General features: G+C 42.6%; 188 protein-coding genes, 2 pseudogenes and 3 riboswitches (2 of these 193 cut by a window edge). Of the genes and pseudogenes, 63 read left to right on the top strand and 127 right to left on the bottom strand.

Translation table 11 applies throughout. The features are described 5' to 3' along the window. Positions 1-1,553, bottom strand: the 5' portion of a protein-coding gene (locus PV403_RS09830; RefSeq protein WP_332084455.1) for an MMPL family transporter. It extends 679 nt beyond the left edge of the window; only the first 1,553 of its 2,232 coding nucleotides appear in the window; it begins with the start codon at positions 1,551-1,553; its stop codon lies beyond the left edge, outside the window. A 161-nt stretch (positions 1,554-1,714) separates the two neighbouring features. Between PV403_RS09830 and PV403_RS09835 the strand changes: the two genes are divergently transcribed. After that, on the top strand, positions 1,715-2,326 hold the full coding sequence (locus tag PV403_RS09835; RefSeq protein ID WP_332084456.1) for a TetR/AcrR family transcriptional regulator: 612 nt from the start codon (positions 1,715-1,717) through the stop codon (positions 2,324-2,326). Positions 2,327-2,399: 73 nt separating this feature from the next. Here the strand turns inward: PV403_RS09835 and PV403_RS09840 are convergent, their stop codons facing one another. Continuing rightward, entirely contained in the window at positions 2,400-3,299 is a 900-nt protein-coding gene (locus PV403_RS09840) for a diacylglycerol/lipid kinase family protein (protein WP_332084457.1), read from the bottom strand. 189 nt (positions 3,300-3,488) lie between these two features. Between PV403_RS09840 and PV403_RS09845 the strand changes: the two genes are divergently transcribed. Continuing rightward, the gene (locus tag PV403_RS09845; RefSeq protein WP_332084458.1) at positions 3,489-4,076 is read left to right on the top strand and encodes a hypothetical protein; all 588 of its coding nucleotides are present in this window, start codon (positions 3,489-3,491) and stop codon (positions 4,074-4,076) included. An 89-nt stretch (positions 4,077-4,165) separates the two neighbouring features. Here the strand turns inward: PV403_RS09845 and PV403_RS09850 are convergent, their stop codons facing one another. The 4 genes from PV403_RS09850 to uxaC form a co-directional block, all read right to left on the bottom strand. After that, positions 4,166-6,019 (bottom strand): ABC transporter ATP-binding protein, encoded by a 1,854-nt coding sequence (locus PV403_RS09850; protein ID WP_332084459.1) that lies wholly within the window; start codon positions 6,017-6,019, stop codon positions 4,166-4,168. Beyond that, positions 6,016-7,743 carry an ABC transporter ATP-binding protein gene (locus PV403_RS09855; RefSeq protein WP_332084460.1) on the bottom strand — a complete coding sequence of 576 codons (1,728 nt, stop codon included), beginning with the start codon at positions 7,741-7,743 and terminating at the stop codon, positions 6,016-6,018. The genes PV403_RS09850 and PV403_RS09855 overlap by 4 nt, the downstream gene beginning before the upstream one ends. Then, a complete protein-coding gene (locus tag PV403_RS09860; protein WP_332084461.1) occupies positions 7,737-8,294 on the bottom strand; it encodes a MarR family winged helix-turn-helix transcriptional regulator in 558 nt (185 codons plus the stop codon). Before PV403_RS09860 ends, PV403_RS09855 begins: the two co-directional genes overlap by 7 nt. A 247-nt stretch (positions 8,295-8,541) precedes the next feature. Beyond that, a complete protein-coding gene (gene uxaC / locus PV403_RS09865) occupies positions 8,542-9,975 on the bottom strand; it encodes a glucuronate isomerase (protein WP_332084462.1) in 1,434 nt (477 codons plus the stop codon). A gap of 247 nt (positions 9,976-10,222) precedes the next feature. Here uxaC and PV403_RS09870 point away from each other — a divergent pair, with 247 nt between their 5' ends. From PV403_RS09870 to PV403_RS09885, 4 genes are all read left to right on the top strand, one after another. Then, positions 10,223-10,915 (top strand): dihydroorotate dehydrogenase electron transfer subunit, encoded by a 693-nt coding sequence (locus PV403_RS09870; RefSeq protein WP_332084463.1) that lies wholly within the window; start codon positions 10,223-10,225, stop codon positions 10,913-10,915. Beyond that, positions 10,912-11,850: a dihydroorotate dehydrogenase gene (locus PV403_RS09875; protein WP_332084464.1), complete on the top strand. Its 939-nt coding sequence runs from the start codon at positions 10,912-10,914 to the stop codon at positions 11,848-11,850. The genes PV403_RS09870 and PV403_RS09875 overlap by 4 nt, the downstream gene beginning before the upstream one ends. Positions 11,851-11,974: 124 nt before the next feature. After that, positions 11,975-12,715 (top strand): MBL fold metallo-hydrolase, encoded by a 741-nt coding sequence (locus tag PV403_RS09880; protein ID WP_332084465.1) that lies wholly within the window; start codon positions 11,975-11,977, stop codon positions 12,713-12,715. Further along, positions 12,712-13,029 (top strand): hypothetical protein, encoded by a 318-nt coding sequence (locus PV403_RS09885; RefSeq protein WP_332084466.1) that lies wholly within the window; start codon positions 12,712-12,714, stop codon positions 13,027-13,029. The genes PV403_RS09880 and PV403_RS09885 overlap by 4 nt, the downstream gene beginning before the upstream one ends. Here the strand turns inward: PV403_RS09885 and PV403_RS09890 are convergent. Next, positions 13,010-15,331 carry an ATP-dependent DNA helicase gene (locus PV403_RS09890; RefSeq protein ID WP_332084467.1) on the bottom strand — a complete coding sequence of 774 codons (2,322 nt, stop codon included), beginning with the start codon at positions 15,329-15,331 and terminating at the stop codon, positions 13,010-13,012. The two genes, PV403_RS09885 and PV403_RS09890, sit on opposite strands and share 20 nt — an antisense overlap. Positions 15,332-15,884: 553 nt before the next feature. On the opposite strand from PV403_RS09890, the gene PV403_RS09895 reads away from it, so the two are divergent. From PV403_RS09895 to PV403_RS09910, 4 genes are all read left to right on the top strand, one after another. Beyond that, on the top strand, positions 15,885-16,373 hold the full coding sequence (locus PV403_RS09895) for an antibiotic biosynthesis monooxygenase family protein (RefSeq protein WP_332084468.1): 489 nt from the start codon (positions 15,885-15,887) through the stop codon (positions 16,371-16,373). Positions 16,374-17,184: 811 nt separating this feature from the next. Then, positions 17,185-18,060 (top strand): ABC transporter permease, encoded by an 876-nt coding sequence (locus PV403_RS09900; RefSeq protein ID WP_332084610.1) that lies wholly within the window; start codon positions 17,185-17,187, stop codon positions 18,058-18,060. A 15-nt stretch (positions 18,061-18,075) separates the two neighbouring features. Then, positions 18,076-18,975 carry a carbohydrate ABC transporter permease gene (locus PV403_RS09905; protein WP_332084469.1) on the top strand — a complete coding sequence of 300 codons (900 nt, stop codon included), beginning with the start codon at positions 18,076-18,078 and terminating at the stop codon, positions 18,973-18,975. An 89-nt stretch (positions 18,976-19,064) separates the two neighbouring features. Further along, on the top strand, positions 19,065-20,612 hold the full coding sequence (locus tag PV403_RS09910; protein ID WP_332084470.1) for an extracellular solute-binding protein: 1,548 nt from the start codon (positions 19,065-19,067) through the stop codon (positions 20,610-20,612). A gap of 54 nt (positions 20,613-20,666) precedes the next feature. Here the strand turns inward: PV403_RS09910 and PV403_RS09915 are convergent, their stop codons facing one another. Further along, entirely contained in the window at positions 20,667-22,892 is a 2,226-nt protein-coding gene (locus PV403_RS09915) for an AraC family transcriptional regulator (RefSeq protein WP_332084471.1), read from the bottom strand. A 291-nt stretch (positions 22,893-23,183) separates the two neighbouring features. Between PV403_RS09915 and PV403_RS09920 the strand changes: the two genes are divergently transcribed. Continuing rightward, a complete protein-coding gene (locus tag PV403_RS09920; protein ID WP_332084611.1) occupies positions 23,184-25,064 on the top strand; it encodes an LTA synthase family protein in 1,881 nt (626 codons plus the stop codon). 135 nt (positions 25,065-25,199) lie between these two features. Here PV403_RS09920 and cidR read toward each other — a convergent pair whose 3' ends face one another. Beyond that, a complete protein-coding gene (cidR, locus tag PV403_RS09925; RefSeq protein WP_332084472.1) occupies positions 25,200-26,087 on the bottom strand; it encodes a cidABC operon transcriptional activator CidR in 888 nt (295 codons plus the stop codon). 161 nt (positions 26,088-26,248) lie between these two features. Here cidR and PV403_RS09930 point away from each other — a divergent pair. From PV403_RS09930 to PV403_RS09940, 3 genes and pseudogenes are all read left to right on the top strand, one after another. Then, positions 26,249-26,617: pseudogene (locus PV403_RS09930) on the top strand (CidA/LrgA family protein); the annotation flags it as partial. Beyond that, a complete protein-coding gene (locus PV403_RS09935; protein ID WP_332084473.1) occupies positions 26,616-27,296 on the top strand; it encodes a CidB/LrgB family autolysis modulator in 681 nt (226 codons plus the stop codon). The pseudogene PV403_RS09930 and the gene PV403_RS09935, both read left to right, overlap by 2 nt. Before the next feature lie 105 nt (positions 27,297-27,401). Continuing rightward, the gene (locus PV403_RS09940) at positions 27,402-27,938 is read left to right on the top strand and encodes an AbrB/MazE/SpoVT family DNA-binding domain-containing protein (protein ID WP_332084474.1); all 537 of its coding nucleotides are present in this window, start codon (positions 27,402-27,404) and stop codon (positions 27,936-27,938) included. Positions 27,939-28,076: 138 nt separating this feature from the next. On the opposite strand, the gene PV403_RS09945 is transcribed toward PV403_RS09940, so the two are convergent. From PV403_RS09945 to glpK, 3 genes are all read right to left on the bottom strand, one after another. Further along, positions 28,077-29,072 carry a Gfo/Idh/MocA family protein gene (locus PV403_RS09945; protein WP_332084612.1) on the bottom strand — a complete coding sequence of 332 codons (996 nt, stop codon included), beginning with the start codon at positions 29,070-29,072 and terminating at the stop codon, positions 28,077-28,079. A 27-nt stretch (positions 29,073-29,099) separates the two neighbouring features. Next, positions 29,100-30,761, bottom strand: a complete 1,662-nt coding sequence (locus tag PV403_RS09950; protein WP_332084475.1) for a glycerol-3-phosphate dehydrogenase/oxidase — start codon at positions 30,759-30,761, stop codon at positions 29,100-29,102. A gap of 172 nt (positions 30,762-30,933) precedes the next feature. After that, positions 30,934-32,427, bottom strand: a complete 1,494-nt coding sequence (gene glpK / locus PV403_RS09955; RefSeq protein ID WP_332084476.1) for a glycerol kinase GlpK — start codon at positions 32,425-32,427, stop codon at positions 30,934-30,936. A gap of 357 nt (positions 32,428-32,784) precedes the next feature. Here glpK and nagE point away from each other — a divergent pair, with 357 nt between their 5' ends. From nagE to gntK, 5 genes are all read left to right on the top strand, one after another. Continuing rightward, a complete protein-coding gene (gene nagE, locus PV403_RS09960) occupies positions 32,785-34,248 on the top strand; it encodes an N-acetylglucosamine-specific PTS transporter subunit IIBC (RefSeq protein WP_332084477.1) in 1,464 nt (487 codons plus the stop codon). A 193-nt stretch (positions 34,249-34,441) separates the two neighbouring features. Next, positions 34,442-35,701, top strand: a complete 1,260-nt coding sequence (locus PV403_RS09965; RefSeq protein ID WP_332084478.1) for an ABC transporter substrate-binding protein — start codon at positions 34,442-34,444, stop codon at positions 35,699-35,701. Positions 35,702-35,726: 25 nt separating this feature from the next. Beyond that, on the top strand, positions 35,727-36,671 hold the full coding sequence (locus PV403_RS09970; protein ID WP_332084479.1) for a carbohydrate ABC transporter permease: 945 nt from the start codon (positions 35,727-35,729) through the stop codon (positions 36,669-36,671). A gap of 15 nt (positions 36,672-36,686) precedes the next feature. Continuing rightward, complete coding sequence (locus PV403_RS09975; protein ID WP_332084480.1) at positions 36,687-37,514, top strand: carbohydrate ABC transporter permease; 828 nt, start codon at positions 36,687-36,689, stop codon at positions 37,512-37,514. A 179-nt stretch (positions 37,515-37,693) separates the two neighbouring features. After that, a complete protein-coding gene (gntK, locus tag PV403_RS09980; protein ID WP_213530627.1) occupies positions 37,694-39,265 on the top strand; it encodes a gluconokinase in 1,572 nt (523 codons plus the stop codon). Between the two features lie 63 nt (positions 39,266-39,328). Here gntK and PV403_RS09985 read toward each other — a convergent pair whose 3' ends face one another. From PV403_RS09985 to PV403_RS10015, 7 genes are all read right to left on the bottom strand, one after another. Next, on the bottom strand, positions 39,329-40,918 hold the full coding sequence (locus PV403_RS09985; RefSeq protein ID WP_332084481.1) for an FAD-dependent oxidoreductase: 1,590 nt from the start codon (positions 40,916-40,918) through the stop codon (positions 39,329-39,331). Between the two features lie 51 nt (positions 40,919-40,969). Next, entirely contained in the window at positions 40,970-41,800 is an 831-nt protein-coding gene (locus PV403_RS09990) for a MurR/RpiR family transcriptional regulator (RefSeq protein WP_332084482.1), read from the bottom strand. After that, the gene (locus PV403_RS09995) at positions 41,787-42,491 is read right to left on the bottom strand and encodes an N-acetylmannosamine-6-phosphate 2-epimerase (RefSeq protein ID WP_332084483.1); all 705 of its coding nucleotides are present in this window, start codon (positions 42,489-42,491) and stop codon (positions 41,787-41,789) included. The genes PV403_RS09990 and PV403_RS09995 overlap by 14 nt, the downstream gene beginning before the upstream one ends. Before the next feature lie 67 nt (positions 42,492-42,558). Next, a complete protein-coding gene (locus PV403_RS10000) occupies positions 42,559-44,073 on the bottom strand; it encodes a DUF4127 family protein (RefSeq protein WP_332084484.1) in 1,515 nt (504 codons plus the stop codon). A 557-nt stretch (positions 44,074-44,630) separates the two neighbouring features. Beyond that, positions 44,631-45,476, bottom strand: a complete 846-nt coding sequence (locus PV403_RS10005; RefSeq protein ID WP_213530637.1) for a carbohydrate ABC transporter permease — start codon at positions 45,474-45,476, stop codon at positions 44,631-44,633. Further along, positions 45,476-46,354 (bottom strand): carbohydrate ABC transporter permease, encoded by an 879-nt coding sequence (locus tag PV403_RS10010; RefSeq protein ID WP_236570505.1) that lies wholly within the window; start codon positions 46,352-46,354, stop codon positions 45,476-45,478. Before PV403_RS10010 ends, PV403_RS10005 begins: the two co-directional genes overlap by 1 nt. Positions 46,355-46,451: 97 nt before the next feature. Continuing rightward, positions 46,452-47,762, bottom strand: a complete 1,311-nt coding sequence (locus PV403_RS10015) for an ABC transporter substrate-binding protein (protein ID WP_213530639.1) — start codon at positions 47,760-47,762, stop codon at positions 46,452-46,454. A 312-nt stretch (positions 47,763-48,074) separates the two neighbouring features. On the opposite strand from PV403_RS10015, the gene PV403_RS10020 reads away from it, so the two are divergent. From PV403_RS10020 to PV403_RS10050, 7 genes are all read left to right on the top strand, one after another. Further along, complete coding sequence (locus PV403_RS10020) at positions 48,075-50,267, top strand: YhgE/Pip domain-containing protein (RefSeq protein WP_332084485.1); 2,193 nt, start codon at positions 48,075-48,077, stop codon at positions 50,265-50,267. 86 nt (positions 50,268-50,353) lie between these two features. After that, a complete protein-coding gene (locus PV403_RS10025; RefSeq protein WP_213530643.1) occupies positions 50,354-50,785 on the top strand; it encodes a hypothetical protein in 432 nt (143 codons plus the stop codon). 240 nt (positions 50,786-51,025) lie between these two features. Then, complete coding sequence (locus PV403_RS10030; protein ID WP_213531049.1) at positions 51,026-51,985, top strand: MraY family glycosyltransferase; 960 nt, start codon at positions 51,026-51,028, stop codon at positions 51,983-51,985. Positions 51,986-52,179: 194 nt separating this feature from the next. Further along, the gene (locus PV403_RS10035) at positions 52,180-53,385 is read left to right on the top strand and encodes a tetratricopeptide repeat protein (RefSeq protein ID WP_213530645.1); all 1,206 of its coding nucleotides are present in this window, start codon (positions 52,180-52,182) and stop codon (positions 53,383-53,385) included. Positions 53,386-53,393: 8 nt separating this feature from the next. Then, positions 53,394-53,798, top strand: a complete 405-nt coding sequence (locus PV403_RS10040) for a glycosyltransferase family 2 protein (RefSeq protein ID WP_332084486.1) — start codon at positions 53,394-53,396, stop codon at positions 53,796-53,798. Between the two features lie 39 nt (positions 53,799-53,837). After that, positions 53,838-54,140 carry a hypothetical protein gene (locus tag PV403_RS10045; protein ID WP_332084487.1) on the top strand — a complete coding sequence of 101 codons (303 nt, stop codon included), beginning with the start codon at positions 53,838-53,840 and terminating at the stop codon, positions 54,138-54,140. Then, entirely contained in the window at positions 54,141-55,349 is a 1,209-nt protein-coding gene (locus tag PV403_RS10050) for a glycosyltransferase family 4 protein (protein ID WP_213530649.1), read from the top strand. It begins immediately after the preceding gene. 17 nt (positions 55,350-55,366) lie between these two features. Here PV403_RS10050 and PV403_RS10055 read toward each other — a convergent pair whose 3' ends face one another. The 4 genes from PV403_RS10055 to PV403_RS10070 form a co-directional block, all read right to left on the bottom strand. Continuing rightward, a complete protein-coding gene (locus PV403_RS10055; RefSeq protein WP_332084488.1) occupies positions 55,367-57,259 on the bottom strand; it encodes a tetratricopeptide repeat-containing glycosyltransferase family 2 protein in 1,893 nt (630 codons plus the stop codon). A gap of 39 nt (positions 57,260-57,298) precedes the next feature. Next, positions 57,299-59,065, bottom strand: a complete 1,767-nt coding sequence (locus PV403_RS10060; RefSeq protein WP_213530653.1) for a glycosyltransferase family 2 protein — start codon at positions 59,063-59,065, stop codon at positions 57,299-57,301. A 3-nt stretch (positions 59,066-59,068) separates the two neighbouring features. Then, complete coding sequence (locus PV403_RS10065) at positions 59,069-61,240, bottom strand: glycosyltransferase (protein WP_213530655.1); 2,172 nt, start codon at positions 61,238-61,240, stop codon at positions 59,069-59,071. Between the two features lie 79 nt (positions 61,241-61,319). Beyond that, on the bottom strand, positions 61,320-62,501 hold the full coding sequence (locus tag PV403_RS10070; RefSeq protein WP_332084489.1) for a DUF6385 domain-containing protein: 1,182 nt from the start codon (positions 62,499-62,501) through the stop codon (positions 61,320-61,322). Positions 62,502-62,739: 238 nt separating this feature from the next. Here PV403_RS10070 and PV403_RS10075 point away from each other — a divergent pair, with 238 nt between their 5' ends. After that, positions 62,740-63,273 carry a hypothetical protein gene (locus PV403_RS10075; RefSeq protein WP_332084490.1) on the top strand — a complete coding sequence of 178 codons (534 nt, stop codon included), beginning with the start codon at positions 62,740-62,742 and terminating at the stop codon, positions 63,271-63,273. A gap of 31 nt (positions 63,274-63,304) precedes the next feature. Then, positions 63,305-63,886 (top strand): hypothetical protein, encoded by a 582-nt coding sequence (locus PV403_RS10080; protein ID WP_332084491.1) that lies wholly within the window; start codon positions 63,305-63,307, stop codon positions 63,884-63,886. Here the strand turns inward: PV403_RS10080 and PV403_RS10085 are convergent. The 13 genes from PV403_RS10085 to PV403_RS10145 all read right to left on the bottom strand — a co-directional run bounded on the left by PV403_RS10085 (position 63,883) and on the right by PV403_RS10145 (position 77,613). Continuing rightward, positions 63,883-65,232, bottom strand: a complete 1,350-nt coding sequence (locus tag PV403_RS10085; RefSeq protein WP_332084492.1) for an MFS transporter — start codon at positions 65,230-65,232, stop codon at positions 63,883-63,885. The genes PV403_RS10080 and PV403_RS10085 overlap by 4 nt on opposite strands. Before the next feature lie 59 nt (positions 65,233-65,291). Further along, a complete protein-coding gene (locus PV403_RS10090; RefSeq protein ID WP_213530663.1) occupies positions 65,292-66,455 on the bottom strand; it encodes a winged helix-turn-helix domain-containing protein in 1,164 nt (387 codons plus the stop codon). Positions 66,456-66,612: 157 nt separating this feature from the next. Next, positions 66,613-67,407 carry an ABC transporter ATP-binding protein gene (locus PV403_RS10095; protein WP_213530665.1) on the bottom strand — a complete coding sequence of 265 codons (795 nt, stop codon included), beginning with the start codon at positions 67,405-67,407 and terminating at the stop codon, positions 66,613-66,615. Continuing rightward, positions 67,407-68,348: an ABC transporter permease gene (locus tag PV403_RS10100; RefSeq protein WP_213530667.1), complete on the bottom strand. Its 942-nt coding sequence runs from the start codon at positions 68,346-68,348 to the stop codon at positions 67,407-67,409. Before PV403_RS10100 ends, PV403_RS10095 begins: the two co-directional genes overlap by 1 nt. Positions 68,349-68,444: 96 nt before the next feature. Continuing rightward, positions 68,445-69,494 carry an ABC transporter substrate-binding protein gene (locus PV403_RS10105; RefSeq protein WP_332084493.1) on the bottom strand — a complete coding sequence of 350 codons (1,050 nt, stop codon included), beginning with the start codon at positions 69,492-69,494 and terminating at the stop codon, positions 68,445-68,447. 312 nt (positions 69,495-69,806) lie between these two features. Further along, entirely contained in the window at positions 69,807-70,433 is a 627-nt protein-coding gene (locus tag PV403_RS10110) for a helix-turn-helix transcriptional regulator (RefSeq protein ID WP_160032586.1), read from the bottom strand. A 20-nt stretch (positions 70,434-70,453) separates the two neighbouring features. Next, positions 70,454-71,353: an oxygen-dependent tRNA uridine(34) hydroxylase TrhO gene (trhO, locus tag PV403_RS10115; protein ID WP_213530671.1), complete on the bottom strand. Its 900-nt coding sequence runs from the start codon at positions 71,351-71,353 to the stop codon at positions 70,454-70,456. Between the two features lie 335 nt (positions 71,354-71,688). Further along, entirely contained in the window at positions 71,689-72,519 is an 831-nt protein-coding gene (locus tag PV403_RS10120; RefSeq protein ID WP_213530673.1) for a carbohydrate ABC transporter permease, read from the bottom strand. Further along, on the bottom strand, positions 72,519-73,385 hold the full coding sequence (locus PV403_RS10125; protein ID WP_332084494.1) for a carbohydrate ABC transporter permease: 867 nt from the start codon (positions 73,383-73,385) through the stop codon (positions 72,519-72,521). Before PV403_RS10125 ends, PV403_RS10120 begins: the two co-directional genes overlap by 1 nt. Positions 73,386-73,465: 80 nt before the next feature. Then, on the bottom strand, positions 73,466-74,701 hold the full coding sequence (locus tag PV403_RS10130) for an ABC transporter substrate-binding protein (protein WP_374705780.1): 1,236 nt from the start codon (positions 74,699-74,701) through the stop codon (positions 73,466-73,468). A gap of 252 nt (positions 74,702-74,953) precedes the next feature. Then, positions 74,954-75,877 (bottom strand): prenyltransferase, encoded by a 924-nt coding sequence (locus PV403_RS10135; protein WP_332084495.1) that lies wholly within the window; start codon positions 75,875-75,877, stop codon positions 74,954-74,956. A gap of 179 nt (positions 75,878-76,056) precedes the next feature. Then, positions 76,057-76,524 (bottom strand): signal peptidase II, encoded by a 468-nt coding sequence (gene lspA / locus PV403_RS10140; RefSeq protein ID WP_332084496.1) that lies wholly within the window; start codon positions 76,522-76,524, stop codon positions 76,057-76,059. Positions 76,525-76,665: 141 nt separating this feature from the next. Then, positions 76,666-77,613 (bottom strand): nucleoside hydrolase, encoded by a 948-nt coding sequence (locus PV403_RS10145; protein WP_332084497.1) that lies wholly within the window; start codon positions 77,611-77,613, stop codon positions 76,666-76,668. Between the two features lie 219 nt (positions 77,614-77,832). Here PV403_RS10145 and PV403_RS10150 point away from each other — a divergent pair, with 219 nt between their 5' ends. Both PV403_RS10150 and PV403_RS10155 read left to right on the top strand, forming a co-directional pair. Further along, positions 77,833-78,282, top strand: a complete 450-nt coding sequence (locus PV403_RS10150) for a DinB family protein (protein ID WP_332084498.1) — start codon at positions 77,833-77,835, stop codon at positions 78,280-78,282. 157 nt (positions 78,283-78,439) lie between these two features. Beyond that, positions 78,440-79,360 carry a DUF6612 family protein gene (locus tag PV403_RS10155; RefSeq protein ID WP_332084499.1) on the top strand — a complete coding sequence of 307 codons (921 nt, stop codon included), beginning with the start codon at positions 78,440-78,442 and terminating at the stop codon, positions 79,358-79,360. Between the two features lie 191 nt (positions 79,361-79,551). On the opposite strand, the gene PV403_RS10160 is transcribed toward PV403_RS10155, so the two are convergent. The 23 genes and pseudogenes from PV403_RS10160 to PV403_RS10270 form a co-directional block, all read right to left on the bottom strand. Continuing rightward, complete coding sequence (locus PV403_RS10160; RefSeq protein ID WP_332084500.1) at positions 79,552-79,839, bottom strand: hypothetical protein; 288 nt, start codon at positions 79,837-79,839, stop codon at positions 79,552-79,554. A 32-nt stretch (positions 79,840-79,871) separates the two neighbouring features. Beyond that, the gene (locus PV403_RS10165) at positions 79,872-82,289 is read right to left on the bottom strand and encodes a DUF2357 domain-containing protein (protein WP_332084501.1); all 2,418 of its coding nucleotides are present in this window, start codon (positions 82,287-82,289) and stop codon (positions 79,872-79,874) included. Next, complete coding sequence (locus PV403_RS10170; protein WP_332084502.1) at positions 82,261-84,465, bottom strand: MrcB family domain-containing protein; 2,205 nt, start codon at positions 84,463-84,465, stop codon at positions 82,261-82,263. The genes PV403_RS10165 and PV403_RS10170 overlap by 29 nt, the downstream gene beginning before the upstream one ends. Before the next feature lie 144 nt (positions 84,466-84,609). Then, positions 84,610-87,405: a DEAD/DEAH box helicase gene (locus tag PV403_RS10175; protein WP_332084503.1), complete on the bottom strand. Its 2,796-nt coding sequence runs from the start codon at positions 87,403-87,405 to the stop codon at positions 84,610-84,612. Then, complete coding sequence (locus PV403_RS10180) at positions 87,374-88,636, bottom strand: EH signature domain-containing protein (RefSeq protein ID WP_332084504.1); 1,263 nt, start codon at positions 88,634-88,636, stop codon at positions 87,374-87,376. The genes PV403_RS10175 and PV403_RS10180 overlap by 32 nt, the downstream gene beginning before the upstream one ends. Beyond that, positions 88,629-89,402: an OmpA family protein gene (locus PV403_RS10185; protein ID WP_332084505.1), complete on the bottom strand. Its 774-nt coding sequence runs from the start codon at positions 89,400-89,402 to the stop codon at positions 88,629-88,631. Before PV403_RS10185 ends, PV403_RS10180 begins: the two co-directional genes overlap by 8 nt. Positions 89,403-89,418: 16 nt before the next feature. Continuing rightward, the gene (locus PV403_RS10190; RefSeq protein WP_332084506.1) at positions 89,419-91,251 is read right to left on the bottom strand and encodes a hypothetical protein; all 1,833 of its coding nucleotides are present in this window, start codon (positions 91,249-91,251) and stop codon (positions 89,419-89,421) included. 100 nt (positions 91,252-91,351) lie between these two features. Further along, positions 91,352-93,307 carry a hypothetical protein gene (locus PV403_RS10195; protein WP_332084507.1) on the bottom strand — a complete coding sequence of 652 codons (1,956 nt, stop codon included), beginning with the start codon at positions 93,305-93,307 and terminating at the stop codon, positions 91,352-91,354. 42 nt (positions 93,308-93,349) lie between these two features. After that, positions 93,350-93,934 carry a nuclease-related domain-containing protein gene (locus tag PV403_RS10200; protein WP_332084508.1) on the bottom strand — a complete coding sequence of 195 codons (585 nt, stop codon included), beginning with the start codon at positions 93,932-93,934 and terminating at the stop codon, positions 93,350-93,352. Positions 93,935-94,511: 577 nt separating this feature from the next. Further along, positions 94,512-96,140 (bottom strand): annotated as a pseudogene (gene abc-f, locus PV403_RS10205) (ribosomal protection-like ABC-F family protein); the annotation flags it as partial. Between the two features lie 91 nt (positions 96,141-96,231). After that, positions 96,232-96,393, bottom strand: a complete 162-nt coding sequence (locus PV403_RS10210; RefSeq protein WP_191802631.1) for a hypothetical protein — start codon at positions 96,391-96,393, stop codon at positions 96,232-96,234. Between the two features lie 215 nt (positions 96,394-96,608). Then, a complete protein-coding gene (locus PV403_RS10215; RefSeq protein WP_332084509.1) occupies positions 96,609-97,607 on the bottom strand; it encodes a glycosyltransferase in 999 nt (332 codons plus the stop codon). A 139-nt stretch (positions 97,608-97,746) separates the two neighbouring features. Further along, the gene (locus PV403_RS10220; protein ID WP_213530717.1) at positions 97,747-97,962 is read right to left on the bottom strand and encodes a cold-shock protein; all 216 of its coding nucleotides are present in this window, start codon (positions 97,960-97,962) and stop codon (positions 97,747-97,749) included. Positions 97,963-98,082: 120 nt separating this feature from the next. Next, entirely contained in the window at positions 98,083-98,286 is a 204-nt protein-coding gene (locus PV403_RS10225) for a cold-shock protein (RefSeq protein WP_191802627.1), read from the bottom strand. A 382-nt stretch (positions 98,287-98,668) separates the two neighbouring features. Further along, a complete protein-coding gene (locus PV403_RS10230) occupies positions 98,669-99,184 on the bottom strand; it encodes a DUF2179 domain-containing protein (protein WP_213530719.1) in 516 nt (171 codons plus the stop codon). Between the two features lie 247 nt (positions 99,185-99,431). Continuing rightward, a complete protein-coding gene (locus PV403_RS10235; protein ID WP_332084510.1) occupies positions 99,432-100,001 on the bottom strand; it encodes a PepSY domain-containing protein in 570 nt (189 codons plus the stop codon). 134 nt (positions 100,002-100,135) lie between these two features. Beyond that, positions 100,136-100,849, bottom strand: a complete 714-nt coding sequence (locus PV403_RS10240; protein ID WP_332084511.1) for a PepSY domain-containing protein — start codon at positions 100,847-100,849, stop codon at positions 100,136-100,138. 99 nt (positions 100,850-100,948) lie between these two features. Further along, complete coding sequence (locus PV403_RS10245; protein WP_332084512.1) at positions 100,949-102,313, bottom strand: sensor histidine kinase; 1,365 nt, start codon at positions 102,311-102,313, stop codon at positions 100,949-100,951. Then, on the bottom strand, positions 102,310-103,029 hold the full coding sequence (locus PV403_RS10250) for a response regulator transcription factor (RefSeq protein WP_332084513.1): 720 nt from the start codon (positions 103,027-103,029) through the stop codon (positions 102,310-102,312). Before PV403_RS10250 ends, PV403_RS10245 begins: the two co-directional genes overlap by 4 nt. A gap of 30 nt (positions 103,030-103,059) precedes the next feature. After that, positions 103,060-103,704, bottom strand: a complete 645-nt coding sequence (locus tag PV403_RS10255) for an SDR family oxidoreductase (RefSeq protein ID WP_332084514.1) — start codon at positions 103,702-103,704, stop codon at positions 103,060-103,062. Positions 103,705-103,890: 186 nt separating this feature from the next. Continuing rightward, complete coding sequence (locus PV403_RS10260; RefSeq protein WP_332084515.1) at positions 103,891-105,072, bottom strand: NAD(P)/FAD-dependent oxidoreductase; 1,182 nt, start codon at positions 105,070-105,072, stop codon at positions 103,891-103,893. Positions 105,073-105,109: 37 nt separating this feature from the next. Next, on the bottom strand, positions 105,110-105,547 hold the full coding sequence (locus tag PV403_RS10265; protein ID WP_213530733.1) for a DUF1641 domain-containing protein: 438 nt from the start codon (positions 105,545-105,547) through the stop codon (positions 105,110-105,112). Positions 105,548-106,324: 777 nt separating this feature from the next. Beyond that, positions 106,325-106,789: a DIP1984 family protein gene (locus PV403_RS10270; RefSeq protein WP_213530735.1), complete on the bottom strand. Its 465-nt coding sequence runs from the start codon at positions 106,787-106,789 to the stop codon at positions 106,325-106,327. Between the two features lie 225 nt (positions 106,790-107,014). Here PV403_RS10270 and PV403_RS10275 point away from each other — a divergent pair, with 225 nt between their 5' ends. Further along, positions 107,015-107,539, top strand: coding sequence for a cupin domain-containing protein (locus PV403_RS10275; RefSeq protein ID WP_213530737.1), 525 nt, complete (start codon positions 107,015-107,017; stop codon positions 107,537-107,539). Between the two features lie 15 nt (positions 107,540-107,554). On the opposite strand, the gene PV403_RS10280 is transcribed toward PV403_RS10275, so the two are convergent. Continuing rightward, complete coding sequence (locus tag PV403_RS10280) at positions 107,555-108,166, bottom strand: TVP38/TMEM64 family protein (RefSeq protein ID WP_213530739.1); 612 nt, start codon at positions 108,164-108,166, stop codon at positions 107,555-107,557. Positions 108,167-108,242: 76 nt separating this feature from the next. Between PV403_RS10280 and PV403_RS10285 the strand changes: the two genes are divergently transcribed. From PV403_RS10285 to PV403_RS10300, 4 genes are all read left to right on the top strand, one after another. Beyond that, positions 108,243-108,500, top strand: coding sequence for a hypothetical protein (locus PV403_RS10285; RefSeq protein WP_213530741.1), 258 nt, complete (start codon positions 108,243-108,245; stop codon positions 108,498-108,500). Between the two features lie 348 nt (positions 108,501-108,848). Continuing rightward, positions 108,849-109,214 carry a GntR family transcriptional regulator gene (locus tag PV403_RS10290; RefSeq protein ID WP_213530743.1) on the top strand — a complete coding sequence of 122 codons (366 nt, stop codon included), beginning with the start codon at positions 108,849-108,851 and terminating at the stop codon, positions 109,212-109,214. A 1-nt stretch (position 109,215) separates the two neighbouring features. Beyond that, on the top strand, positions 109,216-110,106 hold the full coding sequence (locus PV403_RS10295) for an ABC transporter ATP-binding protein (RefSeq protein ID WP_213530745.1): 891 nt from the start codon (positions 109,216-109,218) through the stop codon (positions 110,104-110,106). Positions 110,107-110,108: 2 nt separating this feature from the next. After that, the gene (locus PV403_RS10300) at positions 110,109-110,783 is read left to right on the top strand and encodes a hypothetical protein (protein WP_213530747.1); all 675 of its coding nucleotides are present in this window, start codon (positions 110,109-110,111) and stop codon (positions 110,781-110,783) included. A 110-nt stretch (positions 110,784-110,893) separates the two neighbouring features. Here the strand turns inward: PV403_RS10300 and PV403_RS10305 are convergent, their stop codons facing one another. After that, positions 110,894-112,072 carry an acyltransferase gene (locus PV403_RS10305; protein ID WP_332084516.1) on the bottom strand — a complete coding sequence of 393 codons (1,179 nt, stop codon included), beginning with the start codon at positions 112,070-112,072 and terminating at the stop codon, positions 110,894-110,896. A 333-nt stretch (positions 112,073-112,405) separates the two neighbouring features. Continuing rightward, complete coding sequence (locus PV403_RS10310) at positions 112,406-113,809, bottom strand: MATE family efflux transporter (RefSeq protein WP_332084517.1); 1,404 nt, start codon at positions 113,807-113,809, stop codon at positions 112,406-112,408. 327 nt (positions 113,810-114,136) lie between these two features. On the opposite strand from PV403_RS10310, the gene PV403_RS10315 reads away from it, so the two are divergent. After that, on the top strand, positions 114,137-115,633 hold the full coding sequence (locus PV403_RS10315) for an alpha-amylase (protein ID WP_332084613.1): 1,497 nt from the start codon (positions 114,137-114,139) through the stop codon (positions 115,631-115,633). A 50-nt stretch (positions 115,634-115,683) separates the two neighbouring features. On the opposite strand, the gene PV403_RS10320 is transcribed toward PV403_RS10315, so the two are convergent. Then, on the bottom strand, positions 115,684-116,739 hold the full coding sequence (locus tag PV403_RS10320; RefSeq protein WP_213530753.1) for an LCP family protein: 1,056 nt from the start codon (positions 116,737-116,739) through the stop codon (positions 115,684-115,686). 256 nt (positions 116,740-116,995) lie between these two features. Between PV403_RS10320 and PV403_RS10325 the strand changes: the two genes are divergently transcribed. From PV403_RS10325 to PV403_RS10335, 3 genes are read left to right on the top strand one after another with little or no spacing between them, the layout of a single operon-like run. After that, positions 116,996-117,574 carry a bifunctional transcriptional activator/DNA repair enzyme AdaA gene (locus tag PV403_RS10325; protein ID WP_332084518.1) on the top strand — a complete coding sequence of 193 codons (579 nt, stop codon included), beginning with the start codon at positions 116,996-116,998 and terminating at the stop codon, positions 117,572-117,574. Beyond that, the gene (locus tag PV403_RS10330; RefSeq protein WP_332084519.1) at positions 117,571-118,119 is read left to right on the top strand and encodes a methylated-DNA--[protein]-cysteine S-methyltransferase; all 549 of its coding nucleotides are present in this window, start codon (positions 117,571-117,573) and stop codon (positions 118,117-118,119) included. Before PV403_RS10325 ends, PV403_RS10330 begins: the two co-directional genes overlap by 4 nt. After that, complete coding sequence (locus PV403_RS10335) at positions 118,079-119,062, top strand: DNA-3-methyladenine glycosylase 2 (protein WP_332084520.1); 984 nt, start codon at positions 118,079-118,081, stop codon at positions 119,060-119,062. The genes PV403_RS10330 and PV403_RS10335 overlap by 41 nt, the downstream gene beginning before the upstream one ends. A 66-nt stretch (positions 119,063-119,128) precedes the next feature. Here the strand turns inward: PV403_RS10335 and PV403_RS10340 are convergent, their stop codons facing one another. Next, positions 119,129-119,542: an SRPBCC family protein gene (locus PV403_RS10340; protein ID WP_332084521.1), complete on the bottom strand. Its 414-nt coding sequence runs from the start codon at positions 119,540-119,542 to the stop codon at positions 119,129-119,131. 195 nt (positions 119,543-119,737) lie between these two features. Here PV403_RS10340 and pepT point away from each other — a divergent pair, with 195 nt between their 5' ends. Beyond that, a complete protein-coding gene (gene pepT, locus PV403_RS10345) occupies positions 119,738-120,973 on the top strand; it encodes a peptidase T (RefSeq protein ID WP_332084522.1) in 1,236 nt (411 codons plus the stop codon). Positions 120,974-121,084: 111 nt separating this feature from the next. Here the strand turns inward: pepT and PV403_RS10350 are convergent, their stop codons facing one another. The 3 genes from PV403_RS10350 to PV403_RS10360 form a co-directional block, all read right to left on the bottom strand. After that, entirely contained in the window at positions 121,085-122,173 is a 1,089-nt protein-coding gene (locus PV403_RS10350; protein WP_332084523.1) for a mechanosensitive ion channel family protein, read from the bottom strand. A 184-nt stretch (positions 122,174-122,357) separates the two neighbouring features. Then, on the bottom strand, positions 122,358-124,436 hold the full coding sequence (locus PV403_RS10355; protein WP_332084524.1) for a catalase: 2,079 nt from the start codon (positions 124,434-124,436) through the stop codon (positions 122,358-122,360). A 209-nt stretch (positions 124,437-124,645) separates the two neighbouring features. Then, positions 124,646-129,811 (bottom strand): rhamnogalacturonan lyase family protein, encoded by a 5,166-nt coding sequence (locus PV403_RS10360; protein WP_332084525.1) that lies wholly within the window; start codon positions 129,809-129,811, stop codon positions 124,646-124,648. A 273-nt stretch (positions 129,812-130,084) separates the two neighbouring features. Between PV403_RS10360 and PV403_RS10365 the strand changes: the two genes are divergently transcribed. Then, positions 130,085-130,531 carry a hypothetical protein gene (locus tag PV403_RS10365; protein WP_332084526.1) on the top strand — a complete coding sequence of 149 codons (447 nt, stop codon included), beginning with the start codon at positions 130,085-130,087 and terminating at the stop codon, positions 130,529-130,531. Positions 130,532-130,546: 15 nt separating this feature from the next. Here PV403_RS10365 and PV403_RS10370 read toward each other — a convergent pair whose 3' ends face one another. From PV403_RS10370 to PV403_RS10385, 4 genes are all read right to left on the bottom strand, one after another. Continuing rightward, the gene (locus PV403_RS10370) at positions 130,547-131,563 is read right to left on the bottom strand and encodes a Gfo/Idh/MocA family protein (RefSeq protein ID WP_332084527.1); all 1,017 of its coding nucleotides are present in this window, start codon (positions 131,561-131,563) and stop codon (positions 130,547-130,549) included. A 148-nt stretch (positions 131,564-131,711) separates the two neighbouring features. Further along, the gene (locus tag PV403_RS10375) at positions 131,712-132,620 is read right to left on the bottom strand and encodes a carbohydrate ABC transporter permease (protein ID WP_213530771.1); all 909 of its coding nucleotides are present in this window, start codon (positions 132,618-132,620) and stop codon (positions 131,712-131,714) included. A 56-nt stretch (positions 132,621-132,676) separates the two neighbouring features. Then, positions 132,677-133,555 (bottom strand): carbohydrate ABC transporter permease, encoded by an 879-nt coding sequence (locus PV403_RS10380; RefSeq protein ID WP_213530773.1) that lies wholly within the window; start codon positions 133,553-133,555, stop codon positions 132,677-132,679. A gap of 81 nt (positions 133,556-133,636) precedes the next feature. Continuing rightward, on the bottom strand, positions 133,637-134,866 hold the full coding sequence (locus PV403_RS10385) for an extracellular solute-binding protein (RefSeq protein WP_213531065.1): 1,230 nt from the start codon (positions 134,864-134,866) through the stop codon (positions 133,637-133,639). A gap of 253 nt (positions 134,867-135,119) precedes the next feature. On the opposite strand from PV403_RS10385, the gene PV403_RS10390 reads away from it, so the two are divergent. Beyond that, positions 135,120-136,022 (top strand): ArsR/SmtB family transcription factor, encoded by a 903-nt coding sequence (locus PV403_RS10390; protein WP_332084528.1) that lies wholly within the window; start codon positions 135,120-135,122, stop codon positions 136,020-136,022. A 93-nt stretch (positions 136,023-136,115) separates the two neighbouring features. Here PV403_RS10390 and PV403_RS10395 read toward each other — a convergent pair whose 3' ends face one another. Next, positions 136,116-136,916 carry a hypothetical protein gene (locus tag PV403_RS10395; protein WP_332084529.1) on the bottom strand — a complete coding sequence of 267 codons (801 nt, stop codon included), beginning with the start codon at positions 136,914-136,916 and terminating at the stop codon, positions 136,116-136,118. A gap of 196 nt (positions 136,917-137,112) precedes the next feature. Between PV403_RS10395 and PV403_RS10400 the strand changes: the two genes are divergently transcribed. The 3 genes from PV403_RS10400 (at position 137,113) to PV403_RS10410 (ending at position 141,181) form a co-directional block, all read left to right on the top strand. Further along, entirely contained in the window at positions 137,113-138,159 is a 1,047-nt protein-coding gene (locus PV403_RS10400; RefSeq protein WP_332084530.1) for a FecCD family ABC transporter permease, read from the top strand. Continuing rightward, complete coding sequence (locus PV403_RS10405; RefSeq protein ID WP_249716888.1) at positions 138,159-139,202, top strand: FecCD family ABC transporter permease; 1,044 nt, start codon at positions 138,159-138,161, stop codon at positions 139,200-139,202. The genes PV403_RS10400 and PV403_RS10405 overlap by 1 nt, the downstream gene beginning before the upstream one ends. 476 nt (positions 139,203-139,678) lie before the next feature. Then, positions 139,679-141,181 (top strand): peptide MFS transporter, encoded by a 1,503-nt coding sequence (locus PV403_RS10410; protein ID WP_213530781.1) that lies wholly within the window; start codon positions 139,679-139,681, stop codon positions 141,179-141,181. A 118-nt stretch (positions 141,182-141,299) separates the two neighbouring features. On the opposite strand, the gene rlmN is transcribed toward PV403_RS10410, so the two are convergent. The 8 genes from rlmN to PV403_RS10450 all read right to left on the bottom strand — a co-directional run bounded on the left by rlmN (position 141,300) and on the right by PV403_RS10450 (position 151,279). Beyond that, positions 141,300-142,388 (bottom strand): 23S rRNA (adenine(2503)-C(2))-methyltransferase RlmN, encoded by a 1,089-nt coding sequence (rlmN, locus tag PV403_RS10415; RefSeq protein WP_332084531.1) that lies wholly within the window; start codon positions 142,386-142,388, stop codon positions 141,300-141,302. Positions 142,389-142,628: 240 nt separating this feature from the next. Continuing rightward, positions 142,629-143,651 (bottom strand): FecCD family ABC transporter permease, encoded by a 1,023-nt coding sequence (locus PV403_RS10420; protein WP_332084532.1) that lies wholly within the window; start codon positions 143,649-143,651, stop codon positions 142,629-142,631. Further along, entirely contained in the window at positions 143,644-144,654 is a 1,011-nt protein-coding gene (locus tag PV403_RS10425; protein WP_332084533.1) for a FecCD family ABC transporter permease, read from the bottom strand. The genes PV403_RS10420 and PV403_RS10425 overlap by 8 nt, the downstream gene beginning before the upstream one ends. A 22-nt stretch (positions 144,655-144,676) precedes the next feature. Further along, positions 144,677-145,672, bottom strand: a complete 996-nt coding sequence (locus tag PV403_RS10430) for an ABC transporter substrate-binding protein (protein WP_332084534.1) — start codon at positions 145,670-145,672, stop codon at positions 144,677-144,679. A 147-nt stretch (positions 145,673-145,819) separates the two neighbouring features. Beyond that, a complete protein-coding gene (locus PV403_RS10435; RefSeq protein WP_213530797.1) occupies positions 145,820-146,668 on the bottom strand; it encodes a helix-turn-helix domain-containing protein in 849 nt (282 codons plus the stop codon). A 191-nt stretch (positions 146,669-146,859) separates the two neighbouring features. Further along, a complete protein-coding gene (locus PV403_RS10440; protein WP_213530798.1) occupies positions 146,860-147,702 on the bottom strand; it encodes an alpha/beta hydrolase in 843 nt (280 codons plus the stop codon). A gap of 170 nt (positions 147,703-147,872) precedes the next feature. Next, positions 147,873-149,384 carry a copper amine oxidase N-terminal domain-containing protein gene (locus tag PV403_RS10445; protein WP_213530800.1) on the bottom strand — a complete coding sequence of 504 codons (1,512 nt, stop codon included), beginning with the start codon at positions 149,382-149,384 and terminating at the stop codon, positions 147,873-147,875. Between the two features lie 323 nt (positions 149,385-149,707). Continuing rightward, a complete protein-coding gene (locus PV403_RS10450) occupies positions 149,708-151,279 on the bottom strand; it encodes a leucine-rich repeat domain-containing protein (RefSeq protein WP_213530802.1) in 1,572 nt (523 codons plus the stop codon). A 178-nt stretch (positions 151,280-151,457) separates the two neighbouring features. Between PV403_RS10450 and PV403_RS10455 the strand changes: the two genes are divergently transcribed. The 5 genes from PV403_RS10455 (at position 151,458) to PV403_RS10475 (ending at position 157,699) form a co-directional block, all read left to right on the top strand. Further along, positions 151,458-152,822, top strand: a complete 1,365-nt coding sequence (locus PV403_RS10455) for a multicopper oxidase domain-containing protein (protein WP_213530804.1) — start codon at positions 151,458-151,460, stop codon at positions 152,820-152,822. Between the two features lie 382 nt (positions 152,823-153,204). Then, positions 153,205-153,894, top strand: coding sequence for a response regulator transcription factor (locus PV403_RS10460; RefSeq protein WP_213530806.1), 690 nt, complete (start codon positions 153,205-153,207; stop codon positions 153,892-153,894). Then, positions 153,891-154,895 carry a sensor histidine kinase gene (locus tag PV403_RS10465; protein ID WP_213530807.1) on the top strand — a complete coding sequence of 335 codons (1,005 nt, stop codon included), beginning with the start codon at positions 153,891-153,893 and terminating at the stop codon, positions 154,893-154,895. The genes PV403_RS10460 and PV403_RS10465 overlap by 4 nt, the downstream gene beginning before the upstream one ends. A gap of 96 nt (positions 154,896-154,991) precedes the next feature. Next, a complete protein-coding gene (locus PV403_RS10470; RefSeq protein WP_191802540.1) occupies positions 154,992-155,747 on the top strand; it encodes an ABC transporter ATP-binding protein in 756 nt (251 codons plus the stop codon). Then, positions 155,744-157,699, top strand: a complete 1,956-nt coding sequence (locus PV403_RS10475) for an FtsX-like permease family protein (RefSeq protein WP_332084535.1) — start codon at positions 155,744-155,746, stop codon at positions 157,697-157,699. Before PV403_RS10470 ends, PV403_RS10475 begins: the two co-directional genes overlap by 4 nt. Positions 157,700-157,795: 96 nt before the next feature. Here the strand turns inward: PV403_RS10475 and PV403_RS10480 are convergent, their stop codons facing one another. The 3 genes from PV403_RS10480 to PV403_RS10490 all read right to left on the bottom strand — a co-directional run bounded on the left by PV403_RS10480 (position 157,796) and on the right by PV403_RS10490 (position 160,079). Beyond that, positions 157,796-159,019, bottom strand: coding sequence for an MFS transporter (locus PV403_RS10480; protein ID WP_332084536.1), 1,224 nt, complete (start codon positions 159,017-159,019; stop codon positions 157,796-157,798). Next, positions 159,019-159,447 (bottom strand): MarR family winged helix-turn-helix transcriptional regulator, encoded by a 429-nt coding sequence (locus PV403_RS10485; protein WP_332084537.1) that lies wholly within the window; start codon positions 159,445-159,447, stop codon positions 159,019-159,021. Before PV403_RS10485 ends, PV403_RS10480 begins: the two co-directional genes overlap by 1 nt. 239 nt (positions 159,448-159,686) lie before the next feature. Next, entirely contained in the window at positions 159,687-160,079 is a 393-nt protein-coding gene (locus PV403_RS10490) for a DoxX family protein (protein WP_213530815.1), read from the bottom strand. Between the two features lie 226 nt (positions 160,080-160,305). On the opposite strand from PV403_RS10490, the gene PV403_RS10495 reads away from it, so the two are divergent. Next, complete coding sequence (locus tag PV403_RS10495; protein ID WP_332084538.1) at positions 160,306-160,857, top strand: helix-turn-helix domain-containing protein; 552 nt, start codon at positions 160,306-160,308, stop codon at positions 160,855-160,857. Between the two features lie 74 nt (positions 160,858-160,931). Here the strand turns inward: PV403_RS10495 and PV403_RS10500 are convergent, their stop codons facing one another. Both PV403_RS10500 and PV403_RS10505 read right to left on the bottom strand, forming a co-directional pair. After that, positions 160,932-162,728: a SulP family inorganic anion transporter gene (locus tag PV403_RS10500; protein ID WP_332084539.1), complete on the bottom strand. Its 1,797-nt coding sequence runs from the start codon at positions 162,726-162,728 to the stop codon at positions 160,932-160,934. Positions 162,729-162,844: 116 nt separating this feature from the next. Then, on the bottom strand, positions 162,845-163,171 hold the full coding sequence (locus tag PV403_RS10505) for an ArsR/SmtB family transcription factor (RefSeq protein ID WP_213530821.1): 327 nt from the start codon (positions 163,169-163,171) through the stop codon (positions 162,845-162,847). A 170-nt stretch (positions 163,172-163,341) separates the two neighbouring features. On the opposite strand from PV403_RS10505, the gene PV403_RS10510 reads away from it, so the two are divergent. After that, positions 163,342-164,229, top strand: coding sequence for a diacylglycerol/lipid kinase family protein (locus PV403_RS10510; protein ID WP_332084540.1), 888 nt, complete (start codon positions 163,342-163,344; stop codon positions 164,227-164,229). Positions 164,230-164,241: 12 nt separating this feature from the next. On the opposite strand, the gene PV403_RS10515 is transcribed toward PV403_RS10510, so the two are convergent. The 3 genes from PV403_RS10515 to PV403_RS10525 all read right to left on the bottom strand — a co-directional run bounded on the left by PV403_RS10515 (position 164,242) and on the right by PV403_RS10525 (position 167,557). Further along, on the bottom strand, positions 164,242-165,807 hold the full coding sequence (locus PV403_RS10515; protein WP_332084541.1) for a histidine kinase N-terminal 7TM domain-containing diguanylate cyclase: 1,566 nt from the start codon (positions 165,805-165,807) through the stop codon (positions 164,242-164,244). 157 nt (positions 165,808-165,964) lie between these two features. Beyond that, on the bottom strand, positions 165,965-167,020 hold the full coding sequence (locus PV403_RS10520) for an LLM class flavin-dependent oxidoreductase (RefSeq protein ID WP_332084542.1): 1,056 nt from the start codon (positions 167,018-167,020) through the stop codon (positions 165,965-165,967). A 198-nt stretch (positions 167,021-167,218) separates the two neighbouring features. Then, entirely contained in the window at positions 167,219-167,557 is a 339-nt protein-coding gene (locus PV403_RS10525; RefSeq protein WP_160032524.1) for a zinc ribbon domain-containing protein YjdM, read from the bottom strand. 188 nt (positions 167,558-167,745) lie between these two features. On the opposite strand from PV403_RS10525, the gene PV403_RS10530 reads away from it, so the two are divergent. Next, positions 167,746-168,663, top strand: a complete 918-nt coding sequence (locus tag PV403_RS10530; RefSeq protein WP_332084543.1) for an aldo/keto reductase — start codon at positions 167,746-167,748, stop codon at positions 168,661-168,663. Between the two features lie 98 nt (positions 168,664-168,761). On the opposite strand, the gene dnaN is transcribed toward PV403_RS10530, so the two are convergent. The 3 genes from dnaN to PV403_RS10545 all read right to left on the bottom strand — a co-directional run bounded on the left by dnaN (position 168,762) and on the right by PV403_RS10545 (position 170,892). Further along, positions 168,762-169,910: a DNA polymerase III subunit beta gene (gene dnaN, locus PV403_RS10535; protein ID WP_332084544.1), complete on the bottom strand. Its 1,149-nt coding sequence runs from the start codon at positions 169,908-169,910 to the stop codon at positions 168,762-168,764. Between the two features lie 23 nt (positions 169,911-169,933). After that, positions 169,934-170,173, bottom strand: coding sequence for a ribbon-helix-helix domain-containing protein (locus PV403_RS10540; protein WP_213530833.1), 240 nt, complete (start codon positions 170,171-170,173; stop codon positions 169,934-169,936). A gap of 170 nt (positions 170,174-170,343) precedes the next feature. After that, on the bottom strand, positions 170,344-170,892 hold the full coding sequence (locus PV403_RS10545) for a hypothetical protein (RefSeq protein WP_213530835.1): 549 nt from the start codon (positions 170,890-170,892) through the stop codon (positions 170,344-170,346). A gap of 95 nt (positions 170,893-170,987) precedes the next feature. On the opposite strand from PV403_RS10545, the gene PV403_RS10550 reads away from it, so the two are divergent. Next, positions 170,988-171,902 carry a phosphatidate cytidylyltransferase gene (locus tag PV403_RS10550; protein ID WP_213530837.1) on the top strand — a complete coding sequence of 305 codons (915 nt, stop codon included), beginning with the start codon at positions 170,988-170,990 and terminating at the stop codon, positions 171,900-171,902. A 46-nt stretch (positions 171,903-171,948) separates the two neighbouring features. Here the strand turns inward: PV403_RS10550 and PV403_RS10555 are convergent, their stop codons facing one another. Next, on the bottom strand, positions 171,949-172,776 hold the full coding sequence (locus tag PV403_RS10555; RefSeq protein ID WP_332084545.1) for a hypothetical protein: 828 nt from the start codon (positions 172,774-172,776) through the stop codon (positions 171,949-171,951). A gap of 201 nt (positions 172,777-172,977) precedes the next feature. On the opposite strand from PV403_RS10555, the gene PV403_RS10560 reads away from it, so the two are divergent. Continuing rightward, on the top strand, positions 172,978-173,685 hold the full coding sequence (locus PV403_RS10560; protein WP_332084546.1) for a diphthine--ammonia ligase: 708 nt from the start codon (positions 172,978-172,980) through the stop codon (positions 173,683-173,685). 51 nt (positions 173,686-173,736) lie between these two features. Here the strand turns inward: PV403_RS10560 and PV403_RS10565 are convergent, their stop codons facing one another. Next, entirely contained in the window at positions 173,737-178,233 is a 4,497-nt protein-coding gene (locus PV403_RS10565) for an NPCBM/NEW2 domain-containing protein (protein ID WP_332084547.1), read from the bottom strand. Between the two features lie 157 nt (positions 178,234-178,390). Next, positions 178,391-178,474: riboswitch (cyclic di-GMP riboswitch) on the bottom strand. A 315-nt stretch (positions 178,475-178,789) separates the two neighbouring features. On the opposite strand from PV403_RS10565, the gene PV403_RS10570 reads away from it, so the two are divergent. Next, a complete protein-coding gene (locus tag PV403_RS10570; RefSeq protein ID WP_332084548.1) occupies positions 178,790-180,235 on the top strand; it encodes a DEAD/DEAH box helicase in 1,446 nt (481 codons plus the stop codon). A 63-nt stretch (positions 180,236-180,298) separates the two neighbouring features. Here the strand turns inward: PV403_RS10570 and PV403_RS10575 are convergent, their stop codons facing one another. The 6 genes from PV403_RS10575 to PV403_RS10600 all read right to left on the bottom strand — a co-directional run bounded on the left by PV403_RS10575 (position 180,299) and on the right by PV403_RS10600 (position 187,952). Continuing rightward, complete coding sequence (locus tag PV403_RS10575) at positions 180,299-181,570, bottom strand: ATP-binding protein (protein ID WP_332084549.1); 1,272 nt, start codon at positions 181,568-181,570, stop codon at positions 180,299-180,301. Between the two features lie 192 nt (positions 181,571-181,762). After that, the gene (locus tag PV403_RS10580; RefSeq protein WP_213530850.1) at positions 181,763-182,884 is read right to left on the bottom strand and encodes an SGNH/GDSL hydrolase family protein; all 1,122 of its coding nucleotides are present in this window, start codon (positions 182,882-182,884) and stop codon (positions 181,763-181,765) included. A gap of 113 nt (positions 182,885-182,997) precedes the next feature. Beyond that, positions 182,998-184,557, bottom strand: coding sequence for a tetratricopeptide repeat protein (locus PV403_RS10585; RefSeq protein ID WP_213530852.1), 1,560 nt, complete (start codon positions 184,555-184,557; stop codon positions 182,998-183,000). A gap of 195 nt (positions 184,558-184,752) precedes the next feature. Then, the gene (locus PV403_RS10590; protein ID WP_332084614.1) at positions 184,753-186,228 is read right to left on the bottom strand and encodes a protein adenylyltransferase SelO; all 1,476 of its coding nucleotides are present in this window, start codon (positions 186,226-186,228) and stop codon (positions 184,753-184,755) included. Positions 186,229-186,728: 500 nt separating this feature from the next. Continuing rightward, complete coding sequence (locus PV403_RS10595; RefSeq protein WP_213530860.1) at positions 186,729-187,148, bottom strand: MarR family winged helix-turn-helix transcriptional regulator; 420 nt, start codon at positions 187,146-187,148, stop codon at positions 186,729-186,731. Between the two features lie 69 nt (positions 187,149-187,217). Continuing rightward, complete coding sequence (locus PV403_RS10600; RefSeq protein ID WP_213530862.1) at positions 187,218-187,952, bottom strand: SDR family NAD(P)-dependent oxidoreductase; 735 nt, start codon at positions 187,950-187,952, stop codon at positions 187,218-187,220. Positions 187,953-188,154: 202 nt separating this feature from the next. Beyond that, positions 188,155-188,255, top strand: a riboswitch (purine riboswitch). 211 nt (positions 188,256-188,466) lie between these two features. Between PV403_RS10600 and PV403_RS10605 the strand changes: the two genes are divergently transcribed. Beyond that, complete coding sequence (locus tag PV403_RS10605; RefSeq protein ID WP_332084550.1) at positions 188,467-189,666, top strand: NupC/NupG family nucleoside CNT transporter; 1,200 nt, start codon at positions 188,467-188,469, stop codon at positions 189,664-189,666. A gap of 39 nt (positions 189,667-189,705) precedes the next feature. Then, positions 189,706-190,227 carry a cupin domain-containing protein gene (locus tag PV403_RS10610; protein ID WP_213530866.1) on the top strand — a complete coding sequence of 174 codons (522 nt, stop codon included), beginning with the start codon at positions 189,706-189,708 and terminating at the stop codon, positions 190,225-190,227. 342 nt (positions 190,228-190,569) lie between these two features. Here the strand turns inward: PV403_RS10610 and mqo are convergent, their stop codons facing one another. The 8 genes from mqo to PV403_RS10650 form a co-directional block, all read right to left on the bottom strand. Further along, positions 190,570-192,075 (bottom strand): malate dehydrogenase (quinone), encoded by a 1,506-nt coding sequence (gene mqo / locus PV403_RS10615; protein ID WP_332084551.1) that lies wholly within the window; start codon positions 192,073-192,075, stop codon positions 190,570-190,572. 275 nt (positions 192,076-192,350) lie between these two features. Further along, positions 192,351-195,488 carry a glycosyl hydrolase 53 family protein gene (locus PV403_RS10620; protein ID WP_332084552.1) on the bottom strand — a complete coding sequence of 1,046 codons (3,138 nt, stop codon included), beginning with the start codon at positions 195,486-195,488 and terminating at the stop codon, positions 192,351-192,353. Positions 195,489-195,716: 228 nt separating this feature from the next. Further along, positions 195,717-197,450, bottom strand: coding sequence for a sensor histidine kinase (locus PV403_RS10625; RefSeq protein ID WP_213530872.1), 1,734 nt, complete (start codon positions 197,448-197,450; stop codon positions 195,717-195,719). Continuing rightward, complete coding sequence (locus PV403_RS10630) at positions 197,447-198,214, bottom strand: response regulator transcription factor (RefSeq protein ID WP_213530874.1); 768 nt, start codon at positions 198,212-198,214, stop codon at positions 197,447-197,449. Before PV403_RS10630 ends, PV403_RS10625 begins: the two co-directional genes overlap by 4 nt. Before the next feature lie 100 nt (positions 198,215-198,314). Then, positions 198,315-199,424 (bottom strand): peptide-methionine (R)-S-oxide reductase MsrB, encoded by a 1,110-nt coding sequence (msrB, locus tag PV403_RS10635; RefSeq protein ID WP_213530876.1) that lies wholly within the window; start codon positions 199,422-199,424, stop codon positions 198,315-198,317. A 20-nt stretch (positions 199,425-199,444) separates the two neighbouring features. Next, positions 199,445-199,966, bottom strand: a complete 522-nt coding sequence (locus PV403_RS10640; RefSeq protein ID WP_332084553.1) for a redoxin family protein — start codon at positions 199,964-199,966, stop codon at positions 199,445-199,447. Positions 199,967-199,980: 14 nt separating this feature from the next. Further along, positions 199,981-200,700, bottom strand: a complete 720-nt coding sequence (locus tag PV403_RS10645; RefSeq protein ID WP_332084554.1) for a cytochrome c biogenesis CcdA family protein — start codon at positions 200,698-200,700, stop codon at positions 199,981-199,983. Positions 200,701-200,859: 159 nt separating this feature from the next. Beyond that, the gene (locus tag PV403_RS10650) at positions 200,860-202,590 is read right to left on the bottom strand and encodes a methyl-accepting chemotaxis protein (protein ID WP_332084555.1); all 1,731 of its coding nucleotides are present in this window, start codon (positions 202,588-202,590) and stop codon (positions 200,860-200,862) included. A gap of 384 nt (positions 202,591-202,974) precedes the next feature. Between PV403_RS10650 and PV403_RS10655 the strand changes: the two genes are divergently transcribed. Beyond that, positions 202,975-203,577: a hypothetical protein gene (locus PV403_RS10655; protein WP_213530882.1), complete on the top strand. Its 603-nt coding sequence runs from the start codon at positions 202,975-202,977 to the stop codon at positions 203,575-203,577. A gap of 118 nt (positions 203,578-203,695) precedes the next feature. Here the strand turns inward: PV403_RS10655 and PV403_RS10660 are convergent, their stop codons facing one another. From PV403_RS10660 to PV403_RS10680, 5 genes are all read right to left on the bottom strand, one after another. Further along, on the bottom strand, positions 203,696-204,115 hold the full coding sequence (locus tag PV403_RS10660) for a DUF3237 family protein (protein ID WP_332084556.1): 420 nt from the start codon (positions 204,113-204,115) through the stop codon (positions 203,696-203,698). A 1-nt stretch (position 204,116) separates the two neighbouring features. Then, positions 204,117-205,466 (bottom strand): amino acid permease, encoded by a 1,350-nt coding sequence (locus PV403_RS10665; protein WP_332084557.1) that lies wholly within the window; start codon positions 205,464-205,466, stop codon positions 204,117-204,119. A 160-nt stretch (positions 205,467-205,626) separates the two neighbouring features. Then, a riboswitch (glycine riboswitch) is annotated at positions 205,627-205,708 on the bottom strand. Between the two features lie 202 nt (positions 205,709-205,910). After that, positions 205,911-208,106 carry an alpha-galactosidase gene (locus PV403_RS10670; RefSeq protein WP_332084558.1) on the bottom strand — a complete coding sequence of 732 codons (2,196 nt, stop codon included), beginning with the start codon at positions 208,104-208,106 and terminating at the stop codon, positions 205,911-205,913. 73 nt (positions 208,107-208,179) lie between these two features. Continuing rightward, positions 208,180-209,205, bottom strand: a complete 1,026-nt coding sequence (locus PV403_RS10675) for a LacI family DNA-binding transcriptional regulator (RefSeq protein WP_332084559.1) — start codon at positions 209,203-209,205, stop codon at positions 208,180-208,182. A 66-nt stretch (positions 209,206-209,271) separates the two neighbouring features. Further along, positions 209,272-210,504 (bottom strand): MFS transporter, encoded by a 1,233-nt coding sequence (locus tag PV403_RS10680; RefSeq protein ID WP_332084560.1) that lies wholly within the window; start codon positions 210,502-210,504, stop codon positions 209,272-209,274. 421 nt (positions 210,505-210,925) lie between these two features. On the opposite strand from PV403_RS10680, the gene PV403_RS10685 reads away from it, so the two are divergent. Beyond that, positions 210,926-211,852: a hypothetical protein gene (locus PV403_RS10685; protein WP_332084561.1), complete on the top strand. Its 927-nt coding sequence runs from the start codon at positions 210,926-210,928 to the stop codon at positions 211,850-211,852. Between the two features lie 92 nt (positions 211,853-211,944). On the opposite strand, the gene PV403_RS10690 is transcribed toward PV403_RS10685, so the two are convergent. From PV403_RS10690 to PV403_RS10725, 8 genes are all read right to left on the bottom strand, one after another. Next, positions 211,945-212,652 carry a polyphosphate polymerase domain-containing protein gene (locus tag PV403_RS10690; RefSeq protein ID WP_332084562.1) on the bottom strand — a complete coding sequence of 236 codons (708 nt, stop codon included), beginning with the start codon at positions 212,650-212,652 and terminating at the stop codon, positions 211,945-211,947. Positions 212,653-212,675: 23 nt separating this feature from the next. Beyond that, complete coding sequence (locus PV403_RS10695) at positions 212,676-214,076, bottom strand: glycosyltransferase family 2 protein (protein ID WP_332084563.1); 1,401 nt, start codon at positions 214,074-214,076, stop codon at positions 212,676-212,678. Then, positions 214,045-215,229: a HEAT repeat domain-containing protein gene (locus PV403_RS10700; RefSeq protein ID WP_332084564.1), complete on the bottom strand. Its 1,185-nt coding sequence runs from the start codon at positions 215,227-215,229 to the stop codon at positions 214,045-214,047. The genes PV403_RS10695 and PV403_RS10700 overlap by 32 nt, the downstream gene beginning before the upstream one ends. 12 nt (positions 215,230-215,241) lie before the next feature. After that, positions 215,242-217,305, bottom strand: coding sequence for a hypothetical protein (locus tag PV403_RS10705; RefSeq protein WP_332084565.1), 2,064 nt, complete (start codon positions 217,303-217,305; stop codon positions 215,242-215,244). 92 nt (positions 217,306-217,397) lie between these two features. Then, positions 217,398-218,864, bottom strand: coding sequence for a CotH kinase family protein (locus PV403_RS10710; protein ID WP_332084566.1), 1,467 nt, complete (start codon positions 218,862-218,864; stop codon positions 217,398-217,400). Positions 218,865-218,875: 11 nt separating this feature from the next. Next, positions 218,876-219,547 (bottom strand): DUF4956 domain-containing protein, encoded by a 672-nt coding sequence (locus PV403_RS10715; RefSeq protein ID WP_213530904.1) that lies wholly within the window; start codon positions 219,545-219,547, stop codon positions 218,876-218,878. 277 nt (positions 219,548-219,824) lie between these two features. Further along, on the bottom strand, positions 219,825-220,406 hold the full coding sequence (locus tag PV403_RS10720) for a DapH/DapD/GlmU-related protein (RefSeq protein ID WP_332084567.1): 582 nt from the start codon (positions 220,404-220,406) through the stop codon (positions 219,825-219,827). Positions 220,407-220,428: 22 nt separating this feature from the next. After that, the gene (locus PV403_RS10725) at positions 220,429-221,163 is read right to left on the bottom strand and encodes an SDR family oxidoreductase (protein ID WP_332084568.1); all 735 of its coding nucleotides are present in this window, start codon (positions 221,161-221,163) and stop codon (positions 220,429-220,431) included. 302 nt (positions 221,164-221,465) lie between these two features. On the opposite strand from PV403_RS10725, the gene PV403_RS10730 reads away from it, so the two are divergent. Further along, positions 221,466-222,221 carry an SDR family NAD(P)-dependent oxidoreductase gene (locus tag PV403_RS10730; RefSeq protein ID WP_332084569.1) on the top strand — a complete coding sequence of 252 codons (756 nt, stop codon included), beginning with the start codon at positions 221,466-221,468 and terminating at the stop codon, positions 222,219-222,221. An 82-nt stretch (positions 222,222-222,303) separates the two neighbouring features. On the opposite strand, the gene PV403_RS10735 is transcribed toward PV403_RS10730, so the two are convergent. The 3 genes from PV403_RS10735 to PV403_RS10745 all read right to left on the bottom strand — a co-directional run bounded on the left by PV403_RS10735 (position 222,304) and on the right by PV403_RS10745 (position 224,786). Continuing rightward, positions 222,304-223,011, bottom strand: a complete 708-nt coding sequence (locus PV403_RS10735; RefSeq protein WP_332084570.1) for a DNA alkylation repair protein — start codon at positions 223,009-223,011, stop codon at positions 222,304-222,306. Between the two features lie 48 nt (positions 223,012-223,059). Continuing rightward, entirely contained in the window at positions 223,060-224,043 is a 984-nt protein-coding gene (locus PV403_RS10740) for an alpha/beta hydrolase (RefSeq protein ID WP_332084571.1), read from the bottom strand. A 197-nt stretch (positions 224,044-224,240) separates the two neighbouring features. Further along, positions 224,241-224,786, bottom strand: a complete 546-nt coding sequence (locus tag PV403_RS10745; RefSeq protein ID WP_213530916.1) for a 50S ribosomal protein L25 — start codon at positions 224,784-224,786, stop codon at positions 224,241-224,243. Positions 224,787-225,106: 320 nt separating this feature from the next. Here PV403_RS10745 and PV403_RS10750 point away from each other — a divergent pair, with 320 nt between their 5' ends. Next, a complete protein-coding gene (locus tag PV403_RS10750) occupies positions 225,107-225,619 on the top strand; it encodes a DUF421 domain-containing protein (RefSeq protein WP_213530918.1) in 513 nt (170 codons plus the stop codon). 277 nt (positions 225,620-225,896) lie between these two features. On the opposite strand, the gene PV403_RS10755 is transcribed toward PV403_RS10750, so the two are convergent. The 3 genes from PV403_RS10755 to PV403_RS10765 all read right to left on the bottom strand — a co-directional run bounded on the left by PV403_RS10755 (position 225,897) and on the right by PV403_RS10765 (position 228,789). After that, on the bottom strand, positions 225,897-226,979 hold the full coding sequence (locus tag PV403_RS10755; protein ID WP_332084572.1) for a hypothetical protein: 1,083 nt from the start codon (positions 226,977-226,979) through the stop codon (positions 225,897-225,899). Between the two features lie 404 nt (positions 226,980-227,383). Then, entirely contained in the window at positions 227,384-228,001 is a 618-nt protein-coding gene (locus PV403_RS10760) for an NAD(P)-dependent oxidoreductase (protein ID WP_332084573.1), read from the bottom strand. 104 nt (positions 228,002-228,105) lie between these two features. After that, entirely contained in the window at positions 228,106-228,789 is a 684-nt protein-coding gene (locus PV403_RS10765) for a TetR/AcrR family transcriptional regulator (protein WP_332084574.1), read from the bottom strand. Positions 228,790-228,919: 130 nt separating this feature from the next. On the opposite strand from PV403_RS10765, the gene PV403_RS10770 reads away from it, so the two are divergent. Continuing rightward, positions 228,920-230,272 carry an MATE family efflux transporter gene (locus PV403_RS10770; RefSeq protein WP_332084575.1) on the top strand — a complete coding sequence of 451 codons (1,353 nt, stop codon included), beginning with the start codon at positions 228,920-228,922 and terminating at the stop codon, positions 230,270-230,272. 98 nt (positions 230,273-230,370) lie between these two features. Here the strand turns inward: PV403_RS10770 and rlmH are convergent, their stop codons facing one another. Beyond that, positions 230,371-230,686: the 3' portion of a 23S rRNA (pseudouridine(1915)-N(3))-methyltransferase RlmH gene (gene rlmH, locus PV403_RS10775; protein WP_332084576.1), read on the bottom strand. It continues 164 nt past the right edge of the window; the window shows 316 of its 480 coding nt (coding positions 165-480); the start codon falls outside the window, past its right edge; its stop codon occupies positions 230,371-230,373.

The raw sequence follows: 230,686 nt of genomic DNA on the forward strand, positions 1-230,686 counted from the left end.
ATATGGTGCATTGCTTCAATGGAATATGGATTCATGGCAAGTTCCACTTGGTAAGCTAGAATGTCGCTATTTACAGATCCTTCTTCAGGCTCCGAAACGATACTTACATAATCTAGTGCTTCCAGACGCGATTTCACATCCGTATCTTTACCTTCCGTGTCCAGCATAAGCTGTACAGGGGCAAGCTCTCCTTCGGAGAATTGTTCCCCAATGACCGTAAATCCTTCTCTGGATGGAACATCTTCAGGGAAAGAAGACAATAGGTCATACGTGTATTTGATTTGAGGTGAAAAGGAAGCTAAGATTCCGAGCACCACAATCGTGGATACGATGACGGTCCAAGGACGCTTCGTCACTACATTGCCGATCCAGCTTTCTTTTTTCTTACGTGGAGCCGGTACCGGCTTCCCTTTTTTACGAGCACGCTCTGCCTGCATCTCTGCTGTTCTTGGTACAAACGGATAGAAGGATGCACGGCCGAAGATGGCCAGAAATGCAGGGACTAGTGTAAGGCTCGCAATAAACATAATAAGAATGGATAAACTAAATGGAACTGCAAAGCGCTCATAAGCACCATATTCAGCAAGCAGAAGAGCAAAAAGTGAGATAACAACGGTAAATCCACTCATCGCAATCGCGCCCGAAGAACTTGTAATCGCTTGGAACAACGCTTTACGTTTATCTTCTTCATTCCATAAAATCTGACGGAATTTAGAAATCATAAATAGACAATAATCAGTACCTGCTCCAAAAAGCAGAACCGTCATAATTGAAATGGACTGTGAATCAACGGTAATGACTCCTTGTTTTGCTAGAAATCCTAAGATGGGACTTGTCACAATGTACGCAAATCCAACGGCTACAATAGGAATAACAGCAAGCAGTGGTGAGCGATAAATAAGGAGCAAGAAGATAAGTACAAGCAGCACGGTGCCGATGAGAAGCGATACGTCCGCATTCTCAAACAATCCGGTCGCATCTACCGAGATACCGGCAGGACCTGTTACCCGAGCACTAAGCTCATCTCCACTATCTATTTCAGCATCAAATGGGTTCGTTCCAAATATAGAAGTCATACTGGACTTGATTCCATCAAGACCTTGCCCTAGTTCTTCGGCATCCGCCTCGTCTTCAAAAAATACAGGCAGCACCAGTGTGCTTCCATCTTCAGACAACTGTGCAGACAGCGCTGGAGGCGGTAATTTATGTAAAGGGATAACAGCTGTTTGATGAGGAACAGGCTTCTCCTCCAGCTGAAGAGTTAATTCTTGCAGCTTTGTCAGCTCTTCAGTACCGAGTCCTGACTCTTTATGGATAACAATTAGAGCAGGTATACCCGAATCATTCGGAAACTCACGATCTGCTACCATTTGCGCAATGACAGAAGGTTCATTTTCTTTTAAATTGGCTGCATTGTTATTTTCCTGTTCACCAACAGCAGGCCAAATCAGGTTTAAAACAACGGCCAAGATGACCCACACCAAAACGGTGATCCATTTTGTTTTTTTACCAGCGATCCATTTTCCATATCCACCGGGTTCTTTTTCTTTCATTGTTCCAGTCACATCCTTCATTTTTTCATGTTTTTATTGAAATGAACCGCAGGTCATAATACAATCTAGATGTAATTATATATACCGGTAGGTTAATTATCAACAACTATTTTTGAAATTGGCGGTGGATTCACTTATACTGCTCATCAGGAGGAATCATGATGACTAAACAACCACCTCGTTCACCCGGGCGTCCTAAACAAACTTCGGATGAAGTGTCCACCTATGATGTGATTCTAGGAACAGCCTCCAGGCTGTTTATGGAGAATGGGTATGAACCCGTGTCTCTGCAGCAGATTGCGAAGCTATGTAATGTTACAAAGGCCTCCATATACTATCACTTCACCAGTAAGCCAGAACTGTTCAAGATCGCTGTCACCAGTATGCTGCGGCGCGGTTACGAACAAACACATAAGTGTTTGATGAAAGCAGATACTTTGAAGGAAGGCCTTCTCTTTATTGCGGAAGCCAAAATTACTACACCTCATGCGGAGATGGAAACGATTCTTCGTGAAGCAGAAACTTTTCTCAGCAAAGAACAGATCCAAGAGATTAGAGATGGCGAGCGTGCCATTCATCAGCTTTTAGCGGATCATTTTGAGCGCGAATTTCAATCAGGGGTTATTAAACAGAAGAATCCCCTCCTACTTGCCCAAGCTTTCTCTGCCCTGCTCATGCTGGGTAATCGTGAGGATATTACGAGTAAATATGCAAGTCCCAGAGAGCTTGCAGAAGAACTAGTTGAATTATTCTGGCAAGGTGCAGGTTCTTAAGAGAAACTGCCCTTTGATCAAGGTTTAAAAAAGGCCCGTAAGGGCTTTTTTTTATTCACAAGTCACGGCAACACTATATGGCATCCGGACCGCCCACTAAAAAAGCCAGCTTATGATCAAGAACGGAGATTTGCACAGGGGTACTAAGATATACCTCTCCATCTGTATCTGCCTGTTTCTCTACATCGGTTCGAAGCTTGATATTACGGGCTTTGTAGTAGAGAATACTGTCATTCTTCGGCTGCCACTCTCCTTCTGGTTTACGAGCTAATAATTCCCTTAGAAGCGGCAATCCTGTCTGGCGAATAATTAAAATATCGAACTGGCCGTCCATTAGGGCATCTTGAGCAAAAGGAAGCGCACTCGATCCAAGCGATCGGCCGTTTGCGATATAAATCATCACGGCTTCATCTTGAATCAGCTTGCCATCAGCCTCCATCTCAAAAGCAAAGGGTACTGCTGAGCGGATCGTTTGCAGTGTACTAATAAAATAACTTAGTTTGCCGAGTGAACCTTTTAAGTTTGGATCGATATTTTCAGATGTTTCCGTAATGAGACCTACCCCAAAAAAGTTAGTAAATACTCGCCCGTTCGCAAACCCCAGATCAATATCGATGGTTCTTCCTTCAAGCATCATACGAGCAGACTGCGTAACGTCCACCGGCATTCCGAGCGATCTTACAAAATCATTACACGTTCCGCCTGGCAGAACTCCCACGACCGGCGGATGAACCAGCTGTGTTAATCCGTTGATGCACTCATGGACCGTGCCGTCCCCACCTAAAATAAATACCACATCTACCCCGCTTCCCCGTTCCAGACATATCCTCTCTCCGTCTCCAGGGCCGGAAGTCTGAATGATATCGAGCTCCTTGATGGCAGGTGCCAGCACAGCTACGGCAGAACTAACTAAACTTCCTGCAGCAGATCCTGCTGCATCATTATGGATAAGCAGCGCTTTTGTGATCTCCATGAATCAACCCTCCTACTTCTCTTATGGTGCTTACTCTTTCTTTACCCGTTGTAACAGGCCCTTAACAATTACATGACATTATTCCCAGACCAACTTATTCCATATTTTATTGATGAGAGGTGTTATCTATCACCTTCGTTCAGGGTAATAAAGTAAAAAAACACATCTTTCACCAAGGAGGCAATCTCTATGATTCCTGCAACACATAAAGAGCTGGAAGAAATCAGGACACAATGTCGGTCCATGGTAAAGACGCGGGCATTTGCCTCTGGAAGCACTTCACTCATTCCGATTCCGGGAACCGATGTCGTTGCCGACGTAGGAATTTTAATGCAGTTGCTTCCTGCTATTAATGAGAAATTTGGATTAGCTAAAGAAGATGTAGAGGGTATGGATGCAGAGAGCAAGGCCGCTTTTTATGGACTCGTTCTATCGATGGGCAGCGCTGTAATCGGAAGACTCGTTACCCGAGAAGTGGTCATTAAATTGCTCCAAAAAGTTGGGGTGCGAATGGCAGCGAAACAAGCGACACGGTTTGTTCCTTTTGCAGGGCAAGCCTTGTCTGCCGTACTCAGTTTCTCAGCAATGCGCTATATCGGCAACAAACATGTAGAAGACTGTTACCAAGTTGCATTAAAGCTCTTGGAAGAACGCCGAGCGAAAGCGCATGAACTGCCGAAAGATTCTGAAATTCTCAGCAGAATAACGGAATCCGTCGCTATCGACAGTAAAGCCCATTCTGAGGATGAATCAGCTGATACGGCACCTAAGGAATAACCGAGTACAACATGATAAAATAAAAAAACACCGAATCTCTTTCAAAGACAGGCGTTATCTGCCAAAAAGAGATCGGTGTTTTTTGTTTTTTAGCCAGCTTCAGAGAACTGACTGTTATACAGATCGGCGTAGAATCCGCCTTGCGCAAGCAATTCTACATGTGTTCCTTTTTCAATCACATCTCCATGATTCATGACCAGAATCACATCTGCATCACGAATGGTGGACAACCGGTGAGCAATAACAAAGCTGGTCCGGTCTTTCATCAGTTCGTTCATCGCTTGCTGGATCGCAATCTCGGTTCTCGTATCCACTGAACTTGTTGCTTCGTCCAAGATAAGAATAGATGGATCTGCCAAGATCGCACGAGCAATGGTAAGAAGCTGCTTCTGACCTTGCGAAATATTTGATGCTTCCTCGTTCAGTACGGTATCATAACCATCCGGCAGCGTACGAATGAAATGATCGGCACGGGCAGCAATGGCAGCCTGCCGAATCTCATCTTCGGTTGCTCCTTCTCTTCCATACGCAATATTGTCACGGATTGTACCATTAAACAGCCAGGTGTCCTGCAGTACCATACCGAACATTTCACGGAGTGCACCCCGCGGCATATCGGTAATATTAACCCCGTCAATTCGGATTTCACCGCCCTGAATCTCATAGAAGCGCATCAGAAGATTGATCAGCGTTGTTTTACCAGCGCCTGTAGGTCCGACAATAGCTACCGTTTGTCCAGGCAACACATCCAGGCTCATATCAGATATGAGCGTCTGTCCGCCTTCATATCCGAATTTCACATGCTCAAAGGTAACGGCTCCTTGAACCTGTTCTAGTGCCATGTCACTTCCTGCTTCTTTCACTTCTTCCTCTTCATCGAGCAGTTCGAATACGCGTTCAGCAGAAGCTACTGTGGACTGAATGACATTAGCGATATTTGCCAGTTGCGTGATCGGCTGAGTGAACTGACGAGAATACTGGATAAAAGCAAGAATGTCTCCCACTAAAATTCTTTCTTTGGTGACTAAAACCCCGCCTACGATACAAATCAATACATATCCTAGATTTCCAATAAACTGCATCAGCGGCATAATGAGTCCAGAGATAAACTGAGCCTTCCAGCCCGTATGGTAAAGCTTTTCATTAATCTCATCAAAATCATGAATGGATCTTTCTTCGCGTCCAAAAGCTTTGACTACATTGTGACCTGTGTACATTTCTTCCACATGCCCATTCAGTTCGCCAAGTTTTTTCTGTTGCCCAACAAAATACCCTTGTGAACGTTTGGCAATCACCGTTACGACAATGACACTAAGCGGTAACGTCAGAAACGTAATGAGTGTCATCAAAGGACTGATCGTCAGCATCATTACGATAACCCCGATAACGGTCACAAGCGAGGTGATGAACTGCGTTATGCTTTGCTGCAAGGTGTTACTAATGTTATCCACATCATTTGTAGCACGGCTAAGTGTTTCTCCATGGGTGCGTCCGTCAAAATATTTGAGCGGTAAACGCGACAGCTTTTCGTTGATCTGCTCTCTCATCTTGTATACAATTCGCTGTGCTACACCAGACATTAAATATTGCTGAGCATAGCTGAATAGAGAACTTAGTAAATAAAGTCCGCCCAGCAGCATCAGAATACGGTAGATAGCCGTAAAGTCAATTGGCATAGCAGGCTGTCCAGACATCTTCGCAAGGGCCGGTTCCGCTAAAATGTTTGTAGCACGCGCCATGATCTTCGGTGCAACAATGGTAAACACGGTGCTCAGAATCGCCATAATAAAGACGAATACGAGCATTTTATTCTCCGGCTTCAGATATTTGACAAGCCGTTTCATGGTTCCTTTAAAATCTTTCGCCTTCTCTACAGGACCTCGGCCCGGATGTCCGCCGGGATGCCCCGGTCCTGCAGGTGGCGGTGTACGTTTCTCACTCATGCGATCTCCTCCTCTGATAACTGTGAGGATACAATTTCACGGTAGACTTCGTTATTAGCTAACAGTTCGCTGTGGGTACCGCTGCCCACAATTTTTCCTTCATCCATAACAAGGATCCGGTCTGCATCTCGCACTGTACTCACGCGCTGGGCGACAAGAATGACGGTCGAGTTGGAAGTTTCATCTTTCAAAGCAGCTCTCAAACGGCTGTCCGTTTTAAAATCGAGTGCAGAGAAGCTGTCATCAAACACATAAATTTCAGGTCTGCGCACCAAGGCTCTGGCAATGGACAAGCGCTGCTTCTGACCTCCAGAAACGTTATTCCCGCCTTGAGCGATTACGCTATCGTACCCATTTTCCATTTCGCTGATAAAATCAGAAGCCTGAGCTACCGAAGCGGCATGCTCGATTTCTTCCTGGGTCGCGTCTTCTTTACCATAACGAAGATTATCCGCAATCGTTCCTGTAAACAGGATTGCCTTCTGCGGTACATAACCAATTTTTGACCGTAGATCATCCTGCGTCATCTCTCTGACATCTACTCCATTTACCTTAACACTGCCCTCCGTCACTTCATAGAAACGAGGAATAAGACTGAGCAGCGTCGTTTTACCTGAACCGGTACCGCCAATAATGGCGGTTGTCTCGCCTGGTTTCGCTGTAAAACTGATCCCTTCAAGCGCATATTCTTCAGCACCTGGATATTTGAATGAAACGTTATCGAACTCCAGTGTTCCATAAAGTTTGTTAGGTTTTGCCGGACTCTCTGGATTCTTCAGCTCAGGCTTCATCTCCAGCACTTCGTTAATACGAGCAGCAGAAGCAGAAGCTCTAGGGAGCATAACAAAGATCACGGAGACCATAATCAGTGAAAACATAATCTGCATGGCATATTGGATAAATGCCATCATATTACCAACTTGCATATCGCCTGCATCAATACGAAGGCCGCCGAATCCGATGATCGCAATAACGGTGAAGTTCATGATCAGCATCATGGACGGCATCATAAAGGCCATAATTTTATTGACACGAATCGCCGTTTGAGTTAAATCCTGATTGGCTTCTTTAAAACGTTCTTTCTCAAAATGTCCTCGGTTAAAGGAACGAATAACCCGAATTCCGGTAAGCTGTTCACGCAGCACCAGATTCAATCGGTCTAGTTTTTTCTGAATTGCCTTAAATAAAGGCAGCCCTTTAAAGGCAATAAGCGCTACTGTTCCTGCCAAGATCGGCAGAGATATAACAAGAACCAGTGAAAGCTTGGCATCCTGCGAGATTGCCATGATGAGTCCTCCGATAAACATGAGCGGAGCACTAATCATCATTCGCATCATCATGAGCAGTACATTTTGTACTTGGGTAATATCATTCGTTGTACGGGTGATGAGTGAAGCTGTTCCAATTTGGTCAAATTCCTGCAGCGAGAAATTTTCGACATGTCTAAACACTCGGCTGCGTAAATCCCGTGCAAACTTCCCGGATACTTGAGAAGCGAGAAAGCTGACCAAGATCGAACATAGTGCTCCGAGCAGAGCAATAAACAGCATCATTCTTCCTACACTCCAGATATAAGGAACGTCGTTATTCTGTATCCCTGTATTCACAATATCTGACATCAAAGTAGGTAAGTATAGATCAGACATCGATTGTAAGAATACAAAGATAATGACAAGGATCACCGGAAGTTTGTAAACATTCAGCATCCTTAAAAGCTTCAGCATAAATTTTCACTTCCTTCTTTTCTCTTTCGTTCTTCCTTTTCTTCCCGGACCTTGTCATGGTACTCATGAACCCGGTTCAGGAGCAGGGTGAGCTGCTTTGTATCCTCTTCTCCGAGATACTCTACAAGACCTTGCATCGTAGTCATCATTTCTTTGTGAACCTCTCTGACTACTTGCTGACCTGCTTCCGTAATTTTAATGCGGACGACCCTCCGATCATCCGGATCCACTGTCCGCTCCACCAGACCTGCTTCTTCCAAAGTCCTGATTACTGGTGTAATTGTAGGAGATTTCACACGAAGAAGATTGCTGATTTCAGATGCCTTCATCCCCTCAATCTGCTCCTTCGTCGTGGGTCCCTTCTCCATATATTCACTGATTTTACATACAACGGAGGCAGGATCTCGCTCTGTCTCCGTACCTCTAATCAGTGCTGTTAAAAGCATAATTTCGCTAGGGTTACGTCCTTCCGTTTTTCGTTGTTTCCATATCCCCCGATTAAACTTCATAAACGTATAGAGCAAACTTTGTACCGTTGTATCTTCATTCATTTTTGTAAACCCCTCCTTTACAACCGAATACCCTTATATCCTTCTGAAATTAATCATACCCTTAAATTGTTAGGTATCCTAATTAACTTCAAGCAAGCAAATTATATTCCCCGTTATCACGAATGTCAACTAGCGTCTATTACAGAATAAAATCCCCCTTACTGCTTGTTTTTATGAAGAGGTTCTAAGCCCTTGGAATACAAAAAAAAGCGATGGCATCGTTGCCACCGCTTTCCTCATACCTCTACTATTCCCTAGCTGTAGATACCTGGGAACTGAACTCAAAATACTGCCTTGCATTTCGATATGAAATATCTTGCACGATATTTCCAAGCAACTCCATATCGTGGGGAACTTCTCCTTGCTCTACCCACTCTCCAAGCAAATTGCACACTAACCTGCGAAAATATTCATGCCTTGGATACGAAAGGAAGCTTCTTGAATCCGTGAGCATCCCAACAAATCGGCTAATGAGTCCCGCATTCGCGAGTGCTTTCATCTGAGCAAGCATTCCATCTTTTGTATCATTAAACCACCATGCAGATCCGAGCTGGATCTTGCCTGGAATCCCGTCCCCTTGAAAACTTCCCGTAATTGCAGCCAGCACTTCATTATCCCTCGAATTAAGTGAGTAGAGGATGGTTCTTGGCAGTGCATCTTCGCTTGCAAGCGAATCCAGGAGCTTAACTAGCGGACCTGCGATCAGGCTGTCATTGATCGAGTCATATCCCGTATCCGGTCCAAGCAGATGGTACATTCTTGTATTGTTATTCCGCGCTGCATTGATATGGAATTGCATGGTCCAGCCCCGAGCTGCATACAACTTCCCTAGGAAAACAAGCGTATAAGTCTTGTATTTCTGCTCATCGTTCAAGCTGACCTTTGCGCCAGTCCTAGCTTGTGCAAAAATAGCAGCTGCCTCTTCTTTCGTTGTATCTGCATAAGGAACATAATCAAGCGCATGATCGGAGACCCGTCCTCCTACAGAGTGAAAGAAATCCACCCTCTCTTCCATTACTTGAAGGAAGGTATCATAGTCTTCTATCTTTCGCTTGGCAACCTGTTCGAGCTGAGTTAACCAAGGACGGAAGCCATCACGATTGATCTCGAGTCCTTTATCGGGACGGAAAGAGGGTAACACTTCGGTATCGAAGTCTGGAATCCCTTTAATTAAAAGGTGATATTCCAGCGTATCTGCCGGATCATCTGTTGTACAAATTACGGTAACATTTGATTTGGTTATGAGATCACGTGCACCAAAACCTTCACCATTCAGTTTGGCGTTTACTTTTTCCCAAATCACAGGTGCATTCTTTTCATTAATCAGTTCATATACACCAAAGTATCTCTGAAGCTCTAAATGTGACCATGCATAGACCGGATTCCCGATCGCCAGTGGTACGGTTCTAGCCCAGGCCATAAACCGGTCGTAGTCGCTGACACTTTCATCGCCGGTTATGTATTTCTCTTCTACTCCATTCGCACGAAGCAGCCGCCATTTGTAATGATCTCCATATAGCCAAGCCTCCGTCAGATTACGGAAGGTTTTATTCTCGTAAATTTCCTTAGGACTTAAGTGACAGTGATAATCGATGATGGGCATATCCTTGGCATAGTTCTCAAACAACGTGATCGCTGTGTCGTTCGTCAACAAAAACTGCTCATCCAGAAAAGACTTCATCTACCCTTTCACGCTCCCTATAAGTTCCTTTTAGTTCATTTCGGTTTACTTACTACCTAAAGCTACACTGTTTTCCCAAAAAATTCAATATAAATTGACAGCGCTAACAAAACCTTTTTTTCTATTGAACACCTTTATCCATCTTACACGGATTTCTGGCAGGGTACTTGCTAAGTGATCTAACTCATTGAAAAAGTTCTGTTTTTCATGCAAAGTGTATCGAAATGTACCAAAGGGGCGAACTCTAATGGCAAAAGTGATTTCCAATATGCACCTGAATGAAAAAGTGGGTCTGCTTGAGGTGGAATGTGAACGCGGCGGAAAACCAGGACAGTTCTATATGCTTCGAGCCTGGGATACCTATCCGCTGCTCCCAAGACCCATTAGTATTTTTGATTGTACGGATCACAGCATCCGTTTTCTATACCTGGTTGTTGGCGAGGGAACCCGCCGTCTATATCAGCTCCGCGCAGGCGACAACCTGATGCTGGAAGGACCTTTTGGCAATGGTTTTCCTGAACTGAGCGGGAAAATTGCGCTGATCGGCGGCGGAATTGGGATTGCACCTTTTTATTACGCAGCAAAACAGTATGAGAATGCAGATGTCTATCTTGGTTTCAGCGATCAGCCCTATCTTGTAGAAGAATTCAAACAAGTCTCTTCCTCTGTTACGGTTGATGTTGGCGGTACAATTTTGGACAACATATCGTTTTCTGATTATGACCATGTCATCGCATGTGGTCCTGAAGGAATGCTAAAAGCAGTACAAGCGAAACAAGCAGCAGAGCAAACCACGGCGAGTGTCTATGTTTCTCTGGAGAATAAAATGGCTTGCGGTGTTGGTGCTTGCCTTGCTTGCAGCACGAAACATAAAACAGGACGCAAAAAAACGTGTACGGACGGCCCTGTTTTTCGAGCAGAGGAGGTTTCTTTCGTATGATCGATCTTTCATGTAATATTGCAGGTATTTCATTTAAGAATCCCATCGTCATGGCTTCCGGTACCTTTGGTTTTGGACGGGAATACAGCGGATTCTATGATATTAATAAACTGGGCGGATTTGTGGGTAAAGGCCTTACCTTGCAACCCAAAGAAGGTAATAATGGGACGCGTATGGCGGAAACGGCTGCAGGAATGATGAATAGTATCGGCCTTGAGAATCCAGGGATCCATGCTTTTCTTACACAAGAGTGTGCCTACTGGCAGTCACTAGATACCGTTCGAATTGTGAACCTCGGCGGCGGAACACTTGAGGATTATAGAGTCGGCGCAGAACTCATTCAAGAACATGAGCAGAGAGTTCGCAAAGAGACCGGCCGTTCCTCCATCGATATGATTGAACTGAATATTTCCTGCCCGAATGTAAAAGAAGGCGGAATGGCATTTGGGATTCAGACTGATGCAGCACGGCATGTCGTACGTGCAGTGCGAAATAAGACAAACTTGCCTCTTATAGTAAAGTTATCGCCGGGTGCTGAGAATTTGGCGGAAATGGCGATCATGTGCGAGCACGAAGGAGCAGACGCCCTCTCCCTGATCAATACCATCTCTGCTATGAAAATAGATATACGCAAGCGCAAAAGTGTATTTGAGCATGGTTATGCCGGATTATCCGGTCCTGCGATTAAACCGATTGCTCTTCGTATGGTTCATCAAGTTGCCCACGCGGTTACCCTGCCTATTCTCGGTATGGGCGGAATCACAACGGCTGAGGATGTTATTGAGTTTATTATGGCAGGCGCTGATGCCGTACAGGTAGGCACGGCTAATTTTATTAATCTCCGTTCAGGTCCAGATCTAATAGAAGGGGTTACAGCCTGGATGGAACAAGAAGGCGTTCAGTCGCTTGATGAAATCCGCGGCATTATTTCATAGATTACAGTGGGATCATCTTACCTAGAAACATAAGTATTACGTTTATATACAACCTCTCTTTCGTTTAAAGCGTCCTTTCTAGCAAAGGACGGTTATAATAAACATGAAAGAGAGGTGTTTTTTTATGCAGATTAAATTTCTTGGAACCGGCGACATGTTCAGCTTCGAACAGGATCATAACAGCGCCATAATCGAGCATGAAGATACAAGGCTCATTATTGATTTTCCTGAATCCAATAGCAAAGTTCTTCACAAACTAGGAATTCCCCTCAGCGATGTACGGGATGTGTTCATTACTCATCTGCATGACGATCACATCAACGGTTTACAGCAGCTTGGCTACTACGCACAAGTATTTGGTGATCATAAACCGACTTTGTATATTCACGAACAATTGGTTGACCCGCTATGGCGCACGCTGGAGCCCGGGATGAAATACACCGTAGGCGGTGAAAAATCTCTCGAGGATTATTTTCATATCGTACCGTTACAAGAAGGAACTCCCTTCACTATTGGCGGGATAACGTATGAAATGACCAGAACCGAGCATGTACCAGGGATGATAAGCTGCGGTCTACTCGCAAGAGGATATTTCTATTACAGCGGAGACGCTACCATGGACCGGGATCTGCTGCTAGACATCGATCAAGATGTAAAAATCATTCTTTATGAGTGCCATATGCAGGACGTAACGATCGGTTCGCACACTTCACTCGGTGATATTCAGGCGCTGCCTGAGTCCATTCAGCGGAAAACGCTGCTCATGCATTACCATGACGGGTACGCAAATAGGGAAGTCAGAGAACGGTTTAACCAAGAATCGCTGGCAAAGCTCGCCCATCCGCTAGAGGTGATTGAACTATGACAGATCATCAACCGAATAACAAAAATACCCCTCCTCAGGAGGGGCCTTCTGACGATCTTATTATGAATGAGCTGGAACAAGATCAATCCTACGCTCCTCATCCCATATCGAAAAAAGCAACCAAACTATTGTTTTACTCTGTTCTCGGTTTTGTATTCCTTTTCGTACTAGTTATGACTGGTGTTAATACAGGTTCGCTCGGCTTATTTGTTATTCATTTAATTGAGTGGACTACCCTGTATATCTTGCCTTGGATTTTTCTCTACTATTTCATTCAATTCGTTCGGGCTTTTGTCAAAGGGAAGCAGGGTTAACGAGCTGGTATTCTCTCCACTCTTCAGGCAGTAAGGAGCGATAAGGTTCCTGGGTAAAGCGATCATCAATCAGCACGAGCACGCCTTCATCTTCTTCGGTTCGAATGAGCCGCCCGCCTGCCTGAAGCACTTTATTCATACCTGGAAAAACATACGCATAGTTAAATCCATTACGCCCTGTTTTGTTAAAATAATCCTTCAACATGTTGTTCTCCATGCCAATCTGCGGCAATCCCGTTCCCACCACTATGACACCGTTCAGTCGATCCCCTGGCAAATCCACCCCTTCTGAGAACACGCCCCCAAGTACGGCAAAAGCAAGCCGGGTTCGCTCTGGATGCGGCTGAAAAGCTTGCAAGAAGGCATCCCGCTCCTCTTCGCTCATGAATGACTGCTGAATCACTGTATCGATCCCTCTGCCCTGCTCCTGGGTAAAGGCATCATATACTTCCTGCATGTACGCATAAGAAGGAAAAAAGACAAGCAGATTTGTACGCGGCCGCTCTTCTGCGACTTGCTGAATCAGCTTTGCGATGACCTGCTTCGAGCGCTCGCGGTCATTATAACGAACCGAGACAGGGACAAGCCTTACATCCAGCTGATCCTTGTTGAATGGAGAAGGAATGCTCAGCGTATAATCCTCCTCACCCGCACCCAGCATATCTCGGTAATAATTCATCGGCGACAGCGTCGCTGAGAAATGAATAATGGAGCGATACCCTTTTCCTGCTTGCCGAAGCAGTTCGGAAGGATCGAGACAGAAGATTTTGATTTTGAAATCACTGCGAATAATCTCCGCATAGGTTAGATAACGTTCATCATAAAACTTCGCCATCCGAATAAAGTTTTGTGCTGCAAAGTAGGTACTGAGCAGTTCTTCCTGTGCTTCTACACTCACCTTGGACGCCGCAGTTCCCGTTACCAGCTCAATTTCTGCTGTCTCCACAAACTTCTCCAGCTTTTGAATCAGTGCTTCAGGCAGTTCGGACTGGATGATTCGGCCATCTGCATTACAGTTATTCTTAACGGCAAGCAAGAAGGAATTCACCTCTCCTGCTGCGCGAGATACACCTTCATTTGCTGTCTTATACTCGCTCTTAATTCCTAGAAAAACTGATTTCACAAGCTCTGCCGAGAACATGTTTCTGCCTCGGTCCACTAGGTTGTGTGCCTCATCGACAAGGACAGCTGTCTTTTTCTTCTGGTCTTCCATCAGCCGCTTCAGAGATACTCTTGGATCAAAAATATAGTTATAATCACAGACTACCGCATCAGCCGCATAGGCGATATCGAGAGAGTATTCAAACGGACATACCCGGTGCTTGCGTGCATACTGTTCAATCACAGGCCGCGTCATGATCGTCTCATTTGTCATAATATCGAGGACAGCCCCGTTAATCCGGTCATAATATCCTTCGCATAATGAGCACTTTCCTGCATCGCAAGCTTCCTCTTCTTTAAAACAAATCTTGTCTTTAGCAGTAATCGTTACGCTGCTCACATGAAGACCCTGTGCCTGCATCCTAGCAAAAGCCTCTTCTGCCGTCGCTCTTGTCGTCGTCCGCGCAGTAAGGTAGAAAATTTTGCTGATATGTTTTGCTCCCATCGCTTTCACTGCCGGAAACAAGGTGGACATCGTCTTTCCGATTCCTGTAGGTGCCTTTGCCATAAGTCCCGCACCTTCCTGGATGGTTTTATAAACAGCACCAGCAAATTTCCGCTGACCCGCCCGGTAATTCGGGAATGGAAAGGGCAGAGCCTCAATCGAATTATTCCGCTCTTCCTCATGGATACGGAGCATATCCGCATAGGGAGCATACGCTGCTACGATCTCGTGTGCGTAAGCTTCCAGCTCTTCGAAGGTATAAGCTTCGAGCAATTTTCGCTGTTCTCCGCTGCCCGTACGTACATAGGTAAGCTGAACCTGCATGCGGGGCAAGTTCTGTGCTTTGGCATGCATGTAAGCATACATTTTCCCCTGCGCCCAGTGGACTTGCAGTCCTTCTCCCAGGTCCGCTAGCGGTGCTGCGGTTGATTTGATCTCATCAATTGTCCACTCTCCGTTTAGCTGGATGAGCCCATCACAGCGCCCTTCGATATGGAATAACAGCTCCTCATGCTGAATATCTGCGGTAAGAAATACTTCCTTCTGATCTGTTTCCGCATAGGTTTTCTGGATACTCTGGTGGATCCGGGTCCCTTCATGCATTGTAGCATTCGTCCTGAAACCGCTCGTAATGCTGCCGCTGCGATAGACGTACTCTACCAGCGGTCTTACCGATATGGAAATATCGTAACTCATACAATCACCCGCTCCTGGTCTTATTCATCTCTTCACTGTAACAGAACAGCATGCCAGAAACCAGTGAACAACAAGTTAGAAAAACCATGTATTATAAAATAAGTAGATTACATTATTTGTAATATAATAAATGAAACGAACACACAAAGGAGACTATGCATGCTCTTTATGATTATTTTGCTAGGGATTGTTATCCTTATCCTTTTAGATATTAGAAGTAAATTACCTAAGAAACGAAATATAGTAAGAGAAGAAATTGATAAATCGAGACAAGTGAATCAATTTCATAATACCTTTAGTTGCTTTAATCAGGACTATATATAGATCAAAACGTTTCTATTTGTCTATATATAGTTACCAATTCATCGTTTTAATGAGTTATGAAATTGATTTAAGTAAGAAAAAAACTCCGAAATGAGCGGACAAGATGTAGTAAGAGGGACAGCGATAAATAGCTAATCTATCTCCCATGTTTAGAAAGCGACCTGTTTATATGCTATATTTTGATGGTAATACATGTTATCTCATTATTAGTGCACAGGAGGTTGTTATTATGTATCTTTATATTTTCTCATCACCGATCACAGATGCACGCGAGGAACATCACTACGTCACGCTTCAAGGCGAAGAAGGTACACGTTACATTGTCGAAATGGATAATCCTATCGAGGGAGAAGCAGCGGTTCCCGGATATGAAGTCATTGATGCAAATGGTACGATCGCAGGCAGCAACTTCATCGTTATGAATAACATCCCTGTTACCGAAGAGGGACGAGAAGCGTTTGAAGCACGATTCATGAACCGGGCACGTAAAGTGGAAGGCGAATCTGGCTTTTCTGGTATCCGTGTATTACGTCCACTGAACAGTGACACTTATGTCATTCTGACCGCATGGGTATCCAAAGAAAGTTTTGAAGCATGGCAGAAGTCTCAAGCCTATTCCCACGCACATGCTAAACGCGATACAAGCGAAGGTATTGCTGCACAAGCACCGTCAATCTTCGCCCGCCCATCCTTTGTAACGATGTACACCGCAGAGTAATATAAAATAATGCAGCCCGTCCACTTCCCCGTTCTAGCCTGAACAGGAGTGGACGGTTTTTTGTGTACTTTTTTTTGTACTCTTTTTTCTGTACTCTTTTTTGTACTCTTTTTTGTACTCTATTTTTCTGAACTCTTTTTTTGCGTACTTTTTTGTTTAATCCCTTTATACGTATTCATACTTTACGTATTTATATTTGACCTACCCACATTAGCGCTAATTTCCCTTCGCCCGAGTCCTTTTCTTATTCCTTAATTCATTTTCCTTGGACTCGTTGCTCATCTCAAGGAGCAACGAGTCCCTTACCGCCCCCCATCTAGGGGAAGGATGATATTGCCTACACTTTAGGAAATGCGCTAGCGTAACTCCAGGGAATAAGGAGATTACGAGATCGGCGCGACTTTGGCTTTGGCTGGACCCCTTCATCTTTCGAATCCACCCAGTCCAGACAAAACAAGCGGAGCAGAGAGCTCGAAATCACCGTTTCCCTTTTAAACTTACCGTCTTCACCCCTGAAACCACGTCACATCAACCTTCCCCACCACTTTTCTTCATAAAAGTATAAATCGTTCACATCCCCATTCCTTCGTTTGTTCACAAAGGACAAAAGGCTTCACTATACGTTTGGTAAACGCTTTCCTATACTGAATACCAGATAATCCAGATCACAGAGAAAGGGTGAATGACTTTGGCAAAATCCGATCCTCAAGGAGAGGCGCTAATCCCGCTTAGGCCTCAAACCGTACCCGGGTCAAAAGTGCGAACAGGACGGTTTCGTTCCTTTATAAAAGAAATCAGGAAGAACAAGATCATGTTTCTGATGCTGCTTCCTACCTTACTCTTCTTCTTTATCAACAACTACTTGCCCATGGTAGGGATCTACTATGCATTCACCAAATTCAGTTTCAACACAAGCCTATTCCAAGCCGAATTTGTGGGATTGCAGAACTTTAAGTTTCTGTGGCAATCCGGCACTCTCATGAAACTTACCATGAACACCATCGGTTACAATTTGGCTTTTATTGTACTGGGTAACGTACTTGCTATCGTCGTTGCCGTTCTACTAAACGAAATCAGAGGGGCCTTTTTTAAGAAAATAACCCAATCTGTTATGTTCCTGCCTTACTTTGTCTCCTTCGTTATCCTAAGTGTCATCGTCTACAACATGTTTAACTATGACAATGGGTTTCTGAATACCCTGCTTGCTCAGTTTGGATACGAGCCTGTTGATGTCTATAACAAACCGTATGTATGGATTTTTCTCATCATTATTTTTTACCTTTGGAAAAATCTCGGCTACAGCATGGTCATCTATCTCGCAACCATTACAGGGATCAGCGAAGAATATTATGAAGCCGCTAAAATTGACGGTGCGAATATTTTTCAACGGATCTGGAACATCACACTCCCTATGCTTAAACCTACCTTTGTTATTTTGCTTCTGTTTGCACTAGGCAGCATTATGAAGGGGCAGTTCGATTTGTTCTATCAGCTTGTTGGAAACAACGGCATTCTGTACAACACAACCGACATTCTCGATACGTATGTGTATCGTTCTCTAAAAGTCACGTTTGATATGGGAATGGCTTCGGCAGCCGGCGTATATCAGTCCATGTTTGGATTTGTGCTCGTCATGACGGTCAACACCATCATTCGTAAAATTAACGAAGACTACGCTTTATTCTAGAAGGGAGAAGAGAACATGAACACGAGCATCAAAGATGACCACTATACCCGGCTGCTACAAGTCATTGCCTACACGGTTGTAATCTTTACCTCAATCATCTGTCTGCTTCCCTTCCTGCTCATCATTTCTGCTTCACTGACAAGTAACGATTCCATCGTAAGAGATGGATTTAAGTTCATTCCCGGAGAGATCTCATTTGAAGGATACAAAGCGATCTTCATATTTCCGGAGGATGTGCTGCGAGCATATGGGATTACCCTATTTACGACCGTAAGCGGTACGTTACTTGGACTTTTTTTGATGACAATGGCTGGTTATGTACTTGCCCGCAAAGATTTTAAATACCGTAACAGCTTCTCTTTCTATATCTATTTCACCACCCTGTTTGGGGGCGGGCTTGTTCCATGGTACATCATGATCACGAGGTACTTAGGTCTGCTCGATTCGGTTGCTGCTCTCATTCTGCCTGGGCTCATGACTCCTTTTCTTATTATCCTAATGAAAAATTTTATCCGTTCCGGTGTACCGGAAGAGCTATTTGAGTCTGCCAAAATGGATGGCGCAAATGACTTTACTATCTACTACCGAATTGCCCTAAAGCTCGCGATGCCCGGGATTGCCACCGTTGGACTTTTCCTTGCTTTACACTACTGGAACGACTGGTTCTCCTCTTCCCTGTTTATTAACTCGCCGCATAAATATCAGCTTCAGTACTATCTATACAATGTGATTAACTCCAGCGCCTTCTTGGCCAATATGGGAGCGGGCACCGGTGTTTCCCTCTCCGGCAACTTGCCGACGGAATCTATGAAAATGGCGATGGCCATCGTCGTTACAGGTCCCATCCTGCTGCTATATCCCTTTGTACAACGATACTTTGTAAAGGGACTCACCATTGGGGCGGTAAAAGGTTAAGACTGCAGGTTGAGCGAGAATGTCCGTTGCTCCTGCCGCAGCTAACATAGATTGTAGATACAAGAATAATTCTTAAAGGGAGGATTCACATGAAAAGAACAGTAAAACGCACTTGTTCCATCCTGCTTTCCACCGTTTTTCTATGTATCATCATCTTAACCGGCTGCAGCAACACAGGTCAGAACAGCGGGAGCGCTCCCGTGACAGAAGACGGTAAGCTGGACACCTCTAAGAAAGTAGAGCTTCAGTTCTACATGCTGGGAGATGCTCCTAAAGACTTGGCCGAAATCGAAGCTGAGATTAACAAAATGGCTCAGGAGGACCTGAATACTACCGTTAAATTTAACTTTACTACCTGGACGGACTGGGATCAGAAATATAAACTGCTGCTATCATCTGGTCAATCCATAGACCTCATCTTTACAGCAGAGTGGACACAGTATCAATCCTACGCAAAAGCAGGCGCCTTCCTGGCACTGGATGAACTCCTCCCAGTTGCAGCTCCAGAACTTCATAAGTTTGTTCCAGAAGACATGTGGAATGCAGTGAAAATCGACGATAGCATTTATACAATTCCGGCTACCTATAAAGAATACGTAAATAATGGTTTTGTCTATCGTGAAGATTTGCGTAAAAAATATGATCTGCCTAAGCCGGTCGATCTCGAAACATTTGAAGCGTACATGGACGGCATCAAGAAAAATGAGCCGGGTATGATGCCGGTTTCCCTAAACAGTGATGTGATCGGCAACCTTCATGACCGGTATACGGAAATCAGCAGCTTTGCAGGCCCTACCAAATACGGAGTCGGAGTGAAATATGACAATCCGAAGGAGCCTTTTATTTTCTGGGGTTCTGAGGAACACAAGGCTGAACTTGAAATGTTGAAGCGCTGGGCTGATAAAGGATTCATTCCTAAAAACGTACTCAACATCAAAGATACCCTTCAAAGCCAAATTACGTCCGGTAAATCGGCTGCGATCTTTGGCGATAACCCTACCCGCTTCAACGATGCGGTGATTAAAATAAAAGCTTCTCAACCCGATTGGGAGCTCGCTTATACTCCTTTTGCAGAGAAAACAGGATACTCTACACCGGTGCATCCGATTCACAACGGATTTGCTGTACCAAAGAACAGCAAAAATGCAGAACGCGCTCTTGCCTTTTATGAAAAGCTTGTCACAGACAAAAGATATAATCTCTTTACTCAATACGGAATCGAAGGCAAGAACTATGAAGTTGACGCCAATGGATATTACAAATTGATTGGAGATGCGCAGTCTAACGGCTTCCCTCGTGAAGGCATGAATGGCTGGGCTTGGCGTAATCCTGAGTTCATGTTGTTTGATGAAGGATACGATGGTGTGAAAGCGATCTTCGCAGAGCTGGATAAAGTGCAGAAACCGGATATATTCACCGGATTTGCTGAAGACTACACTTCCTACCAAGCCGAAAAAGCAGCACTTGAGCAGGTAGAAAAACAGTATCTTTATCCGTTACTTGCTGGACTTGTCACTAATATTGATGAAGGTATAGATACTTTCCTCGCTAAAGCCAAACAGGCTGGGCTTGAAAAGGTGCAAACCGAGTATACCAAACAGTGGAATGCGTACGTAGAAGAACAAGGAATTCAGTAAAACGTTGCAGGCAAATAAGAAGCGGCCAGACTTTAGTCTGGCCGCTTCTTATTTTTAGGCATCGACTTGCCGGGAGCGCCTGTAATCAGTTGGCGTGATACTGTAGAATCGCTTAAACATCCTGTGAAAGTAGGAACTGCTTGTAAAACCTACTTTTTCGGCAATATTCCCTATTGAATCATCTGTCTCCATTAGCAGCTGACAGGCATTTTTAATCCGTTCTTCATTGATTGCATCTACAACGGTTTTTAAATGGTGCTGTTTATAGATCCGCCCGAGATAGACAGGGGACATCTGCAGTTCTTCCGCAATTTGTTGTAAGGACAGCGCAGGATCAATATAACGGTGCTCAATCATCTCATTCATTCGCTTCATTAAGCCAAGTTGTTTATCACTGCGTTTATCCAGTAGTTTCAACTGAACTTCATCAAGGCGCTGATGATAATCACCAATGCATTCGGCTAAGGATTCATAACGATGTAGAGAAGGGATTTCTTCAAAGGATAGCGTAAAACCGTTCCGTTTTTGGATGTTATCCAGAACACTGCTCGTCGTTAACGATAAACGGGAGTAAGCAAGCTCTACCGCCTGATAAGGATAGGACTCAGTAGCAAGCAACATATCTGCAAATACATGTTTGGCATCTTCTATCTTCCCTTCCATCAGCAGTTCTACATATTTGTTTTCCTTATCTGCTGGATAGATATAGGAGTAACTTTGATAAGCTGCGATGGTATCTCCGCATATTACGCTTTTTTCCCCATAAAAAAAACGATACTTCATGGCTTCTTTGGTATGTTTATGGTATTCCCGAAGCTGTTCAGGCCGATCTGCTGCTGAGCTGTAAACAGCGGATAAGCTGATTTTTAAATATTCCTCCGAAGCCTCCTGGATTTGCCTTATAACGGATTCCATGAGTTCATTCTCGGAAAGGATGCTTCCCTCAGTCCGGTTCATGAATAGAAGTACACTATCCTCATCCATATCAACGGTCTCTACTCGAAACGCTTGTGAGCAGACTTCTGAGGCAATATTCATCATTGCAAATTTATAGGGTAGTATTGATGCCCCACGCTCCTGCATCAGTATTCCAAAACGATCAATAGACAACAGCACAACATAATATGGTTCAGTTAGACTTACCGTGATCCCGAGTTCTTTATATTGTCCGGCAAGCCTTGGATTCCAGCCCCCTTTGGCTCTGACCATGTTACGAAGTGTATTCTGTTTCACCGTAAACATCCCATTACGTTTCTCAACTTCAAGCGAGTGATTCTGAGACAGGACCTGCCTAAAGGGTACATACAATCTCCGAGACAGAAGAAAAGACATAAAAAGTCCGATACCCAATACTAGGGCAGCAAGCATAATGGTCATATTTCTAATCTTCGATGTATGTGATGTAATACTTGTATAAGGTGTAACCTGCACATACTGCCAGTCGAGCGCATCAGGAGAACTATAGGAAAGAAGTGATTTTTCACCTAAAAAATCATCAACAAAATAACCGGATTCAACTTTTGAAATTTGCTGTTGGACCGTTCTAGCACTTTGTTCATCCATTTCAAGTTCATCCAAAGTATCGACATGAAGTGTCCTCCCCCGGTCATCCACGATGAAAGAGAATCCGCTAGTGGTAGCGTTTCCAATAATAGAATTGTTAATCCAGCTAGAGGATAGATTTACGACTACCGCAGAATTGAGACCCCGGCTGCGTCCGATTGCATCAAAGCAAAGAAAAGAATAGACAGAGATTTGCTCCCCGTCACTGCTGAGATATTTACGGGGGATTGGAGTAAACGGTTTGTAGTCCTCAACATTTTGCAGGATTTCTACAATTCCTGTATCAACGACCTCTTCTTGGTTGTAGATTCCATTCTGTTCTCGGTTGGATGCAATATAGAACGTTCTGTTGCTTTGGTTATTTACATAGATTGATTCAATATACGGCATCGTTCGCAAGTAATTATTTAGTTCAAGCATGGCTGCAGTCTCGTCGTATATTCCGGGTTCGTTATAGAACATCAGCTTTGATATCGTGGAATTACGATAGATTTGATAGGACAAGGCTTCCGCAGTTTCTGTCATATTCGTAACTACACTACTTGTGCTCTCTAGACTAGCGAGGTCATTTTGAAAAGCCTGTTTCTTTAGAAACTGGTTATAGTAGAGATAATAAACGATTGTGGATGCGATCATCGTGAACGCCACACATAATGTAATGTACAGCAATAACCGGCTGTACAGCTTCTGGTTTGAATGCATAACATTGCGTATCATCCACAGTCCCTCCTTATGATCCTCAGATAATCAATATCCATTAAGTGTTATTTTATATTATATATGTAAGATTTGCTTGCAATAATGAATAGATTGTCTTTTGACATCCCCCAGCGTGCATAGGATAATATTTCTTATAAATGTGGAGATAGCATATATTCTAAAATAAGATATAATAAAACCATTATTTTACATTACAGCTTGTCACATGGAAGTAAAGGAGGGAACCTGTTGGAACGCCCAATATGGAGCAGATTGATTACGAAGCCATTTGTATTCTTCACCTTAATTATGATTATAAAAAGCTACCTGACTTGGTATGCTATCTTTGACAACATTCCTTTCTGGCAACCTTTACTCACCGAGGTTCCTTTTGTATGGCTTATTTTTTGTTTTATTGAACGTTTTTCTCATAAACGTAAAATCGGCTATTACATGATTGCCAATCTGGTCATTACGATCGTTTTCTTTGCTGCCATTATGTACTACAAATATTATGGAGTCATCGTTACCTATCATGCACTAGCTCAAGTGAACCAAGTTACTTCTGTCAACAGCAGTGTTTTCTCTCTGCTTGCACCCTATTACCTGCTTATTTTTGTCGATGTTATTGTGCTTAGTGTTTACTATATTCAGCGCAGGATTAGGCAAAAGAAACAGGGTTCTAGATCAACCATAACCTTGCCTCGTATAGGTAAGCGGACAGCAGTCGTTATCTTTGCTTTTTCTGCGCTGCTGACCATCTATAACATTTGGCCAAACCGTGCCAGTATGAATGAGCTGAGTCAAGCCGAATCGATGGGGATACTTAATTACGAGGCTTATATGATTGCCGCAGATAAACCAAGTGATCCCGTACCTGCTGACCAGATTACACAGGATAAAATCAATGAACTAAAAGGTTTCTCCGCCGATCAGCCTGCGATTTCTACTTATTGGGATAAGGCTAAAGGACGGAATGTCATCATTATCCAAATGGAGTCTTTTCAAAATTTCCTAGTCGGGCTTCATATCGACGGTAAAGAAATTACACCTAATCTAAATGAACTTGCAAAAGAAAGCCTGTATTTCCCTCATTTCTATCAGCAAGTAGGTCAGGGAAATACATCGGATGCAGAGTTTGTTGTGAACTCTTCTTATTACATCCCAGCAAGAGGGGCTTCTTCCCAGGTATACGCCGATTATGAAGTGCCTAGTTTAGCCAAATTACTGGATCAATACGGATATAACACAACCACTTTTCATACGAACAAGGTAGAGTTCTGGAACCGTAAAGAGATGTATGCAGCGCTTGGCTTCGGAAAATATTACGATATGGACTTTTTCGGTAATGAAGATGCAGTTGCCTTTGCTGCTTCCGATGAAGTGCTGTATAAGAAGACATCTGAAGAGCTGAAGTCTCTTCAGGACACAGGCAAACCTTTCTATTCTCAGGTCATTTCCATGTCCGCACATCATCCGTATCATCTGCCTGAAAGTAAATATAAAATGGAGCTTCCAGCGCGTTATGAAAATACGCTCGTAGGTGATTATATAAGAGCCCAGAACTACGCTGATTATGAACTTGGTATTTTCATTGAGCAGCTGAAAGATAACGGGGTGTGGGATAACAGCCTCATTGTTCTGTATGGAGACCATCTCGGACTTCCGCTCTATTCACTTGAGGAAGATGATCGGGTTCTGATGAAAGAAATTTTTGGACGTGATTATACTCGCGCAGATATGATGAACATCCCGCTTATTATCTCTGCACCGGGTGCTACTCACGGGGCTCGTATTGATCAGCTTGGAGGTCAATCCGATATTGTGCCTACTGTCGCAAGCTTGCTTGGCATATCCATGGATGACTATATTCATTTCGGTCAGGATCTGCTGAATGGGCATTCTAACCTTCTTCCCGAGCGCTATTACCTTCCTTCTGGATCATTGATTACCGAAGAAGGCATGTTTATTCCAGGCAGCGACTATGAAGACGGTACACGGTATCCGCTTCCCTTAATTGAAGAGACAGCCGACCCTTCGTTTGTATCTTCTCTGAATCCACCGCCGGATGCGCTGAAGGAAGCAGGCAAGAACATAAACAAGGGAACGGTCAGCAAAGACAAATACGATCGTGCGCTTGAGCTGCTTCACCTTTCAGACAGCTATGTAACCCAGTTACCGAAGCGATAAATCATCATTCTTCTTAGCAAAATAGCAAATACGAAAAACCCTCTGTACTTGTATAGAGGGTTTTTCGTATTTATAACCTTTGTATACCACTAGAGCCACTAGTGCCACTATTGTATCTAGCAAAGGGTATCATCGTTAGCTTTTTTGTTTCAGCATAGACTCGGTGAATGCGATCCATTCTCTTACCGCGAAGGATTGATAACGATCTTTACGCCAAACCATGCCAAGTTCCCAAGGGATACGTTCGTGAAGCGGCAAAATACATACTTCCTCCACATCCAGTTCCCTGCAAATTGTCTCCGGCATAAGCGCCACACCAAGCCCCGCTGCCACCATATTACTGATCAGATCCCACTGGGCACTTTCATAGATAATACGAGGCTGGTAGCCTGCTTTTTGACAAGCACCAATAATGCGGTCATGCAAAGTAAAGTCTTCACGGAACAGAATAAATGCATCTTCTCGAAGTGCTGATAAACGAATCTCTTCTTCACCAGCAAGCGGATGTGTAGGGTGAAGTACGACTTTAAGTGATTCTGTAACAAATACATATCCATCTAGTAGTGAGTCATCTGCTGGCAAGACAGTAACACCAATATCAAGTGCACCGGATACCACGTCTTTCTCTACTTTTTTCCCGCCATCCTCAAACAGCTGAATGGTGATATTCGGATACTGTTTGTAGAACTCCCCAATGACCCTAGGGAAGAAGCTCGCACCGATCATTGGCGGAAGCCCAATTCGGATATGCCCCTTTTTGAGATTCATTAAATCATCGAGTTCTGAGGACAAGTTATGAAAAGAATTCACTATCTCTTGAGCCTGTCTTGCAAAAACCTCTCCTGCATCTGTAAGCTCGACTTTCTTCCCGTACCGATCAAGAAGAGTCACCCCTAATTCTTCTTCCAAATTCTTAACCGTCTTGCTGATCGAAGGCTGGGTTATATACAGGGCCTGAGCTGCTTTAGTAAAGCTCTTTTGCCGCGCTACTTCCAAAAAATAATTCAGATGCCTAATGTCCATAAGTGAACTCCTTCCCTACTATAGAAAAAAGGAATAGTAGAAATGCTTAATATGCATTTTACTCATGAAAGAATTTAATGTAAAATTTTCAGTAACAAAACATTCCAATTTCAAAGTGATTTCTTATCTATATATCTTTGTTTTTTAAGGAGGTCCATCACATGAAACAAACAGGAAAGATCGTATTTCAGGTTCTGATCCTGCTTTTGTTCGCTCTGCTTATGAACGGGATGGCGAATCTCCTGCACCTGCCTATTCCTGGATCGATTCTTGGTATGGTGGTTCTGTTCATCCTTCTGCAGACCCGCATCATTAAACTCAGTTGGATTGATGCCGGTGCAAGCTGGCTGCTCGCAGAGCTTCTATTGTTTTTTATCCCCTCCGCTGTTGGGGTTATGAATTATTTCGAAATGATGAAGCAAGATGGTTTAAGCATTCTACTCGTCATTCTAATCAGTACATTTCTTGTTATGGCTGTATCGGGGCTTGTTGCTTCGATCATGACAAAAAGAAAGGAGAAAAAACAAAATGACCGCATTGCTCTGTCTCGTATTCACTCTGGCCATCTACCTGCTAGCCAAAAAAATGTATAAAAAGATGCCTAAAGTGTACTTATCTCCACTCATTATTGTGCCTGTGGTCATTATTGTTGCTCTTCTGACGACAGATACATCTTATACCTCATACAACAAAGGCGGGAGTATACTGACTCTGCTCTTGCAGCCTGCAACCGTTGCATTTGCAATTCCGCTTTATAAATATTTGAAAGAACTCAAGCAATACTGGCGTGAAATTGTGACCGGTGTATCGCTCGGTTCTGTAGTCGCCATCTCTTCCTCTGTTCTTGTTGCCAAGGGACTACATCTTGATCCAGGCCTTGAATCAAGCTTGCTGCCACACTCGATTACGACACCGATTGCGATGAACGTAGCTACCATGATTGGAGGCGTGCCTCAGATCACTGCCGTCTTCGTCGTTATGACGGGACTCATGGGACTTTTAATTGGACCTTATACCCTAAAATTGTTGAAAATTGACGGGGAAATCGCCCGTGGAATTCTTTATGGTACAAGTGCGCATGGTACCGGGACTTCCAAAGCATTCGAATTCAGTCCGCTTACCGGGACCATATCCAGCATATCCATGGTGCTCTCCGCTATCATCACTCTGGCAATATCCCCTGTCATATCGATGTTTTTGTTCTCTTAATACACCTTCTATCCCTTTTTTTTCAAAAAAGTTATTGTATTGCAGGACACTTCTACCTTAAAATGAAAGAACGATAACATCGCTGATTAGCGGGGGAGATTACCCATGAAGAGAACCGGTATGAAAAGAGCGCTCGACCGCCTTGGCCGCATTGTCCTACCAAAAGAGATGCGTGATACCATGGAGATAGATATCGGCGATCCGCTTGAGTTCTTTATTGAAGGTAAGGAGCTAATCCTTCGTAAATACAAATCTACGCTATGCATTTTTTGCGGAAATGTAGATACTGAAATGTATTTCAAGGAGCAGTTTATCTGCAAGAATTGTGCCAAAGAGTTAAAAATCGCGGAAAACCTAATCGATATTACAGCAGGCGAACGACAAGAAAAGACACTTTCTGAGCATGAACGACGTGCAACCTACTTTATTAAGCCGGAATTGTCAGCAAAACCTAACGTACATAGACATCCGTTCGCCACCAACTCCGACGAATTTGCCCGTGATGTAAGACCGAAGACAGCGCAAATGCTGCGTAAGATGAAAGAAATACTAGATACGCATCCCGGTATCTCTCAGAATCAAATCGCGGAGAAACTAGGGATCAGCCAAGGGCGTGTATCTCAGCTCAAGAAACTTCTTTAGTAAACGGTATCATGTAGGAATATCAGATTTTAAAGTAGCAGTTACATGACAAAAGGTATACAAAGCGGACAAGCCCCTCTTCATCAAGAAGAAGGGCTTGTTTCTTGTACTTATCTTTGAAGCAGAACCCAGAATCACCTATACCGATTCATTATTTGTCGGCTCTGAAATAAACAGCCGATCTCCATACCTAGCAGACTGTAATGCAGCTACGGTAACTGCCTGTGTGCGAAGCGCGTCCTGGTAATCTGACCGAATCATGTTGCGATCTCCTGTCCGAAGAGCATGCAGAAAGGCTTCATTTTCACTCTTATAAGGATTATTCTCACCCGCTATGGTTTGCTTTCCTTCAGCCGTAGAAATGGCCAGCTGTTCAGGATTCCAATCCCATATGCCCTCCGCTGTATAGAAAGTGAGTCCAGATCGTCCCGCTACTCCATCAGGTAGAATACAGGTGTTCATAATATTGGCTACTGCTCCATTTTGCATCTTTAAGTTTACAGTCCCTACATCTGGAACCGTAACTCCTTCATGAAGCTTGTGCATGCTGCGCCCTGCATACATCGCCTGTACCTCTGACACTTCGCCGGCTACATAGCGGAGTAAGTCTACAATATGCGTGGTCTGTTCAATAAATTGCCCGCCAGAGCCTTCTAGATCACGCCACCAAGCTACGCCTGGCATCCCTCCATTCCAGCAGCCGCTAGCCATCCCGATCGTTTGTCCCGCTAATGCCTGTTTGAGCTTTTCTGCATTCTCCTGATAGCGAAAATGATACCCTACAGCCGTCAGCAGTCCTTTCTCACGAATCGCAGCTTCAATTTGCATCGGCAGCTCAAGATCAACCGCCAGCGGCTTCTCCACAAAGAAAGGGATGCCCCGTTCGATTAGTGCAAACTCTATCTCTCCATGGGCCATCGGCGGAACACAGATATAGACAGCATCCAGCTTTTCCTGTTCAAGCATCGTATGAAGATCTTCATAATGATTTGCCTCATATTTTGCAGCCATCGTCTGCGCCTTTTCGAGACTCGTACCGAGAATCGCTTGTACCTTCACATCTTCTGTCTCATGAAGCAGATCCGCATGCACTTTACTAAACCACCCGGTACCAATGATTCCGATGTGTAACATCACTTCATCATCTCCTTTATATCTAATCTAGACCCGCTGCGGCTTTGCTTCTTGGATCAGCTGTTCTAGCTCCTGGTTATACAAATCTTGCTCCATATCCGTCCAATCATTTGCCTCAGACATATAGGCAATGACGGCGGATTTATACTGCTCCACTTGCTGAATTCGAAAAAACAAGCTGCCCGTACGCCGCACGAAAAAGTCGGCTGGTGTTACCGTCATCTCTTCTTCCATCGCATACTGAAGCTGGGTGAGTAATGGAGCAGGCAGATCATAATCCTGCACCGCTTGCTCTAACCGCTTTGCTATCTGATACAGCCGCTCCGTATTGGAACCATACATCGTAACTAGAAAGGACGCTTCTTCCCGTGTAAATCCATACCGCTGTCCTTCATTTGTCATTCGTTCCACAAAAGCAGGATACCCGCTGCTTCCACCGACATGACCTCCTGAAATCGGCATTTGTTTTGTCTGACAAGAACGAAACACGAGCCCACTCGTGTCACGTAGTAACTTTGCAGCTAAATCTACGACCGTCTCAGCCATCTTTCGATAACCGGTTAATTTGCCGCCAGCAATCGTGATCAGTCCCGTTTCCGACTGCCAGATTTCATCTTTTCGTGAAATTTCAGAAGCGCTTTTTCCTTCTTCATAAATAAGAGGACGGATTCCTGCCCAGGTCGATTCCACATCATCACAAGTAATCCCTGCACCCGGGAACATAAGCTGGATCGCCTTCATGACATAATCCAGATCTTCGGGTTCGACCTGTGGATGAGCCAGATCTTCCTCATAGACTGTGTCGGTTGTACCCACATACGCTTTGCCCTCTCGTGGAATCGCAAAAAGCATACGGCCATCCGGTGTATCAAAATAAACAGCCTGCCTTAGTGGGAAGCGGCTCTGATCAATGACCAGGTGCACACCCTTCGTGTGCTGCAGCACTTTTCCTTTTTTGGAACGATCCAGCTCACGAAGTTCATCTACCCATGGACCGGCTGCATTCACCACTTTCGCTGCTCGAACCGTGAATTCCTTTCCTGATACCAGATCTCGCACGATTGCACCTTTGATTTGCTGATTTTCATAGAGAAACTGATTTGCTTTTACGTAATTTACTGCATGGGCTCCCAGCTTCACTGCTTCTTTCATCACTTCAATGGTAAGTCTTGCATCATCCGTCCGGTACTCCACATAGTAACCCCCGCCTGACAGGTCATGATCATTCAGCAGGGGTTCTTTTTGCAGCGTCTGTTCTTTACTCAGCATCACTCTGCGCTCATTCTTCTTCACTCCAGCTAGAAAATCATACACTCGAAGTCCGACCCCGGTCATGAATTTGCCATACGTTCCTCCCTTATAAAACGGAAGCAGCATCCACTCGGGTGTCGTAACGTGCGGTCCATTCTCATATACAATCGCTCGCTCTTTACCGACCTCGGCTACGACATCAACCTGGAATTGTTTGAGATACCTTAGACCGCCATGCACAAGCTTCGTAGAGCGGCTGGACGTCCCAGCAGCGTAATCCTGCATTTCCACTAGAGCCACTTTCATCCCACGGGATGAAGCGTCGAGAGCGATCCCTGCGCCTGTAATTCCTCCGCCGATAATGAGCAAATCATATGTATTCTTCTCCATCGTTTGGATCATTTCTAGTCTTGATATCCCTGCAAAACCTGCCTTCATATGAGAAAACCTCCGCCCCCATCATTTCTTTAACCTATGTAAAAAAGACTGCAAAATAGCACACGGGATATTCCCAAGTGGATTTGCAGTCTCTCCTTCTCTTCCAGACCTTTATTTACTTTTACCTGTATCTTACCACGCAGCCGTATAATTGACACAGATTCTACCATTTTTATATTTTAAAAGCCATGGCAGCATGTACTGCTCTTTGCCAGCCGCTATATAGTCGTTCTCGCTCTTCTTCCTTCATAACCGGTTCAAAAATTCGCTCCGAAGCCCACTGCGCACTAATCTCTTCACAGCTGCTCCAAAAACCAACAGCAAGACCCGCTAAGTAAGCTGCTCCGAGGGCAGTCGTCTCACCAATGATCGGTCTTTCTACCGGACAGCCCAAAATATCACTCTGAAATTGCATCAGCAAGTTGTTTCTTACCGCACCGCCATCAACTCGCATCCTTGCCAGCCCATTGCCTGAATCCTGCTGCATCGCTGTTAGTACATCCCTGGTCTGATAAGCAAGCGACTCCAAGGTAGCACGAATAAAATGCTCTTTGGTTGTTCCCCGGGTCAGGCCAAACATCGCTCCCCGCACATCACTGTCCCAATACGGGCTTCCAAGCCCTACAAATGCAGGAACAAGGTATACACCATCCGTAGATTCTACCCGAGAGGCATACAACTCACTGTCTTTAGAATCTCGTATCATACGCAGTCCATCCCGCAGCCACTGTACAGCAGATCCGGCGATAAAAATACTGCCTTCCAGTGCATATTCCACCTTACCGCCAACGCCCCAAGCAATGGTAGTAATCAACCCATGTTTTGAACGGATCGCGGTCTCGCCGGTATTCATCAGCATAAAGCAGCCTGTACCGTATGTATTCTTAATATCTCCCTCTCGGTAACAAGCTTGACCGAATAAAGCAGCTTGCTGGTCGCCTGCCGCTCCTGCGATAGGGATTTCAGCACCGAAGAAATGATAAGGTACGGTGTGTGCATAGATTTCAGAAGAACCTTTGACCTCAGGCAGCATCGCAGCAGGAATTTGCAGTAGATCCAAAATCTCTTGATCCCATTTCAGTTCATGAATGTTGTACATCATCGTACGGGAAGCATTCGAATAATCGGTGACATGCACTTTTCCGCCTGACAGATTCCAGATCAACCAGCTGTCAATCGTTCCAAAGAGTAACTCGCCTTTTTGCGCCCTTTCCCGCGCTCCCTCTACATGATCCAAAATCCATTTCACTTTTGTCGCAGAGAAATAAGGATCGATAAGAAGTCCTGTCTTCTCACGGATTAGATCCTCTAATCCATCCTCTTTCATCTTGGAGCAAATATCTGCCGTCTGTCTGGACTGCCAAACAATCGCATTATAAATGGGATGTCCCGTATCCTTCTCCCATACCACTGTAGTCTCCCGCTGATTCGTAATACCGATGCCGGCAATCTGAGCAGCGTTTACCCCTGACTCAGCTAAACAATTTGCAATGACAGCCAGAATAGAGCTCCAAATTTCACTCGCGTTATGTTCCACCCACCCCGGCTTCGGAAAATACTGCGTAAATTCACGCTGAGCACTATAGACGATATCTCCTTTTTTATTGAATAAAATAGCTCTTGAACTTGTTGTCCCCTGATCCAAAGACATGATATATTGCTCCATTGTTTACCTCCTTACGGTTTACTTACGTTGAACTCTTTTCTATTCATATTAGCGTTCAACTCAATTAGGCTAACCATCGATGAGTTAAAAATCTTATCCCTTCCGTTCTTACTATGATTGAAGGCATAATACCTGGTAATACTTCAATATAGTCAGGTATGGTTCTCTATCATCCTGTAATCCTTATCTAATTAGAGAAATATGTTCTTGTCAAATTGACTAGTCGGCAGAGAAAGCAAGTGCCTTTTTTATGTATAGTTAATCTATATGCTGGCTTTGCGGAAGTCAACATGGGGCAGCAAAAGAATGCCGCGGGAGCTAGTCTTTTCATCACATTATAAGGAGCGAATGATACTCATGCTGAAAGCTCTACAAAGACTCGGCAAGTCGTTAATGCTGCCGGTTGCTACACTTCCCGCTGCCGGGATTTTGCAAGGCTTCGCACTCATTGACTATCAAAAAGACATTCCGCTTGGCGCTGCCGGCGGATTTATCAACCAGTACATCACTCCTTTTCTGAGTGCGGGTGCCGGAACGATCTTTAGCAATCTTGCGATTATTTTTGCTGTGGGTGTTGCCATTGGTTTGGCTGGAGATGCCGTCGCTGCCCTGTCTGCGGTAATCTCGTATTTGATTCTTGTAAAGGTTATGGAACAGGTTCCTCTTGTTTTTGACTATATACCGGACGATGTAAAGCTGGATACCGGGGTGCTTGGCGGTTTTATTACAGGGATTCTTTCTGCCTATCTCTATAGGCGTTTCCATAACATGAAACTACCTGAGTGGCTCGGCTTTTTTTCTGGGAAGCGTTTTGTGCCCATCATTACATCGATTACCACGATTATTCTGGCTGCTTTGCTCGGTATGATCTGGAGCCCTATACAAGACGCCATTGCTGTCTTTGGAAATTGGGTCGTTGGTCTCGGAGGCATGGGTGCCTTTATCTTCGGTGTAGCAAACCGTCTGCTTGTTCCTGTCGGACTTCATCATGTACTGAATTCTATTGCTTGGTTCCAGATCGGTGACTTTACGAATGCAGCTGGTGAAGTGGTTCACGGGGACCTAACTCGTTATTTTGCAGGAGACAAGACAGCTGGCGTTTTCATGTCTGGATTTTTCCCAATTATGATGTTTGCCATGCCGGCGGCTGCACTTGCGCTTATACATACCGCCAAACCTGAGAAACGTAAAATGGTTAGTGCCATCTTTATTGGTTCAGCGCTGGCTTCTTTCTTTACTGGGATTACAGAGCCGCTGGAGTTTTCTTTTATGTTCCTTGCACCTGTTCTTTATGTCATTCATGCGCTGCTTACCGGCCTGTCCGGACTCGTTATGTACTTGCTTGATGTAAAGCTGGGGTTTGCTTTCTCGGCGGGGCTGATTGATTACCTGCTGAATATCAAGTTATCGACTAACCCTTTTCTGCTCCTTCCCGTTGGTCTCGCCTTTGGCGCCGTTTATTACTTCCTGTTCCGCTATGTTATCGTCAAATTCAATCTGAAAACACCAGGTCGCGAAGATGATGATAAGCAGGCCCTAGAGTCAATAAAAGAACCCGAAGCACCTGCCGTGAAATCAACTCTAGAGGAGATCAAAGCGGAAAGAGTGCTGCGAGCCATTGGCGGCACGGATAACATTGAAAGTATTGATGCTTGTATTACCCGCCTGCGTCTCGTGGTACGAGATGAGAATATAGTGAATGATATCGAACTAAAAAGAGCAGGTGCGGCGGGTGTTATGCGCCTCGGTCATGGTGCTGTTCAGATTATTTTTGGTACTTCTTCTGAAGCACTAAAAGATGAAATTAAGAAAAAAATGTAATACGAGGATCGAGTAAGAAGCCTGCCGTTTACAGCGGCAGGCTTCTTTAATGAATGCTTATTTACTTTGTTATCGTCTTTTCACTGTTTGAAGTCATAACAAATTAGGTATGGAGAAGGATACATATCATTTCATTTAAAGCATAAAATGGTACTAAATCTAGTCTATTACCACCAAAGGGGGCATCTTCAAGATGAAACAGAGAACCTGGTCACTCGTTATCCTAATTTTGGTTCTTGTTATCAGCGGCTGCAGCTCTTCACCCACTGCAGAGCCATTTTCATCCAACAAAAAGATAACGCTTACATTGTGGTACTGGAACCGTAGTATTGATGATCAGCTGCTTCAAAAAGCGAAAGAACAGTTTCCCAACATTCATCTAGTGACCCAAAAGATCGGCGGTGACTTCAAGTCCAAATTAAAGACAACGATGGCTGCAAAGTCAGGTGAACCAGATATCGTTGCTTTGAATGACTGGATCATGGAGCTGTTTCCAAGCCAGGATCGTTTCTACGATCTCTATGAGTTTGGAGCCGCTGAAGTAGAGGATCAGTATCTAGACTGGAAATGGCAACAAGGCGTTACACCGGATGGTCAGATGATCGGCTTCCCGATGGATACCGGACCAACGGCTTTATTTTATCGAGAAGATTTATTTGAAGAAGCCGGACTGCCAACCGATCCTGAAGAAGTGCATAAGCAGATGAGTACATGGGACGATTATAGGAAAGCGGGCTTTACTCTGAAGGAAGCATTCAACGGGAAGGTCTTTATGTACGACAATATTGAAAACGTATACAACGAGATCATCTCACAAAGTGATAAGAAGTATTTCACTCCGGAAGGAGATTTTATAGGGGATTCCAATGAGGTCATTCGTGAGGCTTGGGACATGTCGCTTTCTTTTCATCAGGACGGACTGATTGCTAATGCAGACCACTGGACATCCGAATGGAACGCTGGTGTAAACAAAGGAAGGATTGCTTCTTTTGTAGGCGCAGTGTGGATGAAGCAACCTCTCCAAGAAGCAGCACCAGATACGGCAGGAAAATGGCGTGTAACAAGGGCTCCAGGAGGAGACGGAAATGTAGGCGGCTCGTTCATGGCCATCCCCAAATCAAGCGAGCATCCTAAGGAAGCATTCGAAGTCATTAAATGGCTCCAGAATCCTGAGAACCAGCTGACGATGCTTAAAACAACCAACCTATTTCCATCCACTCCCAGCGCTTATGACAGTGCCACGATTCGAGAAGGAGAACCTTTCTTTGGAGGACAAGCGACAGGTGAAGTTTTTGCTGAATCGGCACAGAATGTCAAAATCTCTTTCTTCGGAGAACGATATCCTGCCGTTCACGGTGTAATGACACGCTGGCTGAATAATATTACGAGTCTTAATCCGGATACTGCCTTCGATGAAGCGATGCAGCGGGTAGAACGGGAACTGAAGCGATAAGCCCAAATGAAAAGGAGGTACCTTTATGCAGCAGCCTGTAAAGCATAAACCTACACAAACTTATTTGCCGGTCCCGCCAAAACGTAAGCTTGCTAAAGAAATCTGGAAGAATCGGGCCGTGTATACTGCCATCTCCCCTTTTTATCTCTTGTTCGCTGTCTTCGGTTTGTTTCCAATCGGATTCTCTCTCTATCTTGCCTTTCATAAATGGGACGGCATAGGTGAGATGACATATAACGGATTCAATAATTTCAGCTATATGCTGACTGATCCCGAGTTCTGGCAAGCTGTAGGCAATACCTTCATGATCTGGATTTACTCCACAATCCCAATGCTCTTTTTTGCTTTAATTATAGCCTTCTTACTTCATGCACCCTTTGTCAGGTTCAAAACCTTTTTCCGAATTGGTTTCTTTCTTCCCAATGTTACATCGATTGTAGCCGTGTCTATTATTTTCGCTGCCTTATTCGCTAACAACTATGGGATTTTGAATTATGTAATGGGTGTATTCAATCTTCCTCTTGTTGCTTGGCTCAATGTACCTTGGGGAATCAAAGTAGCTCTTTCCTCTATGGTGATCTGGAGATGGACCGGATATAATGCCGTCATTTATCTTGCTGGACTTCAGAGCATACCGACTACCTTATATGAAGCTGCCAAAATCGATGGTGCTACGGGAATTCAGTCTTTTTTCCGTATTACGATTCCGCTCCTTCGTCCCGTTATTCTCTTCACCGTCATCACTTCCACGATCGGGGGGATGCAGCTCTTTACCGAGCCGCAGATTCTACTTGGCAATAATGGCGGAACCGGCGGAGCAGGGATGACGATTGTCCTCTATCTGTACCGTGAATCATTTATCAATAATTACTTTGGTTACGGCGCAACGGTAGGCTGGGGAATGTTCCTGATTATTGCGCTGTTCTCATTCATTAACTGGAAAATTGTTCAAGGTCCATCATCCAAATAGAAGGAGTGAGGTTCCATGAAGCAGTCAAAGTTTACATCGTTTATTCTCTATCTTGGCTTAGCCATCGGACTTATGATCTCCATGTTTCCCTTCTATTGGCTTATTGTGATGTCGACCCGAACGACATCGGATATTTATCAATTCCCTCCAAAACTTTGGTTTGGCGGGGAACTGTGGAATAACATTTCGAGGGTCATGACACAGATTGACTTTTTGGGTGCCTTTTTAAATACCTTATTCGTGGCAACGGCGGTTACGGTACTCGTGCTTTTCTTCGATTCACTGGCTGGATTTGCCTTTGCTAAATATGAATTTCCGGGAAAAAAGATCCTGTTCGTTGTCCTGCTTACGACGATGATGGTTCCTTCACAGCTCTCTCTTGTTCCTTCCTTTGTCATTATGGCAGAGCTCGGCTGGGTCGGGACGTTCAAAGCCCTGATCATCCCTGGAATGGTCAATGCCTTCGGCATATTCTGGATCAGGCAGTATGCTGAAGGTTCGATTCCAAGCGAGCTGCTCGATGCCGGCCGCATGGATGGTGCAGGTTTCTTTCGAATCTACTTTAATGTAGCCCTGCCCATCTTGCGCCCCGCCTTCGCTTTTCTAGGAGCGTTCACTTTTATTGGAGTATGGAATGATTACCTGTGGCCGCTCATCGTTCTTACGGACGAGAAAAAATACACGCTTCAGATTGCCTTATCTCAGCTAAACGGGCTTTATAATACCGATTATTCCATGATTATTGCCGGTACACTGCTCGCCATTATACCTCTTATCATCATGTTCTTATTTGTAAGCAAGCAGTTTATATCCGACATTGCAGCGGGTGCTATTAAAGACTAGGCTGGATTTCCTTTTCCTCCATTATTTCTGCCTCATCTAAAAAGGGAGAAGATTAATGGGCAATAATAGAGGTTAATGCATGAGTATAGTTCTCAGGCTTTCATTCGCAAAAAAAGAACGCGGAAAGGGCCGCTGCAGCTGCGGTCTTTTCCTATTTTCCGAGGAAGAAGGTGTATTCAATGGGCAAAAGTCATGAGGCTTCCTATATGATCGGAGTCGATATGGGTACCACAAGCACCAAAGCTGTCCTGTTCCAGGAAGACGGAACGATTATTGCTGAAGCGAGTCAAGGCTATCCCTTACATACCGAAGGCGCAATAAAAGCGGAACAAGACCCTGATTTGATCGTCGAAGCGGTCGTTTATTCGATTCAGCAGGTAATGACGAGTAGTAAAACAACCGCTGATAAAATACAGTTTGTCTCCTTTAGCTCAGCCATGCACAGTGTGATTGCCATGGACCATTCCGGTAATCGACTTACGCCCGCTCTAACCTGGGCAGATAATCGCAGCGCTGCGTATGCAAAGCAGCTTCGGAAAGATACGACTGGACATGAACTGTATACAAGAACAGGTACACCGATTCATCCGATGTCACCACTCACCAAGATCATGTGGTTTACTCGGGAACAGCAAGACCTAATGCCTCAGATTCATAAATTCATATCAATTAAAGAATATGTATTCTATCAACTCTTTGGGGTTTATATCGTTGATCACTCCATCGCTTCCGCTACAGGGCTCCTTCGCATGGATACCCTGGACTGGGATGAAGAAGCACTGCGTGTTGCAGGAATCTCGGCTGATCATTTATCGGAGCTGGTTCCCACAACACACGTTATACAAGATCTCCATCCCTCCTATGCTGAGCAGATGCATCTTGCTCCATCGACTCCTTTTGTGGTAGGTGCGAGTGACGGTGTTTTATCTAATCTAGGCGTAGGGGCAATCGACCCCGGCGTTGTTGCCATTACCATCGGCACGAGCGGGGCCATACGCACCGTGGTTGATCGTCCTATTGCTGATCCGAAAGGCCGTTATTTCTGCTACGCGCTAACGGAGCAGAAATGGGTGATCGGCGGCCCGGTGAATAATGGAGGTGTGATTTTCCGCTGGATCCGTGATGAACTCGCTTCTTCCGAAGTGGAGACAGCAAAACGGCTTGGCGTAAATCCATATGAAGTTCTTGCTGATATTGCTGAGAAGGTTCCTGCCGGTTCAGATGGACTTCTGTTCCATCCTTATATGATGGGAGAAAGGGCGCCTCTATGGAACCCCGATGCCCGCGGTTCCTTTTTTGGCCTGACGTTACAGCACAAGAAAGAACATATGGTACGTGCTGCTCTCGAAGGAGTCCTGTTTAATCTGTACACCGTCATGCTCGCTATTGAAGAACAGATCGGAACACCGAAAACCATTCACGCAACCGGCGGTTTTGCTCGTACAGAATTATGGCGGCAGATGATGGCTAATATTTTTGATCAAAAAGTCATTTTTCCAGATAGCATTGAAAGTTCTTGCCTCGGTGCAGTGATTCTCGGGATGTACGCAACAGGGAACATCGACTCTCTTGATGTAGCAAAGGACATGATCGGGTCTACCTATCATCATGATCCTGAAGCAGAAGCGGTTTCCGTTTACCGCGAGCTGCTGCCTATCTTTATTCGGATTTCTCGCAAGTTTGAAGAAGAATATGCGGCAATCACTGCTTTTCAGATCAAAATGGAAGAGCGGCTTCCTAAAAACATATAACGCATAATAAAAGCATCCGAGTTCTCCCCGTTCTGAGTGGGAAAATCGGATGCTTTTTTTCATCTAATATAAAGAATCGTATACTTCATCAGGCCAGTGCAGTTCGACGCCCTGCTCCTGCAGCTGTTGCTGAAAGGAAGCTAGATGCTCTGCTGATTCGTACACCTGTTTTGGACGAATACCATGGGTCACGCTATAAGCAGCAAGGTACCCTGCTGCCTCGCCTATATTCCACTCCGTCGGATGCAGGCGGTAACATCCATTAGCAATCTGCGTCATTCCGATATTTTTACAGGCAGGAAGATAGTTAGACATCCGTATGGGAATGAAGGATCCCAGCGGAATTTCATAAGGATAGTTTGGTATGTAGAACGATCGCTGAGACTTTGTCGTAGGATGCAGATCCAGATGATAACTTCCTACGCCCACACTATCTGAATAACGCTTAATCCCCTGGTCGCCGCGCAGCTCTTTACTCACATCGTGCTCACTAATCGTATACAGGGCCTTAAGTCTTCTCGATTCCCTGATATAAGCAGTCTTAGCCAGACCATCTTCCGTTCCAAGTACATCGCCTCGCAGCCTTACTCCCGGATATCCTTTGCCTCCATCTAATCTGGGTGCTTCGGTCTGCAGCCAGTATACGAGCGACCGTGTCAACTCTTTCGCTTGCTCCGCATGCACCCTCTTCTGCTCCGCTGTCACACCAATGACAGGAGCTAAGTAATAATCATTTTGTGCCCAGTTGAGTAAAGTGACTTCGCCGGAAGGCAGCAGTTCACGCCATATGGATGGATCAACGATACGGCGGTAGGTCCACAGCGAAGGAATCCCCTGATCATTAGGAAACATCGTATACTGTTTCAGTTTAGCAGTATCCTTCACATCTGCGGTAAACCAGCTGAGGATAGGAATATCTCCGAAGAGTGGTGTATAACTTCTCCAGAATTCGTAATTCGCTGGGCGGGGGATCGTAAAGTTACCGCCTTCTACATACTCTACTGCTGCCACATGTGTAATGGACTGAATATCTTCCGGATCGGCTTCATCCAGCGCATGAGGTTCACCGGTCTGCCGGGCTGATTCACTGCCAATCAAATATTCTGTTCCTGTCATCGGCAATAGGTCGCCATTATCGGTGCCATCCAAAAAGTATTGCCCTGTCAGCTGATATTCTTTGCCGCTTTTTTCATTTCTTGTACGTACGGAGATAATCTCTGGACCTTGCGTTTCTGCGGAAATAGCTGCCGTATCATATAGAATTTGAATTTGCCTTGTATTCACATAAGGAGCGAGCATATCTTCCAGCACACGCAGTGCAACTTTCGGTTCATGTGCGATACGGCTTACCCATCCGTTACCTGGGTTTAATACGCTATTCGCCATCGCCTCTTCGGTGAGTGGATAATTATTTTTGTAATAAGCTCTGACTCGGTCCCGAAATTCACGGTAACTTGCCGTACAGCCAAAAGATTCAATCCACCTGTGTTCATCCGGCGGCACTGCCTGTGTAGTAAGCTGACCTCCAATCCAGTCCGTTTCTTCCGTCATTACTATACGTTTTCCTGCTTTGGCTGCGGCCCTGGCTGCAGCCACTCCCCCAAGACTTGCTCCAATGATGACAATATCTGCTTCCATGAACGTAGTCTGCATCGTGCTTCCTCCATTCGAATGAAGTTAGTTACTCGGCTATGTGTTAAATTCTTAATAACTTCGATCTATGACGGATCTTGCCGTCTTTTCTTTCATCTGTTTTGTTAGCACAACATTACGGCGGGCCAAGCCTTCACAGATGAGATCAATGATGAACAATTGCGAAATTTTAGCCCCGATCGAACCGCCTTCAAGCGGCATCTCTTTACCGGCGGTAAGCAGTACAACATCTGCTATCGCTGTAATAGGTGATTTGGCATAATTCGTGATGGCTATCACTTTCGCTCCATTTTCTTTAGCTTTCATCAGCATATTATTGGTATCTATCGTACTTCCTGAAACACTGATCCCAAAAGCTACATCTCCTTCTGACATACTGACCGCCATCATCGCCTGAATATGACTATCCACTACAGCCTCTGATCTTCTTCCTATGCGAAGCAGCCGGTTTTTCGCATCCAGTGCCGTAATTCCCGAAGCTCCAACTCCGAAAAATTGTACATGTCTCGCTTCATCAATCCATTCAATGGCCTGCATTAGATTCTCTTTTGCAAGCAGACTCATGCTCGATTTCAGAATATTCACATTTGTCTCAAAGATCATTTTTACAAAATCACCATGATTCTCATCTTCATCCTGACCATCTATCTTTCTCACTCCAACGTTCTGGGCAAGTGATAATTTAAAGTCTTGGTATCCGTTAAAACCAATCTTTCTGCAAAAACGCATAACGGTGGTCTCCCCAACACCCGCAAAATCAGCAAGTTCCGTAACCGAGTAATACATCAGATCATCGGTATTCGCCAGGACACTTTCTGCTACTTTTTGCTCTGACTTCGTGAGGGAAGGAAAATACGTATGAATCCGATCATTCATTTCCATCGAGTAGGATCACTGCCTTCCGTGCAGCATCGGCAAACCGTTTGGTTATCAGCTGTGGTCTAGAGATGGCCGAGCCGACCACCACGGCATATGCTCCAAGCCGAAGGACCTCTTCTACCTGTGAAGGTTCTGGAATCCTGCCTTCGGCAATGACAGGTATAGTTAGCTTTTGGACAGCTTCTTTTACAAGTTCCAGATCCGGTCCTTGTAGATTCGGAGAGTACGGTGTATATCCAGAGAGTGTCGTCGACACGCAGGTAACCCCGAGAGAAGCTGCATACTCCCCCTCCTCCAGTGTCGATATGTCTGCCATGATCGGTATATTCAGCGAACGCATATAATCTACCATCGTCTCAAGTCTGATTCCCCCAGGTCTTTTGCGCCGAGTCGCATCAATGGCAATCATATCTGCTCCTGCTTCGACCAATTCATCGACTTCTCTGGGAGTAGGAGTGATATATACTTCTGAATCAGCGTAATCTCGTTTCACAATTCCAATGACAGGTAGCTTACTAACTTGTTTAATCGCTTTCACATCTTCGGCGCTGTTCGCACGAATGGCAATAGCTCCTCCTTCTTCCGCTGCTTTTGCCATCTTCGCCATCGTATCTGAACCGAACAGAGGCTCACCGGGCAAAGCTTGGCACGAGGCAATGAGTCCCTTACGAATCTGCTTCATAATGAGTTCCATCGTTGATGCACCTTCTTTCCTTCATCCTTCTCCTAAGTAAAAAAGCTATCTATCTGTATCCATTTATCTAATCCCTCGTATATTTCACTTTCAATCCGACTTCAAATGTACGATTCCATGGCATATAGCAATCCGTAATCGTTACCTTACCATCGGATCCATTTATCTTCTCTTCCAACACTTCCGCTAATCTCGTTCTTACATAACTTGCTACTTCACCACGAGGCCCATCCAGCAGAAACTTGTTATATCCCATCTGATCCACGAGACCTGCATTCAGCTCTTTACGTACGACAGCGCAGTAGCCCGCATCCTCAGCATATCGAAGCGACAGAAAATCGAGATGTTCCTGCGTACGTCCATAATGGGTGTATAGGAGAGCCTGGGATATCACGGTCCCGAGTGAATTTGAACTTGTGTTCCAAGCGGCGTATCCTGCCAGCTGAAACAACATTCCTTTTTGACGCAGCATCTTTACAAGTTTTAGATCTGCCCCGTTGGCATATCCTACATCTGCAACGGCTACCGCCTTTCCCTGCTTCAGCAGGTAACTCCCATACTCCACAAGCTCCATCAAATTCCGGTACACGTCATAACTAAAAAAAGGATGTTCCTGCGAAACAGCTTCCATCATGGTTTCTCCAGGTGTGCTTGCCAGTAAGATGAGGTCAGCTTCGGCTGCACTCGAAGCAATCAGTGCTCCTGCAGCAGTAATCTGGTATTTCAGTGTTTCATAGAAAAAACGATCTTCATAAACCGGGGTCACAAAAGCCCCTTGAATGGAAGAAAGCCTTGGATATACAAGCGGCTGTACCCCTTTCCACTCGTTAATCAGCCTCGCCATCAGCGTACATCCCACTTCATCGGCTCCCGGATACATATAAGCTTTTAGTTCCAGATCCAGTTCTCCAATTCGCTGCCTTGCTACCTGCTGATCCTTTGCTGTATAACCATACGGAGCGGAGTCGTCCTGCGGAAAAATCAGAAACTCAATCGTCCCGTCTTTTACAAGCTCCAGTACGGCTTTGTTCGCTTCCATATTGATTTTTCTTCGGCCCAGATAATCATTCAGCACGTCATTCGGTAAGCGGCTGTTTATATCGCTCAGTTCCTCCAGTTCTTCTGGCGTTGCGATATTCAGCTCTTTCCGGTGATCAATGTATCCCTTACGAAAAATTTCACGGCCCCAGTCGGCATAATAATCCGGTTCTTCATCCGAGATCGAATACTGCGGACAACGCATGATGAGCTGGAAAGCCAGCAGTTTCAGTTCAGGACGTTTCTCTTTTATTTTCCGCAATCGGTTCAGCCGTTCAAGTAATACAGTTTCACTAAAATAGTGCAGCCTAGAAGGGATAATCCCTCCGTACAGCAATGTATCAAGCGCAATAACCGCTCCATCTGCGGTTTCTATTTTCTCTTCCAGCCATGTCCACAGCTGTTCCCAGTCTCCCGGTGTTTTCTTCTGTCCCATCATGGGCAAAGGGGGACGATCGATCTTATGCTCCGTTCCTTGGACAAGCATGTACGGGAATTCGTAGTTACATGGTCTTTCGTCTAATGGGATAAAGGTGATTTGCATATGATCGCTCCTGTTCTGGCCTCTTCGGGCGCTCCTGTTCTGGCCTCTTCGCTCCGACTTGTTTTGAATGCGTAGTGTTTCTAGGTAGAGGATTCTCTGCATTCAAAGCCAAAAGTCACTCAGAATCCAGAACACTCGCTCTGCAAGGGGGACTTGGGTGGCGGGTTGTTTCACTCCACCCTTACCTCAATATTAGTTAGTTTGATGCCTTTGGCATAAGTCGGCCTAATATCCACTTGGCTGACTGGTTGATGTTAGGTGTTTTTAGCCTTCGGCGTGAGTCTGCCGTTTCTACCTTAGGCAGACGGGGTAGAGCAGAACCCCTGTAGCCTTCGGCGTTTGTCTGCCGTTTCTACATAAGGCAGATGAGGTAGAGCAAAAAACCTCTGTAGCCTTCGGCGTTTGTCTGCCGTTTCTACCTTAGGCAGACGGGGGAGAGCAAAAAACCTGTAGCCTTCGGCGTTTGTCTGCCCGTTTCACATAAGGCAGATAAAGTAGAGCAAAAACCTCTGTAGCCTTCGGCGTGTCTCTTGCCGCTTCCATCGGCAAGAGACAACTTATCCTTTTACGGCTCCGGCGATGCCTTCCATGTAGTAACGCTGTGTGAAGAGGAAAACTAGGATGATAGGGATAACAGAAATCATGGTTCCGGCGGCGATCCAGCCGAAGTTATAAGAGAATTGTCCATTTAGGTAGGTCAGTGCAGAAGAGAGCGGATACTTATTCGTATCCTCAAGAATAACGATTGGCCACAGGAAGCTATTCCAGAATGACATCACCTCAAGCAGCGCAATAACCGCAATCCCCGGCTTCACCAGGGGTAAAATGAGCTGCCACCAAATTCGGAATTCTGACGCGCCGTCCATCTTCCCTGAATCTCTCACATCGATTGGGATTCCAATGAAAGTCTGACGCATCAGGAATATATTAAATACGGAAACGGCTGCGGGCAGCACTACACCCAAATACGTATTCATTAAATGCAATTCTTGTATCGTCAAATAGTGCACGATCATTGCGGTGGATGAAGGAATGATCATGGTAGCAATCATCGTCACAAACACGAAGTTTCTGCCCTTAAAACGGAACACCGCAAGCGGGTATCCGGTCATACAAGCTAGTACAATATTAAATACCACGCCAAGTGCGGTAATAATGACGGTATTCAGGATGTATCTCGGAAAGTTAAGGAACGCCCATACCTGCACGTAGTTATCAAAATCAATAAACGTTGGAAAGATGGCAGGTGGTGTAGCAAACACATTTCTGCCCGGCATTAAGGAAACGCTAAGCAGCCACAGGAAAGGTCCCATCATAAAGATGGCCAGCAGAATCAAAAAGAAATAGGTAACCGCCATATTGGTAATCTTGCGCACGTTTTTTGCTCTTCTCGTCGTTTCCATCAGTAAGGATTGACACCGCCTTTCTGATTGAACTTAAATACGAGCACGCTTAGCCCGCCGATCAGCACGCTGACGATTAGTCCAAGCGCAGAGGCATAACCGAAGTTAAATTGGTTAATCCCTTTTTCAAAAATATACACACTCGATACGAGTGTTGACGTTCCGGGTCCACCTTTTGTCAGAATATATACTTCGTCAAAGACCCGCACTGCACCCATGACAGAAATCAGGGAACAGAAGAAAATATGAGGACGCAGCAGCGGAAGGGTAATACTCCAAATCAGCTGAAGTCGGTTCGCACCATCCACCCTTGCTGCCTCGTACAGATCATTCGGAATCCCCTGCAGACCTGCTAAATAAAGCATCATATAATATCCAAGCGCCTTCCACATGGTGATGAACATCAGCGTCGCTAGTGCTGTTTCACTTGATGACAACCAAGAGATTTGCTCACTAATAATTCCTACTTTCATAAGCAGGTAGTTCACTACCCCGTTATTACTTAGGAGCCAGCTCCAGATCAGCGCCACAGCCACCATCGAAGTAACAACAGGAATATAGAACGCGGCACGAAACAGCTTAATTCCCGGAATGCGACTATTCACCAGGATAGCCATCAGGATGGAGAAAATCTGAATGAACGGCACTACGATAACATACAGCAGTGAGTTCCATAGCGAGATCGTGAAGTTCTTATCTAGAAAAGCATTTTTAAAATTAGTCAGCCCGACATATTTGGTCTCTGCGATGACAGAATAGTTCGTTAGTGATAACGGAATTCCGTAAAGAATCGGCCAAAATACGAATACGGCGATAATGATCAGCCCCGGGGTCATGAAAGCCCAGGCGGCAAAAGACTCGGAGCGAATCCATCTCACTTTACATTCCTCCTCATAAACAGCAGGAGGCAAGAACAAGTCCTGCCTCACTTTTTGGTTTATCTGTTAGAGCTGAATCTATTTTCATATCTCATCACTATTGTTTCAAAATATTATTGACCTCGGTTTCCATCGACTTAAGGGTGGCTTGAATCTCTTTCCCATTTAGCAGCATATCTTGTAATCCGCGGGCTAGAGCAGAGTTAATGTCCGATGCATTCGGCACACCTACCATGTGATCCGTTGCTTTATCGAGACTTTGACTCGAAGCAAGTTTTGCTTCTGCTTCAAGCGAACCATCGGATTCCGTAAAGAATGGATCTTCTACTGATTTTTTAGTCGATGGCAGTGTATTTGCCTCTTTAGAGAAAGCAGTTTGGTTCTCTGCATTGGTAATGAATTTAGCGAACTCTGCTGCTTCTTTTGGATGCTTAGATTTACTAGGTACAACAAGGTCCATGGAATTTGATAAACGAAGCCCTGCTTTTCCAGTTGGAAGAGATACGGCTACTGTATTCTCGTAAATTTCTGGAGCGGATGTCTTAATAAAGTTGATAAATGTTGGTCCTGCGAGTACAAAAGCCGTCTGCTCTGCAGAATAGAACTGTACCTGCTTCCCAAGATCGGAGTCTTCTTTAACGATGAGTCCTTCCTCCATCAGTTTCTTGAGGTTCTCTACTGTAGCTGCCATCTCCGGTGTGTTAAAAGCAGCGGCGGATTTATCTTCATTAAGAATCGGGATACCATCAATGGTCAGCAGTTTCGTAACCAGATTTAAGGCATATCCCATTTTGCCTGTCTTTTCTTTTACCGTACGAGCCCAGTCTGCAAGCTCTTCTCGCGTTTGAGGCGGGCTTGCTGGATCAAGTCCGGCAGCTTCCACTATTTTTTTGTTCATAAAAAGAACTTCCGTGCCTGTGTACCACGGCAATGCATATGCTTTATCTCCAAGAACGGTTGAATCGAAAATTCCATCAAAATATTCGGCTTTTTCTTCGGCGGTGAGGTATTCATTTAGATCAACCAGAGCTCCTTTGGTGCCCATCTGGTTGGCAAATTCCGTATTGAGGTTTACAACGTCGGGGCTTGTGTTACTTGCACTGCTCGTGAGCAGCTTCTGTGTAATTGCATCATAGGGGTAATCCTGCCATTCGATTGTGACATTCTCATGGGCAGCTTCGTACTCGGTAATGAGCTTGTTGAAATAATCGTTAAACTTGGGCTGCAGTGCAATCGTCCAGAACTTCAGTGTAACGGGTTCACTGCTTACTTCCCCTTTTCCCGGATCAGCCGGTTTCGGATCAGCCGGTTCTGCCGTACCTCCTCCACCTGAACAAGCACTAATAAACATAGCTAACAGTAAAACGGTAAGGCAGGTTAGCTTCATCCCTTTTCTGTTTCTTCTCATTCCTTTTCCCCCTTTAGCTTTGGAAAATGTCATTTTTGAAGAGAACAATATGATGTGAGAATCCCGGAAGTTTTTTTACTTCTAATTCCCTTTGTGGGAGATTATAGCAAAACAATCCTAATAAAAAAAGGTTTTTCCACTATTTTTATAAAAAGCGGAATATTTTTTCTTTTTAGACTAACACCCCTGTTTTACTTGGTTTATCTTCATATGAGCCGCTTGTCTCTTCCCTTCTTAAGCCTTCTGCATATTCTAATAAATCATTTGGAAGACTAGATATCATACTTAGACTCCCGGAGGAAACCGCTGAACATGAAGAAAATATTCTCTATATACACTCAAGATTTACACCGCATTGTTCACAATTGGCCTGCCCTGGTCATTATTCTAGGTCTCGTTATCCTTCCTTCTCTCTATGCTTGGTTTAACATTGAATCTTCTTGGGACCCCTACAGCAATACCGGTGGAATTAAAGTGGCTGTCGTAAGCAAGGATGAAGGAACAGAGCTCCTAGGCAAATCCATAAATGCAGGGCAAGAAATCATAGATACACTACATACGAATAACAAAATTGGCTGGGTTTTTACGAGTGAAGAAGAAGCTTTATCCGGGGTGAAAAAAGGGCGCTATTACGCCAGCATTATCATTCCTGCAGATTTTTCTGCCGGACTTGCTACTGCACTTTCGGATAACCCCTCGGAGCCGGAACTCGAGTATTATGTAAACGAAAAAATAAATGCCGTTGCACCCAAAATCACTTCTTCGGGTGCTACGAGTATCGTGAGCGAGATTAGCAGTAATTTTGTGAAAACGGCAAATGGCGTGATCTTCAAAGCATTTAACGAAATAGGGGTGAAGCTGGAAGAGGAGCTCCCTTCCATTGAAAAGTTAAAAGCCCTTGTTTATCGTTTTGAAGATATGGTACCTGATCTGGTAAAGGCAGCAGATACAGCAACTCAAGATGTAGCTGATCTTAAAAAGATGGTGGAACAGGTAAAAGAAATTCTGCCATCCATGGAGCAAACCGCAAATCAGGCTTCTGAATTCTCGGCTAAACTTGCGGACGTGCTGCCTAAAGTACAAGATACCCTAGAATCTGTATCACCGCTCATCAAACAAGACGTCACTCTTATTAACCAGGCAGCCAGTTCTGCCCTCACCGCACTTGAAGCTATTCAAAATGCGGCGCTCACCCCAGAAGAGATTACCGAGCGCCTTGATCATCTTGAGCCGAAGCTTACTTCGCTTCTCCAGTTGACCGAAGATGCAAGAGGATGGATAGAAGCGATTCAGAACTTTTTGCCGGAACAGGTGTATACCAATTTTATTTCAAAGCTCTCATCATTGTCTGACAGATTAACAGCACAGCTGAATGCGATAAATAGTATCCGCGGTGCGCTTGAAGAGGGACAAGATCCATCTGAACTGCTGGACAGTCTATATAACGCAGCGCAAGAAACAGCTTCCATCAGTGAAAATATACTCCTTCGGTATGACAGTGAAATTGCTCCTGCTGTGAAGACGGCGGTGGAGAAAGCAGCCGATACTGCCCAAAAAGCTAATCAAACGCTGCAGACAGCGGTAACAGCTTTGCCTCGTATTAAAGAAATCATAGCAGACGCTGAAAAGGGCCTGATTGCAGGGGGAGAGGCTTTGACGAAGGTCAAATCTGAACTGCCCGAGGTCCAGAAAAAAATAACTGAAATCGCTAATAGTATTCGTGAGTTTGACCGTACCGGCAATCTGCAAGAAATTATTGATTTATTGCAGATTGATTTTCAGAAAGAGAGCAGTTTTTTTGCCTCTCCCGTATCTTTAGTAGAACATAAACTCTATCCCATTCCGAATTACGGATCAGCCATGTCTCCCTTTTTTAGTACCTTATCTCTGTGGGTGGGAGCACTGCTGCTTGTCTCTCTGCTGTCAGTGGAAGTACATGAACCTTCCCACTCAGAAAAAGAGGAGGGTCACTCTAGTAATCACCAGGTAAAATCCTCTTATCAACCTTATCAAGTGTACTTTGGCCGCTACCTGACTTTTATGACACTGGCACTGTTGCAGTCGCTGGTAGTTACACTTGGCGATATCTTTTTACTGCACGCCTATGTGCATGACCCTGTATATTTTGTATGGTTTGGAATGCTGATCAGCAGCGTATTCATGATCATTGTATATACACTCGTCTCCGTCTTTGGCAATGTAGGTAAGGCAATAGCTATCGTCCTGCTTGTCTTGCAGCTTGGCGGAGCAGGCGGTACATTTCCTATTGAAGTGACCCCTTTCTTTTTTCAGCTGATTCATCCGTTCCTTCCTTTTACGTATGGCATCAGCCTCATGAGAGAAGCGACCGGGGGCATTTTATGGGAAGTGATCACAAGAGATATTGTAGTTCTTCTGCTCATGGCTGGACTCTTTATGCTGCTTGGTTTGTTACTCAAGAAACCGATCAATCAATTGTCAGAACCACTCGTTAAAAAAGCGAGAAAAAGCAACATCATTCATTGATATTTGACAGCCCAATCAGTTCACAATTCCCCAACATTCTCCCTCTGTTCTGCGCTATAATGGTGAGTAAGAACGGAGGGAAATTTATGAAAAAGAAGATCCTTACTACCTTAATAGTTATTCTTATTCTTGCTGCTGGCGGCATAGCAAGCAAGATGTTGAGTGCTCAAGCAATTATTACTCCCGCTGAGGTCGTAAGCGCTTTAGAGAGCAAAGATATTCAATTGCTGCCGGCAAGTGAGAGCACTGATAAACCGCTTTTAAATCACGTTCCTGCAGTTCAATATATTCTGCAACCTGAAAATGCTACAGGTCAGCCCGAAGCTTTATCTATCTTCACTTATGCATCCGCAGATGCTTTGCAAGATGCAGTAACCGAGCTAGAGCAGCAAATCGATTATTTAGATGATGCTCCTGCTGTATATGAACATAAGAACGCACTGATTCTGCACTGGAAAGGCGATTCCCCTTCTGATTCTCTAAATAAGATTCTAGAAGAAGCTCTTTTAGATCTGTAATTGATCTGTAATATTGATCTCTGTAATAGTGACGTTAGTAAACGTCATTTTAAGCTATAGATAACTTCTGCCTTAGAAGATGCAGGTAAGGTTAAGTCTATAAAGTGGATGTTGTCCTCGCATATAAACTGCGATTCCTTTCTCGGGATTTGCAGTTTTTTGTTATAAAAAGATCGACAAATTACAAACCTATATTTAATATAAATGTATAATATAGAAGAAAGTGGTGAATTCCTCATTATGCTTTATGCAGGAGCCCTTATACTATCCATAGCTATCGTTGTCTTTCTAATTCCCCCGCTCGGGCGTCTGGCCCTTCGAATCGATTTTGTAGACAAGCCCCGGGAAGATGAAGAACGTAAATTACATAAGAAACCGATTCCTTTAACGGCAAGTTATGCGATTTTCATCGGTTTTTTCATTACATATCTTCTGTTTTCAGGAGAATATACTTGGCAGACAGGGGCTTTATTTTTAGGCGGATTACTGCTTCTCATCATTGGCACCGTGGATGACTGGTTTAAGACTAAGGGAAAAGATTTCCCTGCTCTGCCCAAAATGGTAGTTCAGATGTCTGCTGCTGTCATTGCCTACTTTGCTGGGATTCGCTTCAGCGGTTTCTATAACCCGTTCAGTGAAGAATATATTTCTCTTCCTGTCTGGCTGCAGTTTACCCTCACGATTCTCTGGATTTTCGGTGTAACAACAGTAATTAACTTCTCGGATGGAATGGATGGTCTAGCTGGAGGGTTGTCGGCTATTTCGGGAACAACTTTGTTTATTGTCGCACTGACCATGGGACAAGGGAATTCTGCCATGCTGGCTATTGTACTCGTGGGTGTGACCATCGGATATCTCAAGTTCAACAAACCGCCTGCAAGAGTCTTTATGGGAGATGCAGGAGCTACGTTTCTCGGTTTCATTCTGGCGGTCATTGCCCTGGATGGTGCTTTCAAGCAGGCGACCGTATTATCGATTCTCATTCCGATCCTGGCGCTTGGTGTTCCTATTTTCGACAACCTATTTGTTGTAATTAAAAGATTTCTTGACGGCAAAGCCATCTATCAGGCAGATGCCAGCCAAGCCCACTATAGACTGCTTCGTGCCGGACTGTCTCATAAACAGGTAGTTGCTGTCCTATGCCTTGTCAGCGTCTGCTTATGTTTGTCTTCCATCATTCTTATGCTCGTTCAAATGTAAATTCTCGTCTATGTAAGCAGGGCCGACAGGTCCTGCTTTTTTGCGTTAAGCAATAATTAAAAAGAACGTGATAGCATTTGCAATAACTTCTACAGAAGCAATAACTTTTACAGACCCTAAAAACATGTTCTGAGGTAACTGCCCATATACTATAGAGCTCATGCTAACATCCGCATCAAGAAAGGAGCTGTGCGATGCTCTCTTCTTCCATTGTTGTATTTCCTCCGCGTGAACCAGACCCCTTGCTTACCAAACTCTTATCTGTGCTGTGTGAGGAATATGATGTCTATTATCTGTCTGAACCTAAACTTCAAGAAGGAGAACAGGTAAAAAACGAAGCATGTTTACGTTTAGCCGAGCTCCCGTCAAGTGTGCTTTTACTCACGCCCTCCGAACTTCATACCGTCTGTACAGAAGATACCCTTGCTATTGTTGCTCATCCGTACTGGCTGCATGTCGCTGCTTCCCAAACAGAAGCGCAGCTCATTATGCTCCAATTCGAAGATGAAGAAGACGCAAGCAGTCTATTCAGTACTTGTACAGAACAACTTCGGGCCATATCTTCGCTATTCTGTTCCCGTTCCGAGATGAAGTGTCTGGATGCGACTTTTCGAGGGACCCCAGCTCTATTTCTGGATGAGGAACAAGAGAGCCTAAACCTGGACCTTTTTATACATGCCATCCATGAAATCGTGGAGGATGTTCCTTTCTCTGCCCATGAGATTCAGTGGACTAAGCGTAAAGCGCACTACCGTGCTATGAGAGAACAGAACGGACCTCATGAGACATTTTCATTTCTTTTAGCTGTATATCACTACTTATTAGGAGAACAAGAAGCACTGCACTATGGAGAGGAAGCCTTTCTGCAGGCAGTGATAAGCGGTCATCATCAATCTCTGATTTCCCATTACCGGTTTCTGTCCGCGATTCATGCAAAGCTAGGCAACCTGCAAACTGCAGCTAGTATATACGGAATTACGGCCTTTGGTGAAACCGAGGCAAGACAATATGAGAACATCCTATCCCTTCTGGCTCAAGATCAGGAGTCCCTTGCGCGCGCGGAATTACTTCGGCTGAATGATGACTATGGAACGGCCATTTCTCTCATCAAGCAGCTGCCTGCCGATCATCGTGTTCGTCACCTGCTGTTTCATATGTACCGAGAAACAGGACAATTGGAACTTGCTCTATCACAGGTTCACTCCTCTGACTTGCTCGCAGCAGAAGACCGATATCTGTTTCGCCTGTTGTGCGGCAATGTGGAAGCAATGCGCGGAGAACGACACGCAGCCATTCGCCTATTTCTAGAGGCAGCTGCCGAGAAGGAAGAAGCTCTTGTCCATATCGCTGCTCTGGAGGTACTGGATGATAAGGTTCATAATTTATTGAAAGGGAGCTGATTTTACTTATGTCAGATCCTTCTCCCTCTATTTCTAATGTACGTAAATCGGAAGGCAATACGCTCACCGCTATGCTGCAAGTGCACAATGAGGAAGATCGCTACTTGGAAGAAGTACTTACAGACCTCTCTACTTATGTTGATCACATTGTTATCGTTGATGATGCCAGTACAGATCGTACGGCCGAGATCTGTAAGTCATTTGAGAAGGTAATCAAGCTTGTACAGCTGCCGGAATCGTTGTTTGCAGAGGAATGGAAATTACGTTCTATCCTGTGGCAAGCCGCTGCTTCTACTTCTCCCGACTGGCTGCTTGCTGTTGATGCCGATGAATTGTATGAGGAACGGGCCAAGCGAAATATTCGAGGTCTTATTAATCAGAATCGTTATGACTCAGTCAGCTTTCGGCTATAGGATCTTTGGGGCAGCCGGCAGTATTACCGGGAAGACGAATTGTGGCAAGCACATAAAGGGGCAACCATGACACTTGTTCGCTTTTTCAAAGACTACCCCTACTTTTATCCGCAAATGCAGCATCATGTACCTCGGCTGCCGCTTACCTGTTCCGCGCTCCCGGGGCTTACCACAGACTTACGTATCAAGCATCTGGGCTGGTCAGGACCGCTGGAAGAACGGGTTGAGAAATATGTCCGCTACAAAAAAATGGACCCCGAAGGACAATGGGGAAATCTTGCCCAATATGAGTCCATTTTGGATTTGAAACCTAACCTTCTGGAATGGAAGGAGGAAGATTAATTGTACGTCAGCATTCTTACGCACAGCTTTGCGGACGGATATAACCGTGATTTTGAGAGGCTATTTGGAGGCGGGCTGGAACGGTATATCTACGAGCTCTGTCAGGTTATTCGCTCACTCGGTCATACACCGCAGGTTCATCAATTATCCTACTACGATTCATTCCACCGCCATATTGAAGAGATTGAAGTGTTTGGATATGCTTATGATCCGCAGCGTATACCGGATGCATTTGAGGAGATGGCTTCCCAGGCGAAGGGTCCGCTCATTTATGCCAGCTGTATATGGCATCCGCTGCGTTATTCCCCAAATAGTCTCGGGATATGTCACGGGATCAACTGGGATCGTCCGAGTCTTCCATCCGAAGTGAAACAAGAAGTGGCTGTCTCTATACAGCACGCGCTAGATCATTTAGAGACCATCGTATCTGTTGATTCTCACTTTCTCACCTTTTGTAGAGCCGTCTGTACCTTTAACGATCCGCAGAAGATTATCTTAATTCCAAACGCAGTTGATACCCATTATTTCAAACCGCTGGAGTCTGCTGGGGAAGAAACAGAACTTGAAGAGCATACCTTGCGCAAAAGAACCAATAACAGAAAGGTCCATCTTCACCAGTCAGAAGAGGAGCTCGAAGCAAGTGAAGAGGAACAGCCGGGACGGATCCGAATTCTTTTTCCAAGAAGAATTAGTCTGGAACGAGGAATTATTCCGATGATGCTGTCCGCTGATTATTTATTAGGTCTTTACCCTCAAGTAGAAATTGAGTTTGCAGGAGAGCGGGTACAGGGAAGCACCGTGGGCAGAGCTTTTGAAATGTGGATGAAACACCATCCCCATAAAGCGCGCATTCTTTCCAAAAGCTATCTTTTTGATGAGATGATTACCGCCTATCATATGGCAGATATCGCGGTCATTCCTACGATTTTCTCTGAGGGAACTTCCTATGCCTGTCTAGAAGCCATGAGCTGTGGAATTCCTGTTGTAGCAAGCAATGTCGGCGGTCTCAATGATCTGATACAAGATGGTTTTAATGGCCTGTTAGTCTCGCCTGAAGAATCCCATATTACAGCTGCCCTATGCCGCCTTATTGACGATGAAGATCTCCGATTACAGCTTGGTAAGCAGGCACGGAAAACCGCTCTTAGTTATGATGAAGAGAAGTGGAAATCCGCTTGGAAAAAGGTGCTGATTCCCTTCCTCAGATAGCATTACGTCCATCTAGACTACAATAGCACAAGCGGATGTAATCCCGACCTCGTCAGCGGTGTGCTGATTACATAGGTAAGAGCATTCCATCCGCAGCGTGCGATATGTGCCTCTGAAGCGGGTATATATTTCTCCTGTTGCTCCTGTAGAAATGACCTTAGCCTAGTATCAAGCGGCGGATCACTGTCTCTCTGAATCATTCGGGTATGGAGAGCAATCCACAGCATATAGCAACGACTTCCCAGGATTTCATCTGGCTGTTCTCGTTCCCACTCCCGCTCTAGCTCCTGCTCTAGCAAAGAATGCAGCTGCTCGACTATCCAAAGCGGTGCATGAACGAGTGCCATCTTCATCGCTGGCGATAGGGCAGACAGCAGCGTTCCAGGTGAGGGATCACTGCGTAACATGGATGAAAAACCGTACCATGCCCCGATTCGAATGAACATTTTGCAGGCATCCGCAGCAGAGGAGAATCGATGCAATTGGGGTTTTCCCAAACCAGTCTGCACGCCGCGATGCCCTGATTTCAATGCAGTCTTGCTATATTCTAAGGCCGCTTGGATGGTTTCCGTCTGTTCTCGGTGGGCTGGAGATTGTACCCAAGGCTGAAGATTCCGAGAGGCCGTGCTGTATTCTCCCATCTGTGCTTGCAAAAGTGCTTCTATCCAAGGTTGGGCCAAAAAAGCACCATGCAGGTATTCTCTATGTTTTAAAATCCATGCCGGCTGTTGCAAATCCAGCATGAGATAGAATACGAGCAACTGTGCTTTTTTCGGAATTGCTTGCTTCTTTACCCATTCATTCAACTGCTGTATCTGCCCGGTACAGACAAGAAGCGGAAGCCATCTCTGCCATGCCAGCACATAATCTGGTCGGTATTCGAGAGAAACCCTATAAGATTCACAAGCTTTCTGCCACTGACCTTGCCGCTCTAGCAGCACCCCTTTTAAATAAGCGGTTCGGTAAGTCCCCGCTCCCGATACCGAGGTATATTCCCTCGATATACACATGCCGCCCAGCACATGAAGAGCCTGGTCATCTTGTCCCTCATCCATGAAGAGTACGGCATAAAGCTCCTGTAGATCTGCGAAATTAGGAAAAGCTGTCAGTCCCTGCTCGATCTGCTGCAGCGCTTCTTTTGCCCGGCCCGTTTCTCTGAGTGCATACATCGTTTTTAGGAACAGATCCGAAGCATATCCTTCCGTAACGGGCAGACTCGCAAGCAGCGGTTCAAAGATAGGAAGTGCCTGCGAATAATCTGCTTGCTGAAAATATTCTGTGCCCAGTGCATAAAGCAGTTCTCTGTTTTTCGAATCGGCAGCCAGCGCTTCCTTAATCAGCCGGAGATTCCGATCGGTTTTATTTTTTTGTTCAATAATATGCGTGAGGTAACCATAGTGAATAATTTCTAGGTCACAACGTTTTAACTGCTGATCGGACTTCGCTTGAACTGCAGAGGCAATCTGTTCGTGGATCGAACCGCTAAATTTTATTTCGGGATCATTACGAAACAACCGGCAGACATAGTCTGTTACCTGCTCATCGCCTTGGTGTCCAAGTAGACTTTTGATTTGCAGCTCATATCCTGCGGCTGCTTCATCTGCACAAAGCGCCCATAATTTTTCTTTCTGACCATCAGTAAAACATTCATCTGCATCCAGAACGAGAATCCATGGCTTGGTTGCGAGTTTTAAAGATTCATTTCGTGCAGCTGCAAAATCAGACTGCCATGGATACGAAATGACCTGTGCGCCGTATTTTTCTGCTATGGAACAGGTTGCATCTACAGACCCGGTATCGAGAATGATGATTTCCGATACAATATCAGCCACGGAAGACAAACACTGGGAAAGAACCCATTCTTCATCTCTAACAATCATACAAAGGGACACAGGAGAATCTGGATTCATTTCGCGTAAATGCCTCCTCTTATTCTTGATGGATGTTATCTACCTAAATCCGTTCGGCCATGGAAGTCCGAGCCGAATATGCTGGACAAGACGAGTATTCACATCGCCATTTGCCTGCGCTTGGATCGCAGATAGATGCCCGTCTGCTGCCGAAACCATACTGCTCACATACTTCTTCGTGCCCATTAGAGCTGTCTGAGGCAATGCTTCTCTGTTCTTTTCTAATGTGCTGCGCCAGACGCCTGTTATCCCTACAAACATTTCTCTTTTCCCCGCATGGTCAGCTGCTTCCAGAAGTTCTGCAAAGCCAGACCAAGTCTCCTCTGTTAAAGGCTTCAATTCTTTATCTATCCCCTGCTCGATGAGAAGGATGGCCTGATCTTTAAAGACCTGTTTCTTTTCTGCACCAGAAGGGATATCTAAACTCCACATCAGCCAATCTTTCTCTTGTTCAGGAAAGTCAGGGTTCTTGTGCAGCAGACGAGCTGCGCTCTCCCAATCCCCACTCCGCCATCGCGCCATGAGCTTACTTACGCGGATCGTCTTATGAGGAATGGGCGGCTGATCCCATTGCTGCAAGATGGATAGGACAGCTGAGTAGCACCTGCTATCGTTAAGGATCCCGATTAATTTCTCCATCGCTTCTTGCGATTCGATTCGAAAGCGCGCCTCGATAAGCTCTGGCAATCGTTCCTCCTGCCCGATAACCTGCAGGATACGGCAGATTCGATATAACGGCGGAAGCAGACTAGGCTTATACCGAACTGCCTCAACATAAGCATCTACGGCTGCTTCGAGCGCTCCTCTTTGTTCCGCATACTGACCGAGCATATAGAGCGTTTGGAAGGTGCCGATCCCTTCCTCCGTATGGTACATCTCCGCTGAAGGCCCCATATGAAGGGCTTCTCGAAGAATCTCTTCGGCCTCCTCTGTTCTGCCGAGTGTATTCTGGGTAAAGGCTTGAGCATGCAGCAGATCTGTATAGCCTGGGTACAGTCTACGTCCTTTAGCAATCTTTTCCATCGCCTCTGTCCATTGTCCAAGTGCCTGCAGACATCGCACTTCATATTTAAGAACCAAATGCGCATAACTAACACGTGCGGGATCTAAGCCGTTCCATGACTTCTGAAAACACTTTAACGCCTGCTCTACTTTTCCTATTCGTAAGTACTCGACACCCAGATTGTAATCATGAAACGGATTCGCTGGATCTTCTTCGATAATTTGCTGGAGCAGCTCCATATTTCGATTCACTTTGTTCTTAGCAGAGACAATCGTCTCGCTGTATCCATAATGATGAATGATTACATCGGTCATATGAAAATGAGCTTCTGCACGTTGACTCACAATGGATTCGGCGATCTGCTCATGAATTCTCCCCTGAAAACGGTACTCTGGTCGATGCCGAAACATACGAAGTACCGGATTAATCGTGACTCCCCCCGAACCGTTTCCTGTATAATTGTGAATTTGTAAAAAATAACCTTCAACCCCATCCTGCTGGGCCCAGATCGGAAGTTCTCTTGCTCCCTGTTCGTCTATTCTTTCATCTGCATCAAGAAACAGAATCCAGTCACCGGTAGCTGCCTCAAGCCCTGCATTTCTGGCTGCTGCAAAATCATGACACCACGTAAAGTGCACAACAGAAGCACCGTAACGTTCTGCAAGCTGAACCGTGTTGTCTGTTGAACCCGTATCCACAACGATGATTTCATCAACAGCTCCCTGTACACTTTCAAGACATGCGGGCAGCATTTTTTCCTCATCTTTTACGATCATGCATAAAGAAATGGTTTGACTCGGCAATTCTCACACCCCTCTCCTTCTTGCCTGACCGTCCCTTGATGTTTTCCAGTTCAGGTCATCTAACCTTTGCAGACTGCCCGTGAGATTGGCAATATCCTGAGCTAAGGTAGAAAATGTACTTTCTGATTTTTTTGCAGTTTGAGTATTCAGCATTCGTACAGCCGCTTCTTTTGCCAGTTGCAAGCAGCTGGCTGCTGCCCCCATCCTAGCGCGGCTATAATCTTTGGATAATGTGATTGCCTGCTCAAATAAAGCAAGGGACTCTGAGTAATTAGCGCGGTCATACATATATTCAGCCAGCTGAAACATGCCCTCTAAATGAAGGTCGCCCTTCGCTAATTGCTCCAAGTACTGCTCTGCCGCCTCTAATCGGAAACCATGTTTATATAAAAGATCAGCTGCCGTGCCAGGTGACAGTAATCTAGCTTTTTTCATGGAAAAAAGCAGTTCTTTTTGTCCGCAGGCCGCTGCCCGGCCCGCTAGTTTCTCTGCTTTTTGAAAAAGGGGCCCTGAATCGGGCTGAGGAAACTGAGGAAGATCTTCTGCTTCACTCTGCTGTTTTATGTTCAACAACCGCCGCTCTATCTCCGAATAGAACACGCTGTCTTCATTACTATGTTGGTAGAACACTTGCGATAATGGCTCAGAGCAGGACCATGAACAGATCGCCCAATCCATTATGGCTAAATCAATATGCTCTTGATCGTATGGAGATATAAGCTGATCACTTAATTCCTGATTAATCCCCTTATTCCGCTCTAGTAGCAGCTGCGATCGCTGTATTGCTCGGGGCTTTCTTTGTGTCTGAATCAGACAGGCGCGGGCCCAGCTTTCGTCTTCTATGCCAATAGATTGCACAGGCAGAATGGATAGAGCCGCTTCATACGCTCCGCATGACATGAGTGCATACGCCGCTTTTTGCAGATGTTCGGGGTTCTCTCTGTCGATTAACTCCACTAAAATTTGCTTCATTGAGGGATCTGCTATCCCTTCTTTTTGCAGTAGATCAGCCAACCCGCTAATCGCTGGAAGATAGCCTTGATGTGCCTTTATAGCAGACCGGTAGTGATCCTCTGCATCGGATGCTCTCCCCTTTCGTTTATCTATATCTGCCATATGGGTGAGCGGAATGTAGCTGTCTGCCCCAGCTTCCGTAACGTAAGGTACAGCTTGGTTCTTTGAAGGAAGACCGGACTTCACTGCTTTTGCAAAATAGCCATAAGCTTGCTCAGCCATCCCGTACTCCTGTTCAACAAGCCCCAGCAGAATGTAAAGATCAGGGTAGTCTCTATATCGCCTGATTTCTGTCTTCAACAGATTTTTCGCCTGTTCTAACTCCTGGTTTGCATAAAGCAGCTTTCCTAAGTCCCGTACGAGAGTCGCTCGGTATGGAGCATTCACGGGGCAGCTATTTAGTGCTCGCAAGAAAGTTATTCTAGCCTGCTCCCTATCTTCTAATTGGCAGTACGTTACCCCGAGATTATAGAGATGAAAAGGATCATCCGGGTTTATTAGGAGGGCCTGCCGAATTATTTTCAGGTTACGCATAGCTGTCTGTTTACTCTCCATGACTGCGGGAAGATACCCGTAATGATTTACTTTCAGCGGACAGATGGAAGGTGTAGAGGCTATTTTTAACTTTGTCGAAGAGCACTTCACTTTCACTTCATGCTCGATCTTCAGCCGAATATTCAGTCCGCTCTCTCCCAAAGTGTCTTTATTTGCTTGAACGAGCTGTTCGTGAATCAACCCTTCATACCGGTAACCATATCTATTTCGAAACACGCGCGGTGCAAAATAATGAATACACTCCTCAGGACTAGATCCCGTCCAGTTCACAAGTTCAATCAGACACTGGCTTCCTTCTTCCTGACTCAGAAACTCCTTGATCTCTTCTTGCCCGGCTGTCACCTGTTCATCTGCATCCAGCACAAGAATCCAATCTGTATTTGCATGTACTAACCCTGCATTACGGGCTTTTGCAAAATCATGTTCCCATGGACTATGAATTACGGTTGCTCCGTACTTTTCTGCTATTGCAACAGACCGATCCGTAGAACCCGTATCGACAATGATCAGCTCATCAGCCAGGGTATGAATTCGTTCCAAACATGCTCCAAGCCATTTTTCTTCGTTATATACAATCAGGTGAACTCCCAAAGTAGGAATACTCATCGTGAACTCTCCCCCGGTTACAAAAAAAATACATGGGCCTCTGTTGAGACTCCATGTACGTATATGTGTGCAGCGCTTATTATGTGCCTTGTCCGTTGAAATACACACTAATGGTGGCAGGTGTTCCTGGCGTGCTGGACCTATAAGCAAGCCTTGTATATTTAAGAAAACGCTGCGGAACAAGCACATCAACAGATCCGGCAGCAATTCCTGTAACTGTGTCCACATCGGTGAACCAGTTCGTTCCATTCGCGCTGATTTCGACCCTTGCATCCGCACTGCCTGTTGTCCCTGAGTTATACACAAAGAAAGAATAGGTTCCAAACACACTTGTCGTGACTGGAGATAGAGGAGTGTAAGCATCCGCCGTTGTAATGCCAAGCGTCGGAATTTCCTGAAAGCTTTTCTGTGATATGGAGGTAATACTATCTAGTCTTCCGGCTGTAATTGTTGCTCCAAGTACACTTGTGATCGTACCGTTTAGCAAACTCGATAGAGTTCCTGCCGTGATGGTTGTTCCCAGGACGCTCGTAATCGTCCCTGCGGTAATCGTGGTTCCTAGCACACTCGTCAGCGTTCCTGCTGTAATTGTTGCTCCGAGCACACTTGTCAGGGTTCCATCCAGCAAATTCGTGAGTGTCCCTGCGGTGACTGTTGCTCCCAGCACTCCCGTTATGGTCCCTGCTGTTATCGTCGTTCCCAGTACGCTCGTCAGCGTTCCCGCTGTGATCGTTGCTCCGAGTACACTTGTGAGCGTTCCATCCAGCAAGTTCGTGAGTGTCCCTGCTGTGACTGTCGCTCCCAGTACGCTCGTAATCGTCCCTGCTGTTATCGTCGTTCCCAGTACGCTCGTCAGCGTTCCCGCTGTGATCGTTGTCCCCAGTACACTTGTCAGGGTTCCCGCCGTGATTGTCGCTCCGAGCACACTTGTCAGCGTTCCATCCAGCAAATTCGTCAATGTTCCTGCGGTGACTGTCGCTCCCAGCACTCCCGTTATGGTCCCTGCTGTTATCGTGGTTCCTAGCACACTCGTCAGCGTTCCCGCCGTGATTGTCGCCCCGAGTACACTTGTAATTGTACCCGCAGTAATGGATACGCTCGTGATGCTAGGCATGTTACTAATCGTACCATCCAAAATAACACCCACCAGGTTACCCGATGGATCTGTACGAACAGGATGGGATACTTCCTCATTGTCCGTGCCATATATCAGCGTCCTTAAATTGTCGGGGTTTAAGTTAAAACTCGAAAAGTTTGGCATCAAGGGCCTCCTCCATAGAACATGATCTAACACCGCAGCAGTGCTACGTCATTCTATGCTAGGACCTAGCGAGTAGTAACGGCTCAAGCCTCACTCTTTTTTTCAAGGTAAGGACAACCCAAACCAAATACGCATTTTTTCCATATACTAGTCTTGGATAATACTTATCATTAACCGTGTTTGAGCAGCCATAACAGAGGGAACTTAGGAACTGAATTTTACTAAAGGAGGAAGATCGATGACCAACTATAATGTATTTAATTCACCCAATCGGCCTTTGTATACACAGCAGATGAACACTTATGTATCCCCTGGTGTTGAAGCTACTCCTGATGCAGGAGCTGCGGCCGCTGGAAGACTGTTCTCCTTAACAACGGGAAACGTTGCGGTAGCTTCGGGTAGCAGTCTGTTATTACAGGTAGTTAACCCAGCAAGCAGCGGTCGTACTCTATACTTCTCGCAAGCGATCGGGGGGACTACAGCTGCTGCTTCGCTTATTTTATACCGGGGAGGTACGTTAACTGGCGGAGCTGGATTGACTCCGATTAATAATCTTTTTGGAAGCCCGATTACAAGTGTAATGACAGCGCAGCAAGTGACGGGTTCCATTACAGGAGGCCCTGTGAGCATCATGAGCATTCCTCTAACCTCAGGTGCTTATCAAGTTCGGCTTCCGGGGACAATCCTTGTTCCACCAGGTCAATCCGTAACATTTAATCTTGGAACCGGTGCACTGACGGGATCCATCAATGTAAGCTGGTGGGAGTTCTAAATGAAAAGTTTTTAAGGAGGGATACTAGTCTATGACTAACGATCATATTTTTAATAGTGCGAACAAACCTCTGCAGCAGCTACAACTGAATACGTATCAATCTCCAAGCGCAGCGGCTCCTACAGAAGCGAGTGCAAGTCAGGCGGGAAGGCTATTTACAGCAGGAGCAACGAACTCAGCTACGCTCGGACTGCTTGGAGGATCTTCTATCATTACCATACAGCTGACCAATCCCGCAGGCAGTGGAAGAACCGCTTATATCTCTCGCATTTCGGGCGGCATCAATGTCTCACTTAGCTTGTTATCCTCATTTTCCGGCTCCATGACAATCATTAGAAATGGCACTTTAACAGGACCGACTACACTGACAGCTTCTAATTTAAATTTTGCAAGCAGTAACACAAGCCTAATGACCGTCCGCTCGTCTACCTCTGCTTCTACGGGAGGAACTCCGATCCTCTCCATGCCTTTAGCTGCAGGCCCCCTTGAATATAATGAGTTCGGTGATTTTATCATTCCTCCAGGTCAATCTTTCACACTAACCATAAGCGGAGCTTTGTCCGTTGCAGGGGTTCTTGCCAGTACAGCCAACCTCGTCTGGTGGGAGGTCTAAGCAGACTCTGTTCTTTTTATAGATTCTATGGCCTCTCGGTTAGACTTTTCCCCCCATAAAAAGGAACCTAGTGCAAAACCGATAAGTCCGATCACAGCCACAGTACATCCAATCCAGAAGAAGGTCGCTTGCACCCCAGCAGATTCAATAACAACCCCTCCAAAGAGCGGTGCAGATACAAGTACGACACTAACCACCGTATTACTTATACCAAACACACGTCCGACCATATCCTGGCGGCTTTCTTTTTGCATAATGGTCTGGTTGGTTACCATGAATAGTCCATTTCCTACTCCGATCAGAACAGCAAACAGGACAATAGATAGAGCCCCATGCGCCTCCCCAAGCAGTCCCAATCCAGCGATGCCAAGCCCAATTCCAAGGTATCCGCCTCCGAGTCCAAGCACATAGGAGAGCTGCCCTATCCTGTTAACAAGTATCATAACAACAACCGACCCTGCTCCAATGGCGGCCACAAGAATACCAAGCATCGACTCCCGGTCCGGAGCAATTTCCCTGAGCAGCACGGTAAACTGATAATCAATCATAAGCAGCGCAAATAACCCAAACACAGCATAAATTAAAGTGCAAATCAGTATTCTCTGCTGAAAAAGATACCCCCATCCTTCCTTCCATTCAGTCCATAGGGAGGGATGCCCGCCGGCAGAATCTAATGCCGCTCGATCCACGTCAAGCTTCTCGCCTTCATGGGACAAGTTCTCAGTGAGCAACAACTTGTCCTTCACCGATTCCACACCTTTTATACTCCACAACAATGATGCCGAGATAAATCTTGCACAAGCCCCGATCGCGATACATACTTGTGGTGAAAAAACAGCAAGCGTTACTCCTCCGAGAAGGGGACCTGCAATCTTGGAAAACTGGTTAACGAGACCATTTAGTGAAGTGGCCTGAACGAGCTGCTCTTCCCTTACGAGCGATCTTGTCATTGCTTGATGTGCAGGCATGATAAAAGAAGAGACGGCAGCACGGCACATGAGTATAGGAATGACTGCATAAGGATGGGAAGCCGTGAGAAGGATCAGGGTAAGAATACCTGTTAGCAGATCCGCGAACATCATGAGCTTTACTTTTGGGAAACGGTCTGCTGCCACTCCTGCAAATGATCCAAGAATAAGACCTGGCAAAGCCATTGCCACAGGTACCAGGGCTAGTGTTACCGGGCTTGCTCCCCACCTGTAGACCATAATAATCTGGATCGCAATTGCATCAAACCATTCTCCAAAAGAAGCCGTCGCATAAGCGGTAAACATCCGCATAAAATGTCTGTTTTTAAATAAGCTGCTCTCGCTTGTGCGTTTGCGGTTGAAAAAATCTGTTTTCATATGAATCCCCCGTCATCGTAAGTTTGATCTTACAATAACGGAACATTGTCAGAGGAATATCAGACAGAAGCGAGGAAATTTAATATTTGGTCACTAGCTTGACCTAGTAAAACGTCATATTGGTGCTTCTCATTTAAATCAGCGAAAATACGTTTTATCTTAAGGCGCAAAGTTTTGACCTCTTTTTCCTGTTCAGGGCGGGGATTTCGATCTATATAACGCATGAACTGTCCAAGCGAGATGAGCAAATGCGGGGTGCTTTTGGATTCATAATATACTCGCATTCCTAGATCAACAGAAGAAGTAGCCTCTTGAATAAGCCCCTGCGAATACTGCCAGATTCCCTCCAAAAAATGAAACCGAATCAGCTCTCGAAGATAAGGTGTATCCTCCAGCATGAGACGGATCTGCTCCATCTTCTTGTTCACTTTTTCAGGCTGATTCTGCAAGATATAGAGGTACAGCTCAGCAGCAGCCACTGGAATATGGAACCCGATCAGTTCATCTTCCTTCACAACCCGGCGGGTCTCAATTAATCGTTCCTCCGCTTCTGCAAATCGGCCACTCTCTGCATAGATATCTATGATATTCAGGATATACATCTCCCTATGCTGATGAGGAGATAGCAGACCCGATTGAAGGATCTTCTCTAAGAGCTCAAGTGCTTCTTCAGGCGGAATAAGGATTCCATATAGTATCGATATCCAGTACAGCTGATCCTGGACTGGCGTTGTGCTGTCATGTACAAAATAGGCCAGATCTCCATCTAGAAAGTGCAGATATCTGGAGTAGTATGAATTAACCTCAATCCCAAGCACCTCCTGCTGAGCAGCAAGGGCCATCATGGAGTCGCCTTGACCAAGCAAATGGTATTTCTGAAAAAGCTGACCTACCGCCGCTTGTAATTCAGCATCGTAGAGGGATGGACGCATACGCAGGCCATTCGTTTCGTGTACACTCAGTCGATATCCTGTACCACGTACGGTGAGAAGTTTAAACTCAGGAAGAGGAACGAGCTTTTTACGAAGCCGGTAAATGTGATCATCCACCGTACGCTCTGAGGGGTATTCCATCCCCCACACCTGATTCAGAAGATGCTCCCTGGTAAAGGTCTGCCCTTGATGACGAACTAAAAAGGTAAGGAGTGCATACTCTTTTGCCAGCAGTATCGCTTTCCCTGACGGGGTAGTAACAGAGTAGGTGCCTTCATCAAAATCAATCATGAGATCTCCTCCGCTTGTCTTTATCGTTCACTTTCTTTCATCTCATTGTACACGCTGCGTTCCGGCATTACCTCCGTCTCCATTAACAAAAAAACCGGCACGCTAAGGTGCCAGCTTCCTGTTCCATTCTATAAGAGCACGGCTCTATCCAAGGTCTCTATCCAAGAACAACCCGATCATCAGCTAGCGTAGTTCCACTGATCTGCTCGAACTCCCGCAGCAGTTCTGCCACGGTCAAAGTTGCTTTACGCTCTGCATTTACATCAAGGATAATCCGGCCTTTATCCATCATAATTAGCCTGTTCCCCAGCCGAATCGCTTGTTCCATATTATGAGTCACCATCAAGGTGGTCAGGTTCATTTCTCGGACGAGCGATTCTGTGATGCTCGTAATCAGCTCAGCCCGTGATGGATCAAGTGCAGCGGTGTGCTCATCGAGAAGGAGAATCTCAGGGCGAGTAAATGTCGCCATAAGCAGGCTGAGCGCCTGTCTTTCCCCACCAGATAAGAGTCCTACCTTGGCTCTAGTCCGATTTTCAAGTCCAATCCCCAGCTTCTCCAGTTGTTCTCGGAATAGCAACTTCGTTCCCTTACTAATACCAAAAGAAAGCCCTCTTGATTTCCCCCGGCGGTAAGCCATCGCAAGATTCTCTTCAATCGTCATCTGAGGTGCAGTTCCTGCCATCGGGTCCTGAAATACCCGGCCGATCCACTGGCTCCGCTTATACTCTGGCAAACCGCTTATCGTCTTATCCTTAATTCTCACTTCTCCGGCATCGGGTTTCAATACCCCTGATATCACATTCATCAAGGTAGATTTGCCTGCGCCATTACTGCCAATAACCGTTACGAAATCACCATGGTTCAAAGTTAAATTTGCATCCATCAACGCAATCTTCTCATCTACCGTACCTGGATTAAATAATTTGGAGACATGATCAATGTGCAGCATTAGAGACCACCTCCTACATTTTTCCCTGTATAACCTGTTCCAGATAACAGATCTGCCGTCCGTTTCTTCGCCATCTTCTTCTGTTTTATTTTCCGCTGAGTGGAAGGAATAAGCAGTGCCAGAATGACGATTACCGCTGTAATAATCTTAAGGTCAGAAGTCTCCAACCATTCAATGCGATAAGCTAACATGACCACAATTCGGTATACAACCGAACCAAGAATGACGGAAACAATCGCCCAGAAGATACTGCGCTTACCAATGATCGCTTCCCCGATAATGACAGAAGCCAGTCCGATCACGATCATTCCGATTCCCATCGAAATATCTGCAAATCCAGACTGCTGTGCAATAAAAGCACCGGACAAAGCAACAAGACCATTGGACAAGCTGATCCCTACAAGCTTTGTTGTGTCTGTATTCGCACCAAAGCTGCGAATCATACGCTCATTGTCACCCGTCGCACGAAGAGCAAGTCCTAGATTCGTTTTAAAGAAAATATCAAGAAGCAAGATAACGATGGCGGAAATGATCAGCATGAAATACAGAGGAGATACGCCTGTAAACAGAGTATCCGTATTAATCAGCGATACGTTGGGTGCTTTGAGAATTCGCATATTAATCGAATAGAGAGCAATCATCATCAGAATACCGGATAACAGACCGTTAATTCTCCCCTTGGTGTGCAGCAGTCCTGTACATGCTCCCGCCGCAATTCCTCCGCCAAAAGCAGCCAGGGTCGCAACCCAAGGAGCGTGCCCCGCTGTAATCATCACCGCCGCAATCGCCCCGCCCGTCGTAAAACTTTGATCAACGGTTAGATCGGGGAAGTCGAGAATCCGAAATGTAATATATACGCCCAGCGCCATGAGTCCATACAATAGCCCCAGCTCAATCGCTTTTGGCGTGGATGCAAGCAGTTCGAGCAGTGTACTAACCATACTTTTCTCCTCCTAGTTAAAGAGAACAGGGTGGGAGTCCCGCCCTGTTCCGCATTGCTGTCCTGTTTCTAGTTACCATACATCTTGCCTAACCTATTACTGAATAATATTGGTTTCCTGATCTGTTACACTTGCCTTCATTTCCTCTGTGACTTCAATTCCTTGTTCTGTAGCCGCACTGAGGTTAAGAATAAGATCAAGTTTGTCTGGTACGGTAATCGCAAGATCGGCTGGATTTGCGCCATTTTTCAAAATATCTACAGCCATTTCGCCTACTTGATATCCATGATCAAAATATTTAAAACCTACGGTTGCAAATGCACCTTTCTCTACCGTATCACGGTCACTGGAGAAGAACGGGATGTCTTTATCGTTCGCAATTTTGATAATCGTATCTACCGCACTTACCACGGTATTATCGAGTGTAATGTAGAGAGCATCGACTTTACTGACTAGGGAATCCGCTGCCTGCTGTACCTCGGACGTATTCGTTACTGAGGCTTTAATAAGTTCAATATCGTACTCCTTGAAAGCTGCTTCCGCATTCCCTGCCATAACTACCGCATTCGCTTCTCCTTCATTAAGTACAAGGCCGACTTTTTTAATCTCCGGCATTTGCTTTGCAATGAAAGAAGCAAGTGTCTTAATTGCTTCTGGATTCGTATCCGATGCTCCTGTAACATTGCCACCCGGCTTCTCTAGATTGGTCACAAGTTTTGCATCAAGAGGGTCTGTTACTGCGGCGAACAATACAGGCTTATCTTTGACTTGCTGAACGACAGCTTGAGCAGAAGGGGTAGCTATACCGAGCACAAGATCACTTTTATCTGTAGCAATCTTCTGAGCAATGGATAAGTTATTCGCAGCATCGGCCTGTGCATTGTTCAGGTCAATCTTCAGGTTATCTCCATCTACCAGTCCGCCGTCCTTCAATGCAGCAATAAATCCATCTCTTGTGGCATCAAGCGAAGGATGTTCAACATACTGCGAGATCGCAATGGTATACGTCTTCTTCTCGCCTGCCGCATCTCCGCCTTCCCCGCCCGAGGTACCGTTCGTACTAGTACTCCCTGCATCGTTACCACAACCTGCTAACAAAGCAATCGAAGCACCAAGAATCAAAGACATCCACATTTTTTTCTTCATATATAAGACCCCTCTCTTTTTCTTCTCGCTTACTTTACTTCCATTTAATACCTCTAACATACAGTGTCACATAGTAGCATTACTGTGTTAAAGCGCACGGAGCTGAAAAGGCATAATTCCTCCATGATGAAACCGTTTGTAAGAATCTTAAAAATAGGACGACCAGTCATTTATTAACGCATGGTCAGAAACAACTTTTCCCTAATATTACGGGTGCTTGTACTATTCGTCAATTACTACTTTTACTGGAAGTACAAATATAAAAAGAAAACGCCACAATAGAACCGAAGTTCCATTATGACGTTTCCATAATTAAGATGGTTTTATCTTATACGTACAGCAGCGTCCGCCTTTGGCAAGGCATTCGGTGCGGGTTACCGAAGCTTGCAGCAGGGATTCAAATAATTCTAACTCACAGCGGCATGCCTGTTGATATACATCGGCAACCTCAGAAATCGGACAGTTGTATTCACGAAGAATATATCCTTCTTCGTCCTCAGTGAGTTCGGTCATATAACCGCCATCATTTTGAATCCGTGCCAAAGAATGAACACGGCTTTCTAGATCTTTGTCTTCCATCTCTTTAATATATCGTTCGCGAAGCTTGTTTCTGCGCCTCTCAAACAACAGATCGATCATTTCCTCACCGGCTTCGTCTTGTAATTCCTCAAGCAAATCCAGCGTAACCTTTGGATAGGTTTTGGGGAACAACGTTTCGCCTGTATCCGTGAGTCCATACACGGCAGAAGGACGGCCAGCAGTCTGCCGAACTAAATGAGGGGCAATATACCCGTCCTTCTCCAGTGTTGCAAGATGCCTGCGTACCGCCATCTCTGTAATCTTCAGTTCGGCAGTGATCTCACGGGCACTCAGTGGACCTTGAAGCTTTAACATGTGCAGCACTTGCTGGCGTGTTGACATATCTCTTGGTGCACTCATAAGAATCACCTGCTTTCGTATTATGAAATCGAAGCAGCCGCAATGTTTGCTTTTTCCCGGCATGCATCCGAACAGAACAAGTCATGCTCTTCCGCACAAGAATCACAGGACACATACTGTAAATTACATGTCGGGCAGTTCACATATTGGTCTTCTATCGTTCCGCAGTGATAGCAGGAAGCAATCACAATATCTTCGTCTGTACGGTTAATTGGTACAGAAATACGTTCGTCAAATACATAGCATTTACCGTCAAACAGTCTGCCCTGAACCTCAGGATCTTTACCATAAGTAACGATTCCGCCTTCAAGCTGAGCGACATCCTGGAATCCTTCTTTTAGCAAGAAACCGGTAAGTTTCTCACAGCGAATCCCGCCGGTACAATACGTAATGACTTTCTTGTCTTTCACATCACCCAGGTTCTCACGAATCCACTGCGGGAATTCTCGGAAAGACTCGACTTCAGGGCGGATCGCTCCGCGGAAATGTCCAATTTCATATTCATAATCGTTACGGCCGTCAATTACCACAACATCATCGCTTTGCAGCTCTTCATAAAATTCTTTAGGGGAGAGGCGTTTGCCGAACAAGACGTTTGGATCCAGCTCTTCTTCATAGCGGAAAGTCACTAGTTCTTTTTTGTGACGCACAAACATTTTTTTGAACGCATGACCTTCTACTTCGTCAATCTTAAACCATATATCGCTAAACAGCGGGTTTGCTTTCATATCCTGCATATATTGCTCTGTTTGCTCGTAAGTTCCCGATACCGTTCCGTTGATTCCTTCTTCCGCAATCAGTATCCGGCCTTTCAGTCCAAGATCCTTGCAATATTGTAAATGTTCCTGAGTTAACGTCTCTGGATCATCAATGTGGACAAATTTATAGTACAGCAGTACACGGTAATTAGATTGACTCATTCTCTGTTTCCACCTGTCATTATTTATAGTTCCAAGCTATGAATTAGACGACAACAACGAGGAAGTAAACCTTACTATTGTTCACTTCGCAGTTCAATTACAGACCCTTAAACAACAAGAAGCAGCCACAAGAAGGATGAAAAAGATCCCTCTGCCGCTACATGTAAATTCATGGTCAAAATGATATTCCTAGTCTAACGAAGTGTCTCTACTTAGTCAATATAAAGGTATAAAAAGTTGATTAAGTCCTTCTTCTTGATCCTCCTTTTTTAATAAAAAAACGCCCTGCACTTCCCTTGTTAGGAAATACAAGACGTTCTTATTTAGCTAGAGTATTAAGCTTTGATGGACCCCTGAGTTACTCCGTTAATAATCCACTTCTGAGCAAAGATGTAGATGATGATCATCGGCAGCATTGCCATGAGATAAGAAGCGAAGGCCAGGTTAAAGTCCGTGTTAAACTGTCCTTGGAAAATATACTGCACAAGCGGCAGTGTATACTGACGTTGATCGCTAATCATAATCAGCGGCAGCAGGAAGTCATTATACGTTGATAAGCACGTCAGAATTCCGACAGTAGCACTCATGGGAGCAAGCAGCGGGAAGATAATGCGCCAGAATGTACCCCAAGTCGTTGCTCCATCCACTTTCGCTGCTTCTTCCAGTGCCATAGGGATGGAACGAATATAAGCAACATAGATAAAGATATTAAAGGCAAGTCCATACACAGTATGCAGAAAAATGAGACCCACCAAATTCGTCATATGCAGACCAGACGTTAATTTTACGACAGGCAGCATAATGATTTGGAAAGGAATAAACATGGCACTGACAAAATAAAAATATAATCCTTTAAAAAATTTATGATTCATGTTTCTTGCAATCGCATAAGCGACAAGCGAATTTGTCAGCAAAGTAAGAGTGACGGTTGCTGTAGTAACCAAGGTACTGTTCCCGAGTGCTCGGAAGAATCCAGTCATCTCAATCGCTTTTGAGAAGTTACTCCACTGGATATCCGCAGGAAAAGCGAAGATGGACTGACGCATCTGTTCCGGGTTTTTCAGTGCGATGGTAACGGTCATATAGAGCGGAAACAACACCACGATGGTCCCGAGAACGATCAGGGTCATGACGATCCAATTCGTACGATTACGAGGTTTCTTCATTATACGTCACTCTCCCTTCTCTGCAGGAATCGTAGTTGTATGATCGAGATAAAGGCAATCAGAATAAAGTAGATGATGGCATTCGCAGATTGATAAGCAAATTCCCCGCCTTCAAATCCGCCTGTATAGATCAGATGGGCAATTGACTGGGTTGCCCGCCCAGGTCCGCCATCGGTCATGGCAACAACCAGGTCAAAGACCATAAGCGAGTTCTTCATCGCAAGCACCATATTAATCGTAAAGAAAGGAGCGATCAGCGGGAATGTAATACTCCAGAATTCACGCCATTTTCCTGCCCCGTCTAGATTTGAAGCTTCATATAAATCCGTTGGGATGGTTTGCAGACCCGCTAGATAAAGAATCGTGTTAAAAGCAATCCCTTGCCAAATGGCAACGGTAACCACACCCACCCAAGCCAGATCCTGACTGCCTAGAATGTTCGTTGTCAGCGCCGTAAGCCCCAGGCTTTCTCCCCATAATGGAAATACGTTAGAGAAAAGATAATTGAAAATATAGCCGACAATGAGAATACTCAGAATATTCGGTAAGAAGTAGACTGCACGAAAAAAGTTACGAAACTTAATCTTGGCGTTAAGACCAAGGGCAATGAGTAAACTGATGACATTAATAAAAATCGTAGCAACCACAGCAAACCGGATGGTAAACCAGTAGGCATTCCCAATATTGCTATCCTGGAACAGGTTAACGTAGTTTTTGAATCCAATAAAATCGTATGTATCTCCGAAACCGTTCCAATTGGTGAACGAGTAGTACAGGCCCTGCAAGGCAGGCAAAGTCATAAATATAAAGAAAAGTACCACAGCAGGCAGAGTCATCCAGTAATACGGAGTGAGCCGGTTCTTCATCTTCCATCCTCCTTAGTGGGGAGAAGGACTTTTGGTTCCTTATTTTCAAAAGCCCGTTCTCTCGTCATTCTCTTGTTGATTTATCTGCGATTCGCTACCTTATCCCACTCTTTATCGAGTTTGGCTAGATACGCGTCAATATCTCCATTTTGCAAAAACTCCTGTACGATAGAATTCAGCTGTACTGCCGAAGGAATATAGTGATCAGCAAAATCGGTAACTTGTCCTTTTTCTATGTAAGGAATTACACCCGCTACACTTGGATCATCCTGCTTCACACCCTCTACAGCAGAAAATAAATTCTGTTCCGTAATGTACTGTTTAATGTTGTCTTCACGAAGCAAAAACTTAATAAATTCCAACGATTCCTCTTTATATTTTGTATCATTAGATACCGTCAGGAGCGTATCGATTCCATTAACAAGATTGATTTCTTCCGGGTTGTTACTCGTCGGAAAAGTAAAAAAGCCAATTTCGATATCCGGATTCGCTTTCCTTATTTCCGGAATTGCCCAAGTTCCTTGTATGTACATAAAGGCTTCGCCATTTGCAAACGCTCGGTTGCCGTCTGCATACGTTTTACCAAAGTTATCACTGTGTCCGTAATCTAGAATGGCCAGCTGTTTCTCCGCGATTTCTCTGTATCTATCCTGAAAAGTCGTTTTGTCTTCTCTACGATCGATATAAAAATCAATACCTTCTAGATTCAGAGCTAACGCATTAAAGGAAAGACTCGCTTGCCAATCATCCTTATAGGTTAAGTAAAATGGAATTTTGCCTGCGTCCTTAATCTTTTTCGCGGTTTCGAGCAGTTCGTCCCAAGTCTTCGGAACGTCCAGCCCCATTTCTTTGAAAAGCGTTTTGTTATACATAATGCCGTTTGCATTCGTTGCATAAGGGATACCGGTAAGCTCGTCCATACCGCTTGTATCTGTTACCATTTGGAGGTAACTCGGATTAATAAGATCGATCATCTCTTGATCCGTTTGTTCCATAAAAATATGGCTTTGGGAGAGGACTGAGAATGTATCCGTCGCTCCAAGCGCTATGATGTCAGGGACATCATTTTTGACAAGTCTTGTCTTGAGTACCGTCTCCGCATCTGGCGGATTCACTTGTGTTACCTCAATCTTGGATTGTTCACTATTGAATTTTTGAACCAACTTGTCGAAGGATTCCTTCGCCTCCGATTTATTCTGAAAAAACTCCAGCTGAATTTTGTCCGATGCTCCGCTGGTACTGCACGCGCTCAATGTCAGCACGGCTCCTCCGATAAGTAAAAGCAGCTTACAACCTTTGAGCATACTAAATCCCATGGTAGCCCCCTCCTCATGATGTACATAAAATCGCTTACATTTCCTTATGTAAAAAAATGCGCTGTGCTCGTCCATCGAAAACGATTCACATCACACCCAAATCAACCACTTATCCTTATTAACCTAAATCACACAAAATTACACATTTTCTTATATTTTTTATACCAAAATGCTTGAGAGAAATAAAAAAGGTCATCTCAGCAAGGAGATGAATCCTTGGAGATAACCTTTGTGTACCATTATAATCGGAAACTATGTTGTCCAAATCTGAATGAATAACGCGATCACCATCATCAGCCCACATAATACAGAAGACTGCTGGGAAGCTCCAAATAGAGGTAAATAAGCTTCTGTAGGATTTTCTTTGTTACTTAGTGTTTTATACACTTTATAAAGTGGAATGATAGAAATGATAGCAATAAGACCATACACCGGCAGAGCACCAAACGCAACGGCGATAATCAAAAATACATAAGCAAGACTCGTCATCATTTTTGATGCGCGCAGCCCCTTCTCTTCACCCCACACGACAACCAAGGTATTCTTACCCGCTGCAGCATCCGCATTTCTATGCAAGAAATGATGATTATAGAGCAGCATTGTAGTGAGCATCCCGATCGGGAATGACAATAACAGCGGTGTAAGATCAAATTCGCCCGTCTGTACATAGTAAGCACCGAGCACAGGCAGAACGCCAAAGGAGATGAAGATCGCCATCTCACCATACCCTTTTCCTCGGTAACCCAACTTAAGCGGTGGTGCTACATAGAAATAAGCAAGCAAAGCTCCGACCACAGCCAAAACCAGAATAGGCCAACCGCAGATCATCGTAAGTACAAGACCGCACACCGCAGCAAGCAGCAAGAATCCCCAAGTAATACTTGCAAGACGCTTTTCCGATATTTTACCTGATGTAAGAATCGCGGAATGCGTAGCAATGTCACCTTCTAGCTCGACAGCTTTGGTATCCGCCCCGTTGCGGTAATCCCAGAGATCATTAATGAGATTAGAGAAAATATGAGCTGATACGGCCCCCACCAGTGTGACTAAAAATAAAAACCAATGAAACTCTTTCGTCACTGCATAAGCAGCTACCGTTCCGAGAATCACGGGAACAATCATAACCGTTATCGAAAATATCCGGGTAAGTTGTTTAAAAAATTCCCATTTTTTCATGATGTAATAAAAGCCTCCTACGAAAATTCATGACCATTGTATAAATACTTTGTGACAATGTTCACACAATGTTAAATTATACACCCAAATTGCCAATTTTGTCATAGGAAAATTATATACTTTTCAAAAAAACGTTAATCCTCATGAAAGCAACGAAAGGTATTTCGATATTGATTCATTTAAGGAAATTTTCTTTTCTTTTGTTGTGAAGAAAAATAATTCAAGATTATCCCTATGATATAGAGAATGATTCCTGCATTTAGAGCTAGATCGGCAATATTCATAATACCTCCGCCTTCGGAGAAGACAATAAAATCCGTTACCGTACCATGCCAGAATCGATCGATCATATTCCCCGCTGCACCGCCGACAAGAAATCCCGCTCCTGCATTCGAAATACGGCCCTGAATGTCCCCTTGGGACCGATAATAAAGAATAAGACAGATAAAGATGACAGCAACTACACCAAATAAACGAGCATACCCCTGAAATAAGCTGAACGCCATACCTGAATTCTCATAATGCTGGAGTTCATAGATAATTCCTCTTACAGGAATCACTTCAGATATTGCGATATGGTCACGCACCCACCATTTACTGAGCTGATCAAGCAGAATAACAAGAAATGCCGTAAAGTAAAATACCATCGCTTCCTCCTTATCCGCGCAATATGTAATCCGTATGTACCTTACTAATGTACCATAGCCGCAGCTTGTACATCTAAGTGAGATTATAGATCAGTGCATACAAAAGAGGCCCCCCACGAATGAGAGTGCCTCCTAGATCCATTAGTTGATAGCCGATAATACATCGATCAGCATCTGTTTAAATGCCCCACGATCTATATCTTCACATACGCGTACATTCGGTTTTTGCCCCAGACGACCATTGATATCAACGACGCTGTATCCTCTTGTATATTGCCCTGCCGCTTCTACATCGACGAAATACGTGCCGGACTTCGTCATAATCGATTCATCCGCAGCAACCGCCATCAGAAGCGTATCTGGGTGTGTTGTGCCCGGAAGTTTATGTACCTCTTTATTAAACTGCATAACCACCTTATTAATGTCGATGAAAAATTGAGATCCTTTTGTACCCAATGCCGCAATTTCTTCATGATCTGCATCATCCATTACGGAATAACGAGTACACATCTCCCAGCCGACCATCGTCATTGGGATACCAGAGTGGAGTACAATTCGTGCTGCTTCCGGATCGGTATAGAAGTTATACTCTGCTGCAGGCGTGATATTACCAAGCGCATTATTCGCCCCGCCCATGATATAGATATGAGGAATAAGCGGAATAATCGTAGGGTCTTTTTGAATCGCCATAGCAATATTCGTAAGCGGTGCAATCGCCAGGATATGAATTTCTCCGGGATTAGCATGCACCGTCTCAATGATATAATCTACCGCATGTTTTGTTTCGGGACGCTGAACTGCTTTTGGAAAATGAGCTCCGCCCATGCCGTCATCCCCATGTACATCATCTACATAACGGTGCTGAGCTGTTCCGAGGGTAAGCATGGGGCGCTCGATCCCTTTATATACGGGAACTTGTCCACCTTTTCCAGCGACTTGCACCGTATATAATGCGTTCTCTACTTCCTGATTGAACTCTACATTTCCCCCGGTGATGGTGATTCCTTCCACCTGAAAATAATGAAGCGCTGTCAGGATCGCTATCGTATCGTCTCCTGCCGTATCCGTATCAATAATCACTCGTTTCATCTGTATACACTCCCTGTTGTCTTGTTCTTTGCCAAAAAAACATGTACTTCTTTCATTATTGAACCATTTCCCTCATCATTCTTGCAAGTATTTATCTCGCCTCTCCCCCTATTAGCATGGTCTCTAATACGGTTACAATATCCCCTTTATTTGCATTCCTTCTTCCTTTTCGTTACCATTTTAAAGAACTCATTACGATTATACAGGAGGATTATTTATATGTTAGAAATGCAAAGCTTTATCCATCGTTGGAACACACACCGTGAAGTGCTACATAAACTCGTTGATCTGAATCAAGAAGGACTTGCTGAGTATAAACCATGGGATGGCAGCATGACTTATGGAGAACTCGCTCTTCATATTGCTGGATCGATGGAGATGTTTGCAAATACCGTGATTCGCGGCGAATTCACTCCTCCACAAACAAAAAATGAGTGGACTACGATAGAAGATGTGCGTAACCTCGTTCATCGTTATACGGAATCTACATCCTCCCTGCTCGCTTCCATTACCGAAGAGCAGCTGCAACAAGAAATTGCTTTGTTCGGAAAAACAGCACCCGGCTTTGCTATCCTAAACATGGCTCTAGACCATGAAATTCATCATAAGGGTCAGCTGTTCACATTTGCTCGTGTGGCAGGGGTTAGTGAACTGCCATTCTTTATGTAAAAGCATAGATTTGTCATCTTTGAGCCAGTCCTATACGAAGTTTGTAATGGGCTGGTTCTTCTGTTTTTTACCCAAACTATTTATTTTTCCTAAATTCCAATTCATTTTCTTGAGATTTGGGTAATGAGTACTAACTTTAAGTGGGAGGTATTTTCTTTTGAAAAAGTGGAATGTATTTATGATGGGGATCGTTCTTGTCCTCGTACTCGCAGCTTGCGGCAATAACGATGCCGAGCCAAGCAACGGAGGTACAACAGAAGGAACTCCAACAGCAAACGAACAAACTTCAGGTAACAACGAAGACGTAAATGAGACAGAACAACAAACCCCTACAGCAGAAGAATTACTCACACGGATTACCGAAGCAAGCAAAGGAATTCAGAGTTACTCTATGAACAGCAAAATCGAACAAAACCTCACAGTTACCATGGATGGCCAAGAGCAAAAGCAAGATGTAAATATGGATATGAAAACCGATCTGGTGCTGAACCCTGTCGCTGCATATCAAGAGATCAAAACCTCCATGCCCGGTCAAGAGGGTACACAGGAGATAAAACAGTATATTACGGAAGACGGAGTATACACGCAAATGGGAGATGCTTGGATGTCCCTGCCTGAAGAAGCCACCGCTCCCCTGCTGGAACAGATGAAGAATCAGTCCAACGCAGGTTCTCAGTTCGAACAACTTAGCAGTATCGCAAATGATCTAGCGGTTGAAGAAGAGGGAGATATCTACTGGCTGAAAGCAAATCTTTCCGGCGATAAAGTCAAAGAACTTGCAACCACCATGCTGTCTCAAAGCGGTGCCACCGATCCGCAGATGGCGGCCATGATGCAGCAGATGAACATTAAATCCATGGACATTTCCTATAGTGTAGATAAAGAGACCTACTATCCAAAAGACCTCGTCTACTCCATGAATATGGATATGGACATGGATGGTCAGGCCCTCGCGATTATAATGAAAATGGACAGCTCACTTAGAGATTACAATAAGACGGAAAGCATAAAAGTACCGCAGGATGTAATCGATAGCGCGGTTGAACAGCAGATGCCTGCGGAGACAGCGACACCATAGAAGACATAAAAGAAAAATAGCGACTGATCCCTTGTGGGAAGGTCGCTATTTTTCTTTTTAGGATTCATTTATTTTTAATTGTCTTCTACTATATATATATTGACTGTATTCTCTTCATTAAAAGTGATATCGTACCACAGTTCGTACATTTTCTATAGTTTATTCAGGAGATTAGACGGTTGCTTCCTTACCTATGTTCTCAAGTAAACCTCTGATCCCATCGGTATTTCTGTTGGAGCCACGGAGCTCCCGACACATATCCCTATCGTTTTTCTATCAATGAGTGAATTCGAAACTTGGACGGAAATCACTTTTAATTCTAACTCTTTGTTGTCTGGTGTTCGAACTACGATATAGTCACCTATGCTCCTTTTGATTTCAGGATGACTTAATGTATTAAGTTCAGGATTCACTCCTACAATAATCGTTCCGTGTTCTTTGGATTCAAATACATCTCCAATGTCCAGTAACTTGTGCATTTATAATCTTCCCCTCTATTCTATCGGCCGCTTCATTCGGTATCATTTCGAATTTCTTTGACTTGATGTGCCAAATCGACCTGAGAGTGATCCAATTCTACTTTCACTGTGCCTTTACGCCGCAATTCTCGCCATTCACTCAATTGTTCTTCCGTCTCTAGCTTGAGTTCAGCAATTTCCTTTGCCCGATCGAAAATGTATTTGGATGTGTAAAGCAATCGATAGATACCTAGACCACCCGAGATAATTGGCTCTTCTCGTTTGATCCATTTTTCGACCGATAACTTCACATAAAGCTTATCTTCCGTTCCCTTTCTAGCAGGACGTTCCTTTATTTCACCTCTCCGTACAACTTTCCAGTCCCTTACCTTGCCATACCAATGAATTCCCGTTTCACCCGTACCCGCGAATTTTCCTTTCGACTGATAAAGAGCAACATACTCAATCTGTGTAAGAATCGTATGGTCGGATATATTTTCAAGGGGTAGATGGTAGTAATGATACTGTAGTGCACTTTCTAATTGAGCAACCTCTCTTAACGATCCTATCAGAACATTTTTACCGGATAACTTATTCTGATAATAACTTTTCGTCCCACGAGGACGCGTTGATCGCTCATATGCTTTTTCTGGACTATCCATAATAATCTCATCCAAAAATGCATCCATTAACTCCGTGGAGTTTGGCAAAAAGGGAAACGCACCGACGTTAACGAGCTCAATACTTTTATAAAATTTATGTTCACGATACGTTTTTTCGTCATGATATGGAAATAGCACGTAAGCTCCAAACATACTTCGCTCTAGCTCCTGCCCCCCATCAGCATACACAATCGCATCTCTATACCTATGCATTGTATTAATATCATCCTCTTCAGGCCCGGGCTGCTTGTACTTCTGATAGTAATAAGATCCTTCATAGGCAGGATTAATCCGATATTTAGCATCAAAGATATATTTGTACTCCATAGCAGACTCATTCTTTTTCAGGGTCAACACATTATCTGGTTTTTGGCCAAGGGTTGCACTACGATCACCACGAGGTAGAGCATTATAGTACAGCGTAAAAATTTCTCCCGTTTTCTGATTACGGTATACCATTTTGGCTGCTTGCGATTTATCCAGCGTAAAAAACATACCCGTACGATTAACCTTAATGATATCTTGTTTTAACAACTCATATTTGCGGGCTAACAGCTCATTAATCTTCAGGAAACACCAGTATTCGTACAGTTGCGCTAAATCCTTCATAGACAATCGGAATAAATCACTGTGTACCGTGAGCCCTTTCATGAGCATCAAGTAACTTCGATATACCTCTCTATATCCTGGTGCCATCTGCAGCACCAGCGTGACGGAGAGTTGTTTCATTTCCCCCACATTCTTCAGAAAATCCAGTTGTAAGAGCCGTTGTAACTGATTCTGCATGGATGTCATTTTCTTATCCAACAAAGGGTCTTGTAGTTTCCCTGATACGGCAAGTTTCATCTTCATCTGTTTCAGTTTCTTAGATACTCGCATTAATACCCATCTAACAAAACGATTCTCCATCGTATCATACTCAGCATGACGTTTCGTTTCGAGGGCATGTGTTGGGTATAGCCGTTGCCCTTGATGCGGAATAAAACCATGCTCTGCATGAGGTGTAAGGAGATGTGGACGTTTTGTTATGTAGGCTATATTCTCTTTGCCGGCTTTCTTTACTTTAGACGCATCGACTACTCTTGGTTCTCTTTCCAGCCTATAATGAGGATTAATATGAATCCGTTCCACTGCTTGCTTAAGCTGATCAAAAACATACTGTAAGATTGTAAAAAACTCCGTAAGACTCTGATGATGTGTCTCTTTTAACCCCGTTAGATGATAGGTTTTCCTCAAAAAATCAAAAGACAAATTATATATCTGCCGATTAATATCACTTAAGATCATCTGGTAATCTCTTTTGTAATCCATCTTAGAGGGATAGATTTCAAATTGCAGCTGGAATAACGGTCGTTCTCGGTATTGAAGTTCCAACTCTGTAAGCCCTACCTCATTCTGAAAATTCAGAATTCCAGAAAGAATCGAACGACCTAGTGGCTTTACGGCCTGACGAATATAAACGTTGTTATGATGAAAAGTAAGTTCTGCCGTTTGCTTTTTCTCAATAACAAGTTCATAGGACTGCGTTTCATAGAATAAAGGGTAGCTTTTGTCCCCTGTCTTCCAAAGAATCAACTTCCCCTGTTCAGGTGAAAAAACATACATATTCTCTAGTACAAGCTCATCCGATAGGATCTCCATCTGCAGGGTGTTCGAATCTATCCATGCTCCTGTATCCTTACGATGGAGTTGTAGAGATTCTACCGTAGGATGATACGGCTTTCCCTGGATATATAGGTTAAAAATATTGGTCTCTATTCGAACGAGCTCTACACTTTGATTAAGAAAGCCAGTATGAGGTGAATCCATCTTCTTCTAACCTCCGTAACATAAAGGCAATCTTTCGTGCGGATTGCGGATATTTCACGTCTACATCCTGCTGCTTTCTGCCGTATTTCAAGTACAATTCAGAAGCATCATCTAGCAGATCCTTAATTGGGATAGACTTACCTAGAGCTTCCTGCATCAGCTGCAACAACACTCTTTTTACAGATAAGCTGCTTCCCTGAATTCTTGGTAATATCTTTTGAAGGAGCTGTCCGTCAAAAGCCATATCTGTGGGTAACAGGTTAAAGCGCTGATTATACACCATATAAAAACATATGGAGTCGCGAATTCGGAAGCCGACATGGGAATGGATTTCTTCGAGAATATTGTTGATTCGTACAAGCTTGTCCGTTGTCGAATGCACCAGTTCTCGATATGTGCTGTACATATCGGATAACTGTAAAAAATCACTTCTCAGAAACAAATTATTTGCCTTAGGAGATGAAAATAATTCTTCCTCATCATAATCAGGATATTGCTGAAGATTAATGTAGTTGAACTCAATCGTGTTGGCGCGATCCAACACCTTTTTGCTGAACGGATGCGTCGTTTCATCCATATTAACCGTTCCAATCACGTAGACGTTATCTGGCAGAGATAAACCGCCGTACAATGGCCGGTCTTCCTCTCTTAATGACTCAGACCCAATCAGGGGAGAAGTAATAATACGGTCACCGTTCCATTCCTGGGTTTCCATGACGCTCAGAATATCGCTAAAGTAATACTCTACTCGTGCCAAGTTCATCTCATCTAGGCATATAAAATAAGGCTTGTCCTTATTCTCCGGCTTCAATGCTTCTACCAGCACTTCTGTTAATCTTCCGGGTCTAAAGACGCCTGCAAGGTCTTTGTAACCTAAGAGGTCAGACGGATCACTCCAGTCCGGCCTAACGGGAATCAAAGTAAATTGTCCGTTATCCATCGTAGCACCTAATGCTTCAGCAAAAAGTTTTACCAGCTTCGTTTTCCCTGTCCCCGATACACCTGCAAGAATAACAAAGGGCTTCGACTTGAGAGACAAGTAGAAGTTTTCCATGAGACCATCTGGATAAAGGAACCCTTTATGATGAATATAGCTTTTCACTTGTTCCAGTTGTTCTTTGACTGTTAATGTCACCGGATTTGGCTCCTTATCTGAAGTAAGTTCTTCTCTACTATGAAGCACAATATCTACATATTGATTATAGTTAGAGACTAAGTTCTGGAGGTCTCGTATAAGCTCGTCATCCTCCGGCAAAGCATCCCGTTCGTATTTGATATAAGCTACGGTAGAAACTTGGTAGTCTCGGCCTAGACCGCTTCTATCCGTGAGAAAGATGTTCTCATCTTTATGTAGTCCTTCTAATGGGATCAAGCTACGAATTTCTTCCGTTTTATTTTTAAGATATTCGTATCCTTTAGTCCTACCGTCTTTTATTGGTTCTGTAACTCCTTGTATTAACGTGAGATAGACAGACTGCATATCTTCGGAGAACAAATAGACGATGTATTCTCCCTTTTGTGTCGTCTGTGTGATTCGTTTGTCCATGAGTGCGATCCAAGGAATAGTTGCCCAGTTGCCTTGCCCAATCGAACCTTGAGTTTTGTAGTGTTCATCTAGAGAGAGCAAATCCACTAACTGATTTGGAATCGTGTTCCTTACTAGGGTGCCTAAAGGGTGCTGAGCAAAAGGTTCTGTTTTGGCTTGGAGATACGTGTTCATCACTTGAGATAAGGCAGCTTGTAAAGAAAAAGAAGGAAGACTTCTACTTAATTCAAGTTTATTATTGTAATTATTCAGCTCTTCCATGGCGTATTCTTTCAGCTCTTTAAGCGTCTCTTCGTTGAACCACTCTGGATTGGCCAAGGTGAGGGTCTGATTAGCTTGATCGAAATTGAGTACAGCTGATAGGGCCTCGATCGGTGTTTTTAGTAGTGCTTTTGTTTGGGCTAGCGTGAAATCATTCCATCCAGAAGCTTTCTGTTCTGGTGGAGTATCTACCGTATTTCCTGCTTCGCTCTCTTGTTGAAAGTATGCCAAGAACTGCTGAGCGATTTGATCTATTGAAGCCTGATACGAGTGAGTTTTCTCATAAAGTTCAATAATGGATAAGATAAGGACCATTTTGTATGATTTTTGTTTGGCTCGAAAAATATTAGAAAGTGCTTCTGGTAGCATGATGACCTCCAAGTAAGAAAACATGATTAATGTAATTATAAAGAAATAAAAGCAGTTTCCCAATTGATTTTAAGGAAACTGCTAACTGTGGACTTATAATATGGTTAACCCAGCTAAGTGAATGGATAGATGAGTACGAACTTTTTACGAAAAAGCACTTTCCAAGACCTCATCCTCAATCTCCAACTTACGACTAGACACAACAATAGACGAAGCTAATTCCTGCTTCTCAGTCAAAATTCGATGGACAATTTCTTCAACTGTCCCTGAAGATAAAAATTCCTTTTCTGCCGTTACAATTGGATAGTAAACTTGAACGGGTTTGTTCTGTCCAATACGGTACACCCGGTCCGTTGCTTGATTTTCAACCGCAGGGTTCCACCACCGGGTGTAATGGATGACGTGATTTGCTGCAGTAATTGTAAGTCCCGTACCCGCTGCTTTCGGTGATAGGATCATAACGTCAAAACCTGACTTCTGATTAAACTGATTTACTACTTCTTGTCTACGATCTGTAACACCATTTATGATGAATGGATTAATATCAAATTTCTCGCGAACCGCATCTCGGATAATCTCCTGCATAAGGCGAAGTTCCGTAAAGATAAGCACTTTTTCACCTTTGTTTTTAATTTCATGAAGTAAGGTGATTGTTTGGGCAAGCTTGGGCACAGCTTCGACTGGTAACGTTTTTTGATTTGGATCAACCAAAGCCGGATGCGAACAAAGTTCTCTTAATTTTTGAATTGCTTGGAGACCCGATAGCATTTTGTTCTGAACTTGAGAAATGATAGCCGAATATAATTGTTTTTGTTCTGTTCCAAGAGAAACAGGCAACTCTATCAATGTCTTAGAGGGTAACTGTCCCGCAAGTTCTTCTGTCTTGGTTCTACGTTTATAGACCATATTAATTCTTGCTAACAATTTCTGCTCTGTCTCCTCATCTCTTTCCTCTGCCTCTAATTTATCCATGAACTCTTTCTTGAACTCGCTCAAACTTCCTAATAGTCCTGGCTGCACATAATCCATAATAGACCAGAGTTCACTCAGTCCGTTTTCTACAGGAGTCCCCGTCATTGCTAGTCTAAACTTCACGTTCATCGCTTTAATTACTTTACTTGCTGCCGTTGTTGGATTTTTAATGGCTTGTGCTTCATCACAAATTAAGGCCTGCCATTCCACCTGTCCAAAAACAAGCTGATCTCTCACTAGTGTCTGATATGTGGTTAAAATAATCGGTTGCTGTTGCAACATTTCTACTTCTTTTAATCGCTGAGTACCTGTATGTACATAGATCATATTAACTAGTGGCTGAGCAAATTTTTGTATTTCTGCAACCCAATTATCTATAAGAGACTTCGGCACCACAATGAGAGTAGGAGTTAACCTGTTCTGTTCATGTAAATAACTTAAAAATGAGACGACCTGAATCGTTTTACCAAGTCCCATATCATCTGCTAAGAGCCCGCCCAATTTACGATAGTGGAGCGATTTCATCCATACAAATCCATCTTGTTGAAATGGTTTTAGTTGTGCATTGAAGAATGTAGGCGGGACACGATCTAAAATCCCTTGATCCATCATTTCCTGTTGCGCCGCCAAAATAGGCTGATTGTAATCAAGCTGTGTTATATTTTCGAAAATCTCCAGTACATACGGTAGTTTAGTAATGTCCACCTCAGGTTTATCACCTAGGATTTGATGAAATCGATCTACCGCTTCATCAAACTGCTCCACATTATGAGGCACTTTGATCCAGTTTCCGTCCAGATTTAAAAACTCATCCCCTGACTCTCTGGCATTGCTCACTAAATCCTTAAATTGCTCTGTTGAAAAGTTTCTGTTCACTTCTCCCTCTGAATCAACTAAAGACACACCCGCATTTAACTCAAACCATCCTCGCCCTTTTTCTTCGGCATGAACATAAGGCTGCGCTTTATACACTCTAATCCCTAGAGATCTGACTCGCTCTCCAAACAAAGATAGATTCAGTTCTTCAAACTCAGATAAAAATGCTTCTGGATTCTCAGCAAAACGTGGGATATTCTGACCCCGAATAGGAGCTTTATGCTGAACTACGCTAGCCTTGTTAATTACATCTGTTGAAACAAAGACCTTCCCTATCTCAGGATCACTATAATAGGCGGTACCTTTACTGGCCATTTCATTCAATAGGTTATTAGGTATTTCATCTTTCGAAAGATACTTAGGGATAATTTCTATTTCATCATTATCGTAAGTTACGTCTAGATCAAGTTGATCTGCAAATTTATAATTCTGTTTCTGTAAGTAACTATCCACAGAAATACCAAGTTGCCTTGCCTGTGATTGCACTTTTGCAACATATGTAAATACTTGCTCCTTATCCATTACATCAGGTAACTGTTGTGACACTAATTGATCAAATTGATATTGAGCTGGACTCATGAGAATAAAAGAGCGGTCAGGTAACTGAAGCCACGGTCCTGTTTGGCGAGAGGTTCTCTCTATATGTTTCAATCCCGGGAGATGCTTTTCTAGTTTGAACTGAAAACGAGGACTCCCTACAAATCCTTCGTGACCGAGAAATAAATCAAGTTGAACGGGCTCTGGTATACCAAGAGTTGCTCTGATTTCTGAAGGAGCCTCAACCAATAACTCATAGGGAAGCAAATATCCATTTTCTGATTCCTGTATTAACTCTTCATACCACATGGATTCAATAAGTTCTAAGATCTCTACATCTGGTTGTTGTCTAATTTCCGCAACTGACATACGAAGTGGGAGAGATAGATTTGTCTGTCCCCTGTCACGAGTTAGTCTGATATTGAGTCCCTGCTGAACTTTGTCCAGTTTCCATTCAATAACATCATATTCCGGTTCCTTGCTACGTTTCTTAAGCTTGCTCCAAAAACTCATAACCTCACCACTATTTCCTTTCTGTATATGAATAGTCTCCATCAAAATATCTCTTCATGTATCTAGTAAATCGATCCATCCATCGATTTTTAGGGATATGATGAAGTTTATTTATAAATAATGGTTCTCCCATCAATTCAATGTCTCTTACTTTTAACATTGATTCTCTATCTGACGTGCCTTTTCTCAAAAACTCATGACTATTAGTCCGAGGTAAAATGAAACGGTCAAAACCTTCTTTATAGTAGAAGTAAACTGCCTTTCCATTCTCCCCAAACTCTACAACCACAAAGTTTTCAAAATATAGGAATATCACCTTGGGATCGTTTGCTCTTTTTAATGTTTTCACATCAACCATTACACGTAAATAATTTTTCCAATATTTAAATCTTTCAGTATCAAAGTAGTCTTCAAGCACAGCTTGCACTAACCATTTGTTAACCTCTTGGCGGGTCTGTTCTAGTAAGAATATCCAGTCCTCATCCCGTTCTCTTGGATCATGAAGTCGTTTTAACGCTTGATTCATGACTTGTAAATCAAATTCCTCAAATGTACGGTTTTCAAGATATTTCTTAAGCAGACCTTGATATTGTTCGATAGAATACTTTTCAAGCATTTGAGTAATGTAAACTATTTTATTTTTTTCTATGAATCCCTTACTACCAAGACCTTCTTTTAATCTTTCATAAACTAAGTAATCTTCTAAAGGTGTCTCTGGTTTGATTTTTATTTTCTTTAGAAATTCAGATATATTAGGATCTTTATCAATCATGACCTGCAAAAGACCTTGTGCAATTCCTGATTTATGCATGAAAGCAGGGAGCAGCATTACCTTTAAATCAGCTTCTGAATAATCTGAGTATATAAAAGAAATGTCTTCATCTTTAAGTAAAAATCTTCGCAACAAATCCTCAGTATAAATATGCTTGTATTCTCTTTGAAACTTTTCCCAGATCATATTAGCATTCCCGGGAGTATAGCCACTAGCTAATACCATATTAATCTTCTTTTGAACTTGGCCTGATTCTTTAGAGTAAGGGTAGCTATACGTTAAGACAGAAAAGTCCCTCCTATTAAACTCAGACGCCAACTGCTCCAAACGATCTTCAGCAGTATTACGGATCATTTCTAAAATTTTAGGAAGTCGCAGATAACTTATCTGTGAAGCTGTGAGCATATCTATGTCACGATACTTCTCTTCTACTTTCTTTCTTACCTCAGACAATTTAGTAGGTGTAAATGCGAAATGAAAAATATATGATTGCTCATCCATCTGTCTCCACCATTAACCCTTGTAATTTTTCAAGTAATTGCTCATCTTTTAACCGGAATTTAAATTCCACACGGCGAGACTTATCCTGATCCATCTTTCCATTCTTATCAAGAATCGGTACACTGAATGAACGTCCGTTGGCAGTAATTACTGCTTTAAGTTCCTCTTGGTATGCAAACTTCGAGAAGGTCGGAGCAAACACTTCCTCAACTACAGATAACGCCCGATCTTGAGAAAGTTTCAAATTGTATATATAGCCGCCGTCACTGTCTGTATGGCCTTCTACAATAATCTGAGCTATTTCATCGCGAAATTGGTCAGATAATAAAATTTCAATGTATTTGGGTATGAACATTTCGAGATATTCTGTTCCTTTTGCTGAGACAGTACTACTATCTTTATTAAAGAACACTCCGCCAGAGAAACGAATTGCCCCTGTCTGCTTATCTATTTGTAAATCTAAATTGGAGTCTTGGAATGCAAGCATCAATTCTTCAATAATTTTAGATTTCACCCCAACTACCTCTTCAATAAGCTGATTATTCTGGCTAATGACTTCTTCCTTCTCTTTAAGTGCCTCTGCCGCTTCATCCATTGCTTGTTTCTGCTGCTCGTATGCATTTTGGGTGTCATACATTGTAATCATAATGACAAGTGCAAAAATGATTAGTAACGCTGACATCAAATCCGTATAGGAAATCCAGGAACTTTCTCCTTCTTCACCTACATTGCTACTCCCTTTTTTACCTCGTGTCCCTCGTGCCACTAGTAAACCTCCTCACTTATACGTTTGTAGCACGCTTAGCCTGCTTATTTATTTCAATGACTGATTGCTTAAGTTCTTGTATTACATCTGGCATATCTACTAAACCATCTCTCATGGAATCTACACCCTTAGCAAGTAGATTAACGGAGGTTGTAAGCTCTTCATCAAACTTCTCAAACGTTCTCATGATTCCCCGGTGCATATCATCCGTAAATTGATTCATTGAAGTGCTAAGCTGCTTACTTAACTTATTCATTGTCTCTTGGTTTTCCGACCATATTGAACCCAGATCCTCTACGCGCTCATCCATTCCTTCGACTTGTTCTACTAGATTAGTTTGTATACGATCAACCAGTTGATCAAATGCCTTCCGATCTTTTTCTGCTTGTTGTAGCATATCACCCATTTTTTCCTGCAGATCATTATATTGAACGGCATTTTTCTCAAAATGAATAAGTAGTTTGCCAAGTTCCTCACTTGAGCTTTGAGTATGATTAGCCTGTTCCGAAAGGGAAACTGCTAACTTTTCTTGACTTGATGACATTTCAGAAATACGATCTAGATTTTGACCCAATAACTCTTGCACTTCTACTTGTCTTTCAGTCTGATTCACAATTGATTCCACATTTGTTTGAAGCTTGGTGATATGTTCTGAAAAATGCTCATTAAATACATTTCTTTCTTCGATCATATTCCCTAACAAGCTACTAGTTGCTGAATGCAATTGGCTATTCGTGGAAGTCGTGTCATTTAACTGAGCAACCGTTCCTTCGAGTACCTGCTGGTAATTCGTTATATTATCGGTATAGTTATGTATCTCATGGGTAAGTACAGTAGTCTTTTCAACCATTTCTGATTGATTTTTGGCTGCTTGCTGCATAGAGTCTACCAATCCGGTCATTTCTTCATGAACTTTCTTTTGCCATTCCACAGTCGCGTGTAGGGCGTCTCCTAATTGCTTCATATGTTCCCCTGTTATCTCATTCAATGAGGTCATTACATCTGAGGTCAGCTGTTTCACCCCGTCCATCTGGTTTACAGAAGCACTTGTAATTAGCTCATTCATCAATTCCTGAGTTTGTACCATGGGAGGAAGCAACGCCTGCTCTATGCTTTGATTAAAACCGCTAACCATTTGAGGAATCATCTGCTCTGACATAAAAGTTTGAAGATCATTCATCTGATTCTTTTGGTTTTCTAACATTTGCACTAGAAACACATTCTGATCCTGAGTAGGGAAGGCTTCGTCGAATGCATCACGAATTTCAATATAAGCATCTAGTAAATTTCTAATAAATATTGTTTTGTCCAAAAACTGCCAAATTATAGATAGGGCAATACCTACTATAGAAGATAAAAATTTAAACTGCATACTGTTAAGTAACAAACTAACGCCATCTCGCATATTTTCAGAATTTGAGTTTAAATCAAGAGATCCCACTCCAACAGATATACTGTAGAATGTTCCCAATAATCCAACTGATAAAAATATCCCAGGAAGGAGCTCCACCATTCTTCTTCTTCCATACTTTTGAACCAGCTCTTCTTCTAAAAAATAATCATAAGTATCAGGAGGTATCTTATGTGTTGTCCCCATATACTTTTGGTAAAAAATTGCCCAAGCATGTTTTAAGTGTTTTTGTATGAATCTACTATCCTTTTCTTCCTCTAACCACTCATTCATCTGAATAAAGCGTTCAGTCATTTCTGATTCAGTCTCTAGTTCAGATAGTTTATTTTTTATTTTATTTGAATCATTGTTAACTTCCCTATAGTCTTTAACTTTAAAATACAGCTCACCCAAAAATAAAATTACATTAACTGCTATAAAAAGGTATATTGCGTTCACCTAAAACTCCTCCACATGTTCTAAATTAATTAAATTAGTTATCCAGAAATTAATTCCTTACTATTACCCTTAATATTCGATACAAGTAAGAATAATATGTTTATAACTTCTTCCTCTCAAAATACATAGCCAACCTATACTCACAGATTTCTTTCGTCCACTTATACAGTATTTCTTGATCACCTTCTCTAATCTGAAAAGCAATCACGAACTCTTCATTAGAGTAAGTGACCTGTCTATTAGAGGACTTCGCCCAATGAGTCATTGGCATCCTGCTAATTAATTGCGCAGTACGATCAAGTGGTACATCCCACAATTTTCGAGTCTCAGAATCTGCAAAATCGATCGATTTTCTTATTTCGTTACTCATATAAAAGTCATAGAAAAATGGTGCTGTTTCATAAGCAGTAATGGGGTTCATCCATTGCTTAGAACCACGTTCAATCATAGCGAGCAACAGAGTCATTTTGTAACTTTTACGCAAGATTGTATTCTCTACTTCTTGAAACCACTTAGAGTATCTTCTAGCTAGAGAGGCTTCCTCTTTATCTAATTCATTGGCAACTAACAAGAAGTTAACATAAGAGTCAAAAAGCAATCGGTAATCCTGGCTATCTACCGTTCCTTGTTTATGTACTTCTAAATAGGTAGGTCTCCGACCTAATTTCTTTTTTAATTCACGATAATTAATTACTAGGTTTTCCTTGCGTTTACCAGAACCTATCAATTTCTTTTCAGTTGCTATTGCCTCTTCTAATTGCTTTACAAAACGATCAATAGATTTTGGTCCAACACCTGGAATTTTCAATTGAAGATCAGATAAATCCTCAGGGAGATTCTGAATTATTGATACCTTAAGATCATTGATTAAGTATTGTAATATTGCCTGACTTCCCTTAAGGTTTAGCTCCAGTAATGACATTCCGACCATAGAAGCAGGAAAAACAAGCTCTTTATTCAGAAAGGCTTTTCTGAATTCGATTCTATCCACTGCTTTTTCTTCATCATAATCATCTGCCATATTATTTGGTTTATAACTTTCAGCATTTTCTAATATAACTTTACTCTCACCAGAATTACCCTTAGGGATGTTAATTACTTCTGATGAAACGGCTACCTCATTTTCAGAATCAGAATTTCTATTCCCATCTTTACTATCTATCGAAATGCGAATTGGCTTTTTGTCTAATAAAAACCATCCTGGATTTCGCTTCGTGGACTGACTACCATTTTTGGAAAATTTAAAAAGTGCCCCAAACTCCTTAAATTCTAACAACTCGTCTTTAAGCTCCCAACCTCCAACGATCCACAGAGCTCCTCTGCTTGATCTCTTATCTACTACCTTATATCCCTTATCAATAAGGAGTTCCCCTATTTCCATTTCTACTATTTTGTTTTTTTCATCATTAGGTGCTGAATTTCTGAGTGGGGTATCTGGAATTGGTGCTTTCCGATTTGCTTCTGAGTGTTCGTCGCGATTTTTATTCATCTCTGTTATCTTGTTAATCGTTTCATGGAGCTGTTTAAATTGTTCATTCATTGTAGGAAGTATTTTAGATTCGAATTGAGCACTCAATAATTGCTCAATATGTTCACTCATATCTTTTGTTGAGTTTCCCATCATTTGATTTGCTACATTCTCAGGCTGAGTCGGCATGGTGTAGTCGGGGAGTTCAAGTTCCAAAGGACCATAAGATTCCACATACCATAGTGCTAATATAAAGATATGTCTGTGCGCAGTTAACGCTAGATCAGTTGGAATTGGTTTCAAATCATGTGCCGCGATATTCCCATTTCTACGAAGCCAATCAAAACTGTCCTTTATTTCATTTGAGATAATATCTTTACGTGATAAAAGCTGTACGCGATCGCTTGGTTTAATGTAATATACGGGCTCTACCTTCTCCATTTTTGAAACAATAGTTGCCAGTTCTTCACTAAATAATCTTCCTTGAGTTAAGGTTGATCTTGAATTCGTCCATATATCTGCTTCAGCTTGGATTGCCAAAACAGATAACCCTTCATTCACTTCATATAAGAATTTAAAAATCGACATGTTCCCTAAACTTCCTCCATTCCGTTCATGATGACAACTAGATTAACCTCTCGCACCCTTGATATGTTGCTGCCGCGTAATCGGATCTACAATATTTAATTCCTTGAGCCTACCTATAATTCTTTTGATTTCATCTTGGGACAATGTCGGAGTCTTCTCTTCCGATATCAATCTGTTCATCTTCCGCTGGATATACTCAGATAGCTCCACATCATAAATGATCAATTCATTTGATTGGATCTTTCTCAGCTCAGGATCAACATTAAATCTGCACCTCATCGCAAAAGATACCATTGAAACGTATGGAACTTTGATATCCGAAATGTGTATTTGAATTGCTTTGATATGTCCATAGTTTTGCCTCAGTGGATTATAAAGTTTAAAACGATTGCTCACAATCCATTGTTTATCTTCCTTTTTCCCTTTAATCTCTCCGTTATAGTTCTTCGTTTCGATCACAAACAGAGCATATGGAGATACGACTACATGATCAATCTGAGAATATCCTGAACGAGATTTAGGATTAGTTAACATTAAATCACTAATATACATACATTCTTTAGGTAGCTGGTCTAATTGAATATTGATCTTGTGTTCTCCGAGCTCACCTATACGAGTAGAGGCCACTTTAGCTTTACTCTTTACTGGTGCTTTCTTTACTTCTTGCTTCTTCTCACTCTTAAACCAAGCTAGTATCTGCTTTAAAATTGCCTGTCCCTCCTCAGTTGATTTAGAAACTCCTTACTATGATTGGAAGACATTTTAAATAGTAGACTCCCATCTTCGTACTCTTAATCAACTCTTCTTTTTTATGTATCTTGCCAACTTAAACAAGAGCTTTGACTTGAATTAGATCTGCTAATCACGGCGGTCCATAGACCTTTTATCCTAGTTATATTTATGAAGATGTCTTACTCGAATAAACCGAAGGGTTCATTTTACAATTCATTTTATGCATTACCTAAGAACTACACTTACCATTATATAGAACAAATTAGCTATATAACATATAAATTTGCAAAAAAATGAAAGTTGAAGAAGGAAAATTTGAGTTTATATCCTGCATCCCTCTTCTATACCCTTCGCTTTTGCGTAAATTGGAGCCATAACTTCATGCGTTACAATAAAAAAGCCCGCCCTTAATGGGCGGGGACATCCTAAACTATTTCTTTTAACCTATACACCCTCAAACTCTTACCGACTGCTCACTCCGTTTCACCGCATAATCATCATAGTTTCCAAGATAAGCACTCAGCTTCCCTGAATCCAGAGACCATACTTTCCCCGCAATGCGATTAATAAAATACCGATCATGAGAGATCGCAAGTACGGTGCCTTTGTATTCGTCCAGTGCTTCTTCGAGTGCTTCACGGGAGGTGATGTCCAGATGATTGGTCGGCTCATCGAGCAGAAGCACATTTGGCTTCTTGTTCACGAGTACAGCTAGACGGAGACGTGACCATTCACCACCGGATAACTTGCCGATCTCCCGAAATACCTGCGGACCATAGAACATATACCTCGCGAGCACCGACCTTGCTTCTCCTTCTTCCATGGGGGCATGCTCACGGAAATAGGCGAGTACGGTTTGCTTCGGTATCTTGATCTCTTCCTGTTGTGCAAGATAGCCTACACTTACTCCCGCACCCCATTCCATATATCCAGCATCCGCGACCTCTTGATCTAACAGCAACTTGAAAAAGGTGGTCTTGCCAGATCCATTTTCGCCAAGCAGCGCAATCTTATCCTGATAAGCCATCATTCCTTCTACTGCATCTAAGATGTTCTTATCTCCATAATGCTTGGTGAGTGCTTCAAATAGGAGAACGATCTGACCAGAACGCTGATCCGGTTTAAGTGCAAATTCGGCTTGTTTCTGTACAAGCTTTGGTTTCTTCATCTGCTCTATCCGAGCGAGCGCCTTGCGAATCGAGGCTGCCCGCCGGAAGAACTTTTCGTTCCCGCCGACTCGTCCCCACTCTTCGAGCTGACAAATCGTCTCCTTCATCTTCTTGATTCTCTTCTGTTGCTCTTGGTATTCGGCAAACTGCTGCATGAGCCGTTCTTCTTTTGCAATGACATAACGGGAATACGTTCCCGAATAAGAGAACGCTTCTCCATCTTCTAACTCGATGATCTGACTTACTACCCGGTCTAGAAAATAACGATCATGGGACGCGAGAATACAAGCACCAGGATAGTTTCGTAAAAACTGCTCCAGCCACTCTACACCGGAGAGATCCAGGTGATTCGTTGGTTCATCTAATAGCAGCAGATCAGGCTTTCGGATAAGCTGTGAAGCAAGCACAATCCTTGTCTTCTCCCCGCCGGACAGGGTGCTGAAATTTCTAACATACATTGCTTTATCTATCTGCAGACCGGTTGCCACCATATCGATGCTGGCATCCATCTCATAGCCGCCTTCTCGCTCATACTCTTCCTGGAGAACCGAATAACGGTGCAGCAGCTTGGCTAGGAAATCCTCATCTGCGGCCGCTTCGAAGCTTCCCATTTGTTGTTCTAACTGCGTCATTTTCTGCCGCCGCTGAAGCAAATCCTCGAACCCGTGAGCCAGCACCTCATATACTGTTTTGTGCTCAAATTCCGCGGGAATCTGCGGCAAGTATCCCACTCTTACCTCTTTCTTCACCGCAAGCATGCCTGCATCCGGTTTATCCATCTTGGAGATCAAGGACAGTAAAGTAGACTTTCCGCTTCCGTTCACGCCAATGAGCCCTACTTTTTCTCCTTCTTTTACTTCAAAAGTTACATTATCCAGCACGAGGTTTGCCCCGTGGTATTTTTTTACGTTTTGTCCGTTTACGATGATCATTTTTTGTATCCTCCTGAGTAGGAAGATGCATCTCACCACACAAAAAAGAGCCGCGGGAACAAGCCCGCGACCCTTCACTCGGAAATAGGTACTACAATCCGCTTGAGGTTAAGGTAGGCATCTTCTCGAAATGGTTAATCTTATCTAGTGCAAAATGGACAGACTTCTCCCGTGATAAGAAACCTCTGAAGAAAATGCCAGACAGTACCATTGGCAGCTGGCTCAAGCGGCTGTTCACCATTTCAATATTCACCTACCTCACCTCCTTTTTAAAAGTTATGACTAACTGAATCAATTTCATAATACCTTTAGCTACTTTAATCTAAAGTATATAGATCAAAATGGTTTAGTTTGTCTATATAGTTTCAAATTCAATATTTTATTGACTTATGATATTGATTCGACTATATCACATATGACTTAGCTATAACACCTGGCATGCGCCAAGAAAATAACTATAACTATTTATTACCGAAGCCATGATTCAAAAAAGGCCCGATACCCTTCCTTCATCACGGTTCTTGAAAAAGCACCAAACGCATACTCCCTGTTATCTTCCGACACTTTGCGAGGTGCGGCGGCTGCCATATTAAGCAGTTCAAAGAAGTTGCGTTCATTCCCGCCAAACGTATGGGTCGAACTGATATGTCCATAACAAGGATGCTCTGGCTTCACAACCATTTTCCCCATCGCCATCGCTTCGGTCAGCGGCATCGCAAACGTATCAAAGCGTGAGGAACTCCAGTATACCTTGGAGGAATTCATCAACTGGAATACTTCATCCTGACTAAGTGCAAACTTCAGTTTCACGTTACTTGGGATGTCGTATTTCTTCATACTTTCTCTATAACGTTCCCCGCCGAATACCATATAGACTTCTTTATCCGGATTCTGATGCGCATATTCAATAACCAGATCAGGGCGGCGGTTTGCTTCATCCCGTCCGATCCACATAATACGGTTGTCGACGACAGCAGAGGGATCATAATGTTTATGGGCTAGTCCTTCATCAAAACCAATTGGGATCACCGTCACATCATGAACTCCATACTGAGCGGCCATCTCCCTTTTCAGGAAATCAGTCTGCACAATCGCTTTATCCACGATCTGATAAAAAGGCTTCATCATCTCATACCCTGTGAGGGCAGGATCGGGAAAACTATGCGGGAACAGCACACTGTTCTTCAGAAACATCTTGAGATATGTAAAGCCGGAAACCGTATAGATGACATGATCAATATTCTGTGAATAGATCTGATCGAGAACGATATCATAGTTGACTAGGTCGCCTTTTTCATGCTCATATCCCGGAACCCAGTCATAGCCGCTCACATGACGCTCTGGTGAGATGAATACAATCTCTACACCGAGCTCTTCCCCAATGGCTTTCAACCTGTCTGCAAAAACTCGGGGTCCCTGCGCCTCCGTAAACTGAATTTTACGCATCACGAGTCCTACTTTATCCATCAACGTCTCCTCCTTTTTCCATAGCACAAAAAAACCGCCATATGGGAAGGAGAATCCTCGCCGTATCGCGGTACACTTACAGAGTTTTGCTATTTTTACAAAGACTTACTTATGCAAAAACGATTATGGTACTAACTCGTTACCCTTTTCTCATTGCTTTCAAATCATTTGCTGCGTTGGATAACACGGGCAACATTCTCATTTCCCGTTCCATCGGTGAGGAACATAAACTGCATTGCGGCTCGCTCTCAAATGCGAAATCATCACGCATCCAACCTTTGCAGTCGTCATTGGTACAAGACCAGACCTTCGTGTTCTCCTCGGGGATTTCCTCTGATACTTGACGTCTGTACATGAATACTTCCCCCCTATCTACAGAATAAACGAACTCGATCGCATACTCCGTATCGCTTTTTTTGGAATGAAAACAAGAACTGCCTTCAACTTGTCAGTCAAAGGCAGCTTGCAGGTCGGATTAGTATACTTTTACTACGTTCTCTGCTTGTGGTCCGCGGTTACCTTGTACCACGTTGAATTCAACGCGTTGTCCTTCGTCGAGGGTTTTGAAACCTTCGCCTGTGATTGCGCTGAAATGTACGAAAACGTCGCTTCCGCCTTCAACTTCGATAAAACCGAAGCCTTTTTCTGCGTTAAACCATTTAACTGTACCTGTTTGCATTGGGTCATTCTCCTTTACACTTATATTAATATGGTTATTTTCTTTGAAAAAAATTCACATATTGGAAAAAGTGTCATTTTCGGAATGAGTCTCTTTCCAAAATGTGAATTACATGACAAAACTAATAATAGCATATTTACCAAATCAACGCAAGAGATCGGAGCATGAAAATGGTTTTATTTGACATGTATGTATAGACATAAGACCATCCCTGCTACTCATCTTCGCTTCTCCATTATTTCCACAAAAATAGGGGGTTCATACCATTTCGGTATATAATATCGCCATTTTAATGCCATCGATATCCTTTTTTTCAAATCATTTATTACTATATTCGCAAAGATAAGAAGCATACCGACCGGCATGCCCCTGCTTATTCGTGCTATCTTTTGATGGAACGCGTCCAAAATCCACCATGGAATTGTTTGGGTTCTACGGTAATGATAAAAGCTTTTGGATCAAGTTCCAAGATCGTCTCATACAGTTTTTTCTGGTTTTTACGTTTGGCCAGTATTTCCATTACCAGCCGATCTCCATCTCGGCCATTGCCAAGCCAAGACGTTACGCCATATCCTTTTTCCCGAAGCGTTGTCACAATCGTACCGCGGGCCTGATCACATATTACCTTGACAGTTATGTAGCCAAGCGCGATTTTTTCTTCAATCCAAGCACCAATCAGAATGCCTAGACCATAACCAAGTGCATATACAACAAGAGCTGAGATCTGATCTAAGTAGCTGAGCACCAAATTCAGTCCGAGTACATAGATCACAATTTCGACCATACTTATCAAGGCTGCGATGTACTTTTGACCCTTTAATGTCAGAATCATGCGTAAGGTATACGCCGAGACATAAACAATCTGGATGGCAAAAATAAAAAGTAGCGTTTGAGCCATGGGTAACACCCTCCTAACTGCAGAACTTTCCGCATAACAAAACTATACCATCCAAAATACCACATCTTTGTTCTCATGAAACCCCTTTTTATTGAATTTCATAGTTTAGAATCCATTTTATATGATTATGAGATTGATTCATTAGCCAATGAAAAAGTTGCTTATAAGGTCATTAGCATAACAAAAGAGCACCTGTCATTACGGGCAGGTGCTCTTCGTATTCTTTTCACATGAATGCTATATGGATTTAGTCCTCCTCACGGTCGATATCAACAGATACGATGTCTCCTGTATTTGCATCAATCGTAACTTCGGCTTCGTAGTGATTATTTACAAGTTCGATCTCATATTCATAACGACCATCATCAAGGTCAAGCTCTGTGCTAATTACTTTACTGTTATCAAGTTGTTTTAACGCAATTTGTGTTGCTTGTTCAAGTGAAACTTTTACAACTGCCTCCGAAGCGGGAACTTCAAAGTCAAGGTCTTTAGATACGTTAAGCACTTTTCCTGTATAGGCATCGATTAATACCGTAGCATCAACCTTATCTGACTCGATCTCCACTTCATAGTATACTTTTCCATTCTCTTTCTCTAAATCAATATCATCAATGGTACCTTGTACCTCTTTAAGTGCTGCCTCTTTAGCCTGCTCCACAGTGATCATTTTGCTTGTTGATGTGGATGTAGATGTAGATGTAGAGGATAGTTGACTAGCTTCAACTGTTGACTCTGCACCTGTAAACGCTGCTGCACCACCAATCAAAAGCGCCGCACTCAGAACCCCGCTTGCCAAAATACGTTTATGTTTCTTCATGTCTCATCGACTCCTCTTCTTGTTTTGTTATTTACGTCTCACTTGCTTACAAATACATCTTACCTCTGCCAAATGAGAGTAAAGAAAGAGTTAGATTAGAATTCGATGAGAAAAGGAGAAGAGCTTCTTAAGAATTAGTCATCCCAGGTCACTGACTGAACTTTTCCTGTGATCGCATGAATTTGAATAACGGCTTCTTTATCATCATCTGTCTCAATTTCAACTAAATAATAAGGATGGTTTGTGTCTTCACCTCGGAGTTCGGTATCATCTACTTCACCTGCTACTTCGGACATCGCAATTTTTTCTACTTCTTCTTCCGCTAGAAATTTTTGATTCTCTTCTTCGTCATCTTCTTGATCGATGGTAATCGTTTGTCTTGATAACACTTCTCCCGTATAAGGATCTATCTCAAATAAAGTACGCTCTGTATCCGTCTTTACTTTGGCTTTATAGATATCTTGATCTTCCTTCGTAATCAGCTCCAGGAAGAGAAGTTTGCCTCCTGTTTCACTCAGCAACTTCTCTTTCACTGTATCCCGGCTAAGAATGGCATGTTCTTTCGCACCTGACTTACTGATCTGCTGAATAGACATAATACTTCCATCGCTGCTATCCACGGTAAACTCATAGGTGCCTGTATCCGTACTTATTCGCAAATGATATTCACCATTCTCAAGTGTACTCTTCTCCACCGTACCTGGATATTGGCTTATCACCGTCTCTTCCACTGCCTCGGCGGACAGAACCGAATCCGCATGATTCCATGGCTGAACAAACAAGAGAACAAGTCCGACCAGCACAGCTGCTCCGGCTCCCGCATATCCTAGTTTTTTCTTTATATTCATTATAAAAAACTCCTTCCTGTTTACACTTCACACCTGTCACCAGTATAACTCTTAACTATGAGAATTCTCTGAGAAAAGCAAATCATCTTGCCTTTCTACTTAGGCAAGATGATGAACTGGAAACTGTATATATGCAGTGGTGCCTTTACCATAGGTACTTTCCAAACGAATTTCCGCCTTAATCTGCGCGGCAATCTCACTTGCTAGTGATAAACCAAGACCCGTTCCGCCCTGTTTGCGGGATCTGGCCTGATCGACCCGGTAGAAACGATCAAACACTTTGGGAAGTTCATCAGCAGGAATCCCTGGCCCATAATCTGTTACGCTTATGGTAACGTAACTGGCGTCAGGCTGAACACGGATAAGGATGGAGTCCTCGCTATATTTTCTGGCATTATCCAGTAAAATAACGAGCAGCTGCTTCGCCTTGTTGATATCAGTAGAAGCAAAGCAAGGTTCAGATGAGGGAGTTTCGACCTCAATTTCCCTCTGATACGCTGTCCCGTAGGAACGGGCCATATCAGTCACCATACCGGCTAGATCGTGTTTCTCTAACGTGATGCTTCCGGACTCCGTCTGTCTAGCCATCATGAGCAGCTGTTCCGTCATTTCTCGCATTCGGATTGCTTCCGAGTGAATGGCTTCAACGGATTCTTCAAAAAGGTCTGGACGCGACATCCCTCTCCTTTTCAAAAGACTGGCATAGCTCTCAATCACCGTCAGCGGTGTCTTGAGTTCATGAGAAGCATTCGAGACAAACTGCTCCTGTTTCTCATAATTTCGCTCAAGTCTGCCCATCATTCGGTTAAAAGTCTCGCCCATTTCGTATAACTCGTCTTTGGATTGGTTCTGCAAATCAAGGGTCTTGAATCCGCCGCCGTCCTCAATGATCCGCATCGTCTGCGTCATACTTGATATCGGCCGAATAATAATACTTCCAAGCAGCCGGCTTGAAGCAAGTACAGCCAGCAGCGCGACCAGGGACACGGAAATCAGGACAACCTGGAGCACCTTCAGATTGTTATCTACACTTGCAAGGCTTTCTGTCACCTGAAGGTTCACTACTTCTCCATCGGCCCATATGACGGGCATGGATACAAAGACATAACGTACACCGTCTATTTTTAACACTTCGGTATGTTTATTAGGATAAAAAGCAGGGTTAATCTGAGCAAGACGCCGTTCTGAGAGCGAAGTAACCGCAGGTGGGTTATCGCCTGTCATTCTCACCATCCTAAGCATCCCTTCTGCTGGAACAAAAGAACGCAGTAAATCGTCCGGAGCTACGATATCAGCTGCATTACGCACACCTGTTGAGATCGAATTCGCTTCTGCTTCCGCTCTTTTCATCTGGGTATCTGTCGACATTCGGTCAAACATGAAATAGATAAATCCATTAATCAGCAGCAGCAAGACAATAAAAAGCACCGAAGTATATACATAGATGGTTGTACGCAGCTTCATGTCTCGGTCCTGAGAACGTAACCTACACCGCGAACCGTGTGGATCAGCGGAGAGCGTCCATGATCTATTTTCTTACGAAGATATCTGATATAAACATCGACCACGTTGGTGTCACCCATGTAATCATACCCCCATACCGCCTCGAGAATCTGCTCCCGGTTCAGGACCTGCCGCTGATTACGAAGTAAATAAACCAGCAGATCAAACTCCCGTGGAGTAAGCTCTATTCCATCTTCGGCTCGCAGTACCTCTCTTGTTTTTTCATTCATCTTCAGGTCACCGGCAGACAGCCATACTTCCTGTTTCTGATTTTGTTCTTCTGTTCCCGCCGTACTCGATTTCTGAACTTTACTATGTAAACGGAGGGCGGCACGAATCCGGGCAAGCAGCTCTTCAATCTGAAAAGGTTTGGTAACATAATCTGTCGCTCCCAGATCAAGGCCGGAGACCTTATCTTCTACGGAGCCCTTAGCCGTCAGCAAAATGACAGGGATATGTTCATCATGACTGCGTATGCGCCGCAAGACTTCAATCCCGCTAAGACCCGGTAACATGATATCAAGTAATACCAGATCAAAATCACCATTTTGAAAAGCTTCCAGCCCTTCCGTACCGCTCATTGCCTTGGAGACCTCATAATCTTCATACTCCAGTTCAATTTCTAACACCCTAGCAATCTTCTCTTCATCTTCGACTATGAGAATGGATGGTTTCATAGCTCCTCCTCCGCTTTATTCAAAGCAATGTTATATATTTTGCACAATTTCCTGAATTGAATGCTCTCCAGATACAAGAGGAATCGCTTTTCTATAAGTATTCTCTGCATTTAGTACCGCTACAATAACAGATGCGACATCTTCACGCGGAATGCTTGTCTCTCCATGCTCGGTATCCGTTGTTATTTTACCACGACCCGGCTCATTCAACAGCCCGCCCGGACGCAAAATCGTATATTGCAGAGATGATTGTTCGAGCTGTTTATCTGCATAATGTTTGGCTGCATAATATGGTTTAATTTGATCAGACCAGCGTGTCCGATCTTCTGCATGCAGAGCACTTACCATAATATATCTCGAAATTCCTGCCTGCTCCGCAGCTTCCATCGTTTTAACAGCTCCATCGAGGTCAATAAGCAGTGTCTTATCTAAACCTGTGCTTCCGCCTGAACCTGCCGTAAACACAATCGCATCGCTGCCCTTCATCGCAAGCGCAAGTTCCTCTACAGTTCCTTCTAAATCCGCAAGTACAGGTTCTACACCCGCCTTATCAAAGGCATCTGCCTGCTCCTCTTTACGAACCATGGCTCTTACCGTATGCTCTTTGTCATCCTTAAGCTGTGAGATAACCTGTTTCCCGATCTGTCCGTTTGCCCCAATTACTAAAACATTCATTATTCATTTCTCCCTTCAAAGTGGAATTTATTCATCCATTCTCTCCCTTCAATTACCCTTCAGGCACGATATATAACAAGTCTGCTCCATGATGAAGTGCAGGCTGGCAGCTCCTCATCAGATGAAAAAAAGAAGGCAGACAACCCATGATGGGCGTCTGCCTTCCTATTCTTCTATCGAAATAGATTAGTACGCAAGAGCGAACAAACCATCGATATGTTTTAGATAACGGATGTTACTTGCTTCTTTCATCATCGTTGCAGGCAAGCCTTTCAGGCGAGTTTGGCTTCCGCCAAGCATAGCAATCGCATCTTTACGTCCCAAGCTTCCCAGTGTACCGGAGAAGACTGGCGTGAAGACTTCAAAATCGCCGCCTTTGATTGTTGCAGCAAGGTTGTGTCCAATGGTTTCACCCATTTGCCAAGCAAGCTGAGCTGTTGGAGGATAAGGACGAGCACCTTCGCTAGGAATTACAACTGCACTGTCGCCCGCGATGAATACATTCTCGTGGGAAGTAGAGTGTAGTGTTTCTTTTACGGTTGCACGGCCACGGTTTACTTCGATACCACAGTTAGCTACAACTGCGTTACCTTGTACGCCGCCTGTCCAGATCAGTGTGCTTGTTTCGATGGAGCTTCCATCTTTCAGCATTACTGTGTGTTGCTGCATTTCTGTGATTGCCACACCAACGATGAATTTCACACCGCGTTTTTCAAGACTTGTTTGAGCACGCTCAACAAGCTCTGGCGGGAATCCTGCAAGAATAGAAGGACCTGCTTCTACGTTGTAGAGCTGTACTTCTTCACGTTTGATCCCTTTTTGTTTACATACATGATCCAGAATGTCAGCATATTCACCAACAAGCTCGATACCCGTCAAACCGCCGCCGCCGACAACAATCGTTGCGTCTGCTTTGTTTCCGGTTTTTTTGTAATTATCCAAGCAAGCTTCAACGTGTGCACGGATTTTGTTAGCATCGTTTACGGATTTCAGAGTAAAGCTGTACTCTTGAAGTCCTGGGATACCGAAGAATGCTGTTTCACTACCAAGAGCAACTACGAGATAGTCATAGCTGTAGATTGTTCCGCTCTGCATTACAACTTTGTTCTCGTCTGGTTTGATCTCGGAAACCGTGTCAATTTTCAGGTTAACGTCTTTACCACGAAGAAGTTTCTCCAGTGGAAGTGCAACAGCTTTCTCAGCGATGGAACCTGCTGCAAGACGGTGTAATTCAGTAATAATTTGGTGAGTTGGGAAGCGGTTCACAACTGTAATTGTTGCTTCTTCAGCGGACAAATACTCACGCGCTGACAGCGCGCTCAGCAAGCCGCCGTAGCCTCCGCCCAGAATCAAAATTTGCTTCGACATATCCATCCTCCGTTCTTACTTTCGTATCAATAACTTTTTAGTCTTGTTTTTGCCCTTGACGTTCGTTGAGCACGTTCAGGAATGCTTGAGCAAAACGAAGAGATTGTTGTACGTTAGGATCTTTCAACATTTTGAGCATACCGAAAAGACCAACAGAAGACTGTTCCGCTTGAGCACGGTCTCCAGCTTCAATAGCCGCGGATGCTACCCCTTTTGCTTTTTCTACAACAGGCGTTGTAAATTCTCCAAGAGCGACTTTCATGTCGTTAACGAAGACTTTATCTGTTGCCAAGCCTTGAGCGAAATCATAAGCTTTTGTCATAGCAGTTACCATTTCAGCCAGTTTAGGCAGATTCTCCACAAGAACAATAAGAGAGTCTTGAACCTCCGGCTTCATCAATTGATCAAGTACATCCTGATTTTGTGCAGGAGCTGCACCGTTTACTGGTACCTCTTGTTGAGTCGGTTGTGACATAAGAGAACGTCCTCCTTTACTTTGGGTTAAAAAGCCCGCTTGCTTGACCCTACCTGATAATCAAATGAACGACCCGTGAGTGCACATTGAATTGTAATGTAACAATTTTCACACATTAGAAAAAGCCGCGTCCTTTCAAGCGGCACAGGCAGCTTTAGCATACACATGTGATGTACTTCATGGATCTTTTGCAAAAATGAATAGTTGTTTATTCCATCGCAATCACAAATTTATCCGAACAGGCCAATTACGAACCTATACCCTAATATTACACTTATTACACATAAACACGAGTTAAATCTAACTATACTTGTGAATACCTTGTGAACATTGTAACAAAACCTCTATTTTTGTCAATACAATGAATTTTCGCTTTTAGGCTTGAAAAAGTCACTTATTCTCGCTTTTCCTACTATATACAGCACTAATTAATACCATTGTTAACTACATCTATTTATTTGGAAAATATAGATTTAGTATTCGTGTTTTTTTTTGAAATAAGCAATCCTTTGTATCTTACAGATGAGCAGAGAGAAGTCCTATAGTCCCCACACCCGGCCCTCGCCAGTTGAAAAAATCAGCATATGGTAGTAAGAAGTGACATTACCTTGTACGGATGTAAATAGTGCGTGGGCTAAATTGTAAGAATAGGGCGCCCGGTTCCCTTCACTATTTTATGAGATCCAGACTTGACCCGCTGGGAGGCTTATGCTCGCTTTTTTTCATACTGACTACCAACGTTAGGACTTCTCTGCTGCAGTTTAGTCTGAACGTACTTTATGACGATTCTATAAGTTCGGTTGTCCAGTTGAGCTCTTGAATACGCGTATCAAGCTGACGATGTTCTTTGGCAAGTTCATCTATTTGCTTCTGCAGTGCGCTGATATCAACGGTCGTTATAAACTTAATCTCTGTCCTGCTGGACCGGTCGTAACGAATAGACGCGGTATCCATGACATCACTGAGCACACTTCGTTTCAATTGGAGCTTCTCCCGGCGTGCAAGCGCATCGGTAATCGTCATACCCTCGCCGTATTCCGTTTGTGAATTGGTTTTGTTAATTCGCTGAACAAGGGACTCAAACTGCTCAAGTACTCCATTCAGTTCACGAAAAAGATCAGACGGATTCTCGGCTGCCTCTTCGCCTTCCTGAATCTTAATCACATTACGCAAACGAAAACGAAGTTCCTGGATTTTCTTTTGTAGATCAGAACGTAGAATGAGTGCTTCGGCAAGTTTCATAATCGTAGTTACGCCTCCACATATTAAAGGTATCCTAATTGTAACTTATTGGTCTGCAGATATCCAATCTCTTACATTCGCTCGAATGAACGCCTGTTTAACGCTTCTTCAGGTGTGGTACATAACAGTTAATAGTAATTTTTGGAATATTAAAATGTAAGCCATGATTAGAGGCACAAATAGCCTTATTCATGGCTTTATTTCTACGAAAGGAGAGCGTTTATTATGAAAACGACCCATCTAGAGACGAGTGTATATTACTTCAAAGATGACGGGGTGATTCCCAATAACCCGGTACTGCCTGTCATTCTCTATCCAGGAGCCTTACGCGGTGAGGAGCAGAATACGGAGAAAATTTTCAACAAGCATAACTGGCGAAACAGCTGGACAGGCGGGGTATTCCCGTACCATCACTATCACAGCAACTCGCATGAAGTACTTGGTGTCATCAAAGGATCGGTTAAACTTCACATCGGAGGAGAAAAAGGGATTATTCTGACGGCAACTGCCGGCGATATTCTTGTCCTTCCTGCCGGAACAGGTCATAAAAAACTGGAGTCAAGTCCCGATTTTCAGTTGGTAGGTGCCTATCCAGATGGGATGTCCTACAATACCCACACGGGAGACAAAGAAGAACGCCCGCAGGTACTCGGGGAAATCGCTCGTGTTCCGGTTCCAGACAAAGATCCCCTGCTAGGTGCCGAGGGTCCGCTGCTCGTCCACTGGAAAAAGGCAGAGAACCCTAATTAACATGAGCTCTCAAACTCACTGTATGTGAGAAGACCCTGTATAATATCGTTCGATCATTCTGCTGATCCAAATCGTGCATCCTATGAACAAGAGAATACCGACTAAAATTAGGGGCTGTTCCATAATAGCAACTAGATTCGTACCGATAAAGGTCACGTAAAACACCATGATTCCTTTACCTAATACGGCTGCAAGTAAAAAAGATCGTGGGCGCATTTGAGCAATACCGGCTGCCATATTCACAAGGACGAACGGCCCTACCGGAAACATGCCAAGTAAAAAAACATAACTGAATGCATTACGCCGGATCCAGATCAGACTTTTCTGAACCTTTGGTCTTTCAGACCAGTGACTTGCCCATCTCGTTCCTGCAAGCTTCCTTATGACCATAAAGGTAAAGAAACTTCCTCCTACAAGTCCGATCCAGGAGTAGAAAAAACCGGCCCATCCATACACAAGTCCATTCGCTCCCACAAGGAACAGCGTAGGCAGTGGCGGAATAAATGCTTTCATAAATGTGAGGAGAATCCCGGGTAAGGGACCCAGTGCCCGGAATTTTTCCAGCAGTCTAACTATATTCTCTTCTGTAAAAAAGGAAATAAATTCGGATACGGAGAACCCTTCCATGCAGCACCACATTCCTTGCGTTTGAATTGAATAGCCTTTACCTACTCACAGTATAACTGACCAACTTCATGAGTGTGTGAAGAGTTCATTGATATTAGATGAGACTAAAGAAGAACCTGCCATCCATATTCACGGGGCAGGTTCTTTTGATTCTTCTATGATATGGATTCTGAAAATTTCATTGACTGATGCACCGCATCCGGCGGTACAGACGACAGATTGGGAGAAGATCCTGGAACTTTTCCACATTCATGGAGAATATGCTCCACATGCTCCAAAACGTCTTTTACTGCTTTTCCACAAGCTTGACACTTCATTATTAAATCACCTTTAATCATATATTATTAACCAAGAATGAGATCATTCTAATTAGTCCATGTCCTTGTTATGCTAAACATGGATGTGAGGTAATACTCGAATATTCGGCTTCTTCCTTTGCCCTCTTCCTATTAACCTCCTGCCCGTCTCACGAAACGGAAATAAACCTCTCCTTGGTCCGGACTTCCATTATATTCAGCTCGTTACCGAAATATGACACCCTTTTACCCACTAAAATAATAAACGCTGCAAATAAAAAAAGGTTTCGGCATTCGTCCATTTTTACCATATATTGTTGACTAATTCTTTGTTTGGTTGTATGGTTAATTACATAAGTAACTAACCAACTTGGTGGTGATAATGTATGGGCATGCAGATGGATGATGACCGCCCGATCTTTTTACAGATTGCAGAACGAATTGAAGATGACATCCTCGAAGGAAGGCTGCCCGAAGAATCACAGGTCCCTTCCACGAATCAATTTGCATCCTTTTATCAGATTAATCCGGCAACAGCGGCCAAAGGCGTAAATCTCCTGGTCGATCAAGGAATTCTGTATAAGAAAAGAGGGATTGGCATGTTTGTAGCAGATGGAGCACAGTCTGTGCTGGTAGAGAAGCGGCGTGAACAGTTCTATGAACAGTTCATTATCCGAATGGTGCAAGAAGCGCAGAAGCTTGGGATCAGCAAAGCTGAACTATCTGAAATGATACACAGGGAGGAGAAGTAGAATGGCAGATGTAATTGAGTTAAACGGCCTGACCAAAAGCTATGGAAAAACATTTCATGCCCTCCAGGATATAAACCTCACCATTCAGGAGAACAAAATTTACGGACTGCTTGGGCGTAATGGTGCGGGAAAAACTACACTGCTTCATCTCATTACAGCTCAGCTCTTCCCCACGTCAGGAGAACTTAAAGTGTTCGGCGAAGCGCCGTATGAGAATAAGGAAGTCCTTCGGCAGATTTGTTTTATTAAGGAAAGTCAAAAGTATCCGGATACGTTTCGAGTACGAGATGTACTCTCGGTAGCCTCTTCCCTTTATCCTAACTGGAACGCATCCCTGGCTGATTCCCTAGTTTTACAATTCAACCTGCCCCCAAATCGAAGAGTCAAAAAACTATCAAGAGGCATGCTTTCTTCTGTTGGCATCATTATCGGTCTTGCGAGCCGTGCTCCGCTTACCATCTTTGATGAACCTTATCTTGGGCTTGATGCTGTAGCTAGACAGTTATTCTATGACCAGTTAATTCAAGACTATATGGATTATCCCCGCACCATTGTTTTATCAACGCATCTTATTGATGAGATTAGTGCCATGCTCGAACAGGTGATTGTACTTCATCAGGGGAAGCTTTTGCTAAATGAGGAAGCAGAACAATTTCGAGGATCGGCTTTCCATGTTAGCGGCAAGCAGTCTGATGTAGATCACTTCGTTATAGGAAAAGAAGTGCTTCATCAGGAAGAACTCGGCTTTATGCGTAGTGTTGTCGTTCGAACAACTGACCAAAAAGACTTCCGCAAACAAGCGGAATTAAACAACATCAGTCTTGCTCCTGTCTCTCTGCAACAACTCATGGTGTATTTGACCAAACAAACGAACCGGGAAGAGGTGCATTAAGTATGCCAACGATCAAAACCGTAATGCGTACCCATCTTGTTGATTATTGGTTATGGCTTATCGTTCCCCTCATTGTGCTTATGAGTAGTTTTGTAGTTAATTTGATCATCAGTATATCGATTGGTTCATTTACGACCGGAGGACTGTTATCAATCTATGGGTTCATGATGAGTGTAGGAATTGCGGTAATTCCCATGAATTTCTCATTTTCACTGAGTTTCGGTATTCGACGTAAAGATTATTTCCTAGGTACAATCAGCATGTTTCTTCTCTTCAGCCTGCTCTATTCCACTGCACTTACCATCGTTAGAGAGATAGAACAGCTTACTTCAGGCTGGGGTACAGGGCTGCATTTTTTTGATGTCCCTTTCCTCAGCAGTCTCTCCTTCCTGCATCTCGCCCTGCTGAACTTTGTCGTCATTTCTCATCTGTTTCTATTCGGTTTCGTTATGTCGAGTATAGCGAGAAGATTCGGGAAACTGGTCTTAATAAGCTTGATCCTGCTCATCGTCATTGTCTTGGGTGCAGCAAGTGTCCTCGTGACTTACTGGCAATATTGGGACGATTTCGGCAAGTGGGTCATGACCTACCAGACGGATATTATCTGGTTCCTCGCTCCTCTTACTTTGCTGTATGCTTTCCTATCCTACGTATGGCTGCGAAAATCCACGATCTAATATATACGCAAAAAGAAGCATCCCATATAGACGGGAATGCTTCTTTTTTTTGAAATATTACGAAATAACGATAAACGATAACCGTTAAACGATAAGGTATTCTCGCTTGCTTAAGCAGGCAGATTTGGTTTCTTTGGTTCCCCGGCTCCTCGCTGCGGTTTAGGCAGGTTACCGAACAGAATCCAGGATTTAGAGAAGTGAGATGCCAAACCAACCACAATATATGATCCGATTAGCGCAAGCAGGAATCCACCGACATACCATAAGTGATGAAGGATCGAAATTCCGGTTTGCGGCGGGAATTCACGATAAACAAGCAAGAAGAATGGGTGAATTAGATAGATCCCGAAGGACAATCCACCAATCTTAGACATCGTACGTACCAGAGCGCTCTTACCGTTGCCGTATAGCAGGAAGGCAATCTGGAATAACACCAGCGCTGCCGAGAACGTATGGATATTCCACAGGAATTCATACCAAAGGGAATCATAGACAGCAATCCCTTTACGGTTCAAGTACCAGATATACACATGTGCTAGACCTGCACAGATCCAAACAATCCATAGCATCGTCCATGCTGTAACTTTTCCTGGTGTAGCGTAGCTTCTTCTGATAACAATCCACTCTTTAATCTTAGGGAAGTACACACCCAGACATGCACCGAGCATGAAATAGGCAAAGTACGATAAAGACCAGCTGCCTTTATTTGCCACGCTGATTACACCGTATTTATTCATAAGAATAAATCCCCACTGAATGGCAAGTCCGATCGGAACTGCCCATTTAACGAGAGAAGGTACTTTTTTGAATAAAGCGAGTACCAGTGGGAACATAATATAAAACTGCATATTAATAAATACAAAATATAAATGAGTGTACGCTTTACCCGTAAACAACTTAGTAGTAAAACTTACGATCGTATCGATCAGAGAACGATCCGGATAGTACACAACGTGTAAAATTAGAAAATAAAACAATGAGAACATAAAGTAAGGAATTAGAATGTAGAGCAATCTCTTCTTATAAAAACCAAGAACCAGTTTCTTATCTAGCGGCCTAGTATAGTAATTATAAAACAACACAAAACTACTTAAGAAAATAAACGTCGGTGTACCAAACTTCATGAAAATATTGAAAAAGTTGTACAGCCAGTACATACCCGAATTCACCATATCTACGGTAGCAAAAGAAGTCGAGTGTACACTTAGTACACCAAGAATTGCTATGCATCGTACAAGATTAAGCTCGGGCAAACGTTCCCTTTTTTCAGCTGTCATTGTTTGACTCATTATATTAACTCCTTGGGTTTAGTTTATTGATTGATAGAGACGTTCCATTCGACCGGCTCAAAATCACTTTATCTATAGTAAAACTTCTGAAAACAATTTACATTAAAAATCCCTTAACTTAATAATAATAACAGAATTATTTAAGGATTTGGACAAATTACGATAACATTTATTCCAAATGTATCCTAAATAATAATAAAAATGGATTTTATAATCTGTAGCTCCTATGTATTTTGACATGAAAAAGCCGCCTTTACGGCGGCAGAAACATACGCTGAGCAGCTGCATCTTACGGACGACCCTCGCTTAGAAGCTAACTACAGATCACGAAGTTTATAATGCAGCTGGCACAGCAGATTCTGAATCTTTTGAAGCGGGCTGCTCCACGAGCGCATGACGGCGCCAAGCACCGTTTTTCCAGCGATAATGCATGATAAAGGCACGAATCCATTCATCCACTGCGTTTGCTACCCATACACCTAAGATTCCCATCTCTAAATGGAAGACAAACCAATAACCGAGCGGAAGACTCACGCCAACCATAGAGATCAGCCCCATATACACTGGGAAACGAGCATCCCCTGCTGCACGCAAGGAATTAATCATAATCATGTTACACGTTCTTGCTGTTTCCAGTACGATACTGAACAAGAGTACTTGAGAACCTAATCGGATAATCTCTGCGTTATCCGTGAAGATCCCCATCAGCGGCTCCCGAAGCAGAATAATAATAATATCTACGGTTATCGTGGAGATAAGGCCGATTTTCACACTTTTCTTCACTCTTGCGTAGGCTTCATCCTGTTTTCCTGCCCCGACGAATCGTCCTGTCAGAATCGATGTTCCCAGCGATACAGCCATACTAAATAAGTAGATATAATTAGAAATCTGGGCTGCATACTGCCGTGTAGCAAGTGATTCTGTTCCGAGATAAGTCACATAATACAGAAAGACAAGCTGACACATTTGATACGTAATTTGTTCAAAGGCGGAAGGAATACCGATGTTCAGTATTTTTTTTACATAATCTTTGGAGATCATGAAATAATGTCTCCATTCAATCCTTACGGCCATAACTTTATAAAGTAACCAAATGAAGATCGCGACACAGACCAGCCTGCTGAGTACGGTCGAGATGGCTGCTCCTTTTACCCCCATCGGACTGAATCCAAAATGACCAAAAATGAGGGCATAGTTACCGACTAAATGAATGAGATTCATTACAAGTGAGACAAGCATGGTCTGCTTGGTGAAACCATAGGTACGAATAATCGTGGACATAATATTGATCAAAGCTTGTAAGAAGATGCCCCCGCCGACAATCGTTATGTAGGTATTCCCGAGTTCCAGGATTTCGCCATGAAGATTCATGAGTTGTAAAATATGGCGGCCGCTGAATACAAAAATAACACTAATGATGAGTCCGACACATAAGTTAAGTGTAATCGCTACGGCAGATACGCGAGATGCTTCCGCAAGTTTTCTCGAACCAATATACTGAGCTACCACAATGGCTGCTCCATTCCCAATCACCTCAAGAATGAGGATGGCAATCGATACGATCTGATTGGACGTCCCTACCGCAGATACAGCCTCATCGGATACGGCACTGATCATAAAGGTATCCACGGTACCCATCAGCATAAATAACATAATTTCTAGAAAGATAGGCCAGGTTAATGAAAAAAGATTGAGATTTTCTGTCTTAAGAACACGCCCGTCGGCTGCTGTTGTCATAGATTCACCTTCAGCTTAGTAGTAAATGTTTATATTTTCATAAAATTACGTAAATTTTTCTGAAACAAACCGTATCTTAGCATAAAATTTTCATATATGCACGATAATTTACCATCTTTTTTTAACACGCGTAAAAGAAGATAAGCAGCCTTCTCGTCTTGCCTCTAGCCATATATATTTTCTCGATATGGTTTAGTTCTCCCCCGGGGTGGTTATTTCTGAATAAAAGCACTTATAGATTGCGGCAGTCTGTCATCACGCAAACCACATCCTTTATGGTGTGCTGTAGTAAGAGAATGATACTAATGAGAGGGGGGCGGTCGTATGATAAAACGCAATCATACTATGATGCAATTCTTTGAATGGCATGTAGATGCAGATGGAGCACACTGGAAACGTCTGTCTGAAAGAGCTCCTGAGTTAAAGAAAAAAGGAATCGATTCCGTCTGGATCCCTCCTGTCACCAAAGGCAGTTCACCCGAGGATACAGGCTACGGAGTATATGACCTTTATGATTTAGGCGAGTTTGACCAAAAAGGTACGGTGAAAACCAAATACGGCTCTAAAGAGGATCTGCTGGAAGCCATGGGAGTCTGCACTCAAAATGGAGTTGGGGTATACGTAGACCTTGTTATGAACCATAAAGCAGGGGCAGATGAGACCGAACGGTTTCAAGTCATTGAGGTCGATCCGAACAATCGTACGAAGGATATCTCAAAGCCATTTGAAATAGAGGGATGGACCAAATTTAATTTCCCTGGCCGTGGAAATACGTACTCCTCATTCAAATGGAATCATACCCACTTTAATGGAACAGACTACGATGCTTCCGAAGATCGAACTGGTATTTTCCGAATAGCCTCAAATGAAGAAGGCTGGGACGAAAATGTAGATGATGAATTTGGAAATTATGATTACCTGATGTTCGCTAACATCGACTATAGAAAACCAGAAGTTCGCGAAGAGATGATTAACTGGGGAAAATGGATGATTGATACCCTTCAGTGTAACGGATTCCGCCTGGATGCGATTAAACACATCAATCATGATTTTGTTAAACAGTTTGCCAATGAAATGATTAAGAAAAGAGGGCAGGATTTCTATATTGTAGGCGAGTTCTGGAAACCGGATCTTGCTTCCTGCCAAAAATTCCTTGATACTGTCGATTATCAAATTGATCTGTTTGATGTTTCACTCCATTACAAACTTCATGAAGCTTCGCTTGCGGGTAAAGCATTTGATCTAACAACGATTTTTAATGATACGCTTGTTCAAACCCACCCTACCCATGCGGTTACCTTTGTTGATAACCATGATTCTCAGCCGGGAGAAGCGCTCGAGTCCTGGATCGATGACTGGTTTAAACCAAGTGCATATGCACTGATCTTGCTCCGTCAAGGCGGATACCCATGTGTATTCTACGGAGATTACTACGGCATTGGCGGAGACAATCCGATTCCTTCGAAGCAAGCGGCGATTGACCCTCTGCTAGCCGCAAGATACCATCATGCCTACGGCGACCAAATTGATTATCTTGATCATCCGAATACCATTGGCTGGGTAAGATGCGGTGTCGCTGAAATCCCTCACTCCGGCTGTGCCGTCATTATTGGTAACGGAGAAAATGGAGAAAAGCGGATGTGTGTCGGTAAAGAACGTGCTGGGCAGACTTGGTATGACATTACAGGTAACCAAGAAGAGACGCTTACGATCGAAGAAGATGGCTGTGCCAACTTTACCGTCAAGGGCGGAAGTGTCTCTGTCTGGGTGGAACAAGTTAAAGATCAGGAATCAGACGATCAGAAGCAAGAGTCGGAAGCTTAAAAATGAGGCAAAGAAAGAGGCAGACCTTGATTTACAGGTCTGCCTCTTTCTTATTGTTCTTTGAGCTCAGGATCGATAAGATCCGCCGCTGCTGTATTTTCATCCATCCAATTATCGATGATTTCCTGCGCCTCTGCTAACCCTTGATCACTTAGCATGTAGTACCAGCCGTACTGGTTATTCTCACCTTCACCCTTCAGCATGTAACTGCTCATCTGGGGAACGGATCCTTTCTCATACAACAATTCCGCCAGATCAATAATAAAATCGGAGGTCATGTCTGTCTTCATATTCGAACTCGCAATATCCATTAACTGCGGGATTTTTGTAATATTACCTAGCGATAAAGCACGCTCTGTCGCTTGCTTGATAAAGATTCGCTGGCGTTCTGTTCGCTTATAGTCCGAATCCTCACGATATCGTACATAGTTCAAGGCATCTTCACCGTTATAGATCGGTTTGTTCGGCTCAATTCGGAGCTTTATGTGGATCCTTTGTTTGTTCTCAATAACTTCGGTAATCGGCAGTTCCACTCCACCAAGCGCATCAACTACTTCTACCAGTGCTTGAAAATTCACTTTTGCATAATAATCAACATCCGTTTGCAACAGCTGTTCTACGGTCTCTACGCTCATCTTCGTTCCCCCGAAGGCATAGGCTGCATTGATTTTATTTCTCTTTTCTTTCCCTGCAATCGGAACATACGAATCACGAGGCAACGACATTAATAACATTCGGTGCTCTTTCGGGCGGAATACCGCATAGATCATCGTATCTGATCTTCCGACATCCCCTACCCTTTCATCTACACCCAGCAGCAGCATGCTGAAAGGTTTTGTCAGCTCGTCCTGATTTTCTTCATTTCCAGCCGGCCCCGTCACCTTAATCGGTTCGTATGCATTATCGATTCGGCCTTTTACTGTGTCCTCCAAAAACAGCTGAAATGCCACAGCAACAAGTTCTTTACGAAATGCAAACCCCATCGTTCCTATAAGCAAGAGAATGATCGCTGTAATAATCAGAGGTTTCTTTGATTTCGGTTTTTTCTTTTTTTTGTTCTGATGTCGTTTACTCCGCGTCAACGGGTATTCTTCCTGGTCACTCATGTACTTCTCCTCTCTGCACTCTTTTTCTTTTTTTCGACAAATGCGAACTATAATTTCAGGTTTTGATTGCATTTATACTAATAAGATTATGTACAGTTCTGCTTACAAAGGGATAACGCAATTACTATACTACAAGTTTCCATAATAAGGAATATCATTTTGGTGACAATGTCGAAATCTTGCTTTCCTATTCCAAAATACTGCTCTACATGCCAAGGAAGCCTATAATAAGAAATATAGCGGAGGTGTAGAGTAGATGCGGGAACAAAGTGAACTTTTTGAAAAGGTGTATCAGGCTGTATTAGAGCGCAGTGATCGATACGACGGAATCTACTATACAGCGATTCGGACAACGGGCATCTATTGCCGCCCTTCTTGCCGCTCTAGGACGCCAAAACCCGAAAACGTAACAATCTACTCGGCTGTAAAAGCAGCAGAGCGAGACGGTTATCGTGCCTGCAAACGATGTCAGCCGGACATCAAAGAACTGCACAACCCGGATAAGGGGATCTCGGATCGCGTCACATCCTATATCGATCACCATTACTCAGAGTCTGTGAGCTTAAACCGCTTGGCTGATGAGATCAAAGTTAGCCCCTATCATCTTCAAAGAGTATGTAAAAGAGTAACCGGGCTCACCCCCGCAGCATATTTGCAGAAAGTACGACTGGATAAAGCAAAAGAGGAACTCCTAAGAAGCGACCTGGAAATTCGAGAAATTGCTGACCTTATCGGGTATAAAAGTACCTCTCACTTCATTGCTGTCTTCCAGAAAGAAATCGGTCAAACACCGCAGCATTACCGACAATCGAGCGAAAGAAGGGATACACCGTGACCCCTGTCTATTGGACGAAGGTTCAACATGATTTGTTACAAAATCAATGTTTATATCTAGCAGCAACCGAACAAGGAATCTGTAAAATCAACTGGCCTTCAGAGAACTGGGAGGCATTCGAGTCTTGGATTTATCGCCACATCCCAGATGCTGCACTGCTTAAGGATGAACAGCAGCTTGAACCTTATACAACACAGCTTACAGAGTATTTGAATGGAGAAAGATCAGAGTTCTCTGTACCCCTTGATCTTCGCGGAACTGCTTTTCAAATGGAAATATGGAATGCACTACAGCAGATTCCTTATGGAGAAACACGCAGCTATTCCGATATCGCAAACCATGTCGGCAGAGCACAGGCGGTCCGTGCTGTCGGCACAGCGAATGGAGCAAATCCCGTTCCCATGCTGGTTCCTTGCCACCGGGTTATCGGTAAGAACAAGAACCTCACCGGGTTTCGCGGAGGACTCCATTTCAAGGAAGCACTTCTTACACTGGAGGGATATCATGACTACACCCGAAAAGGACATGCCCGTTTTGAATTCTAACGATCGTCATATAGTGGCCGGGATATCAGCAAATCACATAGCAACAGAGAGAAAACTTATGTTGCCTGAACCTTTTAATTACTCAGAAGTTCTCTATTACCTGAACCGTTCTACACTCGAATGCCTGCATGAAGTGGAAGAAGAACGAATCTACAAATCACTGGATATACAGGGCAGACCTATTCCAATAGAAATTCGTTATGAGGCTTTATCCCATGCTCTATGTATCCGCTGCCTATGTGCAGAACCGGTCTCTGTAGAAGAATGGAATCTCATCTTCCTTTTTATAGAGGAATGGTTTGATCTTCGGAGAGATCTTGTTCCTTTCTATCAACTGGCTGAGGATGACCCCCTGCTCGGTCCACTGGTTCAATCTTTGAATGGACTTCGAATTATCGGGGTTCCTGATCTGTTCGAAGCTCTGTGCTGGGCTGTCATAGGACAGCAGATTAATCTTACTTTTGCCTATACGCTGAAGAAACGGCTCGTTGAGACTTTTGGGGAGACTTATGAGTGTAATGGAAGAACCTATTACCGATTCCCTTCGCCGTCGGCATTACTTGGTAGTAACACCCTAGCCACTCTAAGAGAATTGCAATTTACTACCAAGAAGGCAGAATATATGGTGGATATCGCTGGGCGGGTCGTGCGTGGAGAATTACAAAAAGAAACACTGCTGGCTTCGGGATATGAGGCAGCGGAAGAGACACTGCTTCGCATCAGAGGGATTGGTCCATGGAGTGCACATTATGTTATGATGCGCTGTTTGCGTAATCCAGCCGCCTTTCCCATAGGAGACGCAGGACTGCATGCAGCTCTGAAGAAACAACTGGGTCTGTCCGCTAAGCCCACTCCAGCTGAGATTAAATCTATTTTCGAACCTTGGAAAGGTTATGAAGCTTACGCTGTATTCTATTTATGGCGAAGCCTTACGTTATCGTGAGTACAAGAAGAGCGCAGCGAGGTTTACCTGCTGCGCTCTCTTTTACCTGTGGCTTGATTTACATCCTTATGCTTGAACTACAGAAGCAAGCTTGTTCACAATGCCGCTCCAGCCTTGATCCATACGATCACGAACCAGACTGTGATCTTCTCCGAATGAAGTTTTCTCCCCGGATTTCCAGCCGCCATGGATTAAAGTAAATTCGGTCTGTCCTTCCTTTTCTTCCAATTGGAAAGTGAGCAGCCAATCTTTATCCCAAGTAAAACTCAGCATATTCGGCGGATCGATCTCCGTTACTTTACATTTCGATTTACCAAAAGGCCCTGCTTCAAGAATAAATTCATGACCAAGCACAGGTTCAAAGGTACTTGGCATAAACCACTGTGCAATTCCCTCTGCTGTAGAGACCTGTTTCCACACCTTCTCCATGGGTGCATCCAGTAGAATGGTTTTTCTAATTTCGGGCAATGATGTTGTCATAAGTCGCTCCTTTTACAAATAGGTTTATCGTTTACTAGTAAAGAATGCGGCAATTATAGCACCTTTTGGTTGCACGTCAATGGATCTCAAGTGGTTTTCTAATATTGTGCAACCCCTTTTCCAGATTTATGCATGAGGGCAGGGTTCGTGATAAACTACATCTATAAAAGTGAACTACATAGGAGCTGATGTAACGTGAAAAAGGACTTAATAAAAAGACTAACGAGCTATGTACGTGTGGACACCCAGTCGGATGAGAACAGTGAGACTTGCCCTACAACTCCAGGACAGCTCGAACTTGGACGTAAACTAGTAGAAGAGCTGCACTCCATCGGCATGCAAGAGATAAGTATGGATGATAACGGTTATGTGATGGCCACACTTCCTTCTAACACGGACCATGATGTTCCTGTAATCGGATTTCTAGCTCACCTAGATACGGCCACTGACTTTACAGGAAAGAATGTAAACCCTCAAATTATAGAGCAGTATGATGGCGGAGATATTACGCTGAACGAGGAACAACAGATTATTATGTCTCTAGAAGATTTCCCAGAGCTTGCAGGTTATAAAGGTCATACGCTAATTACAACGGATGGAACGACTCTCCTTGGTGCAGATAACAAAGCAGGAATTGCCGAAATTATGACTGCCATGGAATACCTGATCACTCATCCAGAGATTAAACATGGGAAGATCCGGGTTGCCTTTACACCCGATGAAGAGATCGGCCGCGGGCCGGAGCGTTTTGATGTAGGGGAATTTGGTGCAAAATATGCCTACACCGTTGATGGAGGGCCGCTTGGTGAACTGGAGTATGAGAGTTTTAATGCCGCAGCGGCAAAAATTATTTTCAAAGGCAAAAACGTCCACCCAGGTACTGCGAAGAATAAAATGGTGAACTCCGCCAAAATCGCAATGGAGTTTCACGCAAGACTTCCTATTCAAGAAGCACCGGAGTTTACGGACGGGTATGAAGGATTCTACCACTTGTCTTCTGTTAAAGGAGATGTGGAAGAAACCGAACTGAATTATATTATTCGTGATTTCGATCGAGAGCATTTTGAAGCACGGAAAGCGAATCTGGAGCAGATCGCCAGAATCCTTCAGGCTGCCTACGGCGAGGAACGAATCCAGCTACAAATCCGTGACCAATACTTCAATATGCGCGAGAAAATTGAGCCGGTGAAATTTATCGTAGATATTGCCGGAGAAGCTATGAAACAGCTCGATATTGAACCTCATATTGTACCGATTCGCGGGGGAACCGATGGTTCTCAATTATCTTACATGGGACTGCCGACACCGAATATTTTTACAGGCGGAGAGAACTTTCATGGACGTTATGAATATGTATCCGTAGATCATATGGAGAAAGCTACTCAGGTCATTATTGGAATTGTTCAGCTATTTGAGCAGCGCGGAGAATAAACAGATTTGATGGATTTTAAAAAAGGGCGATAGATTACCTGTTCAAGGTAATTCATCGCCCTTTTTATGGTTTTTTGCCCACTAGAAGAAAGTCATTGCCTGTGTGAATGCTCAAGCATCTGCCCCTTCTTTCTCAAAAATCGCATGATTCTCAAGGAAAAGACGCTGCGCTGGTACCGCAAGTTTAACGCCTTCTTCTTCCAGGATCCGCAAGATTTCAAAGTTAATGGATTCAAGCACTTTCATGTGTTCCACCCATATGGTTGTATACGTAAAAAAGTAAAAAAGAATTGTGATTTGGTCTTTGGTCATCTCTTTAAGCCGAACCATGTACAAATCATGATCGATACCTTCATGGTTCTCAATGTATTCCCGCAGTCGATTCACTGCATTCTCCAGCTGGACGCGATCCGTATCAATAGCGACGCCAAGATCAAAGGTCACCCGTCTTTTTCCCATCCGACTCCAGTTCGTAATGGCCGCTTTGGCCAAAATATTGTTCGGGATAATCACAATGGAATCGGCGAATGTTCTTATTTTGGAACTGCGAAAAGAAATATCTTCAACCATGCCTTCTACCGCATCTGTACGTATCCAATCCCCTTTGGAGAAAGGCTTTTCCGTAACGATAATAATACCGGCAATGAGATTGCTTAGTGTATCTTGTGCTGCCAAGGCAACCGCAAGACTTCCGAGACCCAGCCCGGCAACCAAGCCGTTCACACTGTAACCCCACTCTCCCATGATAATCGTAATCGTCAGAGCGATCACCATAAACCGCAGAACCTTGGACAGGAAAGGAATAATCATATCTGATTCCTCGACCCCAAGTTTACTGGTCATTCCTGCAAAAAAGCGGGAAGAGCGTCCTGATAAATTATAAAAGGCCCACCCAATAATGATAATAAATCCAGTACGGACAAGTCCTTGAAATAGCGGCCAACTTGCTCCGCCATCGGCAAAATAAATACGGACTGCTCCTGATATCCCAACCAGCGTCATTAAAGCTCTGGCTGGTCCATGAAGTAATTGATAAATACTATCCCATTTCTGGCTGAATATTCGTTTTAATAGATGAAATAACTTCGTCGAAGTCCACTTATTAAATATCGTAAATACAAATAAAAAGAGCAGAGAGATCGCAAGTCTAATCCATTTAATCTCACCGATAAACTCAGTGATCCCACTAAAAAAGTCCAAAACATTCCCACCTTTGCTGCTTGTTCATCGTTGTCATAAGAGAATACTTGACCTATTGTAACAAAAGACAACCCCCATCACATCTATATAGCTATATTTCCATATAAATAAAAAGACAAGCAGGGTCGCTGCAGAAGCAGCTATTCCGCTTGTCTAGAATAGACGTATATTTGTTACATTTACCTTACATTTTGCGATCCCAGAAACGATGCGCAGCTACAGCTTCCACAAATTTGTTCTCAAAACCGGAAAGCTCTTCCGTAGACCGAGCCGTCACAATTCCTGGTACACGCAGGTCTTCTATTGCCAGCGACTGCTGTAGGAAAGCTACCCCTTCGTTCACGGCACCGATCGGTTTAAAGTGCTTGTACGCTTCGCGCACAAAGTCTTTCGCATCAGGTTCAGAGGCAATCAGATTAACCCCCTCTTTTCCACCCGCAATATAAATGGCGTCGAATAGTAAAGAATCGCTGGTGAGGAATGTGTGCATTGCCTCGATGCTTTGTCCACCTTGCCCGCTGATAGGGCCGAGTCGGTCACTAACCACCTCTGGCATCGCGCCTGCTTCCTTCAGCGCTTCTATAACCTTTGTTGTTGCCTGATCGAAACCTTCACCTGCAATGATCGCAATTTTACGAGTCTTCGCAGTGAAAATGGTATTCATCATACTGAGAGCCGGAGAATCAGATGGAACCGGGTTCTTGGTTGCTTCTCCTGCTTCCGGAAGCTGTACACCGATCTTCAGCGCAACACTCGCTGCAAGGGTGGTGTCGATATTCATCAATAGATTTACTACGGATTGACGCACTTCCTTGCGCTGAACTTTTCCAAGCTCAAATTGGAACGCACTTGTAATATGTTTCTTCTCCACCTCTGACATGCTATTCCAGAACAATTTTGCCTGGCTGTAAAAGTCTTTGAAGCTTTCGCTTCTTGCCTGTACTTTTCGGCCATCTACTCTCTCTGTGTAATGCTCATATCCGCCTTCGGCAGGTGCAGCCGTAGAGGGACTGTTACCGGCAATTCCATTACGATGATAACTGACAGGCCCGCGGTTGATTGTCATGCGATGCATACCGTCACGCTGGTTATTGTGTACGGGAGCAATCGAACGGTTAATTGGAATTTCGGCAAAGTTTGGACCGCCAAGTCTCGTAAGCTGCGTATCTGTATAGGAGAATAAACGCCCTTGAAGCAATGGATCATTAGAAAAATCGATACCTGGTACAACATGTCCAGGATGGAAGGCCACCTGCTCTGTCTCGCTGAAGAAATTATCAGTATTCCGGTTCAGCGTCATTTTACCTACTTTACGAACAGGAACGAGTTCTTCTGGCCATAATTTAGTTGGATCAAGGATATCAAAATCGAAATTAAACTCATCCTCTTCTTTAATGACTTGAAGTCCAAACTCGAATTCTGGATAGTTGCCGGTCTCAATCGCATCCCATAAATCGCGGCGATGGAAGTCAGGGTCTTTTCCAGCAATCTTCTGAGTCTCATCCCAGACAAGGGAATGAACGCCAAGCACCGGCTTCCAGTGAAACTTCACAAAATGCGCTTTTCCTTCTGCATTAACTAGTCTAAAGGTATGTACACCAAAGCCCTCCATCATCCGGAAACTACGCGGCAAAGCACGATCGGACAGATGCCACATCATCATATGAGCTGACTCAGGATTATTCGCTATGAAATCCCAAAACGTATCATGAGCAGAAGCAGCCTGCGGAATTTCATTATGAGGTTCTGGTTTTACCGCATGGATAAAATCTGGGAACTTAATCGCATCTTGAATGAAAAAGACAGGCATGTTGTTACCAACGATATCAACGACACCTTCTTCGGTATAAAATTTCGTAGAGAATCCGCGCACATCTCGAACCGTATCTGCCGATCCGCGTGACCCTGCTACCGTTGAGAAACGTACAAAGACAGGAGTCTTTACACTCGGGTCTTGTAGAAAACCTGCTTTGGTAAGTTCAGTAAGCGGTTCGTAGACCTCAAAGTATCCATGGGCACCGAACCCACGGGCATGCACGACACGTTCTGGAATACGCTCATGGTCAAAATGCGTCATTTTTTCACGGAAATGAAAATCTTCCATTAACGTGGGTCCACGTTCTCCTGCTTTCAGCGAAAATTCATCTTCAGATACCTTAAGACCTTGGTTGGTCGTTAGTTTTTGACCGTCATTATCCACTCGGAATGAATCGAGCTGCTCGTCTTTTGCGTCTTTTTTCAAGTTCATATCTTTCTCATTCATTCTTTATCACTCCTCTTCGATTCAGCTTTTTATCATTAACTAACAACGAATCTACCGAAAAAAATAGTAATTTAGCTTCTTAGTGTAAGTACCCTTCAGCACATTGGGCTAAACGCTTCCTTGGAATCAAATCTAATTTCACAAAATAAAGAAGCCGGTCGTGGATTGAATGCAATCCTACGCCCGGCTTCTCTTACTCTAATCCTATTTTATTTCACTTCAACACGGATGACTTCACTTCTTACCTGCCCATGGCTGTTAGACAGTTCAATCTCATATTCGTATACGCCGGCTACCTTGCCTGTTATCTCAGTGTAGGCTGTCTGTGCATCAGGTGTCGCTGCTGCCAATTCCTGCGTATCGACGAGTTCCCCATTCTCATACAGCTTATAGAGGGTACCATTGGTTCCCCACCACATGTTCATCGTGATCCGGTATTCGCCGTCTTGATCCCAGTTATCGCTTGATATACTAGGCTTATTCGGAGCCGCATCTTTTACCGTTACCGTGTGAGGAGCACTTTGTGTTGTTCCGTGTGCGTTTATCAGTTCTACCGTGTACACGTACGTACCATTATCTCTTCCTGCTAGTGGAACATGAACACTTTGTGCCTGAGGTGTATTGTCAGATAAAAGCTCTGTATAGATCAGTTTCCCGTTCTCATACAGTTTATATCTTGTTCCATTCTCACCCCACCACATGTTCATAGATAATGTGTATTCTCCGTCTAAGAGACCATTATTGTGTCCATTATTATCGGAAAGTACAGGAAGCCCTGGCTTTCCTTTTGCTGATCCATTATCTTCAGCGCCCGTATAACGAATGTTTGGAGCCGCAGGCATCTCCATTCCTGCTCCTAAATAGAAGCCCGTATGTGGAGGCTGATTATAAGCAACATTCTGCCATGCAACACCTAAGCGGTAGATTGGATCATGCATTAACGTACGAATACGATAGTCCGATTCATCCGTTGTTGTATAAATCCGAAGCTCTGTGCTGTCCTGAGAACGCCAGATAACTTCTTCACGCCAGTCTCCCAGCAGATCCGCTTGTAAACTTGGATTCGCTTTCGTGGAGTTGTTCGACGCAGCACCTGTGGCTGTGAGTAAATTGATCGTTTTTTGGTTTTTGTAATCCCATTTATCGATTCGGATATCATCTTGCAACTCTCTAAGCAGATCGCCATCCCACCAGATACCAAAGTTTGTGGATGAAGGGATTTTAGATGTTATTTTTTCTCCTTTAATAGAATACAAGCCGCTAAGCGGAATATGCTCTGCATTGGTGATTGTAGCAGACCATACTTCTTCACCCGGATAATTCGGGTCAATATCAGCTGACATCCCTCTGCCTACGTCAATTCCCATAGGTACTCCCCATAGAATGTCACCTGTATTTGCGTCGCGTACTTCCATGCCGTATTTCGCATTTCTGTCTTCATGAACACTAAATATTTCAAGACCTTCACGCATAGGATCGAGATCACCAAAATGCATAGCATCGCCGTGACCGAGTCTTGTATTGTGAAGCGGAGTACCGTCATCATCAATGGCGATTGCACCAAACAGGATTTCATCTTTGCCATCGTTATCTACGTCACCGACAGATAGATTATGATTTCCCTGTCCTGCATAGCTGCTAAGACCTTCATCATTCGTGTCAAAACGCCAGCGTTTGGTCAGCTCCCCGCCTCTGAAATCATAAGCAGCAAGCACTGTTCTTGTATAATAACCTCTTGAGAAAACAAGGCTTGGATGCTCTCCATCCAGATAAGCAACGGTCGCAAGGAACCGATCAACACGGTTTCCGTATCCATCTCCCCACGAACTTACATCACCGCGAGGCGGATCATAAGGAACCGTACTTAGTGCCTTACCCGTCGTTCCTTCGAATACAGTGAGGAATTCATTCCCAAGCAACACGTATCCAGAGCTATTGCGGTGATCCAGTGTGCCATCTCCAATAACTACACCCGCTCCGTCTTTGGTACCGTCTGCTGTCTTCATAGCAACTTCAGCTTTTCCATCTCCATCAAAATCGTAGACTAAAAACTGAGTATAATGTGCCCCTGCACGAATGTTAGGACCCATTTTGATACGCCATAGTTTTGTTCCGTCCATTTTATAAGCATCCAAATACACTTCGCCTGTATAACCTGATTGTGAATTATCCTTGCTGTTGGTTGGCGACCACATCATAACGATTTCATACTGGCCATCCCCGTCGAGATCACCTGTACTCGCATCTCCCGCATAGTAAGAATAAGGCTGACCATCCTTGGTATAACCATCTGCCGGTTTATCGAGCGGAATGGATTTATATTGCTGTTGCCATACGGAGATTGGCTCCGTAGCTTTTTGTTTTACTCCACCTACAATCGGTTCAATCACATATTTGGATTTGTCCGTACCCCCTGCATCCACATAGTTGGTACGATCCGTAATCGGTTTGCTCGTAATGAGCTTGTTATCACGGTAAATTTGGAAAGCGATTGAATCTGGGTCCAGACCAAGCATTCTCCAGCTAATAAATACTCCGTCTTCTGTCTTGACTGCAACGGGTGCCCGATCCAGGTTCTCCATTTGACGATATAGTGTGGTTACCGCTTCTGTAACGAGTACCTCTGACGTTTCAGAGATTCCTCCAGCATTTACTGCCGCCACTTTATAATAATAAGGGATCGTACTGAGAATCGTTTGGTCTGTATACTGCGCTTCTTTTGTCTTACCGATTAGATTGTAAACTCCGTTCTCTTTATCCGAACGGTATACATTATAAGAACGAGCCTTTTGGTTCGGTTCCCACGTAAATGTTACCTCGTTTTTATGAATAGAGCTTACTTTTAAGCCTGTAGGAATACCGGCTTTCTCTACAGAGGAATCGATCATAGAAACCTCTAGCGGTGAAGAAGCAACCGATTCAAGCCCCGCCGCGTCCACTGCGGTTACTGTATAGGTATATTTCATACCGAAATCAGTCGTGATATCTTTCCAAGTTAATTCGGAAGTTTCAGCTAAGAAAGAGGCTTTCACTTCTCCTTCTGCCTGGCGATATACACGGTATAAGGCTGCGCTATCTATGCCTTTCCAAGCTATCTCAGCGGAAGGAACTTCACTCGCAAGGTCCACTCTCACAAGTTCCAGACCCGTTGGCGCAAGCAGAAGAGGTGTAATCTCAATTCCGTTCACATGTGCGGTTTGCCCAGAGAAGACCATGTTGATCTGGCCATCTTGTACGGTGATCGGTGCATGCAGTTTCTCCGCAATATTCTCTTTGCCAGAGCTTATTGTTCCATAGTCCTTTCCTTCAATGTTCACGTTCGTTCTTGTAGAACCAATCCAGTCTCCAGTGTAAGATTTCACGGCATAGGTACCGTTAGGAAGATCTACCTTAAGTTCGTAAACCCCACCGAAATTGATAATAAAATCACGGCGAAGAGCATCCGTAGCCCCGCCTCGATCACGATCTGCCAAAGCACCTTCATGAACGACAAGTCCATAACCACGATCTTTGGTATAGAGAATATTACGATTAATCTCCGTATACCCTTCTGCTACAGGGGAACTAGGAGGGCCAAAATCATAACGATAAGTGGCTGATTTTGTTCCAATCGTTACTTCCTCGGAAGGATCAGAGGAGCCTTTTCCATTTACCGCGATGACATGCGCAGTATATGCATTTCCTTCTGAAAGACCAGCCAAGGAGAAACTAGGCACTGTAGCTGTTCCTGCTAACTTATACGCGGAATCTGCCTCTGTCTGAAGCTTGACGTAGATCCGGTAAATATCAGCACCCTCTACCGCATTCCATTTTAATAACGCACCGCTGTTACTGATATTACCTGCTACAAGACCTGTTACAGGACTTGGTTTCGCATCCGGCAGGTTCTGCTCTTTTACGTATTCCGATAGTGGAATGTTCAGCTCTTGGATCGACTGAGCAACCATTCTAGCAAGCTGAATAGCCCCATACTCCTGGAAGTGTGTGTTATCGGCTGAGCCATTTGGAAATGCTGCGTACACTCCCGGATCGGTATGCAAAAAGACGGATTTAGTCTCTTCAGGGCCAATGGAATCATAGTAAGCTCTGCTTAGCGTACTAAGATCGATAAGTTTTGTATTTTCCTCTGCTGCTACCTCTTTCATTGCATTTACATACTCAGGGAAACTCACATTGAATTTACCTGTATCTGCATTGAAATCTCTTCTTCCAACCGGTGTAACAAGAATCGGGGTTGCCCCGCGTTGCTCTGCACCGTGGATATAAGTTCTGAGATATTCTTTAAAGTCAGCTGGCGAAGCGTACCGATCCGGAATCGAGATCGTCGCATCGTTATGTCCGAATTGAATCAGGAAATAATCAGCAGGCTGAATGACTTTCAGAATATCGTCGAGTCTGCCTTGATCGATGAAAGATTTCGTACTTCGTCCGCCTATCGATTGATTCTTAATCACAATCTCTTCACCGAAGAAACGAGGGAGCATTTGTCCCCATCCAGCTTCCGGCTTCCAGTAGGGATCGTAAGTCTGTACTGTGGAATCTCCGGCAATATAGATTGCCGGATTACTGCCTGGTGTCCGGTCCGGAAGCTTGGTAATGACCAGTGCGTTCAATTTAGCTGCAGATCCGGTGAATTCCAGATTCAGCTGGCCATCAACCAGTGCAATGGAGAAATTCATCTCTAAAAATTCGCCTGCCCCTTTGGCAGTCAGCTGTACTTTTTGCATCCGCTCTGTCTTAATCGCAATCTCCGAGCCTTCTTCCTGATCTCCTGCAATAAGAGCTACGTCATAATCGCCATTGGGAAGATCAATCTGAAATACGCCATTATCCACATGTGCATAATCAGAGCGAAGCAGGTCATCCCCGCCACGGTCAAGTACAGTTACTGTGGACAGATCTGTAAAACCATACCCTGCCTCTTGTGAATAAGATGACTGTGCATTAACTCCGGTATAACCCTCAGCTACCGCTCCGTCCCCAAAATCAAAGCGATATTCGCCTTCCGCAGTCATCTTCAGGTGATCCTCTGCATCGTTCGTCTGTGGAGCGACAGCATCGCTATCCACATCCGCTTGCGTCTCATCCCCTTGCACTTCTTCCTCTACTCCTTCCTGGTCTTCTTGTGTTCCTTCTTCTGTTCCTTCTTCTGTTCCTTCTTCTGTTCCTTCTTGCCCTTCTTGTGCATCCTCTTGCACTTCTTCTTGCACACCCTCGTCTACCACATCCTGAACCTCATCTTGTACTGCCTCTGCTTTTACCGTCTGTCCCCCCCACTCCATTGGCATTGCCATCGTTGACAGCACCATAAGAAAAACAAGAAAAATGATAAAATATCGAGATTTTCCAGGATGGTGCTTCCTGCTTGCTTTCATGAAGATGCCTCCTTTGCGTTCTAAATGTAACCCCTTACATCGTAGCTCTAGATAACTTCTTTTAACATCAAAAAAACAGTGTATTTCGTGCATATATCAGTGTTCTTTATCCCAGGTATTGAACAAAAAAGTGACGACTTCTAATCGAAATCGTCACTTTTTTCATACTTCTAACCCTTTTATTACCTATTTAAATAGGGTAATGTTATTAGGAAGTATTTTCCTTATGTTTCGTTACATGCTGAGTTTATTACTAAAAGAGGTGAAATAACGATGTTTTCCTTTTTGTTCACTTTGGTTGTTGCGGCCATATATACAGCGATCAGTCTAATAAAAGGGTACGAATACGATAGTAAACTGCTTACGATTTTCACATCTGCCATCGCAGTCGCCTTCACTGGGGCACAGTATTTTCTACTAGGAATTGATTCTATTCTCACAGCTATATTTATAGTTCTAGCATTAACGTTAGTATACGCATATACAAGTACGGTTCATAGGAAACAGCAGGGCAAAGTCAGAAAACCATTAAAACCTTACCAGATCGTATTAGCTGGAGCAGGCTCTATTGCCTTCATTACCTTCTATGAACTATTTGTGATGAGAACGTCTCCAGCAGATGTTCCGTGGCTTGAAATTGTGATTCGTATTACGCTTACTCTTGTTGTACCTTTGTTTATCTTCCGTTACCTGGACAAGCGAAAATCACATTCTGAATAAAGCAAAGACAGCATGTTATAAAAAGACCTTCTTCCCTGTCCTCGCACTCTCTAGTGCGTGAAAAACCATTGCTGCGCTATGGATATGATCAAGGGCATCTGTTTCCGCTGGTCTATCCTCCGCAAGTGCAGCAAACATCTCGTCTAGGCATCCATTATGCCCTTCTCTTCCGCTCCACCTTGCTTCTGCTTCCGTTCGGACGGTCTCATGAAAGAATCCATTACCTGCTTGTTCCTTCTGCTGCTCGCTATAGGGCATATGGATCCCGTCCCAACGGGCAGTGCCCTGACTCCCCAGCACACGCCAGTCTGCTTCCCACGAAGTAGGCTGGCCGATGGCTGACCAAGACCCCCGATAGCTAAATACAGAACCGTCACTCATTTCAAAAATACAGATGGCAGAAGCATTCCCCTGATACCAGGACCCTTCTGCGTTATATTCATGACAGTACACCGACACGGGATTCGCTCCCGTAATAAACCTTGCTTGATCGAATGTATGAATCGCCATATCAATAATAAGCGGGCTGTCCATAACATCCCGAAATCCACCAAAGCGAGGCCCGAGAAAAAAATCAGCGTGTACGGATCCTATTGTGCCAATAGCCCCTGATTGTATATGATCACGCAGCGCTCGAATTTGCTTAAGGTAACGACGATTTTGCATCACAGCATATCGCTTACCCGTACGCTTACTGACCTCCACAATGTCACGTGCATCATCTAGAGATTCTGCCATGGGTTTCTCACCAAATACATGGCATCCTGCCTCCAGCGCCGTTGTTACCACTGATTTATGACTTGAGGGTATGGTTACGTCAAATACTAGATTCGCATTTACAGACTGAAGAGCAGTGCTAAGATCGTTATAGATCGGCACCATAAGTCCTCTCTTCTCTGCCATCTTGACCGCATTCTCTTCATATATATCTACTAAGGCAGCGATATGTACATCGTCCCTCTCTGCCGCATAGTCTAACCATGCATTCGACATTCCGCCGCAGCCTGCTACAATCACTTGATGATGCTTCATGTTCCCCCTCCTAATTATCATAAATAAGTAATTATAGGGATTATATGTTTTAAACCTAAAAAAAACCAGCACTCGCTCCACATGGCGAGGGACTGGTTTTCTTTGTTATTTATACGGGAGGAATTGTCTTGTAATCTAACATGATAACCTAACCTTTAATACCGGAATTGAGGTTAATGGATTGAACAAAATACTTCTGTGCAAATAAGAACAGCAATAAAGTAGGGATAATAGCAAGAATGGCAGATCCCATCAATTGTCCGATCATACGGTAGTTACCATAAATATCTTGTAATAAGAGTAGTCCCGCTGTAACCGGCATTTTTTCAACATCGGTATACACGATGACCGGCCAGAGGAAGTCATTCCATGATCCGGTGAAAGAGAAGAGCGCGCATACGATTAAGATGGGTTTAACCAGTGGAACGATAATAGATAAATAGATTCTAAAATCAGATGCACCATCGACACGAGCCGATTCGTCTAAATCTTTGGGAAGTCCATTCATGAACTGTCTCACGAGGAATATATTCCCCATCCCTGCTAAACCAGGAATGATCATAGCCCAGGCTGTATTTACCCATCCGAATGCATCAATAATTTTGTAGGAAGGAATTAGATTAACGACACCTGGAAAGAAAGAAATCCCTAGTAATGTAAAAAACAAAGCGTCTCTTCCTTTAAATTTCATACGGGAATACCCATAACCTGTTAATGAAATAACCACAACAACGAGAAGCGTATGTGTTGTTGCGATAAACAGGGAGTTTCCTAACCAACGTAAAATAGGGGCTGTAGAAGTGTTCGTTAAAGTCGCAATATAATTGTCAATCGTCCAATCTTTAGGCAACAATCTAAAACCGGAAGATACGACTTCAGTTTGAGATCTAAAAGATGTGGAAATCCCGAAGACGACAGGGATGACCCAAATAATACAAAGTAATATTAAGAAAATATAAGCTGCGTATTTAGATACGCTATTATCGGAAGGCTTCTTTTTCCCTCGAGTATTCCTGTTCAAGGGCTGATCAATCTCATTCACTAACGGATTTGACATAGCGGTCCATCTACCTTTCCATTTCCATTGTAAGCAAAATATTATTCTCTATGAGCTTAAGCAGCGTTTCTGTTCATCACATAATATTGCAGAGCAGAGATTACTAAGATAACGAGTCCGAGCAGTACTGCCATTGCAGATGCCATACCGGCAATGGATTCTCCGTTACCAAAGGCCAATTGACGGATATACATCATGAGCACATGCGTGCTTTGACGCGGTCCGCCATCTGTCATCATTAACGGCTGTCCAAATACGTTAAAGGCACCCCCGGTAGTCATAACAAAGGTATAGATTAACGGGAAACGGATGGAAGGCAAGGTAATGCTAGCAAATCTCCGGACAGGTCCTGCTCCATCTAGTTCTGCAGATTCATACAAATCTTGCGATACTCCACTGATGGAAGCTCGGTAGATAATCATATTACCGCCAACACCGCCCCAGACAGTAATTACGATGATAATAATCCAGGCATAAGGCTGAGTAGCGGGCCATGCAACATCGGAACCAAGCAAGTTCCCTGTAATACCTAACTGTTTATTAAAGATCAGTAGCCAGATCAGAGCTGCTGCTGATATAGAAATCAATCCTGGAATGTAAATAATGGACTGGATCAGGTTTTTCATTTTGACTTGTTTATGCTCTAAGGCAACAGCAATCATCAAAGGAATAATAATGAGAAGCGGGACACTGATCCCCACAAAGATAAAGGTGTTTTTCATCCCATTAAAAAACTGAGTATGAAACGTAGAATCTTGATTAAACAGAATCGTTTTATAGTTATCTAACCCTACCCAAACTGGTTCATTCATTAAGTTCCATTTTGTAAATGATGCATAAATACCATAGATCGTTGGAAGCAGTATAAAGATGGCGAATAATATAATATGAGGGCCAACAAAGAAAGCGGGAGCCCAGTTAATCTTCTTTTTCATAGGAAATCATTTCTCCTTCTGAATAAAGTAATGTGCCAATGGATGGCACATTACTCTATACAATCTATTCAGTTCTAGCCCTTACTGTCCGCTTGTACCTTCTGCAATTTTATCTTCTACAAATTTTTGCATTGTGTTTAGTGTTTCATCTATGTCCACATTACCGCGTGCCAGCTCGAGTGCATAAGTATCTACTGCTTCAGCAACGTATGCATAGTATTCATAAGTATAGATGTACAAAGATTCAATCTCTTTCTCATTAGAAGTAAAGAAGGACTGCATATATTCTTGGTACTCAGGGCTTTCGTTAACTTGTTTACTTGCTACGTTCTGTCCAGCTTTTGCCCATTCAAGAGAATTCTCACGGATAAACTCAAGGAATTTCGCAATTCCAGCTTCTTTCTCATCTGTTCTCTCTTCGTTAGTCAGCATCGCGAACAAGTGAGAAGACGATCTGTTTGTGAATTTATCTGCAGTAGGAGAGTACACATTCGTTACACCAAAGTTCAATCCCTCAACACCAGCGTGAGCAGTGGAACTCCAAGTTCCGTCTGTAGAGAATAGAACGTTACCGGATTGGAACATCAGGTAGCCGTCTTCACCATATGGTGTCATCAAGCCAGCGTCCGCAATTTTTTTCACTTCTTCAAAAGCTTGTTTCATAACTGGTGTATTCACCGCAGGTTTGCCATCCTCTTGAATGTCCCCGCCCAAGTTCTGAACTTGAGATAGAATAACCCAGCCCAGCAAAGCATCATTTACTACGAAGTCGCCTTCATCCATTTTGCCTTGCAAGGAAAGCATCTCATCAATAGTTACTACGTTATCATCAAGGAAAGATTCTGCATTATATTTTTTGAGCAAATCTTTATTGTAATACATAACAACACTATGAATGTCCAAAGGAACCGTATACTGAGCTCCATCAATCGTTCCTGTTGACCAAGCTTGAGGAAGATAATTATCTTGTTTAAGTTCAGGCTCAGCAGCCATCACATTTGTCATCTCTTCTAAAGCACCTTGTTTAACATATCCTGGAACACGGTCAGCATGGATGATAGATAGATCTGGAACCCCTTTACCGGAGTTTAGTACGGTAGAGTTTTTCGTATACATATCTGACGTAATTACATGCTTAACCTTTATTTCAGGCTCAGTTGCATTGTAATCTTTAACGAGCTGATCCATGTAAGCACCATCATCACCCGTTAGTGGTGTCCAGAATACAATTGTATTTTTATCATTCCCACCACAACCCGACAAAACTGTAATTAGCACAACAGCAAGAACCAAAGATGTAAGACCCCGCATTTTTTTCAAGACGTTTTCCTCCCGTTTTCTGTATATTGAAAAATATTACAATTCGCAATCATCATACATCTATACTGAAAGCGGTGTCAATAACTTTTATGTAAATTTAATTCTTTATTTCTAAGCAAAGTTAACTAAAAAGTTTATCAAAAGATTGCATACAGTATCATTATTTACTTTGGTTATCTTTCGTGTTACTTTGATACTGGCTAATAAATGTCAAGATTAATTATTTGGGAAAGAAGTGGATAACATGCAGCTGGAAATCGATAAGTCCTCGCTCGTTGTTTACGAAGCCTTGGCAAGTGAAGTGCGAATCAGAATTATTCAGTTACTTTCGAAGAATAAAATGAACATCAAAGATCTAGCAGAAGAGCTGCAAATTAGCAGTCCGATTGTTATTAAACATATCAAGAAGCTGGAAGATGCCGGAATTATCAAAACAGAAAAGGTCCCCGGAAAGTCCGGTCTTCAAAAAATTTCCACCCTCAGAGTCGATCACATTGAAATTAATTTTCCCAAGAAAATCTTTCATTCTTTTGCCTCTTATGAAACCTCTGTTCCGATCGGTCACTATAACGATTTCGATCTGAAACCTACCTGTGGTCTTGCTACGGATAAAGAGTTTATAGGAAGAGTGGATGAACCAAAGTATTTTATGGATTCAAAGCGGGTAGACGCGGAAATATTATGGTTTACTCAGGGGTTTGTTCAGTACAATATCGCTAATTTCCTAAAAAAAGAAGAAGAACTTCAACAGTTCGAAATCAGCTTAGAGATTGCCTCCGAATTTCCTTTCTCCAACGATGTATGGCCTTCTGACATCACTTTTTCTCTCAATGGATTAGAGCTTGGAACATGGACAAGTCCGGGGGATTTTGGAGATGCAAGAGGGAAATTCACACCGAAGTGGTGGCCGCATAATATTAACCAGTATGGATTGTTAAAAACCATTCGTATTACAAGCCATGGCACCTATATTGACGGGGACCCGATCTCAACGGTTTCCGTGAAAGATTTAGATACCACCTGCAGTCGATGGACCTTCCGGATCGAAGTAAAAGAAGATGCGAAGCATATTGGCGGTGCAACTCTGTTTGGCAAGAAATTTGGGAATCATGATCAAGATATCGTATTTAAATTATATTATCTATAATTGACCTTACCCTCAGAAGAAAGTCATCCAAGACAAAGAACATCCATTCCTCGGATGTCCGTAATATGAGCGATATTCTCTTCCCTTTTTCTGTCACCATTGCTCTATCATTCGAAGTGTAACGACTACATCGATATCTTCCATAAGTGAATCTATAACGAGGGTGAGATTAGCTCCATCTTCAAGACACAACATCACACCCTCTTCCATTAGATTAACAGAGGTTTTGGTAAAGGCTCCGGCTATACCCGTCAGGATCCCTTGGGTAACAACTCGTCCATTTGTAACGACCGTACACGTTGTATTTACTTCTAACGCTGTTTCTTCCGCAGGAATCTGCGTTGTCGGCGTGGGATACCGATTAAAATTTCCGTCAATGGTTCCTCCTTGGATCAAAGTATATCTAGCAGGGTTCCTTGTCAGGATATCCAATCCTTCAGCATAGACGGAAGCGGCTACTCCATTTGGATTGGTAAAAGAAAGGTTTTTTCTGAAACTCATGACAGCATAATTATCAACTTGTGTAACAGAATTGACAGATCTAATCTCAGAAGTGACTCTGCTGATATTTACCTCTTCCATTTCGATTGGAGTATACAGCCCCTCTGCGTCAACTCCGTATAAGGCAATTTCCAACCCTATTGTCGAGTAAACTGCATTAATCTGAAAATGATCATATCCCACCTCGTATGTGCGGGTGATTACTTCTTCTGTATCCAAAAAAAAGAGATCTTCTGCAAAAGCAGCTTGCTGGCTCCCATTATTCACGAGACCCTTCAAGTAACACAGCCCTGAAGAGGTATTATTATTAATGACTTTGACAATCACTTGAACGTATGGCCTATCACCTTGAATCGGTAGGTTTATCAGATTTCCTGTCGTAATAGATGGCATACGGATCCCCCTTTTCCCTTCCTTGATACACCTGATATTATATGCTCCGATGATTATAAAAAGTTCGGGTGTTATGATATAGTAGACTAGGCTTTGTTCTCCTTTTGGCCAACTAAAACACATTGTAACTGCCTGTCATTCTACTCTGGAGTGATAATAGTTATCACCATCACCGCTGAAAATAGGAGTCATGAAATTGAATAATTCATTCTCAAAAGATCATAATTCTTCAAAATTAAAAATACGTACCAGGCCTGTCAGAGCTTTTTTGACCCTCGCTATAGGTCTGATTGCTGTCATTCTATTCATGGGTGTATCTATTGCTGTAGGTGCAGCTGATATTTCGCTTTCTACTGTCTATGAAGCTCTTGTTAGCTTTAATCCAGACGTAACCCAGCACACCATTATTCATGAGCTTAGAATTCCGCGTTCGATTGCCGATGTACTCATTGGCGCAGCCTTTGCCGTAGCCGGGGCAGTCATGCAAGGAATGACGAGAAATCCTCTTGCTGATTCGGGTCTTCTTGGTATTAATTCAGGTGCAATCTTCATGATTGCTGTAGCGCTGGCATTCTTTCCAGAAATGTCCTATAACGGTACAATGATCTTCGCCTTTATTGGTGCCTTTATCGCAACCGCGCTTGTATATGGTACAAGTTCTCTAGGCAAAGCGAGAGTCACTCCGATTCGGCTAGTACTTGCAGGTGCAGCTGTATCCGCACTGCTAACTGCACTGAGCCAAGGAATTGCTATTCATTTCAGGCTGAGCCAAGATCTTGCTTATTGGGTCGCAGGTGGTGTAGCAGGTATTAAAATGCCTCAGGTGTTATCTATTCTTCCATGGATCTCCTTAGCACTGATTGCTGCCATGCTGGTTTCAAGGTCGATTACGCTGATTAGTCTGGGTGATGAAGTGGCATCGGGTCTTGGACAAAAAACAGGACTAATCAAAATCATTGGCGGTATGATTGTGCTCATACTGGCTGGTGCAGCTGTGTCGGTTGCCGGACCGATTGGTTTTGTAGGACTTGTTGTTCCTCACCTTGTCCGTTACATCGTTGGTGTGGATTACCGCTATATTATTCCCTGCTCTGCCGTTGTCGGAAGCCTCTTGATGCTTCTTGCTGATATTGGTGCGAGGATGATTAATCCGCCTTACGAAACACCCATCAGTGCACTTTTCGCGCTTGTCGGTGTTCCCTTTTTCCTGTATATCTCACGTAAATCAGGGAGGGGTCTCTAATGAAAAAATCACTTGCTGAACAAATGCAGGAAAGTACCCAAAAACGTCGTAAACGCCAGTGGGCAGTCATGATCACTTTTGCTGTCTTCATGGTTGCTTTCATCTTCCTTAGTATGAACACAGGTTTTTCGAAGCTGGCACCTGCGGAAGTACTAAACACACTCTTTGGCAACGGTAGCTCTCGGCAAAACCTTATTTTGTTCGAATTTCGAATGCCTCGCATTGTTATATCGATGCTCGTAGGTGCTGGACTGGCTGTATCAGGCTGCATTCTGCAAGGGGTATCTAGAAATGCGCTTGCGGACCCGGGTATCCTAGGAATCACTTCAGGTTCCGGGCTCATCGTTGTGCTCTACCTGTCTTTCTACAGCAGTACGGCTGAAGCCCCTACGCTGCTATTGCCTTTTCTGGCCCTTGCTGGGGGTCTAGTGATCGCAGCTATTATTTATGTACTCTCTTATAGCAAGAAGGATGGGCTGAGTCCCAATCGGATGGTGCTGACGGGAATTGCAGTTACTGCAGCTGTGAATGGTCTAATGATTGTACTTATGCTCAGGCTTAACCCGAATAAGTACGATATGGTAGCCAGCTGGCTAGCCGGAAGCATTTGGGGATCAACATGGAAACAGGTACTTACTCTCCTGCCTTGGGTATCGCTGCTTATCGTCTTTGCCTTTTTGAGGTCGCGGAAGCTCGATGCTTTATCACTAAATGAGAATGTCGCCTCCTCGCTTGGAGTGAATCTCAATCGTGAACGGCTATACTTGCTGTTAATTGCCGTAGGATTAGCTGCTGCATGCGTTGCCTTTACGGGCGGAATTGGATTCGTTGGTCTGATTGCTCCCCATCTCGCACGCCGTCTTGTTGGTCCAGGGCACCAAATGTTGCTGCCTGCATCCGCACTCGGCGGTGCACTGCTGTTGCTCATGGCAGATACACTTGGCCGATTAGTATTTCCTGCTACGCAAATCCATGCCGGAATTATGGTGGCCATTATCGGGGCTCCATACTTCCTTTATTTGTTATCCAAATCAAAAATGTAAGCAGGTCAGATCCAATGAAAAAAAGCTGTCAAGCCTATGCTTGGCAGCTTTCTTTTCGTCCTCTATTAGATTCCATATCTTGTCTGTTCAGCTTGCGCAAGAGATGATACAATTCCATTTCAATAACCTTTATATCTGTCACAGATCTATCATGATTAAGTGTGACATTTTTCACTGAGTCGGAAATCAGGCCTATGATATTTTATGCCGTATCTAACCTTTTTATTTTCTACCCATCACCTATTAACGTGTGTCTAAACACTTTATCAGATTAGCGTGTCAGTGTGGTGTCCTCTTTTCTTTATCATTTTTTGTTAAAAGAGACGGATAGTGGGTATAAATAAACGGAGTGAATTTGTGAATTATATATAGGTTGTTAAAAGAAATATGGAGTTCCTGAATTTACATGTCCCATATCTTTTGACAGTCCAAAACATATAAGGTTATTATATCTATCAAATCAGGGAGGTTATGTAATGGCAGACATCACGAAAAAAGAAATTGTAGACAGTGTCCCCCAGAAAGGATTTTTTGGACACCCTAAAGGATTGTTCACCCTCTTCTTTACTGAGTTCTGGGAACGTTTCTCGTACTACGGAATGCGAGCAATCCTCGTTTACTATATGTATTACGAAGTTTCACAAGGCGGTCTAGGTCTTGATCAGTCGCTCGCTCTATCGATCATGTCAATCTACGGTTCCCTTGTCTACATGTCAGGGATCATCGGCGGTTGGTTAGCAGACCGTGTCTTCGGAACATCAAAAGCCGTATTCTACGGCGGTGTTCTCATCATGCTCGGACACATAGCACTTGCTATTCCCGGCAGTGTTTCTTTATTCTTTGCTTCCATGGTTCTCATTGTCCTTGGGACAGGCTTACTCAAACCGAACGTATCCAGCGTAGTCGGGGATATTTACAGCCCTGAAGATAACCGCCGTGATGCTGGTTTCAGTATTTTCTACATGGGAATTAACCTTGGCGGATTCTTGGCACCGCTTGTAGTAGGATCGGTTGCAATGGATAACGGATCAAACAACTTCCATCTTGGCTTTAGCTTAGCAGCTATTGGTATGTTGATCGGTTTGATTGTTTTCGTTGTTACGAAGAAGAAAAATCTTGGACTTGCTGGTACGGTTGTAAATAACCCGCTTGCTCCACATGAGAAGAAAAAGATCTTTACTACAGTAGCAGTAGGTTTTGTAGTCATTGCTATTCTTGTTCTTATTGGTATTCAAACTGGAACCCTTACATTCCCGTTATTTGTAAATATTATCGCATTCCTCGGAATACTGATTCCGGTTAGTTACTTTATTGTTATGTTCCGCAGTCCAAAAACAACTGCTGTGGAGCGCTCCAATCTAGTTGCTTACATTCCATTGTTCATTGCAGCTGTTATGTTCTGGGCAATTCAAGAGCAAGGTTCCACGATTCTTGCCAGCTATGCAGATACGAGAACACAACTGGAAATCTTCGGGTTTAGTATTAAGCCGGCTTTCTTCCAGTCTCTAAATCCACTATTCGTTATCTTGCTTGCACCTGTTTTTGCTGGACTCTGGGTGAAACTTGGCGGTCGTCAGCCGTCTGTTCCTAGAAAGTTTGCCTTTGGTCTGCTGTTTGCAGGTCTATCTTTCTTGGTTATTCTTCTACCTTCTTACTTCGGAGGAGAAAACAGCCTGGTAAGCCCGCTGTGGCTGGTACTGAGTTACTTCATTGTCGTGCTTGGTGAGCTTTGCTTGTCGCCGGTTGGTCTTTCTGCAACTACAAAACTTGCACCTGCAGCGTTCTCTGCACAAACAATGAGTCTCTGGTTCCTGACGAATGCAGCAGCACAAGCGATTAACGCGCTTATCGCACCTCTGTATTCAGAAGAAACAGAAATGGTTTACTTCGGAGTGATCGGCGGAGCGTCCATCGTCCTCGGTATTATCCTGTTTATCATTGCACCTAAAATTCAATCCTACATGAAGGGGATTAAATAAAATAGAACGTAAAAAACCTCTGTTCCTTGATGAATCTTTCGTTCATCTTGGATACAGAGGTTTTTTATTGTACCTACTATCTGTTATTGAATTCACTGCTATAGCAGCTTGATCTCAATTAAGATGATACTTTCTCTAAACTGCCGCCCTGATCTTTACGAATTTGCTTACTCCGAAGCTGGCCGCAAGCTGCATCGATATCTGCACCATGTTCAAGTCTCACACTAACGCTAATGTTCTGCTTCTTCAGCACATCATAGAACGCAGTTATCGAGTCTTTCTCGCTCCGCTGATACTGGCTATGCTCATCTACCGGATTATATGGAATCAGGTTGACGATAGCTAGATTCCGGCGATTCTTCAGCAGTTCTGCAAGTTCTAACGCATGTTCGGGCTGATCATTAACTCCTTGAAGAAGAATATATTCAATCGTAATCCGCCGATTGGTAGTATCCCAGTAATATTCTATAGCTTCCATGAGCTTCTCAATCGGAATCGCTTTATTGATCTTCATAATCCGTGTACGAAGCTCATTATTCGGTGCATGCAGTGATACAGCAAGATTCACGTTCAGGTCCGAATCGGCAAATTCTTTAATTTTATCCGCTAGTCCACTAGTCGATACCGTAATATGTCTTGCCCCAATAGCCAGTCCCTTATGATCCTTCACGACACGGATAAAGTCAGATATATTGTCATAGTTATCAAATGGTTCACCAATACCCATCACCACGATATGACTCACCCGCTCACCCTTACCCGCCTGGTCGAGGTGGAACTGAACTTTCATAATCTGCTCTACAATCTCCCCGGCAGAAAGGTCACGGCTCTTCTTGAGCAGACCGCTCGCGCAGAAGCTGCAGCCGATATTACAGCCTACCTGCGTTGTTACACAGACAGAAAGTCCAAATTTATGGCGCATCAGCACCGTCTCAATGAGATTCCCGTCTTCCAGACGAAATAGGAATTTGATCGTTCCGTCTGCCGATTCCTGCCTTGTATGCTCGGTTAATGTCTCTATTACAAAATGCTCGGATAACAGCTGAACACAGTTCTTGTTCACTTCGGTCATCTCCGCAAAATCCTTCACACGTCTCCGGTACAGCCACTCCCATACGTGGGATGCCCGAGATTTCTTATGGCCGTGCTCTTCCAGCCAAGCTCCCATATGTTCCTGAGTTAATCCATAAATGGATGGTTTATTCATGACAAAACGGCCCTCTTTTCAAAACTTTAAAATAGAATCTATTCAAACCTTTGTGTCTCATTTACAAAAATACGTTGTTTTCTTCCTGAGTCCGTTTATTATTGTCCCAAACTTTTCGGGTTTAAACAAGGTCTAATCACGAATAACACGGACAAAACAGCAAAAGAAGACTATCGCCTGGGCGAAAGTCTCCTTAACTGCTTTAAATAACTCTTTAAATAATATTGATACGCAAAACACCTATACCCTTGTTTTAAAGAGCAAGTATATAAAGTAGGGCACTCCAATAATAGAAATAACGATGCCTACGGGAAGCTCTGCCGGGGCAAAGATCGTTTTTCCAATTAAATCACCCACTACGACCATCGCCATTCCTACAAGCCCAGATACAGGAATCATATGACGATGATGAAGGCCGACAAGCCTCCGCGCAATATGAGGTGCAATAAGCCCAACAAAACCTACGCTTCCCGCTACCGCTACACAGGCGCTGACAATCCCAACGCTATACAGCAGCAGTAAAATACGCTCCCGATTTACCGAGACGCCTGCTCCCATCGCGCTTCCTTCCTCAAGCTGCATTACATCCAAGATAAGTGACTTTCGCCAAATGAGTGGGATAAAGATTATAAGCCAAGGCAGCATAGCAACAATAAATTGCCAGTTGGCATTATAGATACTTCCCGCCAGCCACACGGTAGCCATCTCAAAATCCTTCGGATTCATCTTAAGAGATACATAGATCGTTATAGCCCCAAAACCGGAGGAGACGGCAATTCCTACTAAAATAAGCCTTTGGGAATCCAGCTTCCCTCGCTCTAGGGCAAACATGAGAATGAGCGCAGTAGCAGCGAGTCCGCCTACGAGACCAAATAAAGGCATCGTCATAATGGAGAAGAAACTAGCCCCAGTAATGGTCCCTTGAAAGAGAAACATAAAAAGGACAATTGCTGTACCTGCTCCAGCATTAATACCAAGCATTCCAGGATCCGCAAGGGGATTGCGCACGATGCCCTGAACGACAGCACCGGCAGTGCCAAGACCAAGTCCCAGCAGTAACGCAATGACGATCCGTGGCAAGCGAAAATCAAAAATAACGAGATGATGTTCCCGTGATGTATCCATTCCTAAGAGCGTCTTTACTACATCGGTCACCGTCATATCAAACGTACCGTTCGTTATGCTGATATAAGAAGCCAGGAGAATGATCGCTGCCGTAACAAGGACCACAGTTCCCCTTTTTCTTCGATTTGTATTATACATTGGCCTTTCCCCCTCTGGTTTTGATCAGATACAGGAAGAAAGGAACCCCGAACAGTGCCGTGATCACACCGATAGGTGTTTCAAAAGGCGCGTTGACAAATCGGCTCAGCACATCACACCAAGCAAGAAAAAGCCCGCCAAGAATACCTGAGCAAGGAATAACCCATTTGTAATCCACACCTACAAAAAAACGAGTAATGTGCGGAATCAGAAGCCCGACAAATGCAATTTTTCCGGCAAGTGCCACTGAAATTCCCGTTAAAATAACGACACTAAGGATGGACAATGCTTTTACCCATTTGGTACGTTGTCCAAGTCCAGTCGCCATCTCATCTCCAAGGGACAAGATCGTTATCGATTTGGATAAGCTCATGGCAAGAGCCAGTCCAACGATAGCAAAAGGAATGATCAGTTTTATAAGCTCAGGATCCATTTGGTGCAGTCTTGCGTTATACCAGAAACTTATATTTTGAGATACCTGAAAATAGGTTGCTGCTGCTTCGGATAATCCGCTCAGAAACGTACCGATGATCGTCCCCAGAATAGCGAGACGGACCGGAGTCATTCCTCTCGGTAATAACCAGGCAAGTGAAAAAACAATCCCTGCGCCAATCGCTGATCCGAGTAATGAAAAAGCAATGTAACCTAGAGACGATGTACCCGGCAGCAGGATCATACAAAAAGTAATGACAAAAACAGAGCCGTCGGAGACACCCATAATCGAGGGAGAAGCCAAATAGTTGCGAGTCATTCCCTGCATAAGTGCACCCGAGATCGCAAGAAATGCCCCAATAAGCAGAGCCCCCACGACTCTTGGGAGCCGTGAGGTCATAATGATCTGATGATCGATACTGTCTGTATCAAAGTGGAATATAGCATTCCACACTTCGGCAGGTTCGATATTTTTTGCTCCATAATGAATGGAGAATAGAATGGTTAGAGCCACAAGAATAGGAGCTGTCACCAGAATAAGGGCCGGATTTATTTTTCCTTTAGGTATCATAAGTTTCTATGGTCGCCGCGGTCTACTTCGTCAGTTGCTCTACAGCAGCTGTTAGGAAATTCGTTCTGCTCCAAGCCGGTCCACCCTCGGAGAGAGGATCAATGACATTAATAAATACATGGTCATCTTTAAAAGCTGTGGTCTTTTGGATAATTGGATTGTTCTGCAGATCCTCTAATGCCGCTGGATTGTCTTTATTCGACTGCTCTTCAAACTGAATAAATACATAGTCTGGATTCATCTCTGCAAACTGCTCAACCGATATCATCTCCTGCGCTTCTGCTGCCGTAACTTCAGCTGGCGGCGTAAGTCCCAGATCTTCATATAAAATTGGATTTACAAATACATTCGCCGGATAGATATACATCTCTCCCCCGCGGATACGAATCGCGACAACTTCTTTATCGTTCAAAGTATCACCCAGCTCAGTTTTAGATGCCTCTACTTGAGCCTCGTATTCTTCGATGATTTGTTTCGCCTCATCTTGCTTTCCAGTGAGCTCTGCCATCAAACTCAAGTTATCCTTCCAGTCTGAAGCGATATGTGAAACTTGAATAAGCGGGGCAATTTTCTTTAGTTGTTCTACTACTTCCGGTTTGAACTTCGTTGTACCCAGAATCACATCTGGCTGCAGAGAAAGGATCGTCTCAAAGTTAGGTTCTGTCTTTTCTCCAATGGACTGCGCTTGATCTGTGATTGATACGAAACGTTCCGGAAATTCACCACCTATAGTAATGGCGCCTGCTGGATGCACATCAAGTACGAGCGCATCTTCCATCGCTTCCATTGCACCTGTGATGACAATTTTTTCTGCATTAACCGGAATAATATATTCTTGACCCAAGTATGTAATGCTGCGAGTATCGCTAGCTGTCTCATTTGTTTCCGATGTTGGTTCGGAACTAGCCGGTGTCTGCTCGCCTGTTCCCGCAGCCTCTTTATCTCCGCCACTGTTTCCGCACGCTGCAAGCATCACAAGCAGAAGGACTAGCATTCCGATGAAAGCTGTTTTTTTCATTTCTAATGGACCCCTCTCCGTATCTCATTCAATAATTGATAATGATTATCATTATTGAATGATACTGGAGAAGAGAGCGGTTATCCATGGACATTTTCCTGATAGACCTGTAATAATTACCGATCACCTCTGCATCTGGTTGCTGAATTAATGAGAACCCGCTCGATAGGCAGAAGGGGAAGTCCCCATCATCTTCTTAAACTTCCGGCTAAAATAGAACTCATCCGGATATCCGACGAGATGTGCGATCTCTCTCAGCTTCAGTTCAGGGTCCATCATGAGTCGTTTGGCTTGCTCCATGCGGACGGTGGCTATGTATTCTGTTACACTGACTCCATAATGTTTTTTGAACAGCTCGCTGTAGTATTTCAAACTTAGTCCTGCCATCCGGCAAAGTTTATCCAGCGTTAAGCTTTCAGTATAGTGCCGGTCAATGTAATCTTTGGTCAACTGTAATGCAGAATCCGTATCTACCCGAGCCTGATCGCTGCTTTTCGCTATCCAGTAAAGGGCCTCCTGGAAAAGAAGCTGACTGCGATATCTCCCAAGCCCTTCCCCGCTATGCCAGTGACCATAAATAGAGTTACATATATCGGTAAACCAGCTGATCTCGTGATGCGATAGATCCATTAAGTGCCCCACAAGCGGCATATCAGATACAAGAAGATGCTGCTTCCGGTCATCTTGTTGATACACATCATAGCCAATTACGGTAAGGTTCACTTCGTCACTACCCTTACAGTCCATCACCAGCTTCTCCTCATTCATACACGAATAGATACATGTACCGTCAACGGGAAGAGAGCAATCCCTCCACGTTAAGCACCCCTGTCCCTCAGCAACCATCAGCAGATGAGAAGAATGATCATTCATATCAGAAGGATTCCACTTTTTAGTTGCGTTCACCTTAAGAACTTCTTTCAGCTTTACAACAGAGGAATCTAAGAGTTGCTTGCCTTGTTCGCTACCTAACTTTGAGGTCGTTATCTCAAGCATGAAAAATAATCACCGCCTTATTAATGATAATGATTATCAATATCATAAACAGAGTTTATCATACTTTTCTGTTTAACAGTGATTTAATTCTCACTTTTTTTGTAAAATTAAAAAGCCCGGCCTTACAGCGAGTGGTTCACTGTATTTTCCGGGCTTCATTTTATGAGTTTTCTCATCTATCTCTTGATATGTTAGTCCGTTTCCTCTTGTGCCCACCCATTAAATCGCAAAGCTCTATTAATGAGTACAGGTACAATGGACAGATGATTCTCAGCCTCAAAGGCTTGATAAGCTACATGCACTCCAAACTCTTCAAGCTTGCTTAATCTCTCCGCCTGCTCCTCTGCGTTTCTGACCATCGGTACTTTCAGATTTCCTTCCCGTTCCCCTACCGCAATCAGCACTCGGGTATTCAGTTTATGTCTACCCTTGTTAACCTCCTCCAGCCATTTCTGTTCCTGCTGACGTAAATACATCTCATTCCAGTGAATGGACGGACTGCCTGCAATGTAAGTGTGAAAAGAATGAGGTCTAGCAAAGAGCATATGCAGTACAAAAAGTCCGCCGAGCGAGTGTCCCACAATCATCTGTCTGCTCGAATCAACCGGGTACCGGCTTTCTACCAACGGCTTTAGTTGATCTTCTACAAATGACATAAAATCCAGTGCTCCACCCTGCTCGGGAAGCGTCCTTCCAAACGGAAGTTCCGGTAAATCCTTTTCCGGTGCAGGCATCGTAAAATCATAGTGGCGTTTGGCCGGAAAAGGAGCTTCTACGTTGTATCCAATGCCAACCACAATAGCAGGCACTACACCGGTTTTTTCCGGCCTTAAGGACTGAATACGCACCATCTCCGCCGTCATCGTAAAGGTGCTGTTTCCATCAAGTGTATAAATGATGGGAAATCCAGAGGCGGGCACTTTTCCGCTCGGTTGGTAAATCTGTACTCGATACTCCTGTCCATTTATGCTTGAAGTGACAGACCATTCATCGGTTCCCGCTAAGGTCACGTTTTTCATTGAAGTGTTCTCCATTCTATTCTCCCCTTTCACGCTTGCCTTACCTTGTTTTTCGCATTATATTGCACTGATAAGCCAAAGGGACATGGATATTCTCCGGAAAAATATCAGTAAGACCTAAGAAAGGACCCCACTAATCTTAGTGGAGTCCTTTTCATAAACTATATCTGCCGCCTAATTAAAAACTAGTTACGCTGAACGGAATAACCTTCCTCTTCCACAGTTACACTAGCTCCGAGTGCATCAGCAATGGAACGAAGCGGTACATAAATCGTCCCTTGAGCTGTGTAAGGTGCTTGCGGCAATGTAACTGCCTTCCCATTGATTGTGGCTTTTTTCGAGCCTAGTGTATAGGTCGATTGCTCAAGTGTAAGATCATTAATTACGGTGAGTTGTTTAGAGCCTTTTGTCCATTTCACTTCTGCATCGAAATGTTCAGCAAAGTAACGGAGAGGAACAAATGCAGTCCCTTTTACATTTTCTGCTCCGTACACTGGGTCATTTGACTCCAGGTAAAGATAAGAAGTTGTCATGCCGGATTGCAAAAGCAGATCATATACCGGCTTCGTTCCTTCAAAGTTACGAAGCATCTGACCTGTTGTCACCTCTCCAAAGAGTGGATCAAGGTACCCTTTAGAAAGGTCAACTTGATCAGCCGTTACTTTTCCGCCAAAATTCCATGATTCAGCATCGCTTGTAACTCTAACCTCTGAAACGGGGATATCTTTAGAAACAGGGAGTGCAACCGTTAGTTCCATATTGCTCTTCCGTGCATTCAGATCCTTATCGAAGTAATAATTCACAACAAGACTACTCTTATCACTAAAGACGGTTTTCATCTCTGGAGTTTCCGTGAGCATCTTGTCAATCTCTGTATCGATCGTCTTCACATATTCATCAAGAAGACCTTTAATCATGCCATAATAAATTGTTACTGCTTCTTCTTTGGTAGCAGGCAAGATTCCCTCTGCTAATCCTTCTGCTCCTTCTATCTCTTGGTAAGAGGAGAACACTACCTTAACCGCATCATAAATATCTCCAATTAGTTGTTTCAAGCCGTTCTCATCCTGTGCAATACTGCTGAGGAAAGGACGTACCATCTTGAGTACTTCTGCTCCGCTAATCTCAGCATGAAGTTTTGTAAGATTCAGTTTCTCTCCATTTACCGTTGCTTCTTCTTGACCTACCGAGATCTTATTCGGATTAGGAAGATGCTTGACGATAAAACTGGCTACATTCCATATCGCATCTTCCATCTGCTTATTGTATGCCGTCATATCTGGAAGAGACGGATCTAGTGCGTATGAAAGATAGATTGGCTGCTTTGCTCCTTCTATTTGCAGGGCAGCTCCTTTTTCATCCAAACTCAAAAGGAAGGGGATTTCTGCTTTCTGATAATGAACTTTCCCCTTAATGGAAGCAGTATCCTTATCTTCTACTTTTGCACTATCAATATATAGAGAAAATGAATTGATAAGTTCAATGATGGCGAGATCTTCTTCCGATGCATTTGCTGAAGGGGTAACTTTTACCTGTAAAGTCTCTTTTGTCTCACTGGATTGATACATACGATCTTTACTTCCAAGTAGAGCTGAGCTTACATCCAGTCCACCAACAGCCTGACATCCGGTAAGGATAACAAGCAAAAGAGCTAGTGGTGCGGCGAACCATTTTAACTTCTTACGAATTCGAATCATATTCTCCTCCTCGATCTTGGTATTGAAGTTTACATCCAGATCTTATCTTACATAGAAAGGTAATATATGTAAACCCTTGATTATTTTTTCACATTCTATGACATGTTGTTCGACAAATTGGGACAACATTGATGGGCAAACCCAGGCTAGATATATAAATATGACGAATACCTATGAAAATAAATGATTTTTGTAGTTTCTATAAAAAGAGAATACACCAAGGCAAACACCTATTTTCCTGTTCTAGAAAATTAATAATTATTAGTATTCTTTTATCGATCTACGTACAGAAAGAACCCCCGTACATAGACGGGGGTTTAAGCTTATTTATCCGCAAAGATAAGTGTTGTTTTTGAGTTGTTTATATAGCCCACTTTCGTTCCGAGCTGTTCGGATACAAAACGGAGGGGAATACAGGTCACTCCACTCTTCAGCATCAGCGGAGCATCATAGAGTGTAGTCTTGCCATTTACCTTCACTTGTCTGTTACCAACAGTCCAACGGATGGACGTATCATTCTTCTGAATGGTTACCTCTTTCTTCTTTTGATCCCATGTAACATCGGCTCCAAGCTGCTCTGATATAAAACGAAGGGGGACATAAGTACGTCCTTTTTCAAGAAAAGGAGCAACTCGAAGTAAATAAGGCCCATCCCCGATATAGGCTGTTTTCGAACCTTCCTGAAGACGCTGGTATTTCCCCTGCGGAGTAACATCTTCCGGGTTCCCTCCAAGTTCAGTGAACAAACTCCATGTATTCGATCCATAAGTTAGATCAAGATAATTATCTTTTAGATTAAGCCCGTAATAAGGAGGTTCTCCCGATGATCCTTGCCGAGTATAGGTAAACTGTTGATTCTGGATCGGCTTCAGGTCCCAAACCAGATTACTGGATAGATTTAAACTCTGAATATGGTTCAAATGTTGTAAAGGTTCAAGATTAAAAATTAGATTCTTGGAAACATCCAGATTCGTTAGCGATTTTAGATCCTTCAGTGGTTCTAGGCTTGTTATCTGATTATCAGAAGCGTTTAGATCGGTGAGCTGCTGCAGATCTTGAATAGGAGTAAGACTGTTTAGCTGTAAGCCTGACAGATCTAGAATCTCAAGATTCGTAAGATGACTCATATTTTGCAGCTCGTCTATATTGGACAATGGATTATGTGCAAGCTTCAGACTGACAATGGATCTAGGTAACTCATTTATGTAGGTTGCATCTGTTATCTGGTTTTGATTAAGATCGAGAATTTGCAGATTTGGAAGCTTGGTAAGAACGGATATATTTTTAATTTGGTTAGAGGGAGCGAGCAGTTCCTTTAGTGATGTCATGTTTACTAAAGGTTCTATACTTTCAATTTTATTAAAATTGATGTCTAGCGCACGTAAGGATGCCGCTCCTGACAGACCATCTAAACTTGTGATCTGATTTCCTCCAGCATAAAGTGTATGTAACCTTGGAAAGTTACGGGTCACACCGAGTGATGTAATTGCATTATTGCTTACAATAAGTCGTTCCATCTGTGTGTTTTTCTCAAGTGGTTCTATGGAACTGACATAGTTATTCGTAACATCGACTTCCCGCAGGGTTGTTATCTCTTTGAGCGGTGACAAATCTTCGACCTGGTTATATGGAATCCGCAGATGTGTGAGGTGAACTGCATGCTCCAGCCCGGAAAGACTTCGAATTCCCGATGAAGGAAGGTCAATCACCGTTAATTTCTCCAAATCACTTACCGTGAGTTCCTCATCTTGTGCTTTATTCAGGATCATCTTTAGACCATTGTCCAAGTATGGGTCTGTTACTAGACCTTGCCCAGCAGCATATAGATATGTGTCTTGTCCTCCCCAGCCCATCGCAAATAAAAACGTAAGTACAATGGTTATTACCCTCTTCATTCCCCGTATCCTCCCCTTTATAACTGTACTTTCTATTCTTATACGTACTCGAATTCCTATATAGGAGACTAATATCCTTATGTTTAAGCCATAATTTAATAATAAGACGAAAAGTAGAGAACCTATGTTTCAAACATCCCTCTACCCTTTACCCAGATCGAGATGAAAGGAATACATTATGAGAAAAATATTCAATAAATTTCTATATATATGTTTAGTTTCCCTGCTGCTAGCGCTGTTGTTTCTTCCTGTGGTGAGCCCTTTATTTCATGAGTCAGATCAGGCAATTCCTTCTTCTACTGTTGCAGACCCCGAGCAGAAGGATGAAATACCTGCGGTTAAACAATTCCACCTCTATGCAACAGATGGTACTCTTGTATTGCCGGACGGAACTTCCGTTTATGTATGGGGTTATAGTGAGAAAAACGAGAAAGGATCGGCAACTTATCCTGCCCCTACCTTGACTGTTAACGAAGACGACAAAGTAGAAGTAACTCTTACTAATATCGGCACTGCCAAGAAAGGAATAAAGAGGGTAGGCCATACCATTCATTTTCATGGTCTAGATACAGATCAAGCGAATGATGGTGTTCCTCATACCTCAAAAGATCTGCTCGTAGGTGAAAGCTTCACCTATCAATTTCAGGCGAAACATGCGGGGACGTATTTCTATCACTGTCATGTCGATACGGTAGAACACTTGCAGATGGGGATGACAGGTGCCTTCATTGTCCAAGCAAAAGACGGAATAAAAACAGCTTGGACCAGTGGACCTGCTTTTACAAAAGAGTATACCTTTATGCTGAACGAGATTGACCCTGTGTGGCACAAAGCCGTGGAAGAAGGTAAAAAATATGATCGAACCACCTTCCATCCCACCTACTTCACCATCAACGGAAAAGCCTATCCTGATACAGAGAAAGACCCAGCGACCATGATTGACGGAAAACTCGGAGACAAAGTGCTTGTACGTCTCATTAATACGGGGTATCAAGCTCACGCTATGCACCTGCATGGATTTCATTTTGAAGTGATTGCTTCCGATGGAAGACCGCTGGCTTCGCCGCTGATCAAAGACACGGTTAATGTGGGGCCTGGAGAACGATACGATCTGCTCATTACTTTCGATCAAGATGGCTCATATCCTTTCCATAGCCATAACATTATCGACAATACGAACAATGGCATTTACCCTGGCGGGATGCATACGATGGTCCAAGTCACTAAGGATGGGAAAACACCGGCAGGTACACATTATCATCAACATACAGATACCATTCCTGAAGAAATCAGAGAGGGAACTACCGTTGTTATCAGCGATATGCGTTACTCCATTCCAGAACTCAAAGTGAAGCAAGGAACGACCGTCACTTGGATTAACAACGACCCTATGTTTCATACCGTAACTTCTATAGATGATAAATTTGATTCTCGTCATATCGAACCTGGTAAGCAGTACTCCTATACTTTCCAGGAAAAGGGAACCTTTCCCTACTACTGTGCCACGCATCCTAGTATGGAGGCAAGTGTTATTGTAGAATAACAAAAAATCGCCTGCTCAAACGTGTGGGAGCAGGCGATTGTTCTATTTGCTTACTTATTTTACTTACTTATTTTACTTACTTATTTGCCTTCCGTTTCGAATGAATCTGGCTCATCATCACGGATCGCCTTATCTTCTTCATTCTCGTTCGGATCTGTATTTTTCATCAGCTTTACCATCGAAATCCCTCTTTTCAAAGATAGATTTTTAGTAACTTATCTTCTTTATATGTAACCTCATATTCCGTTCTCTTAAACATACGACCCAGCTGCTCTTCTTCTTACATATCGGTAAAATCACATCGTTCTCTTTTAAGGAAGAGGCTTTTTCGGTTACACTTGCCCTAGGAGATCTAACTTGTCAGAAAGCGCGGTGACACTCTTTGTTTACAATTATGCTTATTGAAGATGATGCGACCCTTTTTAGTGAAATCAAGGAACGGCTTGCTCAGTGGTCATATAACGTATATGGAGTACAGGATTTTAATCAGGTATTTCAAGAGTTCACAGCAATAAAACCCGACCTTGTTATCATCGATATCCAGCTTCCGAAATTTGATGGTTTTCACTGGTGCCGGATTATCCGGTCCCATTCGAATGTGCCGATTATTTTTCTCTCCTCCAGGGATCACCCAACCGATATGGTTATGTCCATGCAGCTCGGAGCCGACGATTTTGTACAGAAACCTTTTCACTTTGATGTTCTCATTGCCAAAATACAGGCTACCCTTAGACGGGTTTATAATTATAATACCGAGCGCATTGAACTGCGGACCTGGCGCGGAGCCACCATTGAGTATGTCAAAAATACAATCTCCAATGAACAAGGTTCGATCGACCTCACTAAAAATGAAATGTTCATTCTCAAAATTTTAACCGAGCATAAAAACCAGATTGTCAGCAGAGAAAAACTCATCCAAAACCTATGGGATCATGAACACTTTGTCAGCGATAATACCCTGACGGTGAATGTGAATCGGCTGCGTAAGAAACTCGAAACGATTGGCCTGGATATCTATATTGAGACAAAAGTGGGACAAGGATATATCGCTACGGAAGAGGTCAGCGTATGATCTGGACCTTTCTTAAAGAACGCAGAACTTGGCTTCTTCTTTTATTGTCTATACAGCTGATCATTCTGTTTATTTCCTATATCGATAATACAATTCCATTTATGTCGATGCTGTACATTGTTCTTCTTCTCACCCTCCTGTGCACCTGCTTTGTGGTGCTGCGGTACACGAAAGAGACGAAATTCTATGCAAATATGAAGAATTGGGATCACACCTATGATCTCGCTGAACTACGTAGTGCGGACAGCCCTTTTGAGCAGATTGTTCTGGACGCTGTCACTTTACAGACCGAACGTTACAAACGCGAAACTTCTCATCATTATATGCTCCTTGAACAGGAAAAGGACGAGCTGCTCTCCTGGATCCATGAAGTCAAAACACCGCTGACGGCGATGCAGCTGATGATCGATCGGCTTCCCGATGAGACCCTGCAAAGACAACTGATGTATGAATGGCTGCGAATTCATCACCTGCTCGACCAGCAGCTGCACCAGAAGCGAATTCCTTTTATTCAAAATGATCTATACATTGAAGTTTCTGAGCTCGAGCCCATCATCTACCAAGAAATTCGGACCTTGAAATCCTGGTGTATTCAAAAAGGAATCGGTTTTGATGTTTCTCTGACAGAAACGAGTGTACTGACCGATGCCAAATGGCTTGGCTTTATCCTCAGACAGCTGATTACCAATGCAGTAAAATACAGTGCATCCTCCGATATTCTTATTGAGAGTTCACGCCTAGATGATCATGTTGTACTCACAATCCAAGATGCAGGCAGAGGCATTGACCCAAAAGACCTGCCTCGTATTTATGAGCGGGGATTTACTTCTACTACACATCACGAGGACAGCGCCTCTACGGGAATGGGCTTATATCTTGCAAAACAAGTGGCGGATTCGCTGCACATTCGCATGAACGTTTCTTCTGTACTTGGCGAAGGTACGACTTTTACTTTGACCTTCCCCAGAAAAAATGAATTTGTTCGTATTACGGGCATGTGACAACATCGTCACATGCTTTTGTATATTGTTCGTTAAATCGAAGGAAAGCCGGCTCCGCTTTTATTATGATAGGTACATAACAAAGGAGTGAGTGAATTGATCATACTTGAAGCAAGTAAAATTCATAAAACATACGGAAATAAATTTAACAAACAGGAAGTCCTCAAAGGCATTGACCTTCGAGTAAACAAAGGGGAATTCGTGAGCATCATGGGAGCTTCGGGTTCAGGTAAAACAACCTTGCTGAACGTTCTTTCTTCCATCGATCAGGTAAGCCAAGGAACGATCCAGATAGAGGGGAAAGAATTTACAGGGATGAAGGAAAAACAATTGGCGGAGTTCCGTAAACATCACCTTGGCTTTATTTTTCAGGAGTATAACTTACTCGACACATTAACGGTTCGGGAAAACGTACTGCTGCCGCTGTCCATCAAGAATGTATCCAAAAAAGAAGCGAATGAAAAGTTCCAGAACATTGCTTCCGAGCTTGGGATCTATGAGCTGAAGGATAAATATCCAAGTGAAATCTCAGGCGGACAAAAACAGCGCACCTCTGCGGCAAGGGCCTTTATCCATGATCCGAGCATTATTTTTGCGGATGAACCAACGGGCGCTCTCGATTCCAAGTCCGCTTCGGATCTGCTCAATAAACTGAGCGACATGAATGAGAAACACCAAGCAACGATTATTATGGTAACGCATGATCCGGTAGCGGCCAGTTACTGCAGCCGAGTTGTCTTTATCAAGGACGGTCAGATCTATACTCAGCTTAATAAAGGGGAAGAATCAAGACAATCCTTCTTTAACGACATCATTAAGACCCAAGGCGTGCTGGGCGGTGTTCAAGAGTGAACCTTAACTACTTGATCTTTCGAAACTTAAAGAAAAATATTAAAAATTATTATTTATATGTCTTCGCTCTTATTTTTAGCGTTGCCTTATACTTTTCGTTTGTTACGCTTCAGTACGATCCTGCAATGGATGAAGCAGCCGGGTCAGTAAAAGGGGGCGCTGCTATCGGTGCTGCGTCTGTCCTCCTGGTCGCTATTGTTGCTATATTCTTGCTTTATGCAAATACGATTTTTATTAAACGGCGAAGTAAAGAAATCGGATTGTTTCAGCTTATTGGTCTCACCAAAGGAAAGATCTTTCAAATCCTTAGTGCTGAAAATCTCATTCTTTATTTTGGCTCCATGGTCGTCGGTATTGCGTCTGGATTTGCTGTTTCCCGCTTGGTGCTGATGATTCTGTTCAAAATCCTTCAAGTAGATGAAATCGCAAAACTGCGTTTTTCTACAGAGGCACTTTTCCAAACAATCATTGTATTTGCGGCGATCTATCTGCTTATCATGATCATGAACTACCTGTTTATTAAGCGCCAGAGTATTCTCTCTCTATTCCGGGTTACCTCTTCTACACAGCAGCGTGTACAGAAGATGTCCGTATGGGGAATCTTGGTAGGACTGCTCGGCTTAGCTCTCATTATCATTGGTTATTATGTATCCTCCCAGCTCTTCGGAGGTAAGTTTATCGAGATGAATCAGCTGATGATCGGGATGCTTTTTATTCTGGCTAGTGTCATTATCGGAACCTATTTGTTCTACAAAGGATCCGTAAGCTTTATTTTTAATCTGATTCGTAAACATCGCAAAGGATATTTGTCGATAAGTGAAGTACTGTCTCTGTCGTCCATTATGTTCCGGATGAAGTCGAATGCACTTCTCCTGACGATTATCACAACGGTGTCCGCCCTTGCGATTGGTTTATTATCACTTAGCTATATCTCATATTATTCAGCAGATTCATCAGCTAAGAACAGTGTTCCAAATGACTTCTCATTTTCTACAGTAGAGACGAAGGATCGTTTTCTAGCAGAGCTGACGAACCAGCAAATTGCATATAAAGAAACGTTTAGAGAGCCGGTTATGCTGAAATTTGACATCTCACATATTTTGATTGGCGACAATACAATTTCGAGTAGTTTAAAAGACAGCTTTGTCATTCCTGTCATTTCAAAATCACAGGCGGGCAGCATAGATGTAAAACCGGGGGAAGTCCAATTCGCAGGTTATACCGGCGCAATCAGCTCATTTATGACGCTGAAAGATAAAGGAGAAGTAACCCTTCTTGGACCGACAAAATCACAGACATTGCAGCTCACTGGTATGAACGAAGAATCTCTGCTCAGTTATTATTACAGCGGCGGAATGCCTACTGCCATCGTTGATGACAGTGTATATGAAAAATTTCGCGAAGAGTATGATTCGGAGTACCAGAATGAATATAATTCTGCGTATTATGGCATTGATATCACTGATCGCTCCAAGCTCTCTGCTGCTAATGATATTTTTCATGCACAAGGGTTTGACTCCCAAAGATCCTCTAATCTGGGGTTATCTCAGCTGGATATGAAGCTGTCACAGATCGAAACTATGGGACTGATCATGTTTATCGTCGGGTTCCTGGGACTTACTTTCCTGATCACTTCCGGATGTATCTTATACTTTAAACAGATGGACGAAAGTGAAGAAGAACGACCAAACTATACGATCTTACGGAAACTCGGGTTCACGCAAGGGAATCTGCTTCGCGGCATTCAGTATAAGCAGCTATTTAACTTTGGGATTCCGCTGGTGGTCGGACTGTGTCACAGCTATTTTGCCGTAAAATCAGGCTGGTTCTTCTTCGGAACAGAAATGCTCGCACCCATGATTCTGGTTATGGTGGTTTACACCGTTCTTTATTCCATCTTTGGCATCCTGTCGGTACTGTATTATAAAAAAGTAATTAAAGAGTCATTGTAGTAAGTCTTAGCTATTTAGCCCTTCTGAATCCATACACTTCATAAAAAAGCCGCAAGCCCATAAAGACAGGGCTTGCGGCTTTCTATATTTTAAAACTTAATTTAATACTTTTAATGTGTGATCCTGAGCTTCGGCCTTCTCTTTTCTGCCTACCATCATGTAGTACACGAAAAAAGAAACAACTAGGAGAATCGCCATCGCCATGTACATTCCTCTATATCCAATGAGTGGAGTCAGGAACCCGAGTAAGAACGGACCTACGCCGATTCCGAGGTCTAAGAAGATATAAAATGTAGAGGTAGCAAGCCCCATACGGTGTACTGGAGATTTTTTCACTGCATATGCCTGTGCGCTGGCCTGTGTTGTACCGTATCCAAGGCCTACAAATACCGCAGACAGTAAGAGGATCAGTCCTGAATGAACCTGACTTAACAGGATCATTGCAATAATAAAACAGATAATCGCTGGATACATTACAAAGTTAACGCCATGTTTATCAAACCATTTGCCTGTGAACGGTCTTGTCAGGATAACGACAACGGCGTACACGATGAAGAAGAAACTGACGACTTCTGTTAGATTGATCTGTCCAGCGTACAGCTTTAGGTAAGAAAGAATGCTAGAATAGGCAAGCCCCATAAATAGGATTGTGATTGCAATGGGTATTGCTTTTGGCTCGAAAAAGTTAGAGATTTTAAAGCCTTTCATTTCACTCTTTTGTTCCGCTGTCAGCGTAAGTTTAGGCACATTCAAGAATAAGCCGGCCAGCAGTGAGAATACAGCAAGTACAGCACATAATACAAAGTTTCCAGTGACTGAGCTGTTGTTACTGATCATTACACCGAGGAAGGGTCCGATTGCAGAAGCAACGATAATACTTACCCCGTAATAGCCTGTCCCTTCTCCTCTTCTGCTGTGTGGTATAAGACTAGCAGAGATGGTACCTGTGGCTGTCGAAGCCAAAGCAAACGCTAATCCATGAAAGAAACGAATAACGAGCAAGGTAGTTATGCTGCTGATAAAGAAGTAACACAAGCTCAGGATGGTGAAGAAAATAAGTCCTGTAAATAACATACGTCTACGGCCCACATTCTCCATCAATCTTCCAGCTGCAATACGTCCCAGTAGAGCGCCGATAACAAAAATACTGGATCCTAACGCTGCGATGCCATCACTAACATGAAACTCATCTATAGCATAGGAAGGAATAATAACGACAAGCAAATAAAAACATAAAAACAATAAGAAGTTCACACCAAAAACGATTAGGAAGTCTTTCGTCCATAATCGTTCTTTTGTATCTGCAGTTTCCAACTCCATCACCTTTTTTCAATAATTTTGTTTCGGACTTGATCCATCACCTGAATGACCAGATTCTGTTCCTCAGGCGAAACACCCTCCATAATGCTCTTCTCATACTCATCCAGCAGAAGACGGATTTGCGACGCAACTTCCTTGCCCTTCTCCGATAACTGGATCCTTTTCTCCCGCTTGTCACTGACCGGAATTTGCTCCACATATCCAAGGCGAAGAAGCGTCATTACCGTTCTTGTAATCGTAGGTTTCTCTACATATAAACGTTTGGAAAGCTCCACGAGCGAAAAACTGCACTGATACATATCAAGATAATACATAATAGACCACTGGGCATTGTGAAGCTGGTAGTCCGCAAGAATACGATTCAGCTCACTGACAAAGGGACGATACAGCAAAAAGTATTTATGAAAAAAAGTTCTATGGTCCTCCATTTTCAACCTCCGGAATTTAGTTACTCTAGGTAACTACTTTTATAAGTATAATGAAACTTTTTACATATGTAAAGTTATTTCTGAAAATATTCGCAATAACTTGATCAGTTTTCAGGGTGTTTCATTAAGGTTTCAAGTTGGTAAAGATGCTGCCGTGCTCTTGAGTTAAAACCAAAAAAAGCAACCTCCCTCTGGCTTCATTACCAGTGGTGATTGCTTTTTGTCCCGCCAATGACGGACTAGTTCGTTTTCGCTTTTTTGAAAATCAAATGATCAAGTGACCAGCGTGTCGTTTCTGCAAATACCAGATACAGAGCAATAAGCATGAACGAGAGATCAAGCTCGTATCCATTAAGCAGCCCCATAGAAAGCTTAGTAGTAAGTACTGCGCCCAGCAGAATAATGAACAATATAGCAGACACATAACGTGTAAACAAACCGAGGATCAGCAGAATTCCTCCAATAAGTTCGACAGGCCCTACGATATAAGCCAAAAATCCAGGAATATTAATACTCTCAAACCATCCAGCCACATTACCAAGCCCAGTGTTAAACTTGTCCATCCCATGTGCAAGGAACAAAATACCGAACACTACCCTCATAATAGTTGTCACTATATTCATTTTCATCATGCTTCCCCCTAAATACGTCCCAAATTATTAGTAATACAGAACTTTTATTTATATATAAAATTACAGGGCACTTGTGTTAATGTCAACAAAAATATGGTTAATATATATTTTATATTCATATTTCTAATATTTTAGTCTGCTTAATGATCCCAAAACTGTGCGATCGTCCCCACAAAATGATAAACTATAAAGAATGATAAGGTTGGGATGAAAGGATGAATAACCCTTGGATATTGGCTCTACCATTCGTTCTATACGTAAACGCAAAAACATTACCATTGCTCAAATATGTGAAATGACAGGTTTATCTCAAGGTTTCATGAGTCAGGTGGAGACGAACAAGACCTCTCCCTCTATCGCTACACTTGAACATATTGCTGGCGCACTGGGAGTTCCTTTAGCTTATTTACTGCTCAAGAAAGAAGAACGGATGCAGATCATTCGCAAGGAAGATCGGAAGCAGACCTCAAGTGGCCCTGATGAGCTGAAAGTATCTCATCTTGCCACCACCAAGCATGTCCGAATGATGATTGTTGAAATGCCGCCTGGCTCTTCTACCGGAGAGAAGCCGCACGCTCATGAAGGGGAAGAAGTTCATCTTGTCATGAAGGGGAAAGTCTTAGCTGAACAAGGGGAAGAAGGCGTAGTACTAACCGAAGGTGATTCTTTTAGCTGGAACGCCTGCACCCCGCACAAAGTAAAGAATATCGGTGAGGAAACAGCACTCATCATGATCTCCGTATATACAGACGAGCCCAAAGATTGGACTGTGCTATAGCAGCCATACAAGAGTGAAGCGACTACACAAAAAAAGCCTGCTCTGACATGAGTCAGAGCAGGCTTTGCTATTATCTATTCAGCCCGTGTGCTCAGATGAGCAGCTGGGCTATGCTTTATTTTTCCTAACTGGAGAAAGGAGTCTTTCATCTCTTGTCCTTCTTTCATTTCCTTGCTGCAAAGCACACTGCACTCACGGAAAGCGGCATGCTGACAGCCATAGCATGTACCATGCTGAATGCTGGTCAAAGCTTCATTAATCGCTTCTCCCGTATGATCATAGAAATGAGATTCCCCGATCTTCTCGTATAAACCTGTCCGCTGTAATAAAGATAACGGCTGTGACTGAATACCCGAAATGAGCAGCTTGCCTCCCGCAGAATGCACTTTTTCGACAAGTGTTTCTAACATGAGTTCGGCTGTTGTATCCATAAAAGGAACTTTCCCCATCCGAAGCAAGATCACTTTATTCTCTTCTGCAGCGGATAAAGGAATCGTGTCATCAAACCGATAAGCTGCACCAAAAAATAATGGTCCTTCTATCGTGTAAATCCCAATTTGCGGGCAATCATGATGTTCGCTCACCATATGAGGTTTCACTTTGACTGTCTCTGGATCAGGCAGCACTTTAGATACGTTATGCGTGTCGCCCATTTGCTTCACAAACAAAATGGCGGCGAGCACAAGACCTACCTCAACCGCAAGCGTCAAATCAGTAAACACGGTAAGTAAAAAGGTAATAACGAGCACGAGCGAATCTCCCGTTTTTGTCTTGAACAAACGAGCAAACTCTTTTCGTTCACTCATATTCCACGCAACCACCATCAAAACAGGTGCCATCGCTGCTAGAGGTATATTCGAAGCGTAGGGTGCAAACAGTAAAAGGATTAAGAATACAACAATACCGTGAATGATCCCTGACATCGGGGATACCGCACCGCTTTTAATATTGGTAGCTGTTCTTGCTATCGCTCCTGTCGCGGCAATTCCGCCAAACATCGGGGCAGCAATATTCGCAATCCCTTGGCCAATGAGCTCCCTATTACTGTCATGCTTATCTCCCGTCATTCCATCTGCGACGACCGCAGAGAGCAAGGACTCAATTGCTCCGAGCATCGCAATCACAAAAGCAGGCTGTATGAGCTGTGTTATTCGTTCCCAAGTAATATGAGGGAACTGAAACTTAGGAAGTTCACTCGGAATAGCCCCATACGCAGAACCAATTGTAGCTACTTCTCCCTTAAAGAACAGGGTGGATACCACGGTTGCGAGCACCAGACCCACTAGGGAACCAGGCACTTTGGGAGCATATTTTTTCAGCACTAAAATAGCCACCAAAGAAACGACAGCTGTGATGATACTATATATATTTATTGTAGAGATGTGAGCGCCGATCTCTTTCATATTATCGATAAAAGCTTCATGACGTTCCATCCCGGTAAGACCTAGGAAATTTCCAATCTGACCTGTAAAAATAATAACAGCGATCCCTGCTGTGAACCCGATGGTAACCGGTCTTGGAATAAACTTAATGAGTACTCCAAGCTTAAAAACCCCCATCAGTACCAGCAAGACACCCGCCATCATCCCTGCAATGAGCAGGTTTTCATACCCATACTGCATCCCAATCGCAAAAAGAATCGGGATAAAGGCGCCCGTAGGACCGCCAATTTGAAATTTCGACCCTCCAAACAAGGAGATCAGAATCCCGGCAATAATCGTCGTATAAATTCCATATTCCGGTTTCACACCGGATGCAATAGCAAAAGCCATCCCTAGAGGAATGGCAATAATTCCAACGATTGTACCTGACACGATATCCTTACGCAAAGAAGCCATATTATAGCCTTTGAATCGGCCCCATCCTGTCATATACGATAACCTTCTTTTCTTTAAATATTTGATTATTTGAATATATGAAGTATAATACGACGCCCTGCTGAAAAAATCAACGTCAAAAATCACAACACGTTCACTTACACGTCTTGTTAATTTTTACGCATATCTTCGAGCATGGAAATCGCACTGACTAGTTGTTTATCAAAGATTTGTTTAGCAATAGACAGTAGTTCCTTAATAAGAGGATCCCGAAGGGAGTAAATAACGGAAGTTCCTTCTTTCACACTAGATACCACATTTTTGGAACGGAGTACGGCAAGCTGCTGAGAAACTGCAGAGCCCTCAGATCCAAGAATGGTTTGGATTTCGTTGACTGTCTTTTCTCCTTCGCTGAGTACCTCAAGTATTCGGATACGCATAGGGTGAGCCAGCGCCTTGAAAAATTCAGCTTTAAATTGTTGGACTTCATTATTCATAGGTAGTAAACTCCTTGGATTGTTCCTGAAAATATATTGTTATCATAGCACAGGACCTGCTGTGCTGAAACCTCTAGTCAAAAGTTGACTATTCAATAGGCTTATCTGCTGGGTAATGGATAGAAGCTGCTGAATTTCAAATAAACTTAAAATAGAGGAGACCATGGATTATGAAGCAAGCCATGATTATTATCAATCCTTCCTCGGGGAAAGAAAAGGCGCTCGTGTATGTCCGCCAAGTGGAAGATATCTTGCGCAACAAGGGATATGAAGTCAGTGTAAGTGAGACTGCCAAGCCGCTCGATGCAACAAAATTCTGTCTACAAGCCTGCGAGGAATATTATGATCTTGTAGTCTCTATCGGTGGTGATGGTACCCTTCATGAAACGATTAACGGACTCATAGATCAAGAACACCGACCTACACTGGGTGTTGTGCCTCTTGGTACAATAAATGATTTTGCCCGTGCGCTGAACATTCCCCTTGATCCGGAAAAGGCCATCCATACCCTGACTTCATCCATCGTCAAAACCGTCGATATTGGCAAAATGAATGACCGCTTGTTCGCCAATGTCGTTGCGGTAGGTTCTTTAGCGGAATCATTATCTTCCGTATCTTCTGAAGAAAAGACGAAGCTTGGTGCTTTTGCCTACTTAAAAGAAGGATTCAAAGAATTAATAAAAACTTCATCACACCCTCTTACCATTATGCATGATGGAGAGTCCTGGATCGGTGAGTCGCTTTTATTTGTAGTGGCGCTTACAAACTCCGTAGGCGGCTTTGAAAAAATGGTCCCAGAGGCATCCGTTGATGACGGTCTGCTCCACTGTTTTATTATAAAAGATATTAACGTATTTAATACGATTACAGTAGGTACCTCTTTGTTATTTGGAAGCCTGAAAGAACATAAGGATGTCGTCTATTTTACCGCCAAACAGGTTCAAGTAACTTCATCAGAGCAGATCCACACCAACGTCGATGGCGAGGATGGACCTCCTCTTCCGCTCGAACTCCGCATCCTGCCTTCTCATATTGAGGTCATTGTGCCGGAAGAGTAATTAATTATTCTATTATGAAGCCTTGCTGTAAGGGTGGACACAGTTCCGCCCTTTTTCCTTAGCCATATAGAGAGCCTCATCGGCTTGTCTCATCAGTGTAATTAAAGGAAGGGATTCACCCTGCTGCATATGGACATGCGTTACTCCAAAACTCGATGTAACCCGGACCTCCTTGCCATTCACAAGCATACACTTGTCAGCAACATGAGCTCTTATGGAATCAGCCACTTTAAAAGCTTCGGTCAGCGAAGTCTCCGGCAGACATAATATGAATTCATCGCCTCCATACCTGCCTGCAATATGTACCGGCTGTATATTTGTTTTGACTGCTTCTGCCACATGGGTGAGAACAATATCACCTGCTTCGTGTCCGATCTTATCATTCACTTGTTTAAAATAATCGACGTCAAACATAATCATGGAGAAAGATCCTCCTGATTGACTGAGCTTGTTCAAATAGTTCTCAGATTCACGCATCAGAGCCCTTTTATTGAGCATTCCTGTCAAACTGTCGGTATCGGCAAGTTCTTTTAACTTTTCCTCCATGACAACTCGCTCTGTAATATTCGCAAAGGAAATGATCGTTCCGATTCTCTCCTTATGTTTATTTCGAATAGGTGCAAAATGAATATGATAATAACGAGTTACTCCACTATGTAAAAACTGCTGATCCTGCTCTCTTCCAGCCTCAATAATCGGAATCAGTTCAGGATAGCCGCTAAACACTTTACTAATCTGCATTCCGATCGCTTTTTTATGAAGTGTAGGTACGATATCTAGCATAGCCTGGTTATAATCAACGACCATTTCTTTCTCGTTAAGCACTACAATGCCATCTTCCATATTCGTAAACACGGTATCCCTCGCAATGGGAATGACATCAAACATTTTAAATCTCAGCAGTGCAACACCATGAAATATATAAGAAATACTTGTAAAAACCGGCCCTAGGTCAATCCCATACGGACTCAGCTCCATCAAATAAAGAAATCCGCCAATTAATGGAACGATCAGCCCCGTGACCATCACGAGAATTTGAAACCGAAACTTGGGCCTGTGCGCGCTGCGAAGTCCTCGAAATAAAACAGTAATTCCCGCAATCATACAGCCGTATAAGAAAGCCGTATGCACGCCAAACCATAACCCGTATTCTAAATCCGCCATAGGAAAAGGACTATCGCTACGCAGTTTCATTGATGTGTAATACAGATGATGAAAGTCGTTTGTCGCTTGCAGTAACAGGGTCATGGCAGGAATGAGAAATAGACTATAGAAAATAGACCGTTTTAGTTGAAGTCCTACGTATTCTATGCACATGAGTAACGTAAATACTGGGATCAGCGCCAGTGGGATATACTCGATTTTAATCCAGAACATAATCCTCTCTATGGATGTGCTCACCAGTTCAAAAATATAAGCAAAAGAATAAAGGGAGGCTAATAGAGATAAAACAATGTAATAACGGCCTCCCGGAGAATTCTTAAATGTTAGCGTACCGTAAATGCATAAAAAGACACTGAGTGTCCCTCCAAATAGAATGATAATAATAGGAGCCAGCAACTCTTCTGTCATACTCATATTCTCATCTTCACCAGCCCCGATTTTAAATCTAATGTCTTATTATATAGCAGAAACTTCCATAAAAACAGCAGTAAATTACAAAAATCGACAAATTCAAAAAACCTCGAAGTTCTCCCTTACAGAGAAATCGAGGTTTATCCATACTATATAAGCCTTAGATGCCGCCAGCGGCTTCCCATTTTGCAATTTCTTCTCGGACAATAGGGGCAACTTTGGTACCAAGCAGTTCAATCGCCCGCATTACGTCCGCGTGCGGCATCGTACCCAGAGGAACATGCAGCATAAACCGGGTGATGCCCACATTTTTGCGCAAATGAATGATCTTCTCCGCCACCGTCTGCGGGTCCCCTACATATAGTGCACCTTCGAGACTACGAGCCGCATCATAACTTGAACGAGTATAAGAAGGCCATCCACGTTCCTTGCCAATGACGTTCATGCTCTGCTGTGTCGGCAGGAAGAAGGTATCTACTGCGGACTCTAAATCATCGCCTACAAAACCATGAGAATGAGAGGCAACCGGAAGCTTGGAAGCATCATGACCGGCATGGGCAGCAGCCTTTTTATATAACTGAACCAACGGCGCAAACTGAGTCGGTCTGCCCCCGATGATCGCTAGTACAAGCGGTAAACCAAGTAGTCCCGCACGAATGACGGACTCCTGATTCCCGCCGCTCCCAATCCATACCGGCAGCAGATCTTGGACCGGATGAGGATATACGCCTAGATTGTGAATCGCCGGACGATGCGTACCGCTCCAGGTTACTTTTTCGGATTCACGTAACTTTAGTAACAGATCCAGTTTCTCATCAAACAACGTATCATAATCATTCAGATCATATCCAAACAAGGGAAAGGATTCAATAAAAGAACCCCGTCCTGCCATAATCTTAGCCCGGCCATTTGAAATACCATCTAGTGTAGCAAAATCCTGAAATACTCGTACCGGATCAGCCGAAGATAATACCGTTACCGCACTTGTTAAGCGAATACGACTCGTATGAGCTGCGGCTGCAGCCAGTACCATAGCGGGACTCGAAGCCGCATAATCTTTCCGATGATGCTCCCCTACTCCATATACATCAAGGCCCACCTGATCTGCAAGCACGATCTCCTCGACTACTTCACGCAAACGCTGTGCGTGGCTCATGACTTCACCTGTGTGCACATCCGGAGAAGTTTCTGCAAACGTACTAATGCCGATCTCCATCCTAACCCCTCCAAATATATGTATTTAAAAACGTAAGTAAATAACTTTATTATAATAACTATATATTGAAGGTTTACCTTTGTTTTGGCAAGAAGTTTCTTTTCCTTGGTCATCTCTTGTCTCTGAATCATAAAAAAGCCATTCCTGTACGGGAATGACTTTTTTCTCATATTGCTCTTATCTACTTTTGGCTTTTTTCTATACCTTTTTAACAAACTCCGACTTTAATTTCATCGCTCCAAATCCATCAATCTTACAATCGATATCGTGATCTCCGTCAATCAGGCGGATATTTTTCACTTTCGTACCGATCTTGATAACAGATGAGCTTCCTTTTACTTTCAAATCCTTAATTACAGTTACCGTATCACCATCGTTTAGCACGTTACCATTCGAATCTTTAATTACTCTTGTATCTTCATTGCTTTCCATATCAGCGGGGTTCCACTCATGAAAACACTCCGGACATACTAGCGAAGTCCCATCTTCATACGTATATTCAGAATTACATTTCGGACAGTTAGGCAAATCAGACATCTTCATTCCTCAATTCATTAGATATTTGTTTGTCGTAGCCAGACCTTTCGGCCCTTGGTCCGTTATATAATATCATAACTTTCAGATATTAAGAAATATGAAAATAGATTAGGTCTTGTAAACGGTAACAATTGTATGTCAAAATCAGTGTAGAGCATAGATTGTCTACATAAAAAGGAGGAACACTAATGAGAACGATGAAACTTGGAAGCAGTTCACTTGAAGTACCCGTTATAGCGGTAGGCTGTATGCGTATAAACTCTCTGGATAAAGCAGGTGCTGAACATTTTGTTCAAACGGCTCTTGAAGAGGGAGCAAACTTCTTTGATCACGCGGATATTTACGGCGGTGGAGAATGTGAAGAAATTTTTGCAGACGCCATTCAAATGAACGATGACATCCGAGAAAAGATCATCCTCCAATCCAAATGCGGCATTCGAAATGGCATGTTTGATTTTTCCAAAGAGCATATTTTGGATTCAGTTGACCGTATTTTGGCTCGTCTCAAAACCGATTATTTAGATACCTTGCTGCTTCATCGCCCAGATGCTCTGGTTGAACCAGAAGAGGTGGCTGAAGCGTTTGATCTTCTAGAGAGTTCAGGTAAAGTTCGTCACTTTGGGGTGTCCAACCAGAACCCGATGCAAATTGAACTGCTGAAGAAATATGTGAAACAGCCTTTAATTGCAAATCAGCTGCAGCTTAGTATCACGAACACAACCATGATTTCAAGCGGCATTAATGTAAATATGGAAAATGAAGCTGCGGTCAATCGAGACGGAAGTATCCTTGATTATTGCAGATTACATGATATTACCATTCAGCCATGGTCTCCATTTCAATATGGATTCTTCGAAGGGGTGTTCCTCGGAAGCGATAAATTCCCTGAACTAAATCAAGCCATTGACCAGATGGCTGAGAGATATTCGGTAAGCAACACGACGATTGCAATCGCCTGGTTACTTCGCCATCCTGCACAAATGCAGCCTGTCATTGGAACCATGAATCTGGAGCGTCTAAAAGACTGCTGTAAAGCAGCTGATATTCGTATGACTCGTGAGGAATGGTATGAAATTTACCGCGCAGCCGGGAACGTACTTCCATAAAGCATTGTAGTTAATAAACTATTATTAATCAGCCAGCCTCTGTTTTTCGGAACAGAGGCTATATTTTTAGTAACCAGCCTACGGCTCTTTTAAAGTCGTTACCTCTGAGAAGTTCGAACAGGGGGAATAAGACAACAGCAAGTCCGATCTACATCAGCGGGCTGAAAGACAACCGGTTGTAACTGTCCCGCGTACCGAATTGTAGTGTTTTCCGTGTCAAAGTGGCGCACTGCATCATATACGAATTTGCTGTTTAATGAAACTTGAAAATCCATGCCGATCTTCATCGAGGTGGAGAGTTCGTCATTCATATCCCCTACTTCGGAGTGATTAGAATGAAGCTTTATTTTGTTACCGATTATGGAAAAATGAATGATATTTTCGCTTGCGAGTACAGAGGCACGTTCTATCGATTGCAGAAGGCTTTGGGTATGGAGAGTCACCTCCGACCCGGTCGATTTGGGAATGAGATGTTCGGTGTGAGGATAATCTCCTTGAAGAAGAGCGGATTGGAGCTTTAACTGGCCAGATATGAATCTAATGTTATTTGTGTTGATTTGAATTTCTGTTGTACCTTCCATCGTTTTCATTACTTTAAGCAGTTCTTTGATACTTTTTCTAGGAACAACCACTCGCTGGCCTATATCATGCTTGGCCTCTAGTACTTCTATAGTCATTGTTGCTAGTTTTATACTATCTGTTGCCGTCAAAGTCAGCTTCTTGTCCTTGTACTCAAAGAGCACACCTGTTAAGAGTGGCCGTGACAATGTATCTACTGTTGCTGACAAGGTTTGTTTTATCGCTAATAGAAGAGCTTTGTTAGATACAAAGAACCTAGTTTTATCGTCACCTGCACTACGCCGTAGTAAAGGAATACAATCTGCCGATTCTGTCCCCCTTATACGAAAATGGGCTTTATTTGAAGAGATGATAAGAGTCGATTTATCTCTCGCCTTTAACGTAACGAGCCCTGTGCCTAGCTTCCGTATGACTTCGTATAAGTACATCGCTGGAACCATTATGCTTCCTGTCTGCTCTATGGAACAGATGCGATCCTCACGGTCTCCAGTAATAACCGTATGTTCAAGGATGAAAGTGGAGTTGCTTGCTGTAAATGTAAGTCGATCCTTATTAGCCTGAATATGTACACCTGGGATTCCCAGCATCGTATCTTGAGATACCGCTCTCATGACAAGCCGAAGTGCTTGGTACAATTCCTCCCGTTCTACTACCAGAAGCACATTCATCACCTCAGCCTCTCTAAACTATGTTATTTAGATAAAAAATACTGCTCCATCATGGTGCGTATCGCTTCTGATTTAGATAATTCTAATTCTGCACAATGTTTTTCGAACTGTTCCCACATTTCCTCCGTTAAGGTCAGCGATACCTTTTTCGTTACACCTATACTTTTTCGTCCTGCACCTTCACGAAGCCCGCCTTTGGTAAAAAGAAATCCCAACTGACCTTCTTTATTTGAAACGCCTACTTTAATATTGTCATCGGTCAAATCTATTCCTCCTAAAAATTGAATTAAGTAACTTAAATCATATGTATAATTTAATCATATCACTACTCTAATTTATTTACAATATTTTCAAGATGATAAAGACATAAATAAAAGAGACCTCTTCTAAGAGATCCCTTTCGCTGCTGTATTTTCAGATCATTTCTTCGCTCTCACACTTCATACTCAGGTTCATACTCACTGAGCTTTCCTTCGTAGATCAGTTTCATTCGATCACTTTGCCGGAAATCATCGGGGGTGACGAGTGCGGGCAGCTTATCCCATATTTTTATCCCGGATCGCTGCAGGATCTCTGCCACAAACTGTGAACAAAAGTAAGAGTTACTGAATTCCACGGGCTCTTTGAGCGCAATGCCGATCACTCCAAGAATGTTATATAAATACTTCTCGCGTTTCTGGATAAATACTTGCAGGACCCGCTTCATCTTCTCCACTTCACGTTCCGTCACCTTTAGCTCATAGATAACACATGTCGTATTCGGATATTTACTGAATGTGCCTGTCTTCAGATTCTCTTTTACAAAGCCGCCATTCAAGGGATTATTCGGGTTCTTCCTCCCAAAACTATACATCTCCGAAAGCTCTCGGTTAAAAGAGATGGAGGCATGATTGTAAGGTGCTCTTGTGTACGTTTGAATGATCTGCGTAAACAATGTTCCTGTATTGGTAAGTAAGATAAAGATAGATGGATTCGATGCCATTACGAAATTTCCCCTTATCAAATGTGAAGGTTTCCCTCATAATAACATATGATTCTTTTAATGGAATTTTACTTCAAGTTAAGTTGGTGATGTTCGTGAACCGTTCGTTTCTTACCATTGTCCTTATCTTTGCAGCCTTACTGGCCATACAACTCGTCTATTATTTGGTCGACAAATATGAGAAAAGCAAAGATTATACCGCTATTGGCACACGTCTTAAAACGTGGTGGGGTATGTTTTTTATCTTCTGTTTAGCTACCCTTTTTAACCCGGTGGTGTCTCTCCTATCTCTGATGGCCCTCTGCTTCTTCACACTAAAAGAATACTTTTCCATGATCCGCACAAGAAAAGCAGACCGCCGGCTGTTTCTATGGGCTTACTTGTCCATCCCGGTACAGTTCTACTGGATCTATATCGGGTGGTACGGCATGTTCATTGTCTTTATACCGATCTATGTGTTCTTGTTCATTCCGCTGCCACGCCTCATTAACAAAGGAACCGTTGGTTTCTTACGCAGTGTTAGTTCGACCCAGTGGGGACTCATGTTAATGGTGTTCGGACTGAGCCACCTCGCTTACTTCCAGTTTGCTACTCCCGAATATGGAGCAGGACTGGTGTTATTTCTTGTTGTACTCACCCAGCTGAATGATGTCGTCCACTATTTAGCATCGATTTATTTTGGTAAACGGAAAGTGGTTCCTACCGCGAACCCTTATTTAACCTGGGAAGGGTTTGCCTTCGCGTTTGTCGTAACTACTCTGGTATCATACTTCATCCATCCTTACCTCACACCGCTCGGTGTCACGTTTGGTGTGATTTCAGGTATGCTAATCAGCCTCAGCGGGTTCTTCGGCAGTTTGACCGTTTCCGTGCTCAAAAGAGATTTGCTCATCGGAGATGATAACAAGTTTCAAGCGCTCAAGAAGAGCTACCTTAGCCGGGTCGATAGTTTAACCTATACCTCACCGGTCTTATTTCATTTCATTCGATATTTCTTTGACTTTATGTAAGTCTATTTTCACTTTCCGAAATGATATTGTAGGCTCCATCTATGGTTTAGTAACTAGTGAACAAAGCAACAACCAGAATGAGTAACCAGATAAAAAAGGTCGAGCCACATATGATGATTTCAAAAAAATGAAGTCGCATTACTTTATAATCACTCTGTTTGGCTTGGCGAATCCCTAAGAAGTCACCATGCTGAAAAATATAAATAAAACCACAAGCAAAAACGAAACCACCCGTTATAAATATCCCTGAAGGTAAACTCATCACATAGTAGGGATTCCCGCTTGTCTCTAAGCCCAAGGTAAATCCAAATTGCTTAGATAATAAAAAGGTGAACACAATCAGAGTGAACAGAATCAGCGGTATACTAAAGGGATGTGTTCGGTAATCAATTCGTTTCAGTAGATCTTGAACTCTACGACTTTTCGGTTCAAGATCTGCCGTTACTTGATCTTCCGTTTCCTCTTGCACAATCTCCAAAAACCAATAACCGGTCATCCCTATGAAAATAACAGGATTCAGCAGGCGTATTGCCAACCCAAAATCATAAATAGCAAGGAGGATAAAGAAGACAAGCAAAATCAAAAATGCTCTATTTGCTAATTTCTCACCATCTGCCCATACTTTTTGGAGAAAAACTCGGTGATTCTTACCTCCTTCTGCTTTGCTGTTTATTCCATTCGGAGTCACCTGCCGCTGTCCAAACAGAATGATCAGATGAGCAGCCAAAGTTAAGCTAAGTCCGAGAATAAGGTAGATGAACGCTTCTGCCGGATACGTAACATACGTATCGTAATGCTCCACAATCCAGAGACCATCCACAACGATACAGGTGAGTCCAATGAACAAGATATAAGGAGCCGCCCTTCTAATCATGATTCTTCACCCCCTTTTGCTTCATCATAATAAATTCGTATATGACAGCATATTAGATGATATGAGACATCAAAGTTACAATTCATATCTTATATTGTATTATAAGGAAATTCTAGCATAGACAAGCTTATTCTCAAGCCCGCTTGCTATAACGTGATAGAATCAAACACATAGAATAGAAATCAAGAGAGGACGAGCACGGTGGAGGAAATAAAAGATTGGAAAAACGGTGCAGTCGGTCGCCCCTTTATTGCCTCGTTTAGCGGCGGCAAAGACAGCGTTCTAGCTCTGTATAAAGGCATGAAAACAGGCAGAGCTATTGGGCTCATTGTCATGTTAGAAGAGGAGGGAAAACGATCCCGATCTCACGGCATGCCTCCCACGCTTATTCAAGCTCAAGCTGAATCGATTGGACTACCGGTATTTACGGCTGCTGCAAGCTGGGAAGGGTACGAATCTGCATTTATGGGACTCCTTACACAAGCTAAGAATCAAGGAGCAGAAGTGCTGGTCACAGGAGATTTAGATGTGCCTGCTCATGGTTGTTGGCATGAGAAAGTGACGCAAAATGCGGGTTTAGGGCTTGGGATGCCGTTATGGGAGATGGACCACAAGGAGGCGGTGAAAGAATTCATCGACCTTGGCTTTACTACCATTGTAGTTACGGTCAATTTATCTTTAGGCATGCGAGAAGAGGATTTAGGAAGAACCTTAACTCATGACTATATAAAAGAACTGGAGGCCCGCGGTATTGACCCATGCGGGGAAGGTGGAGAGTTTCACACCACGGTAATTGACGGCCCTATATTCAAGCATCCTATTCCTGTGCGAAAATGTGCGATTCGTAAAGAAGGCGTATATGCCTTTTTACCATTAGAGCTCAATAAAGCTGTAGAGTTCAATTCATAAATACTACAAAAAATAAGAGCACCTGCGGGGTGCTCCTATTTTTGAATTACCTTACTTACTATTATCGATGATATACAATAATTGTACCAGGCTGCCTTCTACTTTGTAGGCCACTACAAACGTATAGTATCCCTTCTCTTCATTCGTTAAATCAAAGGTGAATTTTTCAGGGGATTGCGACCATTCACTAACATCAAGCGCTGTCTCTTTGAATGTTTTATTGTTTCGAATTACTGCTGTTTCAGGGATTACTTTATTACCATCTATCCCTGTAACGAGATTATCCACTTCAACAACAGGTCCATTTAATTGTGCTACTTCCACGTATTGAGGATCCAGAGTGAAGTTATTGAGTTTCACCAAGCCGCCGAGCGGAGAGTAATCTGTGACTTCATTTCCACTGATATTAAGGGTCTCCAGATTTATGGCATACTCTAATCCTTCAAGAGAACGAACTCGATCTCTTCCCCCAGGCACACAGGTTAATGAAGTAAGATGATACATATCACCTAGTGTTAATTCCCCGGTAACGCCTAACATTTTCTTAATCGTGTCACTTAAATAGCTGTCTTTTACCGTTATGACTTGAGTGAGGTCTATTCGTGTTAAACCTTCTTTTGCGCTCTTCAAAGCTGCTATCGCTGCTTCAACTTCATTTTGAGTAGCTCCCTGATTAGCGAGGACCTCTTCTGCTCTAGTCAAACTGGATGCAAATACCTGGGTGCTCTCTGGAGTATACCCTTCTAAAGAAACCGCTTTTGCTTCTTGGATTGCTTGTTCAAGCTCATCCGTAAACAAGCGATTGGCATTAGCAAAATGCAGCTTCGTATCTCCCCAAGTTGCATGGTCAGACCCATTTCCATTTCCACCGTCAGTAACGACTAACCTAAGTTCTTTTGCTCCATTAATATCAACTTGAGCGAATTTCTGTGGAGCTTTTGAATTCATGATCCCGCTGTCAAATTTCTTCTCTCCATCTACAAACACCTCGAAGCTGATGGAACCTACTGAGCCATACATCTGACGATCCACCCCGACAAAAGAGGTGAAGTAATCAAAATTCTTATCCGTTAGATCATACACAATAGTGGAATTAGAGTGTGCACCAATGCCTCTTGTGTAGGAAACTTCGCTGCTATTCTCATCCGTCAATCGTAACGCCTTCGCACTAATAGAGATATCTTTCAACGGTGCTGTATAACTATTCTGCGTGGAACTCCAGTCGTAATCGGTTAGATACGTATAATCTTCCATGTCCACAACAGCTATGGTTCTTGTCTTCATCGCCGTATTGCCATCACGATCGGTTACCGTGTAAGTAATCGGATATTCTCCCGCTCTATGAAAGTTAACTTTATCTTCTCCTGTAACGATGACCTCAGAAGTTATATCACCATCTTCTGCGTCAACAGCTGAATACTCGGCACGAATTGCAATTTCTTGACCTACTATAGTAGATACCGATTTAGGTATGGAAAGCTCAGGTGCACTTGAATCCGTTGTAAATTTAGCATCAGCCCATACGGTATGGTCTTGTGCATTACCATCACCTGCATCCGATGTTACAAGTTTCACCTTTTTCGCTCCTGTAACCGGTATTTTTATGAATTTATGCTCTGTGCTTGCTTTCATTACATCACTGGAAAATTTCTTCTCACCATCTACGTAAACCTCAAATATTGCTGATGCCCTTGTTCTATCCATTGCGTAATCAAGGCCGATATAACTTTCGAAGAAATCATACCCTTTACCTTCCAAATCGTATACTACCTCAGAGTTAGCATGTACTCCGATGCCTTTTGCGTATGTCGCTGCAAGCCCCTGTCTGAGAAGAGTAATTGCATTACCGCCTGGCGCTGTATCTTTTTTGAACTGACCATAACCTACTTTAGTCGATTCGGCAGTCAGATCAGAAACATACTCCAAGTTACTCGTTACGATAACATTCGCTGCTTTCGTCAAAGTCGTTCCTTCGCTCTGAACTTCGTACACAACTTCATAGCTTCCTTTTTTCGTAACATCAACATTGCTTGATTTAATAACGACTTCACTTGTAATCTCTTTTCCTTGATAATTTACGGCTTTTACATAACCCATTGGATCAAACGTTTGGTTTAATTTCAGGGTTACATGCTCTTCTACTGATAGTTTAGGCTGAAATGCATTACATTCAATCGGGTTTAATGAGTTCAGCTTTTTATCATATACAATAATCTGATAGGTATGGTTGACGCTTGTATCTACATTTGAATCAATGAATTGACTTGTGCTTGTGAAACCAACCAGGATATCATCTCTATAAATTTCATAACCCAAGATATCATTCTGATATTTCTCATCTATACCCATGTTTAAGGTGTTCGTCTTAGCTGAAGCATTTACAGCAATACTGACCTGCACTGAATCCGATGCATCTTTATTTTCAATTCCTGTTCCTTCATATTGAAGGACCGAATTGTTTAAGTACCAAAGTTTCTTAGGTTCTGGATACTTAGCTGTCTTTACTCTAGTCTCATCTGTAACAGTGAAACCATGTCTAGCAAAATGACTGCTAACGTCATAGCCCAGTAGTTCAGAAGAAAATTCCACATAATACTGCTGTTTAGAAATATCTCCGTTTGTAAGAGAAACCTTCCGTTCACGGTACATCTTGGACAGTTCGCTCCAGTATCCTGGATGAGCAAGCTCCAATTGCCAGTAAGCACCGAGCTGTGCAGCAAGCCCTTGCTCACTCATCACCACTTTATTTTCTTCAATTACGTAGCTATAGATCGTTTCAAAAGGAATCCGATTATCAATTGCATAACTAGGATTCATGTTGTGGGCTTCTACTGACATCAACATGGATACCATATTGTTGGTCACTTCCCCATACTCACGTTCTCCTATTGCAAGACGGTGTCCGATTTCATGGTTAAGTCCCCACCCTGGAGCCACCTTACTGAAATCAGACAGCATTAATGCGACAGTTCCATTTTGAATTCCCGTATGATCACCGGCTGCATACATCGCGCCATAAGGCTGCATCAGACGGATATTTTCACGCATCAATTTTGGATCGTTCGTCTCACTGCTTCCATCGAGACCATAAGTATTAAAAATCTGACTCATCCATACGTCATAACCAGTTACTGTATCCATTGGGTTATTGCCTTTAGTAATAAACTGGTTATAAGCCTCAGCAGCCGTCCCTGTAAAAATTACATGGTCGCTGACCATCTCCACAACATCGACTACTTGGCGATCAGCCACATTAGGATGTGCTGCTTTATCCTCATCGAGTCTTTCTTTATAAGCGATCAGCTCGCCTTTAAACTGTTCTGGATCTGTATCCGAAGTCATCATCGGAATCTTTTCTACACCTTCAAAACGAAGTACTGGAGCTTCTCCCTGCTCTTCAGGTGTATAGGGATTAACAATATAGATTGTGCCGCCTTTCGTAACACTGCGGGAATAGGAGCTTGTCGCAATTTCGGGTACGGTTATTGTATTTTTCCCTGGCTTAAGCTGTACACCTTTGGCCCAACTCGACCAGGAACCTTCTTGCTGTGTGAAGACTAAGGAAGGGACTTTGGCAGCTGACTCTACCTCCAAATAGACATGGATCGTATCCCCAGGTGTAGCTGTGAATCCGGTTGGCTGGTTGTTAGTACCAAAGCTCATTCGTAAGTTTTGCTGTGCATGCTTTCTCATATCGCCGCGCTGTTCAGCCTTTATTAGTGCACTCTGCAAATCCACTTCTCCACTAACTAGCTTTCTAGCTAAGCCGAGCTGATCTTTAAAAGCAGCGTATAATGGGTGCCCATTTGCTTCTTGCTCAAGTTGATTCAATTTGTCTATTTGATTATATTCGGGTGCAACCCTACTCATCGTACCATCGGTAAAAAGGTTACCCATGGCATCTCTAACCTTATCTTCTTTATAAAAAGAAAATTCAGCTGCACTTGCCCAGTTTTGATTTGCTTTTTTGTATACAAATTTCATTCTCTTAAACGCGGTTGGGGCAAATTTAATTTCTACGATGTTCCCCGTGGAACCTATGTATTCCCCTGTAGTTACTAATGTGAAATTGCTTCCTTCATCTGTAGTCGATCCATAAATCTCAAATTCTTGCGCAAACCCTTTACCTTTAGCGCCGTCCTGTCTAGCTGCATATACGATCCGATCTAACGTAGTTATTTCACCCAGCCGAAAAACAACCTCATTCGTAAACGTTGCACTATTTGGTTTTCCGGTTTCCCATTGAGTACTCATATCTCCATCTATTGCTTTATTGATTTGAGAATTAGGGTAGTTTCCGCCATTACTTGTGATGGAGGCAATGTTCGCGTTGTCCATTTTATAAACACGATTGTACGTATGTAGTAAATCTTGCCCATATAAATCAAAAGGAACTACCGCTGCTTTGCTTACTGAACCAACCTCACTTTGTGCTGCGCTTTTTGCTAGTTTAGAATTTTGCACTTCACTTGCCATAACATAACTCGTCTCACTTAACACGCTGAGAAGCATTGCCGCTGATGCAGCGATTGCTATCATTTTCTTCATACTCTCTACCTCCTGATGTGATGTGCGTACTTCTCCAACCCTTAAAACTTACACAAAAAAAGCTACCCTTAAAGAGCAACTTATACGCATCTAAAAAAGCATAAGAAATAAACTCTGCATTCTTATACATTCTTATATCAAAAAGCGAAACACACTCTTTGGCAGCTGGCTGACAATAGTTTTGGCCGTAGTCCCTATAGCTTTGCGTCCCTATGTTTCCATAGGTTTGCCTATTAAGTTTTGGTCTTACAAAAGAAAATATGTACGGTTCTCTTTTATTATCGGAACGGATCGTATGATTTCCATATAGGTCATTAACATTAAATTTTTTTGAAATATGCAGGGTATTTGTATGTTATCCCTGTAACTTTTCATTCTTATGGACTATGACGATCAAAAGTTTATATGACTCTAGTTCTGTTTCTTATGCAAGACTGACATTTGCGTGAAATTAGAGAGAAATCAAACAATAGAGTATACTGGATAAGTACAGGTTAGATTAGAGACAAAATTCTATATGTATATGAATTGAAATATAGTGCAGAAGAGGTTGAGAATGAGTCAGAAGCAATTTACAGATTACCCTTTAGGTGAAGAAATTATAAGAGCACTTCATAGCTTAGGTTATGAAACGCCAACAGAAGTACAATCGGAAGTCATTCCTGTCGTACTTCAAAATAAAGATTTGGTAGCCAAATCACAAACAGGCAGCGGTAAAACCGCATCCTACGGTATTCCCCTTTGCGAGCAAGTAGAATGGAACGAAAATAAGCCGCAGGCTCTCATTCTAACACCAACTCGCGAACTTGCCCTGCAGGTGACGGAAGATATCACGAATATTGGCCGCTTCAAACGGATCAAAGCTACCCCGCTTTATGGGAAACATCCGTTTCATATGCAGAAAGCTGAATTAAAACAACGGACTCACATGGTGGTCGGTACACCTGGACGCGTACTTGATCATATTGAACGAGGAACACTTGCGCTAGAAAGAATCGCTTATCTCGTTATTGATGAAGCCGATGAAATGCTGAACATGGGCTTTATTGAACAAGTTCAGTCCATCATTCAGGCACTGCCGAAGGATCGAGTTACGATGTTATTCTCCGCTACTTTCCCAGAAGATGTAGCCAAGCTATCTCGTAAGTATATGAACAGTCCCACCGAAATTGAAATTAAAGCAACAGGGATTACAACATCAACGATTGAACATGCTCTTATTCAGGTACAAGAGGGGGACAAACTCGCTCTGCTGGAAAATGTACTCATAAACGAGAACCCGGACAGCTGTATTATTTTCTGCCGTACTCAAGAGCATGTCGATTCCTTGTTCAGAGAACTTGCTGAGCTCGAATATCCATGCGATCGGATTCACGGCGGTATGGAACAAGAAGAACGGTTTGAAGTGATGAACGCTTTTAGAAGAGGACAATTCCGTTACCTGATTGCTACGGATGTAGCAGCTAGAGGGATTGATATTTCGAATATTACACATGTTATTAACTATGATATTCCGCTGGAAAAAGAGAGTTATGTTCACCGTACAGGGCGTACAGGGCGTGCAGGCAAGACAGGAAAAGCGATTACCTTCGTTACTCCTAGAGACGGCAGACGGTTAGCGGATATTGAGGATTATATTGGGTTTGAGATTCCTAAGATCAAAGCTCCTTCCGAAGAGGCCGCCAATCTTCGCAGAGAAGAATTCGAACGAAAATTACATGTTCGTACCGAACTTAAGAAGAATAAGCGTGAGCTGTTAAATGAACAGATCATGAAGCTCAACTTCAATGGCGGCAAGAAGAAAAAGTTCAGAGCGGTAGACTTCGTGGGAACCATTGCGAAACTAGATGGAATCACTGCGGACGATATTGGTATTATTACCATTCATGATCATGTAACGGATGTGGAAATTCTGAATGGCAAAGGACCGCTGGTGCTTGAGATGATGAAGGATACAACCATAAAAGGAAAGCAATTGAAAGTCCGTAAAGGAAACAAATAGAGCTTTAGCCATATAAAAAGACGAGAGAAAACGCGCAGCTGTATGCGTTCCTTTCGTCTTTTTCTATTGCTTATCCATTTCAAAAGTCTCTCCGGTTGATGCGGGTATCGTTAATAGAAAGGTAGTTCCCTTGCCCTTTTCACTATGTACTTCAATGTTACCCTTCACCTTATTCAAGGTACTGTAAACCATCAGCATTCCAAGACCGGTTCCTTCTTCTTTCGTCGAATAACTAGGCTTATACAGGCGCGTAATTTCTTCATTAGTCATGCCAATTCCCGTGTCTTCAATTCGGACCATAATATTCTGCTTTTTTTCCGAAATGTCGATGGAAAGTGTTCCGCCGCCCTTTTCTGTCATGGCTTCAATCCCGTTTTTGTATAGATTAATAAGGCATTGCGTGATTTGATTCCGATCATAATGTGCCTTTAACGTGTTATTAAATGTAAGCCTCACATCGACCTTATGTAACAAGGCATAGGGCATAATCATTTCGTGGGTGTAATCTACCTCTTCTCTCATGTTGGAATAAACCATATTCTCCGATTGTGGTTTAGCAAAAGAGAGATAATCACTTACAATCTTCTCTGCCCGCTTCAGTTCCAGCAAAGATAAATTAATATATCTTTTTTCTTGCTCGGTTATAGTTTTGGATTTCGCTAATAATTGCAAGAACCCATTGGTTACCGTAAGCGGATTTCTTATTTCATGAGACACGCTAGCCGCCAGCTCACTGGCAACATTTAATTTTTCTGAGTAAAGGATTCGGTCACGTCCCTTAATATTCGTAATTATTTTCTCGATAAGAATCATAATGATCAGCATCATCACAATATGTGTCCCTAATGCATTGATAACCAGCACCCAGAACATATGATCTAAATCTCCGATAATACAGCCTAAGATAATAAGATAGCATCCCATCGTTAAGAAAGAAAAAAGAGTTGCAGCTATTATGCGGCCTCTCGATTCCAATCGATTAAACGTCTTACTGAATAGCGGAATCAGAATCAGCACACCAGTAGAAAAAAGAAAGGAATGAAGCATACCTTCTCCTCCCACATAGAGTCGAAAAATATTTAGCAGAACATACAAAGGAAAGACATTCTTGTACCCTCCAAATAAAGCAACAATAATAAAAGGAATATATCGCAGATCAAAAATAAAGCCGGTTTCTAAGCGAATCGGCATGATGATACAAAGACTCATGGTTACTGCCGAGAGAGCCACAAAAACGTAACGATTGTTACAAAAGGGCCTGTTTTCAAAAAAGATCAAAAATAAGAGGACGGGAAAGAGTAAAAACAAGAAATTAAGCAGCAAGATTTGAAACAAGCGTTACCTCCTCTTCTAACCTTTACTATAAAAGATATTAGTTGTAATATTTTTGGATTAATTTAGCACATGCACTAATTTATTATTATAAGTAAATTCGAATCTGCTGACTATATAATGCACGCCATTTCACCCATCCAATTTTATACAATTGAGAAAAGCATCCGTGAGGATGCTTTTTAGTTAAAATCTTTATAGGAGATTTCGGATATAAGCGGATAACTCTTCAGCGGCTTTTTCATGAGCAGTTGCTCCTGGGTGGCTTCGAGCGCCCATTGTTTCTTCTGTCATATTTGGCAGTTGGAAAATAGAGACGTTCTGATCTCCTGTTTTCTGCTTAAATGCATCAACCGCTCGGTATATGGCTGGCATCATCGGTATCCCTAACATTCCGTAAGCCCATACGATCTTTGCCTGTTTGTTATACTTTCTAATCTTCATGAGAAAACGCACCGAGGCATCCTCAAAGGATTGTAAATCTTCCTCATGAAAGGAACCATCCTCATGCAATCGTTGTTTATGGATCTCTCCCGTTACTTCATCCTTCCATTCAGGAGAATAGAATGCTCCACCATCGTTCGTGCCGAGATTCACCACTACAACATCCGGTTGCCATGATTCAAAATCATTTTCCTCAAAAGCTCCTAAAGCTTCATTTTTCTTCCCCGTGAGAATGCCGCATACTTTCTCATAATAATCGGGCATATTTGCACGCGGATTATTATCCCAACTTGTAAGAACACCCCATCCGCTTTGAGAGAGAATCCGGTAATCCGCTTGTAACTTACTTGCCGTCATCGTGCTGTAATTGTGAATTGCACTGCACCACATCGGGATCCAGTCCTCTTCGGTTCTCGCACCAATGGCTCCTTCTCCCGATGTAATGCTGTCCCCAATAAATTCAATTTTGTACGGTTTCTCTTCCACAGGCAGAAAATCGCCGTCAGACTTCACGGCGTGAATCTGCAATGAATTACCGGGATCTCCACTCATCGCTTGCATATCTCTCACAATGCGCACATTTTTCACAACATCTTTATTCATCCCTCTAAATACACAAATAAAGCTTCTTCCCGCTGTTATCATTTGTCTGCTTACAGGAACCGAGTTAATCAGAATACTGATCCAAGGCTCATATGTATCGTAATCTGCCTCTACTTCTACCCATAATTCTGATCCTCTGACATTGAATTCAACTGCACTTCCTGTCCAGAATAACGTGAGCGGAGAAAGCCGTCCTGTCGTTCTCCCGTGAACTTTCAAATTTCCGATTTCAGATAAGGGATGTAATTCTAGTTTAGCTAGCGTCTCCATGTATATATCCTCCTAAACATTCCTCTTTATTTATATACATTTCGCCGGATGTAAAATATACCCTTTTAAATAGCAAAAGACAGATCCAAAAAGGACCTGTCTTTTCAAAAAATCTATTGATCAAACCCTTGCAATAAGGCTAAAGCTTCTTCATGATCTGGTTCAAGCTCTAACAGTTTTCTGAGGTAATGAAGTGCTTCTTCAATCATTTCTAACTCAAAGCAGCAAATGGCTAAACAATAGAAGACGGTAGATACGATCTCTTCCTCATCTTCGCTTAACTCGATCGATATTTCTAAGTAATGTTTGGACTCTTCATACATCTCCATCTCGAACAATACTAATCCTGCATCCAGCGCTAAGTCGTAGCGCTGTTCCATCACATAGTACGATGACCACATGATCTCTATACCTCTATTGATATCCAGCAGTTCTTCATCTCTTGCCTCCGGCAGCAGACTGCTAATCTGTTTTGCACTCTGAATGAAGAATTCTGCATCGTATCCACCGAGACGCCAGAAGCTTAAAATTTGCTGCATTCCCATGCTGTCTATTCTTTGATCGACCCATTCTTTCATACTGTAAAATTCATCTGGACCAAACCGCTCAATAAACCGGCGATAAGCCAGCCTTGTATTTGAATATTCCTTTGGATGATCCAGCTTAAGAATACATCCCACATTAATATTACGATAGTGGTGCGGAGAGAATAATGCCTCGGCTCCTCTCTGTTCAAAAACTTGCTGAAGTGCATGATAATTAGCCGTTAATGAAAAACTTCCGTGCATTATGAGTTCCGGCGGTTCTGAGAATCTCCAGTAGTCGAGTAAATGCTCCCCTTTATCCGCCGTAATTAATACAAAACCTTCCTGTGACAACTGATTCAAACGTTCTAAACAAGTGAGTCCCGCAGCAGGAAATAAAATATGCGATTCTTCTAATTCTTCTTGATAAACAGCAATGACATCACGATAAGGATAAGCTTCCTGCTCATACTCAGGTGCTCTTCTATGTTCATAACGCAAAGATATTTGATCTAATACTTCAGACGGTTTCAGTGTATCCATATGTTCAGGATATTCCACAAAAACATCAGCTTCATATATTTTTCCATCCTGAATATAAAGTAATTCCTGAGGAATTCCGCAGAAGAAGTAGTTAGCCACAACCAGTAAAGGTTGTTTAACATCTCCTTTACTAATGGTGATGCCTGCCATTACTAGGTTCAGTTCCGTGTCCTGAACAGCATCAAATTTTGCAAAATCAAGTACACCATCCTGAATAAAAGATTGCAGTGCCGGATGCTCTTTCCAAGCGAGTACATTACTCATGGCAAGATCCGTCATTACATAGCGGAATGGCGGCAGTGATATCCCTGCATAGTCCCTGAGTTTATATAACTCGAGAAGTACATGGTAAGCAAGACGTCCTGCTCCAGCTCCCAGCTCTACGATCGTAACCGGTTCTGTGATATGACCTTGAGTGGCCCGATCTTGGAGAAAGCCAAATATCATTTCTGCATAAGCAGTAGCAATCATCGGATTACTCGTTATATATTGAGGGACCTGGTCATTATTCCATGCCTTCATTCCCTTTTCCTCATAATAAGCTCGCGATAAGTCCCATATTGGTGCTTCGCTAAAGCGGTAACGTTGTTTTTTGTTCTCTATCATTTCCATTATATCCTGCTCTCTACCCGTTATTTATTGCTTTGTATCATGCATCTTTCTTCTTACTCTATCATACTCTTTTTTTCCTTCTGTCACGAATTCTACAGCAAAACAGGATACATTCCCATCTAACATGCGGGTCACATATCCTGTTTCCTTAAGCTTCATATGATGATCGTACTGTCTTGGTGTTTACCGTCAGGTCCCGCAATAGGTCCGGTACGGTACAGCTGATTTCGGCGGAAGTGCAGCAAATTCAGCTTGTTCAGTTGTATAAGCATAAGGGTCTTTAAGAACATCTAGCAGCTGCTCCATAACGCTGTAGTCTGCTTGATTTACTGCTGCCTCTAATGCAGCTTCTACCCGGTGGTTACGAGGAATCACGGCAGGATTACTGCGGCGCATCAGCTCATAGGCTTCAGCCTTTTCTTCTGGTTGTCTGTCTAATCTTGCCTGCCACTGCTCAAACCAAGAATTGAATTCGTCACTTCCGTACATGGCCACATCTTCAGGTTTCTGCAAAGTTAGAGAACAGAACGTGTTGGTGTAATCGGCATTTTGCTTGTACATCATCGTAAGCAGATCTTCGATCAGGGTTTCATCCTTCTGCTCTTCCGTATATAGCCCTAGTTTTGCTCTCATTCCCGCCAGCCAGTGCTGACGATATAACTTAGGAAATTCAGCTAGTACATCCTGGGCTAGACTCACCGCCTGCTCCGTATCCTCATGCAGCAAAGGTAATAAGGCTTCTGCTAATCTTGTGAGATTCCATCCCGCAATACTTGGTTGATTTCCATATGCATACCGTCCCTCCCGATCAATGGAACTAAATACGGTTGCCGGGTCATAATCATCCAAGAATGCACAAGGACCATAATCAATGGTCTCTCCGCTGATCGTCATATTATCGGTATTCATCACTCCATGAATAAAGCCAACTAACTGCCATTTACTTATAAGAAGGGCCTGTCGTTGAATTACTTCCTGAAGCAGACGGAGATACGGGTTCTCTGCATCTGCCGAATCTGGAAAATGTCTTTGTAAAGCGTAGTCGGCCAAGGATTTTAGATCCTCTTTGGTCCCCCAGTTCGCAGCATACTGAAATGTTCCTACACGCAGATGGCTTGCTGCTATTCTGGTTAGAATAGCGCCCGGCAGATAGGTTTCACGAATAATCAGCTCGCCTGTCTTCACCACAGCAAGACTACGGGTTGTCGGGATTCCAAGACCATGCATCGCTTCACTAATGATATACTCACGCAGCATAGGTCCAAGCGATGCACGGCCGTCTCCCTGCCTTGAATATGGCGTTCTGCCTGATCCCTTCAGCTGGATATCAAATCTCTCACCTGATGGTGTAACCTGTTCCCCGATGAGCACAGCTCGTCCATCCCCAAGCATGTTGAAATACCCAAACTGGTGACCTGCATAAGCTTGAGCGAGCGGATAAGCCCCCTCTGGGATTTCGTTACCTACAAGTAGGTTTGCACCTTGATCACTATTCAGCACCTGTTCATTTAGCCCAAGTGTCTTCGCTAGTTCAGTATTAAATACAACCAAATGTGGTGCACGTACCGGTTCAGGGTCTTGGCGGGTATAGAATATTTGAGGCAGACGAGAGTAACTGTTGTCATAATTCCAGCCTGCGTCTGAGGTTTCTTTTTTATTCATGATTACATCTCCCTCTTTTGGCCTGTAGAACACTTCTTGTTTTGTAGTATACCCTTTCCACCCATTTCTTGCTTATCACACAAATAATCTACTGTTCTTTACCCACCGGCTTCGCTTTACACCGCACTTTTTGCATGAATTGAGTTAAATAGACCTTCTTTATGATCTTAGAAATAGGGCTGCCCGGTGATATCAAAAAAGGGAGAAAGTTTATTAAACGACTTGCCGATGATCTGCAGATAGGTGTTGGAATTAGGGTATTGCCGGTAAATAAAGAGGATTTTATATAGCATTCAATTAAGAGAAATGATAAAAAAGTGTGTAAAAAAGATGCCTGCCATTTCCGATATATGAAATAGATTGGTTTTTATAATAGTAGAAGGATCTTGTTGGAAAGCGCTGTCATTTAATTATTTAGGGAGTTTTTACTTTCAGAGGAATTGAAATACAAGAAAATACAAAGGTTTACAGTATATTACTGAGGGGTAAATGAGGTTCTAGCATTACTCTTCACTATTTAGCTTTCGATATAGACTAATTAATTGCTCCCGTTCTTGCTCTGTTAACTTCTTAAATAGATTCATACGCAGTTTCTCACCTGCTTGGGTTGCTCTATTCAAGACATCTATACCATCGTCTGTAATGTCCAAATAAATCACTCGACGATCGCTTTCATGCGTCAATCGATTAGCGAACTTCCTCTTTACCAATTTATCTGATAAATAACTGAGCGTAGGAGGAGTAAGTCCCAATGTTTTTGCAATGTCCGACGGCCGGCTTTTTCCATTCATTTTTAAATGACCGAGCACTATAATCTGCGAAATACCGAGGTCTTCGTTAAATGTTTTATTCCACTCGATAATTAATTGATTGGTGACCTTATCCATACTATGTATAAGTTCAAAAAAGGGTTGTCTTTCCATAAAATCCTCCTTGGTTATACATGACAGCTCTTAAATAAAGATGTAAGAGCTGTCACACTGGTTACTATATTATTGAGCAGAGAATCCACCATCAATAACTAACTCAGCACCTGAGATATAAGAAGAATCATCAGAAGCCAGGAACAGAGCAGCTTGTGCAATATCGCTAGGTTGACCCAAACGTTGCAGCGGAGTTGCTTGTACCAAACGATCTAACAAATCTTTTGAAGTACTCAAGTTTTTAGTCATTGGCGTTTCAATGATTCCTGGGAACAAAGCGTTTACGCGAATACCTTGACGTCCAAAAGTCGTAGCTGCTGCTTTAGATAAAGCACGTACGGAACCTTTGGATGCAGAGTAATGGTTAAATCCTTGACCGATGAGTGCCGTGTAAGAAGAAATATTAATGATCGAACCTTTCTTTTGAGCAGCCATGTAAGGAGTTACATGTTTCATACCTGCAAATGGTCCAAATCCATTAATGGAAAGCATTTTTTGCCAATCTTCTTCGTTGATCTCTGCGAAAGGTTTCTCAGAAGAGATACCTGCATTGTTAACAAGGATATCAATTTTGCCAAAGCGATCATTTACTTCCTTAGCAAGTTCTTTCCAACTTTCATCAGAAGCAACATTTAATTTTAATCCATATACATTTTCTTTTTGGCTTGCTTTTTCCAGCGCTGCCTCATTGATATCTGCAGCAATGACGATTGCACCTTCTTGTACGAAAAGATCCACCATGGACTCTCCAATACCGGAAGCACCACCCGTGATAATCGCTACTTTATTATCTAATTTACCCATTTTAAAAGCCTCCTATAACCCAAATATTTATCTTTATATTCAATATTTAGACGTCTAAATATTAACTATCTAAACTTTACCAGAGAATCTGAGAGAAATCAATGGGGAATGTAAGGGGATACAATGCAGAATGTCACTATAATTAATTAAACTTGTTTATTAATTTTTAATATTTTGCTATAATTCACCCAGACATTAAAATTATAAATTAATAATTTTCTCTCATATAATCGCAGGGATATGGCCTGCAAGTTTCTACCGAGCCCCATAAAGGTTTCGACTATGAGCAGTGATATGTATTGGTGTTTCATTCTCTTATATATATTGTAGGAGTCTGATTTTGTGCAGAAACCCAGGAACTATTATCTACTCGTGGAAGAGTATGGTAGTTTCTGGGTTTATTTGTTTTATTATACAAATAAAGATAATACCAGGCGTTAATTTCTCCCTTTTATTTTCAGAGAAAAATATTTTAATGTTACAATCTTAGATCATCAGAAGGAGCAAAACCAAAATGTATTTATTGATAAACCTCGTTGGAATTATTGTCTTATTAGGGCTAAGCTATCTTTTGTCGTTCAATAAAAAGGAAATCGCCTTAAAGCCCATTATCATCCTGTTCATTCTGCAATTAGCTACAACTTGGTTTATGTTATCGACCGATATTGGCGGACAGGTGATCACCTGGATCTCTGACTTCTTCTTATGGTTAATTGATAGTTCCATGTCTGGGGTAAATTTTGTGTTCGGAGATTTTGCTCCTCTTGACGGCTCTGCCTATACGTTCTTTATGAATGTACTCATGCCGATTATCTTTGTTGTTGTATTTTTTGATATCTTAACCCATTTTGGTATTTTACCAGCTCTGATTAATGCGGTCGGTTGGGCATTCTCTAAAATAGCAAAAACGCCGCGTTTCGAAAGTTTCTATTCGATACAAGTTATGTTTCTTGGGAATAATGAGGCTTTGGCCGTAACACGTACTCAGCTCAATAAAATGAGTGACAAACGGCTGCTAACCGTTGCAATGATAAGTATGTCCTGTGTTAGTGCACCGATGCTAAGTTCCTACTTGCAGCTGCTAGACGCTAAATATGTACTGACTGCCATTCCACTGAATGCAATTGGCGCACTTATCATCACCTCTATCATTAATCCGTATCGTGTTACGGCTGAAGAGGATATTGTATATACTCCATCCAAAGAGGAAAAAGGTAATTTCTTCGATATGATCTCAAAAAGTATGATGACAGGCGGTAAACTCGCATTGATTATTGCGGTCATGCTTATTGGTTTTGTCTCCCTGATTACCGCAATCAACACGATTTTGGGATTATTTCATGATCAGCTCACGCTTCAAAATATCTTTGGTGTCATCTTCTCACCAATTAGCTTCTTAATGGGTGTAGATTTCTCACAGATCTTCACTGTAGGTCAATTAATGGGCGAGAAAATTGTTTTGAATGAATTTGTTGCTATGACGAGTTTAAGTGAATTTATGTCCAGCTTAACTCCGCATACGGAAGCAGTCATTTCTACGTTTCTTGTATCTTTCTGTAACTTTACAACGATTGGTATTATTCTTGGGAGTATGCAGGCCCTTTTCGGAGATGTAAGAGCAAAATTTATATCCAAATATACATGGCTGCTGTTAGCAAGCGGTATGCTCGTATCCAGTTTAACAGCAATGGTTGTTGGGCTGTTTGTTTGGTAAAATGAAAAATAGTACAGATCTTATAGGAGGTATACAGCTATGCAAGGACAAGATGCGCAGTATTATGTATCCAAGCTGGGACTCGAACCACATCCAGAGGGCGGATATTATAAAAGAACTTTTGAATCTCAAGAACAGACTTCAGATCAAGAACTGAGTGTAAATTTTGAAGGAACTAGAAAGCTTTATACTAGTATCTACTTTCTACTCGGTTCCAATGATATCTCTCATTTCCATCGTTTGAAATCAGATGAGCTATGGTACTATCATGCAGGAAGTCCGCTTACGATTCATGTCATTGATGAGAATGGTGAATATAAAGCGCACAAATTAGGAATTAATTTGGAGCAAGGCGAAGTTCCTCAAATTCTCGTTCCTAAAAATTCAATCTTCGGTTCCTCTGTGATGGACGAAGATACCTTCTCTCTCGTTGGATGCATGGTTTCACCTGGATTTGAATTCCGAGATTTTGAAATGTTTACACAAGATCAGCTCTTGGCTACATACCCTGAGCATAAAGAAATCATCATGAAGTTAGCTTATGAGGTACTCCCAGAGTAGGCATTCCTTATCATTGTTTCATAATAAACACCTTTAGTTAAAAGATGGGCACCATGCCGATCCTTTAATAAAAGGTGTTTTTTTATAGGTATTTATATGAAGCTTATTCTATCAAGAACGGTGCATATCGATTTTATCCCCCAGATATACTCCTTATTTGTGTATTGTGGAAATATCGAATTTCGCTGTGCGGCTGAATTATAACCAAAGACCCGCTAACCAAATAAGACCTTAATATATAACAACAGGCATCGTTCTCCGCTTCTTAGCGGGAACGATGCCTGTGCATGATTTGATCGAACCGATTTATTTACTCTGTAGAGCCTTAACATGAAGCAGACACTACTTGATCGACGATTGCAATTCACCATTGTTTAGACCAAGCGTCCGTGCAGTGGAAGTGTGAATTTGACGGATGAGATCAGGGTTTTTCATTAAAGACATTCCGTAGGAAGGAATCATTTCTTTTAATTTCGGTTTCCAATTGTTCAGATGCTCAGGGAAACATTTCTCAATAACTTCAAGCATAACAGGAACAGCGGTAGAAGCCCCTGGAGAAGCACCCAGTAAAGCGGCAATTGAGCCATCGGAGGCACTTACCACTTCGGTACCAAATTGCAGTGTTCCTTTGCCTCCAGCCTCGGTATCTTTAATGACCTGGACGCGTTGCCCCGATACAAGCAAATCCCAATCTTCGCTTTTGGCATCCGGAATGAATTCTCGGAGCTCTTCCATCCGTTTTTCTTTGGATAACATCACTTGTTGAATGAGGTATTTTGTTAAAGACATATTTTTAGCTCCAGCTGCGAGCATCGTGAGTACATTGTTTGGTTTTACTGAACCGATCAAATCGAACATAGATCCAGTTTTTAAAAATTTTGGCGAGAAGCCGGCAAAAGGCCCAAAAAGTAATGATTTTTTATTATCGATAAATCTTGTATCCAGATGCGGAACTGACATGGGTGGTGCACCCACTTTCGCTTTGCCATACACTTTAGCATGATGTTTTGCGATAACTTCTGGGTTGTTACATACCATGAATAGTCCGCTGATTGGGAAGCCGCCAATATGTTTGCCTTCGGGAATCCCTGACTTTTGTAGTAATGGAAGACTGCCGCCGCCGCCGCCAACAAAAACAAACTTAGCTGTATGGCGCTCGACCTGACCGCTGCCATTTCGTACTTTTAGTTCCCACGATCCGTTACTGTTTCGTTTTATATCTTCGACACTATGTTTATATTTGATATCAACGTTTTTGTTCTTTAAGTGGCCAAATAACATGCGCGTTAAAGCGCCAAAGTTCACATCCGTACCCGTTTCCATCTTTGTGGCAGCAATAGGCTCATTTGTTTTGCGATCTTTCATAATAAGCGGAATCCATTCCACTAATTTCTTCGGATCACTGGAAAATTCCATACCTTGAAACAGAGGATTGCCTATCATTGTATCATAACGTTTTTTCAAAAATGCTACATCTTTTTCGCCATGTACTAGACTGATATGGGGTAATGGCATAATAAAATCATGCGGATTGCGAATCAAATTACTTTTTACTAGATAAGACCAAAACTGCATAGAGACTTGAAACTGTTCATTCACATTTACTGCTTTATTAATATCGATCGAGCCGTCTGCTTTTTCAGTTGTGTAGTTAAGCTCACAGAGTGCGGCATGACCCGTTCCTGCATTGTTCCACTCGTTAGAGCTTTCCTCACCTGCACTTGCTAACTTTTCAAATACTTTAATGTTCCAGTTCGGTACTAATTCTTTTAGCAATGTCCCTAAAGTCGCACTCATGATTCCAGCACCAATTAAGATTACGTCTGTTTCGGTTTGTCTGTTGCTCATAATTACCGTCCTTATACGCTAGTATTTGAAGAAAAGATGTATGCGCTATCATGCACGGGATAATACAGCCTTTTTGCACACCTTTTCTAGATGAATTAAACCTACACCTAGCATATCACTATTTTATCTACTTTTAAATAATAGAAAACTGTGTAAATTTTACTGGTTGTTAGGATTATAATTCCATTAAGAATATAAAGAATACGGCACAGTGGATGTCATCCCTGTACCGTATCTTAACGTACACCGAAGGTGAACGTTCTACCTCTATTCTTTTACTTCTTTATCATATCCTGAGTAGAATTATGACTCACTGTGGCTTCTTCAATATCTTGCGAGGCCCAGTGATCTAGTGACACATCAGACCACGATGAAGCAGTGATGCCGGATAGCGGTCCTCTTTTTAATACTCTATTGATTAGAGTTACCGCCTCTGCTCGGCTTAGATACTGATTCGGTCCAAAACTTCCATCAGGCATTCCTTTCATATAACCTGCCTTTTGTACCAAGGCTATATTTTGTTCTGACCAATGACCTTTGGTATCCATGAATGGTGAAGAGGAATCTCCACTCAAATCCATCCAGCGCACCACAACTGCAGCCATCTCTGCTCTAGTTATCATCTTATTCGGTCCAAAGGTTCCGTTTCTATATCCTGTCATTAAACCTGCTGAAGTCACTTCACGTATCTCATTTGCTGCCCAGCCCAGATCATCCGTATAATTTATCGTCTGAGCGGTTACCCCTTGTCCTGCTTGAAGCCTTGATAAAACTGTAGCCATTTCCGCTCTAGTCATCGCTTGATCAGGTTTAAAGGTTCCATCCGGATAACCTGTCATATACGGTTGATGAACATCTGGCTGTGATTCTGCAGGTGGAGCAGGATTCTCAGGAGTCTCCGGCTGAGACTGCCCTCCTCCAGGACTCTCCGGCGTTGTTCCCGTCCCTGAATCAGGAACGGATCCCACCTCTTTTACATAGCCCAGATAAAAATCATCAATGGTTCCCCAAGCACCGCCGCCTGCTTTGATATTCGCTCCGATTGTAATGGTTCCATCGGTAACTAAAATGTTCTGAATCTCTGGATTTCTCCACTGCGTCCATCCATCTACTTCTGTAGCCACTTTCACTTCTTTACCGCCGGATACAGCAAAAAGATTCATATCGGAACTCGTCGCGTCGCCCCCTTGTATAAACATAGAGAGATTATAATAGCCAGATTTCAGTCCCGATATCGTCTGCTCCACTCTGAAATCCACTGCTTCTTCTGAGTAGAAATGCAGAGAATAGCTGCCCGATTTTGCATCTGTAACTTTATCCTGATATTTCGTATGCGGCTCTCTTCCTTCACCATATGTGATTGTCCACATACTCCGGTCATCACTCTCAAAGCTTCCATTACTGGCGTGATTCTCTTTCTTAATTTCAAGAATAGCTTTTACTGTCATTCCACCTTCTGCCGTTCCACTGATCACATAACTGCCTGCACCTTTACTTTCGGCTTGTTCCAGCTCACTTTGATTCCACACAACCGATAACGTCCTTGTACTTCCATCATTGTAAGTAACATTTACAACGGTCGGCAAAGTGATCTTCTCTCCTGCAATCGCCGTCACAGCTACATCCTTAACTTCATCAATGGCAACGGGAGCAACAGCCCCTGTATCGACATATTTGAACACATTCAGTGAAGGAAGCGGATGTCCATCAAAATCAAATAGTGCCTGGTTATCGACGGCACTTCCGCCGTACCATTTTCCTGCATCATCAGGATCATATTCTTTTGAATAGCTGGATGCCCAGCCCGATCCATGCTCTTCCCATTTGATTTTATTCTGCTCCAAGCTTTCTTTCGGACCTACCGGAAGCCACGCAGGTTCCCAGTAGAAAACACCGATTCCTGCCTCACCAACATCCGCCACTGCTTGGATAACGTCTCTAACGGAATTGGCCTGACCTTGTGGAGTAATGGAATAGTTTAATGTTTGACCAGATCCCGGCGCCGTATTTCCATGTCCGTCACCATCTTCTTTCGTATATGCATAAGAAGTTTCTGCAACCATGACTTTTTTTCCATAGGTATCGGCAACTTGTTTTAAAACCGAAGTTAAATTACTCAGTGTGCCGTGCCAGAATGGATAGTATGAGCTCGCAAACACGTCATAGTCCACTTTATTTTGCTGTAATTCTTTTGCATATGAATCATACCTGCCTGATGCCTCTGGATTCGTAAAATGCAGAGCGACCAGAATATTCTTATCAATCTCTCGAACAGCTCTGCTTCCTGCATTAAATAGCTCGCTCATCTTTGTCCAATCGGATTCGCCGACGAACTGCCCATTGGTTTCATTCCCGATCTGTACCATGCCAATATCAATGCCTTGTTTGATCATTTCTTGCAAGCTATCCTTTGTATATTCATACAGTTTAGTCTTCTTCTCTTCAAAACTTAAATTTGCCCATGCCTTAGGTGTATGCTGTTTGGCAGGATCGGCCCAAAAGTCAGAATAATGGAAGTCCACCAGTAGCTTCATCTCATTTTCAGTAGCCCTTTTACCGATTTTAATCGCAGTGTCCAGATCATTATTACCGCCGCCATAACCTTTACCCGCGGAATCAAATGGATTGTTCCATACACGTACCCGAATATAATTGACTCCTGCTTCTTTTAACGTTGTAAATATGTCCTGTTCAATGCCCTTCTCACTATAGAACTTTACTCCGCTTTTTTCTAAAGAAATAATGCTGGAGATATCAACACCCTTAATAAAATCAGGTGAGAGTCCTTCCACCTTTTTCACAAAAATATTTGCATCTACCGGCCGGGTTATATCGGTACTTACTTGCTTCAGTTCAAAATGGTCTACATATCCCCATGCACCTGGAGCGCCGCTTATATTGGCCCCAATGACAAAATCAGAAGTATCTTGTTCTAGGACAAATTTCAGGCTAGCTGTTCCCCAAGTATCAAATCCCGTGGTAGAAACTGCTGCTGACTTATCATTTCCCGCAAATAGTTCAACGCTTCCCGCCGCCTTATCAGCTCCGCCCATCGACTTCAATGACAGCTCATAAGTTCCTGCTGGAAGGGACTTAATTGACTGTTTTAACGTGACAAGTTGGGTATTAGTAGCCTTTGTATTATCAATCCAGTATTTAAATGCATACTCCCCTTCTTCAGCTGTGATCGAGGAATCATCGGCATACGCGAAACGTTCGATAACCACTTGATCCCACAATTCCGTTTCCACCGTCCAAGACTTGTCCTTCCAAAAATCAGATTCAAATCCCCCGTTCTTGATATATGTACTGTTTACATCTTCCGCCTTCGCTGTCCCCATGTTGAACGAAAACGTGCTTAACACCAAGATCAATACCATGAATAAAGATATCTGTTTTTCTTTTCTTCTCATGTTTAGACCACCCTTTAACCCTTTTTTTCACTACAAAAGCGACTTTCTCCTCTTGTAAGCACTTACATCTAAATATACAAGAGAACATATGGCGGGTAACGTATGTAAATGAAATATTTTGTATCCTTATGCAAGCATTCGTCTCACATGAGCCACTCCTGACAAACGGCAAAAAGCCGTTCCCTTTTTAAAGAGAACGACCTTTCGCAATGAATATATAAGTTCATTTCAATCCAGTGTCTTTGATATTACGATACGTACAGTTGTCCCATTATGATCTGAATGGATGTTTACTCCATACTTCGGGCCGTAATACAACTGAATACGCTCATCCACGTTTTTAATTCCGACACCCCCAAGTTTTGTCGATTGATTCACTCGATTTTGCACAAGTAGGTCTTTATCAAATCCCTCTCCATTATCCCGAACTGTAAAAATAACCTGGTCCCCATCCGTTTCTGCACGAACCTCGATTACACCTTGGCGATCCAGCCCCCGTATCCCGTGATACAGTGCATTTTCAACAATCGGCTGTAAGATAATCTTAGGCATCTGCACTCTTAATAAGGATGGGTCACAATCAATGGTATATACAAGCCCATCGCCGTAACGTTCTTTTTGAATAAATAGATACTGCCTTACATGATCAAGTTCATTCTCTACTGTAGTCAGCTCATTGCCTCCGCTTAAAGATAAACGGAAAAATTGTGCCAACGCTTTCGTCATTTCAATGACCTTCTCACTATCATTAAACTCAGCCATCCACACGATGGTATCAAGCGTATTATAGAGAAAATGGGGATTAATCTGACTATGCAGAGTACTGATTTCCAAGCGCCGTAAATCCTTTTCTTTGTCCGTAATCTCCTGCATTAGTTTTCTGATCTCCATCATCATACCGTTAAAGTGCCGAGAAAGGCTCTGCGCTTCATAACATCCTCTGCTATCAACCTTTATCTCTGTAAGTCCTTTTTCAATATCTTGCATGGCTCGCTCTAATTTACGAAAAGGTGTGGTGATCCTGCCTGTAAAAAGAACCACACTGACGGTGGCGATGATGAGAAATCCAAAGCCGAAGAGGACGAAAATGTTAAATAGTTTGTTTTTAATTGCTGTCAGTTCATCTTGGGATGATACCCCTGCAAAAATCCAGTCTGCGTTCCGTAAAGAATACAAATGTGTAAAGGTCTGCTCGGTCTGATCATATGCTGCTGGATCTAGAGCAATTTCATACAGTTCCTGCTGTTTGATTTCATTTTGAAAATAAGCAGGATCTTCATGATATACGACCTCATGGTTGGCATTTAAAATAAAGGAAAAGCCCGCATGTCCTAAATCTAAATTCTCCAGGTAGTCTTCGATTACTTTATACTGAACATCAATGAGAAGAACACCGATATTTCTGCCCTGTTCATTTTTAATTTCACGGCTGAGCGAGATGACCCAGTTATCTTTATCCATACTAAAATCCTGCATGCGCGCCGAAGTGAGAACAGGAACGTTCCCATTATCAATGGCAGATACATACCACGCTTCTTTCATCATGTTGCTCGACATACTCATCGATAAACCCGATTCATTCGAGATAATTTGCCCGTCCTTACTGACCATGACAATCGACTCAATGAACGGATCTGTAGCTATGGAGGTATCAATCATGCTAAGAATCTTTTCTTTATCTGCTTGCTGCCGATCTGTACTTGAAAAATAATCGACAAGCTGCGGATTCTCCGCAAGCAACCGCGAGAGAGCTTTTAGCCGGTCAATATACAAATCAATGTACATTCCGCTCTGTTCCACTGCATTCTCCGTATTCGTTGTTGCTTCTTTCTGAACAATGGATGCAATACTAAAGTATAAAATAATTCCGATAAACAGCAGGGTCAGCACACTTGCAACAATATAGTGGAGAGCAATTTGAACGCGCAGTTTCTTAAAAACATAGAAGCGTGACATCCTCATTCCCGTGCCTTTTCCCGGAATTGGTTAGGGGATAGCATAAACTTTCGTTTGAATGAGGCACTCAGATAGTTCGGATCTTCAAAACCAACCGCATCTGCAATTTCATAAACCCGCATATGAGTGCTAAGCAGCAGAATCTTGGCGCGTTCTAGGCGCATGGTTACCATGTACTCTTGAAAGGTTTGACCGTACAGACGTTTAAAAAGACTGCTGAGGTAGGAAGTGCTGAGAGCCAGCTGTTTTGCTAGATATGTTAAGGAAAAATCCTTATTCGCAATATTGTCTTCAATCTCTTTTTGTATTTTCACTTTATAACCCGTATCGTCTGCTGTATCTGTATTCTTCTTCAAATCTTGTACAAGTCGCGATACCTCTATGTATTTGTCCGCTTGTTGTCTTTTTTCAATGAGTTTCTTTAGCATTTGCTCAATATCTTTTTTAGAAACGGGCTTTAGTACATAATCATCCACACCTGCTTTTAAAGCAGAAACTGCGTAATCAAAATAATCATAGCCTGTCACCAGGGCAATTTTTACGTCTGGTTTTAGACTCTTAACCGCAATGGCAAAATCAAGCCCATTCATCTTCGGCATATTAATATCAGCTAAGATAAAATCAGGTTCGTGTTGTTTGAAAATATCTAGCGCAGCTTCCCCGTTTGAGGCTTCAAATACCTCAGAGATGGACAATGCTTCAAAATCAACAAAGGAACGAATTCCTCGAATGATGATGGGTTCATCATCAACTAGAAGTAGTTTATACATTGTCTCCTCCTTCTTAAGGCTTGGACCATATGTCCATCGCAAAGAAGATGGCTTTCACCATCTCCCTTGTTCACCTTATATATATTGTACAATACTGTATCTATTTTGTAAGATGTTCCAAATATCCATAACCGGCCGCTTCCATATCTGCTTGCGGGATAAAAGTAATGGAGGCACTGTTAATACAATAACGCAGGCCCCCACGGTCCTCTGGTCCGTCTTCAAATACATGACCTAAATGGCTGTTTCCCGTACGGCTTCTTACTTCGGTGCGAATCATGTTATAACTGGTGTCTTCATATTCAAGCACAACTGCCGGATCGATCGGTTTCGTAAAGCTCGGCCATCCGCACATCGAGTCATACTTATCTGCAGATGAGAATAAAGGCTCGCCTGTTACTACATCCACGTAAATCCCTGGTTCGTAGTTATCCCAATAAACATTTGAGAATGCTCGTTCTGTTCCTTTCCCTTGCGTAACTTCATACTGTTCATCCGTGAGTTTTGCTTTAATCTCTTCCTCACTTGGCTTTGGATATAGAGCCGGGTCGATCAGAGAAGGAATCTCCTGATTTTCTAATGAATCAAACTCAACGTGGCAGTATCCGTCTGGATTCTTCTCTAGATAATCTTGGTGATATTCTTCTGCAAGTGTATAACTGGTCAGCTTCTCAACTTCCGTAACAATGGGATCATCATAACGTTCTTGTTCCGCTGCCATGACTTTATCTATCACTTTTCTATCTTCCTCATTTATATAATAAATACCTGTACGGTATTGCTCTCCGCGATCGTTTCCTTGCTGATTTAGAATCGTTGGATCAATGATTTTAAAATAATAAGTTAGCAGCTTCTCTAAATCAACGCGCTCTGGATCATACGTAACATGAACGGTTTCCGCATATCCTGTATTACCGCGAATCACCTGCTCATAAGTGGGATTCTCCGTATGACCATTGGCATAACCAGATGTCACATCATAAACGCCGTACACACGGGCCATATAAGCTTCGACTCCCCAGAAGCAGCCGCCAGCCAGCCAAATCTCCTCTAGATTATTCTCATCAAAAGCTAAATTTACATTTGGATTCTCCGGGTACTTTGAGTCTGCCTTCAGAGATAAACCCGATCCGCTCGTTGCTTTTACTGTTCCGCATCCTGCGATTACAATAACCAGTCCCAAAAGCAGAAACCATCCCATCTTCTTCATTCGTCTTCACAGCCTTTCCTTTACTTTATTGATGCGAATTTTTCGATGATTTGTTCGTTACCTGCATGACCGGGCAGGGTTTGAATGAGCTTTCCATCCGAGTCAATATACGCAGACGTTGGATATCCACGAACCCCAAATTCATCGGCTACTTTACCGCCTTCATCAAGCAACACCGTTGTATTCGCTGCTTCTTCCACACCACTGAACCATTTTTTAAAAGCCCCTGTTTCTTTTTCATTCTTATAGCCTGGAGAAACAATGGTTAAGACAACAAAATCTTCATCACTTTTTGTAAGCGCGTCTACCTCTTCAAGACCTGCTAAGCAGATCGAACACCAGGATGCCCAGAACTTCACATATACTTTTTTTCCTGCATAGTCGGATAAGCTGTGTGCCTTGCCGTCAATGTCAGTTAAAGTAAAATTGGGTGCTTCTGCACTTGCAGTCCCCCCTGCTTCTGTTGCCTTCGTTCCAGATGAACATGCAGCAAGCAAGGAGATCATGGTTACTGCGAGCAGAATAAGTATCATCTTTTTCATTGTTTTCACTCCTCTTACTGCGGGATCAGTGTAGTAAACCAGTTTAGATTATTGGTCATAAGGAACAGACCCATAATAATAATGATGACACCGCCAGCAATCTTCATTTTGTTCATATGCTTATTTATTTTTTTTACCTTACGCAGCAAAACATCGGAAAATAAAGCTAGAACTAAAAACGGAATAAGTAAGCCAAGTGCATAGATGAACATAAGGAATGCTCCGTATAATGCCTGACCTTCATTTGCAGATAAGCCTAGTACGGCACCTAAAATAGGTCCAATACATGGAGTCCAACCGATACTAAACGTAAATCCTAATAAATAAGTACCAACGAGATCACGCTTTTCACTTCGATTCATCTGTACTTTTTTCTCACGATTTAAAATATTAACCTGAAACAAACCCACTTGATGTAATCCAAGCAATACCACAATGGCACCACAGACAACGATAAACCAGCTTGTATTCAGTACAGCGCCCAGAAAGCCCGCTCCAAAGCCGAGTATAATAAAACTGGTGGATAAGCCGGCTACAAAAATAAACGTTTTTAGCAACAAATGAAGGTTCAGCTTTCCCTTAGACAGCGAGCCCATACTATTTGTTGTTTGTCCCTGTTCATTCGTAGATAAAATGGAGATATATACAGGAAGTAACGGTACTATACACGGAGAGAAAAAGGACAATAAACCTGCAATGAAGACAGAGCTTAAAACCAGCTGTTCAATAGCCAACAGGAACACCTCCTTTATACTTGCTTCATTCATATTACAAGTATTTTCCTGTTTATAACATAGAATGAGATGTTGTAAATCTTGAAAATGATCATGTATATATCCCGAAAAACACGAAAAACGCCAGATACGGAGAGACCGTATTCTGACGCTTATCCATTATACTTTGAATTTTCCTACGAGTTCTTGCAAGTCCTCCGCCATCGTAGACAGTGAAGCAGCAGATGCTGTTATCTCTTCCATGGAAGCTAACTGCTCTTCCGTGGATGCAGCAAGATTCTGCGATTCAGCAGCCACTGTCTTCGAGCCATCAGATATAAGTCCTATGGAGTGAACGACCTGCTCTGTACTTACTGATATTTGCTGAGAAGCTGCCGAGATTTCCTGGACTTGATTAGAAACCTCTTCTATATTTTGCTTAATCACCTCAAATAAATCGCCCGTCTTATGAACAACCCCAATTCCATCGCTGACTTCCTTCACACCTGCTTCTGTGGTTTCCACTACATGATGTGTCCGCTCTTTAATTGTTGTTACGAGCTCTGTTATTTGTCCTGCCGACTGCGATGATTGTTCCGCTAATTTTCTTACTTCATCAGCAACCACTGCGAAACCTCGCCCATGTTCACCTGCCCTAGCCGCTTCGATCGCTGCGTTTAGGGATAACAGATTCGTCTGAGCAGCAATTTCTGATATCACTTCAATGATCATTTCTATTTTTTCTGATTGTTCTTCCATGTCCGTCACGGCATCCACTAAATTGTTCATGGTAAGCTGGATGGACTCCATCTGCGATACGGTCAATTGTATGGACTGGTTACCTTCAATAGCCTTGCTTGCCGTCTCCATCGTGAGCGAGGAGGTCATTTGTGCATTAGAAGCAATTTGCTGAACACCAGATGACATTTCATGAATCGCCTGAAGACTTTCATCTACACTACGGGATTGCATTTGAGCATTGCTCGATACTTCTTGGATCGTTATTGTAATCGATTCGGATGCTTGACTCGACTGCTCTGAACTTGCCGTTAACTCTTCAGACGAGGATGCTACATGCTCTGAACTAATACTGATTTGGCGGACTAAATCCTGTAGATTATCTCTCATTTGATGAAAGGAACTCGCCAAAGTTCGGATCTCATCTTTACTTTTCACTTTGACATCTTCGATTGCTAGATTTCCAAGCGCAATCTGCTCAGCAGCTGAGGTGATTGCCACTACAGGCCTCGATATAGAACGTGAACAGAAATATCCAATAAGGATAGATACAATAAATGCAAAAACACTAACGTTCCTAACATTGGTTACGGCTTTTCTGACTAACACGGAGCTTTTTTCGCTTGCTTCATTCATCGATTTCATTTGGTCACTTGCCAGTTGATCGACTACAGGGTCAAGGTTAGTTCCTAATGGAAATACATCACTCATGAAGTACTCCGTTATTTGTTCTGAAGATGCATTCTCCCCTATCATCTGAATCAATTGGTCATTCTTTTCTTTAAATTCATCATTTCCTTCTTGGAGCTGCTGTAATGTTGCTTTAAACTCTGGGATATGAGTTAAATTTATGGTATCTGCAATCAGTTGGGTTGCTGTATTGTATTCATTTGTTAATTTTTCTAAAAACTCAGTGTCCTTCGTAACAATATAAGCTCTGATCAAACTATTTTCCTTCGAAATTTGCACTTGAACTTTTAAGATATTTGATAATATAACTGCTCTTCTATCTATTAAATCTGTATATTTACTATCAAGTGTCGTTAGATATAAAGTCGATATAAATCCAGTAACACCCAATAATAGAGCTACAACTAAAAAACAACTAATTAACTTTCTGCTAAGGGTCATTCTAAATTTAAACTTGTTTCTAAACCTACTCACAAATCCCATATCATTACACTCCTTTATGAATTCACCTATCTTTTTAACAGCAAAAAAGCCACTCATTTAACTACACGAGATGGTTGAATAGGACCTTTTTCATTTTTCAGCTGAATTTATTGCTATGTAAAATATGAAGCCCTCCTACTTGTCCAATTTGTTCTAAACATTTCAATTTCTCAATACATTTTATATCGGCATCCTATGTCCATGGATGAATAGGTGACATCCCTTTGTTAGTTTGTAAAGTTAGTTAGTAAAATAGCTTATATTCTCCATAGCTTCTATAAAATATGTGAAGAATAATGACTGTGTATGAGGCAACTTTGATCTGGTGATAATACATTTGTTAAGATAGTTACTTACTATCATATAAGTCAGAAAGGAACTTCGATGCGAGAAATGCGAGATCGTTCTAGAACTCATAAGTTTCATTACATTTTTGAATTGGTGTTGTTCGTTATATGTGGAGTATCGGTTATCTACTTTGCTATGGTTGGCGCTTATGACAAGACCTTTCAAGCGGGTCTTATTATTTTTGTTCTGTTATTTTTAAGAGGAATAATGAAGTGGACCAAAACGAAGTTGCCTCCTGCACTGTACTTGTCAGTGCTGATCTTTATCACCATTACGATGATGCTTGCCAATCTCTTCGGTATGTATGGCGTCATTCCTTATTTGGACAAAATTGAACATCTGCTGTCTGGCGTTATTCTATTCTTCGTTGGCCAGTTCATCGTGAATAAGATGGTAAAGCGTAAAGGGATGAATAGCTTGCCCACCAACATTATCATTTGGTTCTCTTTATTCTTTGCTGTTGCCATGGCTGGAATGTGGGAGATCTATGAGTTTTCCGTGGATCATCTATTCAGGCTCAATTCTCAAAATGGCAGTTTGACGGATACGATGTGGGATATCATCTGCGGAACGGTTGGTGCTGGCGTTACTTCCCTCTATTTAATGACTAAACACGTAAAAACAGACAAGGTGCATTAACATCACGCAATAAGCTTATAAAAAGACCTTATAGAAAAGACCTCTTTTCTGCGACTCAGTCATGCACTTCGCTGACTTCATTCAACAAAAAAGAGGTCTTACTATGGGGATTTTCAGTTTAGACCCACCTGTATATCTTAATATCTACCCCGATTTCGGTTGGAAAACCTTCTGCTACAAATACTTCATTATTCAAATAAGACAGTGCTTTACTGTTCGTTATTAATTTAGGATAGGTTTGAAACAAAGATTCCTTCTCATTTTTATGAAAGTTTCCATTATTCTCAATATAAATCTGACAGGTTTCTCCCGTATAATCCTGGCCGTGAAGCATGTATCTAGCAGATAGACTGTGGCTGCCGGACTTACTGATGATCTGAGTATCCACTCCTCCGTCTAATACTTTCCCTTGAAACAGATCCCCTTTTACTTGGCCTGTAAAAGAAATCATGATTACGGTATCTCCATCATTATTCTGAAGCTCGGCTGACTTATCAATCTTAACTTGTACGGTGAATACCTCTTCCCATGTCAGCATATTAGTCCGCAGTCCCCTTCTTTTTCAAAGTGTACAGAATATATAACAAAACAAACCATAGAGGAGTTAATAGTAATGCCGGACGTGTTTCATCCGCAAACAGCATAATAACGAGAATAAATGCAAAGAGTGCTAAGACAACATAATTCACAAAAGGTGTGAAAGGTGCTTTAAACTTTGATTTTGCATGTAACTCAGGCTGTGTTTTCTTATATTTGATATGACATATGAGAAGTACACCCCAGACCCAAATAAAACAGATGGCGCTAATTGTGGTGACGACCCCAAAAGCTTGTTCTGGAATCAGTTTGCTAAGCAAAGCTCCCACAGATAGGACAAGCGTTGATACCAATAATCCGTTTCTGGGTACATGATGTTTATTTAGTTTAGAGAAAAAGGAAGGTGCCTGCTTATTGCCTCCTAAACTATATAAAATTCGGCTGGTTGAGAACATCCCGCTATTACAAGCAGAAGCAGCTGAAGTTAATACGACAAAGTTAATCACTCCTGCGGCAATGGGAATCCCAACTAAACTAAATGTTTTAACAAAAGGGCTTTCAGCTGCGCTAAGCTCTGTCCAAGGACTAATGCATAATAGGGCGATAATCGCACCAACGTAGAAAAACAAAATTCGTAAAGGAATTTTATTAATAGCCGATGGAATATTTTTTTCTGGATTCGATGTTTCCGCAGCCGATACACCGACTAGCTCCACGCCGACAAAGGCAAACACAACCATTTGAAACGAAAGTAAGAACCCAGATATTCCGTGTGGGAAGATTCCGCCATGCTCCCAAATATTTTTTACCGTAACCATTCCTGTATCTGTTTTAAATTGAGTCACGAGCAAGATAACGCCAATACCAATTAAAGCAAGAATCGTGACTACCTTAATTAGTGCAAACCAAAATTCGAGTTCCCCAAAGTTCTTCACCGTTAAAAGATTGAGCCCTAATAAGATGATTAAGCAGATCATTTCGGGTACCCACTGAGGAATATCAAACCAGTATTGTACATACACCCCAACGGCAATTACATCCGCCATAGCGGTCATGATCCAGCAGAACCAATAAGTCCATCCTGTTACAAATGCTGCCCGCGGGCCAAGATAATCTTCAGCAATATCGGTAAAAGACTGATAACCCGCTTTTGATAACAGCAGTTCTCCAAGGGCCCTCATTACAAAGAAAATGGCGATACCTATGATTAGATAAGCAATGATGATCGAGGGGCCTGCCAGCTGTATCGCTTTACCAGATCCTAAAAATAATCCAGTACCAATCGTTCCGCCGATTGCGATGAGCTGTACATGACGATTCTCTAAACCCCTCTGTAACTCTTGTTGTGCCATACGTATCTCTCCCTTATCATACTAAAATTGTCTACATCCTTCTGAACAGTAAAAAGAAAATAAAAAAAGAGATTGGATATTCTCCAATCTCTCAAGGTCATATAAGTAATAAATAAGCTTTGTATATACATAAATAAACATGTATAACAAATAAGTTATTTAGTACTCTTCTGTCCTTTTGCCTGAGATTGTGAACCCTTCGGCGCCATGAATGATTTCATGGTCTCTCCAGAAGCTGCTCCTGCTATAGTGTGATCCATAGCAATCATAGCCTGCTAGTTATTTAATTTTTTCGTGTGTTCACTCTTTAAATATGTTCACAATATTAATCACAGTCAAATATTTTGTCAATGACATTCACACAACTGTAAAACCCGTACATCGATCGTTAATCAAAAAAAGGAGGCAAGAGATTCTATCTCTTGCCTCCTTCTCCATAAAGAACTATACAGCTTTTAAATGCCAAACTAAGCTTTGGAAGTCCCCTTTTATCTCAACGGGAATATGCAAACCAGCATACATTAATTCATCCCCGCCGAATACTTCACCATCTCCAGCTAGTGCATACTGTTTTGCAGGATCGATTCCTTTTAGTCTTAAGAAGGTGCTAGGTGCTGCTGCCTCATCTAAAACACGGAAATAGAATACAATGACTTCTGACTTATCTTTATTCGTGAACAGCCAAGACGTAATATTGCCTTCAAAAGGACTTTCCAGTCGATAGAAGTCTCCAAATTGAATTAATCCACGGATTTCTTTGTAATTGGACACTTGCTCTTTGACAATCTCCTTCTCCTCATCCGTCATTTGAGTCAAATCAAGCTCATATCCCAAATTACCGGATATAGCTACATCTCCTCGCATTTTCAGGGAAGTGATTCGGTGCACTTGATGATTAGGAACAGCCGAAACATGAGCCCCCATTGAAATGATCGGATATACAAGACTTGTACCGTATTGAATTTTCAGTCTGGATATCGCGTCTGTATTATCGGAAGTCCACGTCTGCGGCATATAATACAGGATTCCTGGATCAAATCTTCCACCGCCGCCGGAGCAACTTTCAAATAAGATGTTCGGGAAGGAAGACGTGATGGCATCCATTACTTTATATAGACCCAGCATATAACGGTGTGCAGTCTCTCTTTGCCGATCTGCCGGAAGAAGAGCCGAACCAATTTCCGTCATGTGTCGGTTCATATCCCATTTCACATACGAAATGGGAGCACTCGCCAAGATGTTGCAAACCCGTTTCGTAATTTCTTCACACACATCCTCTCTCGAAAAATCGAGTACAAGCTGTCTGCGGCTTTCGGAACGGCTGCGATTAGGTACATGAAGACACCAATCAGGGTGATCACGATACAGGTCACTGTCAACAGAGATCATCTCCGGTTCAAACCACAGCCCAAACTGCATACCTATGTTGTTTACACTCTCTGCAAGATGATCAAGACCCTCAGGGAGCTTGTTACGATCAACAAACCAGTCTCCCAGCGAGGTAGTATCATCATCGCGTTTGCCAAACCAGCCGTCATCAAGAACGAATAATTCAATCCCTAAGTCTTGACCTACTTTAGCAATATCCATAATCTTCTCTGCATTGAAATCAAAATAAGTAGCTTCCCAGTTATTCACTAATATCGGACGTTCTTTGTCCCGGTAAGTTCCCCTAACTAGACGGGTACGATATAACTCATGGAATGTTCGAGACATTCCGCCAAGTCCTTCGGATGAATACACCATAACAACCTCAGGTGTTTGGAAGCTCTCGCCGTTCTCCAGTTTCCAACTAAAATCAAATGGATTAATCCCCATCGTTACACGCGTATTTCTAAATTGATCCACCTCAGCCTGAGCTAGAAAGTTCCCGCTATAGACAAAGTTAAATCCATATACTTCTCCATGATCTTCAGTTGCATCTTTTCTGAGAAGCGCCATAAACGGATTATGTTGATGACTGCTTGCCCCTCTTGTACTTTCCACAGACTGGATTCCATGACGCAGCGGCTGACGTGCAATATGTCTTTCTTTTACGTGAGCGCCATGCAGGTGTAAAAAGTCGAATTCGGCATCTCGAAAATCAACGGATGTGCTTAGTGCACTGAGTAATTTGATAGAATGAGCTCCTTCATTCACAAAACGGACAGACCGAGTTATCACATTGAATTGTTCAAAGACGGTATAAGTTAAAAACACCTTCAGACCAATCAACGAATCCTCCATGAGGATCTCAAGAGTTTCTGCCTCATCCTCTTTTTCAACATAGGTGGAAGGAAGCCCCTCTAGCGGCGTTTTTCCTTTACTAATTTTATGATCAACATACCGTAAGTCTGTAATGGTTGAGCCATTACCCAGTTGAACTTGGTAAGCAGGCTTTCTAAAATCTGTATTCCCGTACTGCGGATATTCCTGCGGCAATGTATCCAGAGAAAACGTACGATCATGTCTATGATCATAAGGATTTCCCGAGAATCCCCGGTCTACATATTGAATAGCATTAGAATGCCGGTAGTCGCTAACACCTCTGCCCCAGTAATAATGTGCAAGGTATCCATCACGTAATACACCCATTACATAGCTGGTATCTTTAGCCCTCAAATGGAAGGTCTTATTTTCAGAATTATAATGAATTCCCATTTTAATAAAACAACTCCTATCTCAATTTGATTGCTCCTTTATAACCGTGCCTATAATAGGTCAATTGATCTTTCTAGCATGTTTTTGGTTTAACACTATCTCGAATGACCAACTCCGCAGGAAGGATTACCTTTAGTGGAATGGTTCTTCCTTTCAAACGATCATAGAGGAGTTTCACTGCTGTTTTTCCCATTTCATCACCGTACACTTTTACGGTGGATAACGGAGGATTCATATAAGCCGCAGCTTCGATATCGTCATAACTAAATATAGATACATCTTCTGGAACCCTGATATCTGCTTCATGGAGCGCTCGAAGCACTCCCACTGCGGTAGGATCACTTCCGACAACAATCGCACTTGGCAGATCCTTCATTTCAATTAGCTGTTTCGTTAACGTATATCCGCTCGCTGTACTCCACTCACCGATCAGAACTTTCTCCGGATTATATAATCCTTTTTCCTTCATCGCTTTTTCAAAAGTACTCTGTCTGGTATCTTCTTTATCGCTCGTCTTAAACTTGCTGACGCCAAAAATTTCTCCTTTTCCGCCGATATAAGCAATATCGGTATGCCCAAGTTCGAGCAAGTAAGAAATAACGAGCTCTGTAGCGCCTTCAAAATCAGAGATCACAACATCCACGTTTGAATCTTTTGGTAAATAGTCAACAGCGATTATATTGTTGTTATGAGCATAAACTTCTTTTAAATCCGCGATATCTACATCTCCGATGACAATTAATCCATCTAACCCGCTTACACTATCAGCTGTGATTTGACTTTTCCCAACAATCATCGTGGAAACGATACGCAAGGGATACTGATTACAGGCATCTTCTGCCCCAAGTCGAATGGACTGAAAATAGGGATCAATCGTTTCATCATTCAACATAATGACGCCAATGTTGTAGGCTTCTTCCTGTTTTTTCACCTTCACACTTTTTTTTCGTAACGGTTTATAATCTAACTCATCAACGATAGCCAAAACCCTTTTTCTCGTTTCATCAGATACGGAAAGGGACGGATCGTTATTCAATATTCTTGAAACGGTAGCAGTAGAAACTTGGGAATGTCTTGCTATATCTTTAATAGTTACCATGGTATCACCTATACTTTTTAAGTTAATTTTACTTAAATATCATACCATGAATATGAACGTAAGAGACTAGGAAAGACTTACTTCACCCAGTTTCGCTCTCTTCTCTCCAGACAGCGTAAATATAGATATAAGAGTAAAGACGAGTGCAACCGTACCTAAGAGCAGGTAAGCGCTTTTAAACCCGACAGTATCGTACATATTACCAGCGATGGTTGATAAGAAGATGGCTCCTACTTGCTTTGAAAACTGGAAGCCAATTAAATAAATGGTTGCCGATAATCTCATATCAAAATTAGCTGAAATGTATTTAAATACACCAACAAGTAAAATAGGTACCTCTGCGGCATGCATTAATTTTAATAAACTGATCGCAACAGGGCCGTCTGCAATACTGGAACCCAGTATTCTGAATGACATAATAAATCCAGCATAGATTAGTGCTTGTTTTGCACCAAACTTATTGATGATAAATGGTGCGAGAACCATGACGATCGCTTCAAGGAATACTTGGAGGGTGACAAGGTTTCCAAACACCTCCGTACCCTGACCTTCTGATGAGAAGAAATGGGTAAAGTAGACTGGAAATTGCTGATCATACACATCATAAATACAGCCAACACCAAGGACATAGATTACAAAAAACCAGAACTTTTTATTTTTAAACAGGGAAACCGTTGAAACTTTAGGAGCTGAGGGCTGATTCTCGTTATAGAGCGCTTCAGAATTGTTTCCGCTCATTTTTGCAAAGCTTAATACGAGTGCTAATAAAATCGCTGCAATGGAACAAATCCAAAAAATGATATTTGGATTGGTAGCAAATAAATGGCCGGTTACAAAGGTACTAATTGCAGCACCGATATTACCAAACACTCTGACGCGACCATACTCAAAATTATTTACATGGCTGACTTTTTCAATGTAGGCTTCGATTACTCCTACCCCGCCATTAAAAATAGCACCAAGGTAAGCGCCTCCAACGATGGCAGCAAGAATGATATTGGTTTTGAGCAAAGCAGGGAATAGATAGACGAAGAAAGGACCAATCAGAACTAACAGTCCTACGAAAACCCATAATAAATTTTTCTTTAGTCCCAATCGATCCGAAATAATTCCAAAAAACGGTTGATAGCAAATGGCTGCGATGGAGATTGCAGAAAAGACAATTCCTGTACTTGTAGAGCTTAATCCCCCTACTTGTGACAACCACAAAGATAAAAACATATTACATGCGGCCCAAACAAAGAAATACAGTAAAAAGAAACATCCAAATAGCCAATAGTTCTTATTAAGCGTCTTCATTCCAATCCTTCTTTCATCTTTTTTCAAGAAAGCAGTAAAACGATTACATAAAGCGATTACATAAATAACTAGTTATCTTAATGTTGTTTTAGTAAATTTAGTGTAGCAAAAAAGTTAGAAAACTACAATAGAAGACTTTTTTTATTCATAATCTCTAAAAAAAGCGGATATATTATGATTTATCTTATATTTTTTCAGTAAAATTAGTTAATTTATCGATCTGTTTTACTAAAACAAGATGTGAAATAAGCTAAGACAAATACTTTTAAATTATAAATAGAGATATAAAAAAAGGCCTATGTTTGCACCCTACCTCTTCCATTAGGTGCACACAAAAGCCTTATCATACCTTATCTTACCTATATTATTTATTCACAAAATTTTACCGACACAGAAAAACTATTTTCCGGGATAATAGTCAATGGACATTTCCATATACTCATCATTATTAAAGAAGGTGTTTTTTATTAGTTCTTTTAAATCTAAAATTTACATTCTGTCTGTTGTTTTGATCATATTCTTTATTGCAGCACTAGGTAAATGGCTTTTAAACAGGGATACTACATCCTATTCAACATGGCTTTGGGATACCTCTGTTATAGAGACAGATATGGAGCGTACGGTGGAGTCCATTCATAACATGAACATTGATTCTGTTTATTTACAATACTCTTCAAAGGTTACTAACGAAACCTATAGAAACTTTATTTCTTCATTGCAAAAAGAAGGAGTAGATGTATATGCATTAGATGGTGCACCTGACTGGGGTATTACAGACCATGAAAGTAAAGATCAGTTTCTAGATTGGTTTCATAACTACCAAGCAGATGCGCCTCTTCATGAGCAATTTAAAGGTATACATCTGGATATCGAGCCTTACTTGTTAGAAAACTGGGAAGCAAACCAGGAGGAAATCATCTACCAGTTTCAAACCCTCCTCTTGCAACTAAAGAATTTCGCTGAAAATAGGAACACAAGCTTAGGAGTGGATATCCCTTTTTGGTTTGATGAGATACCCTTTGATAATAAATACGGACAAGGTTACCTATCACAGTGGCTGATACAAAATACAGATGAAACTACGATCATGGCATATCGAAATTTTGCAGAAGGCAAAAACGGGATTATCGACATCAGCACACAGGAAGTGGACTGGGCCGAGCAAGAAAATAAGAAAATAACAATTGCCCTTGAAACTGAAAAAACTCCTGAAGAACATATCTCGTTTTATAATAAAAATAAACACACCCTTGATTCCGAGATTAAACATGTACAGGACCATTACAAGGGCCGTATAGCGGGAATCGCTATTCATTCCTTCGAGAGTATGAAAAAGCGATCGCAATAAATCCCTAACCTACGTATCTGAGGAATATAAAAAAACGGTGTCTAAAAGAAAGAACAACTCCTTCTTAAGACACCATTTTTATACTCTGATTCTTATGACATGTAACTCTCAAAAAAGCCCCGTGATAAACTATATTTACTAACGGATTGCTGCTTAACATCACATCTTCCTAGGATGTCACTAAGCCACCGATATAAAAATTTATTATATTTCACTTCTAGAACTTTTGTGTCGAAATCAAATAGCGGATACAGAATCGTATCTGGGTTAAAAAAATCTAAATCAATCTCATTGCTGCGGATCTCTGAATCGAGCGTGATCCGAATATCATTGGTCGGATGTATAAATGCTTTTCTTCGATATTCAATGATAACTGCAGGACGATAATGATCAATTTTCATAATATTATAAATAGTATTCGCTGCCTTACTATTATATTTTAATAAAACATCGTAATCACATTCTATTAATCTTTGGGCATCTTCGCGATCAATAACGACACTATCTTTTCTTTGCGCCGTGCCAAATTTCCGTTTAATCTCTAACTTTACCTTTGGATGATTCACATCATACGTTCTTATTCTAATTTTTTTGCGATTTTCTATTCCATCTACTCGTTCATAGAAATCCTTATTATAAGGGGTATCAAAATATAAAGAACGAATGAGGTATCCAAAAGCTTTATTGTTTTTATCAGGGATAAGAACATCATTCAACACGCTTGATAACTCAGCATACTGAAAAGAATTGATCACATACTTCATTTCTTTTCTTGATACATTCAAAGTTGTTTCACTCATTAGTAAGAAATCCTTTCGTTCCCTTATTCCATTGAAACACGCTCCATATTTCCCCACTTGTGCTTTCCTTTTCGTGTACCCACAAAAGCACCAATTCGAAATAGGGAACACATTTGTCTATAACCGATACATTCAAATACCGATACAGCAAGAAGTTTAAATACCGCTTTTAGAGACAGAGAATCACTAAATAAATAATGACAGAAAATAATAGAAATCCAGGATGCGACGATATTAAACACCATATAAAAAATCAAAAAGAAAATAAGGAATTCCAGATTAATCATATGAAAGAAAAAGGATAAAGTAACCGTCAATATCCCGAGAATCTCTAATATAGGGGTTATATACTCGAATAAAACGAAATACGGATAAGAAATCATACCCACCGTTCCATACATCGGACGAAAGAACATAAAGGAGTGAGAAAAGAGCGCTTGTCCCATGCCTATATGCCAGCGTCTCCTTTGCGATTTCAGCACTGATATTTTCTCAGGGACTTGCGTCCAACAGATCGCATCGGGTACATATTCAATATGATAAGGGAGGTTATTTTTTCGATAATAACAGTGCAGCTTTACAATCAAATCCATATCTTCGCCCATTACATCTGTGGTATATCCCCCCACTTTGATTACTGCTTTTTTATTATATAGACCGAATGCTCCAGAAATAATTAAATTTGAATTCAGTCCATTCATTGCTACACGTGACATCAGAAACACACGGAAGTATTCAATCATTTGGAACATAACAAGCCATTTTTTGGGTGGATCAATCTTTACAATTCTACCATCTTTAATCGTGGCCTGATTTGCAACTTTAATATTACCTCCAACTGCAACGACATCATCACTTTCCAGGAATGGTACCACAATTTTCTCCAAAGAATCGTACTGTAAAATAGAATCAGCATCCATACAAATAAACAGGGGATATTTACTTACATTAATTCCAGTATTAAGAGCATCGCTCTTTCCCCCATTTTGTTTATCTACAAGTACAAGTCGCTTTCCTTCAAAATCACCTTCGTAAATACGATTGATATCTTTGCAGTCTATTTGTTTATGAATAGGGCGTTTCACTTCTTTTAACTCAAAGTGGTCCAGCACTTTTTGCATGGTCGAGTCTTTCGAGCCATCATTAACAATGATAATCTCAACTTTTGGATACCTTAAGTGTAATAAAGAGGTGATAGAACTTATAATCGTTACCTCTTCATTGTAGGCAGGAACAATAATAGAAATAGGGATATAATTCTCCCTATTATTAAGCTCCGAGTAACCCATATGGCTTTTCTTTATAAAAAAGTCATCAAGATGAAAGGAAGCCACCATGGTATTTAAAAACACATAAGTCGCATATAGAAACATATAGACCAAGAAAAAGAAATTAATGAACAAGATGATTTGTTTTAAATCCATCTCTTCTCTCCTCCTTTTCCACGTTCTCGATCTGGAAGCAGGCTAATTTAACTTGATCATTATCAGAGTTGATTAGACCTTTGGAATAGAGAGTGTAAATCATGATATCTCTAGCAAAAGTGTCCTTTTCACAAATGACTTTCCTAATGGAACTATCCTTATTAAAAATGTCCTCTTCTTCCAAGCGAAAGAGGGTAAAAGCACAATTGTACCGTACGAACCAGTTCGCATCTTTTATATATTCATGGAGCAGTGTGATCGTTTCTTCACATGGATAAAAACCAATAGCCCTAGCACACACGGCTCTAATTTCGTAGTGTTTACTTTTGAATTTTTCAACAATAAATGGGTATGCCTCTTGTTTATGAACGACTCCAAAATAGCGGATTCCAGCAATGATTATTTCTTTATCGCTAGATGCCTCAATGAATTGTAGAATCTCATCAGTATATTCACTGATTATACGGTTTGTAAAATGGTCCAAGATACCCCGCTTTATTTTTGGGCAGAATTCGGCCATATGACTAGCTAAAGATTTATTTAACTCTTGCATATCCCCGCGAAAACTACCCATAAAATCGACAATCACTTTATTATTAAAGTACAATTTCCCTTTTGAGATTTTGCGATATGCCTCAATAATGGCATCCACATTTCCTGTATTTCTAAGGACTCGAAGGGCATTATTCCTCACATATAGCGAAGGATCATCTAGACTTTCTAGTGCAAATTTGATAACCTCTTCCGAATTCATATAATATTCAGCACACAAATATAAGATATAGCTCTTTCGATACTTATTGTGCACGATGCGATTGTTGTTTAACATTTGGAAATCAATAATAAGAGTGACCAACTTATGCAGCTTCTCAGTTAAACCGTCCTGTTTCACTCTGGCAAAATAAATAGAATTAAATGCCTGAAGGCCTGTCTTGGTTTGAACCTTTTTCCGCAGATCTATAAGTTCATTTTCTGAAATGATAGATCCACTTTCTGATTCCAAATACTTGTCAACAATCGGCTGCATTTCATTTTCCAATTGGCTGACTTTTCTATGGTCAATTCCTTGTTTCACTTTTGAAAAAACAATATATAAAATAACAAGAAGTAAAATAACGAAGAAAAAAATAATAGAGAAGTATATCAGATCCATATTCGTCCTTTCTTAAGAGTCTTCTACATTTTCAAAATAGGCTTGAAGCACTTCATAAGATTTTTTAGTTCTTTCCTGATAGTAAATGTCATTATTTTTTAGACGTATATAGCTAGGAGAAGTAACTTTTGTTATTTGCCCATCGTTCTCCGTTACAACCTGTACCCCGATTTGATCTATTTTTACTTTGGCATTGATTCCATCCTTATAAAAATCTCCTAATGCTGTCCCACCAATCGGGTCAATCACATTAATTAACAGCCACGGAATTCGAAGTTCTATCACATCTTCTTTTACATAAAAATCGGCTAGTGAATTATATTGATCAGAATCATAATCTGAGTTTCCAAATACAAGTGTGCCTGTTTCCATATATTTTGGCGGTACTTTCTCCATAGTTCCGTCATTCTGAAATACATTCCGTGTTAACAGATAGATTGGATCAAATATATCTGTATTTTCGTTAGGGATCGTTGTCATTTTATCCACGATATTAGAGTAGTACTTATAACGAAAATCAAAAATATTGTACCGAGAATGAACCTGAATATCTGAATCGTTTTTCCCTTGTATTCTTGCAACGAAATCAGCATTCATATCAAACATCCCATCATATCCTTCATAGTTCTCAGTTCCCATCGATGGGTTAACATCAATAGCTATACGCAGATGATCCTTCGTAAAATGAAATTTGTCCTTTTGAATCATCAGATATAAATAGCTGGAGTCATATTTGGCGTACAATTGTCCATTTTCATTATCGTATAGTAAGTTTTCTTTACTCCAATCCGTGGTGATCCCATCCACTTTAACAGCCTGCTCATCGCTTGGAACAAACTGCATAATTCCAAAATGTTGTTCACTCGATTGCACGTCTAACCATTTTTCTGTATTATCTATGTTTTTTATATGACGTGTATTCCAGGTTCTGCTTCGCTGCCACTCATCCTGCCAATTATATATAATGGCCCCTGCATATTGATTTTGATAAATATCATCGAGCAACTCTGTAAGATACTTCCCCTGTTCCTCTTCGGTCATTCCTCCACGACTGTAATGATTATATTCATCTTCTTTGGACATGGCCCTAGAAGTAGATAATCCAATACTCGTAATTACAATCGGTTTCTGGTGAATGCTTTTTAATTGTTGTAAATAACCTTCAAAGGATCCTTCCTTTTCTGAAGGGAGAGAATTTTCTAAGCTAATGTTTAGAAAGTCGGTATCGTTTGGTGATGCCTGATAACTAGCAAAAATTCCAGTATGAAAATCATTTGTTACCTTGAGTTTCTCAATATTTAATTCCGTATTACGAAATACACTGGATTGTGCCGAATGTATAATAGGGTCAAGCTCCGTGGTGTTTAAGAAGGAAACCAATCGCTGTTGATTATATTTTTCAGTTTCATATTGGACAGTATAATCTAATGCCTCAGCCATTATATATTCAAACCCATTTAGAGAATCGGCCGTAACATATCTCCCCGCATAAGTTGAATGCTCTTGATCCCTTTTATTAATAATTTTTATTAACGTAGGATCCCACGAGTTACCGATAACGTAGCCTAATACATAAGGAGAAACATCATTTGCATACCATTTACTTGTAAAAATATCTTGATTCCACATCATCTTTCTGCCATGGACAACATCAATGGTATTCTCAATATTAGCTTGTAACTGTTTCGATATTTCTTCACTCGTTTGTTTATATTCACCATCAATTACATCTTCATCTATAGGAATATCATGAATGATATATATAGGATTTTGATTATTCTTATTAAATTCGTAAACTGCATTATAGAAAGCGGGTGACTGAATAGAAGGAATTCGAATGGTGTTGACATTCATCTTACTGATTTGATCTAGCCAAGCACTCATTTTCTCTTCCAGTTCGTCTGAACTTAGTTGATCTTTATTAGGTAGACTGTCACTTAAAGATATCCCTTTTATTAAGAAGGCATTCCATTTTTCACCATCATAATGTTCAATCTGATCTTCCCCGACCCTTACTGCATAATGAACACCATTTTCTTCAGTCGAGTTTTTAAAAGTACTCTTTTTATAATGCAAACCACCTGAAAAAAACAAATATATCAATAACATGATGATCAATATCATACTAGAGACAATTAGCATAAATTTACGCAAGTTACATCAATCCCTTACAAATCACTCTCGTTCATTCTGTATAAGATAGCTGTATTTTGATCAATCCAGCTTGCCCGTTTCGCAATATAGTCTTTCATTTGTTGAATCTCTTTTTCATACTCTTCTGCTTGCGAAGTAGTACCGTTCCATTTCGCATGATTTCGCTGGATCGCATCTCCCAGTTCTTCAACCGCACGATCTATCAAATCATATAAGTATTCTTCTGATAATACATTCTTTCGAAGGAACTGATATCTTTCTATATACGTATCAACAAAATAAGGATCTTTAAAAAGCTGATCAAACCAAGTGGTGTTGAACATTTTAAATCCTTCTGCACTAGAATATGGGGAATTTTCAGGTAAACCGAGGGTCAAATCAAAATCCCAAACGGGTCCTGCATGTAGACGACCACCTATATCTCTGTAAAAATATGTACTTACATCACCACCATCCACATTATTAAAAAAGTCGTTAATGATCGCATAATCTACAAAGGACTTCACATCAATGTATTTTCGATATCCGCTTCTTTTGTTGGTAAAGTCACGAGAATATAAGGTCAATTCAAAATCATTAATATAGTCATCTATGATTTGTTTTTGGTTGTCCGTAATTCGTGCCTTGCCTGGATACACATACGTAAGTCTACTTCTTTTCTTGACTGTACCATCTGCACTTACAATTTGGTCTGTTAAGACACTACTCCATAAGCTGTCTATAACAGGCTCTCCTACTTTAATCTTGTCCCTAGCAATGATAAAGCTCGTATCTGTGTAACGCTCATCGGTTTTTGTTATATTTACCCGATCAGAACTACGTGTGATTTTCTCCATCAGCATATATACACCACGGTAGCTTACATCGTTGATCTCATTTGTTTGATCATCAAGGATATACACTTCAACAAACCGTGTTTCGGGTGCAAATGCCATGATTTCACCCGAAACTTGGTAAGCTAAATGATTTCGAATCAGGGAACTGTCTGCGGAAACCCCATTTAATACCCACTCATTATCTTTGGGCATATTTAATAGGGAGACATCTTTTTCTCCCCCGGTCTCATTCATAAATTTTAGAGAGAACTGTTTTTTGGGATTAATGCGTGAAGATTGTCCTCTGATACCAATCTCCACCTTTTCTTTAATTGCTGGTTTTGTTTGCGGATCCATACAGGTGGTTCCATCAGAATTAACATCATATAAGGAAAAATCCACATTATACCTATCCGTCTTTTCATTAATTGAAGAGTCAGATATGGTTTCAATATTTTGACCATCGGTATCAATAATAACAACCGGTAAATTGTGATCTCCTTCACATGAATGTACATCAGGATTTGAGGTTGCCTTTTTCTCGGAATTTTCGTTTCCATATTCAGAAGTGTAGGTCAATCGAGGAATTGCAACAATAAAACTAGCAATCAATAATATGACCATAATGAACAACAACGTTTTTCTTCCATTATTTCTTTTGTTCATATGTCATACACCTATTCTAGTGTTTCTCCATTTTGAGAAACGACGTTAATTGAAATAACACCTTTAATCTTTTTCATATATTCATATTCCTTTGTTGAAGCATTGCCTTTTAGCTTGATTTGATAAACAAGTTCAACAAATTGGTCATTTACCGTTTCTGAACGTAATTTATAACCTCTGCACACTTTAAACATATGCGCTCTTATATTTTCTAAAGATTCGTCTATATTTTCAGAGCGGATAATAATTAAATAACGTTCATCACTTCCAATACCATAGTTAAAAACAAAGCATACTAAGGAGATGATAACTGTCCCGATAATAGTAATCGCTAAACTGCCTGAACCTGCTCCTAATCCGATAGCAATGGTCCAGAAGATATACGCTGTATCACGTGGATCTTTAACCGCCGTACGAAAACGAACAATAGAAAGCGCCCCGACCATCCCTAAGGATAGAGCGATATTTCCGCCAATAATGCTCATAATTACGGTTGTAATTAATGTTAGCATAATGAGAGAAATATTAAATTTCTTACTATACAGAATGCTTCCATAAGTGAACCGATATGTAATAAATACGATTAAACTCAGTGCTAATGCGACTAACGTATTCCCGAGTAGCTGCGTAGTCGTAACATCAGCGGTACTACCATACAAAAGTTCATATAACGCATCTTTCATCAATCACAACTCCAAACAATAAAAATTAATTAACAATAGACCGGTGTAAACTACCAATCCTTTATAACTAGTAGTTAAGATAGCATCATCAATAAATGTCGTCAAGAATAGAGAATGCAAATGAAAAACGATGTGAAATTCGATGTAAAATATACACAAAAATACTGCTGATATCCTTATATCAGCAGTATTTTTACTGGTTGAGATTATTGAAAATTGTCTGGGTAAATCAATTTCATATATCGTTCCGATTAAAGCAACAAAAAGTATGATGAAATTAATTTAGATTTGTATCTATTTTCTTAATTACTTTTGCCGGCACTCCTGCAACAACCGTGTTTTTGGGCACATCCTTAGTAACAACGGCTCCCGCGGCAACCACAGCATTGTCCCCAATCGTTACCCCGGGTAATATCGTTGCGCTCGACCCAATCCATACATTTTCTCCAATCACAACAGGAGAAGGATACGTTCCATTTCTTGTTTCTATAGATAATCCATGATTCAGGGTAGCAATGGTGACGTTCATACCGATCAGTGAACCATCCCCTATTCTAATCCCGCCTCGATCTTGAAACGAACATCCCGTGTTAAAAAACACGTTTTTTCCAATGGTGATATTTTTGCCGAAGTCTGTATAAAACGGTGGAAAACACGTAAAAGATGAATCTACTTCCGTACCTGTCAGTTCACTAAAAATCTCTACAATTTCTTCTTTCGAGTGGTAGGACGTATTCAACTTCATGGTTACCCTTTGGGCTTCGTAGCTGCACTCTATTAATAGCCCATGCAATTCTTTATCGCTGCCTAAAATGGGGTTGCCTTCCTTACAAAATTCGATGAAAGCTTTCATATCCATAGCTGAACCCACCTGACCTTTATTATACTTCTTGTTTTGTAGGACGAATAATCATATCACTAACCGATACTCTCTCCGGTGTATCAATAACATAAGCGACTGCTTGCGCAATATCCTCTGCAGATAGCCCCCATTCCTTTTGGGCTTTATGTAACTCTTCTCCCACTTTTTTATCGCTTATTGTCTTGTAAAGCTCTGTCTCGACGGCTCCTGGTGAAATAATGGTCGATTTGATATTGTTTTCCCGTTGCTCTTGTCTTAGTCCTTCCATAATTGCTCTTACAGCAAATTTCGTACCGCAGTATACGGCAGAATCCGGATAGACAACATGGCCAGCTACTGAATCAGTTGAGATAATATGTCCTGATCCTTGTTCAACCATTTGAGGAAGGGCAGCGGCAATCCCATTTAGTACGCCCATTACATTGATATCGAGCATCTTTTTCCACTCATCGCGTTTTGTCTCAATTAGTGGTGCCGTCGGCATGATCCCCGCATTATTAAAAAGCACATCGATTCTGCCGAATTCGGTAAGGGCTAAATCAATAACCCGCTGTACGTCATCATAATTTGTGACATCCGCCTTTTTATAGACAATGGATGCATCAGGAAGAGATTCTTTGATTCTCTTTAGATTTTCCTCTCTACGTGCTGCTAATACTAATTTAGCTCCTTTATTCGCCAATATTTTTGCGGTTGCTTCTCCAATCCCGCTAGACGCCCCCATGATAATAATCACTTTGTCTTGTATAGCCATCTATAATTCCTCCCTCATCCATTTAACCGTTTTCAATAAAATCATAGGATGATAAGAACTAATTATCCAATGCCTATATAAAATAAACTCTTATGCTTTTTAGGCATACCAACAGAGAAACAAAGGATTACTCTCACAATATTTGACATAAGCGTATGGGCAGCGTTATTGTTGTGGAATATACAACTTTATAAAAGTAAGTGTATTTTAAGATTTCGAATAAAGTGGATATCATTTTATGTTGAGAGATAAGGCATCTTTTTTAAATGAAGACCTTATTTCTACAAAAGGAGACGACAACGATGAGAAAACTGGAAGGAAAAATCGCCATCATTACAGGAGCAGCCGGTGGTATTGGTAAAGGAATAGCAACCGCTTACGTTAAAGAAGGAGCAACCGTAGTCATTATCGATTTGAACGCGGAAGCTGGGGAGCAAACAATTAAAGAATTGCAAGAATATGCTCCTGAATCTATCTTTATTGAAGCGAATCTAACAGAACATGATAAATTAGCTGATATCGTTAAAACGATAGCTGACAAATTCGGAAAAATTGATATCTTAGTCAATAATGCACACGCCTCCCGAATGAATTCGATTGCAGATACAACACAGCAAGATTTCGATTTATCTTTTGGAACCGGTTTCTACCCAACATTCTACTTGATGCAAGCCGCACTTCCTTATTTAAAAGAAACAAAAGGAAATATCATCAACTTTGCTTCCGGTGCTGGCATTAATGGGGACGTTAATCAAGTGTCATACGCAGTTGCAAAAGAAGCCATTCGTGCAGCTACTCGCGTAGCGGCAAATGAATTTGGTCCATTCGGTATCAATGTGAACATCATTGCACCGATCGCAAAATCGCCTGGATTGATTGAGTGGGCAGAAGAGAACCCAGAGTACTATCAAGGCATGCTTGCTAAGATCCCGATGAGAAGACTTGGCGAACTCGAAAATGATATCGGACGAGTAGCCGTATTCCTAGCAAGTGAGGATTCTGCTTATATTACAGGTCAGACTATTATGGTCGATGGCGGATCTATTAAATTACGTTAATTACCGGTGGCGGATACTCTGCCCAATAATATGTGAGAAGACAGTCCTCAAACGTAATGAGGGCTGTCTTTTTATGAGAACACTAGCACCTTACATATTTTCGTTTAAAACCGAGTTGCTCCTTATCTATTGCCTTTTGCAGATTAACAGAAGCATTCAAAAACTTGGTTTTATTGTTGTTATCATTAACCTCCACCGGTCCTACTTCCTTTGCGATTGTGACCGCCTTCTCATGAAGAGGCAGATAGGATACTCCCACAGTATAAATGAAATTGTTCATCGCATATTTTGTACGTTCAGGTGCATCATGAATGGTGCTTGCCACAAGATCCAACATAGCAGCTATTTTCTCTTCCGAAAATTCACCATCTGGACGATTGCCGAGCAGCCAACAGTAGCAGCTCCATCCTGCCGACATTTTTAGCTCTATATCACTTGCTATCCACCTATCAGCAACTTCTTGTGCAACATCCGTTTCTGCCAAAGTTACAGCGACTACATAATCCGATAACATATAAAAATAAGCTCGATCTATCCAACGCTCAAAGTCCTTCTCCGTCATCACTTTAGGATCAGCAATCATCCCTGCAAAATACATAGCATCGTAATTTCCTGTAGCATAAAGTTCCTCAGCCAATGGCTGGTTACGTTTTATTTTTCTAAAGAGCGGCTTCATCGCTCCTGTCGCCACACCAAAAAGCGGTTCGTGCGCACCATTCGACTGATATATTTTCTTGGTTCGTTCCTTGCCGAGAGCTTCAAGCTCTTGCATGACCATTTCTAGATCCATTGTCCGCACTTCCTTTTTTAAAGGTTTATATGATTGTATATGTTCCATTCAGACTCTGTCCGTTGGCTGCTTCGCAAAATAATGCTTCACCGCATATTTGAATGCGTTGATGTAAAAGGAATGAGCCTCCCTGCTCACTTGCGCTTTCGGATGGATGATATCAAAGCCATGATAACAGCCTTGGAACATTTTAAATTCGACCGGTACTCCAGCACTCCGCAGGTTTTCTACATATTGAATAGTTTCATCCCTGAACGGTTCGATGTCTCCAACAAAAGTAACGGTTGGCGGCAAATTGCTGTAATCCGTTGCCCTTGCGGCAGCTGCATATGGAGGCACATCTCCACCGTATAACTCCCCAAGGTACAGCTTCCATGCCCACAGATTATAGTCAGAATTCCAGATTGGCGCATGATTAGACTTGGCAGAATCGGTATCCATTCGGTCATCGATCATCGGATAGATCGGCATTTGAAAAGCGATACTGACCTCTTCCCGGTCTCTTGCGTACAACGTAAGAGCGGCCGTAAGTCCGCCTCCTGCGCTTTCGCCCCCAACCATCAGCTGGTCTTCTCTTATACCGAGCTCCTTGGCATGACTTTTCATCCACAAAAGCGTGTCGTAACAGTCATCCAGTGCAGCAGGATATGGTGCTTCGATGGATAGACGGTAATCGGGTGCAACCACAACACACGGGCTCGCATGGATTAATCGTTTGTACGCTTCGCCAAACATCTCCGGGATGCCCATTGCATAGCCACCGCCGTGGATCCAAAGAACGCCAGGTATTTGGCTAGTGTCTCCAAGCGGCTTATAGATCCGAATTCGCAGCTTCGAGCCGTCTCTTCGTGTTATCCACTCTTCACTGCAATGAAGACCCTCGATGTTCTTCCCGGCTGATCGATCCGATCGCTTCTTCAATTTATACATCGCCTTCTGCCATTTCTGTTCATTCTTTGATTTCATCAGTGAATCGAACAACTTTCCTCTGAATCGCAGTTGCTTATCGATCATATCGGTCGTCACTTTCATCTTATCACCTCTTTTTTCGATTTCATGCAATATAGAACTCCGGAATCAAAAGACTATATTAAACACTATAGACCACTTGAAGACATAAATAAAAATGAGCCCGGTATAATTACCGGACTCATTTCATCAAACTGCTTGATACATATTATATCTAGCTATTTAAAGACACTTCACAGATGAAAACAGCTTCATAGGCATTAAGGCTTCGACACCGAAACAAGGAGTTCGTTATCACCGGAGATAACTGTCACTTCCGGCGGTAGGACCAGGTCTTTCACGAAGAGCGTTTCTCCGATTTCCATCGCGCTGATGTCCAGCTCAACTATAGACGGCAGGTCTTTCGGTAGTGCCTCCACTTCCACATACGGGTCTTGGATTTGCACAACTCCACCCCACTTCGCTCCGGCAGGAATACCTATGATCTTGACCCCTAGCTTCGTCCGAATGATCTCATCGGTTTGAACAAGCTGAAAATCGACATGCAAAGGTGCACGGGTTACTGGGTTCCGTTGAAGATCTTCCAACAGAACGATAAACGAATGATCGCCTTCGATCTTCAGTTCAATAAATCCAGAAGCCCCCTTCTTTATCCACTTTTCAAATTGTTTGGTGCATATATGAATAATTTGATTGTCTGCGTTTTTCCCGAATACAACCCCTGGCAAACGCCCCTCCCGACGTAAATTACGTAGTCCAGAAGGATTCAATTGCGGACGTCTTTCTGTATGAATGTATGTAGCCATGCTCTACCTCTCCTTTTCAATGAGTGATCTTAGCGCGCATTAATAGCAGCCGTCGAACCGCCCCTGAGTGGGGACCAATAGAGAAACACAGCATCACGACCTCCATCCTTTTTCGGGTAGATAGTAATACATTAATGTAAAAAACCCACAAATATAGACGAAAGCACTCCGCTCTGGGTGAGTGGAATGCCTATGGGTTTCACCAACCATACCATATATTGTTATTAATGTCGATGAATTACTATTCTATAATACATTGTTCCATCACATGGGATCCAGGGTAATAACTTAAATAATACTCATCTATAAAGGAGATTGTAATGTTTTTTAATACTTGGATGGATCTGTTTCGAGTTGTTATTATCGGTATTATAAGTTATATCTCGCTTATTCTTATGGTAAGATTGTCTGGCAAACGAGCGCTTTCTCAAATGAACGCTTTTGATTTTACCGTTTCGGTTGCGCTCGGTTCCATTCTCTCTTCGGTAGTCTTAAATAAGCAAATATCCTTGAGTGAAGGTTTAACCGCCTTGGCTCTGCTGATTGGAATGCAGTTTCTGTTATCACAGCTTTCTTTAAGAAAGCCTTGGTTTCGTGAAATGCTGACATCAGACCCTCAATTACTGTGTTACAAAGGCGTTTATATCAGAAGCGCTATGAAAAAAGCAAGAATCAACAGAGAGGATATTTACCAAGCTGCCAGGAACCAAGGTATTCAAACTATGGATGAGGTAAGCTTCGTTGTTCTTGAAAGCAATGGGAAGCTATCCATTATTTCTTCATCAAACGAATCCCGAGCCGATTTGCTAGATGACCTGGGTGAGGAATCTTAAGAAGGCAACAGCGCCGATTTCGATAGTTTAGTACAGTAATAAGACATTTAACATGCATTACAAAACTGGTAATAAGATCTTCTTACCTCAATACACGTCATGAAGGTGTCCTTCCCTCTTGCAGTTTAGCTCGGACACCTTTCTCTCTATTTTGTATCGTAATAATACGACCTACCATTTGGTAGCCTATAACTGAAATAAAAATAAAAAAAGGTAAGACTCTGGGCTCCAGTTCTTTGGAGTCAGAGTCTTATTTCGTCTGCATAAATAGTATGGATTATTGAACCTCTTTAAACGTACTAGCAGCATTGATGAACATGTCGCGTTTTTCATCCATCCGATTTTGAAGAGTCCAAAATAACAATTGAGTAAAGTTACCGTCGGTTTCTACAAGTGTGATCAGGTAGCTAATTTTAATTTTGTCGATTTCCCCACTTAGCTCGAATTGTACAGCTGGCTGTCCATTGACCTCAATTTCCTTAGGTTCTGTTAGAGTGGCATTCAATAATGCTTGAGACATGGAGTCAGTAACCGCTGTATAATAATCGGTCAAAGTGAAGTTATCGGCAAAAGTATCCTTACCCTCACGGAGAACCATCAAATATTCTTCTTGCTGCATACGTGAGGCTTGAATGTCAGCATCAGGAGACAGCTCAAGTTCGTAAGACATAGAAGCTGGAATCGTAATTTCTGCCTTCTTGTCATCGCTCGCCATGGTGGTCACGTCTGTGTTGTTAGGATCTGTAGATTCGGGGGGCGAAGTAGATGTAGATGCTGGAGTTGTTGGTGTTTCCTTTAATACCTTAAATGATTCAATCGCCTGTAAAAGCTCTTCTTTGTTAGCTTCAAATTTAGATTGTGTAGACCATGTAATAATTTGATAGAAAGAGCCGCCCTTTTCAAGTAAAGCTACTAAATAATGCACTTTCACCTTCTGTGCCTCACCGGTAATTTCAAATAGCTGAGCTTCAGTAGAATCCACATTTATTGTTTTGTTGTTAGATTCCTCCGCATTTGTTATAGACAAGTCAATGTTATTCATAAATATAGCTTTGAAATCATCTAATGTAGCACCGTCCGCCATATTCGATTTTAGAAGAGAATTTACTATTGCATACTTTTCATTTTTTCTTTCGGAAACTGCCAGAATGGCCTGTTCATTAAGAGCTGGGTCCTCTACCCATACCTTATCCAAAGTTAACTGGACCTGCCCGTCTTTAGAAGTAAATGTTTTTTCCTCTTTGCCACCATCGGATGTATTACTTCCGTTGTTACTTGAATTACAGGCTGAAATAAAAAGAACAGATAACAGCAAAATAATGAGTACCTTGCCGGTACTTCGTTTACTTTGTTTTCTCAATTTGTTCTCTCCTCTTCCTTATGTATAATAAGTTACTCTTAAACCTGTTATTGATTTTCGAATCACAAAAATGGGTCTTTAGTAAAAATATGTAACATCCTGACTTTATTGCGGAACTGCCATCGGTCTGAAAGCCGAGTATAATTTCGACAACAATACAGCAGAATCCAGCCCAAGTTATTGTAATTGCAGGTAATGGGTTCGACTAGACCATTATATTAACTGCAGCACGTATTTATACAGAATAAATTTTTGGTTTACTTAGATGCGGTCACCGCGGCGTAACCGACTTGGGATGGCAATCAGCATTTGCAGTCAGCTCTGGGTGTCCCAGCAGGACCTTTTCGTCCTGAGCCATACGGGTCTTCCGGTACTTCTCGAAGTCAGTAGAATTTTGTTGCTTTCTAAGTAGCAATTCCAATCGATGTATTTTCATATTCTGCATTATTTAATGCTTTGAGAATAAAATGTGCGACATCTGCACGCGGTATTGACCTTGAGTTTTTGGGTACACTTGTCGTAGATTCTCTGTACTTTCCTGAAAGGGGACGATTGGTTAAGCCCAAGGGTCTAACAATGGTGTAGTTCAGTCCATGTGCTTCAATATAATCCGTAGCAGCCCTGTGATCTGCTAGAGTATTCTTAAGCATTCTCATGATTAGTTTTCCACTTATGCCTGGTAGTTCTTTATGAATTCCTGCAGATGCAGTGTAGACAATTCGTTTCACATCATGTTCCTGCATGCCAGTGACCATATTTTTCGCCATCTCTTGGAGGTCCGTTGATTTTTTCATTCCTTGACTAGAACCTAAGCATGACACGACCGCATCATGACCAGCAATTGCAGCTGCAACTTCTGCTTGATTGAAGGCATCTCCTTTTATAATTCTCAAATTGTCGTGTGTAACTTCCAGCTTTGTTGGTGTTCGTACAAATGCTGTTACCTCGAAACCATTGTCTACTGCCTGCTTCACGACAGATTGGCCTACACCACCCGTTGCTCCGAAAACAATAATTTTCATAACACTTCACCTTTCTTTCCGATCATTTTTAAACTTCTTGATAATATCAAGGTAAATCTTAACTGAAAACCGCTATCCAGTAACCGGATGAGCGGTTTTACATTCTACTTCTCCTGCTCTTTTATCACCTGCTCAATTCCGAGCAGAATCAGCTTCATCCCAAAATCAAACGCACGATCCGTCCCCATCACTTTAAACAGCCCGTTTGTGAACATACTCCGGAACAGTCCTGCTTCCGCTTCGCTCATGGAGTCCAGAAGACGCATCATCTCCTCACCCGGTAGTGACTTCTGTTCCTTAAGAATGGCGGTGACATTACGCTCATGCTGGTAATCATCTAGAACGAAGTAGTAAACATAGTTCGCAAGCGTAGTAACCACTTGTATTTTCTGCTCTTGCTCAAGCGGTGTCGATTCTACACAAAGAAGCATGCGGTTCGTGTAACGAATGATGTCCGGTTCATGAGGCAGTGTCATCATCATGAGCTGCGTAGAGCATGGATAGCGGCTAAGCACGCTCCGTACTGTTACTGCAAGCGCAGTCAGCTGTTCCTTCCAATCCCCTTCAGAGTGAAACTCCTCCAGAATTATTTTAGATACCTGGTTAGCTAAACGCTGATAGAGATCCTGTTTGCCCTTGAAATACCAGTACAGAGAGGGAGCCTGAATTCCTAGCCTGTCGGCTAAACGTCTCATGCTGAATTTCTCAATGCCCTCCTCTCCTAAGAGCTCCCACGAGGCTTCCAAAATCTTATCTTCCGAAATTTGAGGCTGCTGCTTTTTTTTCATTAATATCCGCCCTTTTATCTAACAGTGTAAGTTTCTGCTTTACATATTCATAAGTTCATGATACCATCTAACACTGTTAGACTCAAACTAACACTGTTAGATAATCATGAAAAAGAAAGAAGTGATCCGCATGGATGCAGAAAACCTCCATTATTTCGAAAAAGCACCGGTTGCAAAAGCGGTAGCTCACTTTGCAGTACCGATGATGCTAGGCACGTCAATGAGTGTCATCTATTCCATCTTGAATGCCTACTTCCTTGGTACGCTCCACAATACTGCCGTGTTAACCGCGCTCGCATTAACCTTGCCGTTATTCGCGATCATTATGGCGCTGGGCAACCTGATTGGGGTGGGCAGCGGTACGTTTATCTCCCGTTTGCTAGGAGAGAAAAAATATGAGGATGTAAAATATGTATCTTCCTTTGCCTTTTACAGCAGCTTAGTGCTCGGTCTTATTCTGATGGCCGTCGGCCTCCCGTTAATTGATTCCATCGTTCAAGGATTAGGGGCAACGTCTGAATCCTTCGGATTTACGAAAGACTATGTCACGGTTATGCTTATCGGCTCACCATTCGTCGTATTGTTCTTCACATTAGAAAACATCGTACGCTCAGAAGGTGCAGCGATCACATCAATGATTGGTATGATTCTTAGCGTTGTCGTAAATATTATCCTCGATGCAATGGTTGTTTTTGTTTTCCATTGGGGCGTAATCGGTGTTGCATCTGCTACGGTAGTCTCCAACTTGGTTGCGAGTGTATTCTACGCCTTCCATATGGGATACAAAAGTCAATTCCTAACCGTATCCGCAAAATGGTTCAAGGCTACTAAGGACATTCTAGGGAATGTTTTCAAAATTGGTACTCCTGTCTTTATTATGAGTATCTTCATGGGTGCAATGTCGCTCATCTTTAACCATTTTCTTGTCGAATATGGTGATATGGCCGTAGCAGCATACGGAATTTCATCTCGTTTATTGCAATTGCCTGAGTTTATACTGATGGGATTATGCGAGGGAGTCGTGCCGCTTATTGCCTTTTCTTTTACAGCGAATAAATTACGCATGAAGCAGACGATTGGATTCACGTTCAAAGCCATTATGGGGTTAGCCGTCGTGTTCGGCATCATCGTCTATTTCATTTCCGATAACCTAATTGGTTTATTTACGAATGACCCGCAATTAATTGAAATGGGCAGCTACATTCTGCATGTGACATTCTTATCCTTATTTGTTTCAGGAATGACCACGTTATTTATGGGGATCTTCCAGGCAACAGCGCAAGGAACTGCTGCATTTATTATGTCAGTTATTCAAGGAATTACTCTGATTCCTGTGCTCTATATCGCCAATCATATGAATGGCTTCCACGGGGTGGTCTGGTCGCTTGTCATTGCGGATACTGTCGCATTCCTTGTTGGTGCCATCATGATGTATATTTTGCGGAACAAATTGCAACCCGATTTGGATAGTTTAGTACACTAAAAAATCTATAACATGCAAAAAGCTGGATCAGGACATTTCCTGATCCAGCTTTTTTTCGCTACAAGGACAGGGAATAGGCTAAAACCAACAATTAGACCCTACTTATGATAAGGTTCCCCCCGGTTAATCTTCACCGAACGGTAAATCTGCTCCACGAGCACAAGACGCATCAGCTGATGCGGTAAAGTCATTCGCCCGAAGCTCAGGCGCTGCTGTGCACGCCGAAGTACCACATTCGACAGACCGTTACTACCGCCAATCACAAAGACGATATGGCTTGTTCCATAAGTAGCAAGCTTATCGATCTCGGCAGCCAAATCTTCCGAACTCCACAGCTGACCATCCAGTGCTAAGGCAATCACATGAGCATCACCTTTAATATGACCAAGGATCTTCTCCCCCTCACGGTCCTTC

The sequence above is a fragment of the Paenibacillus sp. GYB006 genome (genome assembly GCF_036577645.1).
Taxonomy (GTDB): Bacteria; Bacillota; Bacilli; order Paenibacillales; family Paenibacillaceae; genus Paenibacillus.

Coding starts and splice junctions, on each gene's coding strand:
- PV403_RS09835 (WP_332084456.1), top strand. CDS start 1,715: ATGACTAAACAACCACCTCGTTCACCCGGGCGTCCTAAACAAACTTCG.
- PV403_RS09840 (WP_332084457.1), bottom strand. CDS start 3,299: ATGGAGATCACAAAAGCGCTGCTTATCCATAATGATGCAGCAGGATCT.
- PV403_RS09845 (WP_332084458.1), top strand. CDS start 3,489: ATGATTCCTGCAACACATAAAGAGCTGGAAGAAATCAGGACACAATGT.
- PV403_RS09850 (WP_332084459.1), bottom strand. CDS start 6,019: ATGAGTGAGAAACGTACACCGCCACCTGCAGGACCGGGGCATCCCGGC.
- PV403_RS09855 (WP_332084460.1), bottom strand. CDS start 7,743: ATGCTGAAGCTTTTAAGGATGCTGAATGTTTACAAACTTCCGGTGATC.
- PV403_RS09860 (WP_332084461.1), bottom strand. CDS start 8,294: ATGAATGAAGATACAACGGTACAAAGTTTGCTCTATACGTTTATGAAG.
- uxaC (WP_332084462.1), bottom strand. CDS start 9,975: ATGAAGTCTTTTCTGGATGAGCAGTTTTTGTTGACGAACGACACAGCG.
- PV403_RS09870 (WP_332084463.1), top strand. CDS start 10,223: ATGGCAAAAGTGATTTCCAATATGCACCTGAATGAAAAAGTGGGTCTG.
- PV403_RS09875 (WP_332084464.1), top strand. CDS start 10,912: ATGATCGATCTTTCATGTAATATTGCAGGTATTTCATTTAAGAATCCC.
- PV403_RS09880 (WP_332084465.1), top strand. CDS start 11,975: ATGCAGATTAAATTTCTTGGAACCGGCGACATGTTCAGCTTCGAACAG.
- PV403_RS09885 (WP_332084466.1), top strand. CDS start 12,712: ATGACAGATCATCAACCGAATAACAAAAATACCCCTCCTCAGGAGGGG.
- PV403_RS09890 (WP_332084467.1), bottom strand. CDS start 15,331: ATGAGTTACGATATTTCCATATCGGTAAGACCGCTGGTAGAGTACGTC.
- PV403_RS09895 (WP_332084468.1), top strand. CDS start 15,885: ATGTATCTTTATATTTTCTCATCACCGATCACAGATGCACGCGAGGAA.
- PV403_RS09900 (WP_332084610.1), top strand. CDS start 17,185: ATGTTTCTGATGCTGCTTCCTACCTTACTCTTCTTCTTTATCAACAAC.
- PV403_RS09905 (WP_332084469.1), top strand. CDS start 18,076: ATGAACACGAGCATCAAAGATGACCACTATACCCGGCTGCTACAAGTC.
- PV403_RS09910 (WP_332084470.1), top strand. CDS start 19,065: ATGAAAAGAACAGTAAAACGCACTTGTTCCATCCTGCTTTCCACCGTT.
- PV403_RS09915 (WP_332084471.1), bottom strand. CDS start 22,892: ATGATACGCAATGTTATGCATTCAAACCAGAAGCTGTACAGCCGGTTA.
- PV403_RS09920 (WP_332084611.1), top strand. CDS start 23,184: ATGATTATAAAAAGCTACCTGACTTGGTATGCTATCTTTGACAACATT.
- cidR (WP_332084472.1), bottom strand. CDS start 26,087: ATGGACATTAGGCATCTGAATTATTTTTTGGAAGTAGCGCGGCAAAAG.
- PV403_RS09935 (WP_332084473.1), top strand. CDS start 26,616: ATGACCGCATTGCTCTGTCTCGTATTCACTCTGGCCATCTACCTGCTA.
- PV403_RS09940 (WP_332084474.1), top strand. CDS start 27,402: ATGAAGAGAACCGGTATGAAAAGAGCGCTCGACCGCCTTGGCCGCATT.
- PV403_RS09945 (WP_332084612.1), bottom strand. CDS start 29,072: ATGTTACACATCGGAATCATTGGTACCGGGTGGTTTAGTAAAGTGCAT.
- PV403_RS09950 (WP_332084475.1), bottom strand. CDS start 30,761: ATGAAGGCAGGTTTTGCAGGGATATCAAGACTAGAAATGATCCAAACG.
- glpK (WP_332084476.1), bottom strand. CDS start 32,427: ATGGAGCAATATATCATGTCTTTGGATCAGGGGACAACAAGTTCAAGA.
- nagE (WP_332084477.1), top strand. CDS start 32,785: ATGCTGAAAGCTCTACAAAGACTCGGCAAGTCGTTAATGCTGCCGGTT.
- PV403_RS09965 (WP_332084478.1), top strand. CDS start 34,442: ATGAAACAGAGAACCTGGTCACTCGTTATCCTAATTTTGGTTCTTGTT.
- PV403_RS09970 (WP_332084479.1), top strand. CDS start 35,727: ATGCAGCAGCCTGTAAAGCATAAACCTACACAAACTTATTTGCCGGTC.
- PV403_RS09975 (WP_332084480.1), top strand. CDS start 36,687: ATGAAGCAGTCAAAGTTTACATCGTTTATTCTCTATCTTGGCTTAGCC.
- gntK (WP_213530627.1), top strand. CDS start 37,694: ATGGGCAAAAGTCATGAGGCTTCCTATATGATCGGAGTCGATATGGGT.
- PV403_RS09985 (WP_332084481.1), bottom strand. CDS start 40,918: ATGCAGACTACGTTCATGGAAGCAGATATTGTCATCATTGGAGCAAGT.
- PV403_RS09990 (WP_332084482.1), bottom strand. CDS start 41,800: ATGGAAATGAATGATCGGATTCATACGTATTTTCCTTCCCTCACGAAG.
- PV403_RS09995 (WP_332084483.1), bottom strand. CDS start 42,491: ATGGAACTCATTATGAAGCAGATTCGTAAGGGACTCATTGCCTCGTGC.
- PV403_RS10000 (WP_332084484.1), bottom strand. CDS start 44,073: ATGCAAATCACCTTTATCCCATTAGACGAAAGACCATGTAACTACGAA.
- PV403_RS10005 (WP_213530637.1), bottom strand. CDS start 45,476: ATGGAAACGACGAGAAGAGCAAAAAACGTGCGCAAGATTACCAATATG.
- PV403_RS10015 (WP_213530639.1), bottom strand. CDS start 47,762: ATGAGAAGAAACAGAAAAGGGATGAAGCTAACCTGCCTTACCGTTTTA.
- PV403_RS10020 (WP_332084485.1), top strand. CDS start 48,075: ATGAAGAAAATATTCTCTATATACACTCAAGATTTACACCGCATTGTT.
- PV403_RS10025 (WP_213530643.1), top strand. CDS start 50,354: ATGAAAAAGAAGATCCTTACTACCTTAATAGTTATTCTTATTCTTGCT.
- PV403_RS10030 (WP_213531049.1), top strand. CDS start 51,026: ATGCTTTATGCAGGAGCCCTTATACTATCCATAGCTATCGTTGTCTTT.
- PV403_RS10035 (WP_213530645.1), top strand. CDS start 52,180: ATGCTCTCTTCTTCCATTGTTGTATTTCCTCCGCGTGAACCAGACCCC.
- PV403_RS10040 (WP_332084486.1), top strand. CDS start 53,394: ATGTCAGATCCTTCTCCCTCTATTTCTAATGTACGTAAATCGGAAGGC.
- PV403_RS10055 (WP_332084488.1), bottom strand. CDS start 57,259: ATGAATCCAGATTCTCCTGTGTCCCTTTGTATGATTGTTAGAGATGAA.
- PV403_RS10065 (WP_213530655.1), bottom strand. CDS start 61,240: ATGAGTATTCCTACTTTGGGAGTTCACCTGATTGTATATAACGAAGAA.
- PV403_RS10070 (WP_332084489.1), bottom strand. CDS start 62,501: ATGCCAAACTTTTCGAGTTTTAACTTAAACCCCGACAATTTAAGGACG.
- PV403_RS10075 (WP_332084490.1), top strand. CDS start 62,740: ATGACCAACTATAATGTATTTAATTCACCCAATCGGCCTTTGTATACA.
- PV403_RS10080 (WP_332084491.1), top strand. CDS start 63,305: ATGACTAACGATCATATTTTTAATAGTGCGAACAAACCTCTGCAGCAG.
- PV403_RS10085 (WP_332084492.1), bottom strand. CDS start 65,232: ATGAAAACAGATTTTTTCAACCGCAAACGCACAAGCGAGAGCAGCTTA.
- PV403_RS10090 (WP_213530663.1), bottom strand. CDS start 66,455: ATGATTGATTTTGATGAAGGCACCTACTCTGTTACTACCCCGTCAGGG.
- PV403_RS10095 (WP_213530665.1), bottom strand. CDS start 67,407: ATGCTGCACATTGATCATGTCTCCAAATTATTTAATCCAGGTACGGTA.
- PV403_RS10100 (WP_213530667.1), bottom strand. CDS start 68,348: ATGGTTAGTACACTGCTCGAACTGCTTGCATCCACGCCAAAAGCGATT.
- PV403_RS10105 (WP_332084493.1), bottom strand. CDS start 69,494: ATGAAGAAAAAAATGTGGATGTCTTTGATTCTTGGTGCTTCGATTGCT.
- PV403_RS10110 (WP_160032586.1), bottom strand. CDS start 70,433: ATGAGTGCACCAAGAGATATGTCAACACGCCAGCAAGTGCTGCACATG.
- trhO (WP_213530671.1), bottom strand. CDS start 71,353: ATGAGTCAATCTAATTACCGTGTACTGCTGTACTATAAATTTGTCCAC.
- PV403_RS10120 (WP_213530673.1), bottom strand. CDS start 72,519: ATGAAGAAACCTCGTAATCGTACGAATTGGATCGTCATGACCCTGATC.
- PV403_RS10125 (WP_332084494.1), bottom strand. CDS start 73,385: ATGAAGAACCGGCTCACTCCGTATTACTGGATGACTCTGCCTGCTGTG.
- PV403_RS10130 (WP_374705780.1), bottom strand. CDS start 74,701: ATGGGATTTAGTATGCTCAAAGGTTGTAAGCTGCTTTTACTTATCGGA.
- PV403_RS10135 (WP_332084495.1), bottom strand. CDS start 75,877: ATGAAAAAATGGGAATTTTTTAAACAACTTACCCGGATATTTTCGATA.
- lspA (WP_332084496.1), bottom strand. CDS start 76,524: ATGGTATTTTACTTTACGGCATTTCTTGTTATTCTGCTTGATCAGCTC.
- PV403_RS10145 (WP_332084497.1), bottom strand. CDS start 77,613: ATGAAACGAGTGATTATTGATACGGATACGGCAGGAGACGATACGATA.
- PV403_RS10150 (WP_332084498.1), top strand. CDS start 77,833: ATGTTAGAAATGCAAAGCTTTATCCATCGTTGGAACACACACCGTGAA.
- PV403_RS10160 (WP_332084500.1), bottom strand. CDS start 79,839: ATGCACAAGTTACTGGACATTGGAGATGTATTTGAATCCAAAGAACAC.
- PV403_RS10165 (WP_332084501.1), bottom strand. CDS start 82,289: ATGGATTCACCTCATACTGGCTTTCTTAATCAAAGTGTAGAGCTCGTT.
- PV403_RS10170 (WP_332084502.1), bottom strand. CDS start 84,465: ATGCTACCAGAAGCACTTTCTAATATTTTTCGAGCCAAACAAAAATCA.
- PV403_RS10175 (WP_332084503.1), bottom strand. CDS start 87,405: ATGGAGACTATTCATATACAGAAAGGAAATAGTGGTGAGGTTATGAGT.
- PV403_RS10180 (WP_332084504.1), bottom strand. CDS start 88,636: ATGGATGAGCAATCATATATTTTTCATTTCGCATTTACACCTACTAAA.
- PV403_RS10195 (WP_332084507.1), bottom strand. CDS start 93,307: ATGTCGATTTTTAAATTCTTATATGAAGTGAATGAAGGGTTATCTGTT.
- PV403_RS10215 (WP_332084509.1), bottom strand. CDS start 97,607: ATGGATAAAGTAGGACTCGTGATGCGTAAAATTCAGTTTACGGAGGCG.
- PV403_RS10220 (WP_213530717.1), bottom strand. CDS start 97,962: ATGTACAGACGTCAAGTATCAGAGGAAATCCCCGAGGAGAACACGAAG.
- PV403_RS10225 (WP_191802627.1), bottom strand. CDS start 98,286: ATGCAAACAGGTACAGTTAAATGGTTTAACGCAGAAAAAGGCTTCGGT.
- PV403_RS10230 (WP_213530719.1), bottom strand. CDS start 99,184: ATGGCTCAAACGCTACTTTTTATTTTTGCCATCCAGATTGTTTATGTC.
- PV403_RS10235 (WP_332084510.1), bottom strand. CDS start 100,001: ATGAAGAAACATAAACGTATTTTGGCAAGCGGGGTTCTGAGTGCGGCG.
- PV403_RS10240 (WP_332084511.1), bottom strand. CDS start 100,849: ATGAATATAAAGAAAAAACTAGGATATGCGGGAGCCGGAGCAGCTGTG.
- PV403_RS10245 (WP_332084512.1), bottom strand. CDS start 102,313: ATGAAGCTGCGTACAACCATCTATGTATATACTTCGGTGCTTTTTATT.
- PV403_RS10250 (WP_332084513.1), bottom strand. CDS start 103,029: ATGAAACCATCCATTCTCATAGTCGAAGATGAAGAGAAGATTGCTAGG.
- PV403_RS10255 (WP_332084514.1), bottom strand. CDS start 103,704: ATGAATGTTTTAGTAATTGGGGCAAACGGACAGATCGGGAAACAGGTT.
- PV403_RS10260 (WP_332084515.1), bottom strand. CDS start 105,072: ATGTCGAAGCAAATTTTGATTCTGGGCGGAGGCTACGGCGGCTTGCTG.
- PV403_RS10265 (WP_213530733.1), bottom strand. CDS start 105,547: ATGTCACAACCGACTCAACAAGAGGTACCAGTAAACGGTGCAGCTCCT.
- PV403_RS10270 (WP_213530735.1), bottom strand. CDS start 106,789: ATGAAACTTGCCGAAGCACTCATTCTACGTTCTGATCTACAAAAGAAA.
- PV403_RS10275 (WP_213530737.1), top strand. CDS start 107,015: ATGAAAACGACCCATCTAGAGACGAGTGTATATTACTTCAAAGATGAC.
- PV403_RS10280 (WP_213530739.1), bottom strand. CDS start 108,166: ATGGAAGGGTTCTCCGTATCCGAATTTATTTCCTTTTTTACAGAAGAG.
- PV403_RS10290 (WP_213530743.1), top strand. CDS start 108,849: ATGGGCATGCAGATGGATGATGACCGCCCGATCTTTTTACAGATTGCA.
- PV403_RS10295 (WP_213530745.1), top strand. CDS start 109,216: ATGGCAGATGTAATTGAGTTAAACGGCCTGACCAAAAGCTATGGAAAA.
- PV403_RS10300 (WP_213530747.1), top strand. CDS start 110,109: ATGCCAACGATCAAAACCGTAATGCGTACCCATCTTGTTGATTATTGG.
- PV403_RS10305 (WP_332084516.1), bottom strand. CDS start 112,072: ATGAGTCAAACAATGACAGCTGAAAAAAGGGAACGTTTGCCCGAGCTT.
- PV403_RS10310 (WP_332084517.1), bottom strand. CDS start 113,809: ATGACAACAGCAGCCGACGGGCGTGTTCTTAAGACAGAAAATCTCAAT.
- PV403_RS10320 (WP_213530753.1), bottom strand. CDS start 116,739: ATGAGTGACCAGGAAGAATACCCGTTGACGCGGAGTAAACGACATCAG.
- PV403_RS10325 (WP_332084518.1), top strand. CDS start 116,996: ATGCGGGAACAAAGTGAACTTTTTGAAAAGGTGTATCAGGCTGTATTA.
- PV403_RS10335 (WP_332084520.1), top strand. CDS start 118,079: ATGACTACACCCGAAAAGGACATGCCCGTTTTGAATTCTAACGATCGT.
- PV403_RS10340 (WP_332084521.1), bottom strand. CDS start 119,542: ATGACAACATCATTGCCCGAAATTAGAAAAACCATTCTACTGGATGCA.
- PV403_RS10355 (WP_332084524.1), bottom strand. CDS start 124,436: ATGAATGAGAAAGATATGAACTTGAAAAAAGACGCAAAAGACGAGCAG.
- PV403_RS10360 (WP_332084525.1), bottom strand. CDS start 129,811: ATGAAAGCAAGCAGGAAGCACCATCCTGGAAAATCTCGATATTTTATC.
- PV403_RS10365 (WP_332084526.1), top strand. CDS start 130,085: ATGTTTTCCTTTTTGTTCACTTTGGTTGTTGCGGCCATATATACAGCG.
- PV403_RS10370 (WP_332084527.1), bottom strand. CDS start 131,563: ATGAAGCATCATCAAGTGATTGTAGCAGGCTGCGGCGGAATGTCGAAT.
- PV403_RS10375 (WP_213530771.1), bottom strand. CDS start 132,620: ATGTCAAATCCGTTAGTGAATGAGATTGATCAGCCCTTGAACAGGAAT.
- PV403_RS10380 (WP_213530773.1), bottom strand. CDS start 133,555: ATGAAAAAGAAGATTAACTGGGCTCCCGCTTTCTTTGTTGGCCCTCAT.
- PV403_RS10385 (WP_213531065.1), bottom strand. CDS start 134,866: ATGCGGGGTCTTACATCTTTGGTTCTTGCTGTTGTGCTAATTACAGTT.
- PV403_RS10390 (WP_332084528.1), top strand. CDS start 135,120: ATGCAGCTGGAAATCGATAAGTCCTCGCTCGTTGTTTACGAAGCCTTG.
- PV403_RS10395 (WP_332084529.1), bottom strand. CDS start 136,916: ATGCCATCTATTACGACAGGAAATCTGATAAACCTACCGATTCAAGGT.
- PV403_RS10405 (WP_249716888.1), top strand. CDS start 138,159: ATGAAAAAATCACTTGCTGAACAAATGCAGGAAAGTACCCAAAAACGT.
- PV403_RS10410 (WP_213530781.1), top strand. CDS start 139,679: ATGGCAGACATCACGAAAAAAGAAATTGTAGACAGTGTCCCCCAGAAA.
- rlmN (WP_332084531.1), bottom strand. CDS start 142,388: ATGAATAAACCATCCATTTATGGATTAACTCAGGAACATATGGGAGCT.
- PV403_RS10420 (WP_332084532.1), bottom strand. CDS start 143,651: ATGTATAATACAAATCGAAGAAAAAGGGGAACTGTGGTCCTTGTTACG.
- PV403_RS10425 (WP_332084533.1), bottom strand. CDS start 144,654: ATGATACCTAAAGGAAAAATAAATCCGGCCCTTATTCTGGTGACAGCT.
- PV403_RS10430 (WP_332084534.1), bottom strand. CDS start 145,672: ATGAAAAAAACAGCTTTCATCGGAATGCTAGTCCTTCTGCTTGTGATG.
- PV403_RS10435 (WP_213530797.1), bottom strand. CDS start 146,668: ATGCTTGAGATAACGACCTCAAAGTTAGGTAGCGAACAAGGCAAGCAA.
- PV403_RS10440 (WP_213530798.1), bottom strand. CDS start 147,702: ATGGAGAACACTTCAATGAAAAACGTGACCTTAGCGGGAACCGATGAA.
- PV403_RS10445 (WP_213530800.1), bottom strand. CDS start 149,384: ATGATTCGAATTCGTAAGAAGTTAAAATGGTTCGCCGCACCACTAGCT.
- PV403_RS10450 (WP_213530802.1), bottom strand. CDS start 151,279: ATGAAGAGGGTAATAACCATTGTACTTACGTTTTTATTTGCGATGGGC.
- PV403_RS10455 (WP_213530804.1), top strand. CDS start 151,458: ATGAGAAAAATATTCAATAAATTTCTATATATATGTTTAGTTTCCCTG.
- PV403_RS10465 (WP_213530807.1), top strand. CDS start 153,891: ATGATCTGGACCTTTCTTAAAGAACGCAGAACTTGGCTTCTTCTTTTA.
- PV403_RS10480 (WP_332084536.1), bottom strand. CDS start 159,019: ATGGAGTTGGAAACTGCAGATACAAAAGAACGATTATGGACGAAAGAC.
- PV403_RS10485 (WP_332084537.1), bottom strand. CDS start 159,447: ATGGAGGACCATAGAACTTTTTTTCATAAATACTTTTTGCTGTATCGT.
- PV403_RS10490 (WP_213530815.1), bottom strand. CDS start 160,079: ATGATGAAAATGAATATAGTGACAACTATTATGAGGGTAGTGTTCGGT.
- PV403_RS10500 (WP_332084539.1), bottom strand. CDS start 162,728: ATGACAGGATGGGGCCGATTCAAAGGCTATAATATGGCTTCTTTGCGT.
- PV403_RS10505 (WP_213530821.1), bottom strand. CDS start 163,171: ATGAATAATGAAGTCCAACAATTTAAAGCTGAATTTTTCAAGGCGCTG.
- PV403_RS10510 (WP_332084540.1), top strand. CDS start 163,342: ATGAAGCAAGCCATGATTATTATCAATCCTTCCTCGGGGAAAGAAAAG.
- PV403_RS10515 (WP_332084541.1), bottom strand. CDS start 165,807: ATGAGTATGACAGAAGAGTTGCTGGCTCCTATTATTATCATTCTATTT.
- PV403_RS10520 (WP_332084542.1), bottom strand. CDS start 167,020: ATGGAGATCGGCATTAGTACGTTTGCAGAAACTTCTCCGGATGTGCAC.
- PV403_RS10525 (WP_160032524.1), bottom strand. CDS start 167,557: ATGTCTGATTTGCCTAACTGTCCGAAATGTAATTCTGAATATACGTAT.
- PV403_RS10530 (WP_332084543.1), top strand. CDS start 167,746: ATGAGAACGATGAAACTTGGAAGCAGTTCACTTGAAGTACCCGTTATA.
- dnaN (WP_332084544.1), bottom strand. CDS start 169,910: ATGAATGTGCTTCTGGTAGTAGAACGGGAGGAATTGTACCAAGCACTT.
- PV403_RS10545 (WP_213530835.1), bottom strand. CDS start 170,892: ATGGCATCGAATCCATCTATCTTTATCTTACTTACCAATACAGGAACA.
- PV403_RS10555 (WP_332084545.1), bottom strand. CDS start 172,776: ATGATTAGAAGGGCGGCTCCTTATATCTTGTTCATTGGACTCACCTGT.
- PV403_RS10565 (WP_332084547.1), bottom strand. CDS start 178,233: ATGAAGAAAATGATAGCAATCGCTGCATCAGCGGCAATGCTTCTCAGC.
- PV403_RS10570 (WP_332084548.1), top strand. CDS start 178,790: ATGAGTCAGAAGCAATTTACAGATTACCCTTTAGGTGAAGAAATTATA.
- PV403_RS10580 (WP_213530850.1), bottom strand. CDS start 182,884: ATGGAGACGCTAGCTAAACTAGAATTACATCCCTTATCTGAAATCGGA.
- PV403_RS10585 (WP_213530852.1), bottom strand. CDS start 184,557: ATGATAGAGAACAAAAAACAACGTTACCGCTTTAGCGAAGCACCAATA.
- PV403_RS10595 (WP_213530860.1), bottom strand. CDS start 187,148: ATGGAAAGACAACCCTTTTTTGAACTTATACATAGTATGGATAAGGTC.
- PV403_RS10600 (WP_213530862.1), bottom strand. CDS start 187,952: ATGGGTAAATTAGATAATAAAGTAGCGATTATCACGGGTGGTGCTTCC.
- PV403_RS10605 (WP_332084550.1), top strand. CDS start 188,467: ATGTATTTATTGATAAACCTCGTTGGAATTATTGTCTTATTAGGGCTA.
- PV403_RS10610 (WP_213530866.1), top strand. CDS start 189,706: ATGCAAGGACAAGATGCGCAGTATTATGTATCCAAGCTGGGACTCGAA.
- mqo (WP_332084551.1), bottom strand. CDS start 192,075: ATGAGCAACAGACAAACCGAAACAGACGTAATCTTAATTGGTGCTGGA.
- PV403_RS10620 (WP_332084552.1), bottom strand. CDS start 195,488: ATGAGAAGAAAAGAAAAACAGATATCTTTATTCATGGTATTGATCTTG.
- PV403_RS10625 (WP_213530872.1), bottom strand. CDS start 197,450: ATGAGGATGTCACGCTTCTATGTTTTTAAGAAACTGCGCGTTCAAATT.
- PV403_RS10630 (WP_213530874.1), bottom strand. CDS start 198,214: ATGTATAAACTACTTCTAGTTGATGATGAACCCATCATCATTCGAGGA.
- msrB (WP_213530876.1), bottom strand. CDS start 199,424: ATGAAGAAGATGGGATGGTTTCTGCTTTTGGGACTGGTTATTGTAATC.
- PV403_RS10640 (WP_332084553.1), bottom strand. CDS start 199,966: ATGAAAAAGATGATACTTATTCTGCTCGCAGTAACCATGATCTCCTTG.
- PV403_RS10650 (WP_332084555.1), bottom strand. CDS start 202,590: ATGGGATTTGTGAGTAGGTTTAGAAACAAGTTTAAATTTAGAATGACC.
- PV403_RS10655 (WP_213530882.1), top strand. CDS start 202,975: ATGCGAGAAATGCGAGATCGTTCTAGAACTCATAAGTTTCATTACATT.
- PV403_RS10660 (WP_332084556.1), bottom strand. CDS start 204,115: ATGCTGACATGGGAAGAGGTATTCACCGTACAAGTTAAGATTGATAAG.
- PV403_RS10665 (WP_332084557.1), bottom strand. CDS start 205,466: ATGGCACAACAAGAGTTACAGAGGGGTTTAGAGAATCGTCATGTACAG.
- PV403_RS10670 (WP_332084558.1), bottom strand. CDS start 208,106: ATGGGAATTCATTATAATTCTGAAAATAAGACCTTCCATTTGAGGGCT.
- PV403_RS10675 (WP_332084559.1), bottom strand. CDS start 209,205: ATGGTAACTATTAAAGATATAGCAAGACATTCCCAAGTTTCTACTGCT.
- PV403_RS10680 (WP_332084560.1), bottom strand. CDS start 210,504: ATGAAGACGCTTAATAAGAACTATTGGCTATTTGGATGTTTCTTTTTA.
- PV403_RS10685 (WP_332084561.1), top strand. CDS start 210,926: ATGGACATTTCCATATACTCATCATTATTAAAGAAGGTGTTTTTTATT.
- PV403_RS10690 (WP_332084562.1), bottom strand. CDS start 212,652: ATGAGTGAAACAACTTTGAATGTATCAAGAAAAGAAATGAAGTATGTG.
- PV403_RS10695 (WP_332084563.1), bottom strand. CDS start 214,076: ATGGATTTAAAACAAATCATCTTGTTCATTAATTTCTTTTTCTTGGTC.
- PV403_RS10700 (WP_332084564.1), bottom strand. CDS start 215,229: ATGGATCTGATATACTTCTCTATTATTTTTTTCTTCGTTATTTTACTT.
- PV403_RS10710 (WP_332084566.1), bottom strand. CDS start 218,864: ATGAACAAAAGAAATAATGGAAGAAAAACGTTGTTGTTCATTATGGTC.
- PV403_RS10715 (WP_213530904.1), bottom strand. CDS start 219,547: ATGAAAGATGCGTTATATGAACTTTTGTATGGTAGTACCGCTGATGTT.
- PV403_RS10720 (WP_332084567.1), bottom strand. CDS start 220,406: ATGGATATGAAAGCTTTCATCGAATTTTGTAAGGAAGGCAACCCCATT.
- PV403_RS10725 (WP_332084568.1), bottom strand. CDS start 221,163: ATGGCTATACAAGACAAAGTGATTATTATCATGGGGGCGTCTAGCGGG.
- PV403_RS10730 (WP_332084569.1), top strand. CDS start 221,466: ATGAGAAAACTGGAAGGAAAAATCGCCATCATTACAGGAGCAGCCGGT.
- PV403_RS10735 (WP_332084570.1), bottom strand. CDS start 223,011: ATGGATCTAGAAATGGTCATGCAAGAGCTTGAAGCTCTCGGCAAGGAA.
- PV403_RS10740 (WP_332084571.1), bottom strand. CDS start 224,043: ATGAAAGTGACGACCGATATGATCGATAAGCAACTGCGATTCAGAGGA.
- PV403_RS10745 (WP_213530916.1), bottom strand. CDS start 224,786: ATGGCTACATACATTCATACAGAAAGACGTCCGCAATTGAATCCTTCT.
- PV403_RS10750 (WP_213530918.1), top strand. CDS start 225,107: ATGTTTTTTAATACTTGGATGGATCTGTTTCGAGTTGTTATTATCGGT.
- PV403_RS10760 (WP_332084573.1), bottom strand. CDS start 228,001: ATGAAAATTATTGTTTTCGGAGCAACGGGTGGTGTAGGCCAATCTGTC.
- PV403_RS10765 (WP_332084574.1), bottom strand. CDS start 228,789: ATGAAAAAAAAGCAGCAGCCTCAAATTTCGGAAGATAAGATTTTGGAA.
- PV403_RS10770 (WP_332084575.1), top strand. CDS start 228,920: ATGGATGCAGAAAACCTCCATTATTTCGAAAAAGCACCGGTTGCAAAA.